A 230,686-nucleotide genomic window follows, 5' to 3' on the forward strand; every position below is an offset into this window, starting at 1 on the left:
CCAGCCGCCGACCACCGGCCCGACGGTTGGCGCGAGTACGGCCATGACGCCGGCCAAGGTGGTAGCGACGGGGTGCAGACGGATCGGAAACAGCAAGAAGACCGCGGAGAACACCGCCGGAATCAGCGTGCCGCCCGCAAAACCCTGCAGCACGCGGAAGCCGACAAGGGTCACAAGATTGCCGCTGAAGGCGCAGCCGACGGAGGCGAGGGTAAACAGGCTGATCGCCGCAACGAACAGCCAGCGCAGCGTCAGCACGCGCGTCAACCATCCGGTCAGCGGAATGGCTGTTATCTCGGCGATCAGATAGGCGGTCTGAATCCAGCTCATCGCATTCTGCGAAATCGAAAGCGCCTGCTGGATCGTCGGCAACGACGTCGCGACCACCTGAATGTCGAGGATCGCCATGAACATGCCGAGGCACATCAGAGCGAAGCCTGCCCATGTGGCCAGGCGAATTTCACCCGGCGCCTCAGCCCGTCCGCTCACTGGACGCCACGCGCGGCCTGACCGGAGGCCGCCAGCGCGCGGTCTTCAGCCCGGATGCGGATCGCGAGAACCGCAGCGTTGAGGATACTGAAGATGGCAGCCAGCAACGGCAGGCCGAGCGCCAGGGGAAGTACCGCGATCTCAAAGGAAACCACGGCGTAGTTGGGATGCGACAAAAATCGATACGGTCCCGCCGACACCAAAGCTTGCTCCGGTAAAACAATGATCCGTGTCGTCCAGCGTGGGCCAAGCGTCCGCATCACCCAGAATCGAAAACCCTGCAGGACCAGATAGAACAGGAACGCAACAACGTTTACCGGCCGACCGTGGCCGAACGCCCATAGCGCTATCAGCCATGCCGCGTGTACCGCGACGATCAGCGGATAGTGCCGGGCGGCCACCTCGATTGCGCCGCGGGCCATAAGCTTGCGGGTATTGTCGTTGGAAATGACGAGTTCGGCCACGCGCTGCAACGTGACGATCCCAAGAATGAGCTCAGCAGATGTCACGCGGCATGCCGCAGCGCGACGCAGCTCGCGGTGAAGCCGGGCCCGAGCGCCGTCAACAGCGACCGCGCCGGCAATCCCCTGGCGCGGGCTTTTTCCAGTACGAACAGGATGGTGGGGGAGGACATGTTGCCGTAGTTGGCGATCACCTCCCGTTCGCAGTCGAGCGTACCCTGGTCGAGCGCAAGGGCTGCTTCCAGCGCCACGATGACCTTGGCGCCGCCGGGATGGCAGATGAACCGGTCGATGTCGGTCATCGAAAGTTTCATGCCGGCGAGAATCTGCGCGACGGCGGGACTAAGATGCGCGGTGACGAAATCGGGGATGGTGCGGCGGAAGATCACGCCAAAGCCTTGCGGATCGACGCTCCAGCCCATGACGCCGAGCGTATCGGGCCATAGGTGTTCGCCGGCGTTCTCGATGCGGGTCGCCCCGCCATCGCCGGCGCGCAATATCACCGCCGCGGCGCCGTCGCCGAACAGGCTGATGGCAACGATGTTGGCCTTGGTGAGTTCGTCATGACGGACGGCAAGCGAGCAAAGCTCGATCGTCACCAAGAGCACATTGGTACCCGGCCGCGCCTGCGCCAATCGCGACGCGATCGACAGGCCCGAGGCTCCGCCGGCGCAGCCGAGACCGAACACCGGCACCCGCACCACGTCGGACCGGAAACCCAAGCGCCCGGCAACGCGCGCCTCCAGGCTCGGCGTTGCAATCCCGGTGGAGCAGACGGTGACGACGGTGTCGATGTCGGCGCCTTTGAGCTCAGCCTTCGCCAGTGCTTTCTCCGCGACCTCGACAAACAGCGCCTCGGCGCCTTCGAGAAAAGCCTCGGTGCGTTCCGGCCAGCTGCGCGGTTCGAGATACCAGTCGAACGGCTTTACCGCATGACGCTTGATAATGCCGGTGTTCGAGAAAATGCTGGAAAATCTTTCGAATTCGGGAAACCGGCTGCCGAATCCATCCCACGCCGCGGCAAGCACGTCCTTCTGCAACAACACGTGTGGAGGCACCGATGTCGCCAGAGAGACCAGGGCAGCCGTGGGCATTGCGAGGACTCTCCTGCCGCTTCAGTTACTAAGCAAACATCGGCGGAGATGGTTTATTTCGCGGACCGTCGAAAAATCATCTGGCCGAACGGGTCACTAAAATGTGAAACTGTCGCGCGGTAATGTATCGAAGTGATTTTTCCGACATGGCGATGCATGCGATCCCAAAACAGTCCTTCAGACGAGCAACATCCGGTGATGTCGGCACCGTCAGGGAAATCACCCGCGCCGCTTACTCAAAATGGGTCCCGGTGATCGGCCGGGAGCCGAAGCCGATGATTGCGGATTACGAACAGGCCGTGGTCGACCATGTCATCGACATCTACGAACAGGGGGGACTGCCGATTGCGCTGATCGAGCTGATTCCAAAACCTTCATATCTGCTGATCGAGAATGTCGCGGTACTGCCGGATCGGCACGGCAACGGCATCGGCGGATTGCTTCTCGAGCGGGCCGAAACCATCGCGCGGTCGCTCGGATTAAGCGAACTGCGATTATACACGAACGCGATGTTTGCCACCAACATCACATTCTATGCGCGCCGCGGATTTGAGGAATTCATGCGCGAACCGCATGCAAGCGGTAGCGAGGTCGTTCATATGAAAAAATCGGTCGGGCCTTAGGCAGGGGAAACGCAAGTGTCCACATCTCGCCGTCTCAATCAAATTCGAGAGCGCGTTGTTGCGAATTCGCGCGAAGCGTCGAAGGGGTACATCCGCCCTTCAAACGAGTGAACCAGGCTATTTTCCGCGGCCCGTACCGGCGTCTCTGCTGTCCTGGAAGGACGGGTTAGGCAGAACGCCCTTGTTGGTGTGGGGCTTCATCGCCGAGCCGGTCGTCGTGCCGGGCGTCTTGGTGGCGTCCGCGGCAGTCTTGGCTTCGTTCGACGCACCGGGAACCGGCTGCATTTGTGCCGATGCGGCCGCCGTCGCTCCGAACCAAGCGGCGACCACGAGGGCTGAGATAGCAAGCTTGGAACGCATGGCAATCTCCTCCTTGCATCATGGTGATGCGGGAGTGAGAACCTGCCACGCGGATTTGGGTTCCGGGCGAGCACCGGCTATTGCACACGAAAGCCGCCGGCTGATGCCGGCAGCTCGCGACCATTGCGGCGCAGCGTTCTGATCGCACAATCCTACGCGTCCTCGGGCAAGTCCGAGGACGTGCTCTCGCCAAATTGCGCGCTGGATCTTGAAGACCCATGCCGGCCTTCAACGCAAATAGGTACTACTTGCTGTCGTTATTTTTGTCGCTGTTCTTGGTCGCATCACCTTTGCTGGAATGGTGGCTCATTCCGGTGGTTGTGCCAGACTTCATTTTGCTGGTCTTCATCTTGTGAGATTTCGTTGTGGGAGTGGTGGCACCTGGTCCGACGTTGCCTTCACTCGACGCACCGGGAGCCGGCTGTTGCTGCGTCTGGGCCGAGGCAATCGCCGTCGCTCCGAAAAGCGAGGCAATCACGAGGGCTGAGATAGCAAGCTTGGATCGCATGAGAAATCTCCTGATCTGGATGGACGAGACGGGAGACAGAACTAGCGAGCCGAATTTGGGTTCCGGACCCGGTGCCGGTTTTTCGCGAGCACCAGATGCTGGTCCGAGCTTTCCTGTCCCATGCCGGAATCGCTGAGGGGCAACACCGCAAAGACGCCGCCTCGGAAATGTGCTAACCGTCAGCTTGAGTGGCAGTAGGGGGCGACCATGATTGAACCGAAACTCGAAGTGCCGGCCGAATTGCGCGATTTGGCCGAAAAAACCATCGATCAGGCGGAAAAAGCGTTCGGGATGTTTTTTGATGCCGCAAGCAAATCGATGACGTCCGTCCCTGCTCCGGGGGCCGAGATTTCCAAGCAGGCGCTATCGTTCACCGAACAGAACATGAAGGCCGCATTCGAGCATGCGCGGAAACTGGTTCACGCAACCGACCTTCAGCAGGCGATGCAAATTCAATCGGAGTTCCTGAAGAGTCAGTTTACGAACGCCGGAGAGCACATGAAACAAATCACCGGCGGGGTCATGTCGGCGGCGAAGGACGCCTCGAAAGGCAAATTTTAGGACGCGGCGTCGGCGCGCACAAATGGACGTGCCGTTGCATGCGTGTAAAATCCTTTGCCCACAAATTAGTCTTGCATGGGTTTACGCCGTGGACTTCAATCGCGGCGCAGGTCCTTGACGGGCCACCGGGTGATGTCGCCCGCCGTCTGTCAACCTTTCTGCTGATCCCTGTCGGGTCTCACCGGCAGGGATTTGCATTTTGAGTTGTATTCCGAGGAAAAAGTATCCCGCGGCTTCGCCCTTTGATCGCGGGCGGCTTAAGGAAGTGGCGCGCCGGCGTTGGAAATCATCGGATTATCAGTGTTCACCGGCGCCAGCTCGCTGGCATTGCCATCGCTCAAGAACTTGTCGAGCGTGGCCTGAATCCTCTCTTTCGCGGTATCGGGGCCGCGGTCGCTCATCCAGGTGTGCTGAAATTCAGTGTGGACGATATCGATGCCGTCCGCCTTGGCCTGCTGCGGGGTCGGCAGAACGCCGGGATCGGTTTTGAAATTCGGGTCCTTTGAGCGGAACGACAGGATCTTCAGTCTGTCATTGAGCACGAAAGGAACGCGCAAATTATCCAGCGTGACCACTTTCGCGCATAGCTCCGGATGGTGCTTGGCGAAGTACATGGCGATATCGCCGCCATTGGAATGTCCGACCAATGTCAGGTGATCGTAGTCCGCATTCGGCCGCAGTTCCTTGAGTTGCCCAAGCACAAACAGGATGTTGGCTTCGCCTTTCTCATAGACGGCGCGCCGGCCGACATAGGGCAGGCCGACCTTGGTCATCAATGGCGGGTCACTCGGGATATCCTGCTGGATGCTGGCAACGAGATAGCCCCTGGCCGCAAAGACATTGGCGAGGAACGAATACTCGGTGTTCTTGACGGTGTTGCCGTTGCTGATGACGGCAACCGGAAGCTTCCAGTAACCGGCATTGGCCTTCATCTCATAGTCCCGGCGCATCGCAAGGTCGACCGCAACCGGCCGCTGCCGCGCGGCGTCGAAGAAATTCAACGTCTCGTGTCGAATGCCCCATTTGCTGATGGCGAGATACACGCCCGTCGTGAGAGCGCAGACGCACGCCAGGACTGCAATTCCTCTCCTCATCGTCTCCATCCCGATCACTTTGGCTCAACAAATGATGGGGATACGCGGTGGGAGTGAGGCCGGCGCCACCCGGCTCGGATTAAATTTAGGAAATTTTATTGCTCCGCAACAGAGCCTGCGGGCGTCGCCGGCCATGTCGCGTTTGTAGCGCAAGGCCAAGTAGCTGCGCCAAGTAGCTGCGGACGCGCTAACGCTTTCTTTGCGTCATCGCCCGGGCAAGCGCACGGGCGAAATAATCCCTCGCGACAGCGTCCAGTGCAGCCGAGATCAATTCGTCGGATTCGACCTCGCGGCCCCTTTTCTCGGCCTCAAGCCGCTCGGCCTCCTGAATATAATCGATCGCAAGCTCGCGCAGACGGCCGAATTCGGCATCGTCACGAATAGGATAAACCGTCGCCAGCAAATCCCTGGCGCGCGCGAGGGCGCGGTCGCTTCTCACGCCAGCCATCAGCGCCTCCTTAAAACCGGTAGTTTCCCGCAGAAAGCGTGCTACGCACCGGCGTCGGCCGAATAATCAACAACGAGATGGCCGAACCTGGCACTAATCCAGACCAAGTGTTTGGGCTATGTCCGGTTCCTGACAAAGGGCATTATTTTTTGAGTTTCATCGGAGTTCGGCTGGCCGGGCCGACTTTCGCAGGATCATGGCGGTCACCGCGTCAAGAATTCTGGTGATCGCGGTGCGCCGGTACGCCCAGCGCCTATCGGGGTCTGGCGGATTGACCACCATCGTCGCGTTGGCCTCGAACAACAAGACATCGCCGCCCGGACCAAGCCCGAAATCGACGCCGGCATAATCGAGGCCGAGCAGATCACGTATCCGTTCGAGCGCCGCGACCGCTTTGTCCCCAAGCGTTGCCCGCATGTCTTCGAGAAAGCTCGCTTCCTCCAGGCGATGGTCCGGCTTGTCGGCCATGTCGGAGGTGAAATAATGCACCTTCCAGTCCCCCGATATCGCCAGATGCAAGGGATAGATCTCGCCTGCGATGATCATCACGCGGTATTTTCGCGCCTTGCCGTCTTTACCCCGGGCATCGAGGTATTCGATCACCAGAAGATCGTCTCCGGGAAGACTCGCCGCCGCTGCGGCTAATTCGGCCGCCGACGGAACCAGGATGAAGTTGCGACCCGTATGATAGCCGGGAGAACGCAGCAGCAGGGGAAACGTAAATCCGTCGCTGGCGACCGAACTGGCACCGTCCGGACCGGCTAGAATGTCGCGTGCGAGGGTAATGGTTCGCGGGGTCACGACGCCATGTACGGCGCCGAGCCGTTGGGCATTGCCGATGCGGCCGGTTTTCATGACCGCGCCGGGATCGTTGATAACCGGCGCGCTTGTCCGCGCTGTCAGCCGCGCGGCCGCTTGCAGCGCAGGTTCGCAGAGGTCCGCATCCCCGATGGCATTGAAGATCAGTTGATGTGGCGGCAGCGCGAGCTGCGGGTCGAGATAGTCGGCGATAACCACAGACGTCAGGTAGACACGGTCGTCCAGGAACGACGCGGTCGGGATGTTGCCGCCGCCCGAGGAGACAAGTTGCAGCAGCGCGATCGGCGGCCTGGTCCCGCGATACGGCAACGTCGAAATGGCGTGACCGCCAAACCCCTTCTGGAAATGATGCCGCGCCCGGGCGCGCTCGCCGAGGTCCGAGAGCACGGCACCTAATCCTTGATGCGCCTGGGCGTGCTCCGGGTCGATCCGCAGGGCCGCTTCGTAGCGCTCGCGCGCTTCCGTGTGCCGGTTGGCGCGAAACAGCAGGTTTGCCAGGTTCACGTGTCCGATCGGATTTTGGGGATGGTGGGCGATCGCCTCCGAATAGACGCGGCAGGCGGCGTCGATAGCGCCCATCTGCGTCAATAGCGCGCCGAATTCGTTGAGCGCGCTGAAATTTGCCGGCGCTCTGCGGAGGATATCGACAAAGGCGTGCTGGGCGTCCTGTCGCCGGTTGAGCGCGCCGAGCAGCACCGCGCGCTCAATTTCGGCGTCGATGGCATTCCCGGCGCTTCTGCGCGCGAGCAACTCCTCAAGCTGCCGCAGCCTTGATTCCTGCGCCAACCGGGGCGCCCAATCGCGATCGCTGCTGACAATGTCGGGCACGAGAGCTGCGTTCTGCTTCAGTCCGGTCGCGATGCGCGCAGGTTCGACGTAAGGGCATTCCTAGATGGCATTATCTGCTGATTCGTTCTACGCACCCGGAACTTTCGGTCGCGGATCCCGCCAATATTTCCAAATATTTCCCGTCCCTGCGTTTGAAATAGTCGGAAGCAAATTTGCCGCTCGGGTGGTTTCCGGATAGCGACTGCTGAAAGATTTTGTTTAGCGGAAACCGACATGGTCGATTGGTGACACCCCCAACGACGCGCAACAATGACCGCACCCGCATCAGCCCGCTCTCACTTACGTGCCGCCGATAATGATGACTCCTTCGCCGCGCGGCAGCTGCGCATTGGGCTGCAGCATTACGCCGCCGGTGGCATCAAAGAAGCGATTGCCGTCTATCAAATTGGTCTCGCCGCAGCCCAGAACGAACCGTCCGGGAATAGATCGATCGAGATTATTTGGGAGCTGCATTCAAAGCTCGGCAATGCCTGCATGGTCCGCGGCGATCTCGAATTTGCCGCCGTAAACTATCGGGCCGCGCTGCGGTTGGCGCCTCATTTGACGGATTGCTGGTGCAACCTCGGTAATGTGCACCTCCAGACCGGAACACCTTTGGATGCCATTGCGCTTTACGGTCAGGCATTGAAGCTAAATCCCGCTCATCGGCCGTCGCTCACCAACCTGGTTCAGGCCCTGATGGCGACGAACCAGTACCTTTTGACCAAGGGCCTGCTATCGGAGCTGGTCGGCGAGCGGCCGCAGGATGGCGAAATCCGAAAACAGCTCGGCAGGGTCCATTTCGAGCTGAACGACTTGGAATCGGCGCTGCAATGTTTTCGGCAGGCGGTCGTGCTCGACCCACGCGATGCCGACAGCATGTATTGGATCGGCGGCATCAAACAGGCGCAGGGCGATTTCGCGGCCGCCGAAGCCGCCTATGCCGAAGCCGCGCGCATCCAACCTTTGATCCGGCGGCCGGCCGCAAAACTTCCCGCGGAATTTCGTGTGCTGGCGCTGTATGCCCCGTTCGCCGGCAATCTGCCGACCGGATATCTCTTCCAGGATGCTGCCTACGACGCCAATACACTCGCCCTGTTTGCCTCCAGCCAGTACGACGTCGAGCTTCTCGATCAGGACGTGGAGGTCGTCGTCAATTTGATCTCCGATGCCGATCAGGCCGATGATGCGCTGTGGTCGTTGGCTGCTGATCTGGTCGGCCGGATTGGTAAGCCAGCCGTCAACCATCCGCTGGTGGTCCGCAAGACAACCCGAGACGCGGTTGCGGATCTCTTGAGGGGAATACCGGGTTGCCGTATCCCGAGGATTTGGCGTCAAAAGGCTGGCGCGGACCCTTCGATCGAGACACTGCATGAGGCGCTTGCAGCTGCCTCCACCATTTTGGTTCGGCCCGTCGGAACGCATGGCGGCGATGAGTTTGAAAAGATCGACGGCCTCGCCGAACTCACCGCACTTCTCGCGCATCGCCCGGAGACCGACCGCTATTTCATCGAATACATCGACTACCGCTCAAGCGACGGTTATTTCCGGAAATATCGCTTCATCTTGGTGGATGGGCAGATCCTGCCTTACCATCTCGCGATAGCGGGCGAATGGAAGGTGCATCACGACAGCACCGACATGGCCGATCACGTCTGGATGCAGCGCGAGGAGGAAGCGTTTCTGAGCAATCCCGCCACGGTTTTCAACGCTTCGCACTACCGGGCCCTGCGAGAAATCCACGCGCGCATCGGGCTTGAATATTTTGGCGTCGATTGCGGGCTGGATGGTTCGGGGAATCTAGTTGTATTCGAGGCCAACGCCTCGATGCTGGTGCATGACCGCAACGAACAATTCCCTTACAAGGCCCCGTTCGTGCTTCGTATCAAGACGGCGTTCGACGAGATGTTGCGGAAGCTCGCGATCGCAGGCGCTGCCAAGAGGGTTCGCGCAGCCAGTGGTCTCTCGAACATGTGATGGCTATCTGCTGCTCCGGCGCGCGACAGCGACACCCAGCAGGAATGCGACAAAAAGGCTCGCCAGCGGCGCTTCTCTCGTAACGGCGCTGATGGTCGCGAGCGGCTCGCCACGGCGCGCGGTCGCGATCGTCCGCGAAAGCCGGTCAACCGCGTCCTGCAATGCGGCGGTAAGTTCCGCGAGCGTGCGCGACACATCGGTCGCGGTGTCGATCGCGCGTTCCGCCATACCGGGCTGAGGTGTCGGTTGGGGTGTTTCGATATTCACGATTGCCCTCGAAACTTGGATCGAAGCGCGATGAGGCCGCCGCCTTTGGCTATCCGCGCGTGCGCTTGTTTTTGAACAGCGGGTCGCAAGGACCTTTGGCTATCCGCGACAGGCGCCGTGTTCAACGGCGGGAGGCGGCCTCCCGAAGCCAATGCGGTGGCCGGAATTTTGTTCCGTAGGAGAATTGCGCATTGACCCCGCGAAATTGCCGCGAAACCCCGGGATAATCACCTGAAGGGCGAGCAGAGGGCTTGGCTCTGTCTTTTCCCAGACAGTCATCGCAGATATTTTATCTTGGTCACCTGAGAGGATTCGCCGTGGCTGATGCTTCCTTGAAGAAAATTGCCATACTCGGCGCTCCGATCGATATCGGCGCGTCGCAGCGCGGAACCCTGATGGGGCCCGCGGCGCTCCGGACGGCGGGTCTCTTGACCCTGCTCGACGGGCTGGGCTTTGAGGTGAACGATTACGGCGACATCGCGATTGGCGACGTGGCTGATCTCGCCGATCCTCCGCCTGACACTGCCAGGCACTATCGGGAGATCCAGCGCTGGAGCCGGGCCTTGAGTGCGCGCAGCTATGAATTGGCGCGGTCCGGCGCCATTCCGATCTATCTCGGCGGCGACCACACGCTGTCGATGGGCTCGGTAAACGGGATCGCGCGTCATTGGCACGAGAGTGGTCGCGAGCTTTTTGTGCTGTGGCTCGACGCGCATGCCGATTACAACACGCCTGCGACCACCATTTCCGGCAACATGCACGGCATGTCGGCGGCATTTTTATGCGGCGAGCCCGGGCTGGATGGCCTGTTAGGCGGGGAGCCGCGCGCACCGATCGAGCCGGACCAGCTCGAACTGTTCGGCACACGCTCGATCGACAAGTTGGAAAAGGATCTGCTGCGTGAGCGCCGCATCAGCGTCGCCGACATGCGCCAGATTGATGAGTTCGGCGTCGGGGTCTTGATCCGCCGCGTCATCGATAAGGTGAAGGCGAGGGGTGGCGTGTTGCATGTCAGTTTCGACGTCGACTTTCTCGACCCGAGCTTGGCGCCTGGCGTCGGCACCACGGTGCCCGGTGGCGCCACCTATCGGGAGGCGCATCTTGTCATGGAGATGCTGCATGATTCAGGGCTAGTGCGGTCGGTCGACATCGTCGAGCTCAATCCCTTCCTCGACGAGCGGGGCCGTACCGCGCGCACCGCGGTGGAACTGATCGGCAGCCTGTTCGGTCAGCAGATCACCGACCGGCCAACCCCAAGCAATGCGATCGAACCGGACGGCTGATTATCGGTTTATCAATTGACGGTGCAGATCGGCTGGGCCCAAAGTTTGTCAATGCTGCGGCGTAAATGGGTTCTCTCATTCTGTTGAAGAAACGGATTTACTGCCTCGCTCATCGTTGAAGGGACGAAGACACTGCCTTTCGTTCTGTTGAGGGGACGAAACCACTGCCGTTGTGCTAATGCCGGAGCCAAGGGACGATCAACGAATTGTCCATGAGAATAACATTTGGAGGCTGCGCTCTCGGTGACGTCACTCATCCAGGAGCCAGTAATGCCGGAAAACGTCGATCGCAGTTCTGCAAGAGAAACCGGGGCCGTTTCGCAAACTAATCGCCATCCCATGATCCTCCGGGTTTCCTCGGTTGTGGTGGCAAGCATCCTTTCGCTTTTGATGCTGACGGCTGTCGTTCCGCCGATTGTTACCGATCAGTCTGACAGGGCGGTGGTCGATGCTCCCGTTACATTATTGACGTCGCCCATCGACGGAGAAATCGACTCTGTGGCAATAACCCCCGGTCGCACGGTTGAAGCCGGTGACTCACTTGCGCAGATATCGAACGTTCGGTTGGATCGTGGAACTCTGATTTCGCTTGAGGAAAAGGCTGCAGAGGCGCGTGAAAAACTGGCTGCTGCGCAAGGAAACAGAGACTCGGATCGCGCATATCTGAAATCGCTCGATTCCGAGATCGCGAACCAGATCGAACAGCTTAAAGCACTATTTCAGTCGCAGATCGTGGAACTGCGTGCGCGGGTGTCGCAATCGGAGTCTCTAAGCGCGGAAAAGAAAGCCCTGGTTGATCGGCAGTCCGATATGGTTTCGCGCGACGCCGCGAGCATTTATATGCTCAAGCCCACCACCCAGCAGTATTCAGCCGCGCTTCATAACGCGGATGCCGAAAACGCGAAACTCAATCAGAAGATTGCACAGCTCGATGCCCTCGAAAAAGGCATTTATGTGGGAGACGATCTCGTAGCAATCGGTACCCTCGTCCAGAAGCGGCGGGACATCGATTTGGATGAAAAAAGAATGGAAATCGAGGCAAAGGAACTTTCCGCGGTTTTGCAAGATCACGAGCGTCTCATAGCTGCCGAGCGAAACAGGTTGGAGACTTTGGCCGAAGCCAATATCCGGGTCACCACAGCGGGAAAAATACTGAACGTTGGTGCCGCGCCCGGCCGGCATGTGAATGCAGGGGACACGGTTGCGTCGCTTGTCGATTGCGACAAACGCTTTGTTGTAGCGATTTTTTCGTATCGGCAGGGCCAGAGCATGAAGGTTGGCACGCGTGTCCGCGTCGACGGCGTCTCTTTCGGGTCGGGCATCGTGACGGCTGTGTTGCCTAAGACCAGCGACAAGATCGACGACCGCTTCGCCGTCCCTTTCCCGCAGACGGAGCGGCGCGAACTATATGCGATCATCGCGCCTGACATTCGGACCGATGGCACGATCCACCCGGAAGCCGCAGTTCAGCACGAACAGCCGACATCCTGTAACGTTGGTCAGTGGGTAACGGTAACCAAGGATGACGGTATCGTTCCTTCCATGTCGGTTACCTGGCGCCGTTTAGAAACGCTTATGACTTCGTGGAGCGACAAGAAAGATCCTCTCCAGCCGAACGACCGCAACGAAACGCGACGTGAAACAGGGCGCTCCATGCTTGCATCGGCATTCCGCTCGGCCTCGCAAGCGGCACGTCAGTCTGCCGATCTGGGAGGTTGGGCGCCGCGGACGGACGCTGTCGTCTCTCGATGAAACGATCACTTGTCACCATCCTTTGCATCGCGACGATGAGCAGTTCCGCGGCTGCAGGCGGCGGCCCGGAATTGCGGCAGACACGCTATTGCGCGCCGTTGGCTGACGCAGTCACCTCGCAGGCGGCCGGTGCTAACGCGGTTTTTGTCCGCAGCTACGAGCACGGAGAAAACGAAAGCAGCTTGCCCGCGGGTCTGGCCTCGACGGCTTTTGTCTACGATAACGCGCTCGCCGTGATCGCCCTGGTTGCATGCGGAAACGTGCCCAGCGCAACCATCATCGGCAATGCCTTGAGCCTCGCGGCCCGCAACGACCGCAGCTTTCCGGATGGCCGCATTCGCAACGCCTATCGCGCAGGGCCCGCGGGCGAAGGAGCTCCGGCATTGCCGGGTTGGTGGGATGACAAACAAAAGATTTGGGCTGAAGACCCGGCGCAGGATGGCACCTCAACAGGCAACGTTGCCTGGGCGGCGCTGGCGCTGCTAACGCTGCATCAAGCAACCAAACAGGAATCCTTCCTGGCGGACGCCGAGCACCTGATCGATTGGGTGATTGCGAATGTATCCTCCGGCAGCGGATTCCGCGGAGGATTCCACGGTTACGATCCGCAGCAGGTGCCGCTCACCTGGATATCGACCGAACATAATGTCGATGTGTATGCGGCAGCCACCTGGCTGTTCCGTCTGACCGGCGAGCAAAAATATGCGGATGCCGCGTCTCAGGCCCGGCGATTTCTCGACCGAGCCTTCGATGCGGATCATTTCCTGCTGGGAACCAAACCCGACGGCAGCCTTGCGGACAGCGGGATGCTCGCATTGGACGTGCAGCTATGGCCTTGGATGGCAGTCCTGGATGCGCCCGCGCGATGGCGATCGGCCCTCAATTTTGCCGCGACACACCTGGCCGTGAAGGATGGCTTCGACTTTAACGGTGACCGGGACGGTCTTTGGGTCGAAGGGACCGCGCAGGCGTCGTTGGCCTACCGGATCGCCGGCGATCCTCACCGCAGCGCGCAATTGCTGACGACACTGGAGGCCGAGCGAACACCATCCGGCTTACTCAACGCAACCCGAGAGGCGCGTGTGTCAACGGGTCTTTCGATCGACCCAACGGGGACAGGGAAAGAAGCGGACTTCTTTTACTTCAGGCGCCCGCATCTGGGGGCGACCGCATGGGTAACGCTGGCGGCACTGGGGTGGAATCCATTTACCGGCCGAAAGGTGAACTGATGTTCGAAACCGCTGCGGACAATTCATCGATCTTGTCGATTGACCTTGGGCTATTGATCGGACTGCTTGTGTTGAAGCGGCTGCTGGATCCTTCGTCGACCCGCGACCGCATTCTGTTCGGCGCGACCATTGCCTCATTGCTGGCCGTATACGCCCTATGGCGTTGGCATGACACGCTTCCGGCATTCGCGTTTTCCGCGCAGAATGTGTGGCAGTATTTCTTCTTTGCATTCGAATCACTCGCCATCGTCTACACGATGATGTCGATCGTGATTCTTTTTCGCAATATCGATCGGTCCGGTCTCGCTGATGCGGCACAAAGCAGAATGGAACGCGAAGGTGATTTCCCTTCCGTCGATGTCTTTATTTGCACTTATGACGAGCCGCTCGAGATTCTGGAAAAATCGGTTCTGACCGCGTTGGCACTGGATTATCCGGATTTCACCGTCTGGGTGCTGGACGATACAAGACGCGGGTGGCTCCGCGAATACTGTACAGCAGCGGGCGCGCGCTATGTCACCCGGGACAACAACAGGGACGCCAAGGCGGGAAACCTGAACAACGGTCTTGCGGTCACCGCAAAGGAAACCAACGCCCCAGTCATTCTGGTGCTGGATGCGGATTTCGCCCCCCGCCAGGATTTCTTGAAGCGCACAGTCGGGTTGCTTTCAAATCCGCAAGTTGCCGTCGTTCAGACACCGCAGTTCTATTACAATCCTGATCCGATCCAGCACAATCTGCTGGCCGCGCAGAGTTGGGTCGACGACCAACGGTTTTTCTTCGATATATTCCAGCCGGCCAAGGATGCATGGGGATGCGCGTTCTGCGTAGGGACTTCCTTTGTCGTTCGCCGCGACCGGTTGGCCGAGATCGGCGGATTTCCGAGCCAGGCGATCTCCGAAGATATCAACCTCACCTATACGATGCTGGCGAAGGGTTACGAGACCTGGTGGCTCAACGAGAAACTCAGCATCGGGTTGTCGGCCGAGGGAATACCTGAATACATCACGCAAAGGGCGCGCTGGTGCCTTGGAACGATTCAAGTGGCCTTGCTTCGTGAAGGGCCGTTGCTTGGATCAGGATTTACGTTCACTCAAAGATGGCACTATTTGCATGGTGTGTTGAATTGGCTCTGTAAGCCATTCATGGTGTTGCTGCTGCTTGCCCCTCCTGTCTATTGGTTTGCAGGTATCCCGGCGTTCGAGGCGGATTATCTTGCGTTCTTGCGATATGGCGTGCCGGCCCTGTTGGGCCAGACGATCTACATGGCCTGGATTTCGAGGTCGCGTACGCTTCCCTTTTTTATGGAGGCAACCCATGCCGTGACGGCGTTTGCTATTTGCGCCACGCTTCTCAGCGCTGTCGTCAAGCCTTTCGGACGGCCGTTCAAGATTACGGACAAGGGCGGCGACCGTTCCGCTCCGCGGGTACATTGGAAGCTCGCCTCCGTCTTCGGCTTGATCTCGCTAAGCTCTGCTGCCAGCATCATGTGGGCGTTCGTGTCGCCATATGCCGCGAGCGAGATTTCTTCTCTCGATTTCTTCAACCTGCTCTGGGCCGGCATCGCCATGCTCATCGCGTTCATCGCATTCCTAGTCTGCTTCGAATTGCCGCGCAGAGAGACACTGTTCGACGTCGATGAAGCGGCCAAACTCGCGTTAGGCGGTGACGTGATCCCCGGTCATGTCACGAGGCTCTCGACATCCAGTGCGCAGATGTCCTGCGCCCGAACATTGCCGGCGCGCCTGTCCAGTACCGTGCAGCTTTATCTGGATGCGCTTGGCTGGATCGAAGCGGAAGTTTTAAGCTGTTCGGAGGCCATCATTGGACTGCGCCTTCGACCGACACCTGCGCAGCGTAGGCAACTCGTGGTAACGCTGTTCGGCTCGGCGTCCAACAATGTTGCGGAATCCGCTAGCATGAGAGGAGTGATTTTCGGAACGATATCGAGAGGGTTTCGAGGAAGGTAAAATAAACATTCCAATCGGGAGTGCCACGTCGCCTAGAGCCGGAAGCAGAACATATGATCTGAGCATTTCAGCTTCTGGGTGATCCCGCCGAAAGCTTTATACCGTGATCTGCGAAATAGCGGGCGAGCGCTTCAGGCGTGCCCAAGCTGTCGGCGAGCGCTACATACGTGTCGGGCCTCAGCAGATATAACGCATCGCGGGCGAGCCCCGCTCTCTCGTATTCCAATCGCCAACCGAAGCTATGGATCGGTATGTTTTGAGCCGCGCACCATGCCGTGAGCTCGCCGCTGGCGGAGCCGTAAACATGGACTTGCCAGTCCATGCCAGCGAGTGGGGTAAAATTATCCACGCCATCAACCCGCACCCATGGCAGGCGATCGCCGCCGTGCACATGCCCGGCGATGCCGCGGCTTAGCGGTCCCTGGCGATAATTCAGCGTGATCTGCGAGACGGTCCGGAACATGAATTCACGAACCGGTCGGAATGAGGCGACGATCGGGATCACGACCGGCGCGACACGCGTGCGCATGAATTCGGCAATCGGCCCGTCGGCGGTCGCGAAGCTGAAGATGCGATCGGTGGTCGCGACCAGCCGCCGCGCAAAGCCGATCCGCTCGGCCTCATAGGAATCGAGCAGATCATCGCCGGCGCGACCGGCCAAGACCGCCGCAAGCTTCCAGGCGAGATTGATGGCGTCGCCGATCCCGGTATTCATGCCCTGTCCACCGGCCGGGCTATGGATGTGCGCCGCGTCGCCAAGCAGGAACGCGCGTCCTTTGCGGAAATGCTGCGCCACCCGATGATGCACATGATAGGTCGAAAACCAATTGACGTTTCTGACCTGCACTTTGAGATGGTTGATCGCGCGATCGCTGACGTCTTTGAACTCCAGGGTTTCGGCGCGGTCGGCGCGCTCATCGCGTACCGTCCCGATCAGCCGGGCGCGTCCTTGTCCGGCCAGCGGGAAAACACCGAGGAAATCGGCATCGTCGAGATCGATGTGCAGTTCGCCATTCAACGCGGGCCCGGCGGCCTCGACATCGGCGACGTAGAAGAGTTGCCGGTAGGTGCCGCCGGGAAACCCAGCGCCGATCGTCTGGCGCACGACCGAGTGGGCGCCGTCGCAACCTGTGATGTAGTTCGCGGCGCAGTCGACCTCCTGGCCCGCTGGCCCGCGCAGGCGCGCGATCACGCCGTTTTCCTTCTCGGTGAAACCGATCAACTCGGTTTGCCGCTCGACCGCGACGCCGAGCGTCTCGAGCCGCTCGATCAGCAGCCGCTCGTGCTGGTCCTGGGGAAAGATTTTCAGGAAGGGATAGGGCGTCAGGCCGGAGCCGATGGTTTCAAACGCCAGGCGCGCCGCGGCTTCGCCTCTAACCCAAAGATTGACCGCAGGGACGCGGTGGCCGGCCGTCAGAACGGCGTCGGCGAGATCAAGCTGCCGGTAGAGTTCGAGTGTGCGGGCCTGAACCGCCAGCGCGCGCGACGTCGTTCCCGGCGCGGCCGTCTTGTCGATAATGCGCACCTGGACGCCGAGCTTGGTCAGCCAAAGCGCCAATACCAGACCGGTCGGGCCTGCGCCGACGACCAGGACGTCGCTCTGCGTCATCAGGTTCTCCAGTCTTCGCGTTCGAGGTGAAGCGACCCGGAAAGGCCCCGGATCTGACATTGGCCTGAAACGGAACCGGCCAGCCGAAGTGTAATTTACCCAGGCACAGTCTAAAATGTCTCCCTTTCGAAATATTCGGGAGTAACTTAGCTAACAGGTGAAACGGAGAATGCCCGATGACCGAACCTACCGACATCGATCACGATCTTGCCGTCACATCGCGCCGCCGTCTTCTCCGTGAGGGCGGCGCATTGATCGGTGGGGCCGTTGTGGCGGCAGGTCTCGCCGGCGGCGAAGCCTTGGCGGCTGCGGAGACCGACAACCTGCCGCCCAATGTCCCGGAATGGATGAAGGCGCCGGGCGATCCCATGGGTAGCCAGCTCTACGGAACGCCTTCGCCGTTCGAAAAGGGTGTCATTAAAAATATTCCGAAAAACCTGCCGCAATATTTGTCCGCATCTGGACGGACCCCGCTGCAGGATCTCGACGGCATCATCACGCCGAACGGGCTGTTCTACGAGCGTCATCACGGCGGCGTGCCCACCATCGATCCGGCGCAACACCGCCTGATGCTCCATGGCCTCGTCGACAAGCCGCTGATCTTCACCATGGACGACTTGAGACGCTTTCCCTCGGAGTCGCACATCTATTTCCTCGAATGCTCCGGCAACCCCGTCTACAAAAAACCGTATGGCAAGACGGCATCCGATCTCGTCGGCCTTTTGAGTTGCGCCGAATGGACCGGGGTCAGCTTGAAGCTCGTCCTCCAGGAGGCGGGATTGCAGCCGGGCGCGAAATGGGTGATCGCCGAGGGCGCCGACGCGGCGGCGCTGACGCGGAGCATTCCAATCGAAAAATGTCTCGACGATGCGATGCTGGTGTACAGCCAGAACGGCGAGCGGCTGCGCCCGCAGCAAGGCTATCCGCTTCGGCTATTGCTGCCGGGCTTCGAAGGCAACATGAACATCAAATGGCTGCGCCGGCTGCGCGTCGCCGCCGAGCCGACCTATTCGCGCGAGGAAACGTCGAAATACACCGACCTGATGCCGGACGGCACGGCGCGCGAGTTCACCTTCTACATGGAAGCCAAATCCATCATCACGCGGCCGTCGGGCGGCCAAAAGCTGAGCGCGCCGGGCTTTCACGAGATCAGCGGCATCGCCTGGAGCGGCCACGGCACGATCAAACGTGTCGATGTCTCCGTTGATGACGGCAAGAGCTGGCAGGAGGCGCAGCTGCAGGATCCGGTGCTGACGCGCGCGCTGACCCGCTTTCGGCTGCCCTGGCATTGGAACGGCGAGAGCGCCGTGATCCAAAGCCGCGCCACCGACGAAACCGGTTACGTCCAGCCGACGCTACCCGAACTTCTAGCGGTGCGCGGCGACAATTATTTCTACCACAACAACGCGATCTGGCCCTGGCGTATCGCTGCCACTGGCGAGGTGACCAATGCGTACGCATGAGTTTTGCGTCGCGATGTTTGCCGCCGTTGCGCTGACCTGCGCAACATCGGCGGAGGCGCAAAACCCTTACGGCATCGGCCGGCCCGCGACGTCTTCGGAGATCGCTGGATGGAATATCGATATCGACCGCGAGGGTCACAATTTGCCGCCGGGCAGCGGCAGCGTCAGTCACGGGCATGAGGTTTTCGATCAGCAATGCGCCGCCTGTCACGGCGCAAAAGGTGAGGGCGGCGTCGGCGAGCGGCTGGTCGGCGGCCAGGGCACGCTGGCGACGGCAAACCCGGTGCGGACGGTCGGCAGCTATTGGCCCTACGCGCCGACCCTGTTCGATTATATCCGCCGCGCCATGCCGCAGAACGCGCCGCAATCGCTCAGCAACGAGGACGTCTATGCGGTGTCCGCCTACATCCTCAATCTGAACGGACTGCTTCCGGCGGATGCTGTGCTCGACGCCAAGACACTAAGCGCGATCAAGATGCCGAACCGGAACATGTTCGTCGGCGATCCGCGTCCGGACGTCAAAAATCCGGAATGCATGAAGGATTGTGCAGGAAGCAAATAGCTTCCGCGTTCGCCGAAAGGAAAAAGGCCCGCATCAAAGCGGGCCTTCCGACTGCGTTGCCTTAGTCCTCGTTCACACTATGCCAACGCCGTAGCAATCGTTCACGGCACGCGCTCTCGCAGAATCGCTCCAGTTCCAGCTATTGTCGTTGCTGTATTTAGGCGCGCCCTTCAACACTGCGTATGAAACTCTGCCGCTCATCTTGTCGATCATCACCCGCTCGATCTTTCCGATCTTGGTATCGTCGGCGCCGTACACCGCCGTTCCCTCCGCCTTATCGCTGCCGATAAGGGAACCCGTTTCTCTTGCTTCAGTAACCATTTGTTGGTCCTCCCTCTCTGAGAAAGCGCAACAAGCGGCGCAAGAGATTGTTCCTGCAAGCGATCAGGCGCTCCGGACGAGGAGGACCATTCGCATCATGCCTGCAACGCCGCTGCACGAGTTGCCCGCACGACAGCGATACGACCGCACCCGCGCGTTGCGGCCGAGGCTCAGCCGGCGAACCGTGCCAAAGACTAACGCACGCTGACGAACGTTCCCCACAGCGCCGCGAGAACGGCGCCGACGAAGACATAGACCGGATTGTCGCAAAAGATGCTGCCATATCGGCACACATCGGCGCTGAGGCTGCCGATTTCATGGTGGCCGGCAGCATAGAACAGGCCGGACAGGATCGTCAGTACTATGGCCACGAAATACATCAAACGCCCTCCATGCCCACATCGATCCGCAGGCAATGCAATTCGTTCCGACATAAAAGCCGCAGCTAACCCTGGGCTTCGATGGACCATGATAATGGTCGGCCGCTCACCGATGTTTGAGCGGAGCCATTCGATTGTCCGAAAAATCTGTTAAAAAAGTGCAGCCCCTACCTGCGCACCGCTTCGGCCTGACCCGGATGCGAGCCGGCCCGCTGCGGCAGCACCAAGAGACATCCCAGGATGAAAATCGCGAGCACCGCCGAGGCAAGAGGGCGGCTCAGCGCGAGGCCGCCATGGTCAACGGGCTTGTCGAGGAAGTCGCCGACGGTGGCGCCCAACGGCCGGGTCAAAATGAACGCCGTCCAGAACAGCGTCACCCGCGAAACATTGGTCCAGTAATAGAGGGCTGCGACCACTGCCAACGCCGCGCCAAATACCAGCGCGCCGCCTTCATAGCCGAGGCCGGTGGAATCGGCCATCCAGTCACCAAGCGCGGTTCCCAAGGTCTGCGAGAAGGTGATGGCGGTCCAATAAAACATCTCCACCTTCGGCGTAGAAACGGTATCGACCGAGATCGAGCCGAGCGACCAATACCAAAGGCCGAGGGTGGCGAGCAGACAAACCAACAGGAGCGACGAGCCGCCTGCATAGCCGATCCCTAACGACCGGTCGGCGAAATCCGCCATGGTCGTGCCGAATGTCGTCGAAGCGATGATCGTCGCCCAGTAGAGAAAGGGGTGAAATTTCTTCGCCAGGATCTGCCAGATGACGAGCAGCACCAATGCGGCGAGGAATAAAGCGGTCCCGGCCAGATAACCCCAATTGAGCGTCATGGTGACGGTGTCGCCGGCGGTTTCGCCTAGCGTCGTCGCTGCGATTTTAATGATCCAGAAAGCAAGCGTGACTTCGGGAACCTTATTCGATGATTCTTGCATACTTATTTCGCGTCCCGCGTTCACAGCCAAAACTATCATTGTCGGTTCGAAGGTTCTGCTGGCCTTCAATGTTCAATTTGCGGCACGCACGCCACACGATCTCGTTGGTAACGCAGAATTGCAACACAACGGCCGACGCCGGATGCTGTCCACGCATGCACAAAATTTAATCTACGTTCGTTTTTTTGATTGCCACTGTGAAAGAGATCACATTCGCAAGCGGCATCGAAAGTTAGTTTGGGTGCGGGCGCGAGACACCAGGGACTATGTTGGAGAGAACCATGGAAATCGCAGAACAGTCCCGCTTTGAGACCACGCAACGCGAAGTGCGAAGTTACGATGCGACGATCATGTTCGCCTATGTGTTTCTTACCATCGTGCTTCTGATCGCGATCTATCTGGACTCCATGTCCTCCGGAACCGCGCCCGGCGATTTTGCCTCGATGGTTGTTTTTCCGTGATGTGCAAGCGGTTCGTCGTCGACATCTCTCGGGCGCGGCAATGGCCTGCCATCTGAATCTTCCGGGCCGTGCAGGGAAGCGGCTTGAAGCAATTCAATCGCCGAATACCGGTCCCGCAGATCGCGGCAATCTGCTGCTGTTTCCAACTGGACAACGTCGGGAGGCCTTCATGCCTGCGCAACGCGACCATGCTGGTCACCGTTCCAATGGGTTATCGGCAAGGAATTGTCGAGAGGCTACGCCCGAGGAGCGCGTGACCTATCGAAAGTGGATACTCGGCATGGCCGTGTTTTACTGCGCGCTGCTGTTGATATCCGGCGTTGTAGCGTTCGTCGTTGATTCAGGCGCGGGCTCGACCAGGCTCACGAGCCTTTCGGTTCACCCAACGGATGGCTCGGCCAGATCGAATTAACTGAACTGCTCGACCAATGCCGACCACAGATGCCAGACCTCGTTCTGCGGGGTTTCGAGCGCCGTCTGCACCATGACGAGCTTCGAGCCTGGATCGACGAAGATACGCTGTCCATAGTCGCTAATGAACGCGAAGTCGCGCCGCGTTCCCGGAAGCAGCCAGACCAGGTAGCCATACCCAAACGAGCCGGGGCCAGCCCTTCCCGGTGCCAGATAGGTATCCGAGGCGCGCGTAGTCGTGGCGTCGATCATCCATTGCGCCGGAATGAGCTGCTTACCTTCCCAGGCACCGTCATGGGCGAACAGGCGCCCAAGCCTTGCGTAGTCGCGTAGCACGGCGTTGAAGTGGGTGTGCATCACCTCAAAACCTTCCGCATCCACCATCCACGCCGCGTCGGCCTCGGCGCCGATCGGCTCCCACACCTTTTCATGCAGATAGTCGGACGCCGATTTGTCGACGGCGTAGCGGAGGACCACGCCAACTACGTCGGGTTCGATGCTGGCGTAGTGGAAACGCGTCCCGGGCGCGGCGACCCGATGGTTGAATTGCACGATGCTCTTGATTGTGCCTTTTTGCCAAATCCGGGATCCGCGGACCATGTCCACCCACAGGCGATCGAGATCGCGTCCGTTGTCTTCGGCTTCGCCGAATTCGACGCCGGAGGACATGTGGAGCAGGTCGCGGATCGGCGTCTTGCCGTATTCGGTGCCCTTGAACCCCGGGACATAGGTCTCCGGCGTGTCGTCAACCGACTTGATGGCGCCCTCGGAGATGGCAATGCCGATCAACATTCCGGTGATTGTCTTGGCCATCGAGCCGGAAAAGAACCGATCGCGATCGGTGCGTCCGTATTGATAGCTCTCGAACAAAATCTCGTCGTCCTTGGCGACGAGCAGGCCAGTCACGGGATTGCGTGACATATACTCGGCCAGCGAGGATGGACTTCCCCGAAATCGGTAGCGAATGTCTACCGGCGAGCGCTTGAACATCCATGGCGACGCAGCGCGCGCGATCCGTCGCGTCGGAAAGATTTCATCGCCGTGGCTGAAGGCGCCAACGCGGTATTTTGGTTCGAGTGGCGCGCCAGGTGGGTAACGAAGTGCAGGATCGGCGATCGGATAGCCTTCAGCGGCCCCATAACGCGCAGCGTCCGGGCCTGAGGGCGAAAACAGCGGGCCGCTACTGTCTTCGGCTGCCGCATTGCCCGGAATCGATCCGGCCATGACAGAGCCGCAAGCGGCGGCGAGGCCTGCCAGCGTGGCGCGACGTGTAAACACTCCGCAATCACTATGTCTTGCGGCCATAATTCAAAAGTCCGCCTTGGCTCTTCGGAGGATGTGCCCGAAGTCCCTCTTCATTGGGCTCGGTGCCCCAGCCGGGCCGGTCCGGTATGACCAGATAGCCGTCCACGATCTCGGGCACGTAAGTGAATAGCTCGTGATCCCAGGCGAGGCGGTCGATATCGGTCTCCATGATCCGTAAATTCGGCACCGCGGCGCTGAAATGGGCGTTCATCATGGTTGAGAGGTGGCCGTAGAAATTATGCGGCGCGACGTTGACCTCGTGCGCCTCGGCGCTTGCCGCAATCTTCATCGACTGCCACACGCCGTTCCAAGGCGTGTCGATGATCGCGACGTCCATCGCCTGTTCGCGGAAATAGGGCAGGAATTCGCGCAGGCCGAGCAGCGTCTCGCATGAGGAGATCGGGTGCGGGCTTTGACGCCTGATATAGCCGAGCGCTTCTGGACTAAAACTGTCGATCTCGATCCAGAACATGTCGAGATCGGCAATCGCGCGCAGGATTTTCAGATAGCCCTCGGTCTTGGCATTGAAGTTGAGGTCGAGCAGGATGTCGACATCGGGACCTGCGCCGTCGCGGATGGCTTCCAGATGCATCCGCAGGTCGCGCAATACTTTGCGGTCGACATTGATCTCGGGCAGGAAGGGTGCGCCGAAGCCGGGCCGCCAGCCGGTGGGCTTGCCGTCATCGTAGGTGAAGATGTTGGTCTTCAGCGCGGTGAATTTCTTCTCGCGCACTTCGCGGCCGATCGCCTTGACGCCGTCGAGATCGGTGATCTCGGGCTTGTACCAGGTGGGATGGTTGATGCGCCAGGTGGCGCAATGCGACCAGTAGACCCGGATGCGGTCGCGGATCTTGCCGCCAAGCAATTCGTAGCAGGGCACCCCGAGCAATTTTGCCTTGGCGTCGAGTAGCGCATTTTCGATCGCGCCGAGCGCTTGCGCGACGACGCCGCCGGTCGCGGGGCGGGTTGCGGCGAACAGTTCTGCAAAGATGCGCTCGTGCGCAAGGGCGTTTTGTCCCACCACCCGCGTCGCGAGACGCTGGATGGCGGCGCCGAGACCGGGAGACCCAAAACCTTCATCGAATTCGCTCCAGCCGACGACGCCGTCTTCGGTGGTGAGCTTGACGAAGTGGTAGTTTCTCCAGCCGGCGTCGCAGGCCAGTATTTCGACGCTTCGTACCTTCGCGTTCTTCGTCATGGCGTTTCCTTGATTTCTTGTGGCGGCCGGGGAGGGCCGGGTCGGATCGTTTTATCGATCATTGTGGCGGGGATTTACGGGGTTGGCCACAGGCCTGAATGAGGATCGCCCTCTCAATTTCGGATAGCAATTTCGGAGACGAGCTAAGCCGCCGCGCGACTAACTCCATGTACACCGCGCCGCCGACTGGTTAACAATCCAACGATGATATGACCTCGTCCAGCCCGGGGATAATGCCGAATATGCATATAGGGCGACGCAAGTGCATCGCGGCACTTGGTGGAGTCTCGATCGGGTGGCCGATCGGCGCAAGCGCCCGGCAACCTGACCGGGTGCGCCCGAAAGGACTTGGCCTTGATGTGGCTCCCTCGCTGCTGGCCCGCGCCGACGAGGTGATCGAATGAGACGGCGTGAATTCATCGCCGGCGCCATTTCGGCGGCTACGGTGTCGCGGCTCGCCGCGCAACCGGCAGGCACCAGCCAGCGGCTTGCCATCTTTAGCCCGTCCGAGCCGTCAGCGCTGATGCATGAGCGCAGTGAGAACCGCTATTACCGGGCCTTGTTCGATGAACTCCGCCGGCTCGGACACCTCGAGGGGCAAAACCTCACGGTCGAGACTTATGGCAGCGAGCAAAATACCTCCGGTTTCGCCGCGATGGCGGCTGAGGTCATCCGCAGCAAACCGGATGTCGTCTACGTCGTCGGTCCGGGCGCCGCCCTTTTCAAGAGCGCCGGCACGAATATCTCGATCGTGACCATGACCGCCGACCCGGTTGCGCAAGGCATTGCCCGGAGTCTGGCGCGACCGGGCGGCAATATCACGGGCGTCAGCGTCGACGCCGGCCCATCCATACACGGCAAACGAATCGCGCTGTTGCATGAAATGTTTCCCGCGATGTCGAAGCTTGCCTTTGTGACCTTGCGCGTTGCCTGGGAGGGCATCCAGGGCCCAGCGGTGCGCGCGGCGGCCGACACGGCAGGCATCGCCCTTGTCGGCATCCCGCTCGGATTTCCGGCGAGCGAAGCTGACTATCGATCGGCGATTGCGAGCGCCTCGCGCGATGGCGCGGATGCGATCATGGTTGGGGACAGCCCTGACGTCATGAGAAACCGGGCGTTGATCCCGGATCTGATCGGCGCGGCGAAGCTTCCCGCCATCTATCCGTTTTTCGAACTCGTCGAGGCCGGCGGTCTGATGGCCTATGCCTTTGACCTGGTGGAGTTGAACAAGCGGGTGGCCAACAACATCGACGCCATCCTTCGCGGCGCAAATCCCGGCGATATCCCGTTTTATCAGGCGTCAAAGTTCGAATTGTCGATCAACCTCGGGACTGCCAAGGCGCTCGGGCTCGCCGTGCCGGCAACGCTCTCGGCCAGCGCCGACAAGGTGATCGAATGAGGCGGCGGGATCTTATCGTGCTGCGCTGGCGCAGCCTATCCAGCGCGCATCCGAGGCAAATTGCTGGCGGCTTCGCTGATCGCAGCTCGTCGATCGACAACGGCGTGGTGAAACTGCTCGAGAACAAGGCAATAGGCGGACAGATCGCCTTCCTCGATCGCGCCGTCATTAAAGCAGTCGAGTGTTTCACGCAGGAAGTCGTCCGCCTCCAATTGCAACGCGTCCAACTCCTCGATCGAATCTATCTTTCGCACCAGCGAAATCGCGGACAATAGCTTTTCACGGTGCAGCGTACTCATCCTTCGTTCGTCCCGCTTGATATAATGGCGAACCGCGGCGCTGCCTGACCCCAGCACGGAAAGCAGCAAGATCCCGCCCCAGATGTAGTCGCTATATGTCTCCATGAATGTTCGTTCGTTGCCGTCGATGTAGGCCGCGGCCCCCGGGTGCGCGGGCAGAGCGGCGTCCTTGTCGGTGTTCGGCTTCTCGATTTTTGCCGCGATCGGCAGTTCGCGCGCCAGCGAGGGCCGGACCGCGAACAGCTGTCGGGTGAACGCTCCCACGACGCCATCGGACAACGACTTCGGCGCGACGATCAAATGGTTGACGCCGATCGTCTCAATCGCGTCATCGGGTCTCGCCGGCGATGAGCCAAATGAGCCGCCGGGAATTTCTTCGGATTCATAAAGCGGGTGCCTGCGCGCGATGGCTTCCGACACGTCTATCGGGAGAAACGTTGGCTCGCCCCTGAGGCGCGCGGTCGAAATGATCGCCTCCGAGGTGATCTTGCTATCGAGCGGGCCGACGGTCATGAACGCATCAACGCTCGGATCGCGCACCATCTCGGCGATTTGGTCAGCGCTGAATTGCGTGATCGCCACCTTGTCGGGATTGACGCCGGACTCCGTAAGGATGACGCGCAGCAGCGTGGTGTTCACCTGGGTTCGGCCGACAACGCCGACGCGATGACCCGCGAAATCATCGATAGCCTTGATCTTCGATCTAGGTTCCTTCTTCGATCCCCTGCGCGGAAGGCCGGAGGGCGACCACAGCACCACAACGTTCTTGCGCAGGATTGCAATCGACTCGGTGCCTTCGGGCATTTCCTCATCGGCACGCGCGACCGCGAGATCCGCCTTGGCGGCTGCGAGAAGCGCGATGCTGTCGACCGGACCGGCAGTCGTGATCAACGAGAGCCGAACCGGACTTCCCTCACGGGCAGAGGATTGCGCCAAGGCCTGAATCAGTTGCTGGTCGTCGCTTCCCGACGGCCCGACGGCTATTCGCAGGGTCGTCGGCCGCAACATGAGAAAGGAAGCGCCGGCAACGGCTGTGAAAATCAGCAATCCGGCGGCCAAGATCAGAAACGGAGAGCTCCGCTTTTTCCGGCGCCGGAGGGACAGCTCGGTTGCGATCTTCAATCCGCCTGATGGGGACATGGTGCTGCCAGGCTACCAACGATCCAACGTTCTGGATCCGAGGATAGCACGCTTCCCGGCTTTGTCGTCCCCGCCCTGGAGGGACCCGCTGACCAGGAACGGCGTTAATGCCCGGCGGACCGTTCGGATTGGATCCTCAAGGGGGTCATCGCCGGGGCGGCTGAGCGTTGACGAACGTCAATCCAATCGACGGGCTGAAAGGCCGGAGAGGGACCCGGTGGCGTCCTTGAGAGACAGCGCAGCCTGTTTCGGTCCGGGACACCGTGGTCCCACCGGAAGACTACGGCATCCGGCAGCCGGCGCCGGAACTCAGTCTCTCCCGTAACCAGAGCAAATGTGACAAATCGCCCCAATACGGTCCAATAAGCGGACGGATTAAGCAAGTAATGGCCAAGAAAGCTGGTTTTTCAGCATCGTTCCGGCCAGTTTTTGGGAAAGCGTAGCTCCGGCGGCGGGCAATTCTAAGCTTCACAGACGCGGCATCAGTACTTCCCCGGATGTTGCGGCACGGTTACATCCAGGAGAATTCATATGATATTTTTGGGATGGAGGCTCCGTTAGCACAACTATTGCATTGCCTGATCGAGTCGGTCGCGTGTCGAATGGATACATGTGCTGATGCTGATTCGCATTTCGGTGCGGCAGGGCTTCGGCGTCGTGGAACCTAAGCAGCGCGTCCAGCATTGCAGCTGACCTAATGAGGAGAGGGATCATGTACAACGATGCTCTATTCAACGCTTTCGCTCGGTCCTTCGAGGCCCGAAGCGAAACCGATATGTCGATGGCGGAGTATCTGGAATCGTGTCGAGGTGACCCAATGCGATATGCCAATGCCGCCGAGCGGCTGTTGGCCGCGATCGGAGAACCTCAGATGATTGACACGGCCAAGGACCCCCGCCTTGGTCGCATTTTTTTAAACAGAACGATGCGTGCCTATCCGGCCTTCACTGGATTCTACGGCATGGAAGAAACCATCGAGCGCATCGTCGGGTTCTTCCGCCATGCGGCGCAGGGCCTCGAAGAGCGCAAGCAGATTCTCTATCTGCTCGGGCCGGTGGGCGGCGGCAAGTCCTCGCTCGCCGAGCGGCTGAAATCGTTGATGGAAGTTAATCCCATCTACGTGCTGAAGGCCGGCGACGAACTCAGCCCCGTCTTCGAGAGTCCCCTTAGCCTGTTCGATCCGGAATCGCTCGGCCCGATGATCGAGGAGAAGTACGGCATTCCGCGTCGGCGCTTGAATGGGTTGATGAGTCCGTGGTGCTACAAGCGGCTCGAAGCCTTCGGTGGCGACATTTCGCGATTCCGCGTCGCCAAGATTCAGCCATCGCGGTTGCGACAGATCGCGGTTTCCAAAACCGAGCCTGGCGACGAGAACAACCAGGACATCTCGTCGCTAGTCGGCAAGGTCGACATTCGCAAGCTGGAAACTTTTGCCCAGAACGACCCGGATGCCTACAGCTATTCCGGCGGACTGAACCGAGCCAACCAGGGCATCCTCGAATTCGTCGAAATGTTCAAGGCGCCGATCAAGATGCTGCACCCGCTGCTAACGGCGACCCAGGAAGGCAACTACATCGGCACCGAGAATATCGGCGCGATTCCCTTTACCGGCATCGTTCTGGCGCACTCGAACGAATCCGAATGGCAGAGCTTCAAGGCCAACAAGAACAACGAGGCATTCATCGATCGTATTTGCGTCATCAAGGTGCCCTACTGCCTGCGGGTGACCGAGGAGCAGAAGATCTACGAGAAGCTCATTCAGGGATCCGAGCTCGCATCCGCGCCGTGCGCGCCCGCGACCCTGGAGACGCTTGCCCGCTTCTCGGTGATGTCACGCTTGCGCAAGCACGAGAACTCGACGGTGTTTGCGAAAATGCGGGTCTATGACGGTGAAAGCCTCAAGGAATCCGATCCGAAGGCCCGCAGCGTTCAGGAATACAAGGACGCCGCCGGCGTCGACGAAGGCATGGATGGGGCCTCGACGCGTTTCGCTTTCAAGGTTCTGGCGGGAACCTACAATCACGACACCGCAGAGCTTGGCGCTGATCCCGTCCATCTGATGTATACGCTTGAGCATGCCATTCGCCGCGAGCAACTCCCCGATGAAGTCGAAAAGCGCTACCTCGAATTCATCAAGGCTGAACTGGTGCCGCGCTACGCGGAATTTATCGGCCACGAGATCCAGAAGGCCTATCTCGAATCCTATTCGGATTACGGTCAAAACCTGTTCGATCGGTACGTCGATTATGCCGACGCCTGGATCGAAGATCAGGATTTCAAGGATCCCGACACCGGTCAGTTGCTCAATCGCGAGCTTCTCAACCAGGAATTGACCAAGATCGAGAAGCCTGCGGGCATCGCCAACCCGAAGGACTTCCGCAACGAGGTGGTCAAGTTCTCGCTGCGGTCGCGGGCTCAGAACGCGGGGAAGAACCCGACCTGGACCAGCTATGAAAAGATTCGCGAAGTGATTGAAAAGCGGATATTTTCACAGGTCGAAGACCTTCTTCCGGTAATCTCGTTCGGCACCAAGAAGGACGGCGATACCGAGAAGAAGCACGGCGAGTTCGTCGAGCGGATGGTCGGGCGCGGCTATACCGAGCGTCAGGTTCGCCGGCTCGTCGAATGGTATATGCGCGTGAAGCAAGCCGGCTGAGGTGAAGCAAGAGTGGCCATGCACATCATTGACAGGCGCCTGAATCCGGGCAGCAAAAGCCTCGAGAACCGCCAGCGCTTCTTGCGTCGCGCCAAGGCGCTGGTTCAGGGCGCCGTCAAGAAATCCTCCCAGGACCGCGATATCAAAGAGGTCCTGGAGGGCGGCGAGGTCTCCATTCCGATTGACGGGATGAATGAACCACGCTTTCGCCGCGAAGGAGGCACCCGCGATATGGTGCTTCCCGGAAACAAGAAATTCATCGAAGGCGATATACTTCCGCGTTCGGGCGAAGGCCGCGGCAGGGCGTCTGCTCCGGGTGAGGGCGACAGCGAAGACGCGTTCCGGTTCGTGCTGAGCCGCGATGAATTTGTCGATCTTTTCCTCGACGATCTCGAATTGCCCGATCTCGCCAAGCGGAAGCTCGCTGAAGCGGAGAGCGAGGGGCTTCGTCGGGCCGGCTACGCGACCACCGGCTCGCCTGCGAATATTTCGGTGAGCCGCACGGTGCGGCTCGCGTTGGCGCGGCGGGTTGCGTTGCGCCGGCCCCGGCCGGAGACGATCGAGCAACTGGAGGCCGAACTCGCAGAATGCGACGACGAGGCGCGCCGCAGCGAGTTGCTGGCGGAGATCGACGCGCTAAAGGCAAAGGTGCGCCGGATTCCGTTCATCGATCCGATCGACATCCGATTCCGTCGGTTCGAGACCACCCCGAAGCCGGTGGCCCAGGCCGTCATGTTTTGTCTGATGGACGTGTCCGGCTCGATGTCCGAGCACATGAAGGATCTCGCCAAGCGCTTCTACATGCTGCTCTACGTGTTTCTGACGCGGCGCTATCGCCACGTCGAGATCGTCTTCATTCGCCATACCGACCGGGCCGAAGAGGTCGACGAAGATACGTTCTTCCACGGGCCGGCATCGGGCGGCACCCTGGTCTCGAGCGCGCTGCAGGCGATGCACGAGATCGTCAGGTCGCGGTTTCGGCCCGCGGACTGGAACATCTATGCCGCCCAGGCCTCCGACGGAGACAACTCCACCTCGGACAGCGATGCCGTGAGCCGGCTGCTTACCGAGAAAATATTGCCGGTCAGCCAATTTTTTGCCTACCTGGAAGTCGGCGAGTCCGGGGGCAGTACCTTCGACATGTCCGATTCATCGCTTTGGACGCTGTATCAGCGTTTGCGCGCCGAGGGAGTTCCGTTGTCGATGCGCAAGGTCAGCGACCGCAGCGAAATCTTTCCGGTGTTTCACGACCTGTTTAAGCGCCGCCGCAAGCAGGAGAAAGTCGCGTCATGACTGCGAAAGGCGAACTGCTGTTCGAGGGAGCGGAGTGGGACTTCCAGAAGCTGCAGCGCATTCACGACGCCTGCGAGGAGATCGCAAAATCCGAACTGGGGCTCGACACCTACCCCAACCAGATCGAGGTCATCACCGCGGAGCAGATGCTGGATGCATATTCTTCCGTAGGCATGCCGCTGTTCTACAAGCATTGGTCGTTCGGCAAGCATTTTGCCCACCACGAGGCGTTCTACCGCAAGGGCCTCATGGGCCTCGCCTATGAGATCGTGATCAACAGCTCGCCGTGTATTTCCTATTTGATGGAGGAAAATACCGCGACCATGCAAACGCTGGTGATCGCTCACGCCGCGTTCGGCCACAACCATTTCTTCAAGAACAACTACCTTTTCAAGCAATGGACGGATGCCGAGGGAATTCTCGATTATCTCGACTTCGCCAAGAGCTATGTCGCGCAGTGCGAGGAGCGTCACGGCCGGCTCGCGGTCGAACAGACGCTCGACGCCGCGCATGCCCTGATGTCGCATGGGATCGATCGCTATCCCGGCAAGAAGAAGCTTGATCTTCGCGCCGAAGAAAAGCGCGCCGGGGAACGCCGCCTGCACGAAGAGAGCGCGTTCAACGATCTGTGGCGAACCGTTCCAACCGGCCCGGCCAAGAGCGCGGAATTGCTGAGCTCGGAACGACGGCGCAAGCTGCTTGGGATGCCGGACGAAAATTTGCTGTACTTCCTGGAGAAGACGGCGCCTCGCCTGCAGCCCTGGCAGCGCGAGTTGCTGCGGATCGTGCGGCACATCGCGCAATATTTCTATCCGCAGAGCCAGACCAAGGTGATGAACGAGGGCACCGCGACCTACGTGCATTACCGCATCATGACCCGTTTGCACGAAAAGGGTCTGATTTCCGATGGCAATTTTCTCGAATTCCTGCAGTCGCACACCAATGTGGTGTTTCAGCCCGACTTCGACGACCAGCGCTTTTCGGGCTTCAATCCCTATGCGCTCGGCTTCGCGATGATGCAGGACATCGAGCGCATCGTCACCAATCCCGAGGACGAGGATCGTGAATGGTTTCCGGATATCGCCGGAACCGGTGACGCGATGGCGGTGTTGCGCGATGTCTGGGCCAATTATCGCGATGAAAGCTTTATCAGCCAGTTCCTCAGCCCGCGGCTGATGCGGCACTTGCGGATGTTTCATCTGCATGACGATCCGGCGGAGACCGCCGGCGTCAGGGTCGACGCGATCCATGACGAACGCGGCTATCGTCGGGTCCGACGCGAATTGGCGCGGCAGTACGACGTCGGGTTCATCGATCCCAATATCGAAGTCGTCGATGTCGATCTCGCCGGCAATCGACGCCTGATGTTGCGCCATGCCGTCGTGAAAGGCGCCCAATTGAACGAGACGGACACCAAGCGGGTGCTTCAGCATCTCGCCGACCTCTGGAGCTATGACGTGTCGCTGGTCGAAGCCGATCCGGCGGGCACTGTGCTCAAAGAGTACGTGCTGAACCCGCGTGGGCTCGTCGCGGCGGCGTAAAGCGCCGCCTGCGAATAGACGTGAACATTCGCCGGTTCGCGCTCGGCTTAGAGCGGTGTCCTGCGCGTCATCAAGCTGAAGGCTATCAGGGCGCTGGGCCTCGAGCTGCCATTGACGCTGATCGCGCGAGCGGATGAGGTGATCGAGTAAGCGGCGATCGCTGCAGCCACGATTGTTTCCCCTGTTGGCCCAAAAAACGCGTCAAGCCCTGACGTTTTTGGCCACAATCGAAATCGACCCTCACGGCATGAAGGCACCGGCGTCATTTCGATTCGCGCTGCTTGCGATTTCCGGGCCGGCCTGCACCGACCAGCTTCCAGCAAGCGATCAGCTGACTGCGCACAGGATGGATTGAGTTCGCAGCTGTGTCTTGGCGCGGGGCTTTGAAGCTACTTTGGGGGGACGTGAGATGCTTTCAGTAGACCAATTCTTAAGACTGATAAGCCTGCCGGCTGTCGTCGTGGCATTCTTAATCGCATCGCAGATTTCAGGCGGGGTGACCTCTCACCCGGCGCAGGTCGAATTGGCGAGCGAGTAGCCGCTTGCCTTTCGGTCGCTCTGAATGGCCGCCTCGCCCCGTCGACCGGCCTGTTCTCGCCCAGCGGCAATGCGTCGATGTTGTCGGCCCGCTCACAAGGCGGTGAAGATAGCGGTCGTCGGGTTCTCGCCCGGTTCCCAACGATGACCGGGCACGCCGGCCTTTTGCTGACGATGCTTTCGGCCCGGCTTTCGCGGGGCGTGGTCAAACCGAAACATTGTCGTCATCCAGATAGGCCTTTATCATCGGCTTCTCGTTCAGAACATATTCATGCGCTCTCGGTCAGATTGACCGGCAGGGATCGTGATACGCCGACGGGCTGCGCTAGCACCCGGTGTGGATGGCAGAGCCGGCGGTGACGAATTCAGATTCCAGTCTGCATCTTTGCAAGATTGGCGATATCGATGGATGAACAAGGGACTCCTAAGAAATCTCACCGCCGCCGGTCGGCTAACTGGCTGGCCTGTGCGGCACTCGTCCTGATCGCCGAAATCCCGAATGCGGTCGCCTCGGATGCGGCCGAGCTGAACCCCCGCGACATGGTGCTGCTGGACCGGCTCACCTGGGGGATCAATGCCTCGAGTGCCGCGCATTTGCAGGCGCTCGGCAACGAACGCTGGCTGCAGGAGCAATTGCATCCTGCCGGCAGCGCACTGCCCGAGGCGGTCCGCACGCAAATTGAGGCAATGCCTGATGTCCACAAGTTTCCGTTCGACATCGCGGTTTCCTTCGACCAGCAGGCCAAGTCCGCCAACCAGGTCGCCGATCCCGATCAGCGACGAGCCGCCCAGCAGGTTTTCCAGCAGGCCATGAACGACCGGGGGAAGCAGGCGGCGGCGCGCAGCATCCTGCGCGCGCTCTATGCATCGGATCAGCTGCGCGAGCGCATGACCTGGTTCTGGTTCAACCATTTCAACGTGCATCAATACAAGGCCAACATCCGCGTCCTGGTCGGCGACTATGAAGACCGGGCGATCAGGCCCCATGCGCTCGGCAAGTTCCGCGATCTGCTCGTCGCCACCCTGCATCATCCGGCGATGCTGCGTTACCTCGATAATGCCGACAATGCCGTTGGCCACCTCAACGAGAACTACGCCCGCGAGATCATGGAATTGCACACCATGGGCGTCGGCTCCGGCTACGCGCAAGCGGATGTGGAGGCGTTGGCGCGCATTCTGACCGGTGTTGGAATTGATCTGAGGCCGGAGGATCCGCAACTAAAACCGGAGTTGCGACCGCAGCTCGTGCGCGAGGGTGCCTTTGAATTCAATCCCGCCCGGCACGACTATGGCGACAAGACGTTCCTTGGCCATTTGATCAAGGGCCGGGGGCTCGCCGAAGTGGACGAAGCCATCGATATCCTCGTTCACCATCCGGCGACCGCTACCCATCTCTCCAAGCAGATTGCGACTTACTTTGTATCGGACAATCCGCCGGATTCCCTGGTGCAGCAGATGGCGCAAACCTTCAAGACGACCGGCGGCGATATCGCCGCGGTGCTTTCGACGATGGTCCATGCACCGGAATTTACCGCTTCCCTCAAGCCCGGCATGAAGTTCAAGGACCCCGTGCAATACGTGCTGTCAGCGGTTCGCCTCGCCTATGACGACAAGGTGATCCTGAATACGGTGCCGATCCAGAGCTGGTTGAACCGCCTCAGCGAAGGCCTGTTCAATCACGATACGCCGGATGGCTACTCCATGACCTCGGCGTCGTGGAACGGGCCGGGACAGATGATGCTGCGCTTCGAGATCGCGCGGCAGATCGGTTCGGGTTCTTCAGGCCTGTTCAAGCCGGATATGCCGAACGCGGTCGATCAGCCGGCCTTCCCGCTGATTGCCAACTCGCTCTACTTCAACGGATTGCGGCAGACATTGGGCCCGCCGACGCTTGCAGCGCTGGATCAGGCGGTCTCGCCGCAGGACTGGAATACGCTGTTTCTGTCGTCGCCCGAGTTCATGCGCTAACAACTTTTCCAAGGATCGCACCATGAATCGCCGTGACCTGATCAAAGCTTTCGCTGCAATGGCGCCCCTCACCGTGGCTGGCCGGGTCTGGGCCGCGCCTGCCACCGATGCGCGGTTACTGGTGGTCTTTCTGCGCGGCGCCTACGATGCGGCCAATGTCGTGGTGCCCATATCGAGCGACTTCTACCGCACCTCACGGCCGACCCTCGGCATTGCCAAGCCGGACGTCGGCAATCCCAATTCCGCCCTGTCACTTACCGCGGATTGGGGACTGCACCCGGCCTTGCGGGACAGCATCTATCCGCTTTGGGGAAAGCGGGAAGTCGCGTTTATTCCCTTCGCCGGTACGAGCGATGACCTGACCCGAAGCCACTTCGAAACCCAGGACACCATTGAGCTCGGCCAGGCCGTCAGCGGCTCGCGCGACTATCGCTCCGGCTTCATGAGCCGGCTCGCCACCGAACTCACGCGGGTCAAGCCGATCTCCTTTACCGAGCAGCTCCCGCTGATCTTCCGCGGCAAGTCGCAGATCCCGAATATCGGGATCAACAGCGTGGGCAAACCGGGCGTCGACGATCGCCAGGCCGGGCTGATCCAAAAAATGTATGCGCAAAGCGAGCTTGCTTCCTCGGTTTCGGAAGGGTTTCGGGTTCGCGACGATGTCTACAAATCGATATCGGAGGAAATGAACGCGGCCAATCGCGGCGCGGTCTCGCCGCGCGGCTTCGAGCTTTCGGCGCGGCGCATCGGCCGGCTGATGCGCGAGCAGTTCAACCTGGGCTTTGTCGATGTCGGCGGCTGGGACACCCATGTCAATCAAGGCGCGGCCACCGGTTATCTCGCCGACCGCCTCGGCGAACTCGGCCGCGCGCTCGCAGGTTTTTCGGAGGAGATCGGACCGGCCGGATGGCGAGATACGGTGGTTGTCGTAATCTCAGAGTTTGGCCGCACCTTCCGCGAGAATGGCGACCGCGGCACCGATCACGGCCACGGCAGCGTCTATTGGGTGATGGGAGGCGGCATCAATGGCGGCCGCATCCTGGGCGAACAGGTCAAGGTCGAGCAGGCAAACCTTTTTCAAAACCGCGACTATCCCGTTCTGACCGACTATCGGTCGATGTTCGCGGGCCTATTCCAGCGCATGTTCGGGCTGGAAACCGCAAGCGTGCAGCGGATTTTTGCCGGCGTCCATCCGGCGGAATTGGGATTGGTCTAGGCTTCGATACACAAAGGCGCGTTCAAAACTATCAAATTGCTCTTTGGGCCGGTACGATGCTTCATTGCCGTTCCCAGAGGACAGATTGCCAGTAATGACGAATGACCGCGCCGCAGCTACAGCAGCGGCTGTCCCCATCGCTCCCGCCGACCTGTCGCCGTCCGTGCGGCGGACCATTTTTCTCTACCTGGGTATCTTGATTGTCCTCTTGGCCTTCGGCGGCCCATCAGGAGGTCTGTTCGATATTCCCATCAGTTTTTTTCTCAAGAACAGATTGCATTTGCAGGCGCATGAGGTCGCCGACTTCCGGCTCGTGGCCGCGATCCCGCTTTATCTGTCCTTTGTGTTCGGATTTATCCGCGATATCTGGAGCCCGTTTGGAAGGAAGGACCGCGGATTCATGCTGCTGTTTGGCAGTATCACCGCCTTTCTCTACGTCGTCTTTGCCTTCACGCCGATGAGCTACGTGACGCTTGTCGTCGCGGTCGTTCTGTTGACGACTTCGTTTCTTTTCGTCGCAAGCGCGCAGAACGGACTGACTTCGGTGATCGGCCAGCAACACGCGATGACCGGTCAGATCAGCGCGGTGTGGAACGTCTTCCTGTCCATTCCCACGGTCGGCGCCCTACTGATCGGCGGTGTGCTCAGCGGCATACTGGAACAAGAAACTCCCGATCAGGCGGTCCGCATCCTGTTTCTTGTCGGCGCTGCGATCATGACCGCAGTTGCCCTTTATGGATTGTGGAAGCCCAAAGCGGTGTACGACAACATCAGCGTTGAAAACGGAAGCGCCGCTCACCCGATAAAGGATCTCAAGCGGCTGGGGCGGCACTGGCCGATTTATCCGGCCATGCTGATCTGGCTGTTATGGAATTTCGCGCCCGGATCAACCACGCCGCTGCAGTATTACCTTCAGAACACCCTTCATGCGACGGATGCCCAATGGGGTCAGTGGAATGCCATCTTCGCTGCCTCCTTCATTCCGACGTTCATCGTGTTTGGAATTCTCTGCCGCAAATATCACCTGAAAACACTGCTGTTGTGGGGAACAGTCGCCGCCGTTCCGCAGATGGTGCCGTTGCTCTTGATCCATTCAATGACTGGAGCCTTGATCGCCGCGGTACCTATCGGCCTGATGGGCGGCGTTGCCACCGGCGCCTATCTCGATCTGATCATTCGCTCTTCCCCCCACGGCCTGCAGGGGACGATGTTCATGATGTCCGGCAGTCTTTATTTCGCCGTCTCGCGGTTTGGCGACGTTCTCGGCACCCATCTCTATGATCATTACGGCGGCTTTACTGTCTGTGTGATCGCGATCACGATCGTCTACGCGTTGATCCTTCCAACCCTGCTGCTGGTGCCGAAGCGGCTGACTGCCACGGCTGATGGGCAAATGACGGATTTCGGGTTGGGAGCGGATGAGAGCCCCGGTCGTTTGGATGTCGCAATGCAAGCCGATAATTCCTAGGAAAACCGATGACCCTTGTCATTGGCCGATTTACCTCTGATGGAAATCGTACGATGGTCCTAAAAGCCTGCTGACTGATGATCTGTTTTTGGATTCTGCATTGGACGGTACGTTGAGCGAAACTCCGACACCCGATACCGACGAAGCCGGACGCCAAGGGCCGCAGGGCAAGCTGCCGATCCTGGCCCTGACGGCCTTGGGCATCGTGTTCGGGGATATCGGCACGAGCCCGCTCTACACCTACAAGACCATCCTCGGCGTTACCGAAGGATCGCCGAACGGGGGCGTGGTCCTGGGTACGCTTTCGCTTGTGCTCTGGACTCTCTTCATCGTCACCACCGTAAAATACGTCTCGTTCGCCATGCGCGTCGATAATGACGGCGAGGGCGGCATTCTGGCCCTGATGGCTTTGCTGGGAGTGAAGAGGCAGCAGCGGCCGACCATCGTGGCGGTCGGCCTGTTCGGCGCGGCGCTGATCTATGGCGACGGTGCCATCACGCCTTCGATCTCGGTGTTGTCGGCGCTGGAAGGCCTGAATATGGCGACCCCCGCATTGCAGCCCTATGTCGTCCCCGCGGCAGTTGCGATCCTCGTCGCGCTGTTTGCCATCCAGTCTCGGGGGACACAAGCCATCGGTCACTTGTTCGGCCCGGTGATGCTGGTCTGGTTCGTCACTATCGCATTGTTGGGCGTTTCGGGCATTGTGAAACATCCAAGCGTGTTTGCCGCGGTCAACCCCGTCTATGGCCTGTCGTATCTTTTCTCACACGGGGCTAACGGCTTTTGGGTGCTGGGCGCGGTGTTTCTTTGCGTCACCGGCGCTGAGGCGCTCTATGCTGATATGGGACATTTCGGCAGGAGGCCGATCAAGCTCGCCTGGTATGCGATCGTGTTTCCAAGCCTGATCCTGAACTACGCAGGCCAAGCGGCGCTCGTGCTCGAAGGCGCGCCGACCGAAGGCAATATCTTCTTTCGGCTCTGTCCCGACCCTTTGTTGATCCCGCTGATCGTGCTGGCGACGATAGCAACCATCATTGCCAGCCAGTCGATCATCACCGGGGCTTTCTCGATGACGCGGCAGGCGATCCAGCTTGGTTGGTTGCCGAGGATGACGATCAAGCAGACGTCGTCGGAAGGCTACGGGCAGATCTACGTGGGCGTCGTCAACTGGCTATTGATGATCGTCACCGTCGGGCTCACGATCGGGTTTAGAAAATCGGACAATCTAGCCTCCGCCTACGGCATCGCTGTTTCGCTGACGATGCTGATGACATCCACGCTGCTTTTTATTGCGATGCGCGAGATCTGGGGCTGGAGCCGGTGGGCCGCCGGCGCCGTCGCGGGTTTCTTTCTCATCGTTGATTCCGCCTTCTTCCTCGCCAATCTCACCAAGATCGGGGAGGGCGGCTATGTCCCGGTGATCCTGGCGATTTGCGTCTATGGCATCATGTGGATCTGGCACCGCGGCTCCGAAGCAGTCGCTGCGCGAATGCATGAAGCGCTGATTCCGGTGCCGGAATTCATGGCACATATCGAAGCCAAGAAAATCCCGCGCGTTCCCGGCACGGCCGTGTTCCCGACCCGGACCGAGCGGGATACGCCGCCGGTCATGGTCTGGCATGTCAAGCATAACCGCGCATTGCATGAACATCTGTTCGTGCTGCGCGTAGACGTATTGTCGGTGCCATGGGTATCACCCCGCGACCGGCTCACGGTTCAGACGGTAGCGCCGAATTACTGGCGCGCGGCGGCGCGTTTCGGCTTCATGGAGCGTCCCCACATTCCCGAACTGCTCGCCGCCAGCAAATCGCTGGGGTGCACGATCGACCTCGACGACGTGACCTATTATGTGGGCCGCGAAACGGTCGTTCCCCGCGAGGATGGCAAGGGCCTGCCGGCCTGGCAGGAGCGGATTTTCGCCGTGATGGAGCGCAACGCCGTTCATGTCAGCGACTTTTTCCACCTGCCCCCCGACCAGGTCGTTGAGATCGGGCGGCAGGTTGCGATTTAGGCTTGTAGCTGCCCTTGCCTTGGGAGCGTCCGACGAACCGCCTCCATCGGCAGGCGGTCGATTCAGCGCCTGATTCCGAGGAATCCTGAATATCGACAGGCCCTTGCCATTTCGGTTAGTGTCTGCCAACCAGAAGGGGCTTTCGGGAGAAGCGCTTTTGAACGGTCGTCTTAAGCTGAAACGCGATTATTATGCCGGCGGTCTGATGCTCCTGCTCGGGGTGGGAGCAGCTGTCACCGGCGCTGGCTATAAGTTCGGCAGCCTCGCCAGAATGGGCCCCGGCTTCATGCCGGTCATGCTGGGTGTCGTGCTGGCGTTTCTCGGCATCCTGATCGCCGGCACCGCGCTGGCATCCTCCGAACCCGATGATAGCAAGTTTCTGCCGGACAACCCGCAATGGTTCGGCTGGCTCTGCATACTCGGCGGGCCGATCCTGTTCATCATCCTCGGCCAATATGGCGGCATGATCCCGGCGATCTTCGCCTGCGTCTTCGTCTGCGCGCTGGGGGACAATACGGCGACCTACAAATCCTCCGCCATCCTGGCGGCCGGCGTCACAATGTTCGGCGTGCTGCTGTTTCATTACCTGCTGAGCATTCCGTTCCCGCTCGTGCGCGGGGTCAACCTGTGATCTCAACGGCGATTACCGATCTCTGGTACGGTTTTGGCGTAGCACTAGAGCCCCACAACCTGATGTACTGCTTTCTCGGCGTGCTGGTCGGCAACCTCGTCGGCGTGCTGCCGGGCATGGGACCTGTCGCGACGATCTCGATCCTGCTGCCGCTGACCTTCGGCATGCAGCCGGTGCCGGCGATCCTGATGCTGTCAGGGGTCTATTATGGCGCCCAGTATGGCGGGGCAATCTGTTCGATCTTGCTCAACCTGCCGTGTCATCCGCCGCACGCCGTGACGTGTCTCGACGGATTTCCACTGACAAAACAGGGCAAAGGCGGCACCGCGCTCGGCATTACCATCATCGCCGCCTTCGTTGGCGCTTCCTTCGGCATCACCGAGATGATTTTCCTGGCGCCGTTCCTGGTCAAGATGGCGCTCGAATTCGGGCCCGCGGAAGTGTGTTCGCTGATGCTGGTCGGACTGCTCGCGGGCTCGACACTGGCAAAAGGATCGCCGCTCAAGGGCATCGCGATGACGGTGCTCGGCCTCTTGGTCGGTATCGTCGGATCGGATATCGAAACCGGGCAGCCGCGCTTCACTTTTGGCATTACTGAATTGTTCGACGGCGTCGAAATCATCGCGCTCGCGCTCGGCATGTTCGGCGTCGCCGAGTTCATGAACAGCATCAACAATACCGAAACCGTCGACATGCGATACGCCAAAGTCGGCATCTCCGACATGTTTCCGTCGAAGGCCGATCTGAAACTGTCGTTTTGGCCGATGATCCGCGGCACGCTGCTCGGCAGCCTGTGCGCGCTGATTCCGGGGACCGGACCGACCATCGCTTCCTTTGTATCCTACGCCACCGAGAAGAAGATATCGAAGACGCCGGAGCGGTTCGGCCACGGTGCGATCGAAGGCGTCGCATGCCCGGAAGCTTCGACGCATTCCTCGGTGCAGGGCGACTTCATCCCGACCATGAGCTTGGGTATTCCCGGCGATACCGTGATGGCGCTGCTGTTGGGCGCGCTGATCATTCACGGCATCGTTCCCGGCCCCCAACTCATCAGCCAACACGCCGATATCTTCTGGGGCCTGATCGCAAGCTTCTGGATCGGCAACATCCTGCTTGTGATCCTGAACGTGCCGATGATCGGCCTGTGGGTGAAGCTCCTGAGCATTCCCTATCGCTACCTCTATCCGAGCGCGATGTTCTTTGTCTGCATCGGCGTCTATGCCGCCAACAACGACATGTTCCAGGTTGGTGAGACCATGTTCATAGGTGTGGTCGGCTACATCTTGCTGCGTCTCGACTTCCATCCAGCGCCGATCCTGCTCGGCTTCGTGCTCGGACCGCGTTTCGAGGAGAATTTCCGGCGCAGCCTGTTGATCTCCCGTGGCGATCTTTTGACATTTATCGAGCGTCCGATCAGCGCATTCTTCCTCCTGATATGCGTCGTGCTGATCGCAGCCCAGATCTATGTCTGGCTGCGCAAGCCGAAGATCCTGGCCGAAGAAAAGGCGATCGAGGCCGAGGTGCCGGCTACGCGGTATTCGGAATTGGCGGGCTAGCGGCAGTTTCCAGCGTTCCGAAAAGGTTTGACACGTCGGGCAAATCACCGGCATATCTTCATCATCGCACAAAAAAGCCCGCGCCGGGAAGCTGGCCGCGGGCTTTTTGAATCGGAGCCTTTCCGATCAAGACCGGTAGCCGAATTTCATGGCGCCCCATCCCTCCATGCAGCGCATTGTCGACCGCTTTTCATCGGGCGCGCATTTCGCGCCACCCGCCGGCGTCATTACCTTCGTGCCGCCGCAATTTCGGAGTCCCGTGGGTTTGGGGGCGCACGCAAGGGAACCGCGATGAAGAAACTGCTCGTTGCCGCGCTGGTCGCAGCATCATTCATTTCGTTCGAAGCAAGGGCGCAAAATCGCGGCGGAGATGCTGCCCTGGGGGCGGTGTCGGGAGCTGTCGTGCTGGGACCGGTGGGCGCGGTGGCGGGTGCGCTGATCGGATATACCGCAGGCCCGGCGATCGCGCATTCCTGGGGAGTTGGACGATCCACATCGCGATCGCGAGCGCGGCGTGCGGCACAAGCGAGCTCCGCAACGCGGCAACAAGCGGCCACTGAGGTGAGCGCGCCGGCGCCGCAAAAAATTCCGGAAGCAGTTGCGAGCACAACGACCGTGCCGCCGGTTCAGGGGCTCGAATAGCCGCGCTGACGTAAATCGGCGGTCACAAGAGATTTGACACGTCGGGCAAATCAGGCGCATATCTTCATCGTCGCAAGAATTTTGGAGCCCGCGCCGGGAAACCGGCCGCGGGCTTTTTCAATTGGATTTTTTCGAATCGGACGGCAACCACATTGCTTGACGCCACATCCTCCCATGCACCGCTGCTCAGCGTCGCAAACGAGTTGCCGTCCGAACCAACTAAGCATTAGCCGGCACGCGCGAACGTGCCGGCTCGCGGCGTGGCAAGGTCCACGTCCGCGGGCGGCCCCGCCGCGGCGATCGGCCATGCCGATCGCGCGGGAAGGGATAGGGTTCGCGCCTGAAATGATCGCAAAGGCGATCTGCCGCATATTTGATCCTGACCGAGCAGACTCAATTTTCGTCACGCCCGGACGCCTGTCCCCGACTTGATCGGGGATGATCCTGGCATCCATCAATCTTTGCAAAATGCATTTTTCTGATGGATTGCCGGATCAGGCCCGGCAATGACGTATCTTTTTCAGCGAGGCAAACATGACCGCATATTTGATATCGCTCGCATTGGTCGGACTGGTCGCCATCGCGGTGTGGGAGGGATTTTCGTGAGCGCAGAAATCATTCAATTCATTCGCAGCCCGAAGCACAATCGCGGGCAGACCGATTTTCCGACCATTGCATTTCGATCGGCGGCACAGCGCGACGATCTGACCATGAACCATGTCGATACCGCGCCTTGCGAATATGTCCGGCCGGAGTCGAGCGAAGCGCAAGTGACAGATGTCTAAGTCCAAAACGCTCATCGAAATCCGCTCGCTGGCGCGCAGCCATACCAGGACCGCGCTCAACGTCTTGGTCGGCATCATGCGGTCGAAGGATGCGACGGCGGCGGCGCGAGTATCCGCGGCCAACGCCATCCTGGACCGCGGCTGGGGCAAAGCCACTCAGACAATCGAGACCGGCGATGATGGCCCTCTCGAACTGATCCATAGAATCGAGCTGCGGGCTGACTTTCAGCATTTGAGACGCTGGCGCAAGAGCGTCGAGCAGGCGCAGAGCTATACGTTCAAGGCGGTGATCACAATCATCGTCACCGGGTTCGTCGGGGCCGTGTGGCTCGGCATCAAGGTCATGCTCGGCAAATGATCCGAGCCTGTGTCGTGGTTGCAGCATTGCTGGTTTCGTATCCCGCTAATGCCGTTCCCTGTTGGGTGGTCAGGAAGGCCGTCTCCCAATATGGCGAGGCGGCGGTCGAATCCTGGGCGCGGTCCAAAGGCTTTTCGGAAAGGGAAATCGAGAAAGCACGGCGGTGTCTCAGGTAATGCCCATGATTTGAATAATTCTGGCGTCTTGTTGCCCAGCCATCGTTCCAGCCGGGTCATTGTGGTGATCGGCGACGCACAGTTCCGCGATTGACCGGCGCACGACTTCCCAGGCGGCTGTGGCATCCTCGGGAACAGCATCGCGAATTCGCATTCCAATATCATTCACCAAGCCTGATCAGCCGGCAATAGAGATATCGCCGGCGGATGGGAGAGGCCTTGAAGGTCTGGCCGATGTACAGGATTCGCGAGGTCGACGGGCACGACGACGAAATCGCCGATACGCTTGCCGACCTTCACCGCCTGACCTTCTTCGATGGCGCGCCCATTCCGGAATTCGACCATGGGCATTGGTGGCTCGCTTTTTGCGACACTATCCCGGTCGGCTTCGCCGGTGTCGTTGTCTCGACGCGCGAGGTCAACGCCGGATACTTCTGCCGTGTCGGCGTGTTAAACAGACATTGTGGCAATGCCCTTCAATTGCGTCTGATGCGGGCGCTGGAATCTCGCGCGCGACGTAACGGATGGGGCTCCATTGTATCGGACACGACCGACAATCTCGCCTCCGCCAACAACTTCATCCGGGCCGGCTATCGGCTTTTCCAACCGCAGTTCCCCTGGGCCTGGCCGAGCACGCTATACTGGCGCAAGTCAATCAGCTGAGACAGCCACAGGCCGCAATTCGCGCATGCTGCCAAGCTATTGCCGACGTTGCCCTTCTGGAAATACACCTTAAAGTCGGTTCGCGCCGTCTTTGGCGTCGAATGATTAAAAAGGGAAGAAACGGGCCATGACCGCCAGACCGCAATTGCCGGACCGCGCGCCACGAACAAAGGGCGCGCCGACCGCGCTCGACGGCCTGCTGGTTGTGGACTTCACCCGGGTCGTAGCAGGCCCAGCCTGCACGCAAACGCTCGGTGATTTTGGCGCGGAAGTCATCAAGATCGAAAACCCTGACGGCGGCGATGATACGCGGAGCTATGAGCACGCCGACCTCGCCGGGGAAAGTGCTGCCTTCATCAATCTTAATCGCAACAAGCGCGGTATCGCGCTCGATCTGACCAAACCCGAGGCGCGTGATGTCGCGCGCGAATTGATCGCGCGGGCGGACGTCGTGGTAGAAAATTTCTCCGCCGGCGTGATGAAGAAGTATGGCCTCGACTATGCGTCAGTCGCGCCGAGCAATCCGCGCCTGGTCTATTGTTCGATCTCTGCGTATGGCCGCCAGGGACCGTTTGCGTCCCGTCCCGGCTTCGATCCGATCACCCAGGCCGAGAGCGGGTTCATGTCGCTCAACGGCTTTCCGGATGGGCCGCCGGTGCGGACCGGACCGCCCGCGGTAGACATGATGACGGGTATGTCAGCCTGCAACGCGATTCTGCTGGCACTGTTTGCCCGCGAGCGGCTCGGCCGCGGCCAACATGTTGAGGTGGCGCTATTCGATGTCGCTCTGGCAATGACCCAATTTTACGGCATGGCCTATTTGATGACCGGTGCGAATCCGAGCCGTCAGGGCAATTCGCCAAACGGGTCCCCTTCCGTAGGCGTCTACCACGCTTCCGACGCGCCGTTTTATATCGCCTGCGCCAACGATCGGCTGTATCGCCGGCTCGTCATCGAAGTGCTTGGCCGGCCCGACCTCGCCAGCGGTGAATTTGGCGACCGACGGTCAAGAACAGCCAACAAGGAGAAGCTGCGCGCGATCCTGGCCGGAATTTTTGCGCACGACCTTCGCGAAAACTGGGTGGTGAAGATGAAGACAACTAACATCCCCGTCGGCTTTCTTCGTACCGTTGAGGAGGCCTTCAATTCGCCGGAAGTGCGCGCGCGCCATCGCCTCAGCCAGATTCCGCACCCGGCCGCGGGCTTCGTCCCGAACATCGAGACGCCGCTCCACCTCGGCCTGACGTCGGTCGTCGATCCCGTGGCCGCGCCCTTGCTGGGCGAGCACACCAGGGAAGTTCTACGCAAGACGCTTGGTTACGACGACGCTCGTATCGTGGTGCTTGCTGAGGCGGGCGTGTTTGGTAAGACCCTGAGCAACACAGCTGACGTCGCTTAGGATGGGGCGCCGAAGCTGAGCTAGGTCAATCCAAGATAGCTAGGAGATGGCCTGTAATGAGCTGCGCGCTTAGGCCCTGTTCCTGAACGGGCATCGGCGTATCTATCAATTCTGAGATTGCACACCCGCCCGGTGGCCTGTTGGCCACCGGGCTTTTTTTGTTTTTTGGGAGGCCGTCAGCCACGCCGCTTGGCTTGTGCGAGCGATAGCGGATCGGGTCCGTATGTGTTTGAGCCGGCGGTGCCGCGGAGGCAACCGATCTCGACAAAACCCCAGACCGTGAGCGCAAAAGCCGCCAATGCAAGAATGGAATGCAACGCTGTGCCCGCGATCCCAGCCAACCATGCAGCCTCCGCGAGTCGCCCGAGCGCGGCCGGCATCAGGTAAAATACCATGAGCCACCACGCGCTTTTGCCACGGTCGTGCAGCCGTTTGGTTGTGAAGGAGGCGCCCCAAAGCAACCACGGGATCAGAACCACGACGACCATGACGAGGAAGACCGGCGCGGCGATGCCGGCGGCGGTGAACAGGATCACGGCGGTCATCAACCCGGCGACCACAAAGATGAAAACCGATCGCCAGTATTTGGCTCGGTTGATGCGCCCGCTGGCGCCGAACATCAATTCCAACAGGCCTTCCATGGGTATCCTCAGCATGCCAACGCACCGGCTGACCCGGCACAGAAAATCTGTCGCCGTCAAGCAAATAAGGGTTCAAAGCAGTCTGGGTGTACCAAGGCGCCGAAACCGAGGATAATGATGACGGCGACTTCGGTACGGTTTCAATTGGTGCCTCACTCTGGTGTAGTAAGCCAACCATCTGACTGGGAGGGAGCTGTGGATCGCCGAAGTTTCGTGTCCGGATGCCTAGGTCTGTCATTGTCTGCAGTAGCAGGAGACGCGTTCGGCGAGTCTGGCCCGCTGACCAAGATGATCTTCCCATTCTCAGCCGGCGGCGGCGGCGACACGCTCTGCCGGTTAGTCGCGCAACATGCGGGTCAGTTGCTCAATCGTACTTTTATCGTCGAAAACCGTACCGGCGGAGACGGCCTGATTGGAATCAAATGGGTCAAAAATGCCGGTCCCGACGGGGCCACCATCCTGGTGACCACCGGCCCGACCATGTATCTGCTGCCGATCGTGGAGAGTGAACCGAGCTTTGACCTGAGTAAGGATTTCGTACCGGTCTCGCTGCTGGCGCGTTTCGAGTTCGGCGTGGTCATTGGGCCCGGGGTAGACGCGCAGGACTTCAAGCAATTCGTGGCCTGGCTCAAGGCCAATCCGAGCAAGGCGACATTTGGCGTGCCGAGCAACGGCACCATTCCGCATTTTACGGGCTCGAGACTCGAGCAAGTGCTGGGTATTCCGATGACACGGGTAGCTTATCGCGGCAGTGCACCCATCATCAACGATCTCATCGGCGGCCACCTGCCGTTCGGCATCGTCACCATCGCGGACGCGATCCCGCAGCAGCGTGCCGGCGGCGTCAAGATCCTGGCGGTGAGCAGCGCCGAACGGTCGCCGTTCCTGCCGGATGTGCCAACCCTGAAGGAGAGCGGCGTCGATCTGGTCGCCGATGGCTGGTACGGCATGTGGCTGCCGGCCGGGAGCTCGCAGGATTTTGCTTATCAACTCAGCGCGGCGGTCGTCACCTCGCTCGCCAAGCCGGAAGTGCGCGAGAAGCTGTCGGCGATCGGGCTGATTCCGGTTGGGACAACGCCGGAAGGACTCACTCAGGAACTGACGGCTGATACCGCGCTCTGGCAGCCGATCGTGAAGGCCACCGGCTACAAGATCACGTATTGAGTTCCTTCGCATCGATCCTCTTCCGGATCGCGGCAAGCTCAGTCTCGTCCCAGATCCCGATCAGGATTCCGCCTTTAACCTGGAGCTGCTGGTTCGCATAGGCGGCGATCTTCTCGGTGCTGGTAGTGATATGTCCCTTCGGATGCAGCGCCCAGTCGAACAGGGCTGACTGCAGCCGGGCGATGACGTCGGCGCAGGAGGAATCCTCGCCGCGATCGGTCAGTTCATGCGGGTCGTCGACAAGATCGTAAAGCATCGGTCGGAAGCCGGAGGCGTGGATGCATTTCCAGCGTCCATCGAACACCATAAACAGCCGGCATTGCTCGATCGGCTGGTTTAGCTTTAGGCGAACATCCTGCATGCAATAATCGTATTCGGAGAATACGACCTTCCGCCAGCCGGCCGGCGCCTCGCCTCGCAGATGTGATATCAGCGAGCGCCCCTCAAGAATGTGATCCGGCGGCGTGCCGCCGAAATATTCGATAAACGTCGGCGCCAGATCGATGGCTTCGACCAAGGTATCGCAGACGCTGCCTCTTGTGCCATCGGCAGCCGCCGATGGATCGACCACGATCAGTGGAATCTTGGCGGATTGATCGTGGAACAAATCCTTTTCGCCCATCCAGTGATCGCCGAGATAATCACCGTGATCGGACGTGAAGACGATCATGGTGGTCTCGATCAGGCCGCGCGCTTCCAGGAACTGCATCAGCAGGCCCATCTGGTCGTCGATCTGTTTTATGAGGCTCATGTAGGTCGGAATGACTTTTTCGCGTGCCTCGTCACGCGACATGTTTCTGGAGTAACGCATGTCCATATAGGCGGCGAAAACCGGATGCGCGTTCTGCTTTTCCTGCTCCGACCGGATCGCGGGGAGCACGTCGTCGGGGCCATACATGCTGGCGTACGGCTCGGGCGCGATATAGGGCCAATGCGGCTTGATATAGGACAGATGCAGGCACCACGGGCGCCCGTCCTGCTCCGCCCCTGCGATAAAATCCATAGCCCGGCGCGTCATGTATGGGGTTTCGGAGTCCTCCTCCGCGACACGGGCGGCCTTGTCGGAATGGACCAGCAGCCAGCCGTTCTGGAGAGTGCCATCGGCCGCAGCGCCGGAATTGGCCCAATGCTCCCAGGGGTTCGGGGCGTCGTATCCGTTTTCCCGTAAGTAAGCGTCGTACTTCGGGCGGGGCCTGCCGGTCGGATGCAGGCCGTCGTCGCGCTCATAGGGTTCGAAGCCGCATTCCGCCACATGCACGCCGATGATCGAGGCCGGCGCGATCCCGAGCATTTTCAAGCCCTCAAGGTCTGGCGTCATATGGGTCTTGCCGACCAGCACGTTACGGACGCCGATTTTCTTGAGATGATCCCCGAGCGTCGGTTCGCCGACCCGCAGCGGCCAGCCGTTCCAGTGCGAGCCGTGCGAACGCATGTAGCGGCCGGTGTAAAACGACATGCGCGAGGGGCCGCAGATCGGCGATTGCACGTAGGCGTTCGAAAAACGCACCCCGCGCTTTGCCAGGGCGTCGATATTGGGTGTCTTCAGGGTCGGATGCCCGGTACAACCCAGATAATCGTAGCGAAGCTGGTCGCACATGATCCAGAGAACATTCTTGGGTCGGGACATGTCTCGTACTTTTGCGATTTCGGACGCTTGATGGTGCGATATTGCATCGCAAATGACAATCGTCGTGGCGGCCCGTTTGGCTGCCATTCAGCCTAGGCTCTGGTCGGATGGCAGCTTGCCATGCTTTGATGCCGGGGAGGCAGAGGCCTGAATATAAGCCGTGCAAAACACGGGTAGCGGTTAACGCCGCCGGCCTGAGAAGCCAAACGGAGGATAGGCCATTGCAAAAGCCCGGCCGTACGCTGCTGGCCAAGATCTGGGACCAGCACGTCATCGCGCGAATTAGCGACGATACTGATTTGCTCCATGTCGACCGTCATTTGCTGCACGATCTCGGCGGGTCGCGCGGCCTGCTCGATCTCAAAAGCCGCAATCTTTCGGTGCACAATCCGGAACTGACATTCGCGACGCCCGACCACGCCATCTCCACGGCGCGCGGGCGGGCCGGTACCAGCAAGGTCGGGCAGGAATTGCTGGCGGGTCTGCGAGTCGAAACAGCAGCGAGCGGTATCGAGATGTTCGATATCGACGAGCCCGGTCAAGGCATCGTCCATGTTATCGGGCCCGAACTCGGCCTCAGCCTTCCTGGTTGCCTGATTGTCTGCGGCGACAGCCATACCTGCACGCATGGCGGGCTGGGTGCTCTAGCGTTCGGTATCGGATCGAGCGAGCTGACGCATGTGCTGGCCACGCAGGCCATCATCCAGCGCCGGCCGAAAACCATGCGCGTCAAGTTCGAGGGCCGGTTGTCGTTGGGCGTGACCGCCAAGGACCTCATCCTGGCGCTGATCGGGCAAATCGGCGCCGCCGGAGGTACCGGCTATGCCGTCGAATATGCCGGCAGCGCGGTCCGCGATATGCCGGTCGAAGGGCGGCTTACCATCTGCAATCTTTCAATCGAGCTCGGTGCCAAGATGGGCCTGATCGCGCCGGATGACGAGACGTATGATTATATTCGTGGTCGCGCCTACGCGCCCCAAGGCGAAATGTGGGAGCGGGCAGTTGCGGCGTGGCGTGAGCTTCCGAGTGATCCCGACGCGGTGTTCGACCGGGAAGTCGTCATCGATGTCGAGAAGATCATTCCGCAGGTGACCTGGGGTATCAGCCCCGAACATGTCATCGGCGTCGACGGTCGTGTCCCCGATCCCAAGGACATCGCTGATCCGGCGCGCCGCGCCGCGATCGAGACCGCGCTGGACTATATGGGCCTAATCGGTGGAGCGCCGATTGCGGGCACGCCCGTCGATTGGGTCTTCATCGGATCATGCACCAACAGCCGCTTGAGCGATCTGCGGGCTGCGGCTGCGGTCGCGCGGGGCCGCAAGGTTGCGCCCGGCGTGCGCGCCTGGGTCGTGCCGGGCTCGGAGACAGTCAAGCGGGAGGCGGTTGCCGAAGGGCTCGACAGGCTCTTCACCGACGCAGGTTTCGAATGGCGCGAGCCCGGGTGCTCGATGTGCTTGGCGGCCAACGGCGAAACCGTGGCCCCCGGCCGGCGCTCGGTTTCGACCTCCAATCGCAATTTCATCGGCCGCCAGGGGCCCCGCGCGCGCACCCATTTGGCGAGCCCCGCCACGGCAGCGGCAGCGGCGATATCGGGCGCCATTGCCGACGTGCGGACCATGGAGCGCTAGCATGCCGAAACCCTTCGCCAAACTGACGGCAATTGCCGCGCCGATCATGCGGAGCAATATCGATACCGATGTCGTCATTCGCATCGAGCGCCTGGTCGGAAATTCCGTTCGCGGCACCCTCGGCAAATGGGCATTCGGTTCGCTGCGCTACCTGCCTGATGGCTCGGAAAACCCCGAGTTCATTTTGAACCGCGAGCCTTACCGGCAGGCGGAAATCCTCATTACCGGTCCCAATTTCGGTTGCGGCTCCTCCCGTGAAGGGGCGGTGTGGTCGCTGCAGGAATTAGGTATCCGCGCCATCATCGGCTCAGGCTTCGGCGATATTTTCTTCGCCAACTGCTTTCAGAACGGCATCCTTCCGATCGTCGTCGACAAGGAGATTGTCGACGGCCTTGCTGCGGAGGTTGAGCACACCCAGGGTGCGGGACGTATCGGTGTCGATCTCGAGGAGCAGACGATAACTTCGCCAACGGGTCGGCGGCACCGCTTCGAGATCGATCCGCGCCGGCGCGCGGGGCTGCTCGAAGGTCTCGACGAAGTTGCCCTGACATTGCAGCGTGACGAGGAAATCCGCGCCTTTCAGGCAGCCGACCGCGCGGAGCGCCCGTGGATCCATTTCGCAAGGAAATCGGCATGAACAATCTGTCCAACATGATCAAGGTGGCGGTGGTCGGCGGCGAGGGAATCGGGCCGGAAGTGACGGCGCAGTCGCATCGAGTCCTCAATTGGTTTGCCGCAAAGCGCGGCGTTCCGATGATCCTGCGTGAGGCGCAATATGGCCTCATTCCCTATCTCGCAACCGGCAAGGTATTGCCGCAGGACACCGTCGAAGCAATGGACGAAGCCGATGCGATCCTTTGGGGCGCGACCGGCGGCCCCGAAACGAAGGAGGTTCCGGCCGCGGCGCGCAAGGCCGGAAGCCTGCTGTCGATGCGCAGCAAATACGACCTCTATGCCAACCTCAGGCCCATCGTTGCCAATCCGGCGTTAGCGGAGTCGGCCCCGCTCAAGTCCCGAGTCCTTAAGGATGTCGATTTTGTCATAATCCGCGAGCTCACCAGCGGCATCTATTTCGGCGAACCGCGCGGCACGGCATCGAAACGCTTGGCGACGGGCAGCGCCGCGGTTTCAACACCGAGCAATACACCACCAACCAAGTCCGCCGCGTGGCGCGGTCTGCCTTCGAACTGGCACGAGCGCGAAAGGGGAAGGTCTGCTCGGTGGACAAGGCAAATGTGCTGGAGACCAGCGTGCTATGGCGCGAGGAGGTCATTGCGTTGCATGCCACCGAGTTTTCCGATGTCGAACTCAGCCATCTCTATGTCGACAACGCGGCCATGCAGATCGTCCGAGAACCGTCGCAGTTCGATGTGATGGTAACCGGCAATATCTTCGGCGATATCCTCTCCGACTGCGCGGCGATGGCCTCGGGTTCGCTCGGCATGTTGCCGTCGGCCTCGCTGGGGCCGGTCGATCGCTTCGGCCGCCGTAAGGCGCTTTACGAGCCGGTCCATGGTAGCGCGCCCGACATCGCGGGCAAAGGCATCGCCAATCCACTCGGCTCGATTCTCAGCGTCGCCATGATGTTGCGCCTGACGCTGAACCGGCCAGACGATGCGGTCCTGCTTGAAAGAGCCGTCGATGTTGCGTTGACGGCGGGCGCGCGCACCGCCGATATCGCCGAACCGGGCGCAACAAAGCTTTCGACCGAGCAAATGGGCGATGCGGTGCTAAACGCCCTGGAACAGGTTGCAAGCAAGGAGAAGGAGCACGCGTGATGGCAAAACACGTCACGAGACGCTCGGCGCTGACAATCATCGCTTGCAGCGGAGCTTCTGTCATGTCCGGCCGGGCATGGGCCGAAGATAAGACCGGTCGCGTGATCTACCCGGTCGCGGTGCCCGTTTATCAGACACAGTTCGTCGCTGACCGAATTGGCTACTTCAAGGACGCCGGTCTCGACTGCAGACTCATTCAAGGTGGCAGCGGCGTCAAGACGCGCGAGATCATCGCCTCCTCGCAAGGTGACATTGGCATCGGCGACATCACTCACCCGATGCAACTCAGCAATCATGGCCGTGCCGGGCGCGTGCTGATGCCGGTCGATACCCGCAGCAGTTCGGTGATTTTCATCATCCGCAAAGATCTCAAAGACCAGGGCATCACGTCGCTTGAGGCGCTAGCGGCCTGGAAAAGGCCGGACGGACGCAAGCCGATCGTCTCGGTGTCGTCGCTAGGCGGCACCAATCATGTCTGGGCTTCCTACTATATGGAGACCATGGGTCTCGACGATAAGGTGACTTGGATCGGTACCGGCAATGTCGATACCATGTTGGGTTCGCTGAAGACCAGACAGGTCGATGTGCTCGTGAGCTCACTCTCGTTGCTGAATGATTCGGTTGAGCAGGGTTGGGGAGCCCTGCTGTTCGATGGCACGGACGAAGCGATCTGGAACAAATATATCGGCGGCAAGGTCCCGGTGACGGCCCATTTCACGCTGCAGGCGACGATCGACAAGGACCCGCCGAAGATGCAGGCATTCGTCAACGCTCTGTGGCGGGCTACCCGGTGGATCAAGATGCATTCGCCTGAAGAAATATACGGTACGATAGAGCCCTATGTCGGCAGCACGTCACGTGCCGCCAACATCCTCGAGATCACGGCACTGCAAAAGGTCGTCGACTATGAAGCGAGCGTCGATGCGGCAGGTTGGGCACGGGGCGAAAAAGTGTGGTTTCGGGAAATGACTGGTATCAAACCGCTCACGATTGCCGAAGTGATCAGCCCCGCCTTTATCGAAGCGGCCCGAAAAGCCTATCCGACTTGAGGGTCCAGGGTCTGAAGGGGCAAGGCATGTCCGCGACGCCGTTGCCGCGACCACCCGATGTGCAGCGGATCGATGTAAGGCGACTGAGCAAATCGTTCCAGCTCGCGGGCACGGCCATCGAGGCGGTGAACGACGTCTCCTTCAGCGTCAGGCGCGGCGAATTCGTCGCTTTGTTGGGTCCCTCGGGCTCCGGCAAAAGCACGATCCTTAACATGATTGCGACATTGATTAAGCCTACAGGCGGCCAAATACTGATCGACGGTCGGCCGGTGGTCGCCGGTAGGGCAACGCCTGACGTCGGCTACGTCTTCCAGCGCGACACTCTTTTTCCGTGGCGTACGGTGGCCGACAACATCGGATACGGCCTGCAACTGGCCCGTGTTCCCGATGCGGAACGCAAGCAGCGCATTGCGGCGTGCATGGTGCAGGCGGGTCTTCAGGGATTCGAACAGGCTTACCCATCGGCGCTGTCGGGCGGAATGCGTCAGCGCGCGGCGCTAATGCGGACGCTCGTCGTCGAACCGCAGATCTTGCTGATGGACGAGCCGTTCGGCGCGCTCGATACCCACACCAAGATCGATATGCATGACGTCCTGCTGCGGATTTGGGAACGCGAGCAACAAACGGTTTTGTTCGTCACACATGACCTCGGCGAGGCCCTGACGCTGGCCGACCGGATCATTCTTTTTTCCGCGCGCCCCGGCCGGATCAAGGATATGTTCGAGGTTGACTTTGCGCGGCCGCGCGATGCGGTGAAGGTGCGCGAGACGCCGCGCTATGCTGAGCTGTTCCAGCATATCTGGCACTCGCTCGGTGAAGAATTCGTCAAGGGCCGCAGCCCATGAGGACGCGTCGGCCGGTTAGCACATTGGTTTGGCAGGCGTTGATCTGTGTCGCTGTGCTTTCGATCTGGCAATGGGGATATGATCTGCACGCCAGCATTCCGTGGCTGGTGCCCGACTTGCTCGATCCCTATTTCGTTTCAAAACCCTCCGAGATATTCGAGCATTTCCTGATCCTGAGCTGCCTCAAGACCAAGTTGGGCGTGTTCAACGGCTGGTTCAACGGCGACTTTGCCAAGTGCATGGCGCGCAACGAGAACAATTTGTGGATTGCGACCGCCGTCACGCTGAAAAACACCTTCTTCGGTTTCGCGACCGGTGTCTCGAGCGGCTTCGTTGCCGGTTTGTTCCTGGGCCGTTCCAACCGCCTCAGCTCGATTTTTCAACCCTTCATCACCGCGGTGAATTCCATTCCCCGTATAGCGCTGGCACCGATCATCGTGCTGGCGTTCGGGATCGGGGACATGTCGAAGGTCGTCACATCGTGGATCGTGGTCGTGTTCCTGGTATTCTTCAACACGTTCGAGGGGGCGCGCTCGATCGACGAAGGTTTTATCAATGTCGCGCGGCTGCTGGGCGCCAGCGAATGGCAGATCACGCGCACGGTCGTGATCCCCTCGACCATGGCCTGGGTCTTCGCCTCGCTCTCGCCGGCGATCTCCTTTGCACTGATCGGCGTCATCGTCGGCGAATTCATCGGCGCGGAGCGGGGCATCGGCCGTCTGATCATCGAATCGGAGGCACGGGCAGAAGCATCGGGAATGATGGTCGCGGTGATCGTGTTGATGCTGGTGGGGGTCGCGCTCTCGGCCGTGATCTGGCGTTTGCAGGCCTATCTACTGCGCTGGCAGCAGCATAATATGGTGGAGTAACGGAGCCCCCCGGCGAGCGGGATGCCCGCGGTTTCGCCAGACGTCAGAGACGAGGTCAACGGCATGATTCTAGTTGAGGAGCAGTCTGATGTGGTTGTTATCAGCCTGGCGCGCCCGCCGGTAAATGCCCTCGACCTCCCCATGATTGAGCAACTGGAATCGACGTTCGAGCGTCTGGCCAAGGCTGTACCGCCAACCGGGGTCGTTCTAACCGGTGCCGGTAGCGCCTTTAGTGGCGGCGTCGACACCAAGGCCTTCGTCTCATATGGCCGAGAGGAGCGTCATCGCATGGTCCTTGCGATCACCCGCATGACGGCGGCGATCCTCTCTTTGTCTTGTCCGCTGGTTGCCGCGGTTAACGGCCATGCGCTGGGAGGCGGCTTTGTCTTGATGTTGTGTTGTGATTATCGACTGGTTGCGGACGATGGTGCGCTGCGCCTTGGACTGACCGAAGCGCGCGCGGGAGTGCCGTTTCCGGCTGGACCGGTGGCAATCATGAAACATGAAATTTCGATGGGCTTGCTGAGGCAGATGACGCTGTCGAGCCGCGTCGTGAGCCCGCAAGATCTGGCCCAGCATGGGTTGGTCGACGCGTTGGCGAGCAAGGAACACATCGTCGAGAAGGCGGTCGCCGCCGCGCGGGAGCTTGCCTCCCAGCCCGCGTTTGCGGTGGTGAAGAAGCAGGTGCGTGGAAGTCTTGCCGCCGAGGTGCAGGCCCTTGCCGTCGCAGCAACCGATCCTTTCCTGGGTTCCTTCGGGTAAGGTCCGAGATTGGATATGGAACGCGAACAGAGGGTCTTCCGATGGGCATAAAAATCTATGGATTTTGGCGGTCGATTGCATCGTTTCGTGTGCGGGTTGCGCTGCGGCTCAAAGGCTTGCCATTTGAGGAAACTCCGGTCGACATCCTCTCCGGCGAACAATTCGAGCCGGGCTATGAAGCCGTCAACGCCGAACGCGTGGTGCCGACATTCATTCACGATGGCCATTCCATATTCCAGTCGATGGCGATCATGGAATATCTTGACGATATCCAGCCCGAGCCGCGGCTGTTACCTGAGGACGTCAAAGAGCGGGCCTATGCGCGCTCGCTTGCGCTGATGACGATCGCCGATGCTCATCCTCTGGTCACGCCTCGCATCCGCAACCATCTCGCCAAGACCTTCGGCGCCGATGTCAAGGCCATCGAGGAATGGGGCAAGCATTGGACCACTGAGGGCCTCGCGACTTATGAGCGGCTGCTCGCACGCCGACTGCCCGCTCCATTTGCCTTGGGCGAGGAGCCCGGTCTCGCGGATATCTGCATCGCCGGCCAGGTCGTGACCGCGCAATATCTCAAACTTGAACTGAACACGTTTCCGACGGTTGCCCGTCTTGCCGGGCGCTGTTTTGAGATCCCGGCTTTTGCCACGTCTCATCCGTTCGAACAGCCGGGCTTCAAGACGGCGAGCGCGCACTGATTGACGCTAGACATCAAGGCCGAGCGCCCTCGCAGCATTTCCGCCGGCAATCTGGGCGAGCGTCGCCTCGTCCATGCCCTGCACCCCCGCGACATGTCCGATTGGATTATATTCGGCCATGTCGAACGGGTAATCGGTGCCCATTACGATACGATCGGGGCCGAAGACGTCAATCAGATAGGCGAGCTGGTGATAACTGAACACCACCGTGTCGAGATAGACCTGCCGCAGATAGGTCGTCGGCGGCAGCGGCAACTCGCCGTGGCAATCCTGCCGCGCGCCCCAGGCGTGATCGATCCGCCCTGAATAGCCGGGCAGATAGCCCCCGCCGTGCACGGCCATCAGCTTCAGGTCGGGAAAGCGCGCCAGCGTCCCCGAAAAGATCAGGTTGTGAAGCGCAAGCGTGGTGTCGAGGGGATTGCCGAGCACATTGTTGAAGTAGAAATGGGTCAGGCGTTCACCATGGGTGAACCCGTTCGGATGCATCATGATGAACGCTCCGAGCTGTTCGGCCCTCGCAAAGAACGGGCGGAATTTCGGATCGGACAATTCCTGGCCGTTGACATTGGTCAGGATCTCGACGCCCTTCAATTTCAGGTCCTTCATGATGTAGTCGAGTTCGCGGACGGCAATCTCCGGTTCCTGCAAGGTGACGACGCCAAGTCCGACGAAGCGATCGGGTTTGCGCGAGCAATATTCCACCACGCCATCGTTGGCGAGGCGATGGGCGGATTCCGCTATTTTCGGATCGATGGAATAGTAACACTGACCCGGCGCCGGCGCGACGACCTGGATGTCGATGCCCATCTTGTCGAGATCAAACAGCCGGCGGTCGATGGTGGTCATCACCTCGCTGACATCCTTCTCCTGCTGCGCATTGATTTCCCTCGTTGCGGCGTCCGCAAAATGCGCCAGAGGGATCCGGCTGATATCGATATGGGGTTGCGCCAGCTTGGCGGCCTGGGGAACCACGATATGAGCGTGAATGTCGATCGTGGCGGAAGACGGTCGCCGGGCGAGGCCGTCGGCGTCGTGGATACGTGCGGCGGTGCGGCCGTAGCGATTCTTGCGATCGATCATTTGAACTAACCCTACGTTGGCGTTGATTGTTCCGGACGTGAAGACGAGCAGAGGTGATCACGATTTGCTTTTGCGTTGGAGCCATCGGGTCGAAACCGCGGTTGCGTCGGCGTCGGCGAGGCCGGCGGCTTCGGCGTCCTCATAGCAGGCGAGCGCGCTCGCGGTGACCGGAAGTTCGGCATGAATGGACGCGCCGAATTGAACCGCGGTGGCCAGATCCTTTTTCGCCGCGTTGAGACCGAACGCGGTTTCGCCCAGCGGCGCTCCGCCCAACACCTTGGCGATCGCCGGGCCGCGGCCTTTCATGGCGGTCGGCGCACCCGAGGTGTCGGACAGAATGTCGATCAGCCGTCCGGCTGGAAGATTGAGCGGCTTGCAGATCGCCAAGGCTTCGCCCAGCGCCTGCCAGTACACCAAGAGCGGCAGATTGACCGCAAGTTTCATCATCGAACCCGCGCCGAGCTCGCCGACATGCTCGGTGCGTCGGCACAATTGTTCAAGGATCGGCATCGCTCTGCCGACATCCGCCTTGGCGCCGCCGACAAGGCCGAGCAATTTTCCCTCTTTTGCCGGACCGGTACTTCCGCCTACCGGAGCTTCGACAAAGGCGGCGCCCTGCCGCAACACCGAGGCGCCGTTCGATTTCATCGTGTCCGGGCTTATCGTGCTCATATCGATCACGAGCTTGCTGGCAAGCTTGGATTTCAGGATGCCGTTTGGCCCGCGATAAATGGCTTCGGTTGCGGCGTCATTCAACAACATCACGATGGTCACTTCGCAGCCCTCCACGAGCTCCGCAGGGGAAGCGAACAGCACGGCACCGGTATCGGTCAGAGGTTTTGTCTTTGCCAAATTGCGATTCCAGACGCCGACTTCGTGCCCGACCGACATCAATCGCTGCGCGATCGCCGATCCCATTCGTCCCGTTCCGCATATGCCGATTTTCATTGTTGCCTCAATCGATGGAGTGGATGGTTGGTCTAGTGAGCATGAAAGACGCCGAGATTCTGGGCGATCAATTCTTCGTTGTTCAGAATGTCGCCGGCGCTACCGGCGAACACAGTGCGTCCGGTGTTGAGGATCACGGCGTGATCGGCAACATCGAGGGCCAGCTGGAGATTCTGTTCGACCAGAACGATGGATTGACCTTCCTGCTTCAGGCGGCGGATGGTGCGGCCTACCTCCGTCACGATCAGGGGCGCCAAACCTTCCGACGGCTCGTCGAGCAGAAGGACCCGCGGATTGCCCATCAGCGCACGCCCGATCGCGAGCATCTGCAGCTCGCCGCCAGACAGCGTACCGGCAATCTGCGCTTGGCGCTCGCGCAGTCGCGGAAACATGTCGAAGATTCGTTCGATGTTCCATGGCTTGCCGGTCGTGTTCTCGCGTTGTCGCGCGACCATCAAATTTTCCCTAACCGTGAGGGACGGAAAGATGCGTCGTCCTTGCGGTACCAGGCCGATGCCGAGGTGCGAGATGCGTTCGGGGGTCAGGCCCGCGATTTGTTCTCCAAATAGCCGGATTTCGCCGTCCTGCGGTTTCAGGAAACCGATGATGGTCGAGATGCAGGTGGTCTTTCCCGCGCCATTGCGTCCCAGTAGCGCCAGCACGGCGCCCGCCTGCAACGAAAAGCTCACGCCATGCAAAATATGACTATCGCCATAAAATGCATGCACGTTTGCCAGGCTAAGTGCATCAGGCGCCAAGATACACCTCACGCGTTCGTTCGTCCGCGATCACAGTATCCCGATCGCCATCCACAATCACGCGACCATAATTGAGCAGCGTTACGGTTTCGGCAAGGTCGAGCGCGGTATCCATGTCATGTTCGATCATGATCACGGTGGTTTCCCGCGGGATTGACGCGATCAGCGCCTTCACCTGGGCCCGCTCCGTGTTTGACAGGCCGGCCAAAGGTTCGTCCAGCAACAGCAGGCGCGGCTTTTGCGCAAGGGCCATTGCGAGTTCAACCCGGCGTTTCTCACCATAGGCGATGTCGGATACCGGATGTTCAGCCAGATGCAAAAGCCCGACCGCATCGAGGGTACGGCGGGCCTCGGTGGCGAGATCGCCATAGAATGACATTGGCCGCCACATCTGCCAGCGCGATGGCCGCAGACCGAGCAGGCCAAGGGTGACGTTGTGCTCGAGCGTATCGCCTGAAAACAGCGTAATGATCTGGTAGGTTCGCGACAGTCCGAAATGCGCGCGTTTGTAGGGTGCCAATTGCGTCACGTCGGTGCCGAACAGCTTGATCTGCCCCGAATTCGGCCGCATGTCGCCGCTGATCTGATTGAACAGTGTGGTCTTGCCGGCGCCATTCGGACCAATAATAAGGCGACGTTCACCGTGTCGTATCGCCAGCGATACGCTCTGCGTTACCACCAGGCCACCGAACGCCTTTTTCAAGTCGATGACCTCAAGCGCATGCTCGGACGTCTGCGGGGTCATCGCGATCCCCTGCGCAATGCGCTCGACAACTTGGTTATGCCCGGAACGATTCCGGTCGGCATAACCAGAACGATGAACACGAACACCAGGCCGAGCAGCATATTCCATCGTTCGATATAGGCCGATGCATAATTCTTCAATAACAGAACCAGTGCGGCACCGACGACCGGACCGCCAAGCGTTCCCGAGCCGCCGGCAATGACGCCGAGCAAGGCTTCAGCCGAGCTCGTGGTGGAGATCGACGTCGGGTGGATGTATTTATGATAATAGACGTAGAGCAATCCGGAGACGCCACCCCAGAAGCCGGCATAGGTGAAAGTGATCCATCGGATCATCCAGGGATTGAAGCCCAGCGCGGCCATCCGGCGCGACTGGTCGCGGACGCCTTTCAATGACGATCCGAATGCCGAGGATACGAAGATCGTCATCATCAGGAAGGCAAACGTCGCCACAACCAGCGCGAACCAATAGAACGATACGGCGCTGTCGATCGAAATGCCGAACGGCATTGGCCGGGTCAGGCCGGCTATCCCATTGTCGCCATTGGTCACATTGGACATGCGATAGGCGAGCCCCCACAACACCTGCGACAGAGCCAGCGTGATCATGAGAAAGCCCAGGCCCGTGGCGCGGAGTGCGATGACGCCGAAGCAGGCCGCCATCGCGGTAGTGCCGGTGATCGAGATGATCGCAGCCGCGCCATGACTGAAACCGTATCGGCTTGTCAGCAGCGCTGAAATATAGGCTGCAACCCCGAGATAGGAGGCGTGTCCGAGCGACGTCATTCCGCCGAAACCGACCAGCAGGTTGAGGCTGAGGGCGAAAATCGAGGCGATCAAGATTTGGCTGGCGAGGTTGATGTAAAAATCGCCCGCAAAGAAGGGCGGGAGAAGAAACGATCCGGCAATCAGGAGCACGCCGATCCACTTCATGCGCCGACGCGCCCAAACAAGCCCTGAGGCCGAAATGCGATGACGAAGATCATCGGCAGGAAAAGGATGATGTAGGCCAGCTCCGGAAACAGCGCAGTTCCGAACGTATAGATGAAGCCGATGATGAAGCTGCCGATGAACGCGCCGAGCAGGCTCCCGATGCCTCCCAGAATGACCACGATCAGCGCCAGCGGCAGCATGTCGGCATCAAGCCCGGGATAGGCGGAGAGAACGGGTCCCCCCAGCACGCCGCCGGCGCCGGCTATTCCCGCGCCCAGGCAAAACACGATCGTAAACAAATTCGAGACGGGGATGCCTACCGCGCGCGCCATCTGCCGGTCGTCGACGCCGGCGCGGATCATGGCGCCAAGCCGTGTCCGCTCCAGCAGGAAATACAGCACGATCGCAGCACCGATGGCTATTCCCACCAGAACCAGCCGATAGGTCGGAAAAACCAGACCGAACACCCGCGTCGGCGACTGCAGGTTTTGCGGTGTCGGGACAGGAATCGAGTCGCCGCCCCACAACATCAGGCACGCATCGGAGATGATGAAGGACATGCCGAGCGTAACCAGCACCTGACCGAGCGGATTGGCCTTCAGTCGGGTCAGCACCAGCCGCTCGAATAGACCGCCGATCGCCGCGACCGCAATTCCGGCGCCGAGCGCGGTCACCCAGATGTTGAGGCCGTCCCAGGAACGCAGCGCGATCGCCCCGAAATAGGTCCCAAGCATGAAGAAGGCGCCGTGCGTCAGATTGGCGAGCCTCATCAGGCCGAAGATCAGTGAAAAGCCCGACGAGAGCAGAAACAACAGACCGCCGAGCGACAGGCTGTTGAGACCCTGGATGATCCAAAACTGCATCGTTGGCCGATCTGTTCGGAAAGTTGCACGACGCTTCCCCGCAACGGGAGCAGGATTTACGGCTCCAGGTTTTTCGCCGGCGGATAGTCGCGCGAATAGACCGGATTCTTCAGGAATGCGGTCTCGTCATAAGTCCAGAACTGGCTGACGTCCGGATAGGTCTTGATGACCGAGTTAACCAGCCGCCCGTCGCTTCTTGTCACCTTGCGGATATAGACATCGCCGATCGCATTTCCGAATTCATCGATTTTAATAAGACCGCGGATCGTTTCCACATTGCTGCCGCGGATCGCCGTCATCAGCGCCTTCTTGTCTTCCACATTTCCCTTCGTGGCCTTTATCGCAGCTTCCAGAACTTCGGCCGTGACGTAGGTCCCGCCGGCGTAATAGCCCGGATCGTATTTGAATTGTTTGCGAAATGCCGGCGCGAAGACCTTGTTGAGCGGATTGTCCAGTTCCGCCGAATACCAGCTCGTGGTCAAAATCCCCAACGCCTCGTCGCCCATGTTGCGAAGCACGGATTCATCGAGCGCCGTCATGCCGCCGATGACGGCCATCTTGTCCTTCAGGCCGTATTCGATGAATTGTCGAAGAAACCGGAATCCGTTCGAGCCGGCGGTCCCGAGGAAGATTGCATCGGCGCTCTTCACCTGGGCGACGTAGCTGCCGTAGTCCGGCGTCGCCAGCGGCGTGAAGATTTTTTGAATGATCTTGCCGCCATTGTCCTCGAAGACGCGCTGAAAGCCGGCGCACATTTCGTGTCCATAAGCGAAATCGTCGGCAATAGTGACGATCTTCCTGTACTTCAATTCCTTGGCGGCATAATCGGCAAGCGGGTAGGCGCATTGTGCCGATGTCGACGTCAGGCGCACGAACCATGGGCTTGGGTGCCGCTGGGTCATGTCCTCCGCCGCCGCGACGCCCAAGGTAGGAACTTCCTTTTCAGTGAAATAGTCCGCGATGGCCAGCGCCTCGAAGGCGGCAAGCGGGCCGATGACGCAGTGGACATTGTTCTTCTCGACCAGTTCCTGAGCCTTGGTGCGTGCTGTAGCGGGAACGCCGGCCGTGTCTGCAACAATCAATTCGACCTTGCGGCCCGCAAGCGTATTGTCGCGTTCCTTTAGAAACATCGTCATGGCAAGTTCCATGTCGATGCCGCCGGAAGCAAGTGGTCCGGTTTTGGCCGCCATCAAACCGACACGGATCGGCCCGCCTTCCTGCGCAAAGACGAGATTGGGGACCGCCATGCTGGCGATACCTGCGCCGGCAACGCTGCCGACAAATTGCCGTCGCGATAACGTCATTGAATCCTCCCCGGGACACTAAAACTGAATGTCCGCCGCGATTTTTGTTGCTTGAGGGATTTATCGGACGGAAGTCATAAATGATCAAGTGATAACCATGCCATGGACTTGGCGTGCCGGATATTTTGGCAGCGTCGCAAAGCGGGACAGCACGAAATCCCCGTGCGGCTTTGATGCACTGCGGTATTGCGCAGCGCGCGCCGATGATCGCCCAACATCGAAGATCTTGCGGCGCGAACGCCTATTTCCGATTGCGACCGTCCGATTTGGGACCCGTCACAATCGTCTTCTTCAAAACCTCGAACACCGCGGCCGTGTCCTGGTTGCCCAGTCCCATCGCCATCGCTTGCGCGTAGACGGGCTGGGTCAGGGTGAACAGCGGCGTCACACATCCGACGTCATCGGCAAATTCGGCGATGATCGCCATATCCTTCTTCCAGGTCGATACTTTCATCGTTGCAGGCTCATAAACGCCGTCGACCATCATCGGCGCGCGCATCTGAAACATCCGGGAGCCGCCGGCGCCCGGGCCGACCATCTCAACGACCATTTTCGGATCGAGCCCGGCGCGCTCCGCCAGGATCATCGCCTCGGCGGTCGCGACGTTGTGTATGGCCACCAGATGATTGGCGACGAATTTCATCCGGCTGCCATTGCCGTATTTACCAAGATCGGCGCTCTGCTTGGCGAAGTCGGCGAACAGGCTTTTGCATTGGGCAATGGCATTGCTGTCACCGCTGGCATAGATGACGAGATCACGATTCTTGGCCTGCGCGCCGGTTCCGCTAAGGGGACAATCCAGCGCGATATGACCGGCTTTGGTCAGGATGTTTTCGAAGTTGAGCTTGTCGGCAAGAGTAAGCGTCGAGAGCTCGACCACAATCCGCGAAGGCTCACCGGTATTGGCGATCGCCCGCGCGACGTCCTCGACGGCTGCGGGCGTGGGAAGACTGGTCATGATGATCGGCGCGTCGCGCGCGACCTGACCGATGTCGGCGGCGATAGTCACGTTGGCAAGCCCAAGCTCGGCCCGTCGCGCCGCATCGATGTCGAAGCCGATGACCCGCCATCCGCGCTCGACGAGATTGCGGGCAATGGCACCTCCCATGATCCCAAGCCCGATGATTCCAACGATCTTGTCCATGAGAAATCACCTCTAAACTTAGCCGCGTCACGCGCCGCTCTAGGCCGTGTCCTGAATAACCGTTGATCAAGCGATAAACAATCATCAAGTCGCCCCCGTTGGGGAGGGTTTCGACGATTTCAGGATTCTCATGCAGAAATTGTGCAGACGCACCCTCTGGGCTCGCATTTAACAGACAGGTTTGATACCGCCGATTGATCCGCGAATTCCTCGCGTCGACGCACACGATCGTCCAGTCAGATGACAAAACTCTTTGGCACCATTGCGCTCGGTATTCTCGGATTGGTGTTTCTTTCGGTAGGCATCAAAATCAATGAGCCCTATCTGATTTCGCTGCGCGGTTCGGGCGCCGTTGCGCTCTCTATCGCGAGCAATATTGTTTTCATGTTCCTGATCAGGCGGGGCTACTGGAACGGACGAGGTGCCCCGGGAAGACTGCTGATTTTGTTGTGGTGCTTGCCATCATTGTCGATGCTGTACGCCTATGTTTCGTTTGAGGCCGGCAAACGAGGCGTCCTGCGAACTGACGTCGTGCGGGCGCATATTCTGGGGCGACATTTCGTCGTGGGTTATTCATCGTTCGATGAAGTCGCGCCGTTGGCGGAAAAAGGCCTGATATCGGGCGTCTACGTTTCCCGGCACAATGTCGCAGGGCGGACAACCGAGGCGCTAAAGTCGGAGATTGCCGCATTGCAAGACAGGCGGCGCATCGCTGGTCTGCCGCCTTTGATTGTCGCCGCCGACCAAGAAGGGGGCATCGTGTCACATCTGTCGCCGCCATTGACGGCACTGCCCCCGCTATCCACCTTGGCGGGCTTGCCTGCGGACATTCGGGCAAAGAGAGCCGAAGAGTTCGGGCGCATTCACGGGCAGGAATTGGCGGCGCTCGGCGTGAATCAAGATTTTGCACCGGTTTTGGACTTGCGGCCGGAGGCAAGCCACAACCGGTTTGATTTCAACACACTGATCAATCAGCGCGCGATTTCCGGCGACCCGGCCGCGGTAACCGATGTTGCGCTGGCCTATATACGCGGGCTCGAAGCGTCCGGTGTTGCGGCGACCGTGAAGCACTTCCCTGGATTGGGGCGTGTGCGCGCCGATACGCATCATTTCAACGCTGATTTGGACACTCCTTTAACGGTGCTTGAGGCATCCGACTGGCGCCCTTTCAGGGAGGTCCTGGCGGGTTCGCGGGCGCAACTCATGATCGGACATGTCACGCTGACCGCGGTCGACCCGGATCGCCCTGCATCGCACTCCAAACGTATCGTCGACGAAATCATTCGCCAGAAATGGAATTACCAGGGCGTGATCATTACCGACGATCTGGTGATGGGTGCGATCTACCGCCACAACATCTGCACGGCTGTCGTTGAGGCGCTCAACGCGGGCGTGGATTTGCTGCTTGTCGCTTTCGACGGCTCGCAATTCTATCGCATCTTTGCGTGTGCGTCGGACGCATTTGGCCAGGGAAAGCTTGATACTGTGATGCTGCGCGAGAGCGAGGCGCGGCTGGAGCGGACGCTCCCGTCAGATTGAAGGGGAGATTTATTGATATGGTCGATGGGCCCTTGACGGGCATCTTCGGCCGCGCCTTAATTAGTGATCAGGCGATAAACGATCGTCGAGCGGCTTCGGCCGGTCAAGCACGTTCGTCGCGATGCGGAAAAGCCAAGTGGCCGACTGTCCCCAGGCATCCAGGTCGGCCGCATCTCGAGAGCGCAAGACCGGCGAGATAGCGAGGAACGCTAAAATGGCAGGCCTTGGTCGGAAGCCAAACACGAGCCCGTTTCCGCAGCCCGATGCGGACGACCCCGCCTATGCTGCCATGATTGCGCGCGCCAAGGCGCTGATTCCGCGCTTTCGCGATCGCGCCTCTCGAACTGAAGAGTTGCGGCACTTGCCATCGGAGACCGAGCGCGATTTGCATGAAGCGGGCTTGTTCAGGATCGTGCAGCCGAAGCGCGTGGGAGGCTCGGAATTCGATTATGTCGCGCTGGTCGATTGTGCCGATGCCATCGGTCAGGCCGACGCGTCGGTGGCCTGGAATCTCGCCAATCTCGCGAGCCACCACTGGATGCTGGCGATGTTCGACAGCCGCGCGCAGGATCTGGTCTGGAGCAAGGACGCCAACGTCCTGATTGCGTCCTCCTTCATTTTCCCGGCTGGACGCGCGAGGAAAGTCGACGGCGGATATGTCCTGCGCGGCAGCTGGCCGTTCTCGTCGGGAGTGGACTCCAGCGAATGGAATATGCTCGCCAGCGTCGTTTCATCCGACGACGAAGCCGACGGCATCGAGTATCGTATCTTTCTGCTCAACAGAAGCGACTACAGAATCAAGGACACATGGAATTCGGCCGGATTGGGGGGAACGGGATCGAACGATGTTGAGGTCAATGATGCCTTTGTTGCCGAGCCGATGACGGTGGCCGTGAACGACCTCGGCGGCGGCCCGACGCCTGGAAGCGCCGTCAATCCGAATGCGCTTTATGCGCTGCCGGTGTTCTCATTGTTTCCTTACGTACTATCCGGTGTCGCCTTGGGAAACGCACAGGCCTGTCTGGACGACTACGTCGAGGTCGCGCGACATCGCGCCTCGACCTACAACCGTGCGAAACTCGGCGATATGCAGAGCACACAAATCAAGATCGCGGAGGCTTCCGCCAAGATCGATGCGGCTCGTCTGATCATGCGCTCGACATGCATCGAGGCTTTGGCCGAGGCCAGGCGCGGTCGCCTTCCGGACATCGCCGCCAAGACCAAGACCCGCCGCGACGGGGCATATGCCGTCAATCTTTGTACCGAAGCGGTGTCGCTGTTGTTTGCGGCAAGCGGTGCGCGGGGATTGTTCACGTCGGCTGCGTTGCAGCGTCAGTTCCGAGACGCCCACGCAATCAATTCGCACCTTGCATTCAATTTCGATGCGGCTGGCACGAATTATGGGCGCGTTGCACTCGGCCTGCCGTCAGAAAATCTGACGCTTTGAGGCCGGCGGATGACCGACGCGCCAAAGCATCCGACTAGTCTGGATCCGGCTAAGGAGCTGGCCAGCGACAGCTCGACAATCGATCCCAGGGATTTCCGCAACGCGCTCGGCACTTACGCGACTGGTGTCACCATCATCACGGCTGCCGGCGCCGACGGCAAACCTTATGGGCTGACCTGTAATTCGTTTGCCTCGGTCTCGCTGAACCCGCCGCTCGTGCTCTGGAGCTTGGGGACGTTTTCGCAGGCGCTGACGGCCTTCCAGAACGCCAGCCACTTCGCGGTAAACGTGCTGGGCGCCTCGCAGCAAGCGCTCGCGACCAAATTCTCAAAATCCTCGGAAGACAAATTCGCCGGGGTCGAGTGGACGCCGGGTCTTGGCAATGCCCCCCTTCTTGCGGACAGCGTCGCAAATTTTCAATGTCGGGCCGCCAATCGGTACTATGGCGGCGACCACGTCATCTTCCTTGGCGCGGTCGAGGCGTATTGCTACAACCGGAAAGAGCCGCTGTTGTTTGCGCGGGGCGGTTACGGACAATTTCTCGCGGGTGACGGCATGTCATCGGCCGTCAAGCCATGAGAAGGAAAGCACCGCCCAAGCGTGCTCGCGCAAAACAAAAGCGATTGTCGCCGGACGATCGCCGCAAGGACTTCGTTGCCAAGGCGACAGAGTTTTTCTCGGAACAAGGATTTGACGGCGGGACGCGCGATTTGGCGCGCCGGCTCGGCGTCACCCAGCCGCTGCTGTACCGCTACTTTCCAAGCAAGGATGATTTGATCAAGGAAGTCTATCGCACGGTCTATCTCGAGCCGTTCGATCCGGGCTGGGAGAAGCTCCTCGCCGATCGCTCCCGGCCGATCCGCGATCGGCTGCAGGAATTCTATAACGCCTACACCGACGTCATCTTCACCCGCAAATGGCTCCGCATTTATCTGTATTCCGGCCTGAAGGGGCTCGACATCAACCGCTGGTATGTTGGCGTGGTGCGGGACAAGATTCTTTCGCGTATCATCCGGGAATGCCGGCATGAAGCGGGACTTCCGGTGCAAAGCAAGCCCACCCCGCCGGAGCTCGAAATGGCATGGGTGTTTCACAGCGGAATTTTTTATTACGGGGTTCGCAAATACATCTACGAATCCCCTGTGCTCGAAGACAAGGAGCAGATGATCGGCGATGCGCTGGACGCTTTCCTGGCCGGTTTCGAGCGGGTCTTTGCTGCGCCGGCCGCGCCAAGGCGCGCGCCGGCCGCGCCAAGGCGCGCGCCGATGAAGGCTGTGGGGTAGCCGGCTTATCGCGCGGCTTCCGCCTACGATTATTGCGGTTTCGACAATTCGGCCCGGTACCAATCGCCGATCTCGCTCGCCGTCATCAGGGCAACGCCTTCGTGGCCGATGACATAGTCGAGCAACGCTTCCAGATATTTGATTCGGTGCGGGACGCCGGTGATGTAGGGGTGAATCGAGATCGCCATGATCCGGGCATTACTGGCGCCCTCAAGGTACAAGCGGTCGAACTGATCGGTGCAGCGCTTCAAGAACTGCTCGGACGGCAGATGCTGTAGCGCATGGATGACGATGTCATTGGTCTCGACCGAGTACGGAATCGTGGTGATGGTGCCGTAAGGCGTCGAGATATCCTGCGGAAGATCGTCGATCACCCAGTCCGCCACATATTCGATGCCGTTGCGACGCAACAGGTCGAGGGTCTCATTGGTTTCCGTCAGTCCCGGACTTTCCCACGATCGCGGCGGCTTGCCGGTGAAGTTTGCAATGGTGTCGACCGCCCGTTTGATCGCGTCGGCCTGATTGTCCAATTTATGCATCGGTCCCTGGACGAATCCATGACCCATGAACTCAAAGCCGGCCTCGCGCGCGACCGATGCGACGCGAGGATAAGAGCTGCACACATTTGCGTTCAGCGCCAGCGTCACCGGCATGTTGCGGTCGGTCAGCGCCTTGAACTGCCGCCAGAAACCGGCGCGCATTCCATATTCATGCCACGACCAGTTTGGCACATCAGGCAATAGGGGCTGCCCCATTGGCGGGCTCAGTACGGTTCGCGGCATCGCATTTTCGATCCGCCACTCCTCGACGTTGAGGATGACCCATACCGCGAGCTTTTTGCCGCCGGGCAGCCTGAGTTTCGGGCGGTCGATTTGCGCCTGGTAGGGAATGCGATCGGTCAGAGCCAAGGGACACCTTACTCAAAGTGGATTTGCGGACTGTTCCACAACGTTGAACCGTTTTGGGGTGCCGGCGTTGACGCGCGGCATGACTTTTTCGGCCATCAGGATCATGGACTGCCGCCCAAGCTCGCGGTCCATCCAGTCCTTGCCGGCGTATAAGAGCGTGCCGAACTCGCCGACCTCGTCCTGAAAGGCCAGCAACTGATCCGCGACGCTGTCAGGCGTCCCATGAATGATCAGCCTGTCGCAGATCATTTCCAGCGTTACCTCGTCGTCAGGCTGGTCGCGGCGGGTTTTGAACAACTCGATGCGGCCGTTGTTTTTCAGCTTGGTGAACAGCGAGCGATAGTAATAGACATAAGGCCCTTCCGGGTCGGTCGCGTAGGCTTTTGCTGTCGCTGCGTCCTTGGCGACAAAGACGCTCTTGGCGACCCGCCAATTTGCGGGGTCGGCGGGGCGGCCGCCGCGCTCGCAGCCTTCGACATATTTCGGCCAGTGGCTTTTTACCCAGGCCGGCATCAGGAAGTTTGCCGAAATTGGTTCCCAGCCGCGCGCGGCAGCCTCGGTGACGCCCTTCGAGAACGGCGCCACGGCGGTCACGACGACCGGCGGATGCGGCCGCTGCAGGGGCTTTGCGATAAATCCCTGGCCGATATCCTTGATCAGCGTCTTTTGCGTCGAGATGTTCCAGTATTTTCCCTGGAAGTTATAGGGCGGCTCGCCGGCCCAGATATCGAGAACCTGATTGATCGATTCAAGAAACATCTCGTTGCGATTGGCATCCAGATTGCCGAACAACTCGGCATCCGACAGAAGCCCACCAGGGCTTATTCCGAAAATCAAGCGCCCGTCGAGCATGTGATCGAGCATCGCCATGGAGGCCGCGACGGTGGCAGGATGAGTGTTCGGCATATTGATGGTGCCGGTTCCGAGCTTGATCTGCCTGGTCGCGGCTGCAATCCACGCAAGGAATGCGATGCAAGAGGTGATGTTCTCGGCCTTGTCGGTGACATGTTCGCCAACGTAGGCCTCGGTAAACCCCAGTTCGTCGGCGAGCAGGAAGGCTTCACGGTCTTCATTGAGCGACCGCAGCCAATCCTTGTCGAGAGGGTGGATTGGCATCGTAAAGAAACCCAGATTCATCGCCTGCTCCTCCCTGGGGCCGATTTGATGCAAGCCAAACCGTGCGTCGTTCACGACGATATCACAAGTCCAAAAGTCGAATCTCGCGAAATAATCGGTCGATAAACAAACTTGACCTTTGGTGGTCACCGCCGTCTAATCCTCGCAAAATGCGCCTAAATCGGGCCGGGGAAGGTCACGCCAAATGAAGGCCTCGGCTTTCAATTATGCACGGGCAACCAGTGTTTTGAACGCGTTGGAGTTGCTGGTCGCGCACGGAGAGAAGGCCAAGGTGCTGTCAGGCGGGCAGAGCCTGATGCCCGCCCTGAATTTGCGCTTGATCTATCCCGAACTTGTTGTCGATATCGGGGGGCTCGCCGAACTGCGGGGCATCGCAGTTGCGGATAATGTCCTTACCATCGGCGCGCTGACGCGCCATGTTGATCTCGCAAGGTCTCCCGAAATCGCCGCGCACGCCCCGTTGCTGACGGAAGCCATTGCCCATGTCGCGCATCCGGCGATCCGCAACCGGGGCACAATCGGCGGCAGCCTTGCGCACGCCGATCCTGCCTCCGAGCTGCCGGCCTGCATGCTCGCACTGGATGCGACGATTGTCGTTCGCGGTCAGGCCGGCGAGCGACGGATTCCTGCCGGGGATTTCTTTACCGGAATCTATGAGACCGCTTTGTCGGCGCAAGAAATTCTGATCGCCGTTGAACTGCCAATCGCACAGAGAAATTCCGTGCACTTCTTTTACGAATTCGCGCGCCGGCACGGCGACTACGCTCTTACGGGACTGGCCGCACAGGCGACCGTGGCGGGCGGCGCCTTCACCGGGCTTCGCATGGCCTATTTTGCCGTCGGCGACCGGCCGCTACTGGCCAGGGCGGCAGAGCCGCTGCTCAACGCCATCGTGACGCCTGCGCTGTTGTCGGAAGCATCGAAAGCGCTAGCCGAAGAGCTCGATCCCCAGGACGATCAACAGGCGTCCGCTTCGATGCGCCGGCATCTCGCGAAGGTGTTGATGGTGCGTTGCGTGTCGGCACTGCTCGGCCGCCCCGATCTCAATGCCGGGGGAGCTGTTTGACGGCCCTAATGCCAATCTCCCTCGAGGTGAACGGCGAGCGCATCGAAGCGCAGGTTCTGCCACGTCTTAACCTTGCAGACTTCTTGCGCGAGCACCTGCAACTGACGGGAACGCATGTCGGCTGTGAGCACGGGGTTTGCGGCGCGTGTACGGTACGGGTCGATGGCGAAATCGTTCGGTCCTGCCTGACGCTCGCGGTACAGATGCATGGCGCATCCGTCGAAACCATCGAGGGATTGTCCGACAGCGGCGAAATTGCAGATCTGCAGGCCGCCTTTCGCGATCGCAATGCCTTGCAATGCGGCTATTGCACGCCGGGCATGCTGATGGCCGCGCAGGACCTGCTGAAGCAGAATGCCGAACCGGACCGGGAGCGGATACGCGAGCATCTTTCCGGCAATTACTGCCGCTGCACCGGTTACCAGGCCATTATCGATGCGGTCGAGAACACGGCGCGGGCGCGCGCGGGGCGCAGGTCATGACCGCTGCATCGACCAATCCGGAAGGCCTCTCGGAGCTCGATCGGCCGAACTCGTATATCGGCAAAATCGTTCCACGGCCGAACCTCGAGCGGCTGATGCAGGGACGCGGGCTCTACGTCAGCGACATCGAGCTTCCGCGGATGGGTCATGTGGTGTTCCTGCGCTCACCCCATGCGCATGCGAAAATCATCGGCATTGACGCGGCCGAAGCGCGGCGCACGCCCGGCGTCATCGCCATCGTGACCGGCCCAGAGCTTAGCGCTGTGATCACGTCGTGGGTTGGCGTGTTGTCGCACCTGAAAGGCCTTAAATCCGCGCCGCAACATGCCATCGCAATCGATCGCGTCTGCTGGCAAGGGGAGGCTGTCGCCGCCATCGTGGCGACCAGCCGAGCCGTAGCCGAGGACGCAGCGGAGATCGTCAGGGTCGAGTACGAAGAATTGGAAGCCGTGACGGACATGCGCACCGCGCTCGATCCGGGAACGCCTGTGATTCATCCCGCGCTCGGCGACAATCTGGCCTTTGAGCGAAACCTTGACGCTGGCGCAGTCGATGCGGCGTTTGCCAGCTCCGACGCGGTGGTCGAGGCGGATTTTGTCTTCGGCCGGCACACCGGCGTGACGCTGGAGCCGCGCGCGGTGGTGGCGGACTGGAACGCGGCCGAGGCAAGGTTGACGATCTACCAGGGCACGCAGGCGCCCCACATGGTGCAGAATATCGCAGCGCTCCATCTCGGGCTTGAAGAGGCGCAGGTTCGCGTGGTCTGCAAGGACGTCGGCGGCTCCTTCGGCATCAAGGTTCACATATATGCCGATGAAATGGCGACTTATGCGCTGTCAAAACTGTTGCGGCGGCCGATTAAATTCGTCGCCGACCGGGTCGAAAGCTTCAACACCGATATTCACGCCCGCGATCATCGCTGCAAGGGAAAGATCGGCGTCAAGCGCGACGGGACAATTACGGCGTTCGAGATCGACGATCTCACCGGCATCGGTCCCTATTCAATGTATCCGCGCACCAGCGCGATTGAAGCCAATCAGGTCGTCAATCTTGTCGGCGGGCCCTATGTGACGAAAAACTATCGCGCGCGGGCGCGCGTCGTGTTCCAGAATAAAAATGTGATGTGCCAGTATCGCGCCGTCGGCCACCCGATCGCGTGCTCGGTGACGGAAGGCCTGGTCGATCTTGCAGCGTCGAAAATCGGGATGGATCCGGTGGAAATCCGCCGCCGCAATCTCATCGCCGACGAGGCCTATCCCTGCGTTTCGCCCTCCGGCCTCCGATTTGAGCAGTTGTCGCATCACGCGGCGATGACCAAGTTGCTGGCGATGATGGATTACGACAGGCTACGCGCCGAGCAGGCGGCCTTGCGCAAGAATAACATTCATCGCGGCATCGGCATTGCGAGCTTCATCGAGGTCACCAACCCAAGCGCGGCGTTTTATGGCGTCGGCGGCGCGCGTATTTCGTCGCAGGATGGCGTTGCCGTGCGACTCGACGCGCAAGGCTCCGTGATCTGCCAGACCAGCATCACCGAGCAGGGGCAGGGCTCGGAATCGCTGACCGCGCAAATCGTGGGCAGTGTGCTCGGGGTCTCGATGGAGCGCGTCCGTGTCATTCTCGGCGATACCGACAACACGCCCTATGGCGGCGGCACCTGGGCCTCGCGCGGTGCCGGAATTGGTGGCGAAGCCGCGTTGCAAGCCGCGAAGATCCTGCGCAAGAACATCCTCGATGTCGCAGCCGCCATTCTGCAAGCCTCACCCGCCGAACTCGACATCGCCAACAATGCGGTTGTGAACGCAAGCGACGGATCGCCGCGCATTGAGCTTCGCGAGCTCGCCAGGATCGTTTATTTCCGTCCCGATACGCTTCCGCCGGGCATTCAGCCGGAGCTGATGGCGACGCGCCATTTCGTGCCCCGCGAATATCCGTTCGCCTTCACCAATGGCGTCCAGGCTTCCTGGCTCGAGGTCGACACCGACACCGGCTTCGTAAAGCTGCTCCGGCATTGGGTAGTCGAGGATTGCGGCACCATCATCAACCCGCAGCTGGTCGACGAGCAAATCCGGGGCGGCGTCGTGCAGGGCCTGGGTGCGGCGTTGTTCGAGAAATGCATCTACGATGAGCGGGGGCAACTGACCAACGCTAACATGGCCGATTATCTGGTTCCGATGTCCGGCGAAATGCCCGATATTGACGTCGGGCACGTGGTGTCGCCGACATCCGAGACGGAATTGGGGGCGAAGGGCGCAGGCGAAGCCGGGACGGCGGCGGCCGCGGCGGCGGTGGCCAACGCGGTTAACGATGCACTCAGGCCGTTTGGTGCAATAATTACCGAGATTCCGTTGACGCCGCAGGTTATCCTGACGGCCTTGGGGCGAATCTGAGCGAAGACGCCGCCGGCACAACCAAATAGAATTTTAAAGGGGAGGAACCATGACCAGGAAGGCTACCAAATCCGGATCGATTTCCCGGCGCCGTTTGCTGACGACGGTAAGCGCGGGCGCAGCACTTGCCGTCTCGCCGTTTCGTATCAATTTGTTGCAAGCACAGGAAGCCAACATCAAGATCGGCTTTCCAGTGCCATTGACCGGGCCTTACGGCACCGAAGCCCAGGATCAGGTGCGCGCCGGCCAACTCGCGGTCGCCCAGTTCAACGATTCCGGCGGGCTCAACGGGCGCAAGGCTGAGCTGGTGGTGCGGGATGACAAGCTTAACCCCGGCGAAGCGGCGACACGGACGCTGGAACTGGTCGAAAAGGAAAAGGTGAATTTTGTCGTCGGCAGTCTTTCCGCCGCGGTTCAGCTCGCGATCAACAACGTTACCAAGGAGCGCGGCATCATCTTCAACTCGATCAGCCAGTCCGACACCATCAACGAAGCTTCCGATTTCAGCAAATTTACCTTCCACGAAGCGTTGAACCCGCATCTTACCTCGGGCGCGGTGGGCCGTTATGCCTTCTCGAAATTCGGCAAGAGGGTCGCGTTCCTCACCGCCGACTATGCCTACGGCCACGAAATGGTCCGCGGCTTCCTCGAAGTCGGCAAGGCCTTCAACATCGAAAATCTCGGCGATATCCGTCACCCCCTCGGCACCTCCGACTTCTCGACGCTGCTGCCGCGCATCCAGGCGCTCAAGCCCGACATCCTCTGCATCAGCAATTTCGGACGCGACCAGCAGATCGTGCTGAAGCAGGCCACCGATTTCGGCATCAAGCAGACGACGCAAATCATCGCGCCCCTGCTGTCGCATGCAAGCCGGGTCGCGGCCGGACCGCAGGCGTTCGAGGGCGTGATCGGCGGATGTTCGTTCTATTGGGGCATCGAGGACAAGTACGCCTCCACCAAGGCGTTCAACGACGCTTTCAAGAAGATGTATGACGGGAAGCTGCCGTCCGACTACGGCGCGCTCGGCTATGGCGGCGTCCGCACGGTGCTTGCCGCCGTCAAGAATGCCGGCAGCGTCGACGCCGACAAGGTGATCGCGGCATTGGAGGCGCTGAAATACGACTTCTACAAGGGACCGCAATATTATCGCACATGCGACCATCAGTCGGTGCAATCGGTGTTGGTCATCAAGTCGAAATCGAAGGATATGCGCAACGAGTCTGATGTCTTCGAAGTCATCAGTACCGATGAACCCAATGAGGCAAACTTGCGCAGTTGTGCGGAGCTCGGTCATAAAGCCTGACGTCGCGAACGATGTGTGCCCGCCTCGGGCACACATCGACTTTTGGGGGAACGCATGGCTGGTCTCAGCCTCAATCTGATTGCACTGCAATTGTTTGCGGGTCTTGCGCTCGGCGCGATCTATGTGCTGTTTGCGATCGGCCTTTCGCTGATCTTCGGCATGCTGACGGTGGTGAATTTTGCCCACGGCGCGTTTTATATGGTCGGCGCCTATGCCGGCCTCTACATTCTCTCGCTCGGCGGAAATTTCTGGGTCTGCCTGATCGCCGTGCCGCTCGCCGTCGGTCTGTTCGGCCTCGCGGTCGAGCGGGTTTTGATCCGGCCGCTCTACGGCAGGGGTATCGATTATCCACTCTTGCTGACTTTCGGCTTGAGCTACGTCATGGTCGAAGCCGTTCGCATCATCTTCGGCAAGACCGGATACCCCTTTGATACGCCGGAGATCCTGCAAGGCGCGGTGAATATCGGCGTCGGCTATTTTCCGCTCTATCGGCTGTTTGTGATCGGCGCGACCGCCGCCGTGCTGCTGGCGCTCTGGCTGTTTCTCGAAAAGACGAGCTTTGGCCTGATCATTCGCGCCGGCGCACGCGATCCGCAGATCGTTCGCGTGCTCGGGGTCGACGTGACGCGGGTCTGGCTGATCGTCTTCGGAATAGGAACCGCGATCGCTGGATTTGCGGGGCTGTTGGCAGCCCCCCTTCAAGGCGTCATTCCGGAGATGGGCGGCACGATTCTCGCCGAGGCCTTTGTCGTGACAGTTGTCGGCGGCATGGGGTCGATCGGGGGTGCTGTGCTGGCCGGGCTGCTGGTCGGCGTTGTCGTCAGCATGACATCGTTGTTTGCGCCGGAAATGGGCAAGGTATCGATCTTTGCGTTGATGGCGGTGGTCCTGATCGTCCGGCCGCAAGGCTTCTTCGGCCGCGCCGGATTGATGAGCTGAAGGTGAAATCAAGGGGCATGAATGAAATCACCCAGCCATATCAGAGCGCGCCGGCGGCGCCGGTGAGTTGGTTTCAGTTCGCGACCAGGCACCGCGCCGGTCTCGCCAGCCTTGTCGTTCTGGTATTTCCGCTTGTCATGCCGTTCACCGCGCTCGCGGTCAACATCCTGATCTACGGCCTCTATGCGCTGGGCTTCAACCTCGTCTTCGGTTATCTCGGCCTCTTATCGTTCGGCCATGCCGCCCTGTTCGGCACCGGCGCTTATCTCTGCGGCATCGCCATCGTGCATTTCGCGCTGCCCTGGTACCTCTCGATCGCGATCGGCATTCTCGGTGGGCTCTCGATGGCGCTGCTCATCGGTGTGCTGGCGATCCGGACCCGCGGCATCTATTTCGCGATGGTCACGATGGCGCTGTCGCAATGCGTCTATTACCTGTTTTATCAGGCCGTCGACTGGACCGGCGGCGAAAACGGCCTGCGCGGCATCAATGTCCGCGTGATCGATATCTTTGGCTTGAAGCTGGATTTCATCAACCCGCTGACCCGCTATTACGTGATTGCCGCTTTCGTGATCGCGGCGTTCTTCGTGCTGTCGCGGATTCTCGCTTCGCCCTTCGGCGCCGTGATCGAAGCGGTGCGCGAGAATGAAACCCGCGCCAAGGCCTCCGGTTACGACGTGACGTTGACGCGCTTGATCACATTCGTGCTGTCCGGCGGGTTTTGCGGACTGGCTGGCGCGCTGCAGGCGCTACATCTGTCGATCGTGCCGATCGAAATCCTGCACTATGACACCTCCGGCATTGTCGTGATGATCGCGCTGCTCGGCGGAATGGGCACGTTCTTCGGGCCGATGGTCGGCGCGGCGGCGTTTCTGCTCCTGGAAAATCTCGTCTCGCTCTGGACCGTGCATTGGCAGCTCATCGTCGGCGCCATCTTCATGATCTGCGTGCTGTTCTTCCCGGCCGGAATCTGGGGAACGCTGATCTCGCGGGGCAAGCCATGGCGGTAAGCACAGAGCGGCCCATCTTGCGGACCAAGGGCGTAGGCCGTACCTTCGGCAAATTCGTCGCGTTGAACAATATCTCGGCAGAATTCTCCAAGGGTGCCATCACTTCGATCATCGGGCCCAACGGCGCCGGCAAGAGCACCTATTTCAACCTGCTGTCCGGCGCCTTGCGGCCATCGAGTGGCAGTGTTGAATTCGAGGGCAGGGATGTCACCGGACTTCCGCAGCATCGCTTTGCCCATATGGGCATCGCAAAATCCTTTCAGATCACCAATGTCTTCCCGCAGCTTTCGACCCGCGAAAATATCCGGATCGGATTGCAGGCGCTGGTGTCGCGTTACGATATGTGGCGTCCGCGCGCCAGGCACACCGAACTGATCGAGCAGGCCGATGAATTGCTGGCGCTGGTCGGATTGTGGGAAGCGCGCGAGCGGACGGCAAAGACGCTGGCCCATGGCGAGCAGCGCGCGCTGGAAATCGGAATGGCGCTGGCGAGCCGGCCGCGGCTGTTGTTGCTCGACGAGCCGACCGCCGGCATGAGTCCCGAAGAAACCCGCATCATGATGGATCTGATCGTCAAGCTCGCCCGCGAGCGCACCGTCATTCTGGTCGAGCACAAGATGAAACTGGTGCTCGGGATCAGCGACCGCATCCTGGTGCTGCATCACGGCGAGTTGCTGGCGGAAGGAACGCCGTCGGAAGTTCGCCAGAACGAGGCGGTGAAGCGGGTTTATCTCGGCCAGCGGGAGCATTGAACGGATGCTGCGGATCAGCAATCTAAACGCCTGGTATGGCTCCAGCCATGTGCTGCAGGACATCTCCATCGAGGTCGCCAAAGGCGAGATCGTTTGCCTGATCGGGCGGAACGGCGCTGGCAAGACCACGACGTTGAAATCCATCATGGGCCTGATGGACAGAACGCGCGGATCGGTCATTTTCAAGGACAAGGAACTGCTGGGCCAGCCCGCGCATATGCGCTTTGCGCTTGGGCTGGCTTACGTGCCGGAGGAACGGCGCATCGTGCAGGGACTTTCCGTGCGAGAAAATCTCAGGTTGGGCCTGGTGGCGTCTCCCGAAAAGAAGCGAGAGGCCGAACTGATCGAAGGTATCGCCAAGATCTTTCCGCGGCTCGCCGAGCGGCTGGATCAGGAGGCGCTGACCATGTCCGGCGGCGAACAGCAAATGCTGGCGATTGCGCGAGCGATGATCGCCAAGCCTGATCTCATCATGCTCGACGAGCCCTCGGAAGGCATCATGCCGGTCTTGGTCGACGAAATGTTCGAACTGTTTCGTGACATGAAGGCGCAGGGGACCACAGTCTTGCTGGTCGAACAGAATGTGGAGCTGGCGCTCGATATCGCCGACCGCGCCTACGTGCTCGATCAGGGCGCGGTGGTCCACCACGCCGCCGCGCGCGAGCTATTGGCCGACAACGATATCAAGGAGCGTTACTGCTCCGTGTGAGGAGCTATTCCGCCGCCACGCTCGCAACCATGTTAGCTTCCCGGGTCGTCACGACCACCTTGATGGCGTCCTCGACCCGCTCGCGGGCGTATCGCAGCGCGGTGGGCAGGTCGGCAAGCGCAAAGGTATGAGTGTGGATATTGGTCGCGTCGAATCTCTTTTCCGCCATTAGCGCCATCGCACGGCGGGTGGCGCTGCGGCCCTCGCCTCGAATGCCGTAAACATAGATATTGTTCTTCACGAGATGGGCGATATCTGTCATCACCTTGTCGTGGGGGAATGCCGCCAGGCAGATTTTTCCACCACGGTTGGTCATGTGAATGGCCTGATCGATGGTGGCCTCGGTGCCGGCGCACTCGACCACATAATCCGCTCCAATGCCGCCGGTGAGCTCTTTGACGACATCGACCGCGTTCTCCTCGGCGATGTTGATGACGCGATCGGCGCCCAACCCTTTGCCGATCGCAAGGCGCTTGTCGCGGGTTCCCGTGAGAATGACCGGGCTTGCGCCGAGTGCCTTTGCAACGGCGACAGCGAGCAGCCCAATAGGGCCGGGGCCGATCACCACAACGCTTTCACCGGCCACCAGTCCGCCCAGTTCGGTCAAGCCGTACATGGAAGTCCCCGCGGTGACGACCAGCGTTGCTTCAGCATCGCCCATCGTGTCGGGCACCCGCGCCAGCGTGTTGATATGATTGACCGCGTATTCGGCAAAACCGCCGTCGGTGGTGAAACCGTTGGCGCGGTGGCCTTTGTCCGGCCTGCCATAGTTGATACAGGAGGTGTACATCCCCTGACGGCACCGCTTGCACTGGCCGCAACCGGCATGGATTTCCACGCTGATGCGTTCGCCGATCTCGAACTCGTCGACATCGGGTCCGAGTGCGGCGATGGTGCCCATATATTCATGGCCGGGCGTAAAGTTCTTGTTGAAGGGCAGGCCGCCCCCGATGCTCGCCGGCGCACCGCCGTGAATGACCTGAAGGTCGGTCGCACAGATCGCGACCGCGTCGATGCGGACCAGGACTTCTGCGCGCCCGGGAACGGGCGTGGGCTTGTCGCGCAGAAAAAGTTCGTCCGGGCCGCCGAGAACCCAGGCCTTCATCTGTTCGGGGACAGGAAATTGGAGCGATGTTTTGACGCCGTTGGAGCCGTACATTGAACCTATCCTTGTGCAGCCGGGAGCTTAACCGAAATTTCTGAACCGCGAAATTCATTTATCGGCCCAAGCACCTCAATCGACTTTTGACTCTGACAATTTATAAATTTCGAGCGCGTCGGCATCGGCACCGCGCGCCGCTTTGGCCAGCCTGAACAATTGCACGGCCAGCGCCGACATCGGCACCGGGCTCGATGTGTTGCGGGCGACATCGATCACCGTATCCAGATCCTTCAGCATGGTTGCGATGTGGCCGAGCGGCGGCGAATGAATGCCCTGCACCATGCGCGGCACGAACAATTGCAACGGTATAGAATCGGCAAAACCGCCGGCGAGCGCCTCCGGCAGCCGCTTTGCGTCGATCCCGGCGTTGACGGCAAGCCGTGTCGCCTCGGCAAGCACGGCCATGGCGCAGCCGACAATGACCTGGTTGCAGAGTTTCGCGGTCTGGCCCGCGCCGGTCGGGCCCATATGGGTGAGCCGTCGCGCCATCGCCAGAACATAGGGCCGCACCCTTTCGATATCGGCGGCTTCGCCACCGGCCATCACCGCGAGCGTGCCTTGCTCGGCGCCCGGCGTTCCGCCGGAGACCGGCGCATCGATCCATCCCATGCCGTTCGCCGCCTTCAGCCGCGCCGCGATCGCGCGTGCCGCGTCCGGGTGGATCGACGAGAAGTCGACGACGAGTTTTCCGGAGCCGGCCGCGGTCGCCAGGCCGTCGGGGCCGAACGCGACCTCTTCCACGGCAGCGGCATCGGTCAGGCACATGAAGATGATGCTGGCACTATCGGCCACATCGCGCGGATGGGCCTTGAGCTTCGCGCCCGCTTCCACCAGCGCGGCGGCTTTGCCCGGGGACCGGTTCCAGATGGAGACGTCGTAGCCGGCGCTCACCAGGCGCTGCGTCATCGGAAGTCCCATCATTCCGAGCCCGAGATAGCCGAGTTTTTCCCGGCCTTGTCCGTTCACCCCGTCAACCGCTGCCATGTCACTGCTCCAAGCTTCGCCGCCGGTAAAACCCTGTCCGACACACGCCCCTTAGCACATATCCCGGTCTTGCCGGGCCTTGGCAAGCTCCGGTGGCTTGCCTGATTGTTTGAACCATGAAAGGTTTAGCGCAAGTGGTTTTACGCTGACGCCTTTGGCGTCGAAAAATTGGAGCGGGGATGATGCGGATACCTTCGAAGTGGATTTTGGCCGCCGGGGCCATGGCCGCCATATTTGCGGGCGCGAGTTCATCTTACGCGCAACAGACGATCCGGGTCGGCTGGACCATTCCGGCCGAGGAATCGAAATACTGGATGATGCGCAGGCCTAGCGAATTTCCCGACATCGGCAAGACCTACAATATCGAATGGACGCAATTCCAGGGCACCGCGCCGATGACGCAGGCGCTGGCCGCCGGCGCGCTCGACTGCGCGACGCAGGCGCCATTGTCGCTCGCGAACGGTGTGGTCGGCGGCAATCTGAAAGCCTATATTGTGGCCCAGCATGTTTACGAAAAGCCCGGCGGGTTCTCGGTCTATTGGGCGGTCATGGATGACTCGCCGATCAAGACGATCGCCGACCTCAAGGGCAAGACCGTCGGCATCTCCGTGATCGGCGGCGGGACCCAGGGGCCGTTCAACATCCTGTTGAAGCAGAGCGGGGTCGACCCAGCCAAAGACATCAAGCTCGTCGAAGTCGGCTTCGCGGTTTCCGAAGATGCGCTGCGCCAGGGTCGCGTTGATGCCGTCAACATGAACCAGCCCTTCGCGGCGCGGGCCGAAGCCAAGGGCGGCACCCGCAAACTCTTTTCACTTTCCCAGGCCATGCTGAACATCGTCCACATCCTGGAAGCCTGCCGCGCCGACTTTGTCGACAAGAATCCGGAGCTGGTAAAGGCTTACGTGCGCGATATCACTTCCGGCATGAAGAAGGCGCTGGCCAATCGCGAAGAGACGCTCAAGGTTGTCAACGAAGTGCTGAAGGCGCCGATCCCGGTGCTCGATACCTATCTGCTCAAGGACAATGATTTCGGCCGCGATCCCGGTGCTGCGCCGAATTTTCCGGCGATTCAGAAAATGCTCGACATCTATGCCGAGACGGGAATGTTGCCCAAGCTGGATGTCGCGCAGTTCAAGCACCCGACTATCGTTGCGCCGCTGCAGTAAGGCGGGGTTAGTCGACGAGTCGTCCCGGCGTTCGCCGGGGCGGGCTGGAGAGAGATTTGCATCCATGAAGAAGTGGCGATCCCGGGTGACGACCGACGGCCTCGATCGGGCGCCCCACCGCGCCTTCATGCGGGCGATGGGGCTCGACGACGAGGCATTGGCAAAACCGATGGTCGGCGTTGTCAGCATGAAGGGCGAGCAGACGCCCTGCAACATGACCCACGATTTTCAGGTCGAAGCAGCGAAAACCGGGATCGCGGAGGCCGGTGGCACGCCGCGCGAATTTTCGACCATTTCGGTCTCCGACGGCATCAGCATGAACCATGAGGGCATGAAGTTCTCGTTGCTCTCGCGCGAGCTGATTGCCGATTCGATCGAGGCCGTGGTTCATGGCCTGGCTTACGACGCGCTGATCGGTTTCGGCGGCTGCGACAAGACGCTGCCCGGCGTCATGATGGGCATGATCCGCTGCAACGTGCCGTCGATTTTCATCTATGGCGGCAGTGCGCTGCCCGGCCGCTTCGAGGGAAAAGCCCTCACCGTGCTGGATTCCTATGAGGCCGTCGGCGGCTTCATGACCGGCGAAATCGACGAGGCGACGCTCGAAGGCATCGAGCGGAACTGCCTGCCGACGATCGGCGCCTGCGCGGGCCAATTCACCGCCAACACCATGGGCATGGTGTCCGAAGCGATGGGGCTGACGATGCCCAATGTGTCGATGATCCCCGGCGTCTATGCCGAGCGCGCCCGCGTGGCTCGCCAGGCGGGGCGGTTGGTGATGCAGATGCTGCAGCGAGGCGGACCGCTGCCGCGCGAGATCGTGACGCCAAAAGCGCTGGAAAACGGTGCGGCGATCGTCGCCGCCACCGGCGGCTCGACCAACGCTGCGCTGCATCTGCCGGCACTTGCCAATGAAGCCGGCATTTCCTTCACCATCGACGACGTCGGCAAGGTTTTTGCGCGCACGCCCTTGATCGGCAATTTGCGGCCGGGCGGAAAGTACACGGCGAAAGACGTTTACGACATCGGCGGCACCGCCGTCGTGATCCGCGCGCTGGTCGAGAGCGGCCACATCGACGGCGGTTGCCTGACGATTACGGGCAGGACGATTGCGGAAGAGTACGGCAGCGCGAATGCGCCCGATGGCGAGATCATTTTCTCCACCAAGACGCCGATGATGCCGGACGGAGGCGTCGCGGTTTTGAAGGGCAATCTTTGTCCCGATGGCGCCGTGATCAAAGTCGCGGGCCTCAAGAAGCTGGTGTTTGAAGGCACCGCGCGAGTGTTCGAGGACGAAGAAGAATGCGTCGATGCCGTACGCAATCGCAAATACTCAGCCGGTGATGTTCTCGTCATCCGCAATGAAGGCCCGGTCGGCGGCCCCGGCATGCGTGAGATGCTGGGTGTCACCGCGCTGATCTACGGCCAGGGCATGGGCGAGAAAGTCGCGCTGATCACCGACGGGCGTTTTTCCGGCGCGACGCGTGGCATGTGCATCGGCTATGTCTCGCCGGAATCCTTCATCGGCGGCCCGCTGGCGCTGGTGCACGACGGCGATCGCATCCGGATCGACGCCGCGGAGCGCCGCATGGATCTTCTGATTGACGACAAGGAATTCGCGCAGCGCAGGCAAGCCTGGAAGCCGCGCCCGCCGCGGCATCGCGCCGGCGCGCTCGCCAAATACGCGCGCCTGGTCGGCCAAGCCCCTGGCGGCGCCGTCACGCATGACGGCGCCGCGGACTGGCCGTGGTTCGATTAGCATGTCTTCTGATGGCCTCAGGTTACTTCGAGCTTCCGGTTATAGCGCGGATCGCGCCACACCTCTGCCTTGATGCAGTCGGCGAGTATTTCGGCGGCATCCCAAACATCTTCGAAACGAACATAGAGCGGCGCGAAGCCAAACCGCATCAGGTCAGGCGCCCGGAAATCGCCGATCACGCCGCGCTCGATCATCGCCTGGACCACCGCAAAACCCTTGTCGAATTCTATCCCGACCTGGCTGCCGCGTAGCGATGTCTCGCGCGGCGTCACGATATCCAGGCCCGGCAACAGTGCGCTGACGCGGCTCATGAAAAGTTCGGTAAGAGCGAGGCTCTTCTGTCTCAGGGCCGTCACCTCGACGCGCCCCATGGCGTCGAGAGCCGCTTCCACGGCGCGCATCGAAATGATCGGCTGCGTTCCGCATAGAAACCGCTTGATGCCGCTGTCGGGCCGAAAGTCGCGATCAAAGGCAAAGGGGGCGGCATGACCCCACCAGCCCGATAATGGATGTTGAGCAGTGCCCTGATGGGCCTTTGCGACGGAAATGAATGCCGGAGCTCCCGGCCCACTGTTGAGATATTTGTAGGTGCAGCCGACTGCGAAGTCGACGGCATGACGGTCGAAGTCGATTTCCACCACGCCGACGGAATGACAGAGGTCCCACACCACCAGCGCGCCGGCGTCGTGCAGGCGTTTGGTGATGGCGGCCATGTCGAGCAGCTCGCCGGTGCGGTAATTGACATGCGAGAGCACCGCGACCGCGACGTTCCGATCGATCAAGGCTTCGATCGATGGGCCGTCGCTGCCGATCAATCGCCGCTGCATCGGACGGCCCGCGGACTTCATGGCACCTTCGATGATGTAGAGGTCCGTCGGGAACGACTCGTCCTCGGCGATGACCACGTCGCGATCGGGTCGCAATCCGATGGCGGCGTGGATCGCCTTGTAGAGATTGATCGACGTGGTGTCGCATACCAGCGTTTGACCTGGCGCCGCGCCAATCAGCGCTCCGACGCGGTCGCCGAGCCGGGCCGGCATGTCGAACCATCCCGCGCTATTCCAGCTCCTGATGAGATCCTGGCCCCACTCTTTTTCGATCGTATGGTTCAGGATGCTTGCCGCGGCTCGCGGCATCGGACCGAGCGAATTGCCATCGAGATAGATCACGCCCTCGGGAATGACAAAACGGTCGCGGAAGGCGCGGAGCGGATCGACCAAATCGCGCGCGACGCACGCCTCGCGAGAAGTCATCTCGCCAGAAGTCATCTCGCCAGAAGTCATGGAGGCTGACGACATCAACAGAGCCTTGCGATCAAGAACCACGGAATGCCGGAAGCATAACGGAAATCCGGATTGACAGCAAAACACTATCATTTTAAGTTTAAAATATCGTCCGTGGCGTGCTGGATAAGGCATGCTGCGAAAGCATCATCGACTCGTCAAAGGGCGTGAACGCGATGAGTCAGCGCAAGGACATATCCTATTCAGGCTATCTCCAGCTCGACAAGATTTTGCAGGCACAGCAGCCGCTTTCCACCGCCCATGACGAGATGCTGTTCGTTATCCAGCACCAGACGTCGGAGCTCTGGATGAAGCTCGCGATCCACGAACTGACCGCCACCTGCCGGTTGATCGCCGCGGACGACCTGCAACCGGCCTTCAAGACGTTGGCGCGGGTATCGCGCATCCTCGAGCAGCTCAATTCAGCCTGGGATGTGCTTCGCACGATGACGCCAAGCGAATATACGGAATTTCGCGGTTTGCTTGGGCAATCGTCCGGCTTCCAGTCCTGGCAGTACCGGGTAATCGAGTTTCTTGTCGGCAACAAGAATGCGGCGATGATCCATGCGCACCAGGACGACAAAGCCGTTGTCGAACGTCTCGAAGCGGTGCGCCTTGCACCGAGTATCTACGATCTCACCATCCAGCTTTTGCACCGCCGCGGCCTCGGCATCGACAAGGCCACACTCGAACGCGATATTTCGGTACCGCACTTGCCAAACGACAGCGTTCTGAACGCCTGGTCATCGGTCTATCGGGACCCGACTCGTTACTGGGAATTGTATGAGCTTGCCGAGAAGCTCGTGGATTTCGAGGATTATTTCCGCCGCTGGCGTTTCAACCACGTCACGACAGTGGAGCGGATCATCGGATTCAAGCGGGGCACCGGCGGCTCTTCCGGTGTTTCTTATTTGCGGAAGATGCTGGACGTCGTGTTGTTCCCCGAGTTGTGGCAGGTCAGGACACAATTGTGAAAGCCCTGATCGACATATCGCCTGCGCTGCGGGTCGGCATGGGGGTGTTTCCCGGCGATGCCGAGTTTGCGGTGAGCCAGACATTTGCGATCGGGCCCGACTGTCCCGTCAACGTCGCCAGCATCGCGATGTCGACGCATTGCGGCGCGCACGCCGATGCGCCGCTGCACTACGATCCCGCCGGCGCCAGCATCGACATGCTCGATCTCGACGATTTCATCGGCCCCGCCCGGGTCATTGACGCGCGCGGAAGTGGCCCGCTCTGCGGCTTTGAGGAGATCGCGGCCGCGCTCGACGGCGCGCCGCCGCGGCTGCTTTTCAAATTGATGGACCGGGGCGATGAATTGGCCTGGCCGACCGGTTTCCGCGCGCTGGCGCCGGAGACCGTGGAGCGCCTCGCCCTTCGCGGGACGCGGCTGATCGGCGTGGACGTCCCCTCCGTCGACCCGGAGACCTCGAAGAGCCTGCCGTCGCATATGGTCTGCAAGAAGTACGATCTTCGCATTGTCGAGAATCTCGTGCTGGCCGATGTAGAACCCGGCGATTACGAGTTGATTGCGTTGCCGTTGAAACTCAGGGGTCTCGACGCAGCGCCGCTGCGCGCGGTGCTCAGGCGATCCGGTCCCGTTTGAGATGGAGATGCCAAATCGAAATCGCCAACGCTTGCAGATTTCCGCTATGCTTGGCCTGTTAATCGGAAAATCCCTGAGAGCCTGAAGGAACTATGCCGGGAAGCAAAGCGGGAATGAAGGTATTGCCATCGCGACCGGATGCTCGGCTTGAATCGGCGCCTGTGCGCGGGACGGCGGCCGCCATGATCGAGATCGATCGCGTCTCACAGGTTTTTCGTACCTCCGGCCGTCAGGACCATCTGGCGTTGTCGGAGATCTCGCTGACCGTCGAGGACGGCGCCTTCGTCTCCATCCTCGGCCCCTCGGGCTGCGGAAAATCGACGCTGCTCTATATCGTCGGCGGCTTTGTCAGTCCGACCCTGGGCTCAGCCAGGATGAGGGGCAAGGCGATTACCGGGCCCGGACCCGATCGCGGGCCGGTGTTTCAGGAGTTCGCGCTGTTTCCTTGGAAAAGCGTGCTCGGCAACGTGATGTATGGGCCGCGCCAGCAGGGCGTGAAGCCGGCGGAAGCCGAGGCGCAGAGCCGCGCGCTGATCGAGATGGTCGGTCTGAAGGGTTTTGAGCATTTTTACCCGAAGGAGTTGTCCGGCGGCATGAAGCAGCGCGTCGCGCTGGCGCGCACGCTGGCCTATCACCCCGCCGTGCTGTTGATGGACGAGCCGTTCGGCGCGCTCGATGCGCACACCCGCACCCGGCTGCAGAACGATCTGCTCAACATCTGGGAGCGCGACCGCAAGACGGTGCTGTTCGTCACCCATTCGGTCGAGGAGGCCGTCTTCCTGTCCGACAAGGTCGTGGTGATGACGCGTTCGCCCGGCCGCATCAAGGAGGTCGTCGATATCGACCTGCCGCGCCCGCGCCGCCGCGCCGAGCTTCTGCTCGATCCCCACTACCAGAAATACGTCGTCGATATCGAGCGCATGATCGACGACACCGGCGAAGACGAGGTGCACCCATGATCTCGGGCCGCGCTCTTCTCGCCCGCTCGGCGCCGTTGCTCGCCTGTCTCGGCCTGCTCGGCATCTGGCAGGTTGCGGCGCTGATCATCAACACCGATAGCTTTCCGACCGCGCTGGACGCGATCCGCGCGGTTCCTTCCATCCTCGGCGACAAGGAATCCCTGATTAACATCCTTGCCTCGCTGCGACGCATGGCCATCGGCTTCGGCGTGGCGGTTGTCGTGTCTATACCGCTGGGATTGATGATGGGCCGCAGCCGAGCCGTGGCGGCATTCTTCAATCCGCTGCTGATGGTGACCTATCCGGTGCCGAAGGCGGCGCTGATGCCGATCATCATGCTCTGGCTCGGCGTCGGCGACCTTGCGAAGATGCTGGTGATCTTCCTCGGCGTCAGTCTGCCGGTGATTTATCACAGCTTTCAGGGCGCCAAAGCGGTTGAGGAAAAGATGCTGTGGTCGGGCGCCGCGATGGGGCTTTCGGCAATACAGCGCATGATCCGGATCGTGCTGCCGGCCGCGTTGCCGGAAATCCTCACGGGATGCCGTACTGGGCTCGTGCTCGCCCTGATCACCATGGTCACGAGCGAAATGATCGCGCGGCAGTCCGGCGCCGGAAACATCCTGTTCAACGCGCTCGACATGGGACAGTACGATACGGTGTACGCGATGATCATCATCATCGGCGCCATGGGTATCGGCCTCGACGCCGCGTTCGAAAACATGCGCGGCCGATTGGTAAAATGGTCCGAGCCGGGCTTCGACATTCCCCTGAGCTTTGCATGAACGCGCGCGCTGTCACATCAGATGTTCTGCTCGGCATGGTGCCGATCGCGCTGCTGATCGCGATATGGCAGGCGGTCGGCTCGCTCGGTTATGCCCCGGCGACGCTGTTGCCGCCGCCCGGCATGGTGTTCGCGCGTCTTGCGCAACAGCTCTTGACCAGTACGTTTCAGCAGGAGATCGCCGCCACGCTGTTTCGGCTGTTCGCGGGATTCTTGATTGCGGTGGTCGTCGGCGTCACCATCGGCCTCTTCGCCGCGACGAACCCGGCCATCAACGCCGTGGTGCGTCCCATCGTGCGGGTACTGGCGCCATTGCCCAAGGTCGCCCTGTATCCGGCATTGCTGTTGTTGCTCGGATTCGGCCATGAATCCAAGATCACGCTGGTTGTCGCCGACGCATTGTTTCCGATCCTGCTTTCGACCTATTACGGCGCCTCGATGGTGGAGCAGAAGCTGATCTGGTCGGCAATGGCGGCGGGCACGCCGCGCCGGCAGATCCTGTTCAAGGTGGTGCTGCCGGCGGCGGTGCCGTCGATCCTCACCGGCTGCCGGATCGGTCTCGTGATCTCCTGCATCGTGGTGTTCCTCGCCGAGATGATCACCTCGACCGACGGCCTCGGCCATGTGCTGGTGACGGCGGCCCGGACCTTCCAGGCGGTCGACATGTTCGTGCCGCTGATCACGATCTCGCTGCTCGGCCTTATTCTCAACGGCCTGCTGCAGGGATTGCGGTCCTATCTGCTGCGCGGGTTTCCGGAAGTCTGATGCCATTTTTGAAGCGGAGATAGAAACATGCTGGCCGATCGCATCGAGGCGAAATGGATCGACGCATTCTGCGAGATTTTCGAGCGCTGCGCGGTCAAATCAGGTGATACCGCCGCGATCCTGTCGGAGACGCAGTCGCGCGCGCTCAATGTTCATTTGGCCGAACTCGCGCTGCTTCGGATGGGCGCAAAGCCGTTCCACATCGTCGTGCCGACCCCGCGCAACCGGCAAATCGTGCCGATCCGCTCCACCGGCGCCAGCGAGGCGATCCAGCGGCTCGCCCCGGTCGTCACCGCGCTGCGGCAGGCGGGTTTCGTGGTCGACTGCACCATTGAAGGACTGATGCACGCGGTCGAGACGCCGGAAATCCTCAAAGCCGGCGCGCGGATTCTGGTGATTTCCAACGAACATCCCGAAGCGCTGGAGCGCATGGTGCCCGATACGGCTTTGGAAAAGCGCGTGCGGGCCGCAGCAAAAATGCTGCGAGGGACAAAGCGGATGCGCGTGACTTCCAGAGCGGGGACTGAACTCGACATCGATATGGTCGGCGCCTCGACTGTTGGCGTGTGGGGCTGGACCGACAAGCCCGGCACGCTGGCGCATTGGCCCGGCGGCATTGTCGTCAGCTTTCCCAAAAGCAGTACCGTCAACGGCACACTGGTGATGGCGGCGGGCGACATCAATCTCACCTTCAAGCGCTATCTGACGTCGCCGGTCAGGATGACGCTGAAGAACGACTACGTCACAAATCTGGAAGGCGAGGGCGCGGATGCGGCCATGATGCGCGCTTATCTGGCGGCATGGGGCGACCGCGAAGCCTATGCGGTGTCGCATGTCGGCTTCGGCATGAATCCGGCCGCGCGCTACGAGGCGCTGACCATGTATGACCAGCGCGATACCAACGGCACGGAGCTCCGCGCGGTCGCCGGCAATTTCCTGTTCTCCACCGGCGCCAATGAATTTGCCGGCCGCTATACGGCCGGGCATTTTGATCTGCCGATAATGGGGACCACGATCGAGCTCGACAACGTTGCCGTGGTCCGCGAGGGCGTGCTGCAGGACGTGTTCGGTTAATCCCTGTCAAGCACAGGCGGCCTGGCGAGCCCAAAATGCCGAAGCAGATTAACCAGTTCCGCGAGGCGCTGCTCGCGATAGGAGTCGACATCGAGGCCGGAATAATCGAGAAAGCCGGCGCCGGTCCGCAAGCCGATGCGACCCTCGCGCATGTTGCGTGAGATCACCTCGGGCGCGCGATAGCGGTCGCTATCAAGCGCGCCTTCGAGATAGCGGCTGGCATAATAGAGAATGTCGCCGCCGCCCCAGTCGATGAATTCCAGAAGGCCCAGCACCGCATAGCGGAACCCAAAGCCGTAGCGGATTGCCTTGTCGATATCCTCAGGGCTGGCGACGCCTTCCTCCACCATCCGCGCCGCCTCGTTCATGGCGAGCGCCTGGATGCGCGGCACGATGAAGCCGGGCGTGGCGGCGCACACCACCGGCACCTTGCCGATGCCCTCCAGCAACGCTTTCACCTGCGCGATGACCGCCGGATCGGTCGCGGCCCCAGGCGAGATCTCGACCAGCGGGATCAGATAGGCCGGGTTCAGCCAGTGCACGTTGAGGAAACGTCCGGGGCGCTCGACCGCGCCTGAGATGTCATCGACCAGAATGGTCGACGTGGTCGAGGCGATGATGATGTCAGGCCCGACACATTTCGAGGCGGAAGCCAGCACCTCGCGCTTGAGCTCGACCACCTCGGGGACGCCTTCGAACACCATGCCGGCGCCGGCGAGGGCTGTCGCCATATTCTGCGCAGGCACCACGGAGACCCGCGCGATGATGGCGTCGGCGTCATTCGCCGCCAGCAATCCGAACCGCGCCAGGCTCGCCAGCGTTTTCCGGATTTCGCCGAGCGCCTCGGCTTCGAGTGTCGCGAATTGGTCCGCAGGCCGCACCTTGACGTCGATCATGGTGACGGCGTGGCCGGCATAGGCGAACGCCACCGCGATGCCGCGCCCCATGCGGCCGGCGCCAAGACAGGCGATCGGGGGACGAGCCGCGCTCATCGATCAAAACCTCCGCGCAGCAGCGTCTGCAGTTGGTCGCGGCCGAGCCCGCCGAGACCGAGACTTGCCAGCGTACGCCCGCCCTTGAAAAAGTCCTCGCCGCAGATTGCGCCGCCGACGGCGAGAAAGGCCCTTGCCAGCGGCGTCGCGACGCCAGCCAGTTCGGCCACCGAAACTAACAACGACAGGCCGAGCCGCAAATCTTCCCGCATATAGCGATGTTCTCTGAGCACGATCCGCTCGCGCCAGTCGCCGGAATCGGTCAGGCGATCATGCGAGCCGCGGCCATACATCCATTGCTCGCCTTCGGTCGCGTAATGATGCGCCAGCGGAAAATGCGGACCGCCATAGCCCAAACCTTCGCGCACGGCGATGCGCTCGGCGTCAAGCGCGTCGGTGACGCGGCGGATCGCGGCCTGGGTGCCTTCCTTGTGAATGTCCCAGCGCTCGAAATGTTCGATCGGGCCGGCATTCATGACGATCAGCGGCGGATGGATGATCGGCCCGGCATTCATCAGCGCTCCCGACAGCGCGTCGCCGCACGGTTCGATCACGCCGGGAAAGGCCCTTCCGGTCACGTCGAGGGCGTGGTTCGCGCTTTTCAACGGAAATACACCGACCGGCAGCCGCTTGGCGCGGATGGTGATGGCGACTTCTAACGGGCCATGCTTGCGCGTCAGCCATGGCAGCGTGCCGGTCTCGGCAAAGCTCACGCTGGCGCGATTGCCAGCCTCATGGGTGGCTTTCGCGAAGATCATCGAGCCGAATGTGGCCGGCGGCAGGAATACCACCTGTCCGTCGCGCAGATGCGGCGCGAGCAGGTTTGCGATATCGGGCTGCGCGAAGGCCGGGGCAGGGCACAGGATCAGTTCGGCGTTGCCGACGGCTTCGGCGATGTCAGTCGTTACCAAGGCCAGCCGTACGTCGTGTTGGCCATTTGAGTCCTTCAGAATGATGCGCGAGCCCGCGGCGCGATGCGCTGTGACCTGAGCCACATCACGCCGCCACAGCCTGACGTCATGGCCCTGCAGCGCAAAATCGCCCGCGGCTGCGAACGAGCCGTTGCCGCCGCCGAGCACCGCGATCTTCAAGACGCCCCTCCTTGTGCGCGCGCGGGCGCATCGAGCCGCCGCAGCACGAAATGCTGGACCTTGCCGAGAGCGGTCCGCGGCAGGTCGTCGACGAAAACGATCTCACGCGGCACCTTGAAGCGGGCGAGCTGCGTCAGCACATGCGCCTTCAAATTCTCCGCCTCCACCGAACATCCTGCCCGCCTGATGACGTAGGCTACCGGCACCTCATCCCATCTCGGATCGGGGCGGCCGATCACGGCGCACTCCACGACCTCGGGATGCTCCAGCAGCACGCGCTCGACTTCCGCCGGATAGATGTTCTCGCCGCCGGAAATGATCAGGTTCTTTTTGCGGTCGTGCACCCAAAAATAACCGTCTGCGTCGCGCAGCCCGATGTCGCCGGTGCGATACCAGCCGTCGTGCAGCGCCTCCCGCGTCGCCTGCTCGTTGCCCCAATATTCGCAGAATACGTTAGGGCCTCGCACGACGATCTCGCCCGGCGTGTTCGGCGGCAATTCATTCCCGTCGTCATCTACCACTGCGGCGTCGCAACACAGGCCGCGAAGGCCAGTCGAGCCGAGGCGCGAAAGATCGCCGCCGCGGCGAGTGTAAACCGCGATTGGACAGGTTTCGGTCGAGCCGTAGACCTGAAGCACCGGCACGCCGCGTGCGACAAAGCGCTCGATCAGATGCGGCGGCACGATGGTCGATCCGGTCGAGACCGCCTTCAGCGAGGACAGGTCGGTCGAGGCCCAGTCGGGATGGTCGGTCACCGCCTGAATGATCGCGGGCACCAGCACCGTTAAGGTCGGCCGCTCGCGCGCGATCGTAGCGAGCGTCGTTTCCGGCGTGAAGCGCGAATGGATCGTCACCATCGCACCAAAGTGCAGCGCCGGCGTGGTCTGAATGTTAAGGCCGCCGACATGGAAGAAGGGCAGCACGGTAAGCACGTGGTCATCCGAGGTGAGGCCGTGCATGTGCTGGCTCATCACGGCGTTCCACAACAGCGCTTGCTGTCGCAGCACCGCGCCCTTCGGCCTTCCGGTCGTGCCGGAGGTATAGACGATCAGGAGCGGATAACTGAGATCGGCATCCGGATTTCGGCCGTCGCCGCGCGCCTGGGCCAGCAGCGCATCGAATGTGCGCCCGCGCGGCGGCGTGAAATCGAGGCCTACGATGCTGGCCAAGGGCAAGCTCTTTTCCAGCGCGGGTAGGATCTCCGCAAAAGCCTGTTCGAGCACCAGCACCTTGATCGAGGCGTCCGACAGGATGAACGATTGTTCAGCTACCGCCAGCCGCCAGTTCAGCGGCACCAGCATGGCGCCGAGCCGGGCACAGGCATAGAGCAATACGAGATAGTCAGGCCGGTTCAGGCTGAGGATCGCGACGCGATCGCCGCGGCTGACCCCGCACTCGGCTTTCAGTGCACGCGCGGTTTGCTCAATGCGCGCAGCGAAATCCGCGTAGGTAAGAGTCTCACCTTCAAAAATGGTCGCGGTCTTGAACGGCGTGAACGCCGCATTCCGTTCGATGAGATCGGAAAGGTCCATTTTCGAGCTAGTCGTCCGTCTCGCCGGTCTCGTACAGCGCCTCGCGGCCGATGCGGTCGAGACAGAGTTCGGCGGTCCATGGCAGCATCAGCGATCCGCAGCGGCTGTCGCGATAGATGCGCTCCAAGGCTAACGATTTCAGCATCGCCTGGCCGCCGCAGGTGCGGATCGCCAGTGTCGCGATCTCGTTGGCGCCCTCCATCGCGGAATATTGCGCGGCGTAGGCGCGCAGCACCTGCTCCTTGGTCGGGTTGGCGCAGGCTTCGGTGACCGCCTGAAACCAGATCGCCTTGATCTGCTCCAGCTTGATCTGCATCTGTGCCACCGCGATCTGCTTGGTCGGATACATCCGCCGCTTGACCGGCGGCGTGCCGCGCACCTCGCCGCGCAGATAGCGCACGGTGAAATCATATGCCGCCTGCGCCAGGCCGACATAGGTCGGCGACAGCGTCAGGAACATATGCGGCCAACGCATCGCCGCCTGAAAATAGACGCCGCGCGGCATCAGCGCCGCATCTTCCGGCACGAATACATCCTTGAACAGAAGTGTGCGTGACACTGTGCCGCGCATGCCCAGCGGATCCCAGTCGCCGACCACCGAGACGCCATCGGCCTTGGCCGGCACCGCGAGGTAGAGCGTGTTGCGGCGGGAGGCTTTTTCCCCCTCCACGATTTCGGTGCAAAGCGCGCCGTAATAGTCCGCGTGACCCGAAAGCGAGGCAAAGATCTTCTTGCCGTTGACCAGCCAACCGCCCTTGACCGGTTTGGCCTCGGTGCCGAACGCGACCCCGCCGGCGGCGGCTGCGCCGCCTTCCGAGAACGGCTGCGAATAAATCGCACCCTCCTCGACGATGCGCTTGTAATGCAGGGCGCGCCGGCGCTCGTGTTCGGCGCGGGTAGCGGCATTCATGTCGAGATCGTCTGCCAGCGGGCCGGACCACAGCGTCGAGCAGACATGCATGTTCCAGGTTAGCGCGGTCGCGCCGCAATAGCGGCCGATCTCGGCGGCAGCGATGGCATAGGTCTGGTAGCCGGCGCCGAGGCCGCCGTGTTTTTTGGGGATGGCGATGCCGAGCAGCCCCGCGCGATGCAGATCCCGGTAATTCTCGATCGGGAATTTTGCTTCGCGATCGTAAGCGGCCGCGCGGCCGGCGAACACGCTTTGGCCAAGCTCGCGTGCGGTCGCGATAATCCCTGCCTGTTCGTCGTTGAGCCGGAACGCATCCGAGGCAAAGATCGGGGCATCCAGATTGATCGCATCGATCGCAGTCGCGGTTTTGCTGGCTTGCACCGTCATCATGCCGTCACTTGGGTTGAAGCCGCATGGGCTTTCAGGAATTGATCGAGCACTGCGTTGAACGCATCGGCGCGTTCGAGATTGGCGAGATGGCCGACACCTTCGAGTTCAACGTAGCTTGCGGATGGAATATAGCTCGCCATCTTCGCCATCATCGCCGCCGGCGCGTTGTTGTCCTTTGAGCCCGACAGCAGCAGCGTCGGCACCGAGATGTTTTTCAGCGCGCCGCGCAGATCGAATCCCATCAACGCCAGCATGGTGGCGCGATAGGTCGCCTCGGGAACCGCGGCCATGCAATCGCGCGCAAGCTCCATCCCGCTGGGATCAGGGTTGTCGCCGGCCAGTTCTTTCACCAGCGACGGCGCCAGCGAGGCCAGCGTTTCGCCGCGATCGAGCGGGCCGAGCCGCGCCGCGATAAAGGATTTCTGCCAGTCGCCGTCGGGTTTGCCGAACGCCGGGCTCGTCTGCGCAAGCACGACGGCGGCGGCGATGCGCGCATTCTTCGCCAGCAATTGCTGCACGATCATGCCGCCGATCGAATGCCCGACCAGAATGGGTTTTGTAGCGCCGACCGCTTGCAGGAAATCCTGCAAGGCATCGGCAAATCCGGGAATGCTGAATTGTGCCGGCGGCGCCGAGCCGCCATAGCCCGGCATGTCCCAAGCGATGGTGCGATAACGATCGCTGAAGGTTTCCAACTGGCCGCGCCATGCCCGCGCCGCGCCGCCGATGCCATGCAGGAACACCAGCGGCGGTGATGCGGCGTTGCCGGCGGCCTCATAGCTGAAGCGGCTATCGCTGGTTTTCATGGGCGCGGGTTGAGGCACGCCGGACCTCCTGTCTTCACTGACTTGCGGATGCTAACAGGACCGCGATAGATGGAAAGAGATATTTTATATTTAAAGCAATTTTTCCGATCGGCGGACATCGAGCCGCCTGATCAGTCATTGGCCTCCGGAGGCAGGAAGTTCACTTCATGCTCGGCGGAGATGCGGACGATTTCCGCGACATCCGAAAGATTGTGCAACTGGTTGAACAGCGCTTCGAGTTTTTGCGTCGGCGACACCCAGAACAACGCCCTCGCCGGCTTGTCCGATTTGTTGAAATAACCGTGTGGAATGCCGCGGGGCAGCCGAACCAGGTCGCCGGCGCTGGCCTGTACCCAGACGCCATCCAGCTTGAGGTCCAGCATGCCGTCCTGAACCAGAATGAATTCATCCTGGGTGGGATGAATATGGACCGGGACAAACTGGCCGGGATCGCTGTTGGTCTCGAACGCGAAGGTCGAGTCCGTCACCGCCTTCGGGAAATAGACCTGCCCGAGGATATTCCAGGTCTTGCCGGAATATCCCGTTCCGTTCCGCGTGATGCCTTTTTCAAGCGCTGCCATGATACCCGTCCTCCTGATTGTTAACGCGACGCTACCTTTGGCGATTGATCTGTCAAGCAAAGAGAGCGCATTTCTTGCAAAAGCTTGAAGTTTAAAATATATGCAAGGCCATGCGTCGATGAGTTCACTCGGGGAGGCCAGCGCATGTCCGGACTGCCGCGTTCCTCGCATGCGCTCGTCACCGGCGGCGGGCGGGGCATCGGCCGCGCGGTCGCGTCCGCGCTGGTGCAGGCCGGAGCAACGGTCACGGTGCTCGGCCGCCATCGTGCCACGCTGGATGAGGCCATTGCCGCCGGCGCCGCGCATTTTGCAGGCGTGGCCGATGTCGCGGATCAGGCCGCTGTGAATGCGGCCTTGGCGGAAGCATCGGCGCGACAGCCGATCGATATTCTCATCGCAAACGCCGGCGCCGCGGAATCCGCGCCGTTCGCAAAATCCGATGCGGCGCTGTTCCGGCGGATGATGGATGTGAACTTCATGGGCGTGGTTCATGCGGTCCAGGCCGCGTTGCCGGCGATGAGGGACCGGCCGCACGGCCGCATTGTCGCGGTCGCATCGACCGCCGGTCTCAAGGGCTATGCCTATGTCAGTGCCTATAGCGCGGCGAAGCACGCCGTTGTCGGTCTTGTGCGCTCGCTGGCGCTGGAGCTCGCCAGCACGCGCGTGACGGTCAATGCGGTATGTCCGGGGTTCACCGATACCGACCTGCTCGCCGGCAGCATCGACAACATCATGAAGAAGACCGGCCGCAGCCATGAGCAGGCGGTCGCTGAGCTTGCCCGGCATAATCCGCAAGGCCGCCTCGTGACCCCTGCCGAAGTCGCCGATACCGTGCTTTGGTTGTGCGGCGAGGGCGCCGGCGCGATCACCGGACAGGCCATCGCAGTTGCGGGCGGCGAGGTTTAGGGTGCGTGCGTAGCCCATATTTAAAACCGTCATTGCGAGCCAACGGGTCCACGCAAGGCGCGGCCCGATGACAGGCTCCGCGAAGCAATCCAGCTTCGCAACACGAAAGCTGGATTGCTTCGTCGCGGAGTTTATCATAGGGCCGGCCGAAGGCCGGACCCGTTGGCTCCTCGCAATGACAATAATTGAAAGGGAGATCCCATGAGCACCCCAGCCAATCCCGTCACGCTGCCGCTGTCGCAGTATGCGCCCAAACATTTCCTGTTGGCGGTGGCAGACGGCGTCGCGACGGTGACGCTGAACCGCCCGGAGCGAAAGAATCCGCTGACATTTGAAAGTTACCGGGAATTGACGGATTTCTTCCGCGCCTGCGCGTTTGACGATGACGTCAAGACCATTGTTGTGACCGGCGCCGGCGGCAATTTTTCTTCCGGCGGCGATGTGTTCGAGATCATTGGGCCGCTGGTGAAGATGGACACCAAAGGCCTCACCGCCTTTGCGCGGATGACCGGCGATCTCGTCAAGGCGATGCGGGCCTGTCCGCAACCGATCATCGCGGCCGTCGAGGGCATCTGCGCCGGCGCCGGCGCGATCGTCGCGATGGCCTCCGACATGCGCCTTGCCGCCACCGGCGCCAAGGTCGCGTTCCTGTTCAACAAAGTGGGGCTTGCCGGCTGCGACATGGGGGCGTGCGCGATCCTGCCGCGCATCATCGGGCAATCGCGCGCCTCCGAATTGCTTTATACCGGCCGCTTCATGACCGCGGAGGAGGGCGAGCGCTGGGGGTTTTTCAGCCGTATCGTGGCGCCCGAACAGGTGTTGCCGCAGGCGCAGTCTCTGGCAAAAGAGATTACCGCGGGGCCAACCTTCGCCAACACCATGACCAAGCGGATGTTGGCGATGGAATGGGCGATGTCGGTCGAAGAGGCGATCGAGGCGGAAGCGGTCGCGCAGGCGCTGTGCATGACAACGGCCGATTTCGCCCGTGCGTTCGAGGCGTTTTCGAACAAGGCAAAGCCGGTATTTCAGGGTAATTGAGGGGGCGCGAACCGGCGAACGGGTCTTGCCGGAAAATTGTTTTAGGTTTAAAACAATTAAATTGGTCCCGCTTTGCCGGAGGCTTTGATGAAGATTGCGATCATCGGTGGCGGACCGGCCGGTCTCTATTCCGCGATCCTGCTCAAAAAGCAGCGGCCGGAGGCCGAGATCACGGTCTATGAGCGCAACCGCGCCGATGACACCTTCGGCTTCGGCGTGGTGTTTTCCGACGCCACCCTCGACAATTTCGAAAAATACGATCCTCCGAGCTATCGCCGCATCACCCGCGAGTTCGCCTATTGGGACGACATCGCCGTTCATTTCCGCGGTACGGTGCATCGGGTCGGCGGCAACGGCTTTTGCGGCTGCTCGCGCCGCACACTGCTGTTGATCCTGCAGGAGCGCGCGCGCGAGCTCGGCGTCAGCCTCAAGTTTGAGGCCGACATCGAGGACGAGGCGCGCTTCGCCGATGCCGGTCTGGTGGTGCTGGCCGACGGCATCAACAGCCGTTTTCGCGATAAGTATATCGAGCATTTCCAGCCCGAGGTCGATGTTCGCTCCAACAAGTTCGCCTGGATGGGTTCGACCCGGCCGCTCGATGCCTTCACGTTCATCTTTCAGGAAACCGAGTGGGGGCCGTTCATTGCGCACGCCTACCAATACGAGGCCGGCCGCTCGACCTGGATTTTTGAGACCGATCCCGCGACGTTCCAGCGCGCCGGGCTCGAGGGTCTGAACGAAAAGCAATCCGCCGATCGAATGGCGCAGATTTTCGGCTGGTTTATTGGTGGGCATCCGCTTCTCACCAACCGCTCGATGTGGCGCAATTTTCCGATGATCCGCAGCAAGCGCTGGGTCAAGGACAACATGGTGCTGTTGGGCGATGCCAAGGCAACCGCGCATTTCTCGATCGGCTCCGGCACCAAGCTCGCAATGGAAGACGCGATCGCGCTGGTGGACGCCATGCAGCGCGCGCCGACGGTCGAGGCGGCCTTGCAGCAATACGAGGAGGGCCGCCGCGAGGAGGTCGAGAAGACCCAGCACGCCGCCGACGTGTCGCTGGTCTGGTTCGAGCACGTCGACCGTTTCTGGGATTTTGACCCGGTGCAGTTTGCGTTCGGCGTCATGACCCGGGCCAAGGCGATCACCTACGACAATCTCACATTGCGCGCGCCCGATTTCGTCGCTGAAGTCGACAAGGCATTTGCAAAACAGGTCCGCGCCAAGGGGTTCGACGTCGATATCGCAAAACCCGTGGCGCCGATGTTCCAGCCGATGAAACTGCGCGAAATGGAGATTGCAAACCGCGCGGTGGTGTCGCCGATGTGCATGTATTCGGCCGAGGAAGGCATGCCGGGCGATTTTCATCTGGTGCATTACGGCTCGCGCGCGATCGGCGGCGCCGGGTTGATTTTCACGGAAATGACATGTGTCGGCCGCGACGCCCGCATCACGCCGGGCTGCACTGGCCTGTGGAACGACGCGCAGGAAGCCGCCTGGCGCCGCATCGTCGATTTCGTCCACACCAATTCCGCCGCAAGATTTTGCCTGCAGCTTGGACATGCCGGCCGCAAGGGCGCCACCAAGCTGATGTGGGACGGCATGGACCGTCCATTGGAGGAGGGCGGCTGGGACGTCATATCGGCCTCGCCGATCCCCTATTTTCCCGACAGTCAGGTGCCGCGCGAGATGGACCGCGCCGCGATGGACGCGGTCAAGGCGGCGTTCGTCGCCTCCACGGAGCGCGGCGAACGCTGCGGTTTCGATATGCTGGAGCTGCATTGCGCCCATGGGTATCTGCTTGCGAGTTTTATCTCGCCATTGACCAACCAGCGCATCGACGCCTACGGCGGCTCGCTTGAGAACCGCCTGCGTTTTCCGCTGGAAGTGTTCGAGGCCATGCGCTCGGCCTGGCCGGCGCATAAGCCGATGTCGGTGCGCATCTCCGCCACCGACTGGGCCGAGGGCGGCATCACCGGCGATGACGCGGTCGCGGTCGCGCGCGCCTTTGCGGAAGCCGGCGTCGATCTCGTCGACGTCTCCACGGGGCAGACCGTGCGCGACGCCCAGCCGATCTATGGCCGCATGTTCCAGACGCCGTTCTCCGATCAGGTCCGCAACGAAGCGCGCGTCGCCACCATGTGCGTCGGCAACATCACGACCGCTGACCAGGTCAATACCATCCTCGCCGCCGGCCGCGCGGATCTCGTGGCGCTCGGCAGGCCGCATCTGGTCGATCCGTCGTTCACGCTGAAAGCCGCGGCCTGGTATGGCGCGGACGGCGTGTTCTGCCCGCCGCAATATCTGCCGGGCAAGGAGCAGATTTTCCGCAACAGCGTGCGCGACCGGCAGGATTTCGACGACCTGAAAATTAAGGCTAAACCGAAGACCCGGGCCGAGCTGAAAGCCGAGGCGACAAAGCCGCTTGCGGCGGAGTGACGGACCGTGCGAGCTTAAGTCCTCGCTTGGCGTTTTGGTCGTGAACGGAGTAGCGCGATGAAGGCGATTATCGTCGGGGGTGGTATCGGGGGCCTGACCACGGCGCTGATGCTGCGCGCCCGCGGCATCGGCTGCGAAGTGTTCGAGCAGTCGGACACCATCCGCGAACTCGGCGTCGGCATCAATACGCTGCCGCATGCGATCCGCGAACTCGCCGGCCTCGGGCTGTTGCAAAAGCTCGACGAGGCAGCGATCCGCACCGACGTGCTTTATTATCTCAATCGCCATGGCCAGGAAGTGTGGAAGGAATCCCGCGGCATCGATTCCGGCCACGACGTGCCGCAATTTTCGATCCATCGCGGCAGGCTGCAGAGCGTGATCCACCGCGCGGTCGAGGAGCGGCTGGGACGGGATGCGATCCACACCGGCTGCAGGCTCGGCTCCTTCACCCAGGATGAAGGCGGCGTCACCGCATACTTCTTCGACCGCGCCGGCGGTCACACCAAAACCGTGCGCGGCGACATCCTGATCGGCGCCGACGGAATTCATTCGCGGGTGCGCGAAACGCTGTTTCCCGACGAAGGCCCGCCGTGCTGGAACGGATTGATGCTGTGGCGCGGCGCGCGCGACTGGCCGGTGTTTTTGACGGGACGTTCGATGATCGTTGCCGGCGGCCTGCATGCCAAGGTCGTGGTCTATCCGATCGCCGAAGGATCGAGCCCGGCGAGCCGCCTGACCAACTGGGCGGTGCTGGTGAAAGTGGGCGACGGCAACGCGCCGCCGCCGCGCCGCGAGGACTGGTCGCGGCCGGGCAAGCGCGAGGAATTGATGCCTCATGTCGCGCGCTTCTCGGTGCCCTATGTCGACGTGCCGAACCTGATCTCGGCGACGCCCGAATTCTACGAATATCCGACCTGCGACCGCGATCCCCTGCCATATTGGTCCAGTGGACGCGTCACGCTGCTCGGCGACGCCGCGCATCCGATGTATCCGGTCGGATCGAACGGGGCGTCGCAGGCCATTCTCGATGCGCGCTGCCTTGCGGACGCGCTGGCGCGTTCCGAGCATCCGCGGCAGGCCTTGATGGCCTATGAGCAGAAGCGTTTGCCGATGACGGCAGAGATCGTGCGATCCAACCGCCGCGGCGGCCCGGAAGGCGTCATCGACGCGGTCGAGCAGCTCGCGCCTGACGGTTTTGACAATGTGGAGAACGTGCTGAGCTATTCGCAGCGCGAGGCCATTGTGCGCGGCTATGCCAGCAAGGCCGGATTTGCCGCGGTGCCGGGATTGGCGGCGGTGCGGGCGTAACGCGCCACTTTCCTCATTGCGGGGATTCAATTTTCAAACAGCCGTCGTTTGCGACCACAGCCTCGCGATCTCGCCGCGCATTTCGCGCGAGTTTTGCTGTAGACGTTCCGCCCTCTCCAATCAGAGGGCGCAGGGAATGCCGGGCGCCCGATGCGCCCGATAGCCGCGTGTGCAATGATAGTGTGAGAGCGCACACGCGTTAGTCAGGTCACACCGGAATCACCCGGCATTCCCCGCGCAATGGTTTACGGCTTATATCGTGCTCTCCCCGGTGAACGGCTCTTTTGCCACCGTCGTTTGCGAAAGTTGGCTTCCGCGAACTTGACACCAGCACCGCGATGTCAGGACCACACGACTTCGCCGTCCGCCTCAGCGCCGTTCGTCTTCAAGCGCATCCGCGTCCACCGCATCCCGCCCCGCGGCCATGACGATCGCGTGTCGCCCCTCTGTGGGACGGGACAGCGATGGATATAGTTGTGATTTGGGGACGAGATCAACGCGGCACATTGGCACGACGGGCAAGTCACGAGCCAGCTCCGCTGATTTTCCCGCCCGGGCAAATCGGTCGACCTGTCCGCTACGACAGCACAGCCTTCATCGTCAGTTGTGATTGAACCGTGAAGTCGCGGCGTATTGGATCCTTCGCTTTCGCGGAGGATGACGAGTTGAGAATGTCGGCAGCTCTGTTCGCCGCATGAACAGCCGTCGTCGTCCCGGCCTTGAGCCGGGACCCATACGCCGTGTCGCTCGTTTTGACAGACGCTGTACAACGACTTTCGCGCAACGACTGCCGCCTGTGGTTATGAGTCCCTGCGTTCGCAGGGACGACACATAGTGTGTGGCGTGTAGCCCCGATTTCGCGTGCGCTACGTGAGGCCCGCTCACGCCGGCGGGGGCGGCAGGAAGTGGATGTTGTACTCCGCGGCCATTGCGACGACGTCCTCGGGCTTCTGCTCCTTCATGTTGTGCAGGCCCCAGAACAGGTCGTACAGCTTTTGGCTCGGCGATACCCAGAACAGCACTTTTGCCGTTTGATCCGACTTGTTGAAGATGCCGTGGGGAACGCCCATGCCGAGGCGGATCAGATCGCCCGGCGTCGCCTGCGCGTCGGCGCCGCCGAGCATGAAGTCAAGCTTTCCCTCCAGCATATAGAGATACTCATCCTGGTCGGGATGGATATGCGGCGGTACGAAGGTGCCGGGCGGCAGCGTCGCATGCCATGAGAAGGAATGATCGGTGCAGCTTTTCGGCACATAGGTCTGTCCCAAAATATTCCAGGAAATTCCCTGCATGCCTTCATTGGCCCGGGTGATACCGGTGATCTCGCTCTTCATCGCTTTGTTTCCTTAAACCCTGATTGCTCAATTACCCGGCGTGCATTCCTTGGCGTAGCGGTCGCCATAATTCTCGAACACTTTTTGCACGATCTCGGTCTGGAATTTGCCGTCCGGGCGCTTTGCCACCTTGGTCAGGTAAAAATCCTGGATCGGATAGCCGTTGGTGTTGAACTTGAAGCCGCCGCGCAGCGAAGTGAAATCGGCTTTCTTCAACGCGGCCGTCACGGCGCCCTTGTTGGAGACGTCGCCCTTGACCGCCTTCACCGCGCTGTCGATCAACAAGGCCGCATCATAGCCCTGCATGGCATAGGTGCCCGGCACGCTGTTGTAGGCGGCTTCATAGCCGGCGACGAATTTCCTGTTCTGGGGATTGTCGAGATTGGGCGCCCAGTTGGCGCCGCCGAACATGCCGACGGCGGCATCCTGCTGCGCCGGCAGCGTCGATTCATCGACGGTGAATGCCGACAGCACCGGGATTTGATCGGCGAGACCCGCTTGCTTGTATTGTTTCACCAGGCTGACGCCCATGCCGCCCGGCATGAAGGTGAACACGGCGTCAGGTTTTTGCGATGCGATTTTGGAGAGCTCGACCTGGAAATCCAGGGTGCCGAGCGGCACATAGCTCTCCTCGACGATCTCTCCCTTGTAGTCGAGCTTGAAGCCGGCGACCGAATCCTTGCCGGCCTGATAGTTCGGCACCATCACATAGACGCGCTTGTAGCCGCGGTCCTGGGCGACCTTGCCGAGGACCTCGTGCACCTGATCGTTCTGGTAGGAGGTGACATAGAAGAACGGGCTGCAGTTCTTGCCGGCGTAGCTCGACGGGCCGGCATTCGGGCTGATCAGGAAAGTTTTTGTATCCGTGACGGGCTTGTGGATCGCCTGCAGGATGTTGGAGAAGATCGGCCCGACCACGAAATCGACCTTGTCGCGCTCGAGCAGGCCTTTTACCTTTGTCACTGCGGAATCAGGCTTGAGTTCGTCGTCGGCCACCACGATCTCGACATCGCGGCCGGCCATCTTGCCGCCGAGATCCTTGACCGCGAGTGCGAAACCGTCGCGCACCTGCTGGCCCAGCGCCGCCGCCGGACCCGATAACGTCACGATCACGCCGATCTTGAGTTTTTCCTGCGCGATAGCCGGATCGATCGCGGCGCTCAGCAGAACCGCCAGCCCAGCCAACTTCGATAATTGTTTCATGACTTCTCCCCTCATCGGCGGCTTACGCCAGCCGCAATCGACGCCAACCCAGATCCGACTTTCAAGACTTGAGCTTATTCTGATGATGGCTATTGCCGCAAGCAAAGCAGCGGCAAGCCCAAACCATTCTAGAACGAGCCATGCAAGGCGCGCGCCAATTATTTGAAACCTAAAGAAATTCGGTAAAATGAGTAGCGTTTTGACTTGCAGCAACCCCCAAATTATTTGAAGGTTCAACTAGACGAGGAAACCCCCGGCAGGCTTGATTGCATCATGAACCTTGATTCCGAGACCAAGGCCGTCGAACTCCCGCACGAGCACGGCGACGAGCTCCGGTTGTGGCTTCGCCTTCTGACCTGCACCACCCTGATCGAGGGCGAGGTGCGCAGCCGGCTGCGCGAGCGGTTCGACGTCACGCTGCCCCGCTTCGACCTGATGGCGCAGCTCGACAAGGTCCCGGAGGGCATGACGCTGTCCGATGTCTCGAAGCGGATGATGGTTTCTAACGGCAACGTTACCGGCCTCGTCGAGCGCCTCGTCGAATCAGGCCATCTCGACCGCCGCACATCGGACACCGACCGGCGCGTCCAGGTGATCCGATTGACAAAAATCGGCCGCGCCGAGTTTCGCAAGATGGCCGCGGAGCATGAGACCTGGATCGCCGACCTGTTCTCGGAGCTGACGCCCAAGGACGTCCGCGAGTTGATGCGGCTGTTGGCCAAGACCAAGGGCTCCGCGCAGAAATCCGCGCAAAAGCGGGCGTTGTAGCGTCTTGGGCGCCGATATCGACTACGAGGTCGAATACAACAACCGGGCGCGGGTTCCGGAGAACCCCGCGTTGATGGCCGGCTGGGCGCGGGACGCCGCTGCCTATCGCGAGCGTCACCCGCCGCGCGTCATTCCCTATGGTCCGGGCGCGCGCAACGTCATCGATTTCTTTCCCGGCGATCGTCAGGGCCCGATTGTCGTGTTTATTCACGGCGGCTATTGGCAGGCGCTTGACGGCTCTTCTTCCAGCCATCTCGCCGCGGGGCTGAATGCGCACGGCATCAGCGTTGCCATCCCAAGCTACGATTTGTGTCCCGGCGTCACCGTCGATCGCATTATCGAGAATATGCGGAGCGCCACGCGCGAGCTGGCGCGATTGGGGCAATCCCTTGTCATCAGCGGTCATTCCGCCGGCGGACATCTTGCGGCCTGCATGCTGGCGACCGACTGGCGGGCGTTGGATCCATCGTTGCCCGAAAACCTCGTCGTTGCGGCCTACACCATTTCGGGCCTGTTCGATCTCGGCCCGCTGGTCGAAACCTCGATCAACAGAGCCTTGCAGCTTGATCACGTAACCGCGAGGGCAGTGAGCCCGTTGTTCTGGAAAGCACCGGCGCGCGGAAGTCTCGACGCGGTGGTCGGCGAAACCGAAAGCGCGGAATATTTCCGGCAAAGCAGGACCATCGTCGAGCGCTGGGGCGCGGCCGGCATCGCGACGCTGTTCGCCGTGGTTCCCGGCGCCAATCATTTTACCGCGATTGCGCCGCTTGCCGATCCGCGATCGCCGATGGTGGCGCGCCTGATGGAATTGGCGAGCCGCTAGGCTTCAGCCCGCGAGGCGGGATCAGGCTAGAGCCCGGAGAGGCCTATCAGCGGCAGCACTCTTTGCAGGATAGAAGCGGCGCAGATCAGCACCACGAGCAGCTTGAGAAGCTGTGCCAGTCGGCGGTCGGTGGCAAATTTGTCGATCGCCCAAAAACAAATGGCACCGAACACGACAATAATCAAAATGCCGATCAACGCGGAAATCATCCGAGTCCCCTTCACCACCGATTGCGACCAAGATCACCATATCGCGTGCCGCCGACGCGCGAAAGCGGCCGGTGAGGGCGTTTGGCGATCAAAGCACCTGGCCGGCGCGGACGCGGGCGGTCAACTTCCTGATGCAAAAAAGGGTTGGACTGCCTGCATGTGAGCTATTGCGCCAAATTACTTTAAGTATAAAATGTTTCGCGAGAGAGCGCTGCCGGACGCCCTGGATATTGGTCTTACGCCTTTGATCCCGAAATCGAGGGACGATGGAGACGATGAAAATGTCAGGTGGAATTAGCCTTGGAATTGAAGGCCTCGGCCCGTCGGGTCACCTCGATGATTTTTCGCGGCGAAATCTTCCGCCATCCGAGCAATGGCCACAATTGCGGCTCGACCGGCCGGAGTTTCAATACCCCGATTATCTCAACGCCGCCGTTGAATTGACCGACCGCAACGTCGAGAAGGGGTTCGGCGATCGTGTCGCGCTGATCGGCAACGGCCGCCAGCGCACCTACAAGGAGCTGGCGGACTGGTCGAACCGCCTGGCGCATGCGCTGGTGGAGAATTACGGCGTCAAGCCCGGCAACCGGGTGCTGATCCGCTCGGGCAACAATCCGGCGCTGGTCGCCGCATGGCTTGCGGCGACCAAGGCCGGCGCCGTCGTCGTCAACACCATGCCGATGCTGCGAGCCGGTGAGCTGACAAAAATCATCGACAAGGCGGAGATCGCGCTGGCGCTGACCGACAGCCGCATCGCCGACGAACTGGTCGCCTGCGCGAAGACCAGCCGGTTTCTCAAGCAGGTGGTGAATTTCGACGGCACGTCGAACCATGATGCCGAGCTCGATCGGGTGGCGCTGAGCAAGCCGGTTCGGTTCGATGCCGTCAAAACCGGCCGCGACGACGTTGCCCTTCTCGGATTTACTTCGGGCACCACGGGTGAGCCAAAGGCGACCATGCATTTCCATCGCGATCTCATGATCATTGCGGATGGCTATGCCAGGGAAGTGCTCAAGGTCACGCCGGATGATGTCTTCGTAGGCTCTCCGCCGCTGGCCTTCACGTTTGGATTGGGCGGGCTTGCGATCTTTCCGTTGCGGTTCGGCGCGACCGCGACGCTCCTGGAAAACGCGGCGCCGCCCGAGATGGTCAAGATCATCGAGACCTACAAGGCCACGATCTGCTTCACCTCGCCGACCGCGTATCGGGCGATGATGGTCGCGATGGACAAGGGCGCTGATCTGTCGTCGCTGCGTCTTGCGGTCTCCGCCGGCGAAACCTTGCCGGCGCCGGTGTTCGAGAGCTGGACCCGCAAGACCGGCAAGACCATTCTCGACGGCATCGGCAGCACGGAATTGCTGCACATCTTCATTACCAACCGGGTCGGCGACGCCGTCGGCGGGACGACCGGGCTCCCGGTGTCCGGTTACGAGGCGAAAATCGTCGACGACGACATGAACGAATTGCCGCCGGGCACCGCCGGCAAGCTTGCGGTTCGCGGGCCGACCGGATGCCGCTATCTCGCGGACAAGCGGCAATCGAACTATGTGCGTCAGGGGTGGAATCTGACCGGCGATACCTTTGTGCGCGATGCCAACGGCCGCCTGTGCTTCGTGGCGCGGTCGGACGACATGATCATCTCCTCCGGCTACAACATCGCGGGCCCCGAGATCGAGGCCTGTTTGCTGACGCATCCCGCGGTCGCCGAATGCGGCGTGGTCGGCTCGCCCGACGAGGCGCGCGGCATGATCGTCAAGGCCTATGTGGTTGTCGCACCCGGGGTCACCGCCGACGATGCGCTGACGACGGCGCTGCAGGAGCACGTCAAGCGCGAGATCGCTCCTTACAAATATCCGCGGGCGATCGAATTCGTAGCCCAATTGCCCAAGACCGAAACCGGCAAGTTGCAGCGCTTTGCGCTGCGGCAGATGGCTCAGGCTGCGGCCTCCCCGGGAATGGCGGCGGAATGAACTTTGAGATGAGGGAGAATTTTCAGTGAGCACGCAAGACGGGCCCACACTTGCGGTGCTGCCGGTTGCGAAGGGCGAGACATCGCCGGCCGCTCCGCGGGTCTTGCAGCCGAGCGGCTGGCCGGCGCCGAAAGGATACGCCAACGGCATGGCGGCCGATGGCCGCCTGGTCGTCACCGGCGGGGTGATCGGCTGGGATCATCTCGGTCATTTGCCGGACGACTTTGTCGCGCAGGTGCGCCAGACCCTGAGCAACATCTCGGCCATTCTGGCGGAAGGCGGCGCGCGGCCCGAGCATCTCGTGCGTCTGACTTGGTACGTCGTCGATATGGACGAGTATCTTTCAAACCTGAAGGCGCTCGGTCAAATCTACCGCGATATCTTCGGCGCGCATTATCCCGCGATGGCGCTGGTTCAGGTCGTGCGATTAGTCGAAAAGGCGGCGCGGGTCGAGATCGAGGCGACGGCGGTCGTGCCGCGGTAAAGGGTACTGCCGCTGTTCCGGCAGATGCTTGCTTTGTTTCCTCGAATTTTAATTTGATTCCCGACCAATACTCGTTGGTCGGGTGAATTTCCTGCGGGCTAAAGTTTATTTTAGTTTGTTCAAGCCACATCAAAATTATCTAGGCTTAGTATTCGCGCGATTGAACGAGTGAATTGGACTATGGCGGACGTGTTCGGCGAACCTTTCGGATTGGGCTCGGATTTCTCACACTCAAATGCCTTGTGAGGGGGCCGGTAGCGTCGAGAAAAGCTCGGGTGCTAAGCCGCGGGACATCGCGGCGCTTTTCTCGCTGAACTTCTTCATGGCCGACATGCAGGCCGGCGTTGCTCCGTTCCTGGGCGTATTTTTGTTGGCCCATGGTTGGGAAAGCGGCTTGATCGGTACCGTAATGACCGTTGGCGGCATCGCGGGCATGATCATGACCACGCCGGCGGGCGCGATGATCGACGCAACGACGAACAAGCGCGCCTTTGTCATTGTCCCCGGCATCTTCACTGTCATCGCCTCCGCTGTGATCCTTGTCTCGCAGAGATTTTGGATTGTTGCCGTGTCGCAGGTAGCGACCGCGATAGCAGGAGCCGCGCTCGTGCCTGCGGTCACGGGGATCACACTGGGGATCGTGCATCAGGCCGGTTTCAACAGGCAGAACGGTCGCAATCAGGCTTTCAACCACGCTGGCAATATGGTGGGCGCGGCCCTCTCGGGCCTCCTCGGATGGACGTTTGGTTTTGGCGCGGTGTTCATTTTGGCGGCTGTGTTCGGTGCGCTGTCGATTATCTCGGTATTGATCATCCCCAGGGAAGCGATTGACGATCGTGTCGCTCGGGGTTCAAGCGACGATAATAGTCAAGGGCCGCCTAGCGCGTGGCGCGTGTTGTTGGAATGCAAGCCACTTCTTGTCTTAGCTGCTGCCCTGATGCTCTTCCATTTGGGCAATGCCGCAATGCTGCCGCTCTATGGTCTGGCGGTCGTCTCCGCACAGCAAGGCAATGGCGCGGGCTTTGTGGCCCTGACGATTGTCGTAGCGCAGGCCGTCATGGTCGCCGCATCACTCGTAGCGATGCGAATGGCGGAGAAGCAAGGCTATTGGCTAGTCCTGCTCATTTCGTTTATCGCGCTGCCGGTACGCGGATTGATCGCGGCGTCGTCAATCAAATATTGGGGGGTATTTCCGGTGCAGGCGCTCGACGGCATCGGCGCCGGCTTGCAAAGCGTGGTCGTCCCGAGCCTCGTCGCTCGCATTCTGAATGGCACGGGGCGGATCAATGTCGGCCAAGGTGCCGTGATGACCGCTCAAGGCTTAGGAGCTGCGCTTAGTCCGGCGATGGGTGGCTGGCTGGCGCAGGTGTTTGGATATCCCGCAGCCCTTATGGTCCTTGGATCGATTGCCATTGGCTCAATCGCAGTCTGGCTTTCGTTCGCGTCCGTTCTCGAACCGGCATGCGCGCGAAAGCCAACGGGCGACCGCGCGGCAGTTTCAGCTGGTAGGATCGGTTTCGCTTCGCTCAACCCAACCTGTAGGTCACGGAAGGGGGACGCGGACTATCCGCAATAACGCGGCGGGACCAGGACCCAGGCGCCGTCCGGGCGCTGAACGTAGCAACCCCGCTGGTAATAATAGTAACCGCCCGGCCGCGGATCGCCTTGGGCCGCAACCGCGGCGCCGGTCGTCGCTCCAACGATCGCGCCGACCGCGGCCCCACGGCCGCCACCGACCGCGCCGCCGACGATGGCGCCGGCCGTGCCGCCGAGAATGGCGCCGCCCAGCGCGTTCTGCGCCACCGCATTTTCGCTCGGCGCAAAGGCCGCAAACGCGAGCAGCGCCGTCAGTGCGAATTTCGATATCATGTCTGTGCTCCCTGCCGTTTGCCTTTAATTCCGATACGACGTGTCGACGCGGTCGAGTTTTCGCAACAGTGCCGGCCAGGCCAGTTCGCCGTTGCGGTTAGGCAGATTGGGCCGCGGCTTCACTTTGTCGAAAGTTTTTTCCAGCACGTCCTGCGGCGGGTAGACCAATTTGGTGTTGCAGGACAGCGCCATCACCTGCACCTCGCAGGCGCGCTCCATGCGATAGAGCAAATTGAACGTCGCGGGGATGGTGCGCCCGACCACCAGCAGGCCGTGGTTGCGCAACACCATCGCCTCGTGATCGCCGAGGTCTCTCACCAGCCGTTCGCGCTCGCCGATATCGTCGGCGATGCCTTCAAAATCGTGATAGGCGATGTGGAGAAACCGCATCGAGGTCTGCGCCAGCGGCAGCAGGCCGCATTCCATCGCCGAGACCGCCATGCCTGCCGGCGTATGGGTATGCGCCACGCAGTCGACGTCGTGGCGCGCCATGTGGATGGCGCTGTGGATGACAAAGCCGGCGGCGTTGACGCCATAGTCGGAGGCATTGAAAAGCACCTTGCCGTCGAGATCGACCTTGATCAGGCAGGACGCGTCGATCTCCTCGTAGAGCATTCCGTATGGATTGATCAGGAAATGATCATGCGAGCCGGGGACGCGGCATGAGATGTGGTTGGCGATCATCTCGGTCATGCCGTACAGCGCGGTGAGGCGATAGCAGGCGGCGAGGTCGACGCGGGTTTGCCACTCCTCCGCGCTGACCTGTTCGCGGACCGATTTTACCACTTTGATCGCAGGGGAATTCACGGGAGGGGTCATGGGGCGGCTCCGTTAAATGCGGCCTGATCGAGGAAGGCTAAAGGATACCTGCAACTCCGGTTGCGCCGCAAGGCGGGCCTACAAGCTGGCATTGCAACGCAGCCATCGCCGAAGCGCCGCGCTGCGCTTGCTGCACGGCAAAAGACCCTTCGTCGCAAATCCTTCATCCGCGGCCTATACTTGGTCGCCGGTTGGTGTTGAAGTCCCGAACCCCGCCAAATTGCCTTGTTTTGCGATCGGAGCCCGTTTCATGAAGACCGCCCGTTTTTTCCTGTTTTTGCTCGCGCTGTCGCTGGTCGCGCCGTGGCAATCCGCCAAGGCGGCCGACGTGATCTGCTACAATTGCCCGCCGGAATGGGCCGACTGGGCCTCGATGCTGAAGGCGATCAAGGCCGATCTCAACTACGACATTCCGCATGACAACAAGAATTCGGGTCAGGCGCTGGCGCAGATTTTGGCAGAGAAGAGCAATCCGGTCGGCGATATCGGCTATTTCGGCGTCACTTTTGGCATGAAGGCAAAAGCCCAGGATGCGCTCGAGCCCTACAAGCCGGTCAATTGGGACCAGGTGCCGTCAGGCTTGAAGGACCCGGACGGCTACTGGACCACAATCCATTCCGGCACGCTCGGCCTGTTCGTGAACAAGGATGCGCTCGGCGGCAAGCCGGTGCCGGCGTGCTGGAAGGATCTGTTGAAGCCGGACTACAAGGGCATGGTCGGCTATCTCGATCCATCCTCGGCCGCGGTCGGCTATGTCGGCGCGGTCGCGATCAACCTGGCGCTCGGCGGCTCGGCATCGAATTTCGATCCGGCGATTTCCTTCTTCCAGGACCTGCGCAAGAACGACCCGATCGTTCCCAAGCAGACGTCTTACGCGCGCGTGGTTTCCGGCGAGATGCCGATCCTCCTGGATTACGATTTCAACGCCTATCGCGCCAAATATCAGGAGAAGGGCAACTTTGAATTCGTGATCCCGTGCGAGGGATCGGTGGTGTTTCCCTATGTCGCAGGTCTCGTCAAGAACGCGCCCGACAAGGACAAGGCCAAGAAGGTTTTGGATTATCTGTTGTCCGACAAGGGGCAGGCGATCTGGACCAACGCCTATCTGCGTCCGGCGCGCCCGATCGAATTGCCGGAAGCGGTGAAGGCAAAATTCCTGCCCGACAGCGACTATGCGCGCGCCAAGAGCGTCGACTGGGGCCAGATGGAAAACGTGCAAAAAGGCTTTGTCGACCGCTATCTCGCCGAGGTCCGCTGAGGCAGAATGGTGCCTGCCATTGGGGCGTTCCGCTTGAATCGAATCATGCCCGCGTATCCCATGGCCACATGGTTCGAGACGCGCGGCGTTGCCGCGCTCCTCACCATGAGGGTCTAAGACCTCATCCTGAGGAGGCGCGCAGCGCCGTCTCGAAGGATGAAGCCGCCGAACTGGAAAATGTGCTGGGGCGCTATTCTTACATGCCGCACAAAACCTTCGTCTGGCTATGCCTGCTGCCGCTTGCCGTGGTGACGACGGCGTTTTTCCTGCTGCCGATGGCGCGGCTGGTCGTCACCGGCGCCGAAGGGCCGCAAGGGCTCGCCGGATATCTGGCGATCCTGACCGAGCCGCGCTACCGCGCGACCTTGATCAACACGGTTTTGCTGGCGACTGCGACCACGATCGTCACGCTCGCGGTCGCGACCGTTGCGGGGATGTTCCTGCAACGCCATCGCTTTCCCGGCCGCGCCGTTTTGGTTGCGATGCTGACCTTTCCGCTGGCGTTTCCCGGCGTCGTGGTCGGCTTCCTGATCATCCTGCTCGCGGGACGGCAGGGGTTGATCGGCGATCTCACCAACCGCGCCTTTGGCGAGAAGCTGGTGTTCGCCTATTCGATCTACGGGCTGTTCCTCGGCTATCTCTATTTCTCGATCCCGCGCGTCATTCTCACCATCATGGCGGCGGTGCAGAAACTCGACGTCGGCCTCGAGGAAGCCGCGCGCTCGCTTGGTGCGAGCCCATGGGCGGTGCAGCGCGATGTCGTGCTGCCGGCGCTGGCGCCGGCTTTTGTCGCATCCGGCGCCATTGCGTTTGCGACCGCGATGGGCGCGTTCGGCACGGCGTTTACGCTCGCGACCAATATCGATGTGCTGCCGATGTTGATCTATACAGAATTTACGCTGGCCGCGAATTTTGCCACTTCCGCCGCGCTGTCGGTGGGCCTGGGCGTCATCGCCTGGGCGATTCTGGCGCTGGCCCGCTCGTTCAGCGGCGGCACCGTCGCGGCGGCCGGATAAAACCATGCGCGATCGCCTGATCTTTGCCGGCCAACTTTTATTCACGCTGCTGGTCGCCGCGTTCCTCGTGGTGCCTGCGATTCTCTCGATCATCGCCGGCGTCACCGTGAATTACTTCCGCGGCATCTCCTCGGGCGTGACGCTGCAATGGGTATTCCAGGTCTGGGATCTCTATGCCGGCACCATCCTGTTGTCGTTCGTGATCGCCTTGGCGACGCTTGCCGTGACGCTGGTGGCCGGGGTTCCGTCTGCGTATGCCTTGCATGTGCGGGGAGGGCGGCTGTCGCGCGTGATCGAGGAAATCATCACCTTGCCGCTTGCGATCCCCGGGCTCGCGCTGGCGCTGGCGCTGCTGCTCACCTATCAGGGTTTTAGCGATTTTCGCCGCTCCTGGCTGTTCATCCTCACCGGCCATGTCATCTTCACCATGCCGTTCATGGTGCGCTCGGTGATGGCGGTGTTCGCAACCGTCGACATCAAGACGCTCGACGAGGGCGCGGCTTCGCTCGGTGCTTCGCCCTGGCGGCGCTTTCGCGACGTCATCGTTCCCAATGCGCTGCCGGGCATCCTCGCCGGCAGCCTGATGGTGGTGACGCTTTCGCTCGGCGAATTCAACCTGACCTGGATGCTGCACACGCCGCTGACAAAAACGCTGCCAATCGGGCTTGCCGACGCGTACGCCTCGATGCGGCTGGAAGTGGCGTCGGCCTATACGCTGATCTTCTTTGTCATGATCATTCCGCTTCTTGTCGCGATGCAGTTGTTTGCCGACGAGGAGCAGAAAAGATGAGCGCGGCCGCGGGACATGGCGCCTCGGTGCGGATCGAGAATTGCGGCAAGACGTTTACGGACGGCACGCGCGCGCTTGAGCCCGCAACGCTCGACATCGCGCGCGGCGAGACGCTGGTGCTGCTCGGCCCCTCCGGCTGCGGCAAGACGACCATGTTGCGCATCATCGCCGGCCTCGAACTGCCCGATCCGGGCGGCCTCGTGTTGTTCGACGACAAGGACATGACGTCGGTGCCGATCGAGCGGCGCAATGTCGGCATGGTGTTTCAGTCCTACGCGTTGTTTCCCAACATGAGCGTCGCCGACAATATCGGCTACGGCCTGAAAATCCGCGGCATGGCAAACGAAGAGCGCACCAAGCGCGTCGCCGAACTGGTGGCGCTGACCAATATTTCGGGGCTCGAAAACCGCCGCATCGACCAGCTCTCCGGCGGCCAGCGCCAGCGCGTGGCGCTGGCGCGCGCGGTCGCGATCCGGCCCGGCATTCTGCTGCTCGACGAGCCCCTGACCGCGCTCGACGCCGCACTTCGCGAGCGCCTGCGCGGCGAGCTCAACCGGTTGCTGCGCGCGCTGGGCATCACGACGATCTATGTGACGCATGATCAGGCCGAGGCCATGGAGCTCGGCGACCGCATCGTCGTCATGCAAAAGGGCACGATTGCCCAGATCGGTAACCCCCGAGATATCTATTTCGCGCCCAAAAATCGCTTCGTGGCCGAATTCATTGGCGCCGCGAACATCATCGAGTCGCCCATCGAGCACGGCCATCTCGTGCTGCCGGGCGGGCGGCAGCCGATCGGCGGCGACGCCAGTTTTGGGGCCGCGGTCGCCATGATCCGCCCCGAGACGATCCGCATCGTCGAGGCCGCAAGCGCGCCGCTGTCGGGCACCATCGACAGCGTCAGCTTTATTGGCGATCGGCAACGCATGGTCGTCTCCGGTGCGGCCGGTAAACCTCTCACCGTCGATGCGCCGAATACCGTCAAAGCAGAAGTTGGCGATCGCGTCGGGCTCCTGATCGCGCCGGACGCGGTCCGCCTGTTGCCGCCGGAGAAATGAAGAGGCCCGATGCCGCAAAAACCCGTTCGGATCGCGCAGATTTCCGACCTGCACATCAAGGCGCCCGGAGCGCTCGCCTATGGCCGCGTCGACACGGCGCGCGCGCTGGAGCGCTGCGTCGCCACGTTGAACCAGTTCACCCCAAAACCCGATCTCGTGGTGATCTCGGGCGATCTTGCCGATACGCCGACCGCTGAGGAATACGCGCATCTCAAGCACCTGCTGGCGCCGCTGAACATTGCCTTTGCCGGTATTCCCGGCAATCACGATTCGCGCGACATGATGCGCGCCGCGCTTCCGCAACATTATGCCTTCGTATCGGGCGCGCTCAATCAGCGCGTTGAGATCGACGGGCTCGATCTCGTGCTGCTGGATTCGAGCGTGCCGGGCAAACCACATGGCGAGCTCGATGCGCCGACCCTGCAATGGCTTGAGGCAACGCTTGCCTCCGCGCCGGACCGGCCGGCGCTGTTGTTCCTGCATCATCCGCCGTTTGAAGCGGGCATCTGGCACATGGACCGCCAGAATCTGCAAAATGCCGATGACCTTGCGAGCATCGTCAAGCGCCATCCGCGCGTGCGATTGATCGCCACAGGCCACGTCCATCGCGCAACGCTTGCGATGTTTGCCGGCGTGCCGACCACGATTTGCCCGGCGCCAAACCACGCCGTCGATCTCGATCTGGCGGCGCTGCGCGAGCCGTCGTTCAAGGTCGAGCCGCCGGCCTTTCATCTCCACGCCTGGTTTCCGGGCGAGGGCTTTGGCAGCGTCGTCACCCATCAGGTCCCGATCGGCGATTTCGACGGCCCGCATCCGTTTTTCGGGCCGGACGGGAAACTGCTGTGAACATGCCGGCAACTCTCGGGACGATTGACCGGGGGCGGCGCAACGAGCCGCTGGCGCCGTCGACGTAAGACGCCTGGTTCCAAAATCGCAGAAATAAGGTTTTGCTTTTTCCGGAGTTAGCGATAGCCTGTAAAACCTTAGGTAGCATTTCGACAGTCCTGAGATTTTGCAAGAGCTTTAGCCGGCCGCACCTTCGTAGCGATTCCGCACGGCCTTTTTCGCCGGAATGAATGTTGCGCCGCGCATTTGAACCAATCGAGCCCGGAGGATTGACGTGGCACGCTCGGTAAAATTGAACAATGCACAAGAGTGGACCGTCGTAACGACGGCTGCGGGGGGCGCCCGCCGCGCCGCCGGTCGGCGCGCTGCGACTGCGCCTGAAGCCATACCATCGGCATTCCTGGCGCCCGAGGTCGCCGTCGATCGGGTCATGGAGGTGACGCCGACCGGGACGCGGCGGGCCGCAGGTGTCCCGATGATTGATTTGTCGGTCGTGCCGGATTCAAGCGAGAGATACGCGCTGGCGATCAGGCATCCATCCGGTGCGCTCACCTTTCACGCACCTGAGCTTGAGACGGGACCGCGGCGGGGACGGGCCGCGGCCGCGGTCAGCTTCCGGTTTCGCGTCACCTTGCGCGGCGGTCAGGCGACAGCCGGTCGACGCGGCGTCGTGAGCGCGGCCGTCAAGCTAATTCTCCTGAAGGTGGGCAACAAGATCGTCGACGCCTTGTTGCCGACACTCGCCGCCAAGGCCGAAGCCGCGCTGTGGAAGAAGGCAGGGCTTGCCGAGGGTTGGTTTAAACTCGACGAGGCCTCGTTGAAGTCGGGCAAATTGCGCCCCGGTGCACCCGGCGGAGCTAGCGCCTCCCGTCGGGCCTTGCTGTTTCTTCATGGCACATTTTCAGACGCGGCTTCGGCGTTCAAGGGCCTCGCCGAGATGCAGTTCTTTGCGCAGGTGAAGCCGATCTACGGCGAGGAGATATACGCGTTCAACCACTTCACGGTGAGCAAGACGCCGGAGGAAAACGCCCGCGAATTGCTCGCAGGCCTGCCCAATCGCGAATTCTCGTTCGACGTCATCACCCATTCGCGTGGCGGGTTGGTTGTTCGCAGTCTGGTCGAGCGCAGGAGCGCGCTGGGGGCTGCTGCGAACCGTTTCAAATTGCGACATGCCGTTCTGGTGGCTTCGCCGAACGATGGAACGCCGCTCGCCACTCCGAACCGCTGGGAGGCGACGGTGGGTTGGTTCGCCAATCTTCTTGAACTATTCCCCGACAACCCGCTGACTTTCGGGGCCGGTTTCGTGGCGAACGCAATCGTCTGGATCGCGCAGCGCGCCGCCGGCGGCCTGCCCGGCATTGCATCGATGGACACCGCCGGCGAGATGATCGCCGATTTGCAGGGACCGCCGCCGCCACCCGCCTCGGCCTATTCGGCGCTGGTTTCGAACTTCACGCCGACGGGAAATATTATTGAGCGCATGGCCGATGTCGGCGTCGACGCATTCTTCGGCGCCGCGAATGATCTGGTTGTGCCGAGCGCCGGCGGATGGCTGATCGACCGCGCCGATGGACCTCCGTCAATTCCGCCTGACCGGATTGGCTGCTTTGGGTTCGGCGGGAATTTTCCATCCGATCTGTCCCCGGTCAATCATCTGAATTTTTTTGGACGCGCCGAGACAGGCAAATTTCTGGCAGAGGCGCTTAGCGGAACGCCGCACGGATTGCCGCAAATCAACCCTTCGCTGCCGCTTCCCGACGGCCGAAGCCGACGCGGAATCGCCGAGGTCGCTACCGCCGCGTCTGCCGGGCTCCCGGTCGCTCCGGCCGTGCTACCGGTCGTCGCTGCCGCGACCGGACCGCGACTGCCGCGCGTTTCGGCCGATCATTCGGTGTTCAGCGATGCCCTGCAGCTCATGCTCATCGATCCGCAATCGCGTTCGGAGCCGCCGGCCGGCCAAGGCAAACGGAATGGCGGCAATCGAAGCCGCGGGAAGGATGGGCCCGGCATGCCGCAGCCATATCAATTGCTCGCGACCTATGGAGGTGCCCGCATCGTCCAGCCGTTTACTGCAAGGGGAGGCCAGGAGGGTCAACGCTGGCACGATATCATTGAGATGCACGAGCGCATGAAGAAGTACGTCGACGGCGACATCGGCTCGGGCGCGCCGACCGACGACGACCTCATCAACTACGGTACGCTGCTGTTCGATACGCTGTTCCCGCGTGAGATCAGACGGCTGTATGACGTTGCGCGCTCTCGTGAGCGGGACGGACATCTGAACGTGATTTTCACCTCAATGATCCCATGGGTAGCGGACAAGCCGTGGGAATTCGCCTTCGATCCTGACCGGAAGACGTTCCTGGCGACCCAGGAACTGCATTTTATCCGGAACGCCCTGACGGCGGTGCCGGTGCAGGTGATTCCGCCGAAACCCGGTCCACTGCGTATTCTTGTAGCCGTCGCGCAGCCGATAGGTACCGCAAAGCTCTCTTCGGAACAGGAGGAAGCCGTCATTCAGCGCGGCTTTCAGCCGCTGATCGAGGCAGGACTCGTTGAACTCGAGGTCCTTCGCGCCACCACACCGACGGCGCTGCACCGCTGGCTTTCTGCCACGAGCTACGATGTCGTGCATTTCATCGGACATGGCGGTTTTGACGAAGCTAGCGGAGAGGGATATCTCATCTTCGAGGACGATAAAGGGGCGGTGTTCAACGTCGGCGCGCGAAACGCCTGCGAAATACTTTGTCAACGCGGCATTCGCCTGGTTTTCCTGAATGCGTGCGAAACCGGGCGCGGCGAAGCCCGGGGGACGCCGAAACGCAAGGCGGATTTCAACCGCGGCATTGCGTCCGCATTGGTGGCAAACGGCGTTCCCGCGGTCGTCGCCAATCAGTTCAGCGTTCGGGACGACGCGGCGACCGAGTTTTCGCAGCATTTTTACTGGTCGCTGGCGCAGGGCGCTACGTTCGGGAGCGCCGCCCGCGAGGCGCGCATCGCGGTAAACTATTCGACCAGCCATGACGCCATCGATTGGGCGGTGCCGGTGGTTTACGCGCGCGATCCTGAAGGCCGCATCTGCGTGCAGCGCGAGCTGACGCGCGATGCGATGCGCACGCCGCTCGTTTCCTCCAGCGCACGAAGCGCCACCGACCAGCACGAATTCCGTGTTGCCGTATGGGACGTCAATCATATATTCCCGGAACTTGAGAACACGGTTCGGCGGATGAATGGGGCACAGGGCCGGTTCGGATTTGAAGTCGTTGATATTTCGCTTCCGTTGGGCGCCTGGCAGCAGGTCAAGGGAGATGGGTTGCAGCTCAACGCCGATATCGCGGCGCGTGGCCTGAACAACAAACGTCAGGAACTTGGCGTCGATTTCCTGTTCTGCATTATCGATAAGCCGATCACTTACAAGGACGACAAGGTTTACACCGGCTACACCTGCTGGTGGTCGTCTCGCGGGCAGGAGAACATCATTATCTTCGGGGCGGTTTACGACAATAAACCGACCCAAGGCCCGGGGGCCGATCATCTCGTCGGCAACGCAGTGGTGCAGGGATTGACGGGCATCCTTGCCGACACCGGAACGCATGCGCGCGGGCCGAAGGATTGTCCGCTGTACTGGAATGACCAACTCGACATGAGTCTCGACATCGGCCCGCAGCGATTCGACAAAGTCTGCGAGCGCAAGCTGAAGAAAATAATACCTCAGGATCTGCCAGCATTGAAGGCTCTGCTTTCGGCCTTCGACTAGAGCTTTATGCCGGCGACATTTTCCGCTGCGCCGATGGCGGGCTGCCGTGAGCGCTCCGCGGTGATGATGCGACGTGTGTCGATGGCTCGCCTAAGGCTTCATCTCGGCGAGCTTGCGGTAGGCCATAGCCGCGGTCCGGATCAGGCGCCGCTCGCGCTTTGGGCTGAGAAATTGCAAAGGCGCCTGGGCGCCGTCTTGTTGCAGGGCGGCGGCCAGCGAATGGCCCTGGGCATCATCGTTCAGTTGGCCGAGCGATCGTTGCGCCTTGCGCAGATGTTTTAGCGCCGTCTGTTGCCGTGAAAACCGCTCGTCCGGAAACAGGTCCTCGAAGAATTCGATGGAATAGCTCAGCTTCTTGTTCAACAGCCGCAGCCGGTGGCGTTTTTTCGTGCCCATTTTTTGAAGCTTGTGGCTCTTCTTCAGAAGCTTCTCCCGCCATCCCCGCAGCCGGCCTGCGCCAAAGGCCGCGATCGGGGAGGCGCGCTCCTGAGCCGCCTGTCTGCCCTTCTTGATCGACCAGGGTCCGCTCTCCACCCATCCGGACATGGTTTCGATCAGGCGGCGATACCGCGCCGAGCGCAGCGCCCGCGTCAGTTGGCGATGGCCTTGTTCGCGCTTTTCGTTCCAGCTCCGATAACAGGAAATCGCCTGCGGCCGCGCTTTGTTGACGGCGCCGAGCCGCTCCATCGCGACGTCCAGATCGCGCACGCCGCCAAGCTGACTGTTGAGCCATTTCAGTTCGGCCTTGATCCGCATCCGCATGGGATCATCGATCATCGGCACGAAAAACAGGATCGCGGTGCGCAGCCGCGTCAGCGCGATGCGCATTTGATGCAGTGCGGTCGGATCGCCCCGGCAGGTGGCCTCGTGGCTTGCGGTCAGGTCGGAGAGATAGCGGCGCGACAGAACCCGAAATACCGTGTCGCACGCCATCTCCGGGTTCAATCGCGGAACGGGGTGACGGCGCGGCCGACCCGCCGATACGGCCGGAGCGGCGGCTTTGCTTGCTGGTTTCGGGGCTGGCATCGCTGTGCTGCGCGGTCAGGGTGAAGTCGTCATCTACAGGCTACCCTTTAGGGTTTGAGGACTGCGGCCCCGAGGATTTGCCCGGTGCGCAGTCTTGTCAGGACGTCGTTAGCCTCGGCAAGCGGGAAGGCGGTGGTCTGTGTTCTTATCCCAGCCTGCGGGACAATTTTGAGGAAATCCAGCCCGTCCTGGCGGGTCAGGTTCGCAACCGACACCAATTGGCGTTCTTCCCACAGAATGCGGTAGGGAAAGCTCGGAATATCGCTCATGTGAATTCCGGCGCAGACCACCTTGCCGCCCTTGCGCACCGCACGCAGCGCCGCCGGCACCAAGGCGCCGGCGGGGGCGTAGATGATGGCGGCATCGAGCGGGGCGTCCGGCAACTGGTCCGACGCGCCGGCCCATACCGCCCCCAGGCTGCGGGCAAAATCCTGCGCCGCGGTATCGCCGGATCGGGTGAAGGCATAGACGGACCGGCCCTGCCAGCGCGCCACCTGGGCAACGATGTGCCCGGCCGCGCCAAACCCATAGATGCCGAGCCGCTCTGCGCTGCCCGCCTTCACCAGCGAGCGCCAGCCGATCAGGCCGGCGCACAACAAGGGCGCGATCGCAACATCGTCGCCGTCCTCGCCGAGCAGGAAGGCATAGCGCGCATCAGCAATGGTATGCGTGGCATAGCCGCCGTCGCGCGTATAGCCGCTGAACAGCGGGCGGTCGCACAGGTTCTCCATGCCTTCCCTGCAGAACCGGCAGACGCCGCAGGTATATCCGAGCCAGGGGATACCGACCCGGTCGCCGATCGCATGCGTCGTGACATTGGGCCCGAGCAGGTCGACGCGGCCGACGATTTCATGTCCGGGAATGATGGGATATTTTATGCCGGGAAGTTCGGCATCGACGACATGAAGATCGGTCCGGCAGACGCCGCACGCACGGACGGTGACGCGAATTTCGCCCTCGCCGGGCTGCGGATCCTCGCGTTCTTGCATCTGCAGGGGCGCCTTCGGAGCCGCTAACACCATTGCACGCATACGGGTTTCTCCGAACGGGAGGCGGAGCCGGAAGCCGCGCCTGCCCAATCAATATACAGGTAAGCCGGCTGACCCTTGACCCCAATCAAAGTGTGAGGGGATCTCACGCCCGCGATCAAGCCTCCTTCAGCCCGAACAGGCGCGCGGCGTTGCCGCCCAAAATCGCCGCTTTCTGCCTGTCGGTGAGGGTCGTGGTCGCGAACACCTGGTCGACCGGATGCTGTTCCCAGGGGATCGGGTGGTCGGTGCCAAGCATCACCTGGCTGGCGCCGACCTGCGCCACGAGATGCCGCAACCCCTCCGCGGTAAACACCATCGCGTCGAAATGGAGCTGGTTGAGATATTCCGAGGGCTTCTTTTTCAGCACGATATTCGGACTGCAGCTCTGCGGCGACACGAAGCAGGCATGATCGCCGCGCGCGGCATAGGACGGCAGAAAGCCGCCGCCATGGGCCGCAATGATCTTCAGGCCGGGGAAGCGGTCGAGCGTTCCCTCGAAAATCAAGTGCTGCAGGGCGATCGTGGTGTCGAGCGGATTGCCGATGGTGTTCGACAGCCAGCCATTGCCACGGAAGCGCTTGGCGAGCTCCGGCGTGCTTTGCGGATGAATGAATAGAACCGCGCCGAGATCTTCGGCCTTGGCCCATATCGGGTGGAATTTCGGATCGGAGAAATCCTCCCCCAGCACGTTGGCGCCGATCGCGGCGCCGCGCAGGCCCTGCTTCCTGACCGCGGTGTCGAGTTGTTGAACGGCAAGGTCCGGGAACTGCAGCGACAGCGAGGCGAACGCTGCGAACCGGTCCGGCCGCGAGGCACAGAGCTCCGCCAGTTTCTCGTTGTTCACCTTGACGATCTCGGCGGCGATATCGCGGTCCTTGCCATACCAGAACGGATTGATCGACAGCACCTCCATGTCGATCGCCATGTCGTCCATTTCCTTCAGGCGCTGCTCGATGACGATGAAGTGCTCCGGCACGCCCTTGACCGGCGGCAGCACCTTGTCGGCCCCGTCACCCATAAGGGTGATGGCTTCATGAAAATAGCAGTGGGAGTGGACATCGACGGTCAACACGCGTTTGCCGTTGATCTTGACCGGCAGGCGCGGGGCCCGCGGTTGCGTGTGCGCCGCATCGAGCAGGCCGCAACTGCAGAACGCGATCCCCGTTGCGGCGGCAGTTTTCAAAAAGTTTCTGCGGGTGGTCATTTGGTGCCTCCCTTGAAGCGTTAGACTTGGCGTTTCCTTTTTGGCCGGTCGATGGCATCGCCGGCCTTTTTCTTGCGCAGGCAGATTGCCAAGCCGGTGGCGAGAGGGCAATCATCCCTAAAACGGATCGCGGCCGGGAAATCCGGAAAACGCCATCCAATCAATTCAGTGGGGGAATTCCTGGTATGCGCTTGTTTCATTCGCTGGCCGCAGCGCTCGCGCTGCTCTTGAGCTCGAACGCGGTCGCGCAGACGCCCTATCCGGACCACCCGATCAAGATGATCGTGCCGCTGGCGGCCGCGAGCGCGGTCGATGTCGCCGCTCGAATCGTGACGCAGAAGATGGCCGAGAACATGGGTCAGCAGATCGTCATCATCAACCAGCCGGGCGCGTCGGGCTTGATCGGCGCCGAACAGGTCGCAAGAGCCGAGCCTGACGGTTACACGATCGGCGGCTTCAACGACAGCATTATGACCATGGTGCCCAACCTGCAGTCCAACATGCGTTGGGACATCCTGAAGGATTTCGCGCCGGTGTCGCTGGTCGCGACGGTAGAGTGGGGCCTGATCGCGGGCAACAAGACGCCCTACAAGAATGCGGCGGATCTGATCGCGGCGGCCAAGGCCGCGCCCGGCAGTATCGATTATGGCTCTGGCGGTCCGGGCAGCCCGCAACATCTGGCGATGGCGATGTTCGCCTCGAGCGCGGGCATTTCGCTGATGCATGTGCCCTATAAGGGCGCCACGCAGGCGGCGACCGACGTCGCCGCCGGGCAGATTCCGGTCGGCTTCCAGGGCCTGGGGACCGTCGCAGCGCTGGTGCGCAGCGGCCAGCTCAGGCTGATCGGGGTCACCACCGCGAAGCGGCTGCCGCAATTCCCTGACGTGCCGACGGTAGATGAATCCGGTCTGCCCGGGTTCTTCTTCAACTCCTGGTTTGCGATGATGGCGCCGGCCGGAACGCCAAGGGACATCGTTGCCCGGCTGAACGCCGAAACGCTTAAGGCGCTGGCTGATCCGGAGGTTCGCGGGAAGCTCGAGAATTTGGGTTTTTCGGTGCGCGGCAGCTCGCCCGAGGAACTGGGTGCGATGACGCGCGAGCAGCTCGCCAAATATGCGCGCGTGATCAAGGAAATGGGCATCACGATCGAATAGACCGCCGGTCGGCGACCGGCGGCCTATACCGCGACATCCGCTCAGGTGCAGGCGTGCCGGAGGCGTCGTGCCTGCACCTGTGACCGCATCCTCTGGATGTTAGCATCATTGCTCGCTACTCCTGCTGCCGGGGCCGTCGTCTAAAATTATCGTCCAATCGTCCGCATCGCCACAGCCGCGACATCAGCACCCCGCAATAGAAGGTTCCGAACGCTTGTTCCGCCATGAAGTTTCGCTAATCTGAGCCGCTGGATGGAAGGAAGCTACGGGTGTCTTGTCTGGTCTGTCTATCGACCCTGAAGGCAGGCGATCTGTATTGCTCGTCCTGCGGGGCGGTCGTCCCGGAACACCCCCCCAAGCCGCAGGCCGCGGAAGTTCGCGGCCGAATCGCCGGCGAACGCAAATACCTCACCGTCCTCTGTGCCGATCTGCAGCGCTCGACCGATTTGATCTCGGAACTCGATCCGGAGGCGGCCATTTCGCGATTGGAGCCGGCGCTGATCGCCATGCGTACCGCTGTCAGGCGCAACCGCGGGATCGTCAGCAAGGAGGGGGGCGACGGGCTGATCGCGCTGTTTGGCGCCCCGCACGCCGACGACAATCATGCCGTCATGGCTTGTCACGCCGCCGTCGAACTGGTTCGCCGCATCAAGCTCTTGAACGACCCGGCGCTTCAGGTCCGGGTGGGCGTTCACTCCGGCTATGTGGTCGCACACGTTATCGAGGCCGACTTCTCCTCGATCTATGAGGCGGGGGGTCCTGCGGTGCATCTGGTCAAGCGGCTGGAAAGCGCCGCGCAGGCCGGACAGATCGTGGTGTCGGAATCCTGCCAGAACCTGTCCGCGGGATTGGTGCGTTTCAACGCGCTCGCGCCGAAGCGGCTGGAGGGATTTTCCGCGCCGGTTCCCTGCTATGAGCTCGCCGAGATCAGCGGACTGACGCGCTGGCGCGCCCGCTCGAGCAAGGGGCTCTCTTCGTTCGTCGGCCGCGCGGACGAGATTTCCCTGCTCGAGCAGGCGGCGCGGGATGTCGGCTCGTCCGGACAGATCATGGCGCTGGTGGGGACGGCCGGGATTGGAAAATCCCGAATGGCCCACGAACTCGTCGGCACCTTGCGGCAGGACGACTGGCAGGTGCTGGAAGCGGAATGCAACCCGCTCGAGCAGGCCGTTCCCTATGCGCTATTGAAGAAGCTGCTGCGGAACGTGCTGCAGGCGGGCAACCTCAACCCTTCGGATCAGCCTGAATTTTCCGAAGGCGATGCGCTGCCGCATTCCGATCTCTGGCCTGCCGCACTATGTGCCGTGCTCGACCAGCCGGTCGGTGATCCGCGCTGGCGCGAGCTCGAGCCGCTGCTGCGGCGGCGCGCGATCACCGACGCCGCGCTCTACACGGTCGACAAGGTGATTTCGACGCGCCCGACCATTCTGTTGCTGGAGGACCTGCACTGGATCGATGGCCAAAGCGAGACCGCCATCGAGGCCTTGATGTCGCTTGCCGCAAGCCGCCCGCTGCTGGTGCTGCTGACCTGGCGGACCGAGAATACGCCGGGATGGCTGGCGGGACTCGATGTTCGCCGGATCTGGCTGCGCTCGCTCGATCTCGCCTCGGCCAACGCCTTGCTCGACGACCTATTTGGTGCCGGAGCCAGTTTCAACGCGCTCAAGGCCCATGTGCTGCGCCACACCGGTCAGGTCCCGCTTTTCATCGAGGAAGTCGCCCGGCAATTGATCAATCGCGGAATTCTGGAGACCGATGCCGGCCGCTTTGCCAGCAAGGCTCCCTGGGATGCGCTGGAAATTCCGCCGACGGTGCAGGGGGTCATTTCGTCCCGGATCGATCGATTGCCGAAGGAGGACAAAGCCCTTCTCCAGCTCGCCGCCGTGGTCGGGCCGCGGGTTTCGGCCCATCTGCTGACGACGGTGACCGGCATGCCGGCGGTGCAACTGCAAAGCCGGCTGTGGTCGCTGGAGATCCTGGATTTTCTGGTGGAGTCGCGATGGATTGCGTCCTCCGACTATGAATTTGCCCACGATTTGATCCGCGAGGTTGCCTATGATTCGATCCTGCGGCCCCAACGCGAGGAGCTGCACCGCCGGATCTTGGCGGCCCTGGAGGCCGGCTCCGCCGGCCGCGAGGAGGACGTCGCGGAAGCGCTCTGCCACCACGCCGTCAAGGCGCAGGACTGGGTGAAGGCGGACCGTTACGGGCACCTGGCCGCGAAAAAGGCGTTCGCAAGGTCGGCGTTTCGGGATGCCACGGGATACTACCGGATTGCGATGGACGCGGTCGAAAAGCAGCCGCCGTCGATCCAGCGCGAGCAGCGGGCGATCGACCTGCGGATCGAGGCCCGGCTTGCCTATGCTCCGCTGGGAGGCATCGAGGAATGGTTCGGTCTTTGTCGCGATGCACAGGCGCGCTCCGAGAAAATCGGGGACGAACAGCGACGGCTGGCATCGACCGTCGCCAAGGCGGTGGCGCTGAATTTCTATGGACCGCCCATTGAAGCCATCACCGAGGCCGAGCAGGCTGTCGCGCTGGCCCACAAATTGGGCGACACAGCCTGGCTCAGCTACGCCGAGTATGTCCACGGTCAGGCCTTTTTCATCGCCGGGCGCTATCGGGACGCGGAGCTGCTTCTAAATCAGGCCAGCGCGCGGCTCGCCAGCGCACCGGAAAACGTCCCGCCGGGAACCACGGGGTCAAGCCTTCTCGTGCTCTGTCAAATGATGAAAGCCATCGTTTGCGCGTCGACGGGCGACTACGACGAATCCGAGCAGTGCTCCCGGCAGGGGAGCAAACTCGCCCGGAAAAACGATCGGCCTTACGACATCATCGCGGCCGATTATGGCCGCGGCATTGTAAAAATGAGCCATGGCGATTTCGATGAGGCGGAAACGGCCCTCAATGAAGCCGCGATGCTGTCGCGCGAGAACGAGGTCCGGCTGTTCTTGCCCCTCGTGCTGTGCGCGCTCGGAAACCTCTATCTTCAGCGGGGACAGCCAGCGAAAGCAAGCGACATCCTGATTGAAGCAAAGCGCGAAGCCGAGGCGCTCAGTCAGTCGGGGGGCATCTTGCTCGCATCGGCCTATCTGGCTTCCGCATGTGCGCAACTTGGAGATGTTCCGCGCGGGTTGGAAATCGCCCGCGCCAGTCAAGCGGTGGCGAAGCAGAAGGGCTATCAAGTGATCGAAGCGTTGGCCCTTCTTTCAGAGGCCGGCATTCTGTCCATGCAGGGCGCGTCCGCCACCGGGGAGGCGATCGCCCGACTTGAGCGAACGATTGAAATCGCCACCAGGCTTGGGACCAGACCCTTGCTGGGGACGGCAAAGGGAATACTGGCCCGCTTGTTGGCCGCCTCGGGCCGGAAGTCCGAGGCGCAAGACGAATTGCTCCAGGCGATAGACCTTTTTGCCAAGTCCAAAATGACTGCCCAACTCGAACGTGCTAAAGCAACGCTCTCCAAGTTCTCGGACTTATGACATATTTCATGCCGCGGCATGTTAAGCCGCTTTTTAGGGGAGTAAAAACATGGCTTTGGTCTATGGCGGAAAATTTGAGCAAATAATGAGTGAGTCCTGCAGCCCCAAGAAGGTCGGTGCAACGGCAAAGAAATTTGTGAAACTGGAAAAGCAGCACGGGGCCTATGCCTTTGGCAAATTTGCCAAACACTTTCTCCCGAAACCTGATGAATTTTCAAACTGGAGCAAGGATTCGGGCGCGGTACCGGACCATATCCAAAAGCGCATCACCGAAATCATCTCCACCAATCTCAGGTCCAAGACGCCGATGCCGATGATGCTGAAAGTCGGCGAAAACGTTGATGCGTCCCACGATCTGCACGTCAAGACGTTTGCTCATAAGGGCCACATCTACATCGGCGTGCACATGCTCTGCCCAAATACGTCGCTGAAATGAGGGTTGCCCGCGGGCCGCATATGGCGGTTCCGCTGCAGGAGTTCTAACGGCCGTGCCTCAGGACAAGACGGGAGACAGCGGATTTCCGAGCAGCAAGCTTGCGGTGCTGCGCAAGCATCCGATGTTCTCCGAACTTGAGCCTGCGGCACTCGACCAGCTTTGCCGCTACGCCAAGCATTCGATGCTCAAGCGCGGCACCACGATCGCTTCCCGGGGCGATCCCGGCAACAGCCTGATCGCGGTGATCAGCGGCACCGTGAAGATCAGCGTCTCCTCCGCCGATGGCCGCAGCGCGATTTTGAACCTGATCGGTCCGGGGGAGATTGTCGGCGAGGTCGCGGTGCTCGACGGGTTGGCGCGGACCGCCGACGTTGTCGCCAATACCAATTGCGAGATTTTTGTCATCGACCGCCGCGACTTTCTTCCCTTTGTGCGAAGCCAGCCGGCACTGGCGATGAAGCTGATCGAACTGTTGTGCACGCGGCTGCGCTGGACCAGCGACCAGGTCGAAGAGGTTATCCTGCAGAACCTGCCGGGCCGGCTCGCCAGCGCGCTGCTGCGCCTGACCGACAAGCACAAACTCGCGCCTGGAGGCCGGACCATCGCCATCACCCAGCAGGAAATCAGCGAGATGGTCGGCATGACCCGGGAAAGCATCAACAAGCAGTTGCGGGCCTGGGCCGGGCGTCACTGGGTCCGGCTCGAACACGGCGCGATCGTCGTCCTCAATGCCGAGCCGCTGCGGGCGCTGACCGAGGCCGGAGGGGGAAGCGAAGGCGATTAGGGCGCGGCCCCGCGCGCCGCGTCGCGATTTCTTGAATATTTTCCAAATGTTTGCCGCATCCCCTGTGAACCAGTTCACATCTGCTTCGCGCGCCTTGCGCTAGTCACGGCGGTGCAGGTCCGAAAGGAGTGGAGGCATTGATGGGTGGCTTTTTCAGGCAGTCGGGCGAATTCATCGGCGACATTTACCGAAACTGGGGCATCGGAATCTTTGCCTTGCCCGTCCTCATCGTCATCGCGCTGGTTGGGCTGGTGCTGAGCCGGCCATCCGCGTCCCACTGGATGTCGGACGTCGTTCCAACCAAGCATGCCACCTCCAGTGCATCGCCGGGCGCCGCTTCGGCGCACCTTGCGCAGCCACAAGCGACAAGCGGGACCATCAGGGCCAATTGACCTGGGCGCTCTATCCGGCTGCGAGGTTGGCGCCGCGTTCGATCGTGAATTCGACGTCGATCAGCCCGCGCGAATGATTCATGTCCGATTGCGAGATCAGAAGCGTGAGGTCCTTGCCCCTGAGCGACGCAAGCACCTCGGACAGGCGCTCGGACAGCGCCGGCGCGATGCCCTCGAACGGTTCGTCGAGCAGCAGGCACTTTGTGCCGATGCCAAGCGCGCGGCCAAGCGCGACCAGTTTTTGCTGGCCTCCGCTCAACGACAACGCCTTGCGGTGCCGCATCTCGGCGAGCTCGCCGATCACCTCATAGACGAAGTCGAGCCTTGCCTTGCGGTCGAGGTGCCGCGCGACCCATAGCGGCAGCAGGATGTTTTCCTCGACCGTCAGTTGAGGCACCAGCCCGCGGTCTTCCGGCATATAGCCGATCCCGAGCGCCGCGCGGGCGTGGCGCGGGCACGCCGACAGATCGGTCCCTTCGAACCGGACGGCGCCTTGCGCGGGCTTGAGATGACCCATGATGGATCGCATCAGGGTGGTCTTGCCGGCGCCGTTGCGGCCGACCAGGCTGACCATGGCGCCCGTTGCCACTCGCATTGAAAAGCCGCGCAGCGCCGGCATCGACGCAATCTCGACCACCAGATGATCGATCTCGAGCAACGGCACCGAGGCGTTCATCGCGCGCCCCCGGTGACATAGCGCCGCACCTGCGGATCGCTCAGGACATCGCGCGGACTGCCGTCGGCGAGGATCCGGCCCTGGTAAAACGCCAGCACCCGGTCGGCGTAGCGGCCAACGATCTCCATATCGTGTTCGACGAAGACGATGGTTGCAGCATCGGGTGCCACGGCATGGATCACGCGATCCATGGTGGCGAATTTCTCCTCCGCCGAAACGCCGGAGGTCGGCTCGTCCAGCAGCAGCAGTTTTGGCCGGCGAACCAGCGCCATGGCGATGTCGATCAATTTGCGCACCCCGCCCGCGAGTTCCGAGATCGGCCGGTCGGCCAGATCGGCGAGGCCAAACCGCCCCAGCAATTCAAGCGCCTTGTCGCGGCGGCCTTGCGCCTCCGCCGGCGCGAGCAGCGAAAGGGCGTGCCCGCGCGCGCCGGAAACGGCCACGGCGAGATTTTGGGCTGCGGTCAACTCGATGAACAATTGCGGAATCTGAAACGACCGGGAGATTCCGAGCCGGGCCACGTTTCTTGGCGAGCGGCGGCCGATATCCATCCCGTCGAGCGCGATCCTGCCGGAATCGGGCTTGAGGTAGCCGGTGACCAGGTTGACGAAGGTGGTCTTGCCCGCGCCGTTGGCGCCGATCAGGCTGACCTTCTGGCCGGCCGCGATATCGAAATTGAGGGCGTCGGCGGCGACCAGCGCGCCAAAGCGCTTTTCGAGACCGCGCACGGCAAGCAGCGGGGTCACTGCGCCGCCTCGTTTTGCGCCGCGACCGCCGTCGCCGCCGCCGGCTCAATCCTCTTGTGCCGTGATCCGACCCAGAGTGAGCCGATGCCGCGCGGCAGAAACAGGATGACGGCGAGCAGGAACATGCCAAGCACAAGTTGCCAGGTATTGGGAAGGTAAAGGTTCGAGAACGAACGAACCAATTCAAGCGCCAGCGAAGCGACGAACACCGCGGCAACGCTCTGATAACCCGCGAGCACGGCGACAAAGACGAATTCGCCCGAGGTGGTCCAGTAAGCGAATTGCGGATCGATGTGCCGTTGCGCCATCAAGGCGAACGCGCCGCCGGCGCCGGCGAAGGTGGCCGCGATCGCGAAGTTGATGGTGATCACCCCCTTGGCGGAGATGCCAAGATACTCGACGCGCAAATCGTTTTCGCGCACCGCAAGGCTTGCAAGCCCGAGCTCGGAGCGAAACAGGATCGTCGCCGCGATGCCGGCAAGCCCGGTCGTGACCACCGAAACCGCATAGAGCATAAAGTCCGCCTCGCGCGGATCGATGAAAACCATGCCGAACAGGCTCGGCCGTCCGACATTGAAGCCATCGGACCCGCCGAGCGCAGTGGTCTTGACCAGCGCGCCATAAAACACCATCGACAACGCGAGCGTCAGCATGCCGAAGAAGATGCCCCTGTAGCGTGCGATCAAGGGACCGATCACCAGACCGAGGACGCCGCCGCATGCGGCGCCGATGGCCGTTTGCGCCGCCGCATCGGTGAGGCCCGAGGCGTTGGCGATCAGGGCGACGCCGTAGCCGCCCGCCGCATAGAACAGGCCCTGGCCGAACGACACATTGCCGGTGCGCGCCAGGATCACGATGCCGAGCGCGATCAGGGCGTTGGAGGCGGCAATGGTCGCAAGCGACAGCGTCCAGGTCGGAAGCAGGCGGCCGCACAGCGTCGCCAGCACCACCAGCAAGATCATGACGAGAGGGCGCAGGCGGGTATGTTGCATCAGATTCGCCTTGCCGTCTCGCGCTCGAACAGGCCCTCGGGGCGAAACATCAGTACAGCGGCCATGATCAGATAGATCATGAACAATTCCGCCTGCGGCATCAGGTGCACGGAGGCTGCGCGCGCGAGCCCGACCAGGACCGCGCCGACGGCTGCGCCCTCGACGCTACCGAGACCGCCGATCACCACGATGGCAAAACTCAGGATGATGACATCGGAGCTCAGGCCGGGCTGCATCGAGATTTTGGGCGCGGTCAGTGCGCCGCCGAGGGCGGCCAACAGCACGCCGAAGGCAAAGGCTGTCGCGTAAACCCGGTTGACCCGGACCCCCATGCTGACGCTCATTTCCTCGTTGTGGATCACGGCCAGCACGATCTTGCCGGCGATCGTGCGATTTAATCCGAACCACACCGCAAAGCCGATCGCCGCGCAAATCGGTATCAGCACCAGATCGTAGCCGACGTAATAGAGGCCTGCGAATTCCACGTTGCCGAACAATTCATAAGGCTGCGTCGCATAGATCGGATTGACGCCCCAGATCAACTTGGTGACGTCCTCGAGAATAAGAAACACCGCATAGGTCACCAGCAGCAGCACCACTTCGTCGCGGCTATAGAACATTTTCAAGAGACCACGTTCGAGCAGCAGCCCGACGGCGGACGCGATCAGGGCAACCGACACGAGCATCGCGACAAAGCCTGCGCTCGGCGGCAGATTGTACGCCGCCGCTAGCGTCACCGCAGTCGCCGCGATGTAAGCGCCCAGCGCGTAGAAGCTGCCATGGGCGATGTTGAGAATCTTCAGCACGCCGAACACCAGCGTCAACCCCAAGGCAACGATGAAAAGCCAGGAAGCCTGGATCAGCCCGTCGAGAATAATCGTCAGAAAGAAGTTCATGGCTATCTCTTCGTGCGGAAACGGCGCGAGTTTTGATACTCGCGCCGCTTCAGTCCTGCCCCAAGCGACATGCGCCTCAGTACACTTGTTCAATCACACTTGTTCAATCACACTTGGTTCAATCACACTTGGCGCCCTGCATGCCGCCCTTGATCCAGTCGATCGACTTCACGCCCGGAGGCGGATTGACGCATTCGGCGGGGAAGTACTTGATATCGACGAGGTCGACCCGCTTCAGGTCCGGATTATATTTGGTGCGGCTGATGGCGATCGGCTGGATGGCCTGATGGCCGTCGGCAAGCTTCATCTGGATGAGGCCGCCGGGCGATTGCCATTCAAGGCCGGTCATCGCGGCCACCAGTTCATCGGTCGAAGGTTTTTTGCCGCCATTCTTGGCCATGGCCTTTTCGACCGCGCTCTTGAGCCCGAGAATCGACTGCGCGATGCGGTAGGCGGCCTGAACCGGATAGACGCCGTTGACCTCCTGATAGCCTTTGAAGAACCAGTCGTTGACGGGCGATTTCTGCGACATCAACCCGTAGGCGCCGCGCGCGCCGATGATGGTGCCGTCGGGCATCTTGTCGCCGAGCGGCGGCAGCACGTGATCGGCAGCCGAGAGCACGAGCTGGCTGCGCTTTTGCAAGCCCCGGGGTGCGGCCTGCAAGATGAAGGCCTGCAGATCGCCGCCCCACAGGCTCGAATAGACGACGTCGGAGCCGGCGCTGACCAGCGCTGAGATTTCGGTGCCGTACTGGCCCGCGCCGAATTTTGGCAACAGGTCGGTCTGGAGTTTTGCGCTGGGATAAAGCTGTCCGGCCGCGGCGACGAAGTCGGCCCTGGAGTCCTGGCCCCAAGCGTAGTCCTGGTTGATCGCCGACAGCGTGTCCATCTTGATGTTGTTCGCCTTCATGTACCGGATGAGGCCGACATTATCCATGGTGGCGTGGGCTGCGGTGCGGAACACATAATTGTATTTCGCCTCCTCGAAGATGCGCGGTGTGCCGCAATCCATCAGCACCAGCATCTTTTTCAGTTCCTCGGCGATCGGCGCCACCGCGAGACAGTCGCCGGAGCCGATATAGCCGAGCACGACATCGACATTGTCGCGCTCATAGAGGTTGCGCAGCTCCTGGACCTGCTTGGTCGCGCCGCCGTTCTCGTCGATGACGACCGGCTCGATCTTCATGCCGCCGAAGCCGACCTTGTTGTAAGGCGCGGGCGCCGCGCCTTTGTTCAACTGGTCGATGACGAACTGGCCGCCGTTGCGGGCCGGGACGCCGAAACTATCGGCGGCAGGCCCGGACAGGAAGGTCACAATGCCGAGTTTGAAGCTGTCCTCCGCGGACGAAGGTGCTGCCAAGGCCAACGTCGCCACGGTAGCTACGGAAAATAATGCGACGGAGCGGCTAATCCGCGAAAAGCGGTCCATGATTTTCTCCCCTTGATTGCCGGCGTGAAGCCTTGAGCGTTTTTGTCCCGCGCCGGTTGCCCCGGCGTCGGCGGTTTGGAAGCGAGTTTAGGCGGGCTTTCCCGGCGCGTCCACATAGCTTTGGCAGCGCTCGAGAAGCTGGCTATACTGCTTTGGGCTGAGGGCGAGGTCCGTCTGGACGTGCGGCGTCGTGACCGTCTCGAATTCGGCGATTTGCCACAAGATTGTGCTTCCGGACAGGCCTCGACATGGCGGCAGAAATCCGATCTCTCACGGGCGTGCGGGGGATCGGGGCCGCCCTGATCGTGATCTATCATTTCGGCAAGATCCGTCTCGACTGGATTAATCCGATATGGCCCATCCCGCATGGCTATATGGCGGTCGATCTGTTTTTTATGCTCAGCGGCTTCGTCATCGGTCTCGGCTACCGGAATGCCTTTGCCGAGCAGTTTTCAAAGAACTACGGCGCCTTCCTGATCAAGCGGGTTGCGCGGCTCTATCCGGCCTACATCGCGATCAGCATTTTGTATGTTTTGAAGCTGGCGTTCGGCCTCGCGGGCGAGGAAACGCTGTCGCGCTTCGGCCGCTACGATGTCATCGGCAATTTGCTGATGCTGGGCGGGTGGGGCCTGCATATCTATCCGCTGATCGGGGTGGCGTGGGCCGCGAGCGCCGAGCTCGGGTCCTACATTCTGCTGCCGCTATTGATGAAGGGCACGCTGCAGCGTGGCATCATCAGCTGGAGTTTTTGCGTGCTGGCGTCGATATTCGCCATCTATGCGATCGCCGTCAGCGGCCTCGGCTATAGCGGGCCGCTCGACGTCGTCGAAACGACGTCGCTCTATCCGCTGCTGAGAGCAGTTGCAGGTTTCACGTTTGGATTGGCAACCTATCGGTATGCGGAAAACCTCGATCGGCTGACGGCGAAGAGCCAGGACGCGTTTCTCATCGTCACGCTCGTTGCCCTCGTCGTTGCCGCCTGCGCCACGACAAACGACTTTCCGGTATATTTCCTGCTGATTCCGCTGATCGCGATCTTGTCGCGTGACGGCCGCCTTGCCCTGCTGCTGTTTGGCAACAAATTGGTCTATCATCTCGGCGTGATCTCCTATTCGATCTATCTGCTTCATCCGCTTTTCATCAGATTTACCGCGCTGTCATCCCGGCACTTCGGCGCGACGCCGCTTGCTTACACCATTTGCTCGCTGGTCAGTTTTGTCGTGATCTGGGGCCTGTCGTATCTGAGCTATCGCTTCGTCGAAATTCCCGGCCGCAACCTGATCACGGGACTATTGTTGGCGAAACGAGATGGCGCTGTGACCGCCCCCGCGCCGTCGTCGCCTACCGGGTAAATGCTTCGAAAATATCCCGTCCGAATTTTGTCGCGCCCTCGGGCAGGAAATGGCCGTCGTGAGGCGAATCATCGTTCGAAACCAGAATGCTGTTTGGCGTTGAACGCACGACGGCTTCCTGGGCGGATCGGACGGCGCTGTTGTCGGCGGGCGTTCGCCCCCAGATCGTGAATATCTTGCCGATGATAAGTTTTGTCGAATCGTCGCCCCAACGCTTGCGCGCCGCTGCCGACCATTCCTTGAGATTTTCAAGATAGCGTTCGGCGACCCTGCCGCCTTCCCAGGCGTCCGACTCGCCCTGCATCCAGATGATGGCGCGAACGGCGGGAATTTTTCCCTGTCTCTGCAAAATCTGTTTCGCATTCAAGATGGCGGTTTCCGTCTGATCGAAAAGCTCGCCCTTGCTGGATGGACACCAATCGGCGAGCCGGGGGCTTTCCGCCAGTTGCGAGCTGCCGATCCCGAACTTGACGATGTAGAGCTCCCTGGTCGGAAACGCCTTGCGCATCAGGAAGGAAAACTCGGCCTCCGGTCCCCAATTGCCGGGCGCGCCGCCAATCTGTCCTCGGACCGGCTGCAATGAGTTGATCCCGGCTTCGTACACGACAAAGCACTTGTTCTCGCAATCCCAGATTTGCACGCCGGCATCGCGCACATTGTGACTTGGCACATTTTGCAGCGTCGTGTTGGCGTTGACCTGAATGTTCGACTGCCCCGCAAACACAAAGATGTCGGCGATGCCGCTGTCGTCTGACAACGCCGGCGATGATGCCAGGCCTGCGAGGGCCACCAGGAATGAGCGGCGCGCGATCATTCTGGTATTCGATTATTCAAGACAGACGACGGGCCCTTCATTTCGAAGGATTATATTGGAACGCCGCGCGGCGATCCAAACTTCAAAAACTTGTCTGGCGGGAAATTGCGATGGAAATCGCGTGAATGTGAATTCGCTGCGAAATCCGCTTTGCCCTCATTCGCCGCGGCACATGCCACGGCAGCCACAGCGACACTTCCGGAATGTAGGTGACGAACACCAAGACCAGGAACATCACCGCATGGAACGGCCAGATCGTGTGGGGGGGGGGCGAAGAGACTTTTTTCCTAGCCCCACGCCTATGTGACAAGTATTTGAAAAAGTTGTTCGCCGAAGGCTAAAAAATTCTGAGAGATCATCCTGTCTCGAAATTGTTCGCTGAACTAGGGTGGGTTCGACAGAATGGCGCTTTAGCCGCACCATTCGCTATGGCTCGGTAGAATCGGTTCCGCTGTTCGCGACGCGAAAGTCTTCGAACTCGCTACGTTCGGCGAATACTTACCAAGGGGAGGGGGACCATGACCACCAAACATCTTCGCATTGCGGCCATCATCGCGGTTCTGTTGCCGTTTGGCGCCGGAGGATTGGCGAGCGGCCAGTCGCCGGGCAAGGGCGCAGAGATCGGCATGAAGTTTCCCGACCACTTCCCGGTGATCCGAAACTTCTATCTCGGCAATCCGGTGATTGGCTTTGGCTCCGATATCGGCCGCGTCGAGCACGTCCCAGTGATCTTCCTCCACGGCAACAACGACACTCCGTTCGCGACCGCCTGCAACCCCTTTGGGCGCATCCAAGCCTTCGCGCAATTCTTCCTCGATCACGGCTACCACCCGAGCGAGCTCTGGGGGCTGGGTTATCAAGGCGATCAGTGCGACCTGGCGCAGGACAATACCCGTCGCTCGGGCATCTCGCACACGACTGCTGCGGCGGTGCCGATGCTGCGCGAATTCGTGCAGGCGGTCCTCGACTTCACCGGCGCCAAGCGCGTCGACATCGTCGCCCACAGTCTCGGCGTCACCGTGGCGCGGGAATGGATGCTGCAGGACAATGCTTATCGCAAGGTGCGGGCGCTCGTCGCCATCGACGGACCCAATCACGGCATCATTGACTGCTCGCCCAGCCCGGCCAATTTCTACCAGCTGGCGAGCGGCGGCGGCTTCACGCCGAGCAGCGCGGTATGCGACGAGTACGGTTCCGACCACACTCAGTTGCTCACGGTACTGAACGCCGCGGGGGAGACGCCGGGTCCCACTCATTACCTGGTAATCCGCAACAAGCCGGGAACACCCGACTTCGTCTACAACAGCCTGCCGGACGGCGTCTTCCCCGGCGTTCCCGCCGAGGATCGCGACGGCAACCCGCATGATTTCACCGCCAGCACCGGTCTCGCCGGCGCTGAGACAATCGACCTTGTCGGCCAGGGGCAATTCGACCCGATCCTCGCCACCAGCCATCTCGGGATCCTGAACTCTCCCGACACGCGCAACGCCGCACTGCGGTTCTTGACCTCGTTACCAGGACGGGCCGATCAGGAGGGCGAAGAATAGAGCAAGGTCCTCGCGCGCGCGTGAATCAATTTATGAACACGCGGCCTAGCTAGCCGGAGCAGATTAAGGATGGCCTCGGCCGCATGCCCGCTGTGGGTCAAAAGCGCCGTTTTGACCTCGGGCCTGCCATTTCCGGTCTACCCCAATCAACGGACATCGCGAGACCGGCCCGACCGGTCCGGTTCGTGCCAACAGGCGACATCAGCTTGGAACGAAAGAGGCCGCCAACTGAGGCGGCCTCATTAATCCTAGACGCAATTTTTGTTACTTCAACGCCAGGCTGCTGCAATACCATGGGATTTCATTGGGTCTCCAACCGGTTATCAGTCCGGCCTCCGTGCACTCAGCGTAGGTTTTGTAGTTGCCTACGTTTCTGCACGTTGGCGACAACGCTGGCCAACCAGACCCGGAGCATCCGTGCCAAGGGGCGTCGCCGTACCTAAAGCTTGTTACGCAACCACCGACGCAACTGCCAGTGGCATTTGCAAGCTTGGCAAGCTTCGCGGATACCGACTCAGGCGCCGATGGCGTTTGAGTGGTTTGCGATGTCCGGCGTGACACGGTGCTACGGGCAACCGCGCTGTGCTTCGGCCTGGTTACTTGCTTCGGCGCTTCGACCATGATGCTAGGAAGCGAGGTGGCGGAGCCTGTTGCGGTTTGCGACATTGCCGTGCCGCTTAGGCCGCACAGCAGTTCAATCGATAAGACAGCGACAGCTGGGCTTGCAACGAAGAGTGACGAAAACCTCACGCCTATGTCCTCCCAAAACTGGGACGGGCATGCCATCCCGATACGCACGGTAGCACATATTCAACTGGCCAAAATTCGAATTAGCACACTTCAAATTCAGCTTAGGACACTTGGGGTTAAATACGGACAGTACCCGCCGCCCCATAGGAGCGCATCGTGATCTTGGGCCAATCGGGAACATGACGCGGTTCGCTTGGGCTGATGTCCGAGAAGGGTCAAAACCGGCCCTGACGGCCCCGAAACGCCACTTCCGGTCTACCCCAAGGAACGGACATCATGAGACCGGCCCAGTTGGTCCGGTTCGTATCATAAGCAGACACCATCCGCATGGCGGGGTCGCGCCTTAATAATCGGGCCCGATTATTGCAGACATAATGATGACCGCCGGCATAGGCTTGCTGGCCGCGATGGGGCAGCGATCCTTGAGAGGGAGCGGCGTATGGTAAGTAAAGATCACATCGTGATGCGACGTGTGGCATCGACCATCATTGAAAGGAGTATTTCATGAAAAAGGCGTTTTTCGTTTCCTGCGCGGCTTTGGCTGTGCTCGCAGCGCCCGCGTTCGCCGAAGAGCTGACCGGCACCTTGCAGAAGATCAAGGACTCCGGCACGATCACGATCGGCTATCGCGAAACGTCGATGCCGTTTTCATACATCGACGACAGTCAGAACCCGATCGGTTTCGCCTTGGATATTTGCGACAAGATCGTGGATGAGGTGAAAGCGACGCTGAAGCTCGACAAGCTGAAGATCGAACTCACTCCCGTGTCGTCGTCGACACGTATTCCGCTGATCGGCAACGGCACCATCGACCTCGAATGCGCCTCGACGACGAACAATCTGGAGCGCGAGAAGCTGGTGGCGTTCACGCATACTTATTTCCTCACTGCCAACCGGTTCGTTGCCAAGATGTCGAGCGGGCTCAAAACCATCGACGACCTCAAGGGCAAGACGGTCGCCTCGACTTCGGGTACGTCCAACATCAAGGAACTCTTTGAGGCAAATACGTCGCGCCACCTCGGCATGACGATCCTAACGTCGAAGGATACCGCAGAAGGCTTCCTTTTGGTCGAGACCGATCGTGCCGACGCCTATGTTATGGACGACATTCTGCTCGCCGGCTTGGTGGCGAGTTCAAAGACTCCGCCAGCCTATGCGATCTCGACGGACGAATTTGCCGTTCCAGAGCCCTATGGCATCATGCTGCGGCGGGACGATCCTGTGTTCAAGGCCGTTGTCGACCGGGCAACCACCAAACTCTATACCAGCCCTGCGATGGCAGCGCTTTATGCTAAATGGTTCACTTCGCCCATCCCGCCGAAGGGCATCAATTTCAATTTCCCCATGACGCCTGAGATGCAAAAGGCCTTCGCGCATCCAAACGACAGCGGCGATCCCAAGGCTTACTGATCTCGGCGAGAACCTCGGTAAATGTCACCCGGTGCGACAAAATTTGTCGCACAGTGTCGCACAGCACCGGTTTGTTCTCGTTATTTTTGGGATAAGCCTTGAAGGCTTGATAGTTTGCGCACGAACGCGTCTCCACGGGAATTCCCTGCCAAAGAATATAACAGGGAAATTCGAGGCGAGAAACCGCTGTGCTGCAGCGACTTTTCTATCTTCCGTCCGCGGACTGTCAGTGAATTTATTTCACGGAACAGGGAAATTTTTCTGCAGTATCACGGAATTTAAACCGACAAGCGCGCATGTCGTAGCAATGTCTGCTTTAGAAGCAAAAGCAGTCATCGTACGATCTCAACACCACGTCCGTTCCGGGTCAAACTCGGCCCTCGGACCGCAACAGAGCTAGGTCCGTTCACCTCCTTATAGCGGACTTGCGGTGACAGAACCGGCATGACCGGTTCGCGCCATGAGCGGAAGTCGCGCTCATTCGACCGACGTCGTCGGCCGAAGTGACGGTCGCGCGACGCGAATAAAGCTGACGGTTTGGACCGGTCTTTCAGTCACATTGCCTAGTTACGTCTTAGCCGACGCCCCAGGCCAGCGCCAAAGCAGCATCCTGTCGGCTAATCCGAGTGCATTGAAGGGGTCAGAAACCGCGTTCGCTACGGCGCGACAGCGATATAATTAATGCTGGCCACGACAGCGGCAAGCTGGACCGCATTGCTCAGCATGCCGCCCCAATGCAGCCGTCGCAGCCGGCGCACGGCATCGGCATCGCCTGCATCCCTGTCACTGAGCCGGGCATCCATCTGCCGTAAGAACCAGCGGCGCGACGAGACCGCGAAAGCCGCGATCAAGCCAATGCCAATGGCCAAACCCAGACGACCAGTCACGGCAACGGCTATCGTCCCGATGACACCGGCAATGGCCACCGTCAGGAAATAGCCACTGAACATGGCGCGCAACAGAAGGGCGACAGCCGGGATGTCCAGCTTCACCAGCAGAAAGGCCGGCGCCGCCAGCAGGAAATAGATCATCGGAAGCAGCAGGATGATGGTGGCGAACAGGGCGACGTTATCTGGCATCCTCCGAAATCCCTTTCTCTCCCCAGCCGGGCAGGGGTTTTCCGGCAGCATTCAATATCGCCTCGACCTATCACCGACACCATTGGGCTTTGGTCGGATGCGATATTGAACTGCTCACACGAGGTTTGTTCAAGACAAAATGACCGCTTCGGATCATTCGCGTCGATCTCCCCACTTCCGCGAAATGTCCGGTCATCGGCCAATCTCGGACCTGCCCAACAGCTCACCGCAACACGTGCCGGGGAAGCCACAGCGATACCTCGGGGAGATAGGTGACGACCATCAGCACGAAAAACATCACCGCATAGAACGGCCAGATCTTGCGCATCACCTGTTCGATGGTGACCTTGCCGACCGCGCAGCCGACGAACAGGATTGCGCCTACCGGCGGGTGGCATAATCCGATGCCGAGATTGAGCAGCATGATCATGCCGAAATGAACCGGATCGACGCCGAAATTCTGCATCACCGGCAGAAGGATCGGCGTTGCGATCAGGATCGACGGCGCCATGTCGACGAGGGTGCCGAGCACCAGCAGCAGGATGTTGATCAGAAACAGGATGACGTATTTGTTGCTGGATATCGACAGAAAGAATGCCGTCATCTTGGCCGGCATTTGCGTCAGCGCCATGATGTAACCGACGCTTGACGCGCATGCGATCAGCGTCAGCACCATCGCGACGGTACGCAGTGTCCGGTGCAGCAACACCGGCAGGTCGCGCCAGCGGTAGTCGCGGTAGATGAACATCGTCACGAAAAACGCCCAGATGCAGGCGACCGCGCCGGCCTCGATCGCGGTAAAGACGCCCCCTAAAATACCGCCGAGAATGATGACCAGCGTCACCATCCCCCAGGCCGCGTCGATCGTGATCTTGATAGCGTCTTTCGCCTGAACGCTCTGGCCGCGCGGATGCTTGTCGCGATAGGCGATGACGAGACAGAGGATGATCAACGAAAAGCCGAGCAGCAGCCCCGGAAACACCCCGGCCATGAACAGCGCGCTGATCGAGATGGTGCCGCCGGTTGCCAGCGAATACAACACCGCGTTGTGGCTCGGCGGCACCAATAGCGCCTGAACCGAAGCGGTGATGGTCAGGTTGGTCGCGAACACGCGGGGGAACCCGGCCTTCTCCATTTGCGGGATCATCACCGAGCCGATCGCGGAGGTGTCTGCCACGGCTGAGCCCGAAATGCCGCTCAGGAACGTCGTCGCCAGCACGTTGACGATGGAAAGGCCGCCGCGCACGCGGGTAAATCCAACCAGCACGTCGGCAAATGCCACGAGGCGACGCGCCATGCCGCCTTCCGCCATGATCGCGCCCGCCAGCACGAAAAACGGGATCGTCAGCATCGCCACCTTGCTGACGCCATCGGAGATTTTCAGCATCACCGCTTCCAGCGGAATACCGATCGACCACGCGCCCGCGATCGCGGCCATCGCCAGCGAATAAGCAATGGGCATGCCGATCAGGAAGCAGATCAGCATGGTGGCAAGCAGAATGAAGATGTCCATCGATGGCTTCCTAGCGGATCATTCGAACGGCGCGGTTTCGTGGCTTGACGGCAGTGGATCCGGAGGGGCGCCCAGAAAAATGCGCTCGATGATGAAAAGCAAAAGGCAGACACCGCCGATCGGGATCGGCAAATAGGTGACGCCGACCGACAGGAACGGAAAATCCGCAATGGTGTTGTGCCAGGTCACTTCGACCAGCCGCTCGCCCCACACGATCATGAAGGTCGCGATCAGCGCCATCAGCAATTGCACGACAAGATCGAGCAGCCTGCGATATTTCGCCGGCAGCTGGTCGGCGAAGTAGGAGACGTTCATGTGCAGGTTGAGCCGGTATCCGGCCGCAGCCCCAATGAAGGTCAGCACGATGGTCAGCAGCACCGCCATCGGCTCGGGCCAGGACGCCGCGCTGTTGAGCACGTAGCGGGTGAACACCGCCCAGGGGATAATAGCCGAAATCAACACCAGCGCGGTGCAGCCGACGATGACACACAGAAGATAGAGGTAGTCCATCGTGCGGCGAAATAATCCGGCCATTCCCTTGAGATTCCCGTTTTCCCAACCCAAAAAGGCGCTAGCGGTCCGCGCGACCCGCGCGGATCGCGTGAAACGTCGATCAAATCGCCTGGATGCGCTTGATCATGTCCTGGTATTTGGGGCCGTATTTGTCCCACACCGGCTTGACCGCATTCTGGAACGGCGCCTTGTCCGCAATTTCAACGATCTCGCAGCCCGCGGCCTTTGCCTTGTCCATCGCCTGCTGCTCGTATTTTTTCCAGAGCTCGCGCTCTTCCATCTGCGCCTCGCGGGCAAATTTCTGGATCAGGCCCTGATCGTCGGGCGAAAGCTGCGCCCAGGCCCGCTTCGAAAATACCAGCACTTCGGGAATGATCAGGTGTTCGGTGAGGGAGTAATATTTCGCCGCGGTATAATGGTTGCTGAAGACATAGCTCGGCGGGTTGTTCTCGGCGCCGTCGATGACGCCGGTCTGCAGCGCACTGAAGACCTGATCGTAGCCCATCGCGACGCCGTTGCCGCCAAGCGCGTTCATCATGTCGACGAAGATCGGATTGCCGATGACGCGGAATTTCAGGCCTTTGACGTCCTCGATCGTCTTGATCGGCTTCTTGGTGTTGTAGAGGCTGCGCGCGCCGGAATCCATCCAGCACAGTGCGACCAGCCCGGCGTTGGGGCTGGCCGTGATCTTGTCGAGCAGCTCCTGACCGATCGGCCCATCCATCATCTTTTCGGCGTGTGTGGTGTTCTTGAACAGGAACGGCATGTTGACGACATTGATGTCATCGACGATCGGTCCCATCGCTCCGACGCTGACCCGCAACATCTGGATCGCGCCGATCTGGGTCTGCTCGATGGTCTCTTTCTCGCCGCCCAATTGCATCGACGGATACATCTGGATCGAAAGCCGTCCGTTGGTGGCTGCCTCGAGTTTTTTGCCCAAGTTCTCGGTCGCCGCCACGGTCGGATAACCGGGGGGCTGAACGTCGGATGCCTTGAACACTGATTTTGTCTGTGCGCGCAAAGGCGATAACGGCGCAAGCGTCGCCGCCGCCCCAAACCCAGCACCCAACTTCATAAAGTCGCGACGTCTCATGAGAACCTCCCTGGAATGCGATTGATCTTGCGTCTTTTTTGCGCGGCTTCTTTTTCGCGGCCGCGTCTATTACTCTGCTTCTAACTTTGCTTGTCGAAGAATTCCGGATTGATGTTTTGCGTGGTGGAAATGTTGTCGAGAAGCCGATCGAGATGGAATTCCATCGCGCTTCTCGCAGCCACAAGATCGTGCCGCTCGATCGCGGCGAGGATGGCCTCATGCTCCTCGATCACGCGCGGGATCCGTCCTTGCTGCGGCAGAGTCAGCAGGCGATAGCGATCGACGTGCACCTTGACCTGAAGGATCAGCGTCCAGATGCCCGGATATCCCGCGACCTCGGCGATGGTCGCATGGAACATCTCATCGGCGCGATGGAATGTATCCTTGTCCTTGGCCGCGCTTGCCTCGCGCTGACGCTGCAGGATCGCATGCAGGCCGAGGATCTGGCTCGCCGTCGCGCGCTCCGCGGCCAGTTGCGCGGTGGTCGCCTCGAGCGCCTTGCGAATGATGATGGCTTCCGGCAGCGCCGCGATCGGAATGCGCGAGACGAAGATGCCGGACTGCGGAAATATTTCCAGCAGGCCTTCATCCGACAATTTCAGGATGGCTTCGCGCACCGGCGTACGGCTCACGCCATAGGACAGCGCGATTTCGGCTTCCGAGATGACTTCGCCTGGAAGCCGCTGCAACGACACCAGCTCGGTGCGAAGATCCGAATAGATCTTTGACGCAGCCGTCGCCGCGCGCGGCCGGCCGTTGCGGCGATGCACGGCTGGTGCCGAACGTGCGGTGGCTTCGGCCTTTTTGGTCGCGCGTGGGGGCATGCTTGCTCTCGAATGCAATTGATATATTAGTATATGAACCGGCTATGGCAAAGATAAAATGGCCGGCGCGCCCGCTCAACTGCATGTTTCGCGGGTTGGTTGTCCGAAGTCGCGACGGCGGTCGCGTATCTGCCCTCGGATGCGGCAAGCTATGTCAGCGGCAGCACTCTGTTTGTCGATGGCGGCTGGACGCCGTTGAGCGGCCGCCGACGGGACTCACGCAGGTGGCGAGATAGAGACACGAAGACGGCTAAACGTCGAATGACGCGCGATGGAAGACGATTGCTGGAGCATCCAGGCTCTGCGAGGTGTGAACAGGTTGTCGGCCTCCGACGCGCGTAAAAAAGATTTTAATGGTGACGGTGCGGTTGTCTCTTATCTATAGGACAAGGAGAAAACCATGAAACTTACAACAATAGCGCTGGCAACAGCCTTCACTCTGACAAGCACGTTTGCGCTCGCGCAAGCTCCGGGATTGGGTGGGTACGGAACCGTCACGGCTCCCTCGATAGGTTCGTACCAGGGTACGGTAGGCACGACAAACGTAGTTCCGACGTGGAGAAACACTGGCCCTGCAGCGCCTCTGCCCAGCGCCCCTACCGCCGGCAACAATTTTGCACGTTCCGGTAACGCGTTTGCGCGTCGGATGTCCGGGCTTCGCAGGTAAAAGAAAACCCGCATTTGCTCTCTCGGGAGCTTCGCTCGGTCACCGCAATGTAGCCGGTCAGTTCGCTGGTCGGGAGGGGTTAGAGTATTTTCGACCCGCTGATAAAACCTGCACGTTCGCGCCGCTTGCGCTGGCCGTCGCCGATCAGCAAATCGATCAGCAGCTGAGCCTCTTTCGCGTGGGCGGCCCGCGTCGCCACGGCCGCCGTGTACATGGTCGACAGTTCGCATCCCTTCGGCAGCGATCCCGACAACATCACGCCCGGCGTGCTGATGATCTCGGTCGATTGTGTACAGCCGATTGGCCTCTTGGCATCGGAGGCCGCCAAATGCCGCATCGCGGTCGCGCCGTTCGGATAGATTCTTAGGCGGGCCGCGACCTCATCGGCGATCCCAAGCTGCTCAAGCACTTTTGCGACGTGAATTCCGGCCGTCGACGCCTTGGTGTCGGGAACGAAGATCGCGTCCGCGGCGAGGAAGGCGGCGCGCAGCGCTGACGCATCGGCTGCCACGACTTGCGGATCGCCGGCGCGGACCGCGAGCGCGGTCTCGACCAGCCCGATGTCCGCTATCGATGCGCGCGTGACGAGATTCTCGCTCGCCAGATCGGCGATGATTTTCGCGGTCAGGATGATGATGTCCGCGGCCGCGCCTTTGCGCAATTTGTCGGCCATGGCGCCGACCGCGCCGAATTCTCCTGATATCTCGAAGCCGGTCTTCTCCTTGAAGTCAGGTGCGAGACTGGCCACAAGCCCCTGGGCCGCGCCGCCGCTGAGAATGTTCAAATTCGTCATGAGGTCAATTCCATCGCCGCGATCAGACTGTCGCGCGTGATCGGGAGATTCCGCACGCGCACACCGAGTGCATCGAACACAGCGTTGGCAATCGCCGCGGTGACCGGGCCGTGGGCGGCTTCGCCCGCGCCGAGCGGTTCGCTCTCGGGCCGCTGGATCAATTCGATCTGCACCTGCGGCACCTCGCTGAAGCGAAGGATCGGATAATCGGTCCATGAGTTGCTGGTAATGCGTTCCCTGTCGAAGCGAACCTGTTCTTTCAAGACCCAGCTGGTGGCCTGGATCGCGCCGCCTTCGATCTGATTAATGACGCCGTCGGGATTGATGGCCTCGCCGACATCGACCGCGATCGTCAACCGTTTGACGCTGACATCCTCGGCGCCCTCGATTTCGGCCACGACAGCGCAATAGGCGCCGGTGTTCTTGTAACGCGCGAAGCCGAGGCCGTGGCCGATGCCGGCTCGTTTGTCCGGCTTCCAGTTCGCGCGCCTGGCGGCCAGGCGGATCACGTCCTTCGCCCGCTCATCCCTCAAGTGACGCAGCCGGAAGGCGACCGGATCCTCGCCGCGTTCGGTCGCCAGCTCATCGAGAAAGGATTCGATGGCAAAGACGTTGCCTTGTGCGCCCAAAGTCCGCAGCGCGGAGGTGCGGACCGGCATGGTCAGCAGGCGATGGCATTCGATCTGCCACGACGGGAAGTCATACAGCGGTACCGAGTTGCGATCGGCGCCGCCGCCATTGGCCTGCGCCGGGTTGGTCGAGATCATGCGCGGAAACGGATTGGCCAGTTCGGTCGCCGCAAGCAAGGCCGGCTGCGCCGCGCGCCCCGGCCGCGCGGTGTGGCCGTTGCCCCAGATGCTGTGCCGCCAACCGACGATATCGCCTTGCGCATCGAGATCGGCCTCGATCTCGATCGCCATCGCCGCGCCGAACGGCGCATGCGACATCTCGTCCGCCCGGGACCATTGCACGCGGACCGGCCGGCCACCGGCCGCTTTTGCCAAAAGAACCGCGTCGAGCGCGACGTCGTCGGCGGCGTTATGGCCGTAGCAGCCGGCGCCTTCCATATGTTCCACCGTGATGCTCTCGAGCGGCAATTTGAGCACCAGCGCGAGGTCGGCGCGGAGAAAATAGACCCCCTGGCTGTGGGTCCAGACGCGGACGCGATCCCCGCTCCACTGCGCCATCGCGCAGGACGGCGCGATCGAGGCATGCGCGAGATAGGGGCGAGTATATTGCCGCCGGATCGTGCGGCTCTTTTCGGCTGGCGCGGCAGCCGTTCTCGTGTCGATGATGGTCGACTCGGCCGGCTGGGATTTTAGCCATTCCGCAAGCCCGGACTGATCGGGCAGCGTTTCACCCGGTGACCACACCGCGCCCTTGCGCAGCGCCTTCAATGCGGCTTCCGCACCATCCTCGGTTTCGCTGACAACACCGGCAAAATTTCCGTCGCGCACGATCGCGACTAGGCCGGCGACGGCGCGCGTGCCTTCCGCATTCATCGCGGTGAGTTTGGCGGCGGACATCTCCGATCGCAGCACGCGGCCATGCAACATCCCCGGCAGCGCCTGGTCGTGAATGAAGCGCGGATGCGCAAAAACCTTGTCGGGAATGTCCAGTCGCTGAACCGAACTTCCGGCCAGCGTCCGTTGCGCGGATGATTTTGGTGTCGCACCGGGCGTTGCCTCGCGGTCGAGCGAGATTTCGTCGGCGAGTTCCCAAAAACTCGTCCGCACATTGCCCGGACCCGAGATGGTGCCGTCGCTGATCTCAAGCGCGCCGCTATCGACGCCGAGGCGATCGGAGGCGGCGGCGAGAAAGATTTGCCGGATTTCGGCGCAGGCGTGGCGGATCGCGCGGCCCGATTGCTGCACCGAAAGGCTGCCTGAGGTGACGCCCTCGTTGGGACTTGCAGCCGTCGACGCGCGGATCATCTGCACGCGGCCGATATCGACATCGAGTTCGTCGGCGGCGATCTGGGCGAGCGCCGTCACGATGCCCTGGCCGATCTCCACCTTTCCCGGCGAAACCGTCACGCGCCCGTCAGAGGAGAAACGGACCCATGACGACAGCACAGGGTTGGCCGCAAGGCTGACCGGCAATTTCGCCGCGGGCGGGGAGGGCGCAGGGCTAGTCATGGGGCCGCCATCTCGGCCGCGGCGCGCAGCACCGCCCGCACCATCCGGTTATGCGAGCCGCAACGGCAAAGATTGCGATCGAGCGCGCCCCTCACATCCGCCTCGGACGGTTTTGGGTTTTGCTTCAACAGCGCCGCCGCGCTGATCAGGATGCCGGGAACGCAATAGCCGCATTGCAACGCCTGTTCGGCGATGAAGGCGCGCTGCAGCGGATGCGGCTTTTGCGGGGTGCCCAATCCCTCGATGGTGGTGATGTCCTTGTCCGCGACGGACCACAGCGGCGTGTCGCAGGCGGCGACCGCGTGGTCGCCGACGATGACGTTGCAGGCGCCGCATTCATTGGCGCCGCAGCCGAAATGCGCACCGGTCATGCGAAGCGGCCCGCGCAGGGTGGCGAGCAGCGAATTATCGGGATCGGCGTCGATTTCGGTCTCGACGCCATTGAGGCGAAATCGAATGCGCGGCATCGAAAAGGAAACCTGTCGTTTGACCCTATTGCGGCCGGTCGGGAAATCGTTTCACGACCTCGGCCCACTTCATGATATCGCCGCGCAGATATTTGTCGAACTCTTCCGGCGTCATGGACATCGGCTCCGCGCCCTGTTCCTTCCAGAGCTTTACGATGTCCGGCCGTTTTGTCGCTTCGTTCACGGCGGCATTGAGCTTATCGATGACAGGCTTCGGCGTGCCGGTCGGCGCCATCAATCCGAGCCAGATCGTGGCCTCATAGCCGGGAACGCCGGCTTCGCTCGCCGTCGGCACATCCGGCAGCACGCCGGAGCGTGTCTTGCCGGTGGTGGCGAGCGCCCGCACCTGGCCGGCGGCGACGTTCGGGGCCATCGTGGTCACCGCGTCGATCATCATCTGCACCTGTCCGCCGATCACGCCGCTTCTCGCCTCGCCGCTGTTGCGGTAGGGAACATGCACGACGTCGATGCCGGCCATGGCTTTGAACAATTCACCGGCCATGTGATAGGGCGTGCCCTGGCCTGACGACGCGTAGTTCAGTTTTCCCGGCTGCGATTTGGCGAGCGCGATGAATTCGGCCAGCGTCTTTGCCGGTACTTGCGGGTGCACGACGATCACGAGATCGGAATAATTGATCGGCGCGATCGGCGCCAGATCGCGCATCAACTCGTATTTGCGCTGCGGCATCAGCGATTCGTTCGCGGTCTGGGTATTCGACATCATCAGCAGCGTGTAGCCGTCGGGCGGCGATTTGGCGGCCTCGACCGTGCCGATCACGCCGCCGGCCCCGGTCCGGTTCTCGACCACGATCGGCTGGCCGAACTTCTCCTGCAGGATGTTGCCGACAAGCCGCGCCGTCACGTCGGCCGGCCCGCCGGCGCCGAAGGGAACAATGATCCGGATCGGTTTTGTCGGATAATCCTGCGCGAAACATGGTGCAACAAGATTTGGCGCTGCAACAAGAACTGCCGCTAACGCAAACGCAAACCTTGGGGCCGTCATTTCAATCTCCCGAATTCTTCTTGGCAAATCTTTCCATCAAGTCTAGCTGCAGGGATGATGTGCTGTCGACGAAAGACTCGCTGCGCGCTGCAGGAATAAAAGATAACTTCCGGGGTACCGTTCCCGCCCCAACATGCCGGATATTAAGCCGATGAAAAACGCCAGGATTTCGCGCCGCGACGTGCTCAAGGGGTCAGGCGCATGGCTTGCGGGAGCGGCGTTGTCGACCCGCGTGATGGCGGATGCACCGCCGGCGGAACCGGTGACGCCTGATTTGATCGAGGCCGCGAAGAAGGAAGGACAGGTCATCTATTACACCTCGACCGATTTGCCGGTCGCCGAGAAACTGGCGAAAGCGTTCGAGGCGAAATACTCAGGGATAGCCGTGCGTGTCGAGCGCACCGGCGCCGAGCGCGTGTTCCAGCGCATCGGCCAGGAATATTCCAGCAACATTCACGCCGTCGATGTGGTGAATTCATCTGACGCCGCGCATTTCATCGTCTGGAAGCGCGACGGCATTCTGGCGCCTTATGTTCCCGAGGACGTCGCAAAATTCTATCCCGCCGAGCACAAGGACGCAGACGGCCAGTTTGCGAGCTGGCGCGTCTGGCTTTCGATCATCGCCTACAACACCAATCTGGTGAAACCTGAAGAGGCGCCGAAGAGTTTTGCGGATTTGCTCGATCCCCATTGGAAGGGCAAGATCGTCAAGGCGCACCCGGGCTATAGCGGCACCATCATGACCGCGACCTATCAGATGCAGCGCGATCTCGGCTGGGGCTGGTTCGAGCAATTGGCAAAACAGAATATCATGCAGGTGCAGTCCTCGGCCGATCCGCCGAAAAAACTCGATCTCGGCGAGCGCGCGGTCATGGCCGACGGCAACGAGTACAATATCTTGCAGATGAAGGAGGCGGGACGCCCGGTCGAGCCGGTTTATGCCAGCGAAGGTTCGCCGCTGATCATCGGGCCGAACGGCATCTTCAAGTCCTCGCCCAATCCGAACGCCGCAAAACTGTTCCAGTCGTTCTGCTTCAGCCGCGACGCGCAACAGCTCATCATCGATGTCGGCGGCCTGCGCTCGGTGCATCCGCAGACGCAGGAGAAGCCGGGGCGCAAGCCGTTCAGGGACATCAAGACCATGAAGGATGACGCGGCCGCGGTGGAAAAAGAAGGCGACACGATCAAGGCGCGCTACACAAAAATCTTCCACGTTTGACGCGCCGGCGGCGATGATGACATTCCAACTGCCAAAGACCTCCGTCGCCGAAACGCTGGCGCAAAAGATCGTTGCATTGAAGGCTGGCGACCTTCCGATGTCGACCACGCGCAAATGCGAGGATTTGCTGATCGACGTCGTCGGCTTGTGCGTCACCGCGCGCAACGAAGACTACGTCACAAGCGCGCTCTTAGGCTCCGACGATGACGGCCCCTGCACGGTGATCGGCCACAAGCGGACGCTGACCGCGTCGGGAGCTGCTTTTGTCAACGGCACCGCCGCGCATGGCGAGGATTTTGACGACACGTTTGAGGGCGGCCCGGTGCATGCCGGCGCGGTAATCGTGCCCGCGGTGCTCGCGGCCTGCGAGCGGCACAATCCCGACGGCCAGATGGCGCTGATCGGCATCGCGGTCGGCACCGAAGTTCTCTGCCGGCTGAGCCTCGTGGTGCCGAAGGCCGTCCACAAGGCCGGTTTTCACCCGACCGCGATTTTTGGCGCGATGGGGGCTGCCGCCGGCGTCGGCACAGCCCTCGGCCTTGACGCCAGACAGATCGTAGATGCGCTCGGCATCGCCGGCAGCATGGCTGGCGGCATCATCGAATATCTCGCCGAGGGCGCTTGGACCAAACGGCTGCATGCCGGCTGGGCGGCGCAATCGGGCATTCGGGCGGCGCTCCTGGCGCGGCAGGGATTTGTCGGCCCGCGCACGGTGTTCGAGGGCGTGCATGGGCTGTTTCATGGTTTTGCCCATACCACCGACGGCGATTACGAGGCGCTGACCGGCGATTTCGGCATGCGCTGGGTGACGGACACGCTGGCGTTCAAGCCTTATCCCTGTGGAACGATGGCGCAGCCTTACATCGATTGCGCCAGGCGGCTGGCAGCGCGCGGCGTCAGGCTTGAGGACATCACAGAAATCGTCTGCGAGGTGGCGGAGGGGACGGTGCATCGGCTCTGGGAGCCCTTGGCCTCCAAGCAGCGCCCGCGCAACGGCTATGCCGCCAAATTCGCAACCCCCTATCTGCTGGCGGCCGGGTTCGTGCATGGCGGCGTCGGGCTCGGGGCGTTTACGGAAAAGGCGATCGGGGACGCCGACGTGCTCGCGCTGGCGGCAAAAGTGAAATTTGTGATCGACCCGCAAAATCCGTACCCCGCCAGCTATACCGGCCATCTCAGGGCAACCCTGAAGGACGGCAGCGTGGTCGAGGAACGGCAGCCTCATTTGCGCGGCGGCGCGCAGGAGCCGCTGACCCGGCAGGATGTCATGCAAAAATTCGCACTCAACGCGCTACATGGTGGCTGGACCACGGCGCAGAGTGATGCGACGTTAGGGTTATTGGCGGCGCTTTATAATGGCCGCATCGATTTGAGCACGTTACGAAATTAATTGTCGTCATGGCCGGGCTAACGCGCGAAGCGCGTCTTCGCGCAGATGTCCCGGCCCTCCCACGCCTTTGTTTAGCGAAGGAAGACGTGGCCGGGCATGACGTGGAGGGGCAAACATGGACGAACTCACCGGCAAAGTCGCCATCGTCACCGGCGCCGGACGCAACATCGGCCGCGCCATCGCGCTGGCGCTGGCGGAAGGCGGCGCGTCCATCGTGGTCAATGCGCGAACCAACCGCGCCGAGGCGGAGGCCGCCGCGCGCGAAATTGAGACCCTGGGCGTCAAGACGCTGGTCCACATCGGCGACGTTGCCGATCCCAAGGCGGTCCAGGCGATGGCGGAAGCGGCAGTGACGCAATTCGGCCGCCTCGATATCCTCGTCAACAACGCGGCGCTGCGGCGGGAAAAACCGTTCGCCGAGATGGACTATGCCGAGTGGCGTGAAATCCTCGATGTCACCCTCGATGGCGCGTTTCATTGCACAAAAGCCTGTCTGCCGGCGCTGCGGACGAGCGGGGCGGGCACCATCGTCAACATCGGGGGCTTAAGCGCGCATACTGGCGCTGCGAATCGCGCCCATGTGGTGACGGCAAAAGCCGGGATCATCGGACTTACCCGCGCGCTGGCGCACGATTTGGCCTCCGACGGCATCACCGTGAACTGCGTCGTTCCCGGGCTGATCGGCACGCCGCGCCCGAAGGGCAAGCCCGAACCTGCGCATCATCTGACCCACCAGACCATCACCGGCGAACGCGGCAAGCCCGAAGATGTCGCGGCCGCGGTGCGATTCCTCTGCAGCCCGGGCGCGCGCTACATTACCGGGCAGGCCATCCACGCCAATGGCGGGGCCTATCTCGGCGCCTGATGCATGGCTTGCTCGCCGATTCAGCGGAGCATTGCCGGATAAATGCGCTCGGCGGGCCCGGATTTTGATGTTAACCATAGGCGCATGAACAAACCGGCAAAAATCGAGATCCGGCATTCCACCTGTCCGCACGATTGCCCGTCGGCCTGCGCGCTCGATGTCGAGGTGATCGACGGTTCATCGATCGGCCGGGTGCGCGGCTCCAAATTGCAGACCTATACGGCGGGGGTGGTCTGCGCCAAGGTCGCGCGTTATGCCGAGCGTATCCATCACGCCGAGCGGCTGATGTATCCGCTGCGCCGCACGGGCGCGAAGGGCTCCGGGCAGTTCGCGCGGATTTCCTGGGACGAGGCGCTGGACGAGATCGCGGATCGGTTCAACAAGGCCGAGCGCGAGTTCGGCGCGCAATCGGTCTGGCCCTATTACTATGCCGGCACCATGGGGCTCGTAATGCGCGACGGCATCAACCGCCTCGCGCATGTGAAGAAATATTCCCGCTTCTATTCGACGATCTGCGCCAACATCGCCCGCGTCGGATATGCTATCGGCACCGGCAAGATCGCCGGCGTCGATCCGCGCGAGATGGGCGTCTCCGACCTGATCGTGATCTGGGGCACCAACCCCGTGAACACCCAGGTCAATGTGATGACGCATGCGATGCGCGCGCGCAAAGAGCGCGGCGCCAAGATCGCGGCGATCGATATCTACAACAACGACACCGTGAAGCAGGCCGACGTCAAGATCATCCTGCGGCCCGGCACCGACGGTGCGTTTGCCTGCGGCGTCATGCACGTCTTGTTCCGCGAAGGTTTTGCGGATCGCGACTATATGGAGCGCTACACCGATTGCCCCGGAGAACTCGAGGCGCATCTTGCGACCCGCACGCCGGAATGGGCGTCTTCCATCTGCGGCGTGCCGGTCGAAGAGATTGAGGCGTTTGCGCGTCTGGTCGGCCAGACAAAACGCTCGTTCTTCCGCCTCGGCTATGGTTTTACCCGGAGCCGCAACGGTGCCGCACAGATGCACGCGGCGCTGTGCATTCCGGCGGTGACCGGCGCCTGGCAATATGAGGGCGGCGGCGCGTTCTTCAACAATTACGCGATCTGGAAGTTCAACGAATCGATCATCGAAGGCCATGACGCGATCGATCACTCGACGCGGCTGCTCGATCAGTCCAAGATCGGACGCATCCTGACCGGCGACGCGGAAGCGCTGCAGGGCGGACCGCCGGTCAAGGCGATGCTGATCCAGAACACCAATCCGATGACAGTGGCGCCGGAGCAGACCTTGGTGCGCCAGGGCTTTGCCCGCGAAGATCTGTTCATGGCGGTGCACGAGCAGTTCATGACCGAGACCGCCGCGATGGCGGACATCGTCCTGCCCGCGACGATGTTCTTGGAGCATGACGATCTCTATTACGGCGGCGGTCATCAGCATATTTCGGTCGGCGCCAAATTGATCGAGCCGCCCGGCGAATGCCGCTCCAACCACGAAGTGCTGCAAGGCCTCGGCCGCCGCCTCAATGCCGTGCATCCCGGTTTCGACATGTCGCCGCGCGAATTGATCGACGCCACGCTGAAAAAGAGCGGCCATGGCGACATCGAGACGCTGGAAGCCGACCTCTGGCGCGACCTGCAGCCGGATTTCCGCACCGCGCATTATCTCGACGGCTTTGGGCATGCCGACAAGAAATTCCATTTCAAGGCGGACTGGGCGCATCCGCCGTTCGGCAAGCGGATGGGCGAATTCGAGAAGATGCCGTCGCTGCCGGATCACTGGACCATCATCGAGGAAGCCGATGATGCCCATCCGTTCCGGCTCGCGACCAGCCCCTCGCGCTCTTTCCTCAACACCTCGTTCAACGAAACGCCGTCGTCCCAGGCGCGCGAAGGCCCGGCCTCCGTCATGATCCATCCGCTCGATGCGGCGGCGCTCGGAATTGCCGAGGGCGAGGCCGTCACCTTGGGCAACACGCGGGGCGAGACCACGCTGATCGCCCGATTGTTCGACGGCGTGCGCCGCCGCGTGCTGATCGCCGAATCGGTCCACCCGAACCGCGACCATATCGGCGGCCGCGGCATCAACACGCTGACTGGCGCGGAAGCCGTGGCGCCGATCGGCGGCGCCGCCTTCCATGACAACAAGGTCTGGATCAAGAAGGCCGCCCCATCAGCCTAAATCTCGCTTGCTCTCGTCAGCGATCCCATCGCAAATACTTAGCCGGGAGCATAACGAACAGGCGAGCAGGCCATGACTGACAACAGCGTGATTCTCGAAAAGCGTGGGCAGGCGTTCTGGATCACCATCAACCGGCCGGACAAGCGCAACGCGCTGAACGCCGAGGTGATCGCCGGCCTCGCCAAAGGCTATCGCGATGCCCATGACGACAAGGATGTCCGTGTCATCGTCGTGACCGGTGCGGGCGACAAGGCGTTTTGCGCCGGCGCCGATCTGCAGAACAGCGGCGCCGCCTTCGCGATGGATTTTTCCAAACCCAATGCCGATTACGCGGACCTGCTGCGGCTGTCGCAGAACGCCACAAAACCTTCGATCGCGCGGGTCGGCGGCGTCTGCATGGCCGGCGGCATGGGGCTGTTGTGCATGACCGACATGGCGATCGCGGCCGATCACGTCATCTTTGGGCTGCCCGAAGTGAAGGTTGGTGTGTTTCCGATGCAGGTGATGAGCCTGTTGCAGTCGATCGCGCCGCCGCGATTGGTCAACGAATGGGCGCTGACCGGTGAGCCTTTTGATGCGCTGAAAGCACAGGCCGCGGGCCTCCTCAACTATGTGGTGCCGGCCGCCGAGCTCGACGCCAAGGTCGACTGGCTGATCGGACGCATCGTGGATAAATCTCCGACCGCGATCCGGCGCGGCAAATACGCCATGCGTGCGATTGCCTCGATGTCGTTCGATGAAAGCATCGCCTACACCGAAAGCCAGATCGCAATTCTGGCGATGACCGAAGACGCCAAGGAGGGCCTCAAAGCCTTCGGCGAAAAGCGCAAGCCTTCTTGGACGGGGAAGTGAGCTCGCAACTTCGGGTGGGCAAAGGCGCGTTTGCGCCGTGCCCACCGTCCGGCACTCCACGCGTGACGGGCTTTCGGAAATACAGATTCGATTGTCAAACAGCGAGAGGATGTACGTCCGCATTCTCGCGGCGCGATGCGCCCGAGTTTTGCGTCGATTTCCACCCTCTCAAGGAACAAGAGGGCGCAGGGAAAGCCGGGTGCGCGCTGCACCCGCGGTCTCGTGTGCAAAAATGCACAAAAAAACGCACACGAGCATACAGGTTCAGCGGAGGCAATCCGGCTTTCCCTGCGCGGTGGTTTACCAGCTTATTCCGTGCTCTCCCCGGTGACCGGGCTTTCTTGCCACCGTCATCCCCGAGAAGCTTGCTTCTCAAGAACTTGACGCCAGCATCGGGGCGCCAGGACCACACGGCTTCGCCGTCCGCGACAACAGCGTTCGTCATTTGCTGCCTTCGCGTCCACCGCATCCCACCGCGCGTTCGTGACGATCGCGATCCGCCCCTCTCATCGGGTGAGACGGGGCAGAGTCATAGAGATGATTTGCCCGACGGGTTAAGCGGAAATTTGCCCGTCGGGTTGTTTTGTCGCACGCGGCGCGTCAAGACTTCGCCTGCGCGCGAGGCGAAGCGGTTCACGCTTCGCAATATCAGCCTGAAGGAATCACGGGGGAGGCGAGGAGCTTGGACGACGAGCGGGCTGCGGCGTGCGCTCGACCCACTGGATCGTATAGCAAGTAGCCCGCATGAGCGCAGCGATATGCGGGTATGGGTCCCTGCTTTCGCAGGGACGACGTTGCTGATGTGTTTGCTCCGGCTACCCCGGATTCGCCTTCAACCCGGCGGCCTCGATGCCGGCGATCGCGCAGATCTCGTCATTGTCCGAGGTGTCGCCGCTGACGCCGACGGCGCCGAGCAGGCTACCGCCGTTCATGATCAGCACGCCGCCGGGCACCGGCACCAGGCGGCCTTGCGCCAGCGTGTTCACCGCGTCGATGAAATAAGCCTGCTCCTGCGCGCGCTGAAACAGCGCCCGCGAGCCCATCCCCATGGCGAGCGCGCCATAGGCCTTGCCATGGGCGATCTCGCTGCGCAGCAGGCTGGTGCCGTCCTGAGCCGCCGAGATTTTGACGCAGCCGCGCGCGTCGAGCACGGTGACGACCAGGGGCTTTAGCTTTTTCTCGACGCCCTTCGCGAGCGCCACATCGAGAATCTTGCGGGCGATATCGAGGGTCAGCTCAGTCATGGCTTAAGTTCCTTTGCGTGAGAGGAGGCAGGGATTAAGGGTTGGACCGCGTCCTGTCGAGGCTCATCGCCAGCACGCGGGCGACGTGAAGCGCTGCACGGTCCGTGCCATCGGCAATCTGATGCCGGCACGAGGTCCCGTCGGCGACGATCAGCGTGGCCTCTTCCGCGCGCCGGATGGCCGGCAACAGCGAGAGTTCGGCCATGTCCATCGAGGCTTGGTAGGTGTCGGCGCCGTAGCCGAACGCGCCGGCCATGCCGCAGCAGCTGGATTCGATGGTTTCGACATTCAAATCGGGAACGAGCCGAAGCGCCTGCTCAACCGATTTGAACGCGCCGAAGGATTTTTGATGGCAGTGGCCGTGCACCAATGCTGTTCCGGCGATCGGGCCAAGCGGCAGCCGCAAGCGGCCGGCCGCGGCCTCGCGCACCAGGAATTCCTCGAACAACAGCGCCTGCGCACTGAGGCTCTTTGCGGCCTCATCGGAACGCAACGAAAGCAGTTCGTCGCGAAGCGTCAACAGACAACTCGGCTCCAGGCCAACGATCGGCACGCCGCGTTGCGCGAACGGCGCATAGGTCGCGACCAGCCGATCGAGTTCGGCGCGCGCGTCATCGACGAGGCCGGCAGACAGGAATGTCCGCCCGCAGCATAATGGCCTGCCCCGATCGGCGGGTTCCGGGATGTGAACGCGGTAGCCGCCGGCGAGCAGCACGCGCAGTGCGGCTTCGAGGTTTTCGCGCTCATAGGCGCGATTGAAGGTGTCAGCGAACAGCACGACTTCGCGACCGTCGGCCGGGCCCATCGCCTCGACCCCAACCTTGAACACATCGCGCCGCCATTTCGGCAAGTCGCGCTGCGCGCTGATGCCGGCAAATTTTTCGAACAATTTTCGCAGCAACGGGCTGTCGTTGCGCCAGTTGGCGAGCGGGGCAAAGCGCGCGGCGAGCCCGGCATAACGCGGCAGATAACCCACCAGGCGGTCGCGCAGCGACAGCCCGTGCTTTGCTACGCGCGCGGCCAACACCTCGATCTTCATCTTGGCCATGTCGACGCCGGTCGGGCATTCGTGGCGGCAGGCCTTGCAGGATACGCAGAGTTTTAGCGTGTCCATCATCTCGTCGGAGGCGAGCGCATCCAGACCGAGTTGGCCGGAAATCGCGAGCCGCAGCGTGTTGGCGCGGCCGCGCGTGACGTCCTTCTCGTCTCGCGTGGTGCGGTAGGAGGGGCACATCACCCCGCCCTCGAGCTTGCGGCAGGCGCCGTTGTTGTTGCACATCTCGACTGCGCCCTGAAAACCGCCGCCGGCGCCGGGATAGGCCGACCAGTCGAGCGCGGTCTTCAGATCACCGACGCGATAATTTGGCGCATAACGAAACAGTGCGCGGTCATCCATTTTGGGGGCGTCGACGATCTTGCCGGGATTGAGCACATTGTCTGGATCGAAACGGTGCTTGACCTCGCGGAAATCGGCGATGATGCGTTCCCCGAACATGGTCTCGTGAAATTCCGAGCGCACGATGCCGTCGCCATGCTCGCCGGAATGCGAGCCCTTGTATTCCCGCACCATCGCAAAGGTTTCTTCGGCGATGGCGCGCATCGCCTTGACATCTTTTTCGAGTTTTAAATTCAGTACCGGGCGCACGTGCAAACAGCCCTCCGAGGCGTGCGCATACATGGTGCCGCTGGTGCCGTGTTTGGCGAAGATGGCGTTGAGCCGCTCGGTGTAGTCGGCAAGATGCGGTAGCGGCACCGCGCAATCCTCGACAAAGGAGACCGGCTTGCCCTCCTGCTTCATCGACATCATGACGTTGAGGCCGGCGGCGCGGAATTCGGCGATGCCGGTTTGCAGGCCCGGCTCTGATATCTCGACCACGCCGCCCCATTTGCGCTTGGGTTGATCCCAGCCGAAGCCGAGATCGGCCATCAGTTCGCCAAGCCGTTTTAAGCGCCGAAGGTTTTCGGCCTGATCCTCCTCGGCAAACTCGACGATCAGGACCGCATCAGGATCGCCGCGCACAGCGGCGGCGATGATCGGCTGAAACATCGCGATCTCGCGGCCGAGCGACAGCATGGTGCGATCGACCAATTCCACCGCAATCGGCCGCAGCTTCACCAGGTGTTGCGCCGCATCCATCGCCTCGTAAAAACTGCCGAAATGGCAGACGCCGAGCACCTTGTTGCGGATCACCGGCCACAGCTTTAGTTCGACCTGCGTGGTGAAGGCGAGCGTGCCCTCGGAGCCCACCAGAAGATGCGCTAGGTTGTTCGGCGCGTTGCGCGGCACCAGCGCATCGAGATTGTAGCCGCCAACCCGGCGCTGCACCTTTGGAAATTTTTCCGCGATCTCGGCGGCCTCGCGCGCACCGAGATCGAGCATGTCACGAAACAGATCGAGGCCGCCATTGCCTGAATTGAGCTGCGCAAGGTCACGCGTCACTTCGCCGAAATGGAGTAGCCGGCCGTCGGCGAGCGCAGCATCCATCGACAGCGTGTTGTCGCGCATGGTGCCGTAGCGCAGCGAGCGCCCGCCGCAGGAATTATTGCCGGCCATGCCGCCGATGGTCGCGCGCGAGGCGGTAGAGACATCGACCGGAAACCACAGACCATGCTTTTTGAGTTGCCGGTTGAGGTCGTCGAGCACGATCCCCGGCTCGACCACGCAGCTATTGTTCTCGACGTCGAGCGAGATCATGCGGTTCAGGTGTTTGGATAAATCGATGACGATGCCGTCATTGACGGTCTGGCCACATTGCGAGGTGCCGCCGCCGCGCGGCGTGACCTTCCGCCCCGCGTCGCGGCAGATCGCAAGGGCCCGCAGCGCCTCCTCGATGCTGCGCGGTACCACCACGCCGGCCGGCATGATCTGGTAAAACGACGCATCGGTGGCATAGCGGCCGCGGTTGAAGGAATCGAACAAGACGCCGCCGGTTATTTCGCGCCCCAGGCGATCTTCGAGTGTCATGGATCCCTTGCCGGACATCCTATCCCCGCTGCTGCCGCGGGCGGATTGCGCCTGCGCGGGCTCGGGCGGGATGAGAAATGCAGTTCGCCTGCTGCTGCGTATATTTTGAATTCAAAATATCGATCTCAGGCCGGCTCGGGCGCTGCCGGGACGCTCTCATTGAGATGCTCGACGGCGGCGGTCCGCTTGTTGCGCAAATGCTTGAACAGGATGTCGCTGAGCTCGCTGCCGGCGCGGCGGCGCAGCGCCTCCAGGATGGTCTCGTGCTCGCGCATCGCCTCGCCCCAGCGCTCGCGCTTGCGGGCAAAATTGGCCGAATAGCGAACCCTTCGAATCCGCCCCGCAAAATTGGCATAGGCGCTCTTGAGCGTCGCGTTGCGCGAGGCCTCGACGATCTTCTGATGGATCAACTGGTTGACGCGGAAATAGCCGTGCATGTCGCGATGCAGATAGAAACCGTACATCTCATAATGCAGCCGCTCGATCTCGGCGATTTCAGCGTCGGTGATGTTTTCGCAGGCAAGCCTTCCGGCAAGCCCCTCGAGCCCGCCCATGACGTCGAACAGCTCAGTAAGATCGTGCTCGCTCAATGACCGCACCCGGGCGCCGCGGTTCGGCAACAGCTCGACCAGGCCTTCCGCCGCCAACACTTTCAGCGCCTCGCGCAGCGGCGTGCGCGAGATGCCGAGCATCTCGCAAAGCTGGCGCTCGGGCACCCGCCCGCCGTCCGGAATATTGCCTTCGACGATGTGATCGCGCAGCCGCGTCAGGATCTCGTCGTGCAGCGACGCCTCTTCCCGTTCGGGAACCGCACCGGCTGCAACGGCCTTCGCAGTGGTATCGCTGGGAATCAGGGGTTTCATGGGCCGAAACATAGGCCTTGGCGGCCAGTCCGTCGACCAGAAAATGCACGCAATTTATCGGTTGAAGTCGGAGGAATTGAATGCAAAGCTGCGCCCGCTACCGGATCAGCGGAGGAAGCTATGAGCCAGCACCAGGGACGTCACTTTTTGCAAATTCCCGGGCCGAGCCCCGTGCCGGATCGCGTGCTCCGCGCCATGGATATGCCGGTCATCGACCACCGCAGCTCCGCGTTTGCCGAGCTCGCCAAGGCGGTATTCCATGGCTGCCAGCAAATCTTCAAGACCGCTGGCCCGGTGATCATTTTTCCATCATCGGGCACCGGCGCCTGGGAAGCGGCGATCGTCAACACGCTGTCGCCAGGCGACAAGGTGTTGATGGTCGAGACCGGCCATTTTGCAACCTTGTGGCGGCAGATGGCCGCCCGCTGGGGCATCGAGGTCGATTTTATGCCGGGCGATTGGCGCCACGGCGCCAGCCCCGCCGAGATCGAGGCGAAGCTGAAGCAGGACACCGCGCACACCATCAAGGCGGTAATGGTGGTGCACAACGAGACGTCCACCGGCGTCACCAGCCGGGTCGGCGACATCCGCGCCGCGATGGACAGAGCCGCTCATCCGGCGCTGCTTCTGGTGGACACGATCTCTTCCCTGGGCTCCGTCGATTACCGGCACGACGAGTGGAAGGTCGATGTCACCGTCAGCTGTTCGCAAAAGGGATTCATGCTGCCGCCGGGCCTCGGCTTCAACGCCATTTCCGACAAGGCCAGAGCCGCTGCCAAGACCAACAAGATGCCGCGCTCTTACTGGGACTGGGAAGAGATGCTGAAACCCAACGCGGCCGGCTTCTTCCCCTACACCCCCGCCACAAACCTGCTCTACGGCCTGCGCGAAGCCATCGCGATGCTGCTGGAGGAGGGGCTGGAAAATGTGTTCGCCCGCCACAAGCGCCTCGCGGCGGCCACCCGCGCCGCGGTGACGCATTGGGGGCTCGAGGTCTTGTGTCAGGAGCCTGCCGAATATTCGCCGGTGCTGACCGCCGTGCTGATGCCGCCGGGGCATGACGCCGACGCCTTCCGCAAGGTCACGCTCGAGAATTACAACATGTCGCTCGGCTCCGGCCTGTCCAAGCTTGCCGGCAAGGTGTTTCGCATCGGCCATCTCGGCGAGTGCAACGAGCTCACTTTGTTGGGCGCGCTCACCGGTGTCGAGATGGGATTGTCGCTTGCCGGCGTGCCGCATCGCGCCGGCGGCGTCGCAGCGGCGATGTCGTTGCTGGAGGAGCGCACCCACTCCAACGCATCAGCCCAGCTCAGGGTGATATCGAGCTGAGCAACGGCCTTGCGTGTATTCGATACCAACAACAAGCAGATCCGCATCATAAGCAGACTGCCGGGGAGGATGTAAATGCGGCTTCGTTTCAAGGCCACCCATGTCGTGCTGGCGATGCTGTGCGTGATGTACTTCATCACCTATGTCGATCGGGTCAACATCGGCACGGCGGCTAGCGAAATCCAGAAGGAATTGGGCCTCAGCAACACCCAGCTTGGCCTGGTGTTCTCCGCCTTCGCCTATCCTTATTTGCTGTTCCAGGTCATCGGCGGTTGGGTCGGTGACCGCTTTGGGCCGCGCCGAACGCTGTTTTGGTGCGGCATGATCTGGGCCGCCGCCACCATCATGACCGGCTTCGTGCACGGGCTGGTGACGCTGTTCATTGCCCGCGTCGCACTCGGCTTCGGCGAGGGCGCGACTTTCCCGACCGCGACACGGGCCATGCAATACTGGACTCCCGCGGCCGGACGCGGTTTCGCGCAAGGGCTGACCCACGCCTTCGCGCGGCTGGGCAACGCGATCACGCCGCCATTGATCGCCGCGCTGATGTATTGGTTCACCTGGCGCGGCTCTTTCGTCGCGCTCGGGCTGGTGAGCCTCATCTGGGGCATGATCTGGGTATGGTATTTCCGCAACGAGCCCAAGGATCATCCCGCCATCACCGAGGCCGAACTGGCAACGCTTCCGCCGCGACCGTCCAATCTGAAGCCGAAGGTGCCATGGGGACCGCTGCTGCGCCGGATGTGGCCGGTGACACTCACCTATTTTTGCTACGGCTGGAGTTTGTGGCTGTACCTGAACTGGCTGCCGCTGTTCTTCAAGAACAACTACAGTTTGGACATCAAGAATTCGGCGCTGTTTGCCTCCGGAGTTTTCTTTGCCGGCGTCATCGGCGACAGCCTGGGAGGGATCCTGTCCGATCGCATCCTCAAGAAGACAGGCAATGTTCGTCTTGCGCGGTTGAGTGTCGTGATTCTCGGGTTCGCCGGCGCCCTGCTGTCGCTTTTTCCGATTCTGTTCATTCACGATATTACCGTCGTCGCCCTGTGCCTGTCGGGCGGGTTTTTCTTTGCCGAACTCGTCATTGGCCCGATCTGGTCAGTGCCGATGGACATTGCGCCAAAATATTCCGGCACCGCCGCGGGCCTGATGAATAGCGGCTCTGCGCTGGCCGCGATTGTTTCGCCGCTGGTGGCCGGTTACGTCATCGATGTGACTGGCAATTGGTACCTGCCGTTCCTGATGTCGATGGGGTTACTGCTGCTGGGGGGCTTTTCGGCATTCCTGATGCATCCCGAAGAGCCGTTCGAGGACGTCGGCAGCCCTTGGGTCGCCGAGCCGGTTGCGGTGCGATAAGCGGGTTACGATCGAGCGGCCGACGGCGGGTCCGGGGGAGTAGTCCCGGGCTCGTTTCGGGCAGCGGGACAAGCCTGACAAAAAGTGTTATCCGGGCGCCGCAGCTGCAAGAATCCCCGCCGGGAAGGACGCGACATGACCCTGCACACTGGAAGGCATTTTCTTCAGATTCCAGGACCGACCAACATTCCCGACCGGGTGCTGCGGGCGATGGACATGCCCGGCCTGGATCATCGCGGCGCCGAATTCGCCGAGCTTGGTTTTGCGGTGATGGCGGCGATGCAGCGCATGTTCCGCACCACCCGGCCGGTGATCATTTTTCCGTCGTCAGGGACCGGGGCGTGGGAAGCCGCGATCGTCAATACGCTGTTGCCCGGCGACAAGGTGCTGATGGCGGAAACCGGTCAGTTCGCCGTGCTGTGGCACGGCATCGCCGATAAATTCAAGCTCGACGTCGATTTTGTGCCGGGCGACTGGCGCCGCGGCGCCGATGTGGAAGCGATCGAGGCGAAGCTTGCGGCCGATCGCCAGCACAAGATCAAGGCGGTGATGGTCGTGCACAACGAGACCTCGACCGGCTGCGTCACCTCGCCGCTCGAAGTCCGCAAAGCGATGGACCGCACCAAACATCCGGCGCTGTTGATGGTCGATACCATCTCGGGCCTCGGCTCGATGGAATATGAGCACGATTCCTGGGGCGTCGACGTCTCCGTTGCCGGTTCGCAGAAGGGGCTGATGCTGCCGCCGGGTCTCGGCTTCAACGCGGTGTCGGAAAAGGCGCTCGCGGTTGCAAAGGCGAGCCCGTCGATGCGGTCCTATTGGGACTGGCAGGAAGTCATCGCTTTCAACAAGCTCGGCACCTTTCCCTACACGCCGGCGATCAATCTTCTGTATGGACTGCGAGAGGCCATCGCGATGCTCGAGGAAGAGGGCCTCGACAATGTCTTTGCGCGGCACAAGCGCCACAGTGCTGCGACGCGCGCGGCGGTGAAGGTCTGGGGATTGGAAACCCAATGCCAGGACCCGCATGCGCATTCGCCGGCGCTGACCGGCGTGCGCATGCCGGAAGGCCATGACGCGGATAATTTCCGTAAAGTGGTGCTGGACAATTTCGATATGTCGCTCGGCACGGGTCTCAACAAGATCAAGGGCAAGGCATTCCGGATCGGCCATATCGGGCATTTCAACGATCTGATGCTGATGGGAACGCTGTCGGGCGTCGAGATGGGGCTCGATCTCGCTCAGGTGCCGCATCGCGGCGGCGGCGTGCTGGCCGCGATGGAAGTTCTGAAAGGCCGCGACGTGGTGTCGATGCCGAAATCAAAGTCTGCGGTTGCATAGCGCATGATGCCGCACATCAACAGAAAGAGCGTGCCATGAACGCCCCTATGACTGCGACGGAAGACCTTCTCTATGTCGTCGAGGACGGCATCGCGCGCCTTACCTTCAACCGCCCACAGGCGCGCAACGCGCTGACCTTTGCGATGTACGAGCAGATGGCCGAGATCTGCGAGGCCGTCAACGCCGACCGCTCGATCAAGGCGATGATTCTGACCGGCACCGGCGACAAGGCGTTCGCCTCGGGCACCGACATCTCGCAATTCCGCGCCTTCAAGACCGCGCAGGATTCGCTCGACTACGAGGCGCGGATCGATCGCGTGCTGGGCACGCTCGAGCAGGTCCGGGTGCCGACGATCGCCGCGATTGCCGGCGCCTGCACCGGCGGCGGCGCGGGGATCGCCGCCTGCTGCGACATCAGGATCGGAACCGAAACGACCCGGATCGGCTTTCCGATCGCGCGCACCCTCGGCAATTGCCTGTCGATGTCCAATATCTCCCGGCTGGTGTCGCTGATCGGCCCGGCGCGGACCAAGGATCTGATCTTCAAGGCCCGGCTGGTCGAGGCGCCCGAGGCGCTCGCGCTCGGCCTGCTCAACGAAGTGGTGCCTGACGTGGCAACACTGCAGCAGCGCGCCGATGAGACCGCAAAACTCCTCGCCAGCCATGCGCCGATCACGCTCGAGGTGACAAAAGAGGCGGTGCGCCGGATCCGGCGGACCTTGTCGCGCGAAGAGGGCGAGGATCTGATCCTGCGTGCCTATATGAGCGAGGATTTCCGCGAGGGCATGGACGCGTTCCTCAACAAGCGCACGCCGAACTTCAAGGGCAAATAACCGAGCCCGTTAAAGACCTAAGTCAAGGGTTGGTCGCGGTCGCGTCAGAACGCCCCGGAAAAGCGGCGTCGGCGCGCGCGTGCGCCGACGACGCTTAATGGCGCGTCCGAGCGGGGATTACTCACGGGTTATTAGGAAGTTTCATTCAACGTCCACGGCAACGGCTGCACCGCGCGGCTTGGTTAAAGCTTCGTTGAGGACAGTGTCTTGCAAGCATTCCCGAAAATTCTAGGCCGCCATTACTTCGCAATTTTTGTATTGGCGTCCGCCACGCTGTCCTACCAGATACTGATCACACGTTTCTTCAGCGTCATGCTGTATTATCATTTTGCGTTTGCGGCCATTTCGCTTGCGATGCTCGGACTTACCCGCGGCGCGATGGCGGTCTACGACAATCCGGACCGCTACGCTCCGGAACGGGTCGGCGTGGAATTCGCACACCACGCATCGTGGTTCGCGATCACGGGCGCCGGTACCATGATTGCTTTCCTGTGCGTGCCGCTCGTGATCCCTGAAAAATACGTGCTGACGGCGCTCGCGATCGCGGCCATTGGCTTCGTAAGGCCGTTTACCGAAAGCGGCGTTTGCATAACGCTGTTGTTGACCCGCCTGCCATATGGCGGCGGATGGCTCTATGCGTCCGACCTTGCAGGTGCTGCGCTTGGATGTCTCGGGATCATCTTCGTCTTGCTCGTCATCGACCCCGTAAGCGCCACACTGGGGATCGGAGCCCTCGCCGCCGGGGCAGGTTGGACGGTCGTGCGGGGCAGCGGCGACGCCCGCAGCCTGCGCCTGAGCGGCGCCGTTGCGCTTACGCTGGCCGCGGCAACCGTCGCGCATGTCGGCCTTTATGTTTCCGGTAAAGGCCATCTCGGCGTCTTCTGGGCCAAGGGGGAGCAGCAGCTTGGAACGCTGTTCGAGCGCTGGAATACGTACTCGCGGGTGAGGGTCACGGCTCTCGGCGAGGGCGCTCCGTTCGGTTGGGGCTTCGCCCGCGCGCCGGAGACAAAAATAGACCAGAACTACCTCGATATCGACGCCGATGCGGCAACCGTCATTACCCGGCACGAAGGCGATCTCGGCAAGCTCTCCTACCTGAAGGACGACGTCATCAATGCCGCCTATCTGGTGCAACCGCCGGCCGACGTTGCTGTCGTAGGCGTCGGCGGTGGTCGCGACATTCTTTCCGGGTTGTTTTTCGGCGCCAAGAACATCCGCGGGATCGAGATCAATCCCGCGATCTTCGAAGCTCTCACCGATCGGTTCGGCGATTACTCCGGCCATCTCGACCGCCAACCCGGCGTGTCGTTGGTCAATGCCGAAGCCCGCAGCTATATCAACCATTCATCCGATCGATACGACCTCGTCCAGATTTCGTTGATCGACACCTGGGCCGCGACGGCCGCCGGCGGGCTGACGCTTACGGAAAACCGCCTTTATACCGTGGAGGCGTGGGGTGACTTTTACCGGGCGCTGAAGCCGGGCGGACTGTTGTCGGTATCGCGCTGGTACGATCCGAACGGTCACCGCGGCGAATTCTATCGGCTCGTGGCGATCGCAGCGAGTGCCCTGCAGCGCAACGGCGTGCCCGCCGCCGAGTTGCCGGACCATGTGATCGCGCTCAACGTCGGCCAAATCGTAACGGTGATTACCCGCCCTGACGCTTTCACCAAGGCCCAATGGCAGGATGCGCGCGCGAGACTTCAGGCCCAGGGCTTCAAGATCCTCCTGGGACCGGATGTCAGCTTCGACACGGTCACCTCGACGTTGATGTCCGGCAAGGCGGACGCGGCTTTCTTCGCGTCTTTGCCGGAGAATATCAGCCCCTCGACCGACGATAATCCATTCTTCTTCTACACGGCGCGTTTCGGCGATCTTGTCGCCAAACCGTTGTCTACCCTCTCGAACAACAACGCGGCGATCAGCATGACCCTGGTGCTGATCATGATCGCGCTTTGCGCCTGCGTGTACTACATCATCGGTCCCTTTGTCCGTCTGGCAAGGCGGATGCCGTTGTCGGTGCTGACGCCGCCGGTGGCTTATTTCTGCGCGATCGGCATGGGCTTCATGCTGATCGAGATATCGCAGATGCAGCGGCTGATGGTGTTCCTTGGTCATCCCGTCTATGGGCTGGGCGTGGTACTGTTCACCGTTCTGCTCTTTAGCGGGATCGGCAGCACCACGGTCGGCGCGAATTCGCCGCGAACGGGCGCGGTCATCGCCAGGGTTGTCGCGCTTCTGACGACGCTCGTGGCGGCGGGGCTACTCACTCCCTTACTCACCACATGGGCGCGATCGGAAACCACCGACATGCGCATTCTGTTGTCCATACTGCTCCTGGCACCCCCGGCTTTTTGCATGGGGATGATGTTCCCGCTTGGCTTAAGCACCTGGCGCCGGCACTCGGAACTGCTTCCGTTTTTCTGGAGCGCCAACGGGATTACGTCGATGTTTGCGTCGGTGCTGGGCATGGCCTTGTCGATAGAATTCGGCATCGCCAGGACGTATGCGCTGGGCGCGGGCTTCTATATCGTCTGCGTATTGATGATCGTCGTGAGCCGCCAGGCGAGCCGCATGGGCGCGCCGGCGGCGATGCCGCTGGATGAAGTCGCCGCGCCGTTGATCCAAGCGACGCAACTCGAATGGATGGCCGATATCAACAGCGGCAAATCGCCCGGATCAACCAAGCCCGCGCGCAGCGACGAGGCGGTCAAGTAGCCTGCTGGCGCTGCGACCCGCTTGAACTCCCAGTCGCCAACCTGCATGATGACGCTAATAATCACAGGCCAGCGCGGCTGGGCTGAATAAAGTGCGGCGGGAGACACGTGCGAAGCATCACGAGAGCCGTGGCTGTGCTCACGGCCGCGCTGGCGAGCGCGCCGGCCATCGCCGGCTGGGAACCCACAACACCCGTTGAAATCGTGGTTGCGGCCGGCGCCGGCGGCGCCTCCGACCAGATGGCGCGGATGATGCAGGCCGCGATCCAGAAGAACAATCTGATCAAGCAGCCGATAATGGTGTCGCTCAAGGGCGATGCGTCCGGCGCTGAAGCGTTGATGTACATGAAATCCAGCGAAGGCAATCCCAACAAGGTGCTGATCGCCAATTCGCTGATCTACATGCTCCCGCTGTCGGCGAAAATTCCCTTCAACTGGCGCGAGCTGACGCCGGTGTCGGTGGTCGCGCTCGATCAGTTTGTGTTGTGGGACAATGCCGAGGGTCCGAAGACCGTGAAGGAATTCATTGCCGCCGCCAAGGCCGCCAGTTCGCCGTTCAAGATGGGCGGCACCGGATCGAGGCGCCAGGATAACGTCTTGACCGTGTTCATGGAGCAGAAGACCGGCGCGAAATTCTCCTATCTGCCCTACAAGTCCGGCGGCGAGGCGGCGACGCAGCTGGTCGCCAATCACACCAAATCCAACGTCAACAACCCCAGCGAAAATCTCGAAGTCTGGCGCGCCGGGCAGGTACGGGCGCTTTGCGTGTTCGACAAGGAGCGCATGGCGTATACGACCAAGGTGACCGAGACGCAGTCGTGGCACGACATCCCGACCTGCAAGGAAGAGGGCCTCGACGTCCAGTATCTGGTGCTGCGCGCGATGTTCCTGCCCGGCAAGGTCACCCCGGAGCAGCAGGCGTTCTATGTCGATCTGTTCCAGAAGGTGACGCAGACGGCGGAATACATGGACTACATGGAAAAGCAGGCGCTGAAGCCGATCTTCCTCACCGGCAAGGACATGGTGCAATTCCTCGAAGAGGATGACGCGCTCAATACCTCGCTGATGAACCAGGCGGGACTCGTTGCGAGGTAGATGCGCGCTGCCTGTCATGCCCCGAAAATCGGGCACCCGCTATTCCACCTACGGTCGGAATAGCCCAGGTGTCGTGGAGTACTCGTTCGCGGCTTCCGGTTAGCGCGCCGGCTGCGGCAGCGTGCCGCGGACCCGTAACCCGTGCTTCCGACGATATCGGTCATCGAATTAACAGCTTGGTCTGGATGTGATCGACATCACGCAGGGGTTGCGCTGCGAATAAGTCAGGTTGTGGCTTTGGCGTAACAGACTCTGATCGTCGGGTTCCGTATGTTTCCGGACGTTTCCAATATCCAATATGAATAATTGATTGCGAGGACCCCATGATGAAGCGAATTTCGATTGGAATGGCTGCTGTGGTTTCACTGCTCGGGACCAGCGCGTTCGCCGCTGATCTTGCGCCACGCCCATACACCAAGGCGCCGGTCATCCCCGTGGTCATCTACGATTGGACCGGGTTCTATATCGGCGGCAACGCCGGCTATAGCTGGGGTCGTGAGAAGACCGACGGCAACCTGACCGGGACATCGAGCGTCAGCGTGTTCCGGACGGCAGGCCCGACCCTGCTGGCGGGCTTCCCGGTGGTCACCCCTCTCGCCACGCTGCCCCTGACCGGTCGAGCCAACGTCAATGGCTTCATCGGCGGCGGACAGGCCGGCTACAACTGGCAGCGCGGAACCTGGCTGTTCGGCCTCGAAGGTGACATTCAGGGCAGCGACGAGCGCGGCACCGGTGACGTCTGCACGGTTGCCGGATGTCCCCTCGGTACAAGCATCCTCACCGCGAATTACAAGCTCGACTGGTTCGGTACCGCGCGCGGCCGCGTCGGCTTCCTTCCAACCGAGCGCGTCCTGCTCTATGCGACCGGCGGCTTGGCTTACGGCCATTTGAGCGCCAATGCACCGCTGATCCCGCTGAGCTGGGGATCGACGCGCGCCGGCTGGACCGTGGGCGCCGGTGTCGAGGCGGCGATCGACCAACACTGGTCGGTCAAGCTCGAATATCTCTACATGGACCTCGGAAACGTCGGCAGCGGCGCGGTGGCGACCACCGGCATCGTGAACGCGCTCAACACGCCCAGTGTCGGCTTCAACACCGTCACGACCACGAGCACGTTGGGGGTCTTCAACACCCGTTTCACCGACAACATCCTGCGGGTCGGTGTGAACTACCGCTTCAGCGGTCCGGTGGTCGCGAAGTACTGAGTTCCTTCAAATTCAAGCGAACCTGAGCCCGGCCTTGTGCCGGGCTTTCGTTTGCTGATCGCCAATTTTCACGAGCGCGTACGAAGCCGCGCCTTGTCACACCACTTTGGCTTGCTTCAAGCCCGCGATCTCATTTGCCGTAAATCCGAACTCGCCGAGCACCTCGTCGGTCTGCTCGCCGAACTCCGGCGGCCGTGCCGCCATCTTGCTTGGGGTGCGTGACAGCGTGACCGGCTGGCCGACCAGGCGGATATGGCGATCCCCTTCATGGGGAACGTCCTGGGCGATGCCGAGATGTCGGACCTGGGCGTCCTCGAACATCTGGTCGATCGAATAGATCGGGCCGCAGGGCACGCCGGCGGCGTTGAGCTCCCTGACCCAGGTCTCGGTCGATTTCTTCTCGGTGAGCTTGCTGATCTCGGCATTGAGCGCGTCGCGGTTCTTGGAGCGCGCCGGCGCCGTCATGTAATCGGGATGGCTCACAAGCTCGGGCGCGCCGATCGCCTGGGCGCAGCGCTCCCAGATGCGGCCGCCGGTCGTGGCGATGTTGATATAGCCGTCGGAGGTCTTGAATACGCCGGTCGGGATGCTGGTCGGATGGTTGTTGCCGGCCTGCTTGGCGACATCCTTGTCCATCAGCCAGCGGGCGGCCTGGAAATCCAGCATGAAGATTTGCGCCTGCAACAGCGAGGTCTGCACCCACTGGCCTTCGCCCGAGACGTCGCGCTCCAACAGCGCGGTGAGGATGCCGATGGCGCAGAACAGTCCGGCGGTTAAGTCGGCGACGGGAATGCCAACCCGCATCGGGCCCTCGCCGGGGGCGCCGGTAATCGACATCAGGCCGCCCATGCCTTGCGCGATCTGATCAAAGCCAGGGCGCTTGTGATAGGGGCCGTCCTGGCCGAAGCCGGAAATGCTGCCATAGACGATACGCGGATTGAGCTTGCGCACGCTCTCATAGTCGATGCCGAGCTTTGCCTTGACGTCGGGACGGAAGTTCTCGACCACCACGTCGGCCTTTTTCGCAAGCCGCTGGAACACCTCAAGACCCCTCGGGTCTTTCAGGTTGAGCGTCATGGCGCGTTTGTTGCGGTGCAAATTCTGAAAGTCGGAGCCATCACGCGGCCCGCCCGGCTGCTCGCCGGCGGCGTCCTCGAGCAGGGCATCGATCTTGATGACATTGGCGCCCCAGTCGGCGAGCTGCCGCACGCAGGTCGGCCCGGAACGGACCCGGGTGAGATCAAGCACGGTGAAGCGGGACAGGGCCTGCGAGGCGCGTGGAAAGGGCATTTTGGGGGGACTCCGGACAAGATGTGCTGCGAGCGGAATCCTGAACCAGAATGCGCTTCCGGTAAATCCCTAGCCCGATCTTTGCGGCGATGTATCGGTATTCACGCGCGCGGCAGGGCCACTTTCAACGGCAAATTCTTCTCGCCATAGCTCGCAATCGTCAGCTGCCAGTTGGTTTCCCCGTCCTTCGAACCGGTCTGGACGAAACCAAGCCTTTCGAAATGATCGCGCACCAGGCCGTTCTTGGCGGTCGGAATATAGCGGCCGGTGATCTCGGTCATTCCCCTCATGCGGGCCTGCTCGACCAGATATTGCAGGATGGTTTCCTCCACCCGCCTGCCGAGAACGCGGCACGACATGATCCAGGTATCTACTTCCCAGCTTCGGCCGCTTTGGCGGCAGATGACGGCCGAGATCATTCCGTTGTCGCCGAAAATATCCTCAAGACGCGCCTGCAGCGTGAAAATTTCGGGGTTCGACGGCATCGCCGCGATCTCGGCTTCGCTGTAGCGGCGGGTGGTCAGATTGAACTGGTTGGATTTCGAGATCAGCTGGGCAATCCGCTTGTGGCCGGCGCTGTCGAACGGCGCGATCGACAGCGTCATGCCGAGCGAGCGCAGATATTCGTCGTGATCGCCGATCCGCTCCAATTGGGCGGCACGCAAAGCGTTGGCTTTGTAGAAACCGGCGCGGAGCTGGTCTTCTTTCGAGAACGAGGCCTGCTCGAAATATCCGGCGGCCTGAAATACGCTGAGCCAGTCACTAGGATCTTCCGGCAATTCCGGAACCGCGACCGCCGGCAGCGCGTCGCGAACGCGCTTTCGCTCGGCGGGGTTGTCGTCGAGGAACACGAAGGAATCCAGCCCGAGGTCGATCGCATCGGCGATCGTCTTGATGTTGGCCGCCTTGTCTTCCCAATTGACGCGGAAGGCGACGATGTCGTCTTCCTTCAGGATCATCTCGGGATGGTTGCGGAACGCATCGAGCGCGATGGCCTCGTCGTTCTTCGAGGAGACGCACAGGATGATCCCGCGCTCCTTCAACGACAGCGCCATCCGCTGCAGCGCCGCATGGGCCTCGCCGAGCGGACTGCCGCTGCCCAGCGCAAGACCCTCGATGCCGTCATCGCCGACGATGCCGCCCCATATCGTGTTGTCGAGATCGAGAACCAGCACGCGGCGCGATCTTCCCATCTGCGCCGCAAGGATGCGCATGACGTTGTCGGCGTAGAGCGGGATCATGCTGGTCGCAAAGGGATACTTCGCCGCATACCAATATCGTCCCGCCGACCATGCGGAATGTCCCACCAGGCTCGCCAGCGCGCCGACATCGAGCACGAGCCGGGACTCCCCGAGCGCGCGCTGCACCAGGCGCCGGTTGAATTCGTCGGCGAGAGACCTCGGGCTGCCGGGCAGGCCAAGGTCCATGTTGAACTGGATCGCATCGGGATCGCCCGCGAGCGTCTGTAAAATAACCGGACGGCCGGTCGCAGCAGCAGCCACTTCGGCAACCCGCGAAATCCGGGCGATGGCGGCTTCGACCATCTGCGTTGCCGCTGCCTGATCGTCGAGCGGGGAAGTGAGCTTGAGCATGCGGCTGTCCGAAGCCACCAGCACGAAGTCGGGAGGATTTTCCTTCAGCTCGCTTCGGTTTCGCTCGAGCCAAGGCTCGGGCTCTTCATATTCGGCGATCGTGACCTCGAGCAGGAATTTGAACCGCATCGCGGTCCCGATCAGCGCGTCGGAAAGATGTGAGGCGGTGCTGGCCGACAGCAGCAAGATCCGGATCCGCACCAACCCCTGCTTGCGGGCCTCGGCCGCGAAATTCGCCGGCGCCGATTTCAGGATACTTGAGACCTTGCGGCCGAGCAGGCGAAGATCGGCCTCACCCCAGGCCGCCTGCGCCAGCGCCTGCAAGGACATCAGCGCCGCCAGCGGCTCGGCGGGCAGCGATGCGAGGCGCTCTCGCATCTTTCCCGGAGGTCGCGGAAGCCAGGGCAGCGCCGACAGGGGTAACTTTGCCGATGGGTTCATCGACACCGGGGATTCACTCACCGCGAGCGTTCCTCGACCAACTGAACGAACTGCCGTACCGAACTCGTCTGTTCGATCTCCGCGAGGCTGAATTGAATATCGAACTCGCTCTCGATGCCGCTGACCAGCCGGATATGCGCGAGGCTGTCCCAGGCCTTGAGATTTTTCTGGCTCGTATCCGGCGCGATCACCAGATCCTCGTCATCAAGCTCAGCGCGGAAAACATCCTGGAGTCTGGCCAGGATGACGTCGGATGCAGAAAGGTTTTCGGACACGTGCACCATCAATTCGTCGATTGCTTCGAAGGGACAAAAAGCTCCGGTTTCGGAACCGGCTGGATATACATCGTAATGCCCCTGCGACCAAGGGTAACGGCACGCTCGATGAACGGTTTAGCATCGGCCGCCAGTATCCTCAAATTCGACAGCCTGGCATTGGCGCAGATATCCGGGCCGAAATGGCGGCGCAGCCGCTTTGGCCTGATATCGCCAATCCGTCGCCGATATTCGTGCTCGCCGGTCTCCCCGTTGGCCCGCTGCCAGCGATATCGGATGGTGCCGTCGAATACGCCGCGGAAAAATGGCACTTCGTCGAACAGCAGGCATTCCGCGGCGTGCAGGGCGGTCATGAACTCAAATCCGGCGCCGATGCCGAGCATCCGCGCGTCCAATTCGGCGAGCCGGCAGAACGGGCTGTCCTTGCCCCAGGGCATGATTGTGTGATGGTGATCCCTGATCAGAAAATCCGCATTGGGGCCGAGCGCGCATACCGAGGAGGAGAGATGGATGCTTCTGCGCACATCGGGATAGCGGCGAAAGACTTCGCACAGCAGGCCTGTATAGACAGGTGCCCTGTCGACGAGGAAAAGCTTGTCGGGATTCTGGTCGATCGGAAATGCCGGCATCGCGAGCGTGCCACCAGGGCCAAGCAAGTCGCGCAGCAGGTCGATCATTTCAGAGGGCCGCAAGGGAACGTTGTAGAATTCGTTCCACGACGACTGGACCCAGAGCGTTCTGCCGGGCGTCACCCCCAAATCGATCAGCCTTTGCCGCAGCTCCGCGATGGAAACCGGGCGACGGTAGATTCGTTTCGAAAGCCAGAGCTTTTGCTGGCGCACGAAGCCGCGCACGTCGCTCTGTCCCGTAAGCTTCTGGGCAAGGCGTTTAACGGTGGTGCGGAAGGCGCGATACATGTTGGATGCGCATATGTTTCTTCAGGATATGGTTCGGGCCGGTGATCGTCAGCCGCGCAAGGCCTGATCGGGCCGCGCCATTTGCTGCACCTCATATACAATAGGGAGCATCACGTCCAACGCGCGCTCAGCGCTGGCAACGCCGACGGTTGCGGTTTGATCCGTCAGGATTCGGGGCAGGCGGCGGTGGATCACGTGAATACCGGACATGAATTCGTTGAGGTGCTGCGCCAGGACTTCGCCGGCCATCTTCGCCATTGCATATTCCGCGGTCGAGCTGGTCGGCTCGTCGATGGCAACCGTGGAGGGATAGAACATCGCGAGCTTTCGGTTGCGGTTTTCAGCGAGCGCGATGCAGAGATCGGAGAAACCGTCGGCATAGACGCGCAGGAATGCGCGCAGCTTCTCCGGCTCGTATAAAGCCGACTTGCGCTGGAATATTTTTGGGGTCGCGAAATAATAGCAGCAATCGACGACGCCCAGTTTCTGCAGTTGCTCGGCGGCCGGCGACAGCGCATCGTAACGCAGGATTTCGCATTGCGCTCCGGCGCCGCGAATATCGGCTGCGACCCGCTCAGCCGCGTCCTTGCTTTCCATGTAGGTGATGAGGGGATATCCGCCGCCGGCGGCGACGATCTTCGCCGTGACCTCGCCGAGGCCGCGGGAGCCGCCGACAATGAGCGATCGTTGTGCGGCAAACGGGCGGCCGGCGACACGCCTGGATATTTCGGCCATGCCGGGCTGAGACGGCGGCGCCGGGCGCGCGAACGCATCCAGCCGGCCCGCGAGGCCGGCGCCGGAAACATTGATCTGCAGCGATCTAAATCGGGCATCGACCTTCGTTACCGCGTAGGCGAGGGCGCCTTTCGCACCGTCTGCCGGCGCGCAATTCACATCGAGACCGGCAAACAGCGAGTGAAGTCCGGGGCACGCCATGCCCACAATGTAAGAAGTCGCGAGCAGCGCTTCGACGGCGGGCAGGCCGATGGATTCCGTCAGCGCGGGAAATGAGGATCGGGCATCGCCATCGCCGATCGCAACCGCGCCGGTCCGACCCGTGAGTTGCTCAAACCGGAGATCGGCAGGCTCCGAAAGACGGGCGGGCGCTGATTCTCCCGGCTGCACGCTTTCGGCTGCAAATTTTCCGGGCTTTGACGATAGCTTGACGAGCGCAATCACCGTGTTCGCTGCGACGATCTCAAATTCGATCTGCCGGTCTGTCCGATCCTGGATTCTGATGGACACCCGTTCGTCGAGATATAGCGGCTGCAGAAATCTGGCGCGGATGTTGGCAACCCTGAGGAGATAGCAACGCAGCACGGCATCGCTCGCCCAGGCGAGATTGTGGATGCCGTGCACGACCGGCGCTCCGACCTGGGTGCGCCGTGCGAAAGCCTGGTCCAGATGCATCGGATTCCAGTCGGACGAGAGCCGGGCAAAGGCGATCTGATCGTCCAGGTTGAAAATCCGGCTCGCAAGCTGTTCGTCGGTCATCGAGTGTCCTGCATGCTCGTCATTGTGCCGGCAAAGGCAGCGGGTCGGTCGTACGCAGTTTTGCGCGCTCCAGATCCGCAAACGCATCTCGTACGCACCCGGCAATCGCGGGGCTGATACGATCGGGTTTGAAGTGGCCTGATAACCCAAACAGCGGTTGAAATCCCTCCACCTCATAGCCGCCTTGCGGAATCTGTGCCGCGGTCGGAAGGTATCCGAACAGCGCTCCCAGATATCCCGCATAAAGCCGAATCCGCCCCGGCGCGACCGGGACCGCTTCGTCGAGCGTGCGCTGCCATTCGACGCTTGGTTCCGCGGACAGCGACACGATTTCGAGGTCCTCGCCGATCCTGACGGCCTGGGCGGCCAGCATCTTGTCGGGAGTGGAGCCTGTAAAGAACTCGCTGAGAGCAATTCGGGCGGACCCGGTTTGAAGGCTTGCGGGCGAAAACCTTTGGACGGGCTTGCCTTGCGCGATGGCGCAGACGCCTTCGGCCAGACTCTGGCTCCAGCGTGTCCAATCATCCGCGGACGGAGGCACAAACAACGGGCCCGACATGATGAGGCGGATCATTCGGCGAAAACGCTCGCGCCAACCGTTGCGGCGTGCGGAAGTTTTGATGTTCGGCCGGGTATCACCGCAAAACCCTTGCGCGAAGACGCATGGGATTTCGCCAAAGCGCGCGCGCAGCGCGCGGCGTACCGCGCCGGGGTAGTCGGCGCTGATGACATCCTGCGGCACGGCGGCCGTCGGATGGCAGGTGTAATGCCAAATCAGGCCGACGACTTTGCCATTCGATGCCCTCAGCAGGGCGACGGTCGCCTGCTCGTCCCTGGGAGCTGACGGGTTCGGTGCGAACGCGATGCTCGTAAACCTCAATCCATACATTCGCCCGTAGGTCGGGAATGGCCAAAAACGGCGGCGGCTGACGGAATGATCGAGCCTGCCCCGAAAAACCTCAAAGCTGACTTCCGCCGGTTGTCGCTGCTGAATTTGGCGCACAAGATTTTCGGCGGCCGCAGCGAGGTCGCCCACGAAGGCGGTGTCGGGTATCCCGAGACGCTCGCAAGCCTGATCGGTCGCCGGCGCCGTGTGGGTATGCGATGCCAACAGCATTACTTCGTCGGGCTCAAATCCCATCCGTTGAAGTTTGGCGAGAATTGCGTCCTGAAGCTCGGAGCCGACGATCATGAGATCGAAACTGAAGATGAGGCAGCGCTGCGCGGCGCATTCCAGGAGGACGGCCGATATTTCGATCGGGTCGAGGATCGTCGTGACCGGCGCTTTGCGCATAGCATCTCCGGCGAGCCGGACCGGACGGTCTCGCGGGGTCACGTCGCATGAGGCCGTGCGCGCAAACAATTTCGCCGAACGTTCCCTTTGATGGTTAAGATGTGCCGTGGCTGGCAATCCCTGAACTCTATGAAATTCCGGTGCCAAAATCGAGGGCCTCTTGTCTGATCCCCCGCGGCACAATAAGGCTTTGTCCTGATTATCGACCAAGAGGAAATATGTCCAGTAAGCGCTCTTTGGCAGCCGCATCTCACCGGGACGCGTCCCCTGCGCCGCAGATGCAAAGTGCGATGTCGTTCCGAGCCCCGCGCTGCGAGGACGCGTGACGCCCTCTTCAAGCCGCGCACGCCGCATTTTTGGCGGCTGGTCGGCCAACGTTGTCCAAGTGCTGCTTGCGCTTACGCAGCAAATCGTGCTGATTCCGCTTTTCCTCAAATATTGGTCAAGCGATACCCTATCGGCGTGGCTGACAATCTTTGCCGCGGGAAGTCTGGTTCTTGCGGCTGACGGCGGCTTGCATGCCTGGTCGCTGAACCGTTTTCTTGCGTTCAAGTCGCGCGCCGATTGCGATCGCCGGACCAGCCGCTATTACGGCGCCGTGTTTCAGCTTTTCGTCTGGTTTACGACGCTGTTTGCATTGCTGCTGCTTGTGATTTTCGGACTGGTTTCGCCGGCGCGCGTGCTTGGATTCCGGGCCGAACAGGGCTTTGACCTGCCGTTCGCCATCATGACGCTGGGCACGGTTTTCACGCTGCCGATGAATTTGGCGGGCGCGCTATATCGCGCGCGTGGACTCTATGGGCGAATAGTGACGGTGCAGGCGTGGGGGATGGCGTTCGGCCAACTGGCCCAAATCATCGGCGTCATCGCAACCGGCAGTCTGTTGGTCGTCGTCATTGCCTATGCGGCAGGACAAATCGCGACGGCGCTATACGTCCTGTTCGTGGACGTGCGGCGGCAATTTCCCTTCATCGGAGATTTTCGTCAACGGATCTCGTGGCGCTGGAGCGCCGCCCAATTCGTTGGCGCCTTCCCGTTTGCCGTCATGAATTTTGCCGAGGCAGGGCTCACCTATATTTCCGTTCTACTGATTGGCGTTTTTGTTTCCGACCGTATTGCCATCGCGCAGTGGGGATTGACCCGCACCATCGTCGGCCTGCTGAAGGGGCTTTGCTATCAGATGGCGCTGCCGCTGGCGGCTGAGCTCGGACACGATCACGCGGTGGGCGCCCGCGACAGCCTGCAGCGTCTCTATGCCAGGGGATCGGTCGTGCTGATGTTATTCGCGAGCGCGACCACATCCGGCGCGCTGGTGTTCTGGTCGGATTTCTTCGCGATCTGGACTCACGGTTCCATTCCCTTCGATGCGACGCTCGCGACCACGTTGCTTCTGGGCATGTGTGTCGGAGCGCCGGCTATTCTGGCGCTCAGCTACGCAAATTACAGCAACCGCGGCACCCTCTTGCTGTGGACCAAGTCCCTGCAGCTGGCAATATTTCTGATTTTGTCGCTGGTCTTGATCCCTCGTCTCGGCCCGTTGGGAGCGGCAATCGCGTTGGTATCGAGCGACCTGATTGCCCAATTTGGGGTTTTGTTCACGATCATCGTGGGTGAAACTCTAAAGCACCCGATACGGCACACGGTGTTTCTCGCGGCGGTGATGGTGACGATCGTCGCGGGCGGAGCGGCTATTGGTGAGGTGATCAGACATTTCCTGCCCGGCAGCGGCGTGATGCATTTTCTCATCGAATGCACGCTTTGGCTGGTCGCGGCCGCTCTGCTGGCGAGCCCGTTGGCGAAAAAGCCGCTTCGTGACAAGCTAGTGGAAGCGATCCCGCGTTAGACAGCGGCTGCTATTTCGTCGCGAGCTTATTTCGTTGCAAGCTTATTTCGTTGCAAGCAACGCGACGCCGCTGCCGAGCTTTCTGGCAAAGGGAATGCAGTTGCATATGGCGTCATCGACATCCGCAACCCAGGCAGCCTGCGGAACCGACAGCACGAGGCCAGCCTTTTGCGCCACGATGGCGGGATAACGCGTCAGCGATCCATGCTGAACATATCTGGCGTCCGCGAAAGCCTTGTAAATCGGGGATACGCGGGCCTTGTCGAGTGGTGAACAGAAGGCATTCGGCTCGCGCTTGCCGAAGATCTTGGTTCCCAGCGTATAGCCCGGCGCGCGCCAGGGTTCGATCGCGGCGAACTTGCCGCCCGGGGTCAGAATTCTCGCCATCTCCAGAAACGCGACCTCGGTGCGCATATGGTGGACGCAGCCGCCGACATAGCAAACATCCACGTGGCGATCTTCGATCGGGATTTCTTCCGCGATGCCGACGAGGCAGCGCAGCCGGTCCTTGAAGCCGAACAGCGCGGCCAGCTCCATGGCGACGCATGCCTCGCCGTGCATCGGCGTCAGCAGCATCGCTTCCGAAGCGCCTGCCATCAATAGCAGGACGGCGACGATGCCCTTGCCGCCGATCTGGATGACGCGCTTCCCCTTGACCGGCCCGATGTGGCCATAGCAGTCGCGCTCGGCCGCGATATCGATCGTCTCGGAGAACCACGTGCTGGATTCCGGGAATGGTCCTCGTTCCGCTTCCGAAAGCTTGCCGATCGAACCCAGATGGCGAAGGCCCGCGGAATCGCTGTTGTCGAGGGTGCCCTGGTCGCGAATTTCCTTGGCGTGTGCGTAGCCGGCCTTGTTATAGAATTCCATCTCGCTATAGGCTTCGTCATACTGGGGCGAGCGGACATTGCGTGGCCACGGCAATTGCTCCGTGACCGCCTCCGGTCCGAGCAGGATCGGGATTTTGTCTTTTACCGGATAGCTGATGCTGCCATCGGCCGTCGTCAGATGATCGGCGGCAAGCGTCGTTAGCGGTCGCTTGGTAACGGGGCATATGAGGCCGGAAATATTCATCTCCGCCACCCTCAGCGCGGCACTTCGCTGTCAGAAGCCGTTACCCCGAGATTGGCTTGCCGGATGAGATATTGTCCATAACCGGTCGCTTTCATGGGCTCAGCCAGCCGCAGAAGCTGTTCGGCATCGATGAAGTTCTGGGCGAACGCGACCTCCTCGGGACAGGCGATTTTCAGGCCTTGGCGCTTCTCGACAATGTGGATGAACTGCGAGGCTTCCAACAGGGATTCATGGGTGCCCGCATCGAGCCATGCGTATCCGCGGCCAAACCGCTCGGCATGAAGCTCGCCACGCTCGAGGTACCATTGGTTCAGATCGGTGATTTCGAGTTCGCCCCGCGCCGACGGCTTCAACTCGCGCGCGACATCGACCACGCGCGCGTCGTAAAAATAAAGACCGGTGACGGCGTAATTCGACTTCGGCGCTTTCGGTTTCTCGACGATGCGTAACGGCCGATGGGAGGCGTCGAACTCAATCACGCCGTAACGTTCGGGATCGTCGACCCAGCATGCAAATACGGTTGCACCGCGCGATTGCTGTGCGGAAGCGCGCAACAATGCGCGCAGATTGTCGCCATAGAAGATGTTGTCGCCGAGGATCAGCGCCGACGGCTTGCCGGCAAGGAACTCCCGGCCGATCAGGAAAGCTTGCGCAATACCGCCCGGATGGTCTTGGATCGCATAGGACAGCGCGATCCCCCATTGCCTGCCGTCGCCGAGCAGGCGCTTGAATTGCTCGATCTCTTCCGGCGTCGTGATGATGAGGAGCTCGCGGATGCCGGCCAGCATCAGCGTCGTCAGCGAGTAATAAATCAGGGGCTTGTCATAGATCGGCAGCAACTGCTTCGATGTCGCAAGCGTCAGCGGATAGAGCCGCGTTCCCCGGCCTCCCGCCAGAATTATTCCCTTGCGATCCATTAGCTGCGGCTCTCTTTGGCCCGACGAATGTTGGAGCGGCCTCGTTAACATGCGCGATTGCGCAACTCAAAATGCTTTCGCCGCGAGTTGCCACCTTGTCGGCCGCATCAACGCGCTCGGAGGCATCGTCCGAGCGAGTAGGGGCCCGCTCAATAAACATAAATATATCAATGGTTTATATGGCGATCCCGCTCGGATTGCGAGTCGGTGAAGGGTGCTATAGGAATGGTTCTGCGGCGCTTTGGCAAAGAGATTTCCGTAAATCGCCCGGTGCATTCCCGCAAGACCCGACTGATAACGCATCATGGCAAAGCGCGTCTACTGCACCTACTTCGATCACAATTACCTGTCGCGCGGCCTGGCGCTGTATCACTCACTTCAGCGGCACGCGCCCGGCTCTCGCCTGTGGGTGCTTTGTCTGAGCGAGGCCTGTTATGCGGCGCTGGTCGCGCTCGATCTGCCCAATCTCATCCCGCGGCGGCTGGAGGATTTCGAAGCCGCCGATCCGGAAGTCGCGGCGACGCGATCCAATCGCAGCGTGATCGAGTATTACTTCACCTGTTCGCCGGCGTGGCTGCTTTTTGTTCTGAAGAACGAGTCCGATGCGGAGTGGACGACCTACCTTGACAGCGACTTGTATTTCTTTGCGCCGCCGGAACCGATTTATGCGGAACTGCAGGACGCCGCGGTGGCGATCATTCCGCATCGTTATGCCGCCAAGCTCACCAAGCTGCAGAAATTTGGAACTTACAACGTCGGATGGGTGGGGGCGCGGAACGACGAGGATGGCATTGCGGTCATGGAATGGTGGCGCGAGAAATGCATCGAATGGTGTCACGACTATGTCGACGGCGGGCGCTTTGCCGATCAGGGGTATCTCGACTCGTTCTCAAGCCGCTCCTCGAGGGTCAAAGTGATCGAGAACATCGGCGCCAACCTCGCGCCCTGGAATATCGGCAATTACCAGATCGAGTTTCGCGAGGGCAAAGTTTGGATCGATCGAACGCATCCTCTGATATTCTTCCACTTTCAGGGGCTGAAAAAAGGCCTGGGCTGGTTTTTCTTCAACAGCCACAGGCGCTATCGAGCGCCGTTCTCCAGAGATGTGCGCGGCCGGATTTACCGGCCCTACATCGACGAATTGCTGACGATCGAAAACGCCGTAAATCCGGTTTTGCGGGTGTCCGACGCAAAGCCGTATAGTCGATCGGCAATTCCGGATATCAGACATTACCTCAAGAGCAAGATACGGGCGATCGTCACACGGTCGCTGCAGCTGCTGGACGTCGTCACCGGGCGGGCATTTCTTGTGTTTCGCGGAACGGCGTATTAGCGGAAGGAGCGTTGGATGCCGGCACGGTGCGCCGCAAGGAAGAACTGGTAAGCGATGTTACCGCCATTTTGGGATTATCGACGCGAGTACGACGAGTTGCGAGACGAAATTCTCGCCGCCGTCGATCGGGTTTTCAAGTCCGGGAAGCTCATTCTCGGACCCGAAGGCGTCGCATTCGAAAAAGAGATGGCTTCGTATGTCGGCGTCGCCGGCGGTGTCGGGGTCAACAGCGGGACCGATGCGGTCTATATCGCGCTTGCCGCGGTGGGGATTTCGGCCGGCGACGAAGTGATCACGGTGCCCAATACCGCGGTTCCGACAGTCTCCGCGATCCAAATTCTCGGCGCGCGACCGGTCTTCGTCGATATCCGGGCAGATGATTTCTTGATGGATGTCGATCAAATTGAGGCGGCCATTACGCCCAGGACCAAGGCGATCGTTCCGGTTCATCTTTACGGCCAATGTGTCGACCTTGACCCATTGCTGGCAATTGCGCGCCGCCACGGCCTCAAGGTGGTCGAGGATTGCGCGCAGTCGCAGGGCTCGCTCTACAGGAACCGTCAATCCGGAAGTACCGGCGACGCGTCGACGTTTTCGTTCTATCCGACCAAACTGCTCGGCGGCTACGGCGACGGCGGCATGGTGTTGAGCGACGACAAAGCGGTCGTCAGTCTCGCCCGATCGTTACGTTTCTACGGCATGGAGGAGACGTATTACGCCGAGCGGCATGGCTACAATTCACGGCTCGACGAGGTTCACGCGGCGATACTCGCCCTGAAGCTTCCCAGGATCGAAGGCTGGATATCCCGCCGCCGGGACATCGCCGCCCGGTATAGACAGGGTTTTTCAGGCAGCGGGTTAAAGATGCCGAAAGAGAATGATTACGGCCGGCATGTCTATCATCTCTTCGTGGTCGAGACGGAAGGCGATCGCGACGCTACGCTAGCGCGCATCGAGGCGCGCGGGCTTAAGTGCGGCGTGCAGTACAGATGGCCGATCCACGTGATGAGAGGCTACGAAGATCTTGGTTATCGGGCCGGTCAGTTTCCAGTCGCCGAGAAAAAGGCCCAGCAGATTTTTTCGCTGCCGATTTATCCGCATTTAACGGACGAGGAAGTGGACGAGATCATCGAAGTCGTGAGGACGGCGATTTGATGCAGGGTCAGGAAAATATCGGCTGGCTGCGCGACAGGCTCAAGGCATCATTTGCTATCGAGCCCAAAGATCCGACGGAACTGCTCGATTGGCTCGAGGCGCGGCGAAGGGACGTGCCATTTTCGGCCGAGCTGATCCCGCTGCGAGAGGTTGCCGACTGGCGACAGGACGACAAGGGCAATATCCAGCACACCACCGGTCAATTCTTTCGCATCGAGGGCGTCAGGGTGCGCAGCGCGCCCGGCGTGAGGGAGATACCCGGCTGGGACCAGCCGATCTTGACCCAGTCGGAAGGCGGCGTCCTTGCGCTGTTGTGCCGGGAGACACCGGCCAAGGTCGTCGAGTTCCTGCTGCAGGCCAAGGCGGATCCCGGCAATTTCGGTTATCTGCAATTCTGCCCCACCATTCAAAGTACCTGGGAAAACATTCGCGGCCTGAAGGGCGCCAAGCGCGCGGCATTCGCTGAATGTCTCGAGCCTTCCGAAAATATCCGCATCATCTACCGATCGAAGCATAATGAGGAGGGGAGCCGGTTCTGGCAAAAATCAAACGAGAATATGGTCTTGTTTGTTGAGGATGCGAGCCGCTTGACGTTCAATGAACAGGCCTATCGCTGGGCGAGCTTGTCCCAAATCAAACAGATGATGTTGCTGGATAACATTATCGGACCTTACGTGCGGACCGTGGTCGCCCCGCTTTGAACGCCTGGCGATGGTGGAAGGGCTCACCGCAAGGTCATTGTTCGGGTCGGCTGGCGGGTCGGTGATCAGGCTTTCGCGCTCTTCGAAAACAGGTAGGTCTGCGTCGTCGAATGATGGCCGGTAACCTCGTGCATGTCGTAGGGGATGCACGGCCATTCGCGCTCGAGCCTCAATCCGGCCTGGTGGCATAGCGACATCAGTTCCTGCTTGCCGAAGATGATTTCAACGACCGGTGCGCCGTAGGCGTATTTTCGCAGGAACGTCGTTTGATGATCGTCAAACACCGGAACGCTGTGAAAAGCACAGTAACGTGCCGCAACGCGTGCGGTCTCGCGGATCGCCGCGCGATAATCGACGATATGCATCAGCGATACGCCGTTGAAGACGATATCGAAGGCACCATCCGCGTACGGCAGCCTGGTCGCGTCGCCAACTTCAAAATCCGTCGAGGGATAGTGGGCTCGGGCACGGGCGATCATGGCTTGCGAATAATCGATGCCTGTGTAGCCGACGCCGTTGGGGAGCAGAGTGGCTAGCACCTCCGAATAGGAGCCGCTGCCGCAGCCGACCTCGAGCACGCGCGGGTGGTTGATGCCGGTTGCAGCTACGGCTTCGGCCGCGACCTTGAAGTCGATCCGCGGCTCGCCGCGCTTCATGTCGGCGATCAGCCCCCGGTAAGCGCGCTCCTGTCGCGCTACCGTGCGCGCGGCTAGCCATCCCCCCGATGAAGCCGTCACGCTCCGGGCCTCTTCTATGCCGCCGAGGACCCGATGATCGCTCGAACTCATGATATGACGGCGCAGAATCGGCGATGCCTTGACGACGCGCTTGCCGATCTGCCTGACGATGCGGGAGAGCTTCATCGCCGCGCCCCAATTCCGTCGACGAAGCTTAGAATTTCGCTGGCACGATGGCGATAGGTGTGCTGCGCCATGGTTTTGGCCTGGCCCGCATGCGCGATCTCTGCGCGGCCCTTGTCGTCTGCGAGATGGTGATCGATAGCGCTCAGGCAATCGTTGATCGAGCGCCATACCGCTACCTCGCGGTCCGGAGCGAATAGCGTATGGAGATTGTCCTTGAAATCGGTAAGCAGAAAGGCGCCGACGCCGGTTGCCTCGAATAGCCGCATGTTTCCGGCCTCCCGGCCGGCAAGATCGATGTGCGAGTTGAGGGTGATGCGCGAGCGCCGGAGCACCTGATACATGTCGGTGCCCCACACCTCGCCCTGGAAGCAGCGATGCAGTGGCGAGGAGGCAGGCAGCGCTTGCGGACGGTTTCCCCACAATTTGAGATCGTAGCGTTCGGCGACTGCTTCCAGGAGCGCAATCCGCTGTAGATGGTCAACTGAAACGGAGCCGACGAAGGAGACGTCGATGTCGGCTGCGGGCTTCTCGGGTAAGACGTCGAGGATGGCCGGCTCGAACGCGAGATGGTTGACTTCCGCGCGGACACCGAGGGCCCGAAAGAAGTTCACCGTGGTCGGCAATTGCGAGATCATCAGGTCGTAGGCCGACCAGTCCTCGCCGCGCGACGGCTCGATCCCGACCTGCCCGATAGCGATCGGGTTGCCGATCTCCTTGATGCGCCGCATGAGTTTCGTATCGATATGGAAGAGGTCCTGGTTGAGCACGAGATCAGGTTTGAATTGCTCGATCTGGGCCAAGAGGATGTTCTCGGCCTGCTGGTCGAGCTTGGGGCTCAATCCGACCTTGCGGGCGAGCGGCCTCAGGATCGGCTTGAACGGCGTCACCGCGCGCTCCAGCCAGCCGGGGAGCGGGCGGCGCTCGGCACTGGCCGTTGCCTCCGGCGGCTCGGATGGCATGCCGTGCTCGCGCGCCCATGCGGTCTGGAGCCAGGGGTTGTTGACGTGGATTTCCGCCGCGGCATGGCCCATCGCGGTGAAGTTTTTTGAATAGAAATTGGCGAGGCCGAACAGGCTAGCATTGCGCGCTGCCATCTGAGCAGCATAGGGGGCGTTCTCGAGCCCGGGCTCGCGACGATAGAGCCAAGCCTGGAAACGCAGATAATCCGCGTTGAGAACGAGGATGCGCATGGTGCTTCTAGACCGCGATCCGGAAGCCGTAGTTCTTATCGATCCACGCCTTGTAAGCGCCGCTGGTCACTTCGCGCCACCAATCTTCCTGATCGAGATACCAGTGAACCGTCTGGCCCAGTCCGGCCTCGAACCCGGTACTGCGTCGCTTGCCGAATTCGCGGTCGAGTTTGGCGGCGTCGATCGCGTAGCGGTGGTCGTGACCGGGGCGATCGGTTACATAGCTGATCAGCGCGCGGCAACTCTGTCCTGAAGCCGCGGGACAGGACGGAAAGCGCGTGGCGAGGCCCCGATCGGCGGCGAAAGCGCCATCCAGCGTGTCGCAGATCAGGCCGACGACATCGCGGTTGTTCCGTTCGTTGCCGCCGCCGATATTATAGGTTTCGCCGACGCCGCCGCGCTCGATCGCGCTCATCAGCGCATCGCAATGGTCGGAGACATGCAGCCAGTCGCGGACGTTGGAGCCGTCGCCATAGATCGGCAAAGGCTTGCCCTCGAGCGCATGGATGATCATCAGCGGGATCAGCTTTTCGGGATGCTGGTAGGGGCCGTAATTGTTCGAGCAATTGGTGATCAGCGCGGGCATGCCGTAGGTCGCGACGAAGGAACGCACCAGATGGTCGCTCGCCGCCTTGCTTGCGGCGTAAGGTGAATTCGGACGGTAGGGCGAAGCTTCCGAAAAGGCTGGATCGCTCGGACCGAGCGAACCGTAGACCTCGTCGGTCGACACGTGAAGAAAACGCGCGCCGTCGATCGTGCCTGACGAGCGCCACGCGTCGTGCGCTGCCTTGAGCAAGGTGAAGGTGCCGAGCACGTTGGTTTGCAGGAACGCCTCGGGGTCGACGATCGACCGATCGACATGGGATTCGGCGGCGAGATGAGCGACGCGCGTGAATGCGTGCTCGTCGAACAGCCGCCGCATCAGCGCGCCATCCTTGATGTCGCCCTTCACGAACAGGATGCAGCGATCGGCGATCAGCGGTTCGAGGCTTCGGATGTTGGCGGCATAGGTCATGGCGTCGACCACAACCAGCAGGTCGTCGGGACGTGCCGCGCGCCACGCATGCACAAGGTTCTGGCCGATGAAGCCCGCGCCGCCGGTGATCAGAACGCTGTGCATCCGGGCCCTTTTGTCTGATACTCGAAGATGTTTCCTGGAATAGGATAAACCGCCGTCACTTCGATGGAAAGCAGGCGATGTCGGTTCGGGAAAACGGCGCGAACCGGTCGGCTGGTCCGGCTGCCAACGGGGCTGATATTCCGCCGGTCGGGAGTGATAATGGGTCGGATTCGGGTCGTCAATAGTGAGACAACCGGTACAATTCGCGATCCGCCGTGTGCTTGATCCGCCGTGTGCTTGCCGCGTGGTCGATTGATCAGGACAGCGGAGCGGTCTGCTTGCTCCCTTCCGGTTCGAACATTGTCCGCGGCGTCACATACCACAGCAGAAAGAGAATGGAGGCCCCGTTCGACAGCAAGGTGGTCGTAAGCGGGACATTCAAGAGGATCAGGGGAAGAATGCCGCCCGACATCAAGATGAATCTTGGCGGCAAGCTGGCGGAGAGGCGATTGCCGAGAGATATCACCAGTCCGCACGCGAGCACCGCGAGCGGCGCCAGGACCGGTCCGACGGAAGCAATGCCCTCCGTCGCAAACAGCGAGGCATTTACGTTGCCAAATTGATAAGCCTTCGCCATGACGATCGATAGCTGTTCGGTGTAAGGGCAATGGACGAATGGCTTCAGAAAGATGATCTGGCAAAAACGCGTGTGCTCGTGGGTCGAGAAGAAATGGTTATACAAATCGAGCGCGATGGACGGCAGCGCGATCATCCGGAAATTGATGGCCCCGAAGAAATATCTGACCTGCTCAAGCGAAATGACGCCTAAGTTGAACAAAAACATCCAAAGGACTCCAGCCGATAACGGCAGGAACAACGACAGCACAACCGTCGTTCTGGCTGAGAAGAACCGGGATAACAGCGTCAGAAACAGCAGCCAGAACGGCCCAAACAGCGCCAGCTTGGTAAGAGTAATCGGATAGAACGACAGCAAGAGCAGCAAGACGGCGGCGGCACGGTATCGATTCCCGCGGGCCGCAAAACATGCAAACGCGAACGGTAACAACGCATTCGATATCGGGCCCGTTGCATATCTCAGCCATCCGGGAAATTCGATTTCATCGCGAAAGCGATAGATTTCGGTGAGACCGACCAGCTTGAAATTGTAGAACGCGCCGGCGGCGACGATTGCCGCGGCGAGGATCAGGATGCCGGACAATAAATAATCCAGCGAGCGAGACGACAGGACAAAACGTTGCTTGATCGGCGAAGTGATGAATAGCGCAGGTGCCAGGAATGCCAGCGCCGAAGCAAATGCTGAAACGCTCGCCAAATTGTGGTCGTATTGAAATTTCGAAAATACGCCAAGCCAGAGATAGCCGAGAATCATGGTGTAAAAATAAAATCCGACAAAGTAACCGAAGCTGAATCTGGCAAAGATGAAAAGCAGCGAAACGACGGCGAAGGGCGCGACGATCAGCGCGGCGACATAAAGGCGGCTATGATCGAACGAAAAGAAGTGGAGATATTGATAGAATTGCGTGACATAGACCGAGGACAGACAACAGACGACGACATGCAGGCCCAACAGCAATGCCAGCGCAAGCGAAGCTTGCGACCGCATGGACGTATAATTCGCCGAGTCGTGGTTCATGCAGGCTCTTTTTAATTCGCGGATTCCGCAAGGCCGGCCGCTGCGATCGTGCGTCTTCGACCGTAATTGGTCCGAAGTAACCCGCTCGTCAGTTCGCCGGTCATGCAATCCCCCGTCATTCAGGACGGCTTCCAGCCGAGCGCGAGTTCGCTTGTCTTTGGTTCGAACATGGTGCGCGGCGTTACGTACCAGAGCAGAAACAGAACCCCAGCGCCGTATGTCAGCAAGGTAATTGACAGCGGCACGTTGAGCAGGATGTTGGGAATCAGGGCTCCGGATATCAGAACAAAGCGCGGCGACAAGCCGGCGGATAGACGGTTTGCTACCGCGATCACCAATCCACATACGAATGCGGCCAGCGGCGCCAGGACCGGGCCGACCGACGCAATGCCTTCCGTCGCAAACAGTGAAGCATTCAAATTGCCGAGCTGATAGGCCTTTGCCATCACGATCGCCAAGGGGTCGGTGTAAGGGCAATCCATGAACGACTTCAGAAACGAGATCTGGCAAAAGTGCGTGGAAGTGTGCGTCGAAAAGAAGTGGTTATAGAGATCGAGCGCGATCGATGGAAAGGCGATCATCCTGAAATTAATGGCGCCGAAATAATTGATGATCTGCGTGTGCTGCAGCACCCCCGACTTGACCAGCTGCGCCAGGACTATTCCGGCCGAGAGCGGCAGGAACAGCGACAACACTACCGTGGTTCTGGCTCCAAAAAACCGGGATAACAGCGCGACATACACCAGCCAGAACGGCGCAAACAGCGCCAGTTTGGTGAGCGTAATCGGATAGATCAGGAGCAGGAGCAGCAAGACGAAAGTCGCGCGCCATTTATTGCCGTGTGCCACGAAACACGCGAATGCGAAGGGCAATAGCGCTCCCGACGTCGCGCCTATCGCGTAGCTCAGCCAGGCGGGAAATTCGAGCGCGCCACGAAAGCTGTAGATATCATTGAGGCTGACCAGCCTGAAATTGTAGAGCGTGCCAACAGCGATGATTGTCGCCGCCAGGATCAGGATGCCGGACAATAGATGATCCAGCGCGCGTGCCGACAAGACGAATCGTTGCCTGATCGGCGAGGTGATGAACAGCGCCGGTGCCAGGAATGCGAGGGCGGAAACAAACGCTGACGTGCTTGCCGAGGCATGATCGTAGTGAAATTGCGAAAACGCGGCGAGCCAGAGATAGCCGAGAATCATGGTGTAAAAATAAAATCCCGCGAAGTAACCGAAGCTGAACCGGCCAAATACGAAAAGCAGCGAGACGACGGCGAAAGGCCCGACGGCGAGCGCGGCCGAGAAAAGTCGGGCCTCGTCAAACCACGCAATTTCGTATTGGACATACACGTTCGCGACGTAGATCAGCGACAGGCAGCACCCGACGATGTAAAAACACAGCAGCAGGATCAGCCCGAGCCGGGCTTGCGATTGCATCGATGCGGGATTTGCGGAGTCCCTCAAGACGGTTTCCAGCCGAGCGCGAGCAGTTTTGTCGGCCGTGCAATGAGGGGGCAACCGATCCGATGCCAGATCGAGTTCTTGCCCATCGCTTTGAGGAACAGCTCCAGCCATCGTTCGGGTATCGCCAGTAGCCAGGGGGGGCGGCCCAGGCGCGCGCGGTAGCGCGCGATGACGTCGGACACCGTAAGCGGCGTCGGATCCGATACGATGAAGGTTTCTCCGCGCGCGCGGGGATTGGTCAGGGCCATTGTGACCGCGGAACAAAAATTCTGAACCGACAGCACGGATCGTTGGGCCGTCAGTCCTCCGAACGGCAGCGGAATCGGAAGCCGCGATATCTTGTGGACAGTCGCAAAATTTCCTTTTTCACCGTCGCCGTAAATCACGACCGGCCGCAGGATCGTAAACGAACCACCGGCCGCGCGAACGGCCTGCTCGGCGATCAACTTTGATCTTCCATAGGCATTGTTCGGCTTCGGAACGTCATCCTCGGTCAACTCCTGATCCGAAAATGAGCCGGACTGCGCGGCGATCGAGGAGATGAACACCAAATGCGCGCCGCACCGAGATGCGGCCGCTGCCAGCGCTTCCGTCGCTTTATGATTGACGCGGTCATACAGCTCGTCATTGGCAAATGTGTGAGCGATTCCGGCGAGATGAACGACGGCATCGCATTGCGCCAGTAACGGTTGCCAGTCGAACGGCGTTGATAGATCCGGAAGCCGGACCATCGCCATGTTGGGACCTCCGCAAGCGTATGCGGTTCTGGATGCCGCGATCACCTTGTGACCCTGCGCAGCAAGGTAAGGCACGAGATGGCGTCCAATGAAGCCGTCGGCTCCGGTAACGAGCACGGTGGTTTGATCGTTCATGTGAGTGTACTAAAGATTCGGCGGCGCCATCGTGATGATCCGACTATAGTCAGACTATCGCCGTTCGGGCAACCAAGGGCTTGCGGCCGGAACCTTGCAGTGCGGTATCAAGATCAATGGCCACGCGTGACGTGATTCGACGGTTAGCCGCGTTCGTCTGCGATGACTTTGCCGTCGTTGGGAAGCGACCCCGCAGCGACCAGTTCGACATTGCCGCCAAGCTTTGCGATCGCACGCAGCGTCGCGTTGACCGCCTCCCGCAGGTTCGCATTGGGGGCCGCGGCCTCGGCCTTCAGCGTCATCACGTCGGCCTCGCCCGCACGCGTGACGACGAGGCGTAGCCGTCCAAGCTCGGGATGCCGCTTGCCGATCTCGGCGATCTGCTCGGGCCGAACGAACATGCCCTTGACCTTGGTGGTCTGGTCGGCGCGGCCCATCCAGCCCTTGATGCGCATGTTGGTGCGTCCGCAGGGGCTCGCCCCGGGCAGCGCGGCGGTGAGGTCCCCGATCGCGAGCCGAATCCAGGGGTGGTGGAGATCGAGCGAGGTGACGACGATTTCGCCGACGTCTCCCGTGGCGACGGGATCGCCGGTGCCGGGCCGCACGATCTCCAGGATCAGGTCCTCGTTGACGACCATGCCCTGCCGGGTTGAGGTTTCGAACGCGATCAGGCCGAGATCGGCGGTGCCAAAGGCCTGAAAGGCATCGACGCCGCGGGATTTTATCTCGTCCTGCAGCGACTTTGGAAACGCCGCACCGGAGACCAGCGCGCGCTTGATCGAGGAGACGTCGCGGCCCGCACTCGAAGCCGCATCGAGCAGGATTTTGAGGAAATCCGGCGTGCCGCTGTAGCCGATCGGACGATAGGCCTCGATCAGTTCGAACTGCGCTTCGGTATTGCCGGGACCGGCCGGGATAACCGCGCAGCCTAGCGCCCGCGCTGAGGCATCAAAGATAAAACCGCCGGGCGTCAAATGATAGCTGAAGGTGTTCAGCACGACGTCGCCGGGGCGGAAGCCCGCCGCATATAGTGCCCGCGCGCCGCGCCAGGGGTCGGCGTGGGTTGCCTCGGGCTCGAAGATCGGGCCCGGTGAGGTAAACAGCCGTCCAAACGAGCCGGGAGCGCCCGCGACAAGGCCGCCGAACGGCGGAGCTTCCTTGTGCAGGGCGGGGAGGTCGGATTTACGCAGCACCGGCAGGCGCGCCAGCGCCGCCCGGCTGGTGATGCTGCCGGGATCGATGCCGTTGAGACGCTCGGCATAGGTGGGGGCGGCCATTGCCTTGCGGAGCACGGCCGGCAGCCGCGAAAACAAGTCGGCTTCGCGCGCGGCGGGCTCGCGGGTCTCGAGGGCGTCGTAGTGCTCTGTCATGATGTCGTCACCATCGCGTTCATAACCACCGCTTTCGCCGCTTGAAGCTTTTCAAATTCTTAAAACTCTTGCGCTGGTCGCCGGCGCCGCCGAGATAAAACTCCTTGACGTCTTCGTTGTCGCGCAATGCGTCGGCGCTGCCGTCGAGGACCACCTTGCCCTGTTCCATGATGTAGCCGTGGCTTGCCACCGAAAGTGCGGCGCGCGCATTCTGCTCGACCAGAAGAATGGTGACGCCGAGGTCGCGGTTAATCTCCTTGATGATCGAAAACACTTCCTTGACCAGGAGCGGCGACAGGCCCATCGACGGTTCGTCCATCAGGATCATCTTCGGGCGCGCCATCAGCGCGCGGCCGATTGCGAGCATCTGCTGCTCGCCGCCGGAGAGATAGCCGGCCAATCCCGTGCGCTCCTTCAGGCGCGGGAAATAGTTGAAGACCATGTCGATGTCGGCGCCGATCTCGTTGTCGCGGCGGGTGAAGGCGCCGAGCCGCAAATTTTCCAGCGAGGTCATGTCGGCGATGATGCGGCGGCCCTCCATCACCTGAAAGATGCCGCGGCGGACGATCTTGTCGGGATCGATGCCGTCGATGCGCACGCCGTCGAAGATGATTTCGCCGCGCGTGACTTCGCCATCCTCGGTCTTGAGCAGCCCGGAGATCGCCTTCAGCGTCGTCGACTTGCCGGCGCCGTTGGCCCCTAACAGCGCCACGATGGCGCCTTTGGGCACCTCGAGGCTTAAGCCCCGAAGCACCAGGATGACGTCGTCATAGACCACCTCGATGTTGCGGACGGAAAGCAGCGGGGCGGGGGCGGTGACGGCGCTGGGCCCGGCGCGGATTGTATCGGTGTCGATTGTCATACAGGCCTGCAATATCTGCCGGGCGTCATTGCCGCGTCATTTCCTTACTGCCGTCATCACCCGCGAAAGCGGGTGATCCAGTATTCCAGAGCCGCCTGCGATGGAATCGAGAAGCCGCGGCGTACTGGATCCCCGCTTTCGCGGGGATGACGACTGAGTGCGCTTTACCACCCCAACCATTCCGGCTTGCGCGGCAGCTCGACGGTCTTGACCTTCTCGAGTTTGATGGTGGCCTTGGTCATGAGATCGTTAATGTCGCCGTCCGTCGAGCCCGAGATTTTCGAACGATAGAGGTCGACCTTGAGCGTGCCGCGATGGTCCTTCTCGGTCCAGGTCGAGGGATTGCAGACGCCTTCCATGCCGGCGGGCACCCAGTCCTTCTTCTGGTAGAAGCCTTTCGCGACGTTCTCGCCGGTGGCGCCGCCGTTGTTGGCGGCCCAGTCGAGCGCTTCCTTCAGGTAGAGCGCGCTGCAGACCCCGGCGATGTAATGCACGGGACGATAGACCTTGCCGGTAGGGTCTGACATCTTGGAAATTTCCATCACGGTTTTCATGCCCGGCGCGTTGCCGCCCCAGGCCACGGCGGTCCGTAACGGGAAGATCACACCGTCGGCGGCATCGGCGGCGGTCTTGGCGGCGTTCTCATCCATGCCCCAGACGTTGCCCAGAAACTGCACATCGACGCCCGCGGTCTTGCACGCCTTCAGCACCGAGATGTTGGAGGCGGCGGTGTTGCCGAGATAGGCGTAATTGGCGCCTGAGCTCTTCAGGCTCAGGCATTGCGCACTGTAATCGCCGGGCTTCAGGTCGAACACCAGCGGCGGCAGCACCTCGAAGCCGAGTTCGGTGGCGAGCGCCTCGCCGGCCGCCTTCGGTGCATTGGGATAGGGATGGTTGGCGCCCATATGGACGAATTTCGGTTTTCCCGGCTTGCCCTTGGCCTTCCAGTCGTCCGCCGCCCAGATTAGCAGCGCCCGCATCGCATCCGAATAGCTCGGGCCGTAAAAGAAATTGTAGGGCGCGGGTTTCGCCTTGCCGCTGGCGCCTTCGGGGTCGGTGAGAGCTGCGGCATAGGAGGCGGAGAAATACGGGATCTTGTCCTGCGCCACGAAGCCGGTCAGCGCCTCGGTATCGGCGGTACCCCAGCCCATGATCGCCGCAACCTTGGTGTCGGGGGCGGACCATTTCTTGTAGAGCGCGATCGCGCGCGGCACCTGGTAGCCGTAATCGTTGGTGTCGACTTTGAGCTGCTTGCCGCCGACGCCGCCGTTCTTGTTGACCCAGGCAAAGGTGTCCGCGACAGCCTGTCCATAGGGCGTGCCGACGTCCGAGGTGCCGCCGGAATAATCCGCAAGATGGCCGATCGCGATCTGGGCCTGCGCCGCTGATGCAGCGCCGCCGAGCAGCAGCGCCAGCGAAACCGTACTCAATAAGGATTTCATGGTCATTTATGTTTCCTCCATTTGGTTTGTTGGGTGCGATTGTAGCCCGTCTTGTTCCAACCTCAATGCGAAAACGGATAGAGTTTCCAGTAGGTCTTGATCTGCCGCCAGCGATGCGCGAGTCCATCCGGTTCGAACATCAGAAACGCGATGATGATCAGCCCGATCGCGATCTCGCGCAGGAAGCTGATGTTGGTGTTGAGCGACAGCGCCTTATCGATGGCTGAGCCCTTCAGGCTGGCGGTGATCCACTCCATCGATTCCGGCAGCAGCACCACGAAGGCAGTCCCCATCAGCGTGCCCATGATCGAGCCGGTGCCGCCGATGATGATCATCGCGAGAAACAGGATCGAGCGTTCAATGCCAAAACCTTCGTTCGAGACCACGAGCTGATAATGCGCATACAGCGCGCCGGCAATGCCGGCAAAGAACGCCGCAAGCCCGAACGACAGCGTGCGGTATTTTGTCAGATTGATGCCCATGATCTCGGCGGAGAGGTAGTGGTCGCGGATCGCGACCAGCGCGCGGCCGTCGCGCGTGCGCATCAGATTGGTCACGAGCAGATAGCTCACCAGGAGATAGGCCAGCACCACATAGAAATATTGCCGGTCGCCGCGAAACGTGTAGCCGAAGATCGAGAATGGATTGGCGCTGGCAGGCACCGAGCCGCCGGAAAACCAGTCGGCGCGCGAGAAGAAATCGAGCAGGATGTATTGCGCGGCAAGCGTTGCGATGACGAGGTAAAGCCCTTTCAGCCGCGCTGCCGGCAGGCCGAAGATCAAACCGACCAGCGCCGTGATGACGCCCGCGAGCGGAATCGCGAAAAACACCGGGATAGGCAGATTGTTCGAGATATAGGCCGAGGTGAAGGCGCCGAACAAAAAGAAGGCGGCGTGTCCGATCGAGATCTGTCCGGTGAAGCCGACCAGGATGTTCAGCCCAAGCGCTGCGATGGCGAAAATGCCGATCTGGATCAGGGTGCTCAGCCAATAGGCGGTGAGCACCTGCGGGGCGAAGCAAATCAGGACAATGCCGATAATCGCCGCGTTGCGGCTGGTGGTGGTCGGAAAGATCGTGGTGTCGGCCGCGTAAGTGGTGCGGAAGTCGCCGGAGGGAATGAGTGATGGGGCTGCCATTTGTGATTACACCCGCTCGATGTCGACGGTGCCGAACAGGCCGTAGGGTTTGATCATCAGGATGATGATCAGCACGTAGAACGGCGCGATCTCGTACAAATTGCCCCAGTGCAGATATTCGCTGTCGACGTATTGGGCGATGTTTTCCAGTAGCCCAATGATGATGCCGCCGAGCACGGCGCCGCCGATCGAATCGAGGCCGCCCAGTATCGCCGCCGGAAACACTTTTATCCCGTAGGCCGACAGGCCTGACGATACGCCGTTGACGACGGCGACCACGACGCCTGCTACCGCCGACACGGTTGCCGAGATCGCCCAGGCCATTGCGAACACGCTTTTCACGGAAATGCCGAGCGACTGCGCCACCTGCTGGTTGAACGCAGTGGCGCGCATCGCAAGGCCGTATTTCGACGCCCGGAAAAACCAGGCCATGCCGATCATCATCAAAACCGACACGACGAGGCTCATAACATACACGGTCTGGATTTGCAGGCCCAACAGGCTGACGGACTTGCTCGTGAACACTTCCGGGAACGGCTGCGGATTGACCCCAAAGATCCATTTCAGCGCGGCCTGAAACACCGTCGACAGCCCGATCGTGACCATGATCACCGAAATGATCGGCTCGCCGATCATCGGCCGCAGGATCACGATCTGGATCGCAATGCCGAACACGAACATGAAGATGAGCGTCAGCGGCATGCCGACCCAGAACGGCACCTGGTATTTTGTCAGCAGCGCCCAGCACACCCAGGCGCCGACCAGCAACAATTCGCCTTGCGCGAAGTTCACCACCTGGGTCGCCTTGTAGATCAGCACGAACGACATCGCGACCACGCCATAAAGCGTGCCGACCACGAGGCCGTTGACGAGAAGCTGAAGGAGGAATTGGAGGTTCATCGAATTGCGGGGGATGCTAACCTCTCCCCGCGCGCGGGGAGAGGTCGGATTGCAAAGCAATCCGGGTGAGGGGGAGGTTCCACATGCGAGCTGCTAATGAAATTAAAACCCAACGCGCTAGACGTCTGCGAAGGAATCCCACGAAAGCGGAAGCCGCTCTCTGGTATCGACTCCGCTCGCGCAGCCTGAACGGTTACAAATTTGTCCGGCAAGAGCCGATCGGTCCATTCACGGTCGATCTGATCTGCCGTGAACGTCGCCTCGCTATTGAGGTGGATGGAGGACAGCACGCGGACAATCCGGGCGACGCGGTTCGGGACAAGTGGCTTGTCGATCACAACTATCGCGTACTGCGATTCTGGAACAACGATGTGATGGGAAATATGGCGGGCGTTCTTGAAAGCATTGCCACCGCGCTTGCGGAGGGCCCCCCTCACCCGGATCGCTAGCGCGATCCGACCTCTCCCCGCACGCGGGGAGAGGTGAGAAATCCGGCGGCTGAATTCTCCATTGCCCGATGACAGCCTCATTCCGCGGCCTCCGCGAGCGTCGTATTCGACAACAGCTCGACCACGGCGAGCGTGGTGCGGATGCGCTGGGTGGTGCCGTCCTGGAAGCGGATCACGGTATCGATGGGAATGTCGCGCTTGCCGCCATAGATCGCGTCGATGATGGTGGCGTATTTCTCGTTGATGACGCTGCGGCGGACTTTGCGGGTGCGCGTGAGTTCGCCGTCATCGGCGTCGAGTTCCTTGTAGAGCAGAAGGAACTTTGCGATGCGCTGTGCCGGCGGCAGCGTCGCGTTGACGGTCTCGACTTCCTTTCGCAGCAGCGCATAGACTTCGGGGCGCGAGGCGAGATCAGTGTAGGTGGTAAACGCGATGCGGTGTTTCTCCGCCCATTTCGAAATGATCGAAAAGCGGATGCAGATCATCGCCGCCAGCGCGTCGCGGCCGGCGCCCAGCACCACCGTCTCGGCGATGTAGGGCGAGAATTTCAGCTTGTTCTCGATATATTGCGGCGAGAAGCGTTCGCCTCGCGAAGTCTCCGCAAGATCCTTGATGCGGTCGATCACCACGAGCTGTTTCTTGTCGTTGAAATAGCCGGCGTCGCCCGATTGCATCCAGCCGTCTTTCATGTCGGCCGCCGAAGCTTCCGGGCTCTTGTAGTAGCCGAGGAACATATTGGGGTGGCGCACCACGATTTCGCCGACGCCGTGAATATCCGGATTCTCGATGCGGATTTCGATGTTGTCGGCCATCGCCACGCCCGTGGTGTCGGGGTCGACTTCGCCAAAGGGATGCAACGTGTAGGCACCTAGCAATTCGGTTTGGCCGTAGAGCGTGCGCAGCGGCACGCCCATAGCCTGGAAGAATTTAAAAGTGTCGGGCCCGAGCGCCGCACCGCCGGTCGCCGCCGAACGCAACCGGGTAAAGCCGAGGCGGTCGCGCAGCGCGCGGAACAGCAGCATATCGGCGATCACCGACTGCTTGCCCTGCGCCAGCGCCGACAATCCCGTCTTCATGCCGAGCTCGTACAGGCGCTGCTTGAGCGGTGAGGAATCCATCACGCCGGCGCGCACGTCGGCGGCGATCGATTCCCAGACCCGCGGCGCAAACAAGACAAAAGTCGGCGCGATCTCGCGGAAATCGTTCATCATGGTGTCCTGCTGTTCGACGAAGTTGACCTTCATCCGGCACAACAGGCCTTTGCCGAGCGCGTAGACTTGTTCCATGATCCAGGGCAGCGGCAGCACCGAGACGTATTCGTCGTCCGACCCCTTCGGATCGAAGGCGAGATAAGTCGCGCAGTGCCGCAGCACGCGGCCGGCCGCCAGCATCGCCAGTTTGGGATTGGCCGTGGTGCCGGAAGTGGTGCAGAGGATCGCGACGTCCTCGCCTTTCGTGGCGTCCACCAGCCTGTCATAGAGACCGGGTTCGCGCGCCGCACGTTCGCGCCCCATCCTGGCGAGCTTGTCGGCCTCCATCAGGCGGGGGTCGTCATATTTCCGCATGCCGCGCGGATCGGAATAGACGATGTGCTTGAGGTTAGGCACGCGGTCGGCGAGCGCGAGCAGCTTGTCGACCTGCTCTTCGTCCTCGGCGAATACCAGTCTGGCTTCGCCATAGCTTAGGAGATAGGCCGCTTCCTCATCCAGCACGTCGCGATAAAGACCGAGTGACATGGCGCCGATCGCGTGGGTCGCGATTTCCGCCGAGACCCAGTCCGGCCGGTTGTCGCCGATAATGCCGATGACATCGCCGCGGCCGAGAGCGAGCTCGACCATGCCGAGCGCGAAGTCATGCACCCGGCTCTGGTAGTCGTTCCAGGTGAACTCCCGCCAAAGTCCAAAATCCTTTTCGCGCAGCGCAATCTCGCTGCCATGTTCTTTGGCGTTGAGGCGTAATAGTTTTGGATAGGTATCGGCCACGGCAGCGCGGCCGGCGTAATCCATCATGCCGCAGTCTCCGCTGGCGCCGGCGTATCGTCGGGATCGACCAGAACCTCGTCCTCTTCGCCCAGATACGCTCGCTTGACATGGGGATCGGCCAGCACCGCGGCTGGATCGCCCTCGGCGATCTTGCGGCCGAAATCCAGCACCATGACGCGGTGGGAGATATCCATCACCACGCCCATGTCGTGCTCGATCATCATCACCGTCATGCCGAACTCTTCGTTGAGGTCGACGATGTAACGCGCCATGTCCTCCTTTTCCTCGAAGTTCATGCCGGCCATCGGCTCGTCGAGCAGGATCAGCTGCGGCTCCAGCGCCATCGCGCGCGCGAGCTCGACCCGCTTGCGCAGGCCATAGGGAAGCGTGCCGGCGGTGGCCTTGCGCACCGACTGCAGGTCGAGGAAATCGATGATCTCTTCCACCTTGCGGCGATGCTCTAGTTCCTCGCGCCGCGCGCCGGTCAGCCAGTACAGCGATCCCGTGATGAAATTATTCTTCAGCAGGTGATGACGCCCGACCATGATGTTGTCGAGCACGCTCATATGATGAAACAGCGCCAGATTCTGGAAGGTGCGGCCGATCCCGAGCCTTGGCCGAGCGTTCGGATTGAGCGCGGTGATGTCGCGGCCGCGATAGAACAGCTGGCCTTCGGTCGGCCGGTAGCGGCCCGAGATGCAATTGACGATCGAGGTCTTGCCGGCGCCGTTGGGGCCGATGATCGAGAACAGTTCGCCGTCGTTCACGCCAAAACTGACATCGGTGAGCGCACGCACGCCGCCGAAGCGCAGTGACACCCCGCTCACTTCCAAACTGTAAGCCACTCATCCCTCCGAGAAACGGCGCTTGATGCGCTCTTTTTCCGTTCTTTGCCATCAATGCACCGATCTTATATCGGCCGTCATGGCTAGGCCATTGCACTAATGATGCCTTGCGCCACAAGCGCTCGACGATGGCCCTCCATAGGATAAAGCGATAGTTTGGAATGTCTTGTGCCTGACAATTCGTCGGGCAAATTTCGCAAGGCTCGGGTGCCTTCGTCGCTCGGCGGAGGGGTGGGGGTCATTGTTGCAGCGCAATATGGTGATGGCCGGGGTTGAGCAAACGGGCGACGGTCAACGAGGATGATTGCTCCAGACTACCTTGCGCGTATCGCGGCCTGGTCGCGCGGACTGAACGCGGGGGAGATTGAAATCGCGCGCGCCGGTATCGTCGAGAAATCCTATGGCACAGGCGAATTCATCTTTGCGCGGGGCGACCATTTCGAATATTGGACCGGCGTCGTCTCGGGTCTGGCCAGGATGGGCATCGTATCCCGCGGCGGCAAGGCCACGAGCTTCGCCGGCCTGACCGCCGGTGCCTGGTTCGGCGAGGGCACCGTGCTCAAGAACGAGGCCCGCCGCTACGATGTGGTGGCATTGCGCGATACGCGCCTCGCCATGATGGACCGCAGCACCTTCCTCTGGCTGTTCGAGAACAGCGTGGGGTTCAATCGCTTCCTGGTCGGGCAACTCAACGAACGGCTGGGCCAGTTCATCGCGCTTATCGAATACGGCCGGACGCTGGATGCAACGGCACGGCTGGCTCGCTGCATCGCCTCGCTGTTCAATCCCATTCTCTATCCGGACCTGACACCTCACCTGGAGATCACGCAGGAGGAAATCGGCGCGCTGTCCGGTATGTCCCGGCAAAATGCCAACCAGTGTCTGAAGAAACTGGAGCAGCAGGGCCTGTTGAGACTCGAATATGGCGGCGTGACCGTGATCGACCTCGAGCGGTTGCGCAATTATGGCGATTGACCGAATCCGGGGTCCTTGGCCGCGATTTTGCGGGGGGAGCGCACCCAGGTTCCCATCCCTCTGATTCCAATCGACTTTTGGGTATTAGACTTCGCGGGGGTCGAATGCTATGGCCTGCGCCGCGGGTGGCCCTTGCCTTCGGACGGGCCCGGGGCTTTGCTGGAGTGGATATGGCGGTTCAGGATTCCAAACGTCGCGTTGCGCTCCTTACCGGCGTTACCGGGCAGGACGGGGCCTATCTTGCCGAGTACCTGCTTGGTCTCGGCTACACGGTGCACGGCATCAAGCGGCGCTCGTCCTCGTTCAATACCGCCCGCGTCGATCATCTCTACGAAGACCCGCACGCCGGCAATGTGCCGTTTCTGCTGCACTACGGCGACATGACGGATTCGACCAATCTGATCCGGCTGATGCAGCAGATCCGGCCGACCGAAATCTACAACCTCGCCGCCCAGAGCCATGTCGGCGTCAGTTTCGAAAGCCCCGAATATACCGCCAATGCCGATGCGCTAGGCGTGCTCAGGCTACTGGAAGCCATCCGGATTCTCGGCATGGAGAAGGAGACGCGGTTTTACCAGGCGTCCACCTCGGAGCTGTATGGTCTGGTTCAGGAAGTGCCGCAGAAAGAGACCACGCCGTTCTATCCGCGCTCGCCCTATGGCGTCGCCAAGCTCTACGGCTACTGGATCACGGTGAACTACCGCGAGGCCTATGGCATGTTTGCTTCCAACGGCATCTTGTTCAATCATGAAAGCCCGATCCGCGGCGAGACCTTCGTGACCCGCAAGATCACCCGCAGCGTCGCCCGCATCGAGACCGGTCTCGAAGACACGCTGTATCTCGGAAACCTCAGCGCCAAGCGCGACTGGGGCCATGCACGGGACTATATCGAGGGCATGCACCGGATATTGCAGGCAGACGCACCCGACGACTTCGTGCTGGCGACCGGCGAAACCCGCTCGGTGCGCGAATTCGTCGAGCTTGCGTTTGCGGAAGTCGGCCGCGGCATCGAATGGCGCGGCAAGGGCATCGAGGAGACCGGCATCGACAAGAAATCCGGCAAGACGCTGGTTCGCATCGACCCCGTCTATTTCCGTCCGACCGAAGTCGATCTTTTGATCGGCGATGCCAGCAAGGCGCGCGAAAAGCTCGGCTGGAAGCCGAAGACGAGCTTTGCGCAGCTGGTCAAGGAAATGGTGGCGGGCGATCTCGAGATCGCCCGGCGAGAGGTTGCCAATGGCAAGAACCCCGTTTGAGCTCAAGGGCAAGACGGTCTTCGTTGCCGGGCACCGCGGGATGGTCGGCAGCGCGCTGGCGCGCAGGCTTTCGCGGGAGAATGTCGAACTTAAGACCGTGAGGCGCAGCGAAGTCGACCTGCGCGATCAGGCCGCGGTGTTCGACTGGTTTGCCAAAACCCGCCCGCAGGTCGTGTTCCTGGCGGCGGCAAAGGTCGGCGGCATCGTCGCCAACAACACGCTGCGCGGCGAATTTCTCTACGAGAATCTCGTCATTGCGGCCAATGTGATCCATGCCGCCCACGTCAACGGCGCGGAGAAACTGATGTTTCTCGGCTCATCCTGCATCTATCCAAAACTTGCGCCGCAGCCGCTGCGCGAGGACGCCATGCTGACCGGTCCGCTCGAGCCGACCAATGAGCCCTATGCGATCGCCAAGATCGCCGGCATCAAGATGGTCGAAGCCTATCGCAGCCAGTATGGCTGCGACTTCATCAATGTGATGCCGACTAATCTGTATGGGCCGGGCGATAATTATCATCCCGAATTTAGCCACGTCGTCGCCGCGTTAATCCGCCGTTTCCACGAGGCCAAGGTTTCCGGCGCTTCTAATGTCGTCGTCTGGGGCACCGGCACGCCGCGGCGGGAGTTCCTGTATGTCGACGACCTCGCCGACGCCTGCATCCATCTGATGAAAACCTACTCGGATGAAGAGCTGGTCAATATCGGCACCGGCGAGGACATCACCATCGCCGAATTCGCGCGCGTCGTCGCCAAAACCGTCGGATACACCGGCGGCATCAGCTTCGACCCCTCGCGGCCCGACGGCACGCCGCGCAAATGGCTCGACGTCAGCCGCCTTGCCAAACTGGGCTGGCGCGCCAGCACCTCGCTCGAGGATGGAATTCGACTGGCTTATCAGGCGTATTTGCGCGAACAGAAACAGGCGGCCGAGTGATTGCTTGTCACCCCAGCCGTCATTCCGGGATGGTGCGCTAGCACCAGACCCGGAATCTCGAGATTCCGGGTTCGATGCTTTGCATCGCCCCGGAATGACGAGGTTAAAAATTATTTGGTCGCCGCGCGCGGCGGCGCTTTCCCCAATGCCGCCGCCATCGCCGAAATAAGCGGCCTCATGAAGAACGCCTCGTTGGCGGGATAGATGTCGGTACGCAAATCGTGCGATTTGAGTTCGCCCGAGACCGCGGGTCCGACCGAGGCGATCGGCGTTTTCGCCAAGCCTTCGCGCAGGCGCGCCTCGCAGCCATGGGCGCGTGCCACTTCGATCAGGCGGCGGACCTGCCCCAGATTGGTGAACGCAATCGCGTCGACGTGCCCTTGCGCCATCTCGTCGATCGCGGTGACGATGTTCCCATCAGCCGCCTGCGCGTCATAGACATACGGCGTAACGCTATCGACTTCGGCGCCTTGCGCCGTGATGGCGCCGATCAGCGCGCTGTGATCCTTGTCGGGATAAAGCTGCAGGCCCAGGCGGTGGCCCTTCAGATCGATCCGCGCGAGCATCTCGGCGATCCCTTCGGAGGTCGGCTTCTCCGTCGTCACTTGCGGCTCCAGTCCGATCTCGCGCAGCGCACGCCCGGGCTTGGGGCCGCGGGCGAATTTTCGCGCGTTTGCGAGCGCTGAAACAAAATCCTTCTCCCGGTTCATTCGCCGCGCCACCTTCATCAGTCGGCGCAGCCCTTCACCGGTCATCAGCACCAGATCGTCGAAAGGCCTTTCGATGGAGCGGCGGATCCAGGCCTCGACGGGCGCGGGGTCGGGGGCATCGTGGATCGCAAACATCGGACATTGCAGCACGTCCGCGCCCTGTTCCGCGAGCATGCGCGAAAACTGGGCTTCCTCGCGTGTTTCCAGGATCAGGATTCGGTAACCATTCAATCTGTCCGCCATGATGTTGCTCTCACGCCGATCGGGTGTAGTTTGTTCATCATGACGCTTGGGTCGGGATTGGCGCAAGGGCGTTTCCGGTGATAGAGCAGGGCCGCAAATCGCTGTTCCATCGTCACCTCTGCGGTAACCGAATCCTTCCATGGCCGAGCATCAATACGTCTTGACCTTGTCCTGCCCGGACCGTCCCGGCATCGTATCGGCGGTCTCGACATTCCTTGCCCATAACGGGCAGAACATTCTCGACGCCCAGCAGTACAATGACGTCGAGACCGGCCATTTCTTCATGCGGGTGGTCTTCACCGCCGCCGGCCTCGCGGTCAATCTTGGCGCGCTGCAAACCGGATTTGCCAGCATCGCGGAACGCTTCGGCATGGACTGGCAGATGCGCGACCGTGCCGCCAATCGCCGGGTGATGCTCTTGGTCTCGAAATCCGATCATTGTCTCGCCGATATCCTGTACCGCTGGCGCACCGGCGAACTCCGGATGATCCCGACCGCGATCGTCTCCAACCACCCGCGTGAGACCTACAACAATCTCGATTTCGGCGAGATACCGTTTTATCACCTGCCGGTGACGAAGGAGACCAAGCGCGAGCAGGAGATGGCGATCTTAAATCTCGTCGGTGAAACCCAAACCGATCTCGTCGTGCTGGCGCGCTACATGCAGATCCTGTCAGACGAGATGTCCGCAAAGCTGTCGGGCCGCTGCATCAATATCCACCACTCGTTCCTGCCGGGATTCAAGGGCGCGCGGCCCTATCACCAGGCGCATGAGCGCGGCGTCAAACTGATCGGCGCCACCGCGCATTACGTCACCAGCGACCTCGACGAGGGCCCGATCATCGACCAGGACGTCGAGCGCATCAGCCATCGCGACACGCCAGAGGATCTCGTCCGCAAGGGCCGCGACATCGAACGCCGCGTGCTGGCGCGCGCGATCCGCTACCATCTGGAGGACCGTGTCATCCTCAACGGCCGCAAGACCGTGGTGTTCATGGATTAGTTCGAGCCTTATTTGACCGGCAGGCTTGCCGCGAGGTCGCGAACGATAGGCTTCGGCAATTCGATGCCCGCGAGTTTCCAGTCAAGACCTTCAGAGTGCAGATCGATCGCGGCGTAATCGTCAGGTTCGGACGAGTTGCTGACGCGGATCGCGAGCAGCACCGGCTTGATGACCTTGACCCGGCCGAGCAGCGACAGCCAGTCGGAGGTCTGCAGGTCGGCCAGTGCCGGCAACCCGGCAAACGACGGCACCCCGGGCGCGTCGAGGCTGCCGGTTTTCAGCATTTGCGTCAGTCTCTCAGGGGTTAGCATCTTGGCCACCATCGCATCGGCAATGGAAGCCCCATAGGTGTTGATCAACACCCGTTCCATCGGCTTGATCTGCCGTGTCGCGCCGATGCGTTCGAGATAGGACCGGACGATCTGATCCGTCAACGAGTGATTGAGCGTTTTGAGGTCGGTCCTTGCAAGCACCGCGGCGCCATCACCGGCGCGTACGGCCGCCGCCAGTTTGGCAAGCGAGGACGCCGCCGATCCGAAGTAGATCAGAAGCAGCAGGATCACAGCCGCGACAACGCCAGCCAACCAACGCATCGATAGTCCCGCTCTTCACGCCCGCACGCAGTGTTATTGCCGTATACGCCTGCACAGGCCGATCGCGTTACCAGGTGGTCGATAACTTTCCCGTGCTCAGTGGAGGGGGTCCAGCGAGGCGTTGGATTTGGCCGGGTCGCTCGTCTTGGCCGCGTCGTTTGTCGTCGTCGGCGCGGCGGGCTCGAGGCGCTTGCGTTCCCGTTCTTTCATGAATTCTTCGTACTTGGCGGTGCCGGGACGCGGCGGCGCATCCGCAGGGAGGCCGCCGGCCCATTGCGGAACGTAGTCGCCCAATCCATCCGCGAGCTTCGCGTTGATGGTCGAGCAACCGCTCAAGGCGAAACCCGCGAACGAGATCGCGACAATCATGAAGATATGGCGGGCACGGATCGGCATGGGAGCAGGTTAGCGCTTTGACCTTAAAGCATGATGGATTTGGGGCACGCCCGCCGTTTTCGCCCGCGACGGGCTTCATTGTTGACAAGACCATTTTGTTTGTACAATCGTACAAATAGTGAGGCAGCCAAATCCGATGACGCGAAACAGGAACATGCGCGATGCCATCCTCAGGGCGACCGAGCGACGGAGCTCCACGAGCGTCGATGGTATTATAACACCAGCATGCTGGCTCGTCGCTACCGGACCGAAGCCTCGCCTTGCGCCGGGAGCACATCCTTCGTCCGATTGACAATTGGGCATCGGAAGACGCCATGTCGCCGCGCTACACGGCCGAAAAATCTGGGCTATGGTGAGGCAAGGGCCGGGGACGCGGTTCGAGCCACAAGACCGATCAGGGGGAGAAACGTTCATGTTCATTCGTACCAAAACGCTCTCGTGGGCAACGACCGCCGCGGTTGTCGCAGGCATCGTCACGGTTGCGCCGGCGCGTGCCGAAGACACCGTAAAAATCGGCCTGATCCTGCCGATGACCGGCGGGCAGGCATCCACCGGCAAGCAGATCGAAAACGCGGTCAAGCTTTTCATGCAGCAGAACGGCGATACCGTCGCCGGCAAGAAGATCGAAGTCATCCTCAAGGACGACGGCGCGGTTCCCGACAATACCAAGCGCGCCGCGCAGGAATTGATCGTCAACGATAAGGTCAACTTCATTGCCGGTTTCGGCGTCACGCCGGCGGCTTTGGCGGCGGCGCCGCTCGCGACGCAGGGAAAAATACCGGAGATCGTGATGGCGGCGGGCACCTCGATCATCACCGAGCGTTCGCCCTATATCGTGCGCACCAGCTTTACCCTCGCCCAATCCTCCACCATCATCGCCGACTGGGCGGTCAAGAACGGCATCAAGAAGGTCGCAACGCTGACCTCGGACTATGCGCCGGGCAACGACGCGCTGAACTTCTTCAAGCAGAATTTCACCGCCGGCGGCGGCGAGATCGTCGAGGAGGTCAAGGTACCCCTGGCCAATCCCGACTTCGCCCCGTTCCTGCAGCGGATGAAGGACGCCAAGCCCGACGCCATGTTCGTATTCGTTCCTGCCGGGCAGGGCGGCAACTTCATGAAGCAGTATGCCGAGCGCGGGCTCGACAAATCGGGCATCAAGGTGATCGGCCCCGGCGACGTCATGGACGATGATCTCTTGAACGGCATGGGTGACGCTGCCTTGGGAACGGTCACCGCTCATCTCTATTCTGCCGCGCACCCATCGCAGATGAACAAGGATTTCGTCGCTGCCTACAAGAAGGCCTTTTCTTCGCGGCCCGGCTTCATGGCCGTGAGCGGCTATGACGGCATCCATCTGATCTACGAGGCGCTGAAAAAGACCGGCGGCGACACCGACGGCGACAAGCTCGTCGAAGCCATGAAGGGCATGAAGTGGGAAAGCCCGCGTGGCCCGATCTCGATCGATCCGGAAACCCGCGACATCGTGCAGAACATCTACATCCGCAAGGTCGAGAAGGTCGACGGCGAACTCTACAATGTCGAGTTCCAGACCTTTGAGGCCGTGAAGGATAGCGGCAAGACGAAGAAGTGAGTTTCCACAAACGGGGCGCGCGTTGTTGACCGCGCACCCTCCACGTCATGCCCGGGCTTGTCCCGGGCATCCACGTCTTTCTTCTTGGCGAAGGAAGTCGTGGATGGCCGGGACAAGCCCGGCCATGACGGCGTAGATATTGCACGTTGCTTTCTCAGCGTCCCGTAACCTCGGTTCACCCCATCGCATGACCACGCTGCTCACCATCCTGTTCGACGGCGTCGCCTATGGCATGCTGCTGTTTGTGCTCGCCTGCGGGCTCGCGGTCACGCTCGGGCTGATGAATTTCGTCAATCTCGCCCATGGCGCGTTTGCCATGACCGGCGGCTATGTCTGCGCGGTGCTGGTCAACCAGTCCGGCTGGCCGTTTTTCGTCGGCCTGCCGCTGGCCTTTGTCGCAAGCGCCCTGATCGGCGCGGTGCTGGAGCGTTCGCTCTATCGTCACCTCTACACCAGAAGCCATCTCGATCAGGTGCTGTTCTCGATCGGCCTCGTCTTCATGTCGGTGGCGGCCGTCGACTACATCATGGGATCGTCGCGGGTCTTCATCAAGATTCCGGCGGCGCTTGAAGGGCAGATCGACTTCTTCGGCGTCGGCATCGGACGTTATCGGCTGATGATTATCGTGATCTGCGGCCTGTTGACCGCGGGCCTGCAGCTCGTGCTGGCGCGCACCCGGTTCGGCAGCCGCTTGCGCGCGGCGGTGGACGATCCGCGCGCAGCAAGCGGGCTCGGCATCAACGTGCCGCAGGTGTTTGCCTTCACCTTCGCGTTTGGCTGCGGCCTTGCCGGTCTCGGCGGCGCGCTGAGCGCGGAGATTTTGGGACTTGATCCGTATTTCCCGCTGAAATTCATGATCTACTTCCTGATCGTGGTGACGGTTGGCGGTTCTTCCAGCATCACCGGACCGTTTCTCGCCTCGCTCCTGCTCGGGATCGGCGATGTCGCCGGCAAATATTACGTGCCGAAGATGGGGCCGTTCGTGATCTACACCATCATGATCGTGATCCTGCTCTGGCGCCCGAACGGCCTGTTCGGCCGCACTGCCGCCCGGTGAGCGCTGCCATGACCGCGCAAGCCGATGTCGGTTATCACGCCAGGCAGCATGCGCGCTGGCACTGGAGCGAGATCGCGTTCTGGATTCTGGCGCTCGCCTGCGCGTTCCTGTTTCCCTCCCGCTATCTGATCATGACCGATATCGTGCGGCTGGGGCTGTTCGCGCTGTCGCTCGACCTGATCCTGGGCTATGCCGGCATCGTCTCGCTGGGCCACGCCGCGTTCTTCGGCGTCGGCGCCTATTCCGCGGGGCTGCTCGCCTTGCACGGCGTCATCACCGAGCCGGTGATCGCGCTGATCGTGGCCGGTCTCGTTGCCACCGTGCTCGGCTTTCTCACGAGCTTCCTGGTGATCAGGGGCGCCGATCTGACTCGCCTGATGGTGACGCTCGGGATTGCGCTGTTGCTGGAAGCGCTGGCGGAACGTTTTTCCGACATCACCGGCGGCACCGACGGATTGCAGGGCATCGAGATGGCGCCGATCCTCCATTTGTTCGCCTTCGACATGTTCGGCAAGGTCGGGTTCTTCTATTCGCTTTCCGTGCTGTTCCTGTTGTTCCTGCTGGCAAGGCGGATCGTGCACTCGCCGTTCGGCCTGTCGCTGCGCGCGATCAAGAACAATCCGCTGCGCGCCGCCGCCATCGGCATCCCCGTCAACCGGCGCCTGATCGCGATCTACACGGTTGCCGCGTTTTATGCCGGGATCGCGGGCGCACTGTTCACCCAGACCACGGCGCTCGCTTCGCTCGATGTGTTCGCGTTCGAGCGCTCGGCCGATCTGATGCTGGTGCTGGTGATCGGCGGCACCGGCTATCTCTACGGCGGCCTGATCGGCGCCGTGGTGTTCCGGATGCTGCAGGAAGTGTTTTCGACCATCACCCCGCAATACTGGCAGTTCTGGATCGGCCTTGTGCTGATCGTGATTGTGCTGGTCGGTCGCGCCCGCCTGCATCGCTGGGTGCTGTGGGCCCCGAACCTGATCATCCGGCAATTCGCCGGCCGCAAGGCCATCGTTGCCGTTCCCGAGAGCGACGCGTCATGACCATCGCGCTGGAAACCAAAGGCCTGGAAAAGCATTTCGGCGGCCTCAAGGTCACCCGCGACCTGTCGCTGCGGATCGGGCAGGGTGCCCGCCACGCTTTGATCGGCCCGAACGGCGCCGGCAAGACCACCGTCATCAATCAATTGACCGGCGTGCTCAAGCCCAATGCCGGGCGCATCCTGTTGGAAGGAAACGACATCACCGATTTGCCGGTGCATGCGCGGGTGCTGCGAGGGCTGTCGCGCACCTTCCAGATCAATCAGCTCTATGCTGATCTGACGCCGCTCGAGACCATCGGCTTGGCGGTCTCGGAACGGCTCGGCCGCGGCGGTGACTGGTGGCGGCGGATGGGCACGCGCGACGACATCAACGCCGAGATCGCCGAAATACTTTCGCGCTTCCATCTACTCGACGTCATGAACGAACTGACCGCGACGCTACCCTATGGCAAGCAGCGCCTGCTGGAGATTGCGGTCGCGATCGCCGCCAAACCACGGGTGCTGTTGCTCGACGAGCCCGCCGCCGGCGTTCCCGAAAGCGAGCGCCACGATATTCTAGCAGCCGTCGCCTCCTTGCCGCGCGACGTCACGGTATTGCTGATCGAGCACGACATGGATCTGGTGTTCTCGTTCGCCGACCGCATCTCGGTATTGGTCAACGGCGCGCTCCTGGTCGAAGGCCCGCCCGACGAGGTGGCGCGCGATCCACGCGTCAAGGCGGTCTATCTCGGCGAGGCCGCCGATGCCTGATCTGCTGACGATCGATAGCTTGCGCGCCGGCTATGGCGAAGCCGTGGTGTTGCCCGGCATGTCGCTTCGCCTGCCGGAAAGCCAGGTGCTGGCATTGTTGGGCCGCAACGGCACCGGCAAGACCACGCTGATCAATTCGATCGTCGGGATCACCCGCCGTTTCGGCGGAACCGTCAGCCTCGGCGGGCTCGATATCACGCCGATGCGGCCCGATCAGCGGGCGCGGGCGGGTATCGGCTGGGTGCCGCAGGAGCGCAACATTTTCCGCTCGCTGACGGTTGAGGAAAACATGACCGCGGTCGCCCAGCCGGGGCCCTGGACGGTCGAGAAGGTTTACGAAATGTTTCCGCGGCTGAAAGAACGCCGCAGCAATTTCGGTAACCAGCTTTCCGGCGGCGAGCAGCAGATGCTTGCGATCGGCCGCGCGCTGACGCTAAATCCCAAGGTGTTGCTGCTGGACGAGCCGACCGAGGGGCTGGCCCCGATCATCGTCGAGGAGCTGCTGAGAGCGCTCGGCACCATCACCCGCGCCGGCGGCATCTGCTCGATTATTGTCGAGCAGAATGCCCAAAAGATTTTAGGGCTTGCCGACCGCGTTGTGATATTGGAGCGCGGCGCGATCGTTCACGATGCGGCGAGTGCCGCTCTGAAGGCCGATCCCGCGGCACTCGAACGCTATCTCGGCGTCTCCGGCGCCGCGGCACATTAAATTCTTGGAAGATTCTTGGAGCCAAGACCATGCAAAGAACAAAAGCCCCATTCCGCGCCGACGAGGTCGGCAGCCTGTTGCGGCCGCCGAAGATCAAGGAGGCGCGCGCCAAGCTGGAGAAGGGCGAGATTTCCGCCGACGATCTGCGCAAGGTCGAGGACATGGAAATCGAAAAAATCGTGCACCGGCAGGCCTCGGTCGGCCTGAAGCTTGCGACCGACGGCGAATTCCGCCGCTCCTGGTGGCATTTTGATTTTCTCGCGAAGCTTTCGGGCTGCGAACTGTTTCACCCGGACACCGGCATCCAGTTCGCCGGCGTCGAAACCCGGCACGAGGCCGTGCGGGTGATCGGCAAGCTCGATTTCCCGGACGATCATCCGATGCTCGCGCATTTCAAATTCCTGAAAAAGCAGTGCGAGATCGCGCACGTGATGCCGAAGATGACGATCCCGTCGCCGGCGGTGCTGCATTTCCGCGGCGGCCGCAAGTCGATCTCAAAACAGATCTATCCCGATCTCGACGGCTTCTACGAGGACCTCGCAAAGACCTATCGCAAGGCGGTCAAGGCCTTCTATGACGCCGGCTGCCGCTATCTGCAGTTCGACGACACGGTATGGGCCTATCTCTGCTCGCAGGACGAACTGAAAAAGGCCCGCGAGCGCGGCGACAATCCCGACGGCCTGCAGGAGATTTACGCCCGCATCATCAACTATGCGATCGCGGAACGGCCGGCCGACATGACCATCACCACGCATGTCTGCCGCGGCAATTTCCGCTCCACCTGGATCTCCTCCGGCGGCTATGAGCCGGTGGCGGAGACCATGCTGGCCGGCACCAATTACGACGGCTATTTCCTGGAATATGATTCCGAGCGCGCCGGCGGCTTCGAACCGCTGCGGTTCCTGCCGAAGGGCAACAAGATCGTGGTGGTCGGCGTCATCACCTCCAAGAGCGGCGCGCTGGAGAAAAAGGACGACATCAAGCGGCGGCTGGAGGAAGCCTCCAAATACGCCCCGCTGGATCAGCTCGCGCTGTCGCCGCAATGCGGCTTTGCTTCCACCGAAGAGGGCAACCTGCTCACCGAGGAAGAGCAGTGGGCGAAGTTGAAGCTCGCGGTCGATGTCGCGCGTGAGGTGTGGGGGAAGTAGGTTACTTCTCCCTCGCCCCGCTCTTGCGGGGAGAGGGCGGGGTGAGGGGCCGGCTCCGCGATTTCTGAAGAAGAGGTACCCGTGGTGAGTCCCCCTCACCCGGAGTGCTCCGGACGATGCTTCGCATCGTTCGTAGCAATCCGACCTCTCCCCGCAAGCGGGGCGAGGTTCGAACCTCACTTCGCCGCCAGATAAACCTCACCCAGCAGCGACGAGTTCGACCACGGCACTTGCTTGCCGCCGGTGGTGGCGACGACTTCGGCGCGCACCCGTGTCAGCATCTGCTGCACTTCGAGGCCCGCCGTGCCGATGTAGCGCGACAGCGCCGCCGAGAACGGGCTGTTGGCGCCCTGGCCGTCGAGCGCCACCCGTCCGGGCGCGGTCGCGAATGCGATCAGCGTCCCCGCGCCCAAGGTCGAGCCTGCGCCGAGCGGGCCCGGTGCCGCCAGTCCCGATCCGGCCTCGACGGCGCGGTTCGGCTCGGTGGAGGCAATCCGCTGCTCGAGTGGATTATTGCGGCAGGCGTCGAACATCAAGATGTTGGTGCGGACGGGGTCGTCGAGGCCCGCCAGGATCGTATCCATGTCGATCATGCCGTCGGTGATCTTGCCGCCGGGTTTCAGTTGCGCATCTACCGGCACCAGATAATTGCGGCCGTCGATCTGAACGCCGTGGCCGGCGTAATAGACCAGCGCCACCTGGGCGCGGACCGCGCCGCGCAGGAAGTCGCTTGTCATCTTCTGCATTGCCGCGCGGTCGAGATCGACGCCTTCCGAGACGGTGAACCCGATGTCGCGCAGGCTCTTGGCGACCGAATTTGCATCGTTCGGCGGATTGGGCAGGGCCCTGACATGGGCATAGGCGCCGTTGCCGATCACCAGCGCAACGCGCCGGCCGGCACTCGCGGTCGTAACGGGGACGGGCAGTGATGCGGGCGTAGAAGTCTCTGGAGATGCCGGCGTTGAGGTCGCCGTCTGCACCTCGCCCGACGACGCCGGCGGAGTTTGGGGGGACGGCGCAACCGGCTCCGACAAAAGCGACAAGCGCACCCTCGCGGTGGCCTGGTTGGCCTTGCTGCCGGCATCCGACGCCACGCCCGCTAGCGTTGCCTTGAAATCCTGTTTGGCGTGCTCAAAATCGCCCTTTGCCTCATAGGCGAGCGCACGGTGGAGATAGGCCGAGATCAGGACGCTGCCCGGTGGCGTCAAGACGGCGACCGGCGCGTTGGCGTTGGCGAGCCCGATCGCGGCGGTCGCGTCGGCAATGGCCCGGTCGAAATCGCCCTTGGCGCGCCAGATTACCGTGCGGTTGATCAGCGGAGAGGGCAGCGCGGGATTGAGCCGGATCGCCTGGTTGATATCGGCGAGTGCGCCATCGAGATCGCCGAGCGCCTGTTTTGCGATCCCACGGTTCTGGTACGAATAGGCTTCCTTCGGATTAAGCCGGATCGCCTCATCGTAGTCCGCGATCGCGCGCGCAAAGTCTTGCTTGGAGCGCCAGGCGTTTCCGCGGTTATGAAAGATGGTGCCGTTCGGCGGGCCGATTTTCAGCGCGTCGTTGAAGTCGGCAATCGCGATATCGTCTTCGCCTTTGTCGTAATAGGCCGAGCCGCGCATGTTGTAGAGCGCCTGATTGGGCTTTAGGCGCAGCGCCTCGGTGGTGTCGGCGATCACTCGTGCGTAGTCGCCCTTCTTGTTCCAGCCGACGGCGCGCCAGAAATAGACCGTGGCTAGTTGCTCGCCGGAGAAAGCCTTCAACGCGATGATCTTGTTACAAGCGTCGATCTGCTGGTCGGCCGGGGTACCCTCGCTGGTGCAGAGTGGCCCGAGCTGCGCGCGGGATTGGGCAAACGTGGGTCCCGACCATAGCGCGGCCATCACCGTCATAATTATCAGCAAAGAACGGCGCATGAGATCATCCTGAAATCAGTTGTCTCGTCATTGCGAGGAGCGACGCGACGAAGCAATCCAGCTTCACTTGCGGCGCCATGGATTGCTTCGCTTCGCTCGCAATGATGGAAAGAGCATCCGTAGATTTGTTGCCGGCCCAGGTCCCCGGGTTCAACGCCGCCTTCCCCCGGTGGGCGGATGATGATAGGACGCCCACGCCAGCCGCGGCTGCCCACCAGCCTGTCCCAATCCGGGTCCCGATGAAGAACGACCAGATCCTGAGCCAGATTTCGCAATTCTGCCGCCAGGCCGATATGGCCGAATCGACCTTCGGGCGCCGCGCCGTCAATGACGGCAAACTGGTGCATCGCTTACGCGAGGGCAAGCGCATCACCATCGACACCCTGGACCGCATCCAGGCCTATATCGCCGCCTCGATGCCGGGCGGGCTGCCGCCGCCGCGCGGGCTCGAGGTCCTCCCCGAGAAGCGCGACCCGAGAGGTAATTTCCGGTTTTTCGAGAACCGGCAAAAATACCTGCTGTTTGTGCATACCTGCAGCGAAAAACGGGTGATAGCAGAAAGGGTGGCGCTGGAGCTTTCCAGCATCCATCCCCGGCCGCCGGCGCTACGGGTATTCGATGCCGGCGTCGGCGATGGCACGGTGCTGGCGCGGGTGCTGCGCTCGATGCATGGCCGCTTTCCCCATATGCCGTTCTATATCGCCGGCAAGGAACTCAGCCTGGAAGATGTCCGCCTGACGCTCGCCAAGGTCCCGGACCGGCTGTTCGAGCATCCGGCGACGGTTTTTGTGCTCACCAACATGTACTACGCGGAGGCGCCGTGGCTGACGCCGGCTTCGCCGGCCGCGGCCTCAGGCATGATCTGGCACGAGGTGGCGCTGCAGGGGGCGTCCTCGGGCGAATTCGAGGCCCAGATCGCCGAATTAGGGCCGTTTCTGGAGCAGAACTGGCGGGCCAATGTCAGCCCGCGCTCGGGCATGCCGGTGTATGAGCGGCCGGTTGCCATCGTGCTGTATCGGGAAGACCACCGGTTCCTGCTCGACCAGATTATCCCCCGGGCCGGCCGATGCGAGGCCAATTTCGACCTGATCATCGCTTCCCAGCCCTATCGTGCCAAGTCCTCGGTCAATTTTCGCGCCAAACGCATCATTGCGCCGCTGGCGCGGGCGCTGCGGGCGGGCGGCCGTTTGATCGGAATCCACTCCCACGGACAGGATCCCGGGCTGGAAATTATTCAGGCAGTGTGGCCCGGAGAAAATCCTTTCGCGGTGAGCCGTCATGAGCTATTGCGCGCGGTGAAATATGAATTGGGATCGGCCGGGCGCGACCTTAACTTTAATGCCTATGCCGATAACCGTTCGATCTTCCGCTATGATATGGAAGCGCTGCCCAATGAGGTCACCGGCTCGATCGGAACCTCGACGGCCTTTGCAGCCTGGAACGCGGCGGTGTATGTCGCCCAGATCGAGGACGACCGGTTGACGGAAATGACTGAAAGCGGCCGAACGCTCGATGCCACCAGGGAAGTTCTGCGCAAGCATAACGGACTCTGGTTCTACGACGAATCCTACGTCATCTCGCGCCGTCGGGACTGACACTTCTGGACAACATCAAAAATACCGCCGAGGTCTGGCGGAAAGGGGTTAGTTGATGCGCGCGTCTTATCTGTTCACCTCAGAATCGGTTTCCGAGGGCCATCCGGACAAGGTTTGCGACCGGATCTCGGACGAGATCGTCGACCTGTTTTATCGCGAAGGCCCGAAGGCGGGTATTGATCCCTGGGCGATCCGCGCTGCCTGCGAGACACTCGCCACCACCAACAAGGTCGTGATCGCGGGCGAAACCCGCGGTCCCAAATCCGTCACCAACGAAATGATCGAAAGCGTGGTGCGCGAGGCGATCAAGGACATCGGCTACGAGCAGGAAGGTTTCCACTGGAACACCTGCGAGATCGATATCCTGTTGCATCCGCAATCCGCCGACATCGCGCAGGGCGTCGACGCGCTGCAGCCCGGCACCAACAAGGAAGAGGGCGCGGGCGACCAGGGCATCATGTTCGGCTATGCCTGCAACGAGACCCCGGATTTGATGCCGGCGCCGATCTTCTATGCCCACAAGATTCTGCGGCTGATTTCCGAAGCGCGCCACTCCGGCAAGGAAAAGGTGCTGGGCCCGGACTCCAAGAGCCAGGTCACCGTGCAATATGAGAACGGCAAGCCCGTTGGCGTTCGCGAGATCGTGGTCTCGCATCAACACCTCGTCGAGGACATGACCTCGGACCAGGTCCGCGCGCGCGTCGAGCCCTATGTGCGCGAGGCGCTGCCGAAGGAATGGATCAACGGCAAGACCATCTGGCACATCAATCCGACCGGAAAATTCTACATCGGCGGCCCCGACGGCGATTCCGGCCTCACCGGGCGCAAGATCATCGTCGATACCTATGGCGGCGCGGCCCCGCATGGCGGCGGCGCGTTTTCCGGCAAGGACCCGACCAAGGTCGACCGTTCCGCAGCCTATGCCGCGCGCTATCTCGCCAAGAACATCGTCGCGGCAGGCCTTGCCGATCGCTGCACGCTGCAGCTCGCTTACGCGATCGGCGTGGCGCGGCCGCTGTCGATCTACATCAACACCCACGATACCGGGAAGGTGCCCGAGGACAAGCTCGAGAGAGTCGTCGCCGAGGCGATGGATCTGACGCCGCGCGGCATCCGCAAGCATCTCGATCTCAACCGGCCGATCTATGCGCGGACGTCGTCCTACGGCCATTTCGGCCGCACGCCGGACAATGAGGGCGGTTTTTCCTGGGAAAAGACCGACCTCGCCGAAGTGCTGAAGCGCGCGGTGTGATGCTTTCTTGCCTCTCCCCGCCTGCGGGGAGAGGCCGCCCGTCTTCGCGGCGGGTGAGGGGGAGGCTCCGCAAATTCCGCTGTTCGGTATTCGCGGATAGATGCCCCTCACCATAGCCGATGCTCCGCATCGGCGTTCTTAGATGAAGAGCGGCGGCCGGTAGGCCGCCGTTGCCCTCTCCCCGCAAGAGCGGGGCGAGGGAGCAGAGCACGTCACAAAGCGTCCAGCTTCGTCTGCTACCGATACGTCCAAATTCATCCGCTCAGGAAAGATCATATGACAACCGCCACCGCCAAGAAGCCCGCCTTCACCGACTACATCGTCAAGGACATCTCGCTCGCCGAATTCGGCCGCAAGGAGATTTCGCTGGCCGAGACCGAGATGCCCGGCCTGATGGCGACGCGCGAGGAGTATGGCCCGAAGCAACCGCTCAAGGGCGCGCGCATCGCGGGCTCCCTGCACATGACGATCCAGACCGCAGTCCTGATCGAGACGCTGGCGGCCCTCGGCGCCGACATCCGCTGGGTCTCCTGCAACATCTATTCGACGCAGGATCATGCCGCCGCCGCAATCGCCGCCGCCGGCATTCCGGTGTTCGCGGTGAAGGGCGAGAGCCTCAAGGAATATTGGGACTACACCGCAAAACTGTTCGACTGGCATGGCGGCGGCACGCCGAACATGATCCTCGACGACGGCGGCGACGCCACCATGCTGGTGCATCACGGGCTGCGCGCCGAGCAGGGCGACGTGAAGTTCCTGGACCAGCCGGGATCGGAAGAAGAGGAAGTGTTCTTCGCGCTGATCAAGCGACTGCTGAAAGAAAAGCCGAAAGGCTACTTCGCGGAGATCGCGAAGAACATCAAGGGCGTCTCCGAAGAGACCACCACGGGCGTGCACCGGCTCTACGAGATGGAGAAGAAGGGCACGCTGCTGTTCCCGGCGATCAACGTCAACGACAGCGTGACAAAGTCAAAATTCGACAATCTCTATGGCTGCCGTGAATCCCTGGTCGACGGCATCCGCCGCGGCACCGACGTGATGATGTCGGGCAAGGTCGCGATGGTCGCGGGTTTCGGCGACGTCGGCAAGGGCTCTGCGGCCTCGCTGCGCCAGGCCGGCTGCCGCGTCATGGTGTCGGAAGTCGATCCGATCTGCGCGCTGCAGGCGGCGATGGAAGGCTATGAGGTCGTCACCATGGAAGACGCCGCGCCCCGCGCCGACATCTTCGTCACCGCCACCGGCAACAAGGACATCATCACCATCGAGCACATGCGCGCGATGAAGGACCGCGCCATCGTCTGCAACATCGGCCATTTCGACAACGAGATCCAGATCGCGGGCTTGCGCAATCTGAAATGGACCAACATCAAGCCGCAGGTCGACGAGATCGAGTTTCCCGACAAGCACCGCATCATCCTGTTGTCGGAGGGGCGCCTCGTGAACCTCGGCAATGCCATGGGGCATCCGAGTTTTGTGATGTCCGCATCGTTCACCAACCAGACGCTGGCGCAGATCGAACTGTTCGCCAACAACAAGGACGGCAAGTACCAGAAGAAGGTCTATGTGCTGCCGAAGACGCTGGACGAGAAGGTCGCGCGGCTGCATCTGTCCAAGATCGGCGTCAAACTGACGAAACTTCGGCCCGACCAGGCCGACTATATCGGCGTCAAGCCGGAAGGCCCGTTCAAGGCGGATCATTACCGGTATTGAGACTTTTATCGTCATTCCGGGCGCGCTTTGTTCGCGTCCCGGAATAACGCCGAACTCAAAATACGATTTTCGTCATGCCCGGCCTTGTGCCGGGCATCCACGTCTCTACAGTCTGCGTGTGAAGCAAAGATAGGCGGGGTGAACCCGGCGGCAAAGAGCAGGGTTCGGGAGGCCACCACCATGGCAGAACATTTCGACGTGCTGATCGTCGGCGCTGGCCTGTCCGGCATCGGCGCGGGTTTTCACCTGCAGCAGAAATGTCCGGCTAAGAGCTACGTCATCCTCGAGGGCCGCGACTGCATCGGCGGCACCTGGGACCTGTTCCGCTATCCCGGCATTCGTTCCGACTCGGACATGTTCACGCTGGGCTATTCGTTCAAGCCATGGACCGAGCCGAAGGCTATCGCCGACGGCCCGCGGATTCTGAACTATGTGCGCGAGACCGCCGCTGACAACGGCATCGACAAGAAGATCCGTTTTCATCATCGGGTCAGGCGGGCGTCGTGGTTGACACCGGACACGCGCTGGACCGTGGAGGCCGAACGCCGCGTCGGCGAGGGCGACAGCGAGATCGTGCACTTCACGTGCAATTTCCTGTTCATGTGCTCGGGCTATTACAAATACGAGGAAGGTTATACGCCGGAATTTTCCGGCCGCGAGAATTTCGCAGGCCTGATCATGCATCCGCAGAAATGGCCTGAAAATCTCGACTACGCCGGAAAGCGCGTGGTGGTGATCGGCTCGGGCGCGACCGCGGTGACGCTGGTGCCGGAAATGGCGAAAGCCGCCGGCCATGTCACCATGTTGCAGCGCTCGCCGACCTATGTGGTTTCGCGCCCGGCGCAGGACCCGCTTGCCAACAAATTGCGGCGCAACCTGCCGGCAAAGCTCGCGTATCATCTGATCCGCTGGCGCAACGTGATGTGGGGGATGTATTTCTTCCAGCTTTCCAGGCGTCAGCCGGCGCGGGTCAAGCAATTGATCCTCGGCGGCGTCCGGATGGCGCTCGGCCCGGACTACGATATCGCCACCCATTTCACGCCGCGTTACAATCCCTGGGACCAGAGGCTGTGCCTGGTGCCCGATGGCGATCTGTTCAACGCCATAAGGGAGAAGCGCGCCTCCGTCGTGACCAGCGAGATCGACAGCTTCACCCAAAACGGCATCCGGCTGAAGGATGGCAGCGAACTCGAGGCCGACATCATCGTCACCGCCACCGGTCTCGTTCTGCAGGTGCTCGGCGGCATGGAGGTTGCCGTCGACGGCCGCGCGGTCGATTTTTCAAAAACGCTGAACTACAAGGGCATGATGTATTCGGACGTGCCCAATCTCGCCTCCTCGTTCGGCTACACCAACGCGTCGTGGACGCTGAAATGCGACCTGACCTGCGAATATGTCTGCCGCCTGATCAATTACATGGACCGGCACGGCTACAAGCAATGTGTGCCGCACAACGTCGACCCCACCATTACCGAATTGCCGTCGCTGGATTTCTCCTCCGGCTACGTGCAGCGCTCGATCGCGAAAATGCCGAAGCAAGGCTCGAAGCGGCCGTGGCGGCTCTATCAGAACTACGCGCTCGATATCGTCAGCTTGCGTTTCGGCAAGGTCGATGACGGGGTGATGCGGTATTCGTGAGCGCGCGACATGTGCTAACGCGGGCCATGCGTTGTTTCACGTATTCGCCCGGGCAGTCGAATCGGCCACCTTGGGAGACAGTTAACGCCGTATTAACAGGTCAATTGTAAGCTGGGCGGTCAAGGTATCCGACACCATGAGAAAGCCAATGGACGCCCAGAGAATTGCCGTTGATGCCGTGGTCGCGCTGACCGATTGCGATCGCGAGCAGGTCACAGCCTTCATCCGCAGGCTTTATCTGGCCGGCGTGAAGGACCCCAAGCGGTTGACGTTCAAGGGTCTGCAGGCGATGGCGCGGGGCTGATAGCCCGCCTCTGATCCAACGCCGTCATCGCCGGGCATAGCCGTCTGAAGGACGGCGTCGCTTCCGCTCGCCTATGACCCGGCCATCCACGTCTTTGTCTATTCGTGAAAGAAGAAGACGTGGATCATCGGGACAACAAAAACCCGGTGATGACGCCTCTCTTGTTGTCAGACGGATGAAACCTACGCCGCAGCCGCGATCGATTTCAAAAAGCCGTCGATCTCGGCCTGCAGGCTGGTGGTCGAATCCGACAATTGCTTCGCCGATGACAATAGCTGGTTCGATGCCGCGCCGGTCTGGGTGGCGCCGTGGCTGACTTCGGCGATGGTGCCCGCGACCTGCGAGGTGCCTGAGGCTGTGCGCTGGATATTGCCGGAAATTTCCTGGGTAGCGGCGCCCTGTTGCTCGATCGCCGCCGAAATCGCGCCGGTGATCTCCGAAATCTTGCCGATGGTCGAAGAGATCGTCTTGATCGAGCCGACCGCCTCCGCGGTCGCGGTCTGCATGCCCGCGATCTGGATGCCGATTTCGTCGGTGGCCTTGGCGGTCTGGCTGGCGAGCGCCTTGACCTCTTGCGCCACCACCGCAAAGCCGCGGCCGGCTTCGCCCGCGCGCGCCGCCTCGATGGTGGCATTGAGCGCCAGAAGATTGGTCTGCTCGGCCACTGAAGTGATCAGCTTGACCACGTCGCCGATCCGGCTCGCCGCCTGCGACAGCGCGTTGATGCGCGCGTTGGTTTCGTCGGCCTGCTGCACGGCGCTGGCGGAGACGCGGTTGGATTCCTGGACCTGCTTCGAAATCTCGCGCACCGAGCTTGCCAGTTGCTCGGTCGCCGACGCCACCGATTGCACGTTGCTGGAGGCTTCCTCGGAGGCATTGGCGACCACGGCGGCAAGCCGCGTGGTGTTGCCGGCATTGTCGGTCAGCGCGCGCGCCGTACGTTCCAACTCGCTGGACGCGGTCGACAGCGAAGTAGTGATGGCACCGAAGCGGTCGCTGGCTTGTGCGATGGCATCCTTGCGCGCCTGACGGTTGGAGCCGAAGTAGATCGCGACGACGTTTTCGGTGTCCAGCATGTTGGCTTTGGCGATGGCGCTCTGCATCTGCGCCTTCTTGTCGCGCGCGGCCTGCGCGGCGCGGCCCGACGACGGAACCCCGACTTCGGCCTCGACCGCCTTCATCAACTCGCTAGCAACGAACATCAGTCGGCAGCCGACATACCATTGCGGCGCGACGCGGGCGCGCTGGTTGAACTCGCAGAAGCGCGCGATCGAACCCAAATAGGCGAGGCCGAAATCGCCGCCGCCGATCAGGTCCCAGTGTTGCAGCTGCAGGCGGATGGCTTCCGCCATCGCGCCGTCCTTGAAGATGCCCGAGGTCGGATCGTGCCGCCGAACCTTGTCATAGAACCGCGCGAGAATTCCAGGCAGCGATTTTGCGAAAAACGGCCGCATCTCGCGCAGCGTCGCCCGGATCGGCTCGTCGATCTCGAGCAACTCGAGGCGGATCGCGTTCCAGTCGGGGGTCATCGGCGGCTCCAGCGCGGGGATCTTCGCTAGCAGCCTGCCTAATTTGCTTATGGTTAACGGATTGCGAGTTTCTAGGTAGTTCTACTGAGACGCGCTCGAATTTGGACGCAAAAAAGGCCCCGGACGGGGGTCCGGGGCCTCTATTTTCGCGTTTGCTCGCCTTAGGGCGCTTACTGTGCCGCGGGCTTGCCGATCGTGACCTTCAAGGTGCCGACGCCATCGACCCCGCATTCGATTTTGTCGCCGGGCGAGAGCGCCGCGACGCCGGCCGGCGTCCCCGTCATGATGATATCGCCGGCTCCGAGCGAAACCTGCTCCGACAGTTTGGCGATGATCTCCGGCACGCTCCAGATCAACTCGGTGAGGTCGCCCGCCTGCCGCTCGGTGCCATTGACCGAGAGCCAGATCTTGCCTTTTGCCGGATGGCCGATTTTCGAGGCCGGCTGCAGCGCGCCGCAGGGCGCGGAATGGTCGAACGATTTGCCGACTTCCCACGGCCGCTCTTTCTTGCGCGCGGCAAGCTGCAGGTCGCGGCGGGTGAGGTCGATGCCGACGCCATAGCCGTAGACGTGGTCGAGCGCCTTGTCGGCCGGAATATTGAGGCCGCCGCTCTTCATCGCCACGATCAACTCGACCTCGTGATGCAGGTCCTTGGTCAGCGGCGGGTAGGGAATGGTGGCGCCGTCGGGCTCCAGCATGTCGGCATGCTTGGCGAAGAAAAACGGCGGCGCCCGCTCGTCATTTCCCATCTCGCGGATGTGCTCGAGATAATTGCGCCCGACGCACCAGATGCGGCGCACCGGAAACGATTTTGTGTCGCCGGCAACCGGGATCGAAGCCTGCGGCGGGGCCGGGATGACGAAGGATGTGGCGTTCATGAAAAGGAGGCCTGAATGGGTTAAGGAGGGAGGACGGGTCGTATTTACGCGATTGCGCCTATCGGGGCTAGTGCTGGGGAACAGTAACGAGCGGTGAAATCCGGGAGGTCACGTCCTTGAAGAAATGGGTTTTGATTGGTCTTGCCCTGGTCGTTGCTGTTCTGATCGTTGCCGGTGTTCGCTTTTTCGCGACTACGCCGGGCAAGATCGACCGGTCGCAGAACAAGATCGAGCCGGTTCCGCTGAGCATCACTCCGGCAGCGCAGGCGCTGCAGTCGACGCTTGACGTGGCCGACATGCATGCCGACAGTTTGTTGTGGAAGCGCGAATTGCTGACGCGATCGGATCGTGGGCATATCGACCTGCCGCGCTTGATCGAGGGGCACTACGCGCTCCAGGTCTTCTCGTCGGTGACAAAATCGCCCCAGGGGCAGAATTACGACTCCAACGGCGCCGACAGCGACACCATCACGAACCTGGCCATCATCGACCTGCAACCGCCGAGGACATGGACTTCGCTGCTCGAACGTTCGCTGTGGCATGCGGAAAAACTCCGGAGTTTTGCCGAACGGTCGGGCGGACGGCTGCGACTGATCCGTGCTCCATCGGACATCGATCGCCTGCTTGCCGACCGAAAAAACGGGGATCAGGCGGTTGGCGGAATGCTGTCGATCGAAGGCTTGCAGGATATCGAGGGCAACATCGCCAATCTGGATGTGCTCTGCGCCGCCGGCTTCAGAATGGCGGGCCTTGCGCACTTCTTCGACAATGACGTCGCGGGGTCCATGCATGGTGTCGGAAAAGGCGGGCTGACACCGCTCGGCCGCCAGGTCGTGCGCCGGATGGAGACTCTGGGAATGATTGTCGATCTGGCGCATGCCAGTCATGCGACGGTTGCCGAGGTGCTGGCGATGGCCACGCGTCCGCTTGTCTTCAGCCATGGCGGCGTCCAGGCGACTTGCAAGGTCAATCGCAATCTGACCGACGAGGAAATCACGGGTGTTGCCAAGACCGGCGGCGTGATCGGCATTGGCTATTGGAAAGGGGCAATCTGCTCGACTGATCCCAAGGACGCGGCGCGAGCCATTGCCCATGTCCGCGATCTCGTTGGCATTGATCACGTCGGGCTTGGTTCGGACTTCGACGGTTCGACAACCACGGGCTTTGACGCGAGCCAGGTCGTCGCCGTAACTCAAGCCCTCTTGAATATCGGCTTTTCGGAGACCGACATACGGAAGGTCACGGGCGGCAATGTCTTGCGTGTCCTGCGCGCTGGAATCGTCCCGCCCTAGGTCGAGTTCCGCAGTGAGCCGGCCAGGTCTCGCGTCCAGCCATGCTGCTAAGACCAGGTGCCTGATGAAATAAAATTTGAATTGTCGCGGCAGCGAAAGTGCGCTCCCTCCCGCCTCGCGTTTCTTGTTTGGACGCTTCCACCCCGGATCGGCTTTTGCTAAATACGTCCGGACCACGGGAGTATTGGGGGACCAGGGTCATAGGAACGGGATATGCTGAAACAGCTTCTCGCGCCACAGTTTGTCGGCATTTATGTCATCGCGGCGTGCACCATGTACGTCCATTTCCGTGGTCGTGAGCCCCTTCGGGTCGGGCGTCAACTCGGCGATCACTCGACGCTCCTCGCCCCTTACAATGTACTGATGTACGCGGGTTCGGCGGTTCCGAACGAGCCGGTGATCTCGGTCGACCGCTTTCCCGAACTGGCAAGACTTCAGGACAATTGGGAGACGATCCGTGACGAAGCGGTAAAGCTGTTCGACGAGGGTTTTATACGGGCAGCAGCAACCAACAACGACTGGGGATTTTATTCGTTCTTCAAGAGCGGTTGGAAGCGCTTTTATCTCAAATGGTACGACGACTTTCTGCCTTCGGCACGCGCGCTGTGCCCGAAGACAGTTGAGCTACTGAACTCGATTCCGAGCGTCCACGGCGCCATGTTTGCATTGCTGCCGCCCGGAGGAAAGCTTGGCGCGCACCGTGATCCGTTCGCCGGCTCATTGCGTTATCACCTCGGATTGATCACCCCCAATTCGGACAAATGCCGAATCCTGGTCGATGGCGTGGAATGCGTTTGGCGCGACGGGCAGGCTTTCATGTTCGACGAGACCTTCATCCACAGCGCTGAGAATGCGACCGATCAAACTCGAATCATCCTGTTCTGCGATGTTGAACGGCCGATGAAGTACGCCCCTTTGACCGCGATCAACCGTTACGTAAGCCATCACATCGTCAAGGCGTCTGCTACCCAGAATGTGGACGGCGAGCATGTCGGCGTGCTCAACAAGGTGTTCGGCTGGCTCTACGAGATCCATTTGGCCGGACGCCGCGTCAAACAATGGAACCGCAAAGTCTATTACGCGCTCAAATATGCCCTGACCCTTGCCGTTCTTGGCCTCATAGTCGCGTCCGCTCTCAGTTGATGGGACAAAACGGCTTTTGCCCGGCGGGCCTGCGGAAGAAGTTCGATCGAAGCTTCATGCGGTTGCGCTGATCGGCGTCAGCGTCAGCGGCCCGGTCTCGCGATGCTGCAGGCGGAAGAACGAGGCATAACGGCCGCCGCGGCGCAACAGATCCTCATGCCGCCCGCGCTCGACGATTTCGCCGCCCTCGACCACCAGGATGGCGTCGGCGTGCATGATGGTGTGCAGGCGATGGGCGATGACGATGGTGGTGCGGTTCTGGCAGAGATGCTCGATCGCCTCCTGCACCTGCTTCTCAGACTCGGAATCAAGCGCCGCAGTCGCCTCATCGAGCAGGATGATCGGCGCGTTCTTGAGCAGCGCGCGAGCCACCGCGACACGCTGGCGTTGGCCACCGGACAGTTGCGTACCGTGCTCGCCGACCGGCGTGTCATAGCCGAGCGGGAAGCTCATGATGAACTCATGCGCGCAGGCCGCCTTCGCGGCCTCGATGATCTCGGCTTCCGTCGCGCCTTCCTTGCCGAAGGCGATGTTCTCGCGGATGGTGTCGCGGAACAGATAGACATCCTGGCCGACATAGGCGGTCTGCTGGCGCAGCGACCGGCGCGATACCGCGGAGATCGATTGGCTGTCGATCAAAATGTCGCCCTGGGTCACTTCATAGAAGCGCAACAGCAGTGCCAGCACCGTCGACTTGCCGCCGCCGGAGGGACCAACCAATGCCGTGACCTTTCCGGGCTCGGCAACAAAGCTCATGCGGTTGAGCACCGGCTCGTTGGCGCGATAAGCGAAGCTGACATCGCGCAATTCGATCCGCGCATCGGATAGCTTCAGCGACGGTTTGTCGTCGTCGGATAGTTCGCTGGCGGGACTGTCGACGACTTCCAGGAGCATCCGCGCGCCCACCAGATTGCTGTTCAACTCGATGTTGAGCCGCGCCAGGCGTTTGGCCGGCTCGGTCGCCAGCAGGAAGGCCGACAGGAAGGAAAAAAACTGCCCAGGCGTTGCGGCCAGCGCCACCACGCTATAGCCGCCATAGAGCAGGCCGCCGGCGACCGCGAAGCCGCCGAGCATCTCCATCAGCGGGTTGGAACGGTTGGAAACCCGGGCCATCTTGTTGGCGTTGCGCTCGACGGCCGCAATGCTGGCGTCGATGCGCTCGCGCATGGTCTGTTCGAGTGTGAACGCCTTGACGGTGCGAATGCCCTGCAGTGATTCCTGCATGGTCTCGAGAATGTCGGCGGTACCGGTGAATTGGGTGTA

General features: G+C 61.3%; 202 protein-coding genes and 2 pseudogenes (2 of these 204 running past the window's edge). 112 read left to right on the forward strand and 92 right to left on the reverse strand.

Annotation, left to right across the window (positions count from 1 at the left end; all coding sequences use genetic code 11):
- The 3 genes in view from B5526_RS28705 to B5526_RS28715 are tightly spaced (at most 59 nt apart) and all read right to left on the reverse strand, a layout consistent with a single transcriptional unit that may run on beyond the window.
- Positions 1–426, reverse strand: the 5' end (the start) of a protein-coding gene (locus tag B5526_RS28705) for a DHA2 family efflux MFS transporter permease subunit (protein ID WP_079543146.1). Its footprint begins 1,071 nt before the window's first position; 426 of the gene's 1,497 nt are visible here — the first part of the coding sequence; it begins with the start codon at positions 424–426; the stop codon falls past the left edge of the window.
- Between the two features lie 59 nt (positions 427–485).
- On the reverse strand, positions 486–998 hold the full coding sequence (locus tag B5526_RS28710; protein ID WP_079543147.1) for an isoprenylcysteine carboxyl methyltransferase family protein: 513 nt from the start codon (positions 996–998) through the stop codon (positions 486–488).
- Entirely contained in the window at positions 995–2,044 is a 1,050-nt protein-coding gene (locus tag B5526_RS28715; protein WP_079543148.1) for a type III polyketide synthase, read from the reverse strand. The genes B5526_RS28710 and B5526_RS28715 overlap by 4 nt, the downstream gene beginning before the upstream one ends.
- Before the next feature lie 122 nt (positions 2,045–2,166).
- Between B5526_RS28715 and B5526_RS28720 the strand changes: the two genes are divergently transcribed.
- Positions 2,167–2,667 carry a GNAT family N-acetyltransferase gene (locus tag B5526_RS28720; protein ID WP_197688372.1) on the forward strand — a complete coding sequence of 167 codons (501 nt, stop codon included), beginning with the start codon at positions 2,167–2,169 and terminating at the stop codon, positions 2,665–2,667.
- Between the two features lie 117 nt (positions 2,668–2,784).
- On the opposite strand, the gene B5526_RS28725 is transcribed toward B5526_RS28720, so the two are convergent.
- Together B5526_RS28725 and B5526_RS28730 are read right to left on the reverse strand one after the other, a co-directional pair.
- Positions 2,785–3,027, reverse strand: coding sequence for a hypothetical protein (locus B5526_RS28725; RefSeq protein WP_079543149.1), 243 nt, complete (start codon positions 3,025–3,027; stop codon positions 2,785–2,787).
- 244 nt (positions 3,028–3,271) lie between these two features.
- A complete protein-coding gene (locus tag B5526_RS28730) occupies positions 3,272–3,535 on the reverse strand; it encodes a hypothetical protein (RefSeq protein WP_079543150.1) in 264 nt (87 codons plus the stop codon).
- A gap of 207 nt (positions 3,536–3,742) precedes the next feature.
- Here B5526_RS28730 and B5526_RS28735 point away from each other — a divergent pair, with 207 nt between their 5' ends.
- The gene (locus tag B5526_RS28735) at positions 3,743–4,096 is read left to right on the forward strand and encodes a phasin (RefSeq protein ID WP_079543151.1); all 354 of its coding nucleotides are present in this window, start codon (positions 3,743–3,745) and stop codon (positions 4,094–4,096) included.
- A 257-nt stretch (positions 4,097–4,353) separates the two neighbouring features.
- On the opposite strand, the gene B5526_RS28740 is transcribed toward B5526_RS28735, so the two are convergent.
- From B5526_RS28740 to B5526_RS28750, 3 genes are all read right to left on the reverse strand, one after another.
- A complete protein-coding gene (locus B5526_RS28740; RefSeq protein ID WP_079545532.1) occupies positions 4,354–5,190 on the reverse strand; it encodes an alpha/beta fold hydrolase in 837 nt (278 codons plus the stop codon).
- Positions 5,191–5,377: 187 nt separating this feature from the next.
- Positions 5,378–5,638 carry a hypothetical protein gene (locus B5526_RS28745; RefSeq protein ID WP_079543152.1) on the reverse strand — a complete coding sequence of 87 codons (261 nt, stop codon included), beginning with the start codon at positions 5,636–5,638 and terminating at the stop codon, positions 5,378–5,380.
- Between the two features lie 156 nt (positions 5,639–5,794).
- Positions 5,795–7,285, reverse strand: a complete 1,491-nt coding sequence (locus B5526_RS28750) for a tetratricopeptide repeat protein (RefSeq protein WP_172842131.1) — start codon at positions 7,283–7,285, stop codon at positions 5,795–5,797.
- A gap of 270 nt (positions 7,286–7,555) precedes the next feature.
- On the opposite strand from B5526_RS28750, the gene B5526_RS28755 reads away from it, so the two are divergent.
- Positions 7,556–9,262, forward strand: coding sequence for a tetratricopeptide repeat protein (locus B5526_RS28755; protein ID WP_079543154.1), 1,707 nt, complete (start codon positions 7,556–7,558; stop codon positions 9,260–9,262).
- 3 nt (positions 9,263–9,265) lie between these two features.
- On the opposite strand, the gene B5526_RS28760 is transcribed toward B5526_RS28755, so the two are convergent.
- Positions 9,266–9,529 carry a hypothetical protein gene (locus tag B5526_RS28760; protein ID WP_079543155.1) on the reverse strand — a complete coding sequence of 88 codons (264 nt, stop codon included), beginning with the start codon at positions 9,527–9,529 and terminating at the stop codon, positions 9,266–9,268.
- 317 nt (positions 9,530–9,846) lie between these two features.
- Here B5526_RS28760 and rocF point away from each other — a divergent pair, with 317 nt between their 5' ends.
- The 4 genes from rocF to B5526_RS28780 all read left to right on the forward strand — a co-directional run bounded on the left by rocF (position 9,847) and on the right by B5526_RS28780 (position 15,763).
- Positions 9,847–10,812: an arginase gene (gene rocF, locus B5526_RS28765; protein WP_079543156.1), complete on the forward strand. Its 966-nt coding sequence runs from the start codon at positions 9,847–9,849 to the stop codon at positions 10,810–10,812.
- Between the two features lie 270 nt (positions 10,813–11,082).
- Complete coding sequence (locus B5526_RS28770) at positions 11,083–12,564, forward strand: HlyD family secretion protein (protein WP_079545533.1); 1,482 nt, start codon at positions 11,083–11,085, stop codon at positions 12,562–12,564.
- Positions 12,565–12,599: 35 nt separating this feature from the next.
- Positions 12,600–13,793, forward strand: coding sequence for a hypothetical protein (locus B5526_RS28775; RefSeq protein WP_079545535.1), 1,194 nt, complete (start codon positions 12,600–12,602; stop codon positions 13,791–13,793).
- A complete protein-coding gene (locus B5526_RS28780) occupies positions 13,793–15,763 on the forward strand; it encodes a glycosyltransferase family 2 protein (RefSeq protein WP_079543157.1) in 1,971 nt (656 codons plus the stop codon). The genes B5526_RS28775 and B5526_RS28780 overlap by 1 nt, the downstream gene beginning before the upstream one ends.
- Before the next feature lie 67 nt (positions 15,764–15,830).
- Here B5526_RS28780 and B5526_RS28785 read toward each other — a convergent pair whose 3' ends face one another.
- Complete coding sequence (locus B5526_RS28785; RefSeq protein WP_079543158.1) at positions 15,831–17,372, reverse strand: FAD-dependent monooxygenase; 1,542 nt, start codon at positions 17,370–17,372, stop codon at positions 15,831–15,833.
- Positions 17,373–17,548: 176 nt separating this feature from the next.
- Here B5526_RS28785 and soxC point away from each other — a divergent pair, with 176 nt between their 5' ends.
- A complete protein-coding gene (gene soxC / locus B5526_RS28790; protein ID WP_079543159.1) occupies positions 17,549–18,835 on the forward strand; it encodes a sulfite dehydrogenase in 1,287 nt (428 codons plus the stop codon).
- 13 nt (positions 18,836–18,848) lie between these two features.
- The gene (locus B5526_RS28795) at positions 18,849–19,397 is read left to right on the forward strand and encodes a c-type cytochrome (protein WP_433994668.1); all 549 of its coding nucleotides are present in this window, start codon (positions 18,849–18,851) and stop codon (positions 19,395–19,397) included.
- A 72-nt stretch (positions 19,398–19,469) separates the two neighbouring features.
- On the opposite strand, the gene B5526_RS28800 is transcribed toward B5526_RS28795, so the two are convergent.
- The 3 genes from B5526_RS28800 to B5526_RS28810 form a co-directional block, all read right to left on the reverse strand.
- Positions 19,470–19,718, reverse strand: coding sequence for a PRC-barrel domain-containing protein (locus B5526_RS28800; protein WP_079543161.1), 249 nt, complete (start codon positions 19,716–19,718; stop codon positions 19,470–19,472).
- 194 nt (positions 19,719–19,912) lie between these two features.
- Positions 19,913–20,098 carry a hypothetical protein gene (locus B5526_RS28805; RefSeq protein WP_079543162.1) on the reverse strand — a complete coding sequence of 62 codons (186 nt, stop codon included), beginning with the start codon at positions 20,096–20,098 and terminating at the stop codon, positions 19,913–19,915.
- 167 nt (positions 20,099–20,265) lie between these two features.
- Positions 20,266–21,033, reverse strand: a complete 768-nt coding sequence (locus B5526_RS28810; RefSeq protein WP_079543163.1) for a COG4705 family protein — start codon at positions 21,031–21,033, stop codon at positions 20,266–20,268.
- A gap of 281 nt (positions 21,034–21,314) precedes the next feature.
- On the opposite strand from B5526_RS28810, the gene B5526_RS28815 reads away from it, so the two are divergent.
- Positions 21,315–21,494, forward strand: coding sequence for a hypothetical protein (locus tag B5526_RS28815; RefSeq protein ID WP_154071508.1), 180 nt, complete (start codon positions 21,315–21,317; stop codon positions 21,492–21,494).
- Positions 21,495–21,902: 408 nt separating this feature from the next.
- On the opposite strand, the gene B5526_RS28820 is transcribed toward B5526_RS28815, so the two are convergent.
- Entirely contained in the window at positions 21,903–23,183 is a 1,281-nt protein-coding gene (locus tag B5526_RS28820; RefSeq protein ID WP_172842132.1) for a serine hydrolase domain-containing protein, read from the reverse strand.
- Positions 23,184–23,193: 10 nt separating this feature from the next.
- Positions 23,194–24,408: a mandelate racemase/muconate lactonizing enzyme family protein gene (locus B5526_RS28825; protein ID WP_079543166.1), complete on the reverse strand. Its 1,215-nt coding sequence runs from the start codon at positions 24,406–24,408 to the stop codon at positions 23,194–23,196.
- 400 nt (positions 24,409–24,808) lie between these two features.
- On the opposite strand from B5526_RS28825, the gene B5526_RS28830 reads away from it, so the two are divergent.
- Positions 24,809–25,807 carry an ABC transporter substrate-binding protein gene (locus tag B5526_RS28830; RefSeq protein ID WP_079543167.1) on the forward strand — a complete coding sequence of 333 codons (999 nt, stop codon included), beginning with the start codon at positions 24,809–24,811 and terminating at the stop codon, positions 25,805–25,807.
- A 35-nt stretch (positions 25,808–25,842) separates the two neighbouring features.
- Here the strand turns inward: B5526_RS28830 and B5526_RS28835 are convergent, their stop codons facing one another.
- On the reverse strand, positions 25,843–27,153 hold the full coding sequence (locus B5526_RS28835) for a TAXI family TRAP transporter solute-binding subunit (RefSeq protein WP_244562083.1): 1,311 nt from the start codon (positions 27,151–27,153) through the stop codon (positions 25,843–25,845).
- Between the two features lie 805 nt (positions 27,154–27,958).
- On the opposite strand from B5526_RS28835, the gene B5526_RS28840 reads away from it, so the two are divergent.
- From B5526_RS28840 to B5526_RS39185, 12 genes are all read left to right on the forward strand, one after another.
- Positions 27,959–29,902, forward strand: coding sequence for a PrkA family serine protein kinase (locus B5526_RS28840; RefSeq protein ID WP_079543169.1), 1,944 nt, complete (start codon positions 27,959–27,961; stop codon positions 29,900–29,902).
- An 18-nt stretch (positions 29,903–29,920) separates the two neighbouring features.
- Positions 29,921–31,195, forward strand: coding sequence for a YeaH/YhbH family protein (locus B5526_RS28845; RefSeq protein WP_172842133.1), 1,275 nt, complete (start codon positions 29,921–29,923; stop codon positions 31,193–31,195).
- Positions 31,192–32,736, forward strand: coding sequence for a SpoVR family protein (locus B5526_RS28850; RefSeq protein WP_079543171.1), 1,545 nt, complete (start codon positions 31,192–31,194; stop codon positions 32,734–32,736). Before B5526_RS28845 ends, B5526_RS28850 begins: the two co-directional genes overlap by 4 nt.
- 942 nt (positions 32,737–33,678) lie before the next feature.
- Complete coding sequence (locus B5526_RS28860) at positions 33,679–35,241, forward strand: DUF1800 domain-containing protein (protein ID WP_079543173.1); 1,563 nt, start codon at positions 33,679–33,681, stop codon at positions 35,239–35,241.
- A 22-nt stretch (positions 35,242–35,263) separates the two neighbouring features.
- A complete protein-coding gene (locus tag B5526_RS28865) occupies positions 35,264–36,457 on the forward strand; it encodes a DUF1501 domain-containing protein (protein WP_079543174.1) in 1,194 nt (397 codons plus the stop codon).
- Positions 36,458–36,521: 64 nt separating this feature from the next.
- On the forward strand, positions 36,522–37,925 hold the full coding sequence (locus B5526_RS28870; protein WP_154071509.1) for an MFS transporter: 1,404 nt from the start codon (positions 36,522–36,524) through the stop codon (positions 37,923–37,925).
- 100 nt (positions 37,926–38,025) lie between these two features.
- A complete protein-coding gene (locus tag B5526_RS28875; RefSeq protein WP_244562084.1) occupies positions 38,026–39,936 on the forward strand; it encodes a potassium transporter Kup in 1,911 nt (636 codons plus the stop codon).
- 157 nt (positions 39,937–40,093) lie between these two features.
- Positions 40,094–40,567: a tripartite tricarboxylate transporter TctB family protein gene (locus B5526_RS28880; protein ID WP_244562085.1), complete on the forward strand. Its 474-nt coding sequence runs from the start codon at positions 40,094–40,096 to the stop codon at positions 40,565–40,567.
- A gap of 62 nt (positions 40,568–40,629) precedes the next feature.
- Positions 40,630–42,123 (forward strand): tripartite tricarboxylate transporter permease, encoded by a 1,494-nt coding sequence (locus B5526_RS28885; RefSeq protein WP_433994669.1) that lies wholly within the window; start codon positions 40,630–40,632, stop codon positions 42,121–42,123.
- Positions 42,124–42,414: 291 nt separating this feature from the next.
- Positions 42,415–42,765 carry a hypothetical protein gene (locus tag B5526_RS28890; protein WP_079543177.1) on the forward strand — a complete coding sequence of 117 codons (351 nt, stop codon included), beginning with the start codon at positions 42,415–42,417 and terminating at the stop codon, positions 42,763–42,765.
- A gap of 602 nt (positions 42,766–43,367) precedes the next feature.
- Complete coding sequence (locus B5526_RS28895) at positions 43,368–43,550, forward strand: hypothetical protein (RefSeq protein ID WP_079543178.1); 183 nt, start codon at positions 43,368–43,370, stop codon at positions 43,548–43,550.
- On the forward strand, positions 43,543–43,908 hold the full coding sequence (locus B5526_RS39185; RefSeq protein ID WP_079543179.1) for a hypothetical protein: 366 nt from the start codon (positions 43,543–43,545) through the stop codon (positions 43,906–43,908). Before B5526_RS28895 ends, B5526_RS39185 begins: the two co-directional genes overlap by 8 nt.
- 168 nt (positions 43,909–44,076) lie before the next feature.
- Here the strand turns inward: B5526_RS39185 and B5526_RS38025 are convergent, their stop codons facing one another.
- On the reverse strand, positions 44,077–44,238 hold the full coding sequence (locus B5526_RS38025; protein ID WP_154071510.1) for a hypothetical protein: 162 nt from the start codon (positions 44,236–44,238) through the stop codon (positions 44,077–44,079).
- 80 nt (positions 44,239–44,318) lie between these two features.
- Here B5526_RS38025 and B5526_RS28905 point away from each other — a divergent pair, with 80 nt between their 5' ends.
- Positions 44,319–44,747: a GNAT family N-acetyltransferase gene (locus B5526_RS28905; RefSeq protein WP_079545542.1), complete on the forward strand. Its 429-nt coding sequence runs from the start codon at positions 44,319–44,321 to the stop codon at positions 44,745–44,747.
- 127 nt (positions 44,748–44,874) lie between these two features.
- The gene (locus B5526_RS28910; RefSeq protein WP_079543180.1) at positions 44,875–46,146 is read left to right on the forward strand and encodes a CaiB/BaiF CoA transferase family protein; all 1,272 of its coding nucleotides are present in this window, start codon (positions 44,875–44,877) and stop codon (positions 46,144–46,146) included.
- Positions 46,147–46,322: 176 nt separating this feature from the next.
- On the opposite strand, the gene B5526_RS28915 is transcribed toward B5526_RS28910, so the two are convergent.
- Positions 46,323–46,802, reverse strand: a complete 480-nt coding sequence (locus B5526_RS28915; RefSeq protein WP_244562086.1) for a DUF805 domain-containing protein — start codon at positions 46,800–46,802, stop codon at positions 46,323–46,325.
- Between the two features lie 102 nt (positions 46,803–46,904).
- On the opposite strand from B5526_RS28915, the gene B5526_RS28920 reads away from it, so the two are divergent.
- A complete protein-coding gene (locus B5526_RS28920) occupies positions 46,905–47,951 on the forward strand; it encodes a Bug family tripartite tricarboxylate transporter substrate binding protein (protein WP_244562087.1) in 1,047 nt (348 codons plus the stop codon).
- On the opposite strand, the gene B5526_RS28925 is transcribed toward B5526_RS28920, so the two are convergent.
- Entirely contained in the window at positions 47,941–49,578 is a 1,638-nt protein-coding gene (locus B5526_RS28925) for an alkaline phosphatase family protein (RefSeq protein WP_079543183.1), read from the reverse strand. The two genes, B5526_RS28920 and B5526_RS28925, sit on opposite strands and share 11 nt — an antisense overlap.
- A gap of 221 nt (positions 49,579–49,799) precedes the next feature.
- Here B5526_RS28925 and leuC point away from each other — a divergent pair, with 221 nt between their 5' ends.
- The 8 genes and pseudogenes from leuC to maiA all read left to right on the forward strand — a co-directional run bounded on the left by leuC (position 49,800) and on the right by maiA (position 57,210).
- Positions 49,800–51,209 carry a 3-isopropylmalate dehydratase large subunit gene (gene leuC, locus B5526_RS28930; protein ID WP_244562088.1) on the forward strand — a complete coding sequence of 470 codons (1,410 nt, stop codon included), beginning with the start codon at positions 49,800–49,802 and terminating at the stop codon, positions 51,207–51,209.
- A gap of 1 nt (position 51,210) precedes the next feature.
- Positions 51,211–51,846, forward strand: a complete 636-nt coding sequence (gene leuD, locus B5526_RS28935) for a 3-isopropylmalate dehydratase small subunit (protein WP_079543185.1) — start codon at positions 51,211–51,213, stop codon at positions 51,844–51,846.
- Positions 51,843–52,987 (forward strand): annotated as a pseudogene (gene leuB / locus B5526_RS28940) (3-isopropylmalate dehydrogenase). Before leuD ends, leuB begins: the two are co-directional and overlap by 4 nt.
- Positions 52,987–54,036 carry an ABC transporter substrate-binding protein gene (locus B5526_RS28945; RefSeq protein WP_079543186.1) on the forward strand — a complete coding sequence of 350 codons (1,050 nt, stop codon included), beginning with the start codon at positions 52,987–52,989 and terminating at the stop codon, positions 54,034–54,036. Before leuB ends, B5526_RS28945 begins: the two are co-directional and overlap by 1 nt.
- Positions 54,037–54,062: 26 nt before the next feature.
- On the forward strand, positions 54,063–54,881 hold the full coding sequence (locus B5526_RS28950) for an ABC transporter ATP-binding protein (RefSeq protein ID WP_079543187.1): 819 nt from the start codon (positions 54,063–54,065) through the stop codon (positions 54,879–54,881).
- Entirely contained in the window at positions 54,878–55,750 is an 873-nt protein-coding gene (locus tag B5526_RS28955) for an ABC transporter permease (protein ID WP_079543188.1), read from the forward strand. Before B5526_RS28950 ends, B5526_RS28955 begins: the two co-directional genes overlap by 4 nt.
- 21 nt (positions 55,751–55,771) lie before the next feature.
- Entirely contained in the window at positions 55,772–56,512 is a 741-nt protein-coding gene (locus B5526_RS28960) for an enoyl-CoA hydratase/isomerase family protein (protein ID WP_079543189.1), read from the forward strand.
- A 41-nt stretch (positions 56,513–56,553) separates the two neighbouring features.
- A complete protein-coding gene (maiA, locus tag B5526_RS28965) occupies positions 56,554–57,210 on the forward strand; it encodes a maleylacetoacetate isomerase (protein ID WP_079543190.1) in 657 nt (218 codons plus the stop codon).
- Between the two features lie 6 nt (positions 57,211–57,216).
- On the opposite strand, the gene B5526_RS28970 is transcribed toward maiA, so the two are convergent.
- The 8 genes from B5526_RS28970 to B5526_RS29005 all read right to left on the reverse strand — a co-directional run bounded on the left by B5526_RS28970 (position 57,217) and on the right by B5526_RS29005 (position 64,984).
- Positions 57,217–58,290: an amidohydrolase family protein gene (locus tag B5526_RS28970; protein ID WP_079543191.1), complete on the reverse strand. Its 1,074-nt coding sequence runs from the start codon at positions 58,288–58,290 to the stop codon at positions 57,217–57,219.
- Positions 58,291–58,347: 57 nt separating this feature from the next.
- Entirely contained in the window at positions 58,348–59,238 is an 891-nt protein-coding gene (locus B5526_RS28975; protein WP_079543192.1) for an NAD(P)-dependent oxidoreductase, read from the reverse strand.
- 32 nt (positions 59,239–59,270) lie between these two features.
- Positions 59,271–59,996: an ABC transporter ATP-binding protein gene (locus B5526_RS28980; protein ID WP_079543193.1), complete on the reverse strand. Its 726-nt coding sequence runs from the start codon at positions 59,994–59,996 to the stop codon at positions 59,271–59,273.
- The gene (locus B5526_RS28985; RefSeq protein WP_079543194.1) at positions 59,986–60,741 is read right to left on the reverse strand and encodes an ABC transporter ATP-binding protein; all 756 of its coding nucleotides are present in this window, start codon (positions 60,739–60,741) and stop codon (positions 59,986–59,988) included. The genes B5526_RS28980 and B5526_RS28985 overlap by 11 nt, the downstream gene beginning before the upstream one ends.
- On the reverse strand, positions 60,738–61,673 hold the full coding sequence (locus B5526_RS28990; protein WP_079543195.1) for a branched-chain amino acid ABC transporter permease: 936 nt from the start codon (positions 61,671–61,673) through the stop codon (positions 60,738–60,740). Before B5526_RS28990 ends, B5526_RS28985 begins: the two co-directional genes overlap by 4 nt.
- Positions 61,670–62,536: a branched-chain amino acid ABC transporter permease gene (locus tag B5526_RS28995; protein WP_079543196.1), complete on the reverse strand. Its 867-nt coding sequence runs from the start codon at positions 62,534–62,536 to the stop codon at positions 61,670–61,672. Before B5526_RS28995 ends, B5526_RS28990 begins: the two co-directional genes overlap by 4 nt.
- Positions 62,537–62,592: 56 nt before the next feature.
- Positions 62,593–63,840, reverse strand: coding sequence for an ABC transporter substrate-binding protein (locus B5526_RS29000; protein ID WP_079543197.1), 1,248 nt, complete (start codon positions 63,838–63,840; stop codon positions 62,593–62,595).
- Between the two features lie 241 nt (positions 63,841–64,081).
- Positions 64,082–64,984, reverse strand: a complete 903-nt coding sequence (locus B5526_RS29005; protein ID WP_079543198.1) for an NAD(P)-dependent oxidoreductase — start codon at positions 64,982–64,984, stop codon at positions 64,082–64,084.
- Positions 64,985–65,224: 240 nt separating this feature from the next.
- Here B5526_RS29005 and B5526_RS29010 point away from each other — a divergent pair, with 240 nt between their 5' ends.
- The 4 genes from B5526_RS29010 (at position 65,225) to B5526_RS29025 (ending at position 69,253) form a co-directional block, all read left to right on the forward strand.
- Positions 65,225–66,523, forward strand: a complete 1,299-nt coding sequence (locus B5526_RS29010; RefSeq protein WP_079543199.1) for a glycoside hydrolase family 3 N-terminal domain-containing protein — start codon at positions 65,225–65,227, stop codon at positions 66,521–66,523.
- A 214-nt stretch (positions 66,524–66,737) separates the two neighbouring features.
- Complete coding sequence (locus tag B5526_RS29015) at positions 66,738–67,970, forward strand: acyl-CoA dehydrogenase family protein (RefSeq protein ID WP_079543200.1); 1,233 nt, start codon at positions 66,738–66,740, stop codon at positions 67,968–67,970.
- 9 nt (positions 67,971–67,979) lie between these two features.
- Positions 67,980–68,549 carry a flavin reductase family protein gene (locus tag B5526_RS29020; RefSeq protein WP_079543201.1) on the forward strand — a complete coding sequence of 190 codons (570 nt, stop codon included), beginning with the start codon at positions 67,980–67,982 and terminating at the stop codon, positions 68,547–68,549.
- Positions 68,546–69,253 carry a TetR/AcrR family transcriptional regulator gene (locus B5526_RS29025; RefSeq protein ID WP_079543202.1) on the forward strand — a complete coding sequence of 236 codons (708 nt, stop codon included), beginning with the start codon at positions 68,546–68,548 and terminating at the stop codon, positions 69,251–69,253. The genes B5526_RS29020 and B5526_RS29025 overlap by 4 nt, the downstream gene beginning before the upstream one ends.
- Positions 69,254–69,282: 29 nt before the next feature.
- Here the strand turns inward: B5526_RS29025 and B5526_RS29030 are convergent, their stop codons facing one another.
- Both B5526_RS29030 and B5526_RS29035 read right to left on the reverse strand, forming a co-directional pair.
- Positions 69,283–70,161 carry a polysaccharide deacetylase family protein gene (locus B5526_RS29030; protein ID WP_079543203.1) on the reverse strand — a complete coding sequence of 293 codons (879 nt, stop codon included), beginning with the start codon at positions 70,159–70,161 and terminating at the stop codon, positions 69,283–69,285.
- A gap of 12 nt (positions 70,162–70,173) precedes the next feature.
- Complete coding sequence (locus tag B5526_RS29035) at positions 70,174–71,298, reverse strand: LLM class flavin-dependent oxidoreductase (protein WP_079545544.1); 1,125 nt, start codon at positions 71,296–71,298, stop codon at positions 70,174–70,176.
- 184 nt (positions 71,299–71,482) lie between these two features.
- On the opposite strand from B5526_RS29035, the gene B5526_RS29040 reads away from it, so the two are divergent.
- Genes B5526_RS29040 through B5526_RS29075 form a run of 8 tightly spaced genes read left to right on the forward strand, consistent with a single transcriptional unit; the run spans position 71,483 to position 79,949 of the window.
- Positions 71,483–72,364: an FAD binding domain-containing protein gene (locus B5526_RS29040; RefSeq protein WP_079543204.1), complete on the forward strand. Its 882-nt coding sequence runs from the start codon at positions 71,483–71,485 to the stop codon at positions 72,362–72,364.
- Positions 72,361–72,846 carry a (2Fe-2S)-binding protein gene (locus B5526_RS29045; RefSeq protein WP_283807573.1) on the forward strand — a complete coding sequence of 162 codons (486 nt, stop codon included), beginning with the start codon at positions 72,361–72,363 and terminating at the stop codon, positions 72,844–72,846. The genes B5526_RS29040 and B5526_RS29045 overlap by 4 nt, the downstream gene beginning before the upstream one ends.
- Complete coding sequence (locus B5526_RS29050) at positions 72,843–75,236, forward strand: xanthine dehydrogenase family protein molybdopterin-binding subunit (protein WP_079543206.1); 2,394 nt, start codon at positions 72,843–72,845, stop codon at positions 75,234–75,236. Before B5526_RS29045 ends, B5526_RS29050 begins: the two co-directional genes overlap by 4 nt.
- A gap of 49 nt (positions 75,237–75,285) precedes the next feature.
- Positions 75,286–76,539, forward strand: coding sequence for an ABC transporter substrate-binding protein (locus B5526_RS29055; protein ID WP_079543207.1), 1,254 nt, complete (start codon positions 75,286–75,288; stop codon positions 76,537–76,539).
- A gap of 54 nt (positions 76,540–76,593) precedes the next feature.
- The gene (locus tag B5526_RS29060; protein ID WP_079543208.1) at positions 76,594–77,478 is read left to right on the forward strand and encodes a branched-chain amino acid ABC transporter permease; all 885 of its coding nucleotides are present in this window, start codon (positions 76,594–76,596) and stop codon (positions 77,476–77,478) included.
- Positions 77,479–77,495: 17 nt separating this feature from the next.
- On the forward strand, positions 77,496–78,488 hold the full coding sequence (locus tag B5526_RS29065; RefSeq protein ID WP_079543209.1) for a branched-chain amino acid ABC transporter permease: 993 nt from the start codon (positions 77,496–77,498) through the stop codon (positions 78,486–78,488).
- Positions 78,479–79,240: an ABC transporter ATP-binding protein gene (locus tag B5526_RS29070; protein ID WP_079543210.1), complete on the forward strand. Its 762-nt coding sequence runs from the start codon at positions 78,479–78,481 to the stop codon at positions 79,238–79,240. Before B5526_RS29065 ends, B5526_RS29070 begins: the two co-directional genes overlap by 10 nt.
- Before the next feature lie 4 nt (positions 79,241–79,244).
- Positions 79,245–79,949: an ABC transporter ATP-binding protein gene (locus B5526_RS29075; RefSeq protein WP_079543211.1), complete on the forward strand. Its 705-nt coding sequence runs from the start codon at positions 79,245–79,247 to the stop codon at positions 79,947–79,949.
- Between the two features lie 4 nt (positions 79,950–79,953).
- Here the strand turns inward: B5526_RS29075 and B5526_RS29080 are convergent, their stop codons facing one another.
- Positions 79,954–81,108 carry a zinc-dependent alcohol dehydrogenase gene (locus B5526_RS29080; RefSeq protein ID WP_079543212.1) on the reverse strand — a complete coding sequence of 385 codons (1,155 nt, stop codon included), beginning with the start codon at positions 81,106–81,108 and terminating at the stop codon, positions 79,954–79,956.
- A 75-nt stretch (positions 81,109–81,183) separates the two neighbouring features.
- Positions 81,184–82,095, reverse strand: a complete 912-nt coding sequence (locus B5526_RS29085; protein WP_079543213.1) for an NAD(P)-dependent oxidoreductase — start codon at positions 82,093–82,095, stop codon at positions 81,184–81,186.
- Between the two features lie 182 nt (positions 82,096–82,277).
- Between B5526_RS29085 and B5526_RS29090 the strand changes: the two genes are divergently transcribed.
- Together B5526_RS29090 and ilvD are read left to right on the forward strand one after the other, a co-directional pair.
- Positions 82,278–83,261, forward strand: a complete 984-nt coding sequence (locus tag B5526_RS29090) for an ABC transporter substrate-binding protein (protein WP_154071775.1) — start codon at positions 82,278–82,280, stop codon at positions 83,259–83,261.
- 64 nt (positions 83,262–83,325) lie between these two features.
- Positions 83,326–85,020, forward strand: coding sequence for a dihydroxy-acid dehydratase (ilvD, locus tag B5526_RS29095; RefSeq protein WP_079543215.1), 1,695 nt, complete (start codon positions 83,326–83,328; stop codon positions 85,018–85,020).
- Positions 85,021–85,037: 17 nt separating this feature from the next.
- Here ilvD and kynU read toward each other — a convergent pair whose 3' ends face one another.
- Complete coding sequence (gene kynU, locus B5526_RS29100; RefSeq protein WP_154071513.1) at positions 85,038–86,273, reverse strand: kynureninase; 1,236 nt, start codon at positions 86,271–86,273, stop codon at positions 85,038–85,040.
- 206 nt (positions 86,274–86,479) lie between these two features.
- On the opposite strand from kynU, the gene kynA reads away from it, so the two are divergent.
- The 6 genes from kynA to B5526_RS29130 all read left to right on the forward strand — a co-directional run bounded on the left by kynA (position 86,480) and on the right by B5526_RS29130 (position 91,488).
- Positions 86,480–87,277: a tryptophan 2,3-dioxygenase gene (gene kynA, locus B5526_RS29105; RefSeq protein WP_079545548.1), complete on the forward strand. Its 798-nt coding sequence runs from the start codon at positions 86,480–86,482 to the stop codon at positions 87,275–87,277.
- A complete protein-coding gene (kynB, locus tag B5526_RS29110; RefSeq protein WP_197688373.1) occupies positions 87,274–87,909 on the forward strand; it encodes an arylformamidase in 636 nt (211 codons plus the stop codon). The genes kynA and kynB overlap by 4 nt, the downstream gene beginning before the upstream one ends.
- A 113-nt stretch (positions 87,910–88,022) precedes the next feature.
- Positions 88,023–88,868, forward strand: coding sequence for an ABC transporter ATP-binding protein (locus B5526_RS29115; protein ID WP_079543216.1), 846 nt, complete (start codon positions 88,023–88,025; stop codon positions 88,866–88,868).
- Complete coding sequence (locus tag B5526_RS29120) at positions 88,865–89,650, forward strand: ABC transporter permease (RefSeq protein ID WP_079543217.1); 786 nt, start codon at positions 88,865–88,867, stop codon at positions 89,648–89,650. Before B5526_RS29115 ends, B5526_RS29120 begins: the two co-directional genes overlap by 4 nt.
- Positions 89,647–90,414, forward strand: a complete 768-nt coding sequence (locus B5526_RS29125; RefSeq protein ID WP_079543218.1) for an ABC transporter permease — start codon at positions 89,647–89,649, stop codon at positions 90,412–90,414. Before B5526_RS29120 ends, B5526_RS29125 begins: the two co-directional genes overlap by 4 nt.
- 27 nt (positions 90,415–90,441) lie before the next feature.
- A complete protein-coding gene (locus B5526_RS29130) occupies positions 90,442–91,488 on the forward strand; it encodes a peptidase M29 (protein ID WP_079543219.1) in 1,047 nt (348 codons plus the stop codon).
- Here B5526_RS29130 and B5526_RS29135 read toward each other — a convergent pair.
- From B5526_RS29135 to B5526_RS29160, 6 genes are all read right to left on the reverse strand, one after another.
- The gene (locus B5526_RS29135) at positions 91,485–92,435 is read right to left on the reverse strand and encodes a 3-hydroxybutyryl-CoA dehydrogenase (protein ID WP_244562411.1); all 951 of its coding nucleotides are present in this window, start codon (positions 92,433–92,435) and stop codon (positions 91,485–91,487) included. The genes B5526_RS29130 and B5526_RS29135 overlap by 4 nt on opposite strands.
- 41 nt (positions 92,436–92,476) lie before the next feature.
- Positions 92,477–93,571: an NAD/NADP-dependent octopine/nopaline dehydrogenase family protein gene (locus B5526_RS29140; RefSeq protein ID WP_079543221.1), complete on the reverse strand. Its 1,095-nt coding sequence runs from the start codon at positions 93,569–93,571 to the stop codon at positions 92,477–92,479.
- Positions 93,568–95,103, reverse strand: coding sequence for a class I adenylate-forming enzyme family protein (locus tag B5526_RS29145; RefSeq protein ID WP_079543222.1), 1,536 nt, complete (start codon positions 95,101–95,103; stop codon positions 93,568–93,570). Before B5526_RS29145 ends, B5526_RS29140 begins: the two co-directional genes overlap by 4 nt.
- Before the next feature lie 7 nt (positions 95,104–95,110).
- On the reverse strand, positions 95,111–96,400 hold the full coding sequence (locus B5526_RS29150; protein ID WP_079545552.1) for an acyl-CoA dehydrogenase family protein: 1,290 nt from the start codon (positions 96,398–96,400) through the stop codon (positions 95,111–95,113).
- Positions 96,400–97,227, reverse strand: a complete 828-nt coding sequence (locus B5526_RS29155) for an alpha/beta fold hydrolase (protein ID WP_154071514.1) — start codon at positions 97,225–97,227, stop codon at positions 96,400–96,402. Before B5526_RS29155 ends, B5526_RS29150 begins: the two co-directional genes overlap by 1 nt.
- Before the next feature lie 113 nt (positions 97,228–97,340).
- On the reverse strand, positions 97,341–97,790 hold the full coding sequence (locus B5526_RS29160; RefSeq protein WP_079543224.1) for a cupin domain-containing protein: 450 nt from the start codon (positions 97,788–97,790) through the stop codon (positions 97,341–97,343).
- Positions 97,791–97,934: 144 nt separating this feature from the next.
- Between B5526_RS29160 and B5526_RS29165 the strand changes: the two genes are divergently transcribed.
- From B5526_RS29165 to B5526_RS29180, 4 genes are all read left to right on the forward strand, one after another.
- Complete coding sequence (locus B5526_RS29165) at positions 97,935–98,696, forward strand: SDR family NAD(P)-dependent oxidoreductase (RefSeq protein WP_079543225.1); 762 nt, start codon at positions 97,935–97,937, stop codon at positions 98,694–98,696.
- Positions 98,697–98,897: 201 nt separating this feature from the next.
- On the forward strand, positions 98,898–99,734 hold the full coding sequence (locus tag B5526_RS29170; protein ID WP_079543226.1) for an enoyl-CoA hydratase family protein: 837 nt from the start codon (positions 98,898–98,900) through the stop codon (positions 99,732–99,734).
- 87 nt (positions 99,735–99,821) lie between these two features.
- Complete coding sequence (locus B5526_RS29175; RefSeq protein ID WP_079543227.1) at positions 99,822–102,173, forward strand: bifunctional salicylyl-CoA 5-hydroxylase/oxidoreductase; 2,352 nt, start codon at positions 99,822–99,824, stop codon at positions 102,171–102,173.
- Positions 102,174–102,230: 57 nt separating this feature from the next.
- Positions 102,231–103,481 (forward strand): flavin-dependent oxidoreductase, encoded by a 1,251-nt coding sequence (locus B5526_RS29180; protein ID WP_079543228.1) that lies wholly within the window; start codon positions 102,231–102,233, stop codon positions 103,479–103,481.
- An 881-nt stretch (positions 103,482–104,362) separates the two neighbouring features.
- On the opposite strand, the gene B5526_RS29185 is transcribed toward B5526_RS29180, so the two are convergent.
- Together B5526_RS29185 and B5526_RS29190 are read right to left on the reverse strand one after the other, a co-directional pair.
- Positions 104,363–104,815 carry a cupin domain-containing protein gene (locus B5526_RS29185; protein ID WP_079543229.1) on the reverse strand — a complete coding sequence of 151 codons (453 nt, stop codon included), beginning with the start codon at positions 104,813–104,815 and terminating at the stop codon, positions 104,363–104,365.
- Positions 104,816–104,842: 27 nt separating this feature from the next.
- Complete coding sequence (locus tag B5526_RS29190) at positions 104,843–106,018, reverse strand: ABC transporter substrate-binding protein (RefSeq protein WP_079543230.1); 1,176 nt, start codon at positions 106,016–106,018, stop codon at positions 104,843–104,845.
- A 273-nt stretch (positions 106,019–106,291) separates the two neighbouring features.
- Between B5526_RS29190 and B5526_RS29195 the strand changes: the two genes are divergently transcribed.
- Together B5526_RS29195 and B5526_RS29200 are read left to right on the forward strand one after the other, a co-directional pair.
- Positions 106,292–106,786: a MarR family winged helix-turn-helix transcriptional regulator gene (locus tag B5526_RS29195; RefSeq protein ID WP_079543231.1), complete on the forward strand. Its 495-nt coding sequence runs from the start codon at positions 106,292–106,294 to the stop codon at positions 106,784–106,786.
- Positions 106,787–106,790: 4 nt separating this feature from the next.
- Complete coding sequence (locus B5526_RS29200) at positions 106,791–107,609, forward strand: alpha/beta hydrolase (protein ID WP_244562089.1); 819 nt, start codon at positions 106,791–106,793, stop codon at positions 107,607–107,609.
- A gap of 26 nt (positions 107,610–107,635) precedes the next feature.
- Here the strand turns inward: B5526_RS29200 and B5526_RS29205 are convergent, their stop codons facing one another.
- Complete coding sequence (locus B5526_RS29205) at positions 107,636–107,818, reverse strand: hypothetical protein (RefSeq protein ID WP_079543232.1); 183 nt, start codon at positions 107,816–107,818, stop codon at positions 107,636–107,638.
- Between the two features lie 281 nt (positions 107,819–108,099).
- On the opposite strand from B5526_RS29205, the gene B5526_RS29210 reads away from it, so the two are divergent.
- The 3 genes from B5526_RS29210 to B5526_RS29220 all read left to right on the forward strand — a co-directional run bounded on the left by B5526_RS29210 (position 108,100) and on the right by B5526_RS29220 (position 111,848).
- Complete coding sequence (locus tag B5526_RS29210; RefSeq protein WP_154071515.1) at positions 108,100–109,788, forward strand: benzoate-CoA ligase family protein; 1,689 nt, start codon at positions 108,100–108,102, stop codon at positions 109,786–109,788.
- 25 nt (positions 109,789–109,813) lie between these two features.
- Entirely contained in the window at positions 109,814–110,272 is a 459-nt protein-coding gene (locus tag B5526_RS29215; RefSeq protein WP_079543233.1) for a RidA family protein, read from the forward strand.
- A 322-nt stretch (positions 110,273–110,594) separates the two neighbouring features.
- Positions 110,595–111,848, forward strand: coding sequence for an MFS transporter (locus B5526_RS29220; RefSeq protein ID WP_079545558.1), 1,254 nt, complete (start codon positions 110,595–110,597; stop codon positions 111,846–111,848).
- Here the strand turns inward: B5526_RS29220 and B5526_RS29225 are convergent.
- Both B5526_RS29225 and B5526_RS29230 read right to left on the reverse strand, forming a co-directional pair.
- Positions 111,836–112,141 (reverse strand): glycine zipper domain-containing protein, encoded by a 306-nt coding sequence (locus B5526_RS29225; protein ID WP_079543234.1) that lies wholly within the window; start codon positions 112,139–112,141, stop codon positions 111,836–111,838. The two genes, B5526_RS29220 and B5526_RS29225, sit on opposite strands and share 13 nt — an antisense overlap.
- Before the next feature lie 24 nt (positions 112,142–112,165).
- Positions 112,166–112,960, reverse strand: a complete 795-nt coding sequence (locus B5526_RS29230) for a class II aldolase/adducin family protein (protein WP_079543235.1) — start codon at positions 112,958–112,960, stop codon at positions 112,166–112,168.
- A gap of 250 nt (positions 112,961–113,210) precedes the next feature.
- Between B5526_RS29230 and B5526_RS29235 the strand changes: the two genes are divergently transcribed.
- From B5526_RS29235 to B5526_RS29260, 6 genes are all read left to right on the forward strand, one after another.
- On the forward strand, positions 113,211–114,218 hold the full coding sequence (locus B5526_RS29235) for an ABC transporter substrate-binding protein (protein WP_079543236.1): 1,008 nt from the start codon (positions 113,211–113,213) through the stop codon (positions 114,216–114,218).
- A gap of 200 nt (positions 114,219–114,418) precedes the next feature.
- Positions 114,419–115,234 carry an ABC transporter permease gene (locus tag B5526_RS29240; protein ID WP_079543237.1) on the forward strand — a complete coding sequence of 272 codons (816 nt, stop codon included), beginning with the start codon at positions 114,419–114,421 and terminating at the stop codon, positions 115,232–115,234.
- Positions 115,235–115,238: 4 nt separating this feature from the next.
- Positions 115,239–116,024, forward strand: a complete 786-nt coding sequence (locus B5526_RS29245; RefSeq protein WP_079543238.1) for an ABC transporter permease — start codon at positions 115,239–115,241, stop codon at positions 116,022–116,024.
- Entirely contained in the window at positions 116,021–117,082 is a 1,062-nt protein-coding gene (locus B5526_RS29250) for an ABC transporter ATP-binding protein (protein WP_079543239.1), read from the forward strand. The genes B5526_RS29245 and B5526_RS29250 overlap by 4 nt, the downstream gene beginning before the upstream one ends.
- A gap of 9 nt (positions 117,083–117,091) precedes the next feature.
- On the forward strand, positions 117,092–117,928 hold the full coding sequence (locus B5526_RS29255) for a phosphodiesterase (protein ID WP_079543240.1): 837 nt from the start codon (positions 117,092–117,094) through the stop codon (positions 117,926–117,928).
- Between the two features lie 274 nt (positions 117,929–118,202).
- Entirely contained in the window at positions 118,203–121,685 is a 3,483-nt protein-coding gene (locus tag B5526_RS29260; RefSeq protein ID WP_154071516.1) for a CHAT domain-containing protein, read from the forward strand.
- Between the two features lie 90 nt (positions 121,686–121,775).
- On the opposite strand, the gene B5526_RS29265 is transcribed toward B5526_RS29260, so the two are convergent.
- The 3 genes from B5526_RS29265 to B5526_RS29275 form a co-directional block, all read right to left on the reverse strand.
- Entirely contained in the window at positions 121,776–122,618 is an 843-nt protein-coding gene (locus tag B5526_RS29265) for a CHAD domain-containing protein (RefSeq protein ID WP_244562090.1), read from the reverse strand.
- A 140-nt stretch (positions 122,619–122,758) separates the two neighbouring features.
- Entirely contained in the window at positions 122,759–123,742 is a 984-nt protein-coding gene (locus B5526_RS29270; RefSeq protein ID WP_079543243.1) for a zinc-dependent alcohol dehydrogenase family protein, read from the reverse strand.
- Positions 123,743–123,857: 115 nt separating this feature from the next.
- Positions 123,858–124,946 (reverse strand): amidohydrolase family protein, encoded by a 1,089-nt coding sequence (locus tag B5526_RS29275; protein WP_079543244.1) that lies wholly within the window; start codon positions 124,944–124,946, stop codon positions 123,858–123,860.
- A gap of 185 nt (positions 124,947–125,131) precedes the next feature.
- On the opposite strand from B5526_RS29275, the gene B5526_RS29280 reads away from it, so the two are divergent.
- The 5 genes from B5526_RS29280 (at position 125,132) to B5526_RS29300 (ending at position 131,194) form a co-directional block, all read left to right on the forward strand.
- Entirely contained in the window at positions 125,132–126,100 is a 969-nt protein-coding gene (locus tag B5526_RS29280) for a Bug family tripartite tricarboxylate transporter substrate binding protein (protein ID WP_079543245.1), read from the forward strand.
- A gap of 269 nt (positions 126,101–126,369) precedes the next feature.
- Entirely contained in the window at positions 126,370–129,582 is a 3,213-nt protein-coding gene (locus tag B5526_RS29285; RefSeq protein WP_079543246.1) for an ATP-binding protein, read from the forward strand.
- Positions 129,583–129,631: 49 nt separating this feature from the next.
- Positions 129,632–130,018, forward strand: coding sequence for a hypothetical protein (locus B5526_RS29290; protein ID WP_079543247.1), 387 nt, complete (start codon positions 129,632–129,634; stop codon positions 130,016–130,018).
- Positions 130,019–130,070: 52 nt separating this feature from the next.
- A complete protein-coding gene (locus B5526_RS29295; protein ID WP_079543248.1) occupies positions 130,071–130,802 on the forward strand; it encodes a Crp/Fnr family transcriptional regulator in 732 nt (243 codons plus the stop codon).
- A 140-nt stretch (positions 130,803–130,942) separates the two neighbouring features.
- Positions 130,943–131,194, forward strand: coding sequence for a hypothetical protein (locus tag B5526_RS29300; RefSeq protein WP_154071517.1), 252 nt, complete (start codon positions 130,943–130,945; stop codon positions 131,192–131,194).
- A 10-nt stretch (positions 131,195–131,204) separates the two neighbouring features.
- Here the strand turns inward: B5526_RS29300 and B5526_RS29305 are convergent, their stop codons facing one another.
- The 5 genes from B5526_RS29305 to B5526_RS29325 form a co-directional block, all read right to left on the reverse strand.
- Positions 131,205–131,870 carry an ATP-binding cassette domain-containing protein gene (locus B5526_RS29305; RefSeq protein ID WP_079543250.1) on the reverse strand — a complete coding sequence of 222 codons (666 nt, stop codon included), beginning with the start codon at positions 131,868–131,870 and terminating at the stop codon, positions 131,205–131,207.
- On the reverse strand, positions 131,867–132,616 hold the full coding sequence (locus tag B5526_RS29310; protein WP_079543251.1) for an ABC transporter ATP-binding protein: 750 nt from the start codon (positions 132,614–132,616) through the stop codon (positions 131,867–131,869). Before B5526_RS29310 ends, B5526_RS29305 begins: the two co-directional genes overlap by 4 nt.
- Positions 132,613–133,608 carry a branched-chain amino acid ABC transporter permease gene (locus B5526_RS29315; protein WP_079543252.1) on the reverse strand — a complete coding sequence of 332 codons (996 nt, stop codon included), beginning with the start codon at positions 133,606–133,608 and terminating at the stop codon, positions 132,613–132,615. Before B5526_RS29315 ends, B5526_RS29310 begins: the two co-directional genes overlap by 4 nt.
- Positions 133,608–134,504 carry a branched-chain amino acid ABC transporter permease gene (locus B5526_RS29320; RefSeq protein ID WP_079543253.1) on the reverse strand — a complete coding sequence of 299 codons (897 nt, stop codon included), beginning with the start codon at positions 134,502–134,504 and terminating at the stop codon, positions 133,608–133,610. Before B5526_RS29320 ends, B5526_RS29315 begins: the two co-directional genes overlap by 1 nt.
- Positions 134,505–134,622: 118 nt before the next feature.
- Positions 134,623–135,933 carry an ABC transporter substrate-binding protein gene (locus B5526_RS29325; RefSeq protein ID WP_079543254.1) on the reverse strand — a complete coding sequence of 437 codons (1,311 nt, stop codon included), beginning with the start codon at positions 135,931–135,933 and terminating at the stop codon, positions 134,623–134,625.
- 248 nt (positions 135,934–136,181) lie between these two features.
- On the opposite strand from B5526_RS29325, the gene B5526_RS29330 reads away from it, so the two are divergent.
- Positions 136,182–137,285 carry an acyltransferase family protein gene (locus B5526_RS29330; protein ID WP_079543255.1) on the forward strand — a complete coding sequence of 368 codons (1,104 nt, stop codon included), beginning with the start codon at positions 136,182–136,184 and terminating at the stop codon, positions 137,283–137,285.
- Here the strand turns inward: B5526_RS29330 and B5526_RS29335 are convergent.
- The gene (locus tag B5526_RS29335) at positions 137,275–138,099 is read right to left on the reverse strand and encodes a sialate O-acetylesterase (protein ID WP_079543256.1); all 825 of its coding nucleotides are present in this window, start codon (positions 138,097–138,099) and stop codon (positions 137,275–137,277) included. The genes B5526_RS29330 and B5526_RS29335 overlap by 11 nt on opposite strands.
- A gap of 518 nt (positions 138,100–138,617) precedes the next feature.
- Here B5526_RS29335 and B5526_RS29340 point away from each other — a divergent pair.
- Both B5526_RS29340 and B5526_RS29350 read left to right on the forward strand, forming a co-directional pair.
- Entirely contained in the window at positions 138,618–139,646 is a 1,029-nt protein-coding gene (locus B5526_RS29340) for a hypothetical protein (RefSeq protein ID WP_079543257.1), read from the forward strand.
- Between the two features lie 1,254 nt (positions 139,647–140,900).
- Entirely contained in the window at positions 140,901–141,806 is a 906-nt protein-coding gene (locus tag B5526_RS29350) for an amino acid ABC transporter substrate-binding protein (RefSeq protein WP_079543259.1), read from the forward strand.
- A gap of 656 nt (positions 141,807–142,462) precedes the next feature.
- Here B5526_RS29350 and B5526_RS29355 read toward each other — a convergent pair.
- The 5 genes from B5526_RS29355 to B5526_RS29375 form a co-directional block, all read right to left on the reverse strand.
- Positions 142,463–142,885 carry a hypothetical protein gene (locus tag B5526_RS29355; protein WP_079543260.1) on the reverse strand — a complete coding sequence of 141 codons (423 nt, stop codon included), beginning with the start codon at positions 142,883–142,885 and terminating at the stop codon, positions 142,463–142,465.
- A gap of 223 nt (positions 142,886–143,108) precedes the next feature.
- Complete coding sequence (locus B5526_RS29360) at positions 143,109–144,398, reverse strand: TRAP transporter large permease (protein WP_079543261.1); 1,290 nt, start codon at positions 144,396–144,398, stop codon at positions 143,109–143,111.
- A gap of 18 nt (positions 144,399–144,416) precedes the next feature.
- Positions 144,417–144,932, reverse strand: coding sequence for a TRAP transporter small permease (locus B5526_RS29365; RefSeq protein WP_079543262.1), 516 nt, complete (start codon positions 144,930–144,932; stop codon positions 144,417–144,419).
- A gap of 79 nt (positions 144,933–145,011) precedes the next feature.
- Positions 145,012–146,007 (reverse strand): TRAP transporter substrate-binding protein DctP, encoded by a 996-nt coding sequence (dctP, locus tag B5526_RS29370; protein WP_079543263.1) that lies wholly within the window; start codon positions 146,005–146,007, stop codon positions 145,012–145,014.
- 80 nt (positions 146,008–146,087) lie between these two features.
- Positions 146,088–146,831: a GntR family transcriptional regulator gene (locus tag B5526_RS29375; protein ID WP_079543264.1), complete on the reverse strand. Its 744-nt coding sequence runs from the start codon at positions 146,829–146,831 to the stop codon at positions 146,088–146,090.
- 102 nt (positions 146,832–146,933) lie between these two features.
- Here B5526_RS29375 and B5526_RS39625 point away from each other — a divergent pair.
- Positions 146,934–147,067, forward strand: a pseudogene (locus B5526_RS39625) (SDR family oxidoreductase); the annotation flags it as partial.
- A 510-nt stretch (positions 147,068–147,577) separates the two neighbouring features.
- Here B5526_RS39625 and B5526_RS29385 read toward each other — a convergent pair.
- Genes B5526_RS29385 through B5526_RS29400 form a run of 4 tightly spaced genes read right to left on the reverse strand, consistent with a single transcriptional unit; the run spans position 147,578 to position 151,899 of the window.
- Complete coding sequence (locus tag B5526_RS29385) at positions 147,578–148,291, reverse strand: molybdate ABC transporter substrate-binding protein (protein ID WP_079543265.1); 714 nt, start codon at positions 148,289–148,291, stop codon at positions 147,578–147,580.
- A complete protein-coding gene (locus B5526_RS29390; RefSeq protein ID WP_079543266.1) occupies positions 148,288–150,429 on the reverse strand; it encodes a xanthine dehydrogenase family protein molybdopterin-binding subunit in 2,142 nt (713 codons plus the stop codon). Before B5526_RS29390 ends, B5526_RS29385 begins: the two co-directional genes overlap by 4 nt.
- The gene (locus B5526_RS29395) at positions 150,426–150,896 is read right to left on the reverse strand and encodes a (2Fe-2S)-binding protein (RefSeq protein WP_079543267.1); all 471 of its coding nucleotides are present in this window, start codon (positions 150,894–150,896) and stop codon (positions 150,426–150,428) included. The genes B5526_RS29390 and B5526_RS29395 overlap by 4 nt, the downstream gene beginning before the upstream one ends.
- Before the next feature lie 25 nt (positions 150,897–150,921).
- A complete protein-coding gene (locus B5526_RS29400) occupies positions 150,922–151,899 on the reverse strand; it encodes a tripartite tricarboxylate transporter substrate binding protein (RefSeq protein WP_079543268.1) in 978 nt (325 codons plus the stop codon).
- 151 nt (positions 151,900–152,050) lie between these two features.
- Here B5526_RS29400 and B5526_RS29405 point away from each other — a divergent pair, with 151 nt between their 5' ends.
- From B5526_RS29405 to B5526_RS29425, 5 genes are all read left to right on the forward strand, one after another.
- Positions 152,051–153,118, forward strand: coding sequence for an ABC transporter substrate-binding protein (locus B5526_RS29405; RefSeq protein ID WP_172842134.1), 1,068 nt, complete (start codon positions 152,051–152,053; stop codon positions 153,116–153,118).
- Between the two features lie 16 nt (positions 153,119–153,134).
- The gene (locus tag B5526_RS29410) at positions 153,135–154,508 is read left to right on the forward strand and encodes an MmgE/PrpD family protein (RefSeq protein ID WP_154071518.1); all 1,374 of its coding nucleotides are present in this window, start codon (positions 153,135–153,137) and stop codon (positions 154,506–154,508) included.
- Between the two features lie 115 nt (positions 154,509–154,623).
- Positions 154,624–155,373 (forward strand): 3-oxoacyl-ACP reductase family protein, encoded by a 750-nt coding sequence (locus tag B5526_RS29415; RefSeq protein WP_079543270.1) that lies wholly within the window; start codon positions 154,624–154,626, stop codon positions 155,371–155,373.
- An 84-nt stretch (positions 155,374–155,457) separates the two neighbouring features.
- The gene (locus tag B5526_RS29420) at positions 155,458–157,551 is read left to right on the forward strand and encodes a molybdopterin oxidoreductase family protein (protein ID WP_079543271.1); all 2,094 of its coding nucleotides are present in this window, start codon (positions 155,458–155,460) and stop codon (positions 157,549–157,551) included.
- Between the two features lie 72 nt (positions 157,552–157,623).
- Positions 157,624–158,403 (forward strand): enoyl-CoA hydratase/isomerase family protein, encoded by a 780-nt coding sequence (locus B5526_RS29425; RefSeq protein ID WP_079543272.1) that lies wholly within the window; start codon positions 157,624–157,626, stop codon positions 158,401–158,403.
- 815 nt (positions 158,404–159,218) lie between these two features.
- On the opposite strand, the gene B5526_RS29430 is transcribed toward B5526_RS29425, so the two are convergent.
- From B5526_RS29430 to B5526_RS29440, 3 genes are all read right to left on the reverse strand, one after another.
- Positions 159,219–159,647: a GlcG/HbpS family heme-binding protein gene (locus B5526_RS29430; RefSeq protein WP_079543273.1), complete on the reverse strand. Its 429-nt coding sequence runs from the start codon at positions 159,645–159,647 to the stop codon at positions 159,219–159,221.
- Between the two features lie 34 nt (positions 159,648–159,681).
- Positions 159,682–162,612 (reverse strand): FAD-binding and (Fe-S)-binding domain-containing protein, encoded by a 2,931-nt coding sequence (locus B5526_RS29435; protein WP_154071519.1) that lies wholly within the window; start codon positions 162,610–162,612, stop codon positions 159,682–159,684.
- Positions 162,613–162,737: 125 nt separating this feature from the next.
- Positions 162,738–163,475 (reverse strand): GntR family transcriptional regulator, encoded by a 738-nt coding sequence (locus B5526_RS29440; RefSeq protein ID WP_079545563.1) that lies wholly within the window; start codon positions 163,473–163,475, stop codon positions 162,738–162,740.
- A 120-nt stretch (positions 163,476–163,595) separates the two neighbouring features.
- Between B5526_RS29440 and B5526_RS29445 the strand changes: the two genes are divergently transcribed.
- The 7 genes from B5526_RS29445 (at position 163,596) to B5526_RS29475 (ending at position 173,351) form a co-directional block, all read left to right on the forward strand.
- Positions 163,596–164,804, forward strand: a complete 1,209-nt coding sequence (locus B5526_RS29445; RefSeq protein ID WP_079543275.1) for a pyridoxal-phosphate-dependent aminotransferase family protein — start codon at positions 163,596–163,598, stop codon at positions 164,802–164,804.
- A 75-nt stretch (positions 164,805–164,879) separates the two neighbouring features.
- On the forward strand, positions 164,880–166,160 hold the full coding sequence (locus B5526_RS29450; RefSeq protein ID WP_079543276.1) for an MFS transporter: 1,281 nt from the start codon (positions 164,880–164,882) through the stop codon (positions 166,158–166,160).
- Between the two features lie 135 nt (positions 166,161–166,295).
- A complete protein-coding gene (locus tag B5526_RS29455; protein WP_079543277.1) occupies positions 166,296–167,501 on the forward strand; it encodes a pyridoxal-phosphate-dependent aminotransferase family protein in 1,206 nt (401 codons plus the stop codon).
- A gap of 35 nt (positions 167,502–167,536) precedes the next feature.
- Positions 167,537–168,334 carry an enoyl-CoA hydratase/isomerase family protein gene (locus tag B5526_RS29460; RefSeq protein WP_079543278.1) on the forward strand — a complete coding sequence of 266 codons (798 nt, stop codon included), beginning with the start codon at positions 167,537–167,539 and terminating at the stop codon, positions 168,332–168,334.
- Between the two features lie 207 nt (positions 168,335–168,541).
- Positions 168,542–171,052 carry a hypothetical protein gene (locus B5526_RS29465; RefSeq protein WP_244562092.1) on the forward strand — a complete coding sequence of 837 codons (2,511 nt, stop codon included), beginning with the start codon at positions 168,542–168,544 and terminating at the stop codon, positions 171,050–171,052.
- Positions 171,053–171,180: 128 nt separating this feature from the next.
- A complete protein-coding gene (locus B5526_RS29470; protein WP_433994602.1) occupies positions 171,181–172,146 on the forward strand; it encodes a tripartite tricarboxylate transporter substrate binding protein in 966 nt (321 codons plus the stop codon).
- 323 nt (positions 172,147–172,469) lie between these two features.
- A complete protein-coding gene (locus tag B5526_RS29475; protein ID WP_244562093.1) occupies positions 172,470–173,351 on the forward strand; it encodes an outer membrane protein in 882 nt (293 codons plus the stop codon).
- Between the two features lie 96 nt (positions 173,352–173,447).
- On the opposite strand, the gene B5526_RS29480 is transcribed toward B5526_RS29475, so the two are convergent.
- From B5526_RS29480 to B5526_RS38540, 6 genes are all read right to left on the reverse strand, one after another.
- Positions 173,448–174,641 (reverse strand): CaiB/BaiF CoA transferase family protein, encoded by a 1,194-nt coding sequence (locus B5526_RS29480; protein ID WP_079543280.1) that lies wholly within the window; start codon positions 174,639–174,641, stop codon positions 173,448–173,450.
- 101 nt (positions 174,642–174,742) lie between these two features.
- Positions 174,743–176,611: an HAD-IIIC family phosphatase gene (locus B5526_RS29485; protein ID WP_172842135.1), complete on the reverse strand. Its 1,869-nt coding sequence runs from the start codon at positions 176,609–176,611 to the stop codon at positions 174,743–174,745.
- Positions 176,612–176,691: 80 nt separating this feature from the next.
- On the reverse strand, positions 176,692–176,949 hold the full coding sequence (locus B5526_RS29490; protein ID WP_172842136.1) for an acyl carrier protein: 258 nt from the start codon (positions 176,947–176,949) through the stop codon (positions 176,692–176,694).
- An 8-nt stretch (positions 176,950–176,957) separates the two neighbouring features.
- Positions 176,958–177,866, reverse strand: coding sequence for an AAC(3) family N-acetyltransferase (locus tag B5526_RS29495; protein ID WP_079543283.1), 909 nt, complete (start codon positions 177,864–177,866; stop codon positions 176,958–176,960).
- Between the two features lie 48 nt (positions 177,867–177,914).
- Positions 177,915–179,360, reverse strand: a complete 1,446-nt coding sequence (locus B5526_RS29500; RefSeq protein WP_172842137.1) for a MaoC/PaaZ C-terminal domain-containing protein — start codon at positions 179,358–179,360, stop codon at positions 177,915–177,917.
- Positions 179,361–179,379: 19 nt separating this feature from the next.
- Entirely contained in the window at positions 179,380–180,654 is a 1,275-nt protein-coding gene (locus B5526_RS38540) for a hypothetical protein (protein ID WP_172842138.1), read from the reverse strand.
- Between the two features lie 322 nt (positions 180,655–180,976).
- On the opposite strand from B5526_RS38540, the gene B5526_RS29515 reads away from it, so the two are divergent.
- Positions 180,977–182,497 (forward strand): hypothetical protein, encoded by a 1,521-nt coding sequence (locus B5526_RS29515; protein ID WP_154071521.1) that lies wholly within the window; start codon positions 180,977–180,979, stop codon positions 182,495–182,497.
- Positions 182,498–182,539: 42 nt separating this feature from the next.
- Here the strand turns inward: B5526_RS29515 and B5526_RS29520 are convergent, their stop codons facing one another.
- A complete protein-coding gene (locus B5526_RS29520; RefSeq protein WP_154071522.1) occupies positions 182,540–183,571 on the reverse strand; it encodes a methyltransferase domain-containing protein in 1,032 nt (343 codons plus the stop codon).
- Positions 183,572–183,582: 11 nt separating this feature from the next.
- Positions 183,583–184,488, reverse strand: a complete 906-nt coding sequence (gene rfbA, locus B5526_RS29525; protein WP_079543289.1) for a glucose-1-phosphate thymidylyltransferase RfbA — start codon at positions 184,486–184,488, stop codon at positions 183,583–183,585.
- A gap of 304 nt (positions 184,489–184,792) precedes the next feature.
- Between rfbA and B5526_RS29530 the strand changes: the two genes are divergently transcribed.
- Genes B5526_RS29530 through B5526_RS29540 form a run of 3 tightly spaced genes read left to right on the forward strand, consistent with a single transcriptional unit; the run spans position 184,793 to position 187,677 of the window.
- Positions 184,793–185,821 carry a hypothetical protein gene (locus B5526_RS29530; protein WP_079543290.1) on the forward strand — a complete coding sequence of 343 codons (1,029 nt, stop codon included), beginning with the start codon at positions 184,793–184,795 and terminating at the stop codon, positions 185,819–185,821.
- A gap of 54 nt (positions 185,822–185,875) precedes the next feature.
- Positions 185,876–186,976 carry a DegT/DnrJ/EryC1/StrS family aminotransferase gene (locus tag B5526_RS29535; RefSeq protein WP_079543291.1) on the forward strand — a complete coding sequence of 367 codons (1,101 nt, stop codon included), beginning with the start codon at positions 185,876–185,878 and terminating at the stop codon, positions 186,974–186,976.
- Positions 186,976–187,677, forward strand: a complete 702-nt coding sequence (locus tag B5526_RS29540) for an NDP-hexose 2,3-dehydratase family protein (RefSeq protein ID WP_079543292.1) — start codon at positions 186,976–186,978, stop codon at positions 187,675–187,677. The genes B5526_RS29535 and B5526_RS29540 overlap by 1 nt, the downstream gene beginning before the upstream one ends.
- 65 nt (positions 187,678–187,742) lie before the next feature.
- Here B5526_RS29540 and B5526_RS29545 read toward each other — a convergent pair whose 3' ends face one another.
- The 11 genes from B5526_RS29545 to B5526_RS29595 form a co-directional block, all read right to left on the reverse strand.
- The gene (locus B5526_RS29545) at positions 187,743–188,540 is read right to left on the reverse strand and encodes a class I SAM-dependent methyltransferase (RefSeq protein WP_079543293.1); all 798 of its coding nucleotides are present in this window, start codon (positions 188,538–188,540) and stop codon (positions 187,743–187,745) included.
- A complete protein-coding gene (locus B5526_RS29550; protein ID WP_079543294.1) occupies positions 188,537–189,730 on the reverse strand; it encodes a CgeB family protein in 1,194 nt (397 codons plus the stop codon). The genes B5526_RS29545 and B5526_RS29550 overlap by 4 nt, the downstream gene beginning before the upstream one ends.
- Before the next feature lie 7 nt (positions 189,731–189,737).
- Entirely contained in the window at positions 189,738–190,850 is a 1,113-nt protein-coding gene (gene rfbB, locus B5526_RS29555) for a dTDP-glucose 4,6-dehydratase (protein ID WP_079543295.1), read from the reverse strand.
- A gap of 256 nt (positions 190,851–191,106) precedes the next feature.
- Positions 191,107–192,444 carry a hypothetical protein gene (locus tag B5526_RS29560; protein WP_079543296.1) on the reverse strand — a complete coding sequence of 446 codons (1,338 nt, stop codon included), beginning with the start codon at positions 192,442–192,444 and terminating at the stop codon, positions 191,107–191,109.
- 119 nt (positions 192,445–192,563) lie between these two features.
- Positions 192,564–193,904, reverse strand: coding sequence for a hypothetical protein (locus B5526_RS29565; protein ID WP_244562094.1), 1,341 nt, complete (start codon positions 193,902–193,904; stop codon positions 192,564–192,566).
- Positions 193,901–194,776, reverse strand: a complete 876-nt coding sequence (locus B5526_RS29570) for an NAD-dependent epimerase/dehydratase family protein (RefSeq protein ID WP_079543298.1) — start codon at positions 194,774–194,776, stop codon at positions 193,901–193,903. The genes B5526_RS29565 and B5526_RS29570 overlap by 4 nt, the downstream gene beginning before the upstream one ends.
- Before the next feature lie 143 nt (positions 194,777–194,919).
- On the reverse strand, positions 194,920–196,146 hold the full coding sequence (locus B5526_RS29575; protein WP_079543299.1) for a phenylacetate--CoA ligase family protein: 1,227 nt from the start codon (positions 196,144–196,146) through the stop codon (positions 194,920–194,922).
- Between the two features lie 19 nt (positions 196,147–196,165).
- Entirely contained in the window at positions 196,166–197,008 is an 843-nt protein-coding gene (locus B5526_RS29580; RefSeq protein WP_079543300.1) for an ABC transporter ATP-binding protein, read from the reverse strand.
- A gap of 164 nt (positions 197,009–197,172) precedes the next feature.
- On the reverse strand, positions 197,173–198,456 hold the full coding sequence (locus B5526_RS29585) for an ABC transporter substrate-binding protein (RefSeq protein WP_079543301.1): 1,284 nt from the start codon (positions 198,454–198,456) through the stop codon (positions 197,173–197,175).
- A gap of 56 nt (positions 198,457–198,512) precedes the next feature.
- Positions 198,513–199,586 carry a branched-chain amino acid ABC transporter permease gene (locus tag B5526_RS29590; protein ID WP_079543302.1) on the reverse strand — a complete coding sequence of 358 codons (1,074 nt, stop codon included), beginning with the start codon at positions 199,584–199,586 and terminating at the stop codon, positions 198,513–198,515.
- Positions 199,587–199,592: 6 nt separating this feature from the next.
- Positions 199,593–200,486 carry a branched-chain amino acid ABC transporter permease gene (locus tag B5526_RS29595; RefSeq protein WP_079543303.1) on the reverse strand — a complete coding sequence of 298 codons (894 nt, stop codon included), beginning with the start codon at positions 200,484–200,486 and terminating at the stop codon, positions 199,593–199,595.
- A gap of 83 nt (positions 200,487–200,569) precedes the next feature.
- Here B5526_RS29595 and B5526_RS29600 point away from each other — a divergent pair, with 83 nt between their 5' ends.
- Positions 200,570–200,935 (forward strand): endonuclease domain-containing protein, encoded by a 366-nt coding sequence (locus B5526_RS29600; RefSeq protein ID WP_079543304.1) that lies wholly within the window; start codon positions 200,570–200,572, stop codon positions 200,933–200,935.
- A 77-nt stretch (positions 200,936–201,012) separates the two neighbouring features.
- Here the strand turns inward: B5526_RS29600 and B5526_RS29605 are convergent, their stop codons facing one another.
- Both B5526_RS29605 and B5526_RS29610 read right to left on the reverse strand, forming a co-directional pair.
- Positions 201,013–202,944 (reverse strand): long-chain fatty acid--CoA ligase, encoded by a 1,932-nt coding sequence (locus B5526_RS29605; RefSeq protein ID WP_079543305.1) that lies wholly within the window; start codon positions 202,942–202,944, stop codon positions 201,013–201,015.
- Entirely contained in the window at positions 202,941–203,762 is an 822-nt protein-coding gene (locus tag B5526_RS29610; protein ID WP_079543306.1) for an ABC transporter ATP-binding protein, read from the reverse strand. Before B5526_RS29610 ends, B5526_RS29605 begins: the two co-directional genes overlap by 4 nt.
- Positions 203,763–204,062: 300 nt before the next feature.
- Here B5526_RS29610 and B5526_RS29615 point away from each other — a divergent pair, with 300 nt between their 5' ends.
- From B5526_RS29615 to fcl, 3 genes are all read left to right on the forward strand, one after another.
- Positions 204,063–204,737 carry a Crp/Fnr family transcriptional regulator gene (locus tag B5526_RS29615; protein WP_079543307.1) on the forward strand — a complete coding sequence of 225 codons (675 nt, stop codon included), beginning with the start codon at positions 204,063–204,065 and terminating at the stop codon, positions 204,735–204,737.
- A gap of 170 nt (positions 204,738–204,907) precedes the next feature.
- Positions 204,908–205,993, forward strand: a complete 1,086-nt coding sequence (gene gmd / locus B5526_RS29620; protein ID WP_079543308.1) for a GDP-mannose 4,6-dehydratase — start codon at positions 204,908–204,910, stop codon at positions 205,991–205,993.
- Complete coding sequence (gene fcl / locus B5526_RS29625) at positions 205,974–206,930, forward strand: GDP-L-fucose synthase (protein WP_079543309.1); 957 nt, start codon at positions 205,974–205,976, stop codon at positions 206,928–206,930. Before gmd ends, fcl begins: the two co-directional genes overlap by 20 nt.
- A 110-nt stretch (positions 206,931–207,040) precedes the next feature.
- Here the strand turns inward: fcl and B5526_RS29630 are convergent, their stop codons facing one another.
- Positions 207,041–207,883 (reverse strand): uroporphyrinogen-III synthase, encoded by an 843-nt coding sequence (locus B5526_RS29630; RefSeq protein WP_079543310.1) that lies wholly within the window; start codon positions 207,881–207,883, stop codon positions 207,041–207,043.
- Between the two features lie 139 nt (positions 207,884–208,022).
- On the opposite strand from B5526_RS29630, the gene purU reads away from it, so the two are divergent.
- On the forward strand, positions 208,023–208,886 hold the full coding sequence (gene purU, locus B5526_RS29635) for a formyltetrahydrofolate deformylase (RefSeq protein ID WP_079543311.1): 864 nt from the start codon (positions 208,023–208,025) through the stop codon (positions 208,884–208,886).
- Between the two features lie 8 nt (positions 208,887–208,894).
- Here purU and B5526_RS29640 read toward each other — a convergent pair whose 3' ends face one another.
- Positions 208,895–209,479: a DUF2939 domain-containing protein gene (locus B5526_RS29640; RefSeq protein WP_079543312.1), complete on the reverse strand. Its 585-nt coding sequence runs from the start codon at positions 209,477–209,479 to the stop codon at positions 208,895–208,897.
- Between the two features lie 96 nt (positions 209,480–209,575).
- Entirely contained in the window at positions 209,576–209,875 is a 300-nt protein-coding gene (locus B5526_RS29645; RefSeq protein WP_079543313.1) for a hypothetical protein, read from the reverse strand.
- Between the two features lie 412 nt (positions 209,876–210,287).
- Between B5526_RS29645 and B5526_RS29650 the strand changes: the two genes are divergently transcribed.
- From B5526_RS29650 to B5526_RS29675, 6 genes are all read left to right on the forward strand, one after another.
- Positions 210,288–211,469, forward strand: coding sequence for an ABC transporter substrate-binding protein (locus tag B5526_RS29650; protein ID WP_079543314.1), 1,182 nt, complete (start codon positions 210,288–210,290; stop codon positions 211,467–211,469).
- Positions 211,470–211,656: 187 nt separating this feature from the next.
- Positions 211,657–212,526, forward strand: a complete 870-nt coding sequence (locus tag B5526_RS29655; RefSeq protein WP_079543315.1) for a branched-chain amino acid ABC transporter permease — start codon at positions 211,657–211,659, stop codon at positions 212,524–212,526.
- 8 nt (positions 212,527–212,534) lie between these two features.
- A complete protein-coding gene (locus B5526_RS29660; RefSeq protein WP_079543316.1) occupies positions 212,535–213,566 on the forward strand; it encodes a branched-chain amino acid ABC transporter permease in 1,032 nt (343 codons plus the stop codon).
- Positions 213,563–214,315 (forward strand): ABC transporter ATP-binding protein, encoded by a 753-nt coding sequence (locus B5526_RS29665; protein WP_079543317.1) that lies wholly within the window; start codon positions 213,563–213,565, stop codon positions 214,313–214,315. The genes B5526_RS29660 and B5526_RS29665 overlap by 4 nt, the downstream gene beginning before the upstream one ends.
- Positions 214,308–215,024, forward strand: coding sequence for an ABC transporter ATP-binding protein (locus B5526_RS29670; RefSeq protein ID WP_079543318.1), 717 nt, complete (start codon positions 214,308–214,310; stop codon positions 215,022–215,024). The genes B5526_RS29665 and B5526_RS29670 overlap by 8 nt, the downstream gene beginning before the upstream one ends.
- A 29-nt stretch (positions 215,025–215,053) precedes the next feature.
- Positions 215,054–216,172: a cobalamin-independent methionine synthase II family protein gene (locus B5526_RS29675; RefSeq protein ID WP_079543319.1), complete on the forward strand. Its 1,119-nt coding sequence runs from the start codon at positions 215,054–215,056 to the stop codon at positions 216,170–216,172.
- A gap of 176 nt (positions 216,173–216,348) precedes the next feature.
- Here B5526_RS29675 and B5526_RS29680 read toward each other — a convergent pair whose 3' ends face one another.
- A complete protein-coding gene (locus B5526_RS29680) occupies positions 216,349–218,082 on the reverse strand; it encodes a tetratricopeptide repeat protein (RefSeq protein ID WP_079543320.1) in 1,734 nt (577 codons plus the stop codon).
- A 239-nt stretch (positions 218,083–218,321) separates the two neighbouring features.
- Here B5526_RS29680 and B5526_RS29685 point away from each other — a divergent pair, with 239 nt between their 5' ends.
- From B5526_RS29685 to B5526_RS38545, 5 genes are all read left to right on the forward strand, one after another.
- Positions 218,322–219,677: a hypothetical protein gene (locus B5526_RS29685; RefSeq protein ID WP_079543321.1), complete on the forward strand. Its 1,356-nt coding sequence runs from the start codon at positions 218,322–218,324 to the stop codon at positions 219,675–219,677.
- 55 nt (positions 219,678–219,732) lie between these two features.
- Positions 219,733–220,929 (forward strand): methionine adenosyltransferase, encoded by a 1,197-nt coding sequence (gene metK, locus B5526_RS29690; RefSeq protein ID WP_079543322.1) that lies wholly within the window; start codon positions 219,733–219,735, stop codon positions 220,927–220,929.
- A gap of 276 nt (positions 220,930–221,205) precedes the next feature.
- A complete protein-coding gene (ahcY, locus tag B5526_RS29695; protein ID WP_079543323.1) occupies positions 221,206–222,639 on the forward strand; it encodes an adenosylhomocysteinase in 1,434 nt (477 codons plus the stop codon).
- Positions 222,640–222,819: 180 nt separating this feature from the next.
- Entirely contained in the window at positions 222,820–224,277 is a 1,458-nt protein-coding gene (locus B5526_RS29700) for a flavin-containing monooxygenase (protein WP_079543324.1), read from the forward strand.
- Positions 224,278–224,425: 148 nt separating this feature from the next.
- Positions 224,426–224,581 carry a hypothetical protein gene (locus B5526_RS38545; protein WP_172842139.1) on the forward strand — a complete coding sequence of 52 codons (156 nt, stop codon included), beginning with the start codon at positions 224,426–224,428 and terminating at the stop codon, positions 224,579–224,581.
- Between the two features lie 182 nt (positions 224,582–224,763).
- On the opposite strand, the gene B5526_RS29705 is transcribed toward B5526_RS38545, so the two are convergent.
- Positions 224,764–226,110 (reverse strand): globin-coupled sensor protein, encoded by a 1,347-nt coding sequence (locus B5526_RS29705; RefSeq protein WP_079543325.1) that lies wholly within the window; start codon positions 226,108–226,110, stop codon positions 224,764–224,766.
- 170 nt (positions 226,111–226,280) lie between these two features.
- Positions 226,281–226,988, reverse strand: coding sequence for a fumarylacetoacetate hydrolase family protein (locus tag B5526_RS29710; protein ID WP_079543326.1), 708 nt, complete (start codon positions 226,986–226,988; stop codon positions 226,281–226,283).
- A 116-nt stretch (positions 226,989–227,104) separates the two neighbouring features.
- Between B5526_RS29710 and B5526_RS29715 the strand changes: the two genes are divergently transcribed.
- Together B5526_RS29715 and B5526_RS29720 are read left to right on the forward strand one after the other, a co-directional pair.
- The gene (locus B5526_RS29715; protein WP_079543327.1) at positions 227,105–228,280 is read left to right on the forward strand and encodes a dipeptidase; all 1,176 of its coding nucleotides are present in this window, start codon (positions 227,105–227,107) and stop codon (positions 228,278–228,280) included.
- A 213-nt stretch (positions 228,281–228,493) separates the two neighbouring features.
- The gene (locus B5526_RS29720) at positions 228,494–229,423 is read left to right on the forward strand and encodes an aspartyl/asparaginyl beta-hydroxylase domain-containing protein (protein WP_079543328.1); all 930 of its coding nucleotides are present in this window, start codon (positions 228,494–228,496) and stop codon (positions 229,421–229,423) included.
- Positions 229,424–229,477: 54 nt separating this feature from the next.
- Here the strand turns inward: B5526_RS29720 and B5526_RS29725 are convergent, their stop codons facing one another.
- Positions 229,478–230,686, reverse strand: partial view of an ABC transporter ATP-binding protein gene (locus B5526_RS29725; protein WP_079543329.1) — the 3' portion only. It continues 600 nt past the right edge of the window; the window shows 1,209 of its 1,809 coding nt (coding positions 601–1,809); the start codon falls outside the window, past its right edge; it ends in the stop codon at positions 229,478–229,480.

The organism is Bradyrhizobium lablabi (genome assembly GCF_900141755.1).
In the GTDB taxonomy this organism is placed as follows: Bacteria; Pseudomonadota; Alphaproteobacteria; order Rhizobiales; family Xanthobacteraceae; genus Bradyrhizobium; species Bradyrhizobium lablabi_A.

Bases quoted from the DNA above. Each gene is read 5' to 3' on its own strand.
- B5526_RS28715 (WP_079543148.1), bottom strand. From the start codon at position 2,044: ATGCCCACGGCTGCCCTGGTCTCTCTGGCGACATCGGTGCCTCCACAC.
- B5526_RS28720 (WP_197688372.1), top strand. From the start codon at position 2,167: ATGTATCGAAGTGATTTTTCCGACATGGCGATGCATGCGATCCCAAAA.
- B5526_RS28725 (WP_079543149.1), bottom strand. From the start codon at position 3,027: ATGCGTTCCAAGCTTGCTATCTCAGCCCTCGTGGTCGCCGCTTGGTTC.
- B5526_RS28730 (WP_079543150.1), bottom strand. From the start codon at position 3,535: ATGCGATCCAAGCTTGCTATCTCAGCCCTCGTGATTGCCTCGCTTTTC.
- B5526_RS28735 (WP_079543151.1), top strand. From the start codon at position 3,743: ATGATTGAACCGAAACTCGAAGTGCCGGCCGAATTGCGCGATTTGGCC.
- B5526_RS28740 (WP_079545532.1), bottom strand. From the start codon at position 5,190: ATGAGGAGAGGAATTGCAGTCCTGGCGTGCGTCTGCGCTCTCACGACG.
- B5526_RS28745 (WP_079543152.1), bottom strand. From the start codon at position 5,638: ATGGCTGGCGTGAGAAGCGACCGCGCCCTCGCGCGCGCCAGGGATTTG.
- B5526_RS28755 (WP_079543154.1), top strand. From the start codon at position 7,556: ATGACCGCACCCGCATCAGCCCGCTCTCACTTACGTGCCGCCGATAAT.
- B5526_RS28770 (WP_079545533.1), top strand. From the start codon at position 11,083: ATGCCGGAAAACGTCGATCGCAGTTCTGCAAGAGAAACCGGGGCCGTT.
- B5526_RS28775 (WP_079545535.1), top strand. From the start codon at position 12,600: ATGAGCAGTTCCGCGGCTGCAGGCGGCGGCCCGGAATTGCGGCAGACA.
- B5526_RS28780 (WP_079543157.1), top strand. From the start codon at position 13,793: ATGTTCGAAACCGCTGCGGACAATTCATCGATCTTGTCGATTGACCTT.
- B5526_RS28785 (WP_079543158.1), bottom strand. From the start codon at position 17,372: ATGACGCAGAGCGACGTCCTGGTCGTCGGCGCAGGCCCGACCGGTCTG.
- soxC (WP_079543159.1), top strand. From the start codon at position 17,549: ATGACCGAACCTACCGACATCGATCACGATCTTGCCGTCACATCGCGC.
- B5526_RS28795 (WP_433994668.1), top strand. From the start codon at position 18,849: ATGTTTGCCGCCGTTGCGCTGACCTGCGCAACATCGGCGGAGGCGCAA.
- B5526_RS28800 (WP_079543161.1), bottom strand. From the start codon at position 19,718: ATGGTTACTGAAGCAAGAGAAACGGGTTCCCTTATCGGCAGCGATAAG.
- B5526_RS28805 (WP_079543162.1), bottom strand. From the start codon at position 20,098: ATGTATTTCGTGGCCATAGTACTGACGATCCTGTCCGGCCTGTTCTAT.
- B5526_RS28810 (WP_079543163.1), bottom strand. From the start codon at position 21,033: ATGCAAGAATCATCGAATAAGGTTCCCGAAGTCACGCTTGCTTTCTGG.
- B5526_RS28815 (WP_154071508.1), top strand. From the start codon at position 21,315: ATGGAAATCGCAGAACAGTCCCGCTTTGAGACCACGCAACGCGAAGTG.
- B5526_RS28825 (WP_079543166.1), bottom strand. From the start codon at position 24,408: ATGACGAAGAACGCGAAGGTACGAAGCGTCGAAATACTGGCCTGCGAC.
- B5526_RS28830 (WP_079543167.1), top strand. From the start codon at position 24,809: ATGAGACGGCGTGAATTCATCGCCGGCGCCATTTCGGCGGCTACGGTG.
- B5526_RS28840 (WP_079543169.1), top strand. From the start codon at position 27,959: ATGTACAACGATGCTCTATTCAACGCTTTCGCTCGGTCCTTCGAGGCC.
- B5526_RS28845 (WP_172842133.1), top strand. From the start codon at position 29,921: ATGCACATCATTGACAGGCGCCTGAATCCGGGCAGCAAAAGCCTCGAG.
- B5526_RS28850 (WP_079543171.1), top strand. From the start codon at position 31,192: ATGACTGCGAAAGGCGAACTGCTGTTCGAGGGAGCGGAGTGGGACTTC.
- B5526_RS28860 (WP_079543173.1), top strand. From the start codon at position 33,679: ATGGATGAACAAGGGACTCCTAAGAAATCTCACCGCCGCCGGTCGGCT.
- B5526_RS28865 (WP_079543174.1), top strand. From the start codon at position 35,264: ATGAATCGCCGTGACCTGATCAAAGCTTTCGCTGCAATGGCGCCCCTC.
- B5526_RS28885 (WP_433994669.1), top strand. From the start codon at position 40,630: ATGTACTGCTTTCTCGGCGTGCTGGTCGGCAACCTCGTCGGCGTGCTG.
- B5526_RS28890 (WP_079543177.1), top strand. From the start codon at position 42,415: ATGAAGAAACTGCTCGTTGCCGCGCTGGTCGCAGCATCATTCATTTCG.
- B5526_RS39185 (WP_079543179.1), top strand. From the start codon at position 43,543: ATGTCTAAGTCCAAAACGCTCATCGAAATCCGCTCGCTGGCGCGCAGC.
- B5526_RS38025 (WP_154071510.1), bottom strand. From the start codon at position 44,238: ATGCGAATTCGCGATGCTGTTCCCGAGGATGCCACAGCCGCCTGGGAA.
- B5526_RS28905 (WP_079545542.1), top strand. From the start codon at position 44,319: ATGTACAGGATTCGCGAGGTCGACGGGCACGACGACGAAATCGCCGAT.
- B5526_RS28910 (WP_079543180.1), top strand. From the start codon at position 44,875: ATGACCGCCAGACCGCAATTGCCGGACCGCGCGCCACGAACAAAGGGC.
- B5526_RS28915 (WP_244562086.1), bottom strand. From the start codon at position 46,802: ATGCTGAGGATACCCATGGAAGGCCTGTTGGAATTGATGTTCGGCGCC.
- B5526_RS28920 (WP_244562087.1), top strand. From the start codon at position 46,905: ATGACGGCGACTTCGGTACGGTTTCAATTGGTGCCTCACTCTGGTGTA.
- B5526_RS28925 (WP_079543183.1), bottom strand. From the start codon at position 49,578: ATGTCCCGACCCAAGAATGTTCTCTGGATCATGTGCGACCAGCTTCGC.
- leuD (WP_079543185.1), top strand. From the start codon at position 51,211: ATGCCGAAACCCTTCGCCAAACTGACGGCAATTGCCGCGCCGATCATG.
- B5526_RS28945 (WP_079543186.1), top strand. From the start codon at position 52,987: ATGGCAAAACACGTCACGAGACGCTCGGCGCTGACAATCATCGCTTGC.
- B5526_RS28950 (WP_079543187.1), top strand. From the start codon at position 54,063: ATGTCCGCGACGCCGTTGCCGCGACCACCCGATGTGCAGCGGATCGAT.
- B5526_RS28955 (WP_079543188.1), top strand. From the start codon at position 54,878: ATGAGGACGCGTCGGCCGGTTAGCACATTGGTTTGGCAGGCGTTGATC.
- B5526_RS28960 (WP_079543189.1), top strand. From the start codon at position 55,772: ATGCCCGCGGTTTCGCCAGACGTCAGAGACGAGGTCAACGGCATGATT.
- maiA (WP_079543190.1), top strand. From the start codon at position 56,554: ATGGGCATAAAAATCTATGGATTTTGGCGGTCGATTGCATCGTTTCGT.
- B5526_RS28970 (WP_079543191.1), bottom strand. From the start codon at position 58,290: ATGATCGATCGCAAGAATCGCTACGGCCGCACCGCCGCACGTATCCAC.
- B5526_RS28975 (WP_079543192.1), bottom strand. From the start codon at position 59,238: ATGAAAATCGGCATATGCGGAACGGGACGAATGGGATCGGCGATCGCG.
- B5526_RS28985 (WP_079543194.1), bottom strand. From the start codon at position 60,741: ATGACCCCGCAGACGTCCGAGCATGCGCTTGAGGTCATCGACTTGAAA.
- B5526_RS28990 (WP_079543195.1), bottom strand. From the start codon at position 61,673: ATGAAGTGGATCGGCGTGCTCCTGATTGCCGGATCGTTTCTTCTCCCG.
- B5526_RS28995 (WP_079543196.1), bottom strand. From the start codon at position 62,536: ATGCAGTTTTGGATCATCCAGGGTCTCAACAGCCTGTCGCTCGGCGGT.
- B5526_RS29000 (WP_079543197.1), bottom strand. From the start codon at position 63,840: ATGACGTTATCGCGACGGCAATTTGTCGGCAGCGTTGCCGGCGCAGGT.
- B5526_RS29005 (WP_079543198.1), bottom strand. From the start codon at position 64,984: ATGGACAAGATCGTTGGAATCATCGGGCTTGGGATCATGGGAGGTGCC.
- B5526_RS29010 (WP_079543199.1), top strand. From the start codon at position 65,225: ATGACAAAACTCTTTGGCACCATTGCGCTCGGTATTCTCGGATTGGTG.
- B5526_RS29015 (WP_079543200.1), top strand. From the start codon at position 66,738: ATGGCAGGCCTTGGTCGGAAGCCAAACACGAGCCCGTTTCCGCAGCCC.
- B5526_RS29020 (WP_079543201.1), top strand. From the start codon at position 67,980: ATGACCGACGCGCCAAAGCATCCGACTAGTCTGGATCCGGCTAAGGAG.
- B5526_RS29025 (WP_079543202.1), top strand. From the start codon at position 68,546: ATGAGAAGGAAAGCACCGCCCAAGCGTGCTCGCGCAAAACAAAAGCGA.
- B5526_RS29035 (WP_079545544.1), bottom strand. From the start codon at position 71,298: ATGAATCTGGGTTTCTTTACGATGCCAATCCACCCTCTCGACAAGGAT.
- B5526_RS29040 (WP_079543204.1), top strand. From the start codon at position 71,483: ATGAAGGCCTCGGCTTTCAATTATGCACGGGCAACCAGTGTTTTGAAC.
- B5526_RS29050 (WP_079543206.1), top strand. From the start codon at position 72,843: ATGACCGCTGCATCGACCAATCCGGAAGGCCTCTCGGAGCTCGATCGG.
- B5526_RS29055 (WP_079543207.1), top strand. From the start codon at position 75,286: ATGACCAGGAAGGCTACCAAATCCGGATCGATTTCCCGGCGCCGTTTG.
- B5526_RS29060 (WP_079543208.1), top strand. From the start codon at position 76,594: ATGGCTGGTCTCAGCCTCAATCTGATTGCACTGCAATTGTTTGCGGGT.
- B5526_RS29065 (WP_079543209.1), top strand. From the start codon at position 77,496: ATGAATGAAATCACCCAGCCATATCAGAGCGCGCCGGCGGCGCCGGTG.
- B5526_RS29070 (WP_079543210.1), top strand. From the start codon at position 78,479: ATGGCGGTAAGCACAGAGCGGCCCATCTTGCGGACCAAGGGCGTAGGC.
- B5526_RS29075 (WP_079543211.1), top strand. From the start codon at position 79,245: ATGCTGCGGATCAGCAATCTAAACGCCTGGTATGGCTCCAGCCATGTG.
- B5526_RS29080 (WP_079543212.1), bottom strand. From the start codon at position 81,108: ATGTACGGCTCCAACGGCGTCAAAACATCGCTCCAATTTCCTGTCCCC.
- B5526_RS29085 (WP_079543213.1), bottom strand. From the start codon at position 82,095: ATGGCAGCGGTTGACGGGGTGAACGGACAAGGCCGGGAAAAACTCGGC.
- B5526_RS29090 (WP_154071775.1), top strand. From the start codon at position 82,278: ATGCGGATACCTTCGAAGTGGATTTTGGCCGCCGGGGCCATGGCCGCC.
- ilvD (WP_079543215.1), top strand. From the start codon at position 83,326: ATGAAGAAGTGGCGATCCCGGGTGACGACCGACGGCCTCGATCGGGCG.
- kynU (WP_154071513.1), bottom strand. From the start codon at position 86,273: ATGACTTCTCGCGAGGCGTGCGTCGCGCGCGATTTGGTCGATCCGCTC.
- kynA (WP_079545548.1), top strand. From the start codon at position 86,480: ATGAGTCAGCGCAAGGACATATCCTATTCAGGCTATCTCCAGCTCGAC.
- B5526_RS29115 (WP_079543216.1), top strand. From the start codon at position 88,023: ATGAAGGTATTGCCATCGCGACCGGATGCTCGGCTTGAATCGGCGCCT.
- B5526_RS29120 (WP_079543217.1), top strand. From the start codon at position 88,865: ATGATCTCGGGCCGCGCTCTTCTCGCCCGCTCGGCGCCGTTGCTCGCC.
- B5526_RS29125 (WP_079543218.1), top strand. From the start codon at position 89,647: ATGAACGCGCGCGCTGTCACATCAGATGTTCTGCTCGGCATGGTGCCG.
- B5526_RS29130 (WP_079543219.1), top strand. From the start codon at position 90,442: ATGCTGGCCGATCGCATCGAGGCGAAATGGATCGACGCATTCTGCGAG.
- B5526_RS29135 (WP_244562411.1), bottom strand. From the start codon at position 92,435: ATGGGGCGCGGCATCGCGGTGGCGTTCGCCTATGCCGGCCACGCCGTC.
- B5526_RS29145 (WP_079543222.1), bottom strand. From the start codon at position 95,103: ATGGACCTTTCCGATCTCATCGAACGGAATGCGGCGTTCACGCCGTTC.
- B5526_RS29150 (WP_079545552.1), bottom strand. From the start codon at position 96,400: ATGACGGTGCAAGCCAGCAAAACCGCGACTGCGATCGATGCGATCAAT.
- B5526_RS29160 (WP_079543224.1), bottom strand. From the start codon at position 97,790: ATGGCAGCGCTTGAAAAAGGCATCACGCGGAACGGAACGGGATATTCC.
- B5526_RS29165 (WP_079543225.1), top strand. From the start codon at position 97,935: ATGTCCGGACTGCCGCGTTCCTCGCATGCGCTCGTCACCGGCGGCGGG.
- B5526_RS29170 (WP_079543226.1), top strand. From the start codon at position 98,898: ATGAGCACCCCAGCCAATCCCGTCACGCTGCCGCTGTCGCAGTATGCG.
- B5526_RS29175 (WP_079543227.1), top strand. From the start codon at position 99,822: ATGAAGATTGCGATCATCGGTGGCGGACCGGCCGGTCTCTATTCCGCG.
- B5526_RS29180 (WP_079543228.1), top strand. From the start codon at position 102,231: ATGAAGGCGATTATCGTCGGGGGTGGTATCGGGGGCCTGACCACGGCG.
- B5526_RS29185 (WP_079543229.1), bottom strand. From the start codon at position 104,815: ATGAAGAGCGAGATCACCGGTATCACCCGGGCCAATGAAGGCATGCAG.
- B5526_RS29190 (WP_079543230.1), bottom strand. From the start codon at position 106,018: ATGAAACAATTATCGAAGTTGGCTGGGCTGGCGGTTCTGCTGAGCGCC.
- B5526_RS29195 (WP_079543231.1), top strand. From the start codon at position 106,292: ATGAACCTTGATTCCGAGACCAAGGCCGTCGAACTCCCGCACGAGCAC.
- B5526_RS29205 (WP_079543232.1), bottom strand. From the start codon at position 107,818: ATGATTTCCGCGTTGATCGGCATTTTGATTATTGTCGTGTTCGGTGCC.
- B5526_RS29210 (WP_154071515.1), top strand. From the start codon at position 108,100: ATGTCAGGTGGAATTAGCCTTGGAATTGAAGGCCTCGGCCCGTCGGGT.
- B5526_RS29220 (WP_079545558.1), top strand. From the start codon at position 110,595: ATGGCCGACATGCAGGCCGGCGTTGCTCCGTTCCTGGGCGTATTTTTG.
- B5526_RS29225 (WP_079543234.1), bottom strand. From the start codon at position 112,141: ATGATATCGAAATTCGCACTGACGGCGCTGCTCGCGTTTGCGGCCTTT.
- B5526_RS29230 (WP_079543235.1), bottom strand. From the start codon at position 112,960: ATGACCCCTCCCGTGAATTCCCCTGCGATCAAAGTGGTAAAATCGGTC.
- B5526_RS29235 (WP_079543236.1), top strand. From the start codon at position 113,211: ATGAAGACCGCCCGTTTTTTCCTGTTTTTGCTCGCGCTGTCGCTGGTC.
- B5526_RS29240 (WP_079543237.1), top strand. From the start codon at position 114,419: ATGCCGCACAAAACCTTCGTCTGGCTATGCCTGCTGCCGCTTGCCGTG.
- B5526_RS29245 (WP_079543238.1), top strand. From the start codon at position 115,239: ATGCGCGATCGCCTGATCTTTGCCGGCCAACTTTTATTCACGCTGCTG.
- B5526_RS29250 (WP_079543239.1), top strand. From the start codon at position 116,021: ATGAGCGCGGCCGCGGGACATGGCGCCTCGGTGCGGATCGAGAATTGC.
- B5526_RS29255 (WP_079543240.1), top strand. From the start codon at position 117,092: ATGCCGCAAAAACCCGTTCGGATCGCGCAGATTTCCGACCTGCACATC.
- B5526_RS29265 (WP_244562090.1), bottom strand. From the start codon at position 122,618: ATGGCGTGCGACACGGTATTTCGGGTTCTGTCGCGCCGCTATCTCTCC.
- B5526_RS29270 (WP_079543243.1), bottom strand. From the start codon at position 123,742: ATGCGTGCAATGGTGTTAGCGGCTCCGAAGGCGCCCCTGCAGATGCAA.
- B5526_RS29275 (WP_079543244.1), bottom strand. From the start codon at position 124,946: ATGACCACCCGCAGAAACTTTTTGAAAACTGCCGCCGCAACGGGGATC.
- B5526_RS29280 (WP_079543245.1), top strand. From the start codon at position 125,132: ATGCGCTTGTTTCATTCGCTGGCCGCAGCGCTCGCGCTGCTCTTGAGC.
- B5526_RS29290 (WP_079543247.1), top strand. From the start codon at position 129,632: ATGGCTTTGGTCTATGGCGGAAAATTTGAGCAAATAATGAGTGAGTCC.
- B5526_RS29300 (WP_154071517.1), top strand. From the start codon at position 130,943: ATGGGTGGCTTTTTCAGGCAGTCGGGCGAATTCATCGGCGACATTTAC.
- B5526_RS29305 (WP_079543250.1), bottom strand. From the start codon at position 131,870: ATGAACGCCTCGGTGCCGTTGCTCGAGATCGATCATCTGGTGGTCGAG.
- B5526_RS29315 (WP_079543252.1), bottom strand. From the start codon at position 133,608: ATGCAACATACCCGCCTGCGCCCTCTCGTCATGATCTTGCTGGTGGTG.
- B5526_RS29320 (WP_079543253.1), bottom strand. From the start codon at position 134,504: ATGAACTTCTTTCTGACGATTATTCTCGACGGGCTGATCCAGGCTTCC.
- B5526_RS29325 (WP_079543254.1), bottom strand. From the start codon at position 135,933: ATGGACCGCTTTTCGCGGATTAGCCGCTCCGTCGCATTATTTTCCGTA.
- B5526_RS29330 (WP_079543255.1), top strand. From the start codon at position 136,182: ATGGCGGCAGAAATCCGATCTCTCACGGGCGTGCGGGGGATCGGGGCC.
- B5526_RS29335 (WP_079543256.1), bottom strand. From the start codon at position 138,099: ATGATCGCGCGCCGCTCATTCCTGGTGGCCCTCGCAGGCCTGGCATCA.
- B5526_RS29340 (WP_079543257.1), top strand. From the start codon at position 138,618: ATGACCACCAAACATCTTCGCATTGCGGCCATCATCGCGGTTCTGTTG.
- B5526_RS29350 (WP_079543259.1), top strand. From the start codon at position 140,901: ATGAAAAAGGCGTTTTTCGTTTCCTGCGCGGCTTTGGCTGTGCTCGCA.
- B5526_RS29355 (WP_079543260.1), bottom strand. From the start codon at position 142,885: ATGCCAGATAACGTCGCCCTGTTCGCCACCATCATCCTGCTGCTTCCG.
- B5526_RS29360 (WP_079543261.1), bottom strand. From the start codon at position 144,398: ATGGACATCTTCATTCTGCTTGCCACCATGCTGATCTGCTTCCTGATC.
- B5526_RS29365 (WP_079543262.1), bottom strand. From the start codon at position 144,932: ATGGCCGGATTATTTCGCCGCACGATGGACTACCTCTATCTTCTGTGT.
- dctP (WP_079543263.1), bottom strand. From the start codon at position 146,007: ATGAGACGTCGCGACTTTATGAAGTTGGGTGCTGGGTTTGGGGCGGCG.
- B5526_RS29375 (WP_079543264.1), bottom strand. From the start codon at position 146,831: ATGCCCCCACGCGCGACCAAAAAGGCCGAAGCCACCGCACGTTCGGCA.
- B5526_RS29385 (WP_079543265.1), bottom strand. From the start codon at position 148,291: ATGACGAATTTGAACATTCTCAGCGGCGGCGCGGCCCAGGGGCTTGTG.
- B5526_RS29390 (WP_079543266.1), bottom strand. From the start codon at position 150,429: ATGACTAGCCCTGCGCCCTCCCCGCCCGCGGCGAAATTGCCGGTCAGC.
- B5526_RS29395 (WP_079543267.1), bottom strand. From the start codon at position 150,896: ATGCCGCGCATTCGATTTCGCCTCAATGGCGTCGAGACCGAAATCGAC.
- B5526_RS29400 (WP_079543268.1), bottom strand. From the start codon at position 151,899: ATGACGGCCCCAAGGTTTGCGTTTGCGTTAGCGGCAGTTCTTGTTGCA.
- B5526_RS29405 (WP_172842134.1), top strand. From the start codon at position 152,051: ATGAAAAACGCCAGGATTTCGCGCCGCGACGTGCTCAAGGGGTCAGGC.
- B5526_RS29410 (WP_154071518.1), top strand. From the start codon at position 153,135: ATGACATTCCAACTGCCAAAGACCTCCGTCGCCGAAACGCTGGCGCAA.
- B5526_RS29415 (WP_079543270.1), top strand. From the start codon at position 154,624: ATGGACGAACTCACCGGCAAAGTCGCCATCGTCACCGGCGCCGGACGC.
- B5526_RS29420 (WP_079543271.1), top strand. From the start codon at position 155,458: ATGAACAAACCGGCAAAAATCGAGATCCGGCATTCCACCTGTCCGCAC.
- B5526_RS29425 (WP_079543272.1), top strand. From the start codon at position 157,624: ATGACTGACAACAGCGTGATTCTCGAAAAGCGTGGGCAGGCGTTCTGG.
- B5526_RS29430 (WP_079543273.1), bottom strand. From the start codon at position 159,647: ATGACTGAGCTGACCCTCGATATCGCCCGCAAGATTCTCGATGTGGCG.
- B5526_RS29435 (WP_154071519.1), bottom strand. From the start codon at position 162,612: ATGACACTCGAAGATCGCCTGGGGCGCGAAATAACCGGCGGCGTCTTG.
- B5526_RS29440 (WP_079545563.1), bottom strand. From the start codon at position 163,475: ATGAAACCCCTGATTCCCAGCGATACCACTGCGAAGGCCGTTGCAGCC.
- B5526_RS29445 (WP_079543275.1), top strand. From the start codon at position 163,596: ATGAGCCAGCACCAGGGACGTCACTTTTTGCAAATTCCCGGGCCGAGC.
- B5526_RS29450 (WP_079543276.1), top strand. From the start codon at position 164,880: ATGCGGCTTCGTTTCAAGGCCACCCATGTCGTGCTGGCGATGCTGTGC.
- B5526_RS29455 (WP_079543277.1), top strand. From the start codon at position 166,296: ATGACCCTGCACACTGGAAGGCATTTTCTTCAGATTCCAGGACCGACC.
- B5526_RS29460 (WP_079543278.1), top strand. From the start codon at position 167,537: ATGAACGCCCCTATGACTGCGACGGAAGACCTTCTCTATGTCGTCGAG.
- B5526_RS29475 (WP_244562093.1), top strand. From the start codon at position 172,470: ATGATGAAGCGAATTTCGATTGGAATGGCTGCTGTGGTTTCACTGCTC.
- B5526_RS29480 (WP_079543280.1), bottom strand. From the start codon at position 174,641: ATGCCCTTTCCACGCGCCTCGCAGGCCCTGTCCCGCTTCACCGTGCTT.
- B5526_RS29485 (WP_172842135.1), bottom strand. From the start codon at position 176,611: ATGCGAGAGCGCCTCGCATCGCTGCCCGCCGAGCCGCTGGCGGCGCTG.
- B5526_RS29495 (WP_079543283.1), bottom strand. From the start codon at position 177,866: ATGTATCGCGCCTTCCGCACCACCGTTAAACGCCTTGCCCAGAAGCTT.
- B5526_RS29500 (WP_172842137.1), bottom strand. From the start codon at position 179,360: ATGACCGACGAACAGCTTGCGAGCCGGATTTTCAACCTGGACGATCAG.
- B5526_RS38540 (WP_172842138.1), bottom strand. From the start codon at position 180,654: ATGCGCAAAGCGCCGGTCACGACGATCCTCGACCCGATCGAAATATCG.
- B5526_RS29520 (WP_154071522.1), bottom strand. From the start codon at position 183,571: ATGAATATTTCCGGCCTCATATGCCCCGTTACCAAGCGACCGCTAACG.
- rfbA (WP_079543289.1), bottom strand. From the start codon at position 184,488: ATGGATCGCAAGGGAATAATTCTGGCGGGAGGCCGGGGAACGCGGCTC.
- B5526_RS29530 (WP_079543290.1), top strand. From the start codon at position 184,793: ATGGCAAAGCGCGTCTACTGCACCTACTTCGATCACAATTACCTGTCG.
- B5526_RS29535 (WP_079543291.1), top strand. From the start codon at position 185,876: ATGTTACCGCCATTTTGGGATTATCGACGCGAGTACGACGAGTTGCGA.
- B5526_RS29540 (WP_079543292.1), top strand. From the start codon at position 186,976: ATGCAGGGTCAGGAAAATATCGGCTGGCTGCGCGACAGGCTCAAGGCA.
- B5526_RS29545 (WP_079543293.1), bottom strand. From the start codon at position 188,540: ATGAAGCTCTCCCGCATCGTCAGGCAGATCGGCAAGCGCGTCGTCAAG.
- B5526_RS29550 (WP_079543294.1), bottom strand. From the start codon at position 189,730: ATGCGCATCCTCGTTCTCAACGCGGATTATCTGCGTTTCCAGGCTTGG.
- rfbB (WP_079543295.1), bottom strand. From the start codon at position 190,850: ATGCACAGCGTTCTGATCACCGGCGGCGCGGGCTTCATCGGCCAGAAC.
- B5526_RS29560 (WP_079543296.1), bottom strand. From the start codon at position 192,444: ATGAACCACGACTCGGCGAATTATACGTCCATGCGGTCGCAAGCTTCG.
- B5526_RS29570 (WP_079543298.1), bottom strand. From the start codon at position 194,776: ATGAACGATCAAACCACCGTGCTCGTTACCGGAGCCGACGGCTTCATT.
- B5526_RS29575 (WP_079543299.1), bottom strand. From the start codon at position 196,146: ATGACAGAGCACTACGACGCCCTCGAGACCCGCGAGCCCGCCGCGCGC.
- B5526_RS29580 (WP_079543300.1), bottom strand. From the start codon at position 197,008: ATGACAATCGACACCGATACAATCCGCGCCGGGCCCAGCGCCGTCACC.
- B5526_RS29585 (WP_079543301.1), bottom strand. From the start codon at position 198,456: ATGACCATGAAATCCTTATTGAGTACGGTTTCGCTGGCGCTGCTGCTC.
- B5526_RS29590 (WP_079543302.1), bottom strand. From the start codon at position 199,586: ATGGCAGCCCCATCACTCATTCCCTCCGGCGACTTCCGCACCACTTAC.
- B5526_RS29595 (WP_079543303.1), bottom strand. From the start codon at position 200,486: ATGAACCTCCAATTCCTCCTTCAGCTTCTCGTCAACGGCCTCGTGGTC.
- B5526_RS29600 (WP_079543304.1), top strand. From the start codon at position 200,570: ATGCGAGCTGCTAATGAAATTAAAACCCAACGCGCTAGACGTCTGCGA.
- B5526_RS29605 (WP_079543305.1), bottom strand. From the start codon at position 202,944: ATGATGGATTACGCCGGCCGCGCTGCCGTGGCCGATACCTATCCAAAA.
- B5526_RS29615 (WP_079543307.1), top strand. From the start codon at position 204,063: ATGATTGCTCCAGACTACCTTGCGCGTATCGCGGCCTGGTCGCGCGGA.
- gmd (WP_079543308.1), top strand. From the start codon at position 204,908: ATGGCGGTTCAGGATTCCAAACGTCGCGTTGCGCTCCTTACCGGCGTT.
- fcl (WP_079543309.1), top strand. From the start codon at position 205,974: ATGGCAAGAACCCCGTTTGAGCTCAAGGGCAAGACGGTCTTCGTTGCC.
- B5526_RS29630 (WP_079543310.1), bottom strand. From the start codon at position 207,883: ATGGCGGACAGATTGAATGGTTACCGAATCCTGATCCTGGAAACACGC.
- purU (WP_079543311.1), top strand. From the start codon at position 208,023: ATGGCCGAGCATCAATACGTCTTGACCTTGTCCTGCCCGGACCGTCCC.
- B5526_RS29640 (WP_079543312.1), bottom strand. From the start codon at position 209,479: ATGCGTTGGTTGGCTGGCGTTGTCGCGGCTGTGATCCTGCTGCTTCTG.
- B5526_RS29645 (WP_079543313.1), bottom strand. From the start codon at position 209,875: ATGCCGATCCGTGCCCGCCATATCTTCATGATTGTCGCGATCTCGTTC.
- B5526_RS29650 (WP_079543314.1), top strand. From the start codon at position 210,288: ATGTTCATTCGTACCAAAACGCTCTCGTGGGCAACGACCGCCGCGGTT.
- B5526_RS29655 (WP_079543315.1), top strand. From the start codon at position 211,657: ATGACCACGCTGCTCACCATCCTGTTCGACGGCGTCGCCTATGGCATG.
- B5526_RS29660 (WP_079543316.1), top strand. From the start codon at position 212,535: ATGACCGCGCAAGCCGATGTCGGTTATCACGCCAGGCAGCATGCGCGC.
- B5526_RS29665 (WP_079543317.1), top strand. From the start codon at position 213,563: ATGACCATCGCGCTGGAAACCAAAGGCCTGGAAAAGCATTTCGGCGGC.
- B5526_RS29670 (WP_079543318.1), top strand. From the start codon at position 214,308: ATGCCTGATCTGCTGACGATCGATAGCTTGCGCGCCGGCTATGGCGAA.
- B5526_RS29675 (WP_079543319.1), top strand. From the start codon at position 215,054: ATGCAAAGAACAAAAGCCCCATTCCGCGCCGACGAGGTCGGCAGCCTG.
- B5526_RS29680 (WP_079543320.1), bottom strand. From the start codon at position 218,082: ATGCGCCGTTCTTTGCTGATAATTATGACGGTGATGGCCGCGCTATGG.
- B5526_RS29685 (WP_079543321.1), top strand. From the start codon at position 218,322: ATGAAGAACGACCAGATCCTGAGCCAGATTTCGCAATTCTGCCGCCAG.
- metK (WP_079543322.1), top strand. From the start codon at position 219,733: ATGCGCGCGTCTTATCTGTTCACCTCAGAATCGGTTTCCGAGGGCCAT.
- ahcY (WP_079543323.1), top strand. From the start codon at position 221,206: ATGACAACCGCCACCGCCAAGAAGCCCGCCTTCACCGACTACATCGTC.
- B5526_RS29700 (WP_079543324.1), top strand. From the start codon at position 222,820: ATGGCAGAACATTTCGACGTGCTGATCGTCGGCGCTGGCCTGTCCGGC.
- B5526_RS38545 (WP_172842139.1), top strand. From the start codon at position 224,426: ATGGACGCCCAGAGAATTGCCGTTGATGCCGTGGTCGCGCTGACCGAT.
- B5526_RS29705 (WP_079543325.1), bottom strand. From the start codon at position 226,110: ATGACCCCCGACTGGAACGCGATCCGCCTCGAGTTGCTCGAGATCGAC.
- B5526_RS29710 (WP_079543326.1), bottom strand. From the start codon at position 226,988: ATGAACGCCACATCCTTCGTCATCCCGGCCCCGCCGCAGGCTTCGATC.
- B5526_RS29720 (WP_079543328.1), top strand. From the start codon at position 228,494: ATGCTGAAACAGCTTCTCGCGCCACAGTTTGTCGGCATTTATGTCATC.